At 45.8% G+C, this 230686-nt stretch carries 207 protein-coding genes, 2 tRNA genes, 1 other RNA gene, 1 pseudogene and 2 other annotated features (2 of these 213 cut by a window edge); of the genes and pseudogenes, 30 read left to right on the top strand and 181 right to left on the bottom strand.

All coding sequences use genetic code 11. From position 1 onward, the window contains the following. The 9 genes from HFE01_RS14570 to HFE01_RS14530 all read right to left on the bottom strand — a co-directional run. Positions 1-9935 carry the 5' portion of a non-ribosomal peptide synthetase gene (locus tag HFE01_RS14570; RefSeq protein ID WP_107733331.1) on the bottom strand. It extends 1195 nt beyond the left edge of the window, so the window shows 9935 of its 11130 coding nt (coding positions 1-9935); it begins with the start codon at positions 9933-9935; the stop codon falls past the left edge of the window. Between the two features lie 232 nt (positions 9936-10167). Next, on the bottom strand, positions 10168-10917 hold the full coding sequence (locus tag HFE01_RS14565) for a polyketide synthase (protein WP_016821481.1): 750 nt from the start codon (positions 10915-10917) through the stop codon (positions 10168-10170). A 46-nt stretch (positions 10918-10963) separates the two neighbouring features. Next, on the bottom strand, positions 10964-11731 hold the full coding sequence (locus HFE01_RS14560) for an enoyl-CoA hydratase/isomerase (protein ID WP_167438382.1): 768 nt from the start codon (positions 11729-11731) through the stop codon (positions 10964-10966). Then, complete coding sequence (locus HFE01_RS14555) at positions 11728-12990, bottom strand: hydroxymethylglutaryl-CoA synthase family protein (protein WP_016821483.1); 1263 nt, start codon at positions 12988-12990, stop codon at positions 11728-11730. Before HFE01_RS14555 ends, HFE01_RS14560 begins: the two co-directional genes overlap by 4 nt. 15 nt (positions 12991-13005) lie before the next feature. Then, positions 13006-14253 (bottom strand): beta-ketoacyl synthase N-terminal-like domain-containing protein, encoded by a 1248-nt coding sequence (locus HFE01_RS14550; RefSeq protein WP_025365242.1) that lies wholly within the window; start codon positions 14251-14253, stop codon positions 13006-13008. Further along, complete coding sequence (locus HFE01_RS14545) at positions 14231-14470, bottom strand: acyl carrier protein (RefSeq protein WP_016821485.1); 240 nt, start codon at positions 14468-14470, stop codon at positions 14231-14233. The genes HFE01_RS14550 and HFE01_RS14545 overlap by 23 nt, the downstream gene beginning before the upstream one ends. A gap of 25 nt (positions 14471-14495) precedes the next feature. Next, entirely contained in the window at positions 14496-15251 is a 756-nt protein-coding gene (locus HFE01_RS14540; protein ID WP_228552566.1) for a 4'-phosphopantetheinyl transferase family protein, read from the bottom strand. Between the two features lie 114 nt (positions 15252-15365). Next, entirely contained in the window at positions 15366-15896 is a 531-nt protein-coding gene (gene loaP, locus HFE01_RS14535) for an antiterminator LoaP (protein ID WP_206704151.1), read from the bottom strand. Between the two features lie 318 nt (positions 15897-16214). Next, positions 16215-16874, bottom strand: coding sequence for an MBL fold metallo-hydrolase (locus HFE01_RS14530; protein WP_243208196.1), 660 nt, complete (start codon positions 16872-16874; stop codon positions 16215-16217). A gap of 524 nt (positions 16875-17398) precedes the next feature. Between HFE01_RS14530 and HFE01_RS14525 the strand changes: the two genes are divergently transcribed. After that, entirely contained in the window at positions 17399-17875 is a 477-nt protein-coding gene (locus HFE01_RS14525; RefSeq protein ID WP_243208195.1) for a carbohydrate binding domain-containing protein, read from the top strand. Positions 17876-18097: 222 nt separating this feature from the next. On the opposite strand, the gene HFE01_RS14520 is transcribed toward HFE01_RS14525, so the two are convergent. Genes HFE01_RS14520 through HFE01_RS14510 form a run of 3 tightly spaced genes read right to left on the bottom strand, consistent with a single transcriptional unit; the run spans position 18098 to position 19314 of the window. Beyond that, positions 18098-18370, bottom strand: coding sequence for a barstar family protein (locus HFE01_RS14520; protein ID WP_016821490.1), 273 nt, complete (start codon positions 18368-18370; stop codon positions 18098-18100). Between the two features lie 13 nt (positions 18371-18383). Then, positions 18384-18824 carry a ribonuclease domain-containing protein gene (locus tag HFE01_RS14515; RefSeq protein WP_107733328.1) on the bottom strand — a complete coding sequence of 147 codons (441 nt, stop codon included), beginning with the start codon at positions 18822-18824 and terminating at the stop codon, positions 18384-18386. Positions 18825-18876: 52 nt separating this feature from the next. Further along, positions 18877-19314 (bottom strand): GNAT family N-acetyltransferase, encoded by a 438-nt coding sequence (locus HFE01_RS14510; protein WP_107733327.1) that lies wholly within the window; start codon positions 19312-19314, stop codon positions 18877-18879. An 84-nt stretch (positions 19315-19398) separates the two neighbouring features. On the opposite strand from HFE01_RS14510, the gene HFE01_RS14505 reads away from it, so the two are divergent. Further along, entirely contained in the window at positions 19399-20217 is an 819-nt protein-coding gene (locus HFE01_RS14505; protein WP_107733326.1) for a MerR family transcriptional regulator, read from the top strand. A gap of 394 nt (positions 20218-20611) precedes the next feature. On the opposite strand, the gene HFE01_RS14500 is transcribed toward HFE01_RS14505, so the two are convergent. Beyond that, positions 20612-20697, bottom strand: a tRNA-Leu gene (locus tag HFE01_RS14500). A 247-nt stretch (positions 20698-20944) separates the two neighbouring features. Between HFE01_RS14500 and HFE01_RS14495 the strand changes: the two genes are divergently transcribed. Beyond that, positions 20945-21103 carry a hypothetical protein gene (locus HFE01_RS14495; protein ID WP_013311032.1) on the top strand — a complete coding sequence of 53 codons (159 nt, stop codon included), beginning with the start codon at positions 20945-20947 and terminating at the stop codon, positions 21101-21103. A 125-nt stretch (positions 21104-21228) separates the two neighbouring features. After that, entirely contained in the window at positions 21229-21420 is a 192-nt protein-coding gene (locus HFE01_RS14490; RefSeq protein WP_019687999.1) for a hypothetical protein, read from the top strand. A 35-nt stretch (positions 21421-21455) separates the two neighbouring features. Here HFE01_RS14490 and HFE01_RS14485 read toward each other — a convergent pair whose 3' ends face one another. The 3 genes from HFE01_RS14485 to HFE01_RS14475 form a co-directional block, all read right to left on the bottom strand. Then, positions 21456-21608, bottom strand: a complete 153-nt coding sequence (locus tag HFE01_RS14485; RefSeq protein ID WP_019688000.1) for a hypothetical protein — start codon at positions 21606-21608, stop codon at positions 21456-21458. A gap of 95 nt (positions 21609-21703) precedes the next feature. Then, positions 21704-22030, bottom strand: a complete 327-nt coding sequence (locus HFE01_RS14480) for a YnfA family protein (protein WP_013371956.1) — start codon at positions 22028-22030, stop codon at positions 21704-21706. Positions 22031-22073: 43 nt separating this feature from the next. Continuing rightward, positions 22074-22256 carry a hypothetical protein gene (locus tag HFE01_RS14475; RefSeq protein ID WP_016821496.1) on the bottom strand — a complete coding sequence of 61 codons (183 nt, stop codon included), beginning with the start codon at positions 22254-22256 and terminating at the stop codon, positions 22074-22076. A gap of 663 nt (positions 22257-22919) precedes the next feature. Here HFE01_RS14475 and HFE01_RS14465 point away from each other — a divergent pair. Further along, a complete protein-coding gene (locus HFE01_RS14465; protein WP_102998788.1) occupies positions 22920-23951 on the top strand; it encodes a glycosyl hydrolase in 1032 nt (343 codons plus the stop codon). 71 nt (positions 23952-24022) lie between these two features. Here the strand turns inward: HFE01_RS14465 and HFE01_RS14460 are convergent, their stop codons facing one another. The 6 genes from HFE01_RS14460 to HFE01_RS14435 all read right to left on the bottom strand — a co-directional run bounded on the left by HFE01_RS14460 (position 24023) and on the right by HFE01_RS14435 (position 28620). Further along, a complete protein-coding gene (locus tag HFE01_RS14460) occupies positions 24023-24238 on the bottom strand; it encodes a hypothetical protein (protein WP_013371960.1) in 216 nt (71 codons plus the stop codon). Between the two features lie 189 nt (positions 24239-24427). Continuing rightward, positions 24428-25528, bottom strand: a complete 1101-nt coding sequence (locus HFE01_RS14455) for a glycerol dehydrogenase (protein ID WP_016821499.1) — start codon at positions 25526-25528, stop codon at positions 24428-24430. A gap of 133 nt (positions 25529-25661) precedes the next feature. Beyond that, a complete protein-coding gene (locus HFE01_RS14450) occupies positions 25662-26195 on the bottom strand; it encodes a GNAT family N-acetyltransferase (RefSeq protein ID WP_016821500.1) in 534 nt (177 codons plus the stop codon). A gap of 216 nt (positions 26196-26411) precedes the next feature. After that, positions 26412-27398 carry a ketoacyl-ACP synthase III gene (locus HFE01_RS14445; protein ID WP_016821501.1) on the bottom strand — a complete coding sequence of 329 codons (987 nt, stop codon included), beginning with the start codon at positions 27396-27398 and terminating at the stop codon, positions 26412-26414. A 31-nt stretch (positions 27399-27429) separates the two neighbouring features. Then, on the bottom strand, positions 27430-27780 hold the full coding sequence (locus tag HFE01_RS14440; RefSeq protein WP_016821502.1) for a hypothetical protein: 351 nt from the start codon (positions 27778-27780) through the stop codon (positions 27430-27432). Positions 27781-27966: 186 nt separating this feature from the next. Next, positions 27967-28620 (bottom strand): cell wall hydrolase, encoded by a 654-nt coding sequence (locus tag HFE01_RS14435; protein WP_016821503.1) that lies wholly within the window; start codon positions 28618-28620, stop codon positions 27967-27969. Positions 28621-29076: 456 nt separating this feature from the next. Here HFE01_RS14435 and HFE01_RS14430 point away from each other — a divergent pair, with 456 nt between their 5' ends. Both HFE01_RS14430 and HFE01_RS14425 read left to right on the top strand, forming a co-directional pair. Continuing rightward, positions 29077-29748, top strand: coding sequence for a cupin domain-containing protein (locus tag HFE01_RS14430; RefSeq protein ID WP_031461763.1), 672 nt, complete (start codon positions 29077-29079; stop codon positions 29746-29748). 109 nt (positions 29749-29857) lie between these two features. After that, positions 29858-30085, top strand: coding sequence for an LSm family protein (locus HFE01_RS14425; protein WP_016821505.1), 228 nt, complete (start codon positions 29858-29860; stop codon positions 30083-30085). A gap of 187 nt (positions 30086-30272) precedes the next feature. On the opposite strand, the gene HFE01_RS27620 is transcribed toward HFE01_RS14425, so the two are convergent. Continuing rightward, the gene (locus HFE01_RS27620) at positions 30273-30401 is read right to left on the bottom strand and encodes a hypothetical protein (protein WP_016821506.1); all 129 of its coding nucleotides are present in this window, start codon (positions 30399-30401) and stop codon (positions 30273-30275) included. Between the two features lie 169 nt (positions 30402-30570). On the opposite strand from HFE01_RS27620, the gene HFE01_RS14420 reads away from it, so the two are divergent. Then, on the top strand, positions 30571-30837 hold the full coding sequence (locus tag HFE01_RS14420) for a DUF2642 domain-containing protein (RefSeq protein ID WP_016821507.1): 267 nt from the start codon (positions 30571-30573) through the stop codon (positions 30835-30837). A gap of 69 nt (positions 30838-30906) precedes the next feature. Here the strand turns inward: HFE01_RS14420 and HFE01_RS14415 are convergent, their stop codons facing one another. Beyond that, entirely contained in the window at positions 30907-32451 is a 1545-nt protein-coding gene (locus HFE01_RS14415) for a GH25 family lysozyme (RefSeq protein ID WP_107733320.1), read from the bottom strand. 236 nt (positions 32452-32687) lie between these two features. Continuing rightward, on the bottom strand, positions 32688-33713 hold the full coding sequence (locus HFE01_RS14410) for a YeiH family protein (protein ID WP_016821509.1): 1026 nt from the start codon (positions 33711-33713) through the stop codon (positions 32688-32690). A gap of 118 nt (positions 33714-33831) precedes the next feature. On the opposite strand from HFE01_RS14410, the gene HFE01_RS14405 reads away from it, so the two are divergent. Further along, positions 33832-34719, top strand: coding sequence for a LysR family transcriptional regulator (locus HFE01_RS14405; RefSeq protein WP_025365328.1), 888 nt, complete (start codon positions 33832-33834; stop codon positions 34717-34719). Positions 34720-34777: 58 nt separating this feature from the next. Here HFE01_RS14405 and HFE01_RS14400 read toward each other — a convergent pair whose 3' ends face one another. From HFE01_RS14400 to HFE01_RS14370, 7 genes are all read right to left on the bottom strand, one after another. Next, entirely contained in the window at positions 34778-36355 is a 1578-nt protein-coding gene (locus HFE01_RS14400) for a glycoside hydrolase family 43 protein (RefSeq protein WP_107733319.1), read from the bottom strand. Further along, positions 36349-37329, bottom strand: coding sequence for a pectinesterase family protein (locus tag HFE01_RS14395; protein ID WP_016821512.1), 981 nt, complete (start codon positions 37327-37329; stop codon positions 36349-36351). Before HFE01_RS14395 ends, HFE01_RS14400 begins: the two co-directional genes overlap by 7 nt. Before the next feature lie 25 nt (positions 37330-37354). Next, a complete protein-coding gene (locus HFE01_RS14390) occupies positions 37355-38239 on the bottom strand; it encodes a dienelactone hydrolase family protein (RefSeq protein WP_107733318.1) in 885 nt (294 codons plus the stop codon). Between the two features lie 24 nt (positions 38240-38263). Then, a complete protein-coding gene (locus HFE01_RS14385) occupies positions 38264-39625 on the bottom strand; it encodes a glycoside hydrolase family 28 protein (protein WP_025365332.1) in 1362 nt (453 codons plus the stop codon). Between the two features lie 134 nt (positions 39626-39759). Further along, entirely contained in the window at positions 39760-41280 is a 1521-nt protein-coding gene (locus HFE01_RS14380; protein ID WP_167438383.1) for an extracellular solute-binding protein, read from the bottom strand. Positions 41281-41308: 28 nt separating this feature from the next. After that, positions 41309-41932 (bottom strand): YesL family protein, encoded by a 624-nt coding sequence (locus HFE01_RS14375; protein WP_126666827.1) that lies wholly within the window; start codon positions 41930-41932, stop codon positions 41309-41311. Between the two features lie 21 nt (positions 41933-41953). Continuing rightward, complete coding sequence (locus HFE01_RS14370) at positions 41954-42919, bottom strand: ABC transporter permease (RefSeq protein ID WP_013371980.1); 966 nt, start codon at positions 42917-42919, stop codon at positions 41954-41956. Between the two features lie 269 nt (positions 42920-43188). On the opposite strand from HFE01_RS14370, the gene HFE01_RS14365 reads away from it, so the two are divergent. Next, positions 43189-44088, top strand: coding sequence for a carbohydrate ABC transporter permease (locus tag HFE01_RS14365; protein ID WP_013371981.1), 900 nt, complete (start codon positions 43189-43191; stop codon positions 44086-44088). On the opposite strand, the gene HFE01_RS14360 is transcribed toward HFE01_RS14365, so the two are convergent. Then, a complete protein-coding gene (locus tag HFE01_RS14360; protein ID WP_167438384.1) occupies positions 44085-46343 on the bottom strand; it encodes a helix-turn-helix transcriptional regulator in 2259 nt (752 codons plus the stop codon). The genes HFE01_RS14365 and HFE01_RS14360 overlap by 4 nt on opposite strands. A 165-nt stretch (positions 46344-46508) precedes the next feature. On the opposite strand from HFE01_RS14360, the gene HFE01_RS14355 reads away from it, so the two are divergent. Beyond that, on the top strand, positions 46509-48005 hold the full coding sequence (locus HFE01_RS14355; protein WP_167438385.1) for a GDSL-type esterase/lipase family protein: 1497 nt from the start codon (positions 46509-46511) through the stop codon (positions 48003-48005). Between the two features lie 288 nt (positions 48006-48293). Beyond that, positions 48294-48626, top strand: a complete 333-nt coding sequence (locus HFE01_RS14350) for a hypothetical protein (protein ID WP_107733314.1) — start codon at positions 48294-48296, stop codon at positions 48624-48626. Between the two features lie 102 nt (positions 48627-48728). Here HFE01_RS14350 and HFE01_RS26965 read toward each other — a convergent pair whose 3' ends face one another. From HFE01_RS26965 to pyrR, 11 genes are all read right to left on the bottom strand, one after another. Then, positions 48729-49487 carry a fibronectin type III domain-containing protein gene (locus tag HFE01_RS26965; protein WP_181955929.1) on the bottom strand — a complete coding sequence of 253 codons (759 nt, stop codon included), beginning with the start codon at positions 49485-49487 and terminating at the stop codon, positions 48729-48731. A gap of 135 nt (positions 49488-49622) precedes the next feature. After that, complete coding sequence (locus HFE01_RS14340) at positions 49623-49832, bottom strand: hypothetical protein (RefSeq protein ID WP_167438386.1); 210 nt, start codon at positions 49830-49832, stop codon at positions 49623-49625. Between the two features lie 389 nt (positions 49833-50221). Beyond that, positions 50222-50295, bottom strand: a tRNA-Ile gene (locus HFE01_RS14335). 123 nt (positions 50296-50418) lie between these two features. Next, positions 50419-50583: a hypothetical protein gene (locus tag HFE01_RS14330; RefSeq protein WP_010345444.1), complete on the bottom strand. Its 165-nt coding sequence runs from the start codon at positions 50581-50583 to the stop codon at positions 50419-50421. Positions 50584-50731: 148 nt separating this feature from the next. Then, positions 50732-51373 (bottom strand): orotate phosphoribosyltransferase, encoded by a 642-nt coding sequence (gene pyrE / locus HFE01_RS14325; RefSeq protein WP_107733313.1) that lies wholly within the window; start codon positions 51371-51373, stop codon positions 50732-50734. Continuing rightward, positions 51370-52164: an orotidine-5'-phosphate decarboxylase gene (gene pyrF, locus HFE01_RS14320; RefSeq protein WP_107733312.1), complete on the bottom strand. Its 795-nt coding sequence runs from the start codon at positions 52162-52164 to the stop codon at positions 51370-51372. Before pyrF ends, pyrE begins: the two co-directional genes overlap by 4 nt. A 66-nt stretch (positions 52165-52230) precedes the next feature. Beyond that, positions 52231-55446: a carbamoyl-phosphate synthase large subunit gene (carB, locus tag HFE01_RS14315; protein WP_107733311.1), complete on the bottom strand. Its 3216-nt coding sequence runs from the start codon at positions 55444-55446 to the stop codon at positions 52231-52233. A 1-nt stretch (position 55447) separates the two neighbouring features. Next, complete coding sequence (carA, locus tag HFE01_RS14310) at positions 55448-56584, bottom strand: glutamine-hydrolyzing carbamoyl-phosphate synthase small subunit (protein ID WP_016821526.1); 1137 nt, start codon at positions 56582-56584, stop codon at positions 55448-55450. 61 nt (positions 56585-56645) lie between these two features. Beyond that, positions 56646-57968 (bottom strand): dihydroorotase, encoded by a 1323-nt coding sequence (locus HFE01_RS14305; RefSeq protein WP_107733310.1) that lies wholly within the window; start codon positions 57966-57968, stop codon positions 56646-56648. Between the two features lie 60 nt (positions 57969-58028). Beyond that, positions 58029-58943, bottom strand: coding sequence for an aspartate carbamoyltransferase catalytic subunit (locus tag HFE01_RS14300; RefSeq protein ID WP_016821528.1), 915 nt, complete (start codon positions 58941-58943; stop codon positions 58029-58031). Between the two features lie 2 nt (positions 58944-58945). Then, positions 58946-59506: a bifunctional pyr operon transcriptional regulator/uracil phosphoribosyltransferase PyrR gene (gene pyrR / locus HFE01_RS14295; RefSeq protein ID WP_016821529.1), complete on the bottom strand. Its 561-nt coding sequence runs from the start codon at positions 59504-59506 to the stop codon at positions 58946-58948. Between the two features lie 43 nt (positions 59507-59549). Here pyrR and HFE01_RS27615 point away from each other — a divergent pair, with 43 nt between their 5' ends. Next, complete coding sequence (locus HFE01_RS27615; RefSeq protein ID WP_269800357.1) at positions 59550-59678, top strand: hypothetical protein; 129 nt, start codon at positions 59550-59552, stop codon at positions 59676-59678. Between the two features lie 337 nt (positions 59679-60015). Here HFE01_RS27615 and HFE01_RS14290 read toward each other — a convergent pair whose 3' ends face one another. Beyond that, positions 60016-60987 (bottom strand): RluA family pseudouridine synthase, encoded by a 972-nt coding sequence (locus HFE01_RS14290; RefSeq protein ID WP_107733309.1) that lies wholly within the window; start codon positions 60985-60987, stop codon positions 60016-60018. 1 nt (position 60988) lies between these two features. Then, a complete protein-coding gene (gene lspA, locus HFE01_RS14285) occupies positions 60989-61480 on the bottom strand; it encodes a signal peptidase II (RefSeq protein ID WP_107733308.1) in 492 nt (163 codons plus the stop codon). A gap of 234 nt (positions 61481-61714) precedes the next feature. Here lspA and HFE01_RS14280 point away from each other — a divergent pair, with 234 nt between their 5' ends. Further along, a complete protein-coding gene (locus HFE01_RS14280) occupies positions 61715-62455 on the top strand; it encodes a TraR/DksA C4-type zinc finger protein (RefSeq protein ID WP_016821531.1) in 741 nt (246 codons plus the stop codon). A gap of 12 nt (positions 62456-62467) precedes the next feature. On the opposite strand, the gene HFE01_RS14275 is transcribed toward HFE01_RS14280, so the two are convergent. From HFE01_RS14275 to HFE01_RS14095, 37 genes are all read right to left on the bottom strand, one after another. After that, positions 62468-62860, bottom strand: a complete 393-nt coding sequence (locus tag HFE01_RS14275) for a DUF5665 domain-containing protein (RefSeq protein ID WP_026065489.1) — start codon at positions 62858-62860, stop codon at positions 62468-62470. A gap of 140 nt (positions 62861-63000) precedes the next feature. After that, positions 63001-66090 (bottom strand): isoleucine--tRNA ligase, encoded by a 3090-nt coding sequence (gene ileS, locus HFE01_RS14270; RefSeq protein ID WP_016821534.1) that lies wholly within the window; start codon positions 66088-66090, stop codon positions 63001-63003. Between the two features lie 78 nt (positions 66091-66168). After that, positions 66169-66447 (bottom strand) — a binding site (T-box leader). A 170-nt stretch (positions 66448-66617) separates the two neighbouring features. Further along, positions 66618-67127, bottom strand: a complete 510-nt coding sequence (locus HFE01_RS14265) for a DivIVA domain-containing protein (RefSeq protein ID WP_013311075.1) — start codon at positions 67125-67127, stop codon at positions 66618-66620. A 172-nt stretch (positions 67128-67299) separates the two neighbouring features. Next, the gene (locus HFE01_RS14260; RefSeq protein ID WP_017428125.1) at positions 67300-68082 is read right to left on the bottom strand and encodes a YlmH family RNA-binding protein; all 783 of its coding nucleotides are present in this window, start codon (positions 68080-68082) and stop codon (positions 67300-67302) included. 8 nt (positions 68083-68090) lie between these two features. After that, a complete protein-coding gene (locus HFE01_RS14255) occupies positions 68091-68348 on the bottom strand; it encodes a YggT family protein (protein ID WP_013372075.1) in 258 nt (85 codons plus the stop codon). 7 nt (positions 68349-68355) lie between these two features. After that, positions 68356-68808, bottom strand: a complete 453-nt coding sequence (locus tag HFE01_RS14250) for a cell division protein SepF (RefSeq protein ID WP_013372076.1) — start codon at positions 68806-68808, stop codon at positions 68356-68358. Further along, positions 68799-69500, bottom strand: a complete 702-nt coding sequence (locus HFE01_RS14245; RefSeq protein ID WP_017428126.1) for a YggS family pyridoxal phosphate-dependent enzyme — start codon at positions 69498-69500, stop codon at positions 68799-68801. The genes HFE01_RS14250 and HFE01_RS14245 overlap by 10 nt, the downstream gene beginning before the upstream one ends. A gap of 8 nt (positions 69501-69508) precedes the next feature. Next, on the bottom strand, positions 69509-70393 hold the full coding sequence (gene pgeF, locus HFE01_RS14240; RefSeq protein ID WP_029515133.1) for a peptidoglycan editing factor PgeF: 885 nt from the start codon (positions 70391-70393) through the stop codon (positions 69509-69511). 82 nt (positions 70394-70475) lie between these two features. Continuing rightward, complete coding sequence (locus HFE01_RS14235; protein WP_172494067.1) at positions 70476-70820, bottom strand: YlmC/YmxH family sporulation protein; 345 nt, start codon at positions 70818-70820, stop codon at positions 70476-70478. 112 nt (positions 70821-70932) lie between these two features. After that, positions 70933-71715: an RNA polymerase sporulation sigma factor SigG gene (sigG, locus tag HFE01_RS14230; RefSeq protein ID WP_013372080.1), complete on the bottom strand. Its 783-nt coding sequence runs from the start codon at positions 71713-71715 to the stop codon at positions 70933-70935. 96 nt (positions 71716-71811) lie between these two features. Continuing rightward, on the bottom strand, positions 71812-72552 hold the full coding sequence (gene sigE / locus HFE01_RS14225; RefSeq protein WP_013372081.1) for an RNA polymerase sporulation sigma factor SigE: 741 nt from the start codon (positions 72550-72552) through the stop codon (positions 71812-71814). A 104-nt stretch (positions 72553-72656) separates the two neighbouring features. Then, entirely contained in the window at positions 72657-73643 is a 987-nt protein-coding gene (gene spoIIGA / locus HFE01_RS14220; RefSeq protein WP_017428128.1) for a sigma-E processing peptidase SpoIIGA, read from the bottom strand. Between the two features lie 191 nt (positions 73644-73834). Then, a complete protein-coding gene (gene ftsZ, locus HFE01_RS14215; RefSeq protein ID WP_013372084.1) occupies positions 73835-74959 on the bottom strand; it encodes a cell division protein FtsZ in 1125 nt (374 codons plus the stop codon). A gap of 67 nt (positions 74960-75026) precedes the next feature. Beyond that, a complete protein-coding gene (gene ftsA, locus HFE01_RS14210) occupies positions 75027-76298 on the bottom strand; it encodes a cell division protein FtsA (protein ID WP_016821540.1) in 1272 nt (423 codons plus the stop codon). Positions 76299-76497: 199 nt separating this feature from the next. Next, positions 76498-77262, bottom strand: a complete 765-nt coding sequence (locus tag HFE01_RS14205; RefSeq protein ID WP_017428129.1) for a cell division protein FtsQ/DivIB — start codon at positions 77260-77262, stop codon at positions 76498-76500. Between the two features lie 56 nt (positions 77263-77318). Then, entirely contained in the window at positions 77319-78629 is a 1311-nt protein-coding gene (murA, locus tag HFE01_RS14200) for a UDP-N-acetylglucosamine 1-carboxyvinyltransferase (RefSeq protein ID WP_013372087.1), read from the bottom strand. Next, a complete protein-coding gene (gene murB / locus HFE01_RS14195) occupies positions 78619-79524 on the bottom strand; it encodes a UDP-N-acetylmuramate dehydrogenase (RefSeq protein ID WP_016821542.1) in 906 nt (301 codons plus the stop codon). Before murB ends, murA begins: the two co-directional genes overlap by 11 nt. Before the next feature lie 146 nt (positions 79525-79670). After that, positions 79671-80780: an undecaprenyldiphospho-muramoylpentapeptide beta-N-acetylglucosaminyltransferase gene (murG, locus tag HFE01_RS14190; RefSeq protein WP_167438388.1), complete on the bottom strand. Its 1110-nt coding sequence runs from the start codon at positions 80778-80780 to the stop codon at positions 79671-79673. Between the two features lie 6 nt (positions 80781-80786). After that, the gene (gene spoVE / locus HFE01_RS14185; RefSeq protein WP_013372090.1) at positions 80787-81884 is read right to left on the bottom strand and encodes a stage V sporulation protein E; all 1098 of its coding nucleotides are present in this window, start codon (positions 81882-81884) and stop codon (positions 80787-80789) included. 49 nt (positions 81885-81933) lie between these two features. Continuing rightward, a complete protein-coding gene (gene murD, locus HFE01_RS14180) occupies positions 81934-83355 on the bottom strand; it encodes a UDP-N-acetylmuramoyl-L-alanine--D-glutamate ligase (protein ID WP_123797397.1) in 1422 nt (473 codons plus the stop codon). A 4-nt stretch (positions 83356-83359) separates the two neighbouring features. Beyond that, on the bottom strand, positions 83360-84328 hold the full coding sequence (mraY, locus tag HFE01_RS14175) for a phospho-N-acetylmuramoyl-pentapeptide-transferase (RefSeq protein ID WP_013372092.1): 969 nt from the start codon (positions 84326-84328) through the stop codon (positions 83360-83362). Between the two features lie 22 nt (positions 84329-84350). Further along, positions 84351-85754 carry a UDP-N-acetylmuramoyl-tripeptide--D-alanyl-D-alanine ligase gene (locus HFE01_RS14170; RefSeq protein ID WP_167438416.1) on the bottom strand — a complete coding sequence of 468 codons (1404 nt, stop codon included), beginning with the start codon at positions 85752-85754 and terminating at the stop codon, positions 84351-84353. Further along, complete coding sequence (locus HFE01_RS14165) at positions 85754-87241, bottom strand: UDP-N-acetylmuramoyl-L-alanyl-D-glutamate--2,6-diaminopimelate ligase (protein WP_167438389.1); 1488 nt, start codon at positions 87239-87241, stop codon at positions 85754-85756. Before HFE01_RS14165 ends, HFE01_RS14170 begins: the two co-directional genes overlap by 1 nt. Before the next feature lie 55 nt (positions 87242-87296). Further along, positions 87297-89213 carry a stage V sporulation protein D gene (locus HFE01_RS14160; protein ID WP_016821547.1) on the bottom strand — a complete coding sequence of 639 codons (1917 nt, stop codon included), beginning with the start codon at positions 89211-89213 and terminating at the stop codon, positions 87297-87299. 81 nt (positions 89214-89294) lie between these two features. Next, positions 89295-91649, bottom strand: a complete 2355-nt coding sequence (locus HFE01_RS14155; protein ID WP_025365344.1) for a penicillin-binding transpeptidase domain-containing protein — start codon at positions 91647-91649, stop codon at positions 89295-89297. Between the two features lie 60 nt (positions 91650-91709). Next, entirely contained in the window at positions 91710-92090 is a 381-nt protein-coding gene (locus tag HFE01_RS14150) for a type VI secretion system membrane subunit TssM (RefSeq protein ID WP_013372097.1), read from the bottom strand. Between the two features lie 24 nt (positions 92091-92114). Beyond that, positions 92115-93065, bottom strand: coding sequence for a 16S rRNA (cytosine(1402)-N(4))-methyltransferase RsmH (gene rsmH / locus HFE01_RS14145; RefSeq protein WP_025365345.1), 951 nt, complete (start codon positions 93063-93065; stop codon positions 92115-92117). Positions 93066-93082: 17 nt separating this feature from the next. After that, positions 93083-93520: a division/cell wall cluster transcriptional repressor MraZ gene (gene mraZ / locus HFE01_RS14140; RefSeq protein WP_013311099.1), complete on the bottom strand. Its 438-nt coding sequence runs from the start codon at positions 93518-93520 to the stop codon at positions 93083-93085. 329 nt (positions 93521-93849) lie between these two features. Continuing rightward, positions 93850-95115 (bottom strand): adenosylhomocysteinase, encoded by a 1266-nt coding sequence (locus tag HFE01_RS14135; RefSeq protein WP_167438390.1) that lies wholly within the window; start codon positions 95113-95115, stop codon positions 93850-93852. A 43-nt stretch (positions 95116-95158) separates the two neighbouring features. After that, complete coding sequence (gene bshC / locus HFE01_RS14130; protein ID WP_025365346.1) at positions 95159-96790, bottom strand: bacillithiol biosynthesis cysteine-adding enzyme BshC; 1632 nt, start codon at positions 96788-96790, stop codon at positions 95159-95161. 121 nt (positions 96791-96911) lie between these two features. Beyond that, positions 96912-97850 carry an ABC transporter ATP-binding protein gene (locus HFE01_RS14125; RefSeq protein WP_016821552.1) on the bottom strand — a complete coding sequence of 313 codons (939 nt, stop codon included), beginning with the start codon at positions 97848-97850 and terminating at the stop codon, positions 96912-96914. An 11-nt stretch (positions 97851-97861) separates the two neighbouring features. After that, positions 97862-98812 (bottom strand): ABC transporter permease, encoded by a 951-nt coding sequence (locus HFE01_RS14120; protein ID WP_016821553.1) that lies wholly within the window; start codon positions 98810-98812, stop codon positions 97862-97864. 4 nt (positions 98813-98816) lie between these two features. Further along, positions 98817-99749: an ABC transporter permease gene (locus HFE01_RS14115; RefSeq protein ID WP_016821554.1), complete on the bottom strand. Its 933-nt coding sequence runs from the start codon at positions 99747-99749 to the stop codon at positions 98817-98819. 197 nt (positions 99750-99946) lie between these two features. Then, positions 99947-101647, bottom strand: a complete 1701-nt coding sequence (locus HFE01_RS14110; protein ID WP_019688033.1) for a peptide ABC transporter substrate-binding protein — start codon at positions 101645-101647, stop codon at positions 99947-99949. 153 nt (positions 101648-101800) lie between these two features. Beyond that, positions 101801-102190, bottom strand: coding sequence for a DUF3397 domain-containing protein (locus tag HFE01_RS14105; RefSeq protein ID WP_013372105.1), 390 nt, complete (start codon positions 102188-102190; stop codon positions 101801-101803). 4 nt (positions 102191-102194) lie between these two features. After that, a complete protein-coding gene (locus tag HFE01_RS14100; protein ID WP_025365347.1) occupies positions 102195-103175 on the bottom strand; it encodes a ketopantoate reductase family protein in 981 nt (326 codons plus the stop codon). A 104-nt stretch (positions 103176-103279) separates the two neighbouring features. Next, positions 103280-103930: an RsfA family transcriptional regulator gene (locus HFE01_RS14095; protein ID WP_016821557.1), complete on the bottom strand. Its 651-nt coding sequence runs from the start codon at positions 103928-103930 to the stop codon at positions 103280-103282. 296 nt (positions 103931-104226) lie between these two features. On the opposite strand from HFE01_RS14095, the gene HFE01_RS14090 reads away from it, so the two are divergent. Next, positions 104227-105312 carry a coiled-coil domain-containing protein gene (locus tag HFE01_RS14090; RefSeq protein WP_025365348.1) on the top strand — a complete coding sequence of 362 codons (1086 nt, stop codon included), beginning with the start codon at positions 104227-104229 and terminating at the stop codon, positions 105310-105312. Between the two features lie 99 nt (positions 105313-105411). Here the strand turns inward: HFE01_RS14090 and HFE01_RS14085 are convergent, their stop codons facing one another. The 5 genes from HFE01_RS14085 to HFE01_RS14065 all read right to left on the bottom strand — a co-directional run bounded on the left by HFE01_RS14085 (position 105412) and on the right by HFE01_RS14065 (position 111681). Beyond that, the gene (locus HFE01_RS14085; protein WP_019688036.1) at positions 105412-106743 is read right to left on the bottom strand and encodes a PhoH family protein; all 1332 of its coding nucleotides are present in this window, start codon (positions 106741-106743) and stop codon (positions 105412-105414) included. Positions 106744-107044: 301 nt separating this feature from the next. Then, positions 107045-108106, bottom strand: coding sequence for an LCP family protein (locus HFE01_RS14080; RefSeq protein WP_016821561.1), 1062 nt, complete (start codon positions 108104-108106; stop codon positions 107045-107047). 125 nt (positions 108107-108231) lie between these two features. After that, positions 108232-110073: a translational GTPase TypA gene (typA, locus tag HFE01_RS14075; protein WP_016821562.1), complete on the bottom strand. Its 1842-nt coding sequence runs from the start codon at positions 110071-110073 to the stop codon at positions 108232-108234. A 294-nt stretch (positions 110074-110367) separates the two neighbouring features. Next, positions 110368-110859: a hypothetical protein gene (locus HFE01_RS14070; protein WP_016821563.1), complete on the bottom strand. Its 492-nt coding sequence runs from the start codon at positions 110857-110859 to the stop codon at positions 110368-110370. A gap of 162 nt (positions 110860-111021) precedes the next feature. Beyond that, positions 111022-111681, bottom strand: coding sequence for a TerC family protein (locus HFE01_RS14065; RefSeq protein WP_025365349.1), 660 nt, complete (start codon positions 111679-111681; stop codon positions 111022-111024). A gap of 217 nt (positions 111682-111898) precedes the next feature. On the opposite strand from HFE01_RS14065, the gene HFE01_RS14060 reads away from it, so the two are divergent. Continuing rightward, positions 111899-112594, top strand: coding sequence for a TerC family protein (locus HFE01_RS14060; protein WP_167438391.1), 696 nt, complete (start codon positions 111899-111901; stop codon positions 112592-112594). A 71-nt stretch (positions 112595-112665) separates the two neighbouring features. Here the strand turns inward: HFE01_RS14060 and thiI are convergent, their stop codons facing one another. The 6 genes from thiI to HFE01_RS14030 form a co-directional block, all read right to left on the bottom strand. After that, positions 112666-113892, bottom strand: a complete 1227-nt coding sequence (gene thiI, locus HFE01_RS14055) for a tRNA uracil 4-sulfurtransferase ThiI (RefSeq protein WP_031461788.1) — start codon at positions 113890-113892, stop codon at positions 112666-112668. 1 nt (position 113893) lies between these two features. Beyond that, complete coding sequence (locus tag HFE01_RS14050) at positions 113894-115042, bottom strand: cysteine desulfurase family protein (protein WP_167438392.1); 1149 nt, start codon at positions 115040-115042, stop codon at positions 113894-113896. A gap of 155 nt (positions 115043-115197) precedes the next feature. Further along, positions 115198-115896, bottom strand: a complete 699-nt coding sequence (locus tag HFE01_RS14045) for a lytic transglycosylase domain-containing protein (protein ID WP_126666842.1) — start codon at positions 115894-115896, stop codon at positions 115198-115200. 163 nt (positions 115897-116059) lie between these two features. Then, entirely contained in the window at positions 116060-116455 is a 396-nt protein-coding gene (locus tag HFE01_RS14040) for a hypothetical protein (RefSeq protein ID WP_016821569.1), read from the bottom strand. 41 nt (positions 116456-116496) lie between these two features. After that, a complete protein-coding gene (locus tag HFE01_RS14035; protein WP_025365350.1) occupies positions 116497-116724 on the bottom strand; it encodes a DUF1540 domain-containing protein in 228 nt (75 codons plus the stop codon). A gap of 188 nt (positions 116725-116912) precedes the next feature. Next, entirely contained in the window at positions 116913-117419 is a 507-nt protein-coding gene (locus HFE01_RS14030; protein WP_016821571.1) for a YpuI family protein, read from the bottom strand. A gap of 185 nt (positions 117420-117604) precedes the next feature. Here HFE01_RS14030 and HFE01_RS14025 point away from each other — a divergent pair, with 185 nt between their 5' ends. Beyond that, positions 117605-119485, top strand: a complete 1881-nt coding sequence (locus tag HFE01_RS14025) for a S8 family peptidase (RefSeq protein WP_167438393.1) — start codon at positions 117605-117607, stop codon at positions 119483-119485. A 53-nt stretch (positions 119486-119538) separates the two neighbouring features. Here the strand turns inward: HFE01_RS14025 and HFE01_RS14020 are convergent, their stop codons facing one another. Beyond that, the gene (locus tag HFE01_RS14020; protein WP_013372124.1) at positions 119539-119769 is read right to left on the bottom strand and encodes a hypothetical protein; all 231 of its coding nucleotides are present in this window, start codon (positions 119767-119769) and stop codon (positions 119539-119541) included. Between the two features lie 88 nt (positions 119770-119857). Further along, entirely contained in the window at positions 119858-121333 is a 1476-nt protein-coding gene (gene pdxR / locus HFE01_RS14015; RefSeq protein ID WP_167438394.1) for a MocR-like pyridoxine biosynthesis transcription factor PdxR, read from the bottom strand. A 116-nt stretch (positions 121334-121449) separates the two neighbouring features. Between pdxR and HFE01_RS14010 the strand changes: the two genes are divergently transcribed. Then, positions 121450-122670 carry an aminotransferase-like domain-containing protein gene (locus HFE01_RS14010; protein ID WP_016821574.1) on the top strand — a complete coding sequence of 407 codons (1221 nt, stop codon included), beginning with the start codon at positions 121450-121452 and terminating at the stop codon, positions 122668-122670. A gap of 281 nt (positions 122671-122951) precedes the next feature. Here HFE01_RS14010 and rnpB read toward each other — a convergent pair. From rnpB to HFE01_RS13945, 13 genes are all read right to left on the bottom strand, one after another. Then, an RNA gene (rnpB, locus tag HFE01_RS14005) (RNase P RNA component class A) lies at positions 122952-123350 on the bottom strand. A 79-nt stretch (positions 123351-123429) separates the two neighbouring features. After that, entirely contained in the window at positions 123430-123996 is a 567-nt protein-coding gene (locus HFE01_RS14000) for a flavin reductase family protein (protein WP_113049913.1), read from the bottom strand. Between the two features lie 62 nt (positions 123997-124058). After that, positions 124059-125174: a Nif3-like dinuclear metal center hexameric protein gene (locus HFE01_RS13995; RefSeq protein WP_167438395.1), complete on the bottom strand. Its 1116-nt coding sequence runs from the start codon at positions 125172-125174 to the stop codon at positions 124059-124061. Beyond that, complete coding sequence (locus tag HFE01_RS13990) at positions 125150-125911, bottom strand: tRNA (adenine(22)-N(1))-methyltransferase (protein ID WP_167438396.1); 762 nt, start codon at positions 125909-125911, stop codon at positions 125150-125152. The genes HFE01_RS13995 and HFE01_RS13990 overlap by 25 nt, the downstream gene beginning before the upstream one ends. Continuing rightward, a complete protein-coding gene (locus HFE01_RS13985; protein ID WP_167438397.1) occupies positions 125908-126747 on the bottom strand; it encodes a hypothetical protein in 840 nt (279 codons plus the stop codon). Before HFE01_RS13985 ends, HFE01_RS13990 begins: the two co-directional genes overlap by 4 nt. Positions 126748-126834: 87 nt before the next feature. Then, entirely contained in the window at positions 126835-127968 is a 1134-nt protein-coding gene (gene rpoD / locus HFE01_RS13980) for an RNA polymerase sigma factor RpoD (RefSeq protein ID WP_007431230.1), read from the bottom strand. Positions 127969-128010: 42 nt separating this feature from the next. Continuing rightward, positions 128011-129885 carry a DNA primase gene (dnaG, locus tag HFE01_RS13975; RefSeq protein ID WP_017428152.1) on the bottom strand — a complete coding sequence of 625 codons (1875 nt, stop codon included), beginning with the start codon at positions 129883-129885 and terminating at the stop codon, positions 128011-128013. After that, positions 129878-130354 (bottom strand): YaiI/YqxD family protein, encoded by a 477-nt coding sequence (locus tag HFE01_RS13970; protein ID WP_017428153.1) that lies wholly within the window; start codon positions 130352-130354, stop codon positions 129878-129880. Before HFE01_RS13970 ends, dnaG begins: the two co-directional genes overlap by 8 nt. A gap of 122 nt (positions 130355-130476) precedes the next feature. Further along, positions 130477-132552, bottom strand: a complete 2076-nt coding sequence (glyS, locus tag HFE01_RS13965; protein ID WP_167438398.1) for a glycine--tRNA ligase subunit beta — start codon at positions 132550-132552, stop codon at positions 130477-130479. Next, the gene (glyQ, locus tag HFE01_RS13960; RefSeq protein ID WP_016821582.1) at positions 132545-133432 is read right to left on the bottom strand and encodes a glycine--tRNA ligase subunit alpha; all 888 of its coding nucleotides are present in this window, start codon (positions 133430-133432) and stop codon (positions 132545-132547) included. The genes glyS and glyQ overlap by 8 nt, the downstream gene beginning before the upstream one ends. Before the next feature lie 118 nt (positions 133433-133550). Then, positions 133551-133697 (bottom strand): hypothetical protein, encoded by a 147-nt coding sequence (locus HFE01_RS13955; protein WP_155399770.1) that lies wholly within the window; start codon positions 133695-133697, stop codon positions 133551-133553. Between the two features lie 138 nt (positions 133698-133835). Then, positions 133836-134588: a DNA repair protein RecO gene (recO, locus tag HFE01_RS13950; RefSeq protein ID WP_016821583.1), complete on the bottom strand. Its 753-nt coding sequence runs from the start codon at positions 134586-134588 to the stop codon at positions 133836-133838. 42 nt (positions 134589-134630) lie between these two features. Continuing rightward, positions 134631-134768, bottom strand: coding sequence for a YqzL family protein (locus HFE01_RS13945; protein ID WP_013372137.1), 138 nt, complete (start codon positions 134766-134768; stop codon positions 134631-134633). A 75-nt stretch (positions 134769-134843) separates the two neighbouring features. On the opposite strand from HFE01_RS13945, the gene HFE01_RS13940 reads away from it, so the two are divergent. Beyond that, positions 134844-135137, top strand: coding sequence for a hypothetical protein (locus tag HFE01_RS13940; protein ID WP_167438399.1), 294 nt, complete (start codon positions 134844-134846; stop codon positions 135135-135137). Positions 135138-135281: 144 nt separating this feature from the next. On the opposite strand, the gene era is transcribed toward HFE01_RS13940, so the two are convergent. From era to HFE01_RS13835, 21 genes are all read right to left on the bottom strand, one after another. Further along, on the bottom strand, positions 135282-136184 hold the full coding sequence (gene era, locus HFE01_RS13935) for a GTPase Era (RefSeq protein ID WP_016821584.1): 903 nt from the start codon (positions 136182-136184) through the stop codon (positions 135282-135284). A gap of 57 nt (positions 136185-136241) precedes the next feature. Continuing rightward, on the bottom strand, positions 136242-136616 hold the full coding sequence (locus HFE01_RS13930; protein WP_016821585.1) for a diacylglycerol kinase family protein: 375 nt from the start codon (positions 136614-136616) through the stop codon (positions 136242-136244). Then, positions 136616-137113 carry an rRNA maturation RNase YbeY gene (gene ybeY, locus HFE01_RS13925; protein ID WP_017428156.1) on the bottom strand — a complete coding sequence of 166 codons (498 nt, stop codon included), beginning with the start codon at positions 137111-137113 and terminating at the stop codon, positions 136616-136618. Before ybeY ends, HFE01_RS13930 begins: the two co-directional genes overlap by 1 nt. A gap of 55 nt (positions 137114-137168) precedes the next feature. Further along, entirely contained in the window at positions 137169-139415 is a 2247-nt protein-coding gene (locus tag HFE01_RS13920; protein WP_016821587.1) for an HD family phosphohydrolase, read from the bottom strand. A gap of 95 nt (positions 139416-139510) precedes the next feature. Then, complete coding sequence (locus HFE01_RS13915) at positions 139511-140482, bottom strand: PhoH family protein (RefSeq protein WP_016821588.1); 972 nt, start codon at positions 140480-140482, stop codon at positions 139511-139513. Between the two features lie 6 nt (positions 140483-140488). Next, positions 140489-141682, bottom strand: coding sequence for a sporulation protein YqfD (gene yqfD / locus HFE01_RS13910; RefSeq protein WP_107733296.1), 1194 nt, complete (start codon positions 141680-141682; stop codon positions 140489-140491). Next, positions 141679-141972: a sporulation protein YqfC gene (yqfC, locus tag HFE01_RS13905; RefSeq protein WP_016821590.1), complete on the bottom strand. Its 294-nt coding sequence runs from the start codon at positions 141970-141972 to the stop codon at positions 141679-141681. The genes yqfD and yqfC overlap by 4 nt, the downstream gene beginning before the upstream one ends. A gap of 403 nt (positions 141973-142375) precedes the next feature. Then, positions 142376-143785 carry a branched-chain amino acid transporter BcaP gene (gene bcaP, locus HFE01_RS13900; protein WP_017428159.1) on the bottom strand — a complete coding sequence of 470 codons (1410 nt, stop codon included), beginning with the start codon at positions 143783-143785 and terminating at the stop codon, positions 142376-142378. 422 nt (positions 143786-144207) lie between these two features. Then, on the bottom strand, positions 144208-144786 hold the full coding sequence (locus tag HFE01_RS13895) for a hypothetical protein (RefSeq protein ID WP_107733295.1): 579 nt from the start codon (positions 144784-144786) through the stop codon (positions 144208-144210). Positions 144787-144829: 43 nt separating this feature from the next. Continuing rightward, entirely contained in the window at positions 144830-145831 is a 1002-nt protein-coding gene (gene floA, locus HFE01_RS13890; protein WP_279287923.1) for a flotillin-like protein FloA, read from the bottom strand. Positions 145832-145873: 42 nt separating this feature from the next. Beyond that, positions 145874-147241, bottom strand: coding sequence for an NfeD family protein (locus tag HFE01_RS13885; protein WP_107733293.1), 1368 nt, complete (start codon positions 147239-147241; stop codon positions 145874-145876). Positions 147242-147521: 280 nt separating this feature from the next. After that, positions 147522-147965 carry a GatB/YqeY domain-containing protein gene (locus HFE01_RS13880; RefSeq protein ID WP_013372151.1) on the bottom strand — a complete coding sequence of 148 codons (444 nt, stop codon included), beginning with the start codon at positions 147963-147965 and terminating at the stop codon, positions 147522-147524. Between the two features lie 16 nt (positions 147966-147981). Then, complete coding sequence (gene rpsU, locus HFE01_RS13875; RefSeq protein WP_005547957.1) at positions 147982-148155, bottom strand: 30S ribosomal protein S21; 174 nt, start codon at positions 148153-148155, stop codon at positions 147982-147984. A gap of 170 nt (positions 148156-148325) precedes the next feature. Further along, on the bottom strand, positions 148326-148685 hold the full coding sequence (locus HFE01_RS13870) for a histidine triad nucleotide-binding protein (protein WP_025365362.1): 360 nt from the start codon (positions 148683-148685) through the stop codon (positions 148326-148328). Positions 148686-148847: 162 nt separating this feature from the next. Continuing rightward, positions 148848-150191 (bottom strand): aminotransferase-like domain-containing protein, encoded by a 1344-nt coding sequence (locus HFE01_RS13865; RefSeq protein ID WP_107733292.1) that lies wholly within the window; start codon positions 150189-150191, stop codon positions 148848-148850. A 351-nt stretch (positions 150192-150542) separates the two neighbouring features. After that, positions 150543-150947, bottom strand: coding sequence for a hypothetical protein (locus HFE01_RS13860; protein ID WP_017428162.1), 405 nt, complete (start codon positions 150945-150947; stop codon positions 150543-150545). Between the two features lie 260 nt (positions 150948-151207). After that, the gene (locus tag HFE01_RS13855; RefSeq protein WP_107733291.1) at positions 151208-154594 is read right to left on the bottom strand and encodes an AAA family ATPase; all 3387 of its coding nucleotides are present in this window, start codon (positions 154592-154594) and stop codon (positions 151208-151210) included. Next, positions 154591-155775, bottom strand: a complete 1185-nt coding sequence (locus HFE01_RS13850) for an exonuclease SbcCD subunit D (RefSeq protein ID WP_019688058.1) — start codon at positions 155773-155775, stop codon at positions 154591-154593. The genes HFE01_RS13855 and HFE01_RS13850 overlap by 4 nt, the downstream gene beginning before the upstream one ends. A 28-nt stretch (positions 155776-155803) precedes the next feature. Beyond that, positions 155804-159823: a helicase-exonuclease AddAB subunit AddA gene (addA, locus tag HFE01_RS13845; protein ID WP_107733290.1), complete on the bottom strand. Its 4020-nt coding sequence runs from the start codon at positions 159821-159823 to the stop codon at positions 155804-155806. Further along, positions 159820-163386, bottom strand: coding sequence for a helicase-exonuclease AddAB subunit AddB (gene addB, locus HFE01_RS13840; RefSeq protein WP_167438400.1), 3567 nt, complete (start codon positions 163384-163386; stop codon positions 159820-159822). The genes addA and addB overlap by 4 nt, the downstream gene beginning before the upstream one ends. 240 nt (positions 163387-163626) lie before the next feature. Beyond that, positions 163627-165006, bottom strand: a complete 1380-nt coding sequence (locus tag HFE01_RS13835; protein WP_107733288.1) for a class I SAM-dependent rRNA methyltransferase — start codon at positions 165004-165006, stop codon at positions 163627-163629. 297 nt (positions 165007-165303) lie between these two features. Here HFE01_RS13835 and HFE01_RS13830 point away from each other — a divergent pair, with 297 nt between their 5' ends. Further along, positions 165304-166326, top strand: a complete 1023-nt coding sequence (locus HFE01_RS13830) for a Na/Pi cotransporter family protein (protein WP_025365367.1) — start codon at positions 165304-165306, stop codon at positions 166324-166326. Here HFE01_RS13830 and HFE01_RS13825 read toward each other — a convergent pair. The 15 genes from HFE01_RS13825 to hrcA all read right to left on the bottom strand — a co-directional run bounded on the left by HFE01_RS13825 (position 166316) and on the right by hrcA (position 182039). Next, positions 166316-166750, bottom strand: coding sequence for an NUDIX hydrolase (locus HFE01_RS13825; protein WP_016821604.1), 435 nt, complete (start codon positions 166748-166750; stop codon positions 166316-166318). The genes HFE01_RS13830 and HFE01_RS13825 overlap by 11 nt on opposite strands. A gap of 103 nt (positions 166751-166853) precedes the next feature. After that, positions 166854-168197: a tRNA (N(6)-L-threonylcarbamoyladenosine(37)-C(2))-methylthiotransferase MtaB gene (gene mtaB, locus HFE01_RS13820; RefSeq protein WP_016821605.1), complete on the bottom strand. Its 1344-nt coding sequence runs from the start codon at positions 168195-168197 to the stop codon at positions 166854-166856. Position 168198: 1 nt separating this feature from the next. Next, the gene (locus HFE01_RS13815; RefSeq protein ID WP_107733287.1) at positions 168199-168963 is read right to left on the bottom strand and encodes a 16S rRNA (uracil(1498)-N(3))-methyltransferase; all 765 of its coding nucleotides are present in this window, start codon (positions 168961-168963) and stop codon (positions 168199-168201) included. A gap of 159 nt (positions 168964-169122) precedes the next feature. After that, positions 169123-169815 (bottom strand): site-2 protease family protein, encoded by a 693-nt coding sequence (locus tag HFE01_RS13810; protein WP_016821607.1) that lies wholly within the window; start codon positions 169813-169815, stop codon positions 169123-169125. 2 nt (positions 169816-169817) lie between these two features. Next, positions 169818-170783, bottom strand: a complete 966-nt coding sequence (gene prmA / locus HFE01_RS13805; RefSeq protein ID WP_107733286.1) for a 50S ribosomal protein L11 methyltransferase — start codon at positions 170781-170783, stop codon at positions 169818-169820. A 230-nt stretch (positions 170784-171013) separates the two neighbouring features. Then, the gene (locus HFE01_RS13800; protein WP_016821609.1) at positions 171014-171199 is read right to left on the bottom strand and encodes a YfhD family protein; all 186 of its coding nucleotides are present in this window, start codon (positions 171197-171199) and stop codon (positions 171014-171016) included. 24 nt (positions 171200-171223) lie between these two features. Next, positions 171224-171598 (bottom strand): hypothetical protein, encoded by a 375-nt coding sequence (locus HFE01_RS13795; protein WP_016821610.1) that lies wholly within the window; start codon positions 171596-171598, stop codon positions 171224-171226. A gap of 185 nt (positions 171599-171783) precedes the next feature. After that, a complete protein-coding gene (locus tag HFE01_RS13790) occupies positions 171784-172980 on the bottom strand; it encodes an NAD(P)-dependent malic enzyme (RefSeq protein ID WP_107733285.1) in 1197 nt (398 codons plus the stop codon). A gap of 62 nt (positions 172981-173042) precedes the next feature. Beyond that, positions 173043-174389 carry a 2-hydroxycarboxylate transporter family protein gene (locus HFE01_RS13785; RefSeq protein ID WP_107733284.1) on the bottom strand — a complete coding sequence of 449 codons (1347 nt, stop codon included), beginning with the start codon at positions 174387-174389 and terminating at the stop codon, positions 173043-173045. Between the two features lie 120 nt (positions 174390-174509). After that, positions 174510-175217, bottom strand: a complete 708-nt coding sequence (gene dcuR / locus HFE01_RS13780) for a two-component system response regulator DcuR (protein ID WP_167438401.1) — start codon at positions 175215-175217, stop codon at positions 174510-174512. Then, entirely contained in the window at positions 175210-176865 is a 1656-nt protein-coding gene (gene dcuS / locus HFE01_RS13775; RefSeq protein WP_107733282.1) for a DcuS/MalK family sensor histidine kinase, read from the bottom strand. The genes dcuR and dcuS overlap by 8 nt, the downstream gene beginning before the upstream one ends. A 152-nt stretch (positions 176866-177017) precedes the next feature. After that, the gene (gene dnaJ / locus HFE01_RS13770) at positions 177018-178142 is read right to left on the bottom strand and encodes a molecular chaperone DnaJ (RefSeq protein WP_016821615.1); all 1125 of its coding nucleotides are present in this window, start codon (positions 178140-178142) and stop codon (positions 177018-177020) included. 248 nt (positions 178143-178390) lie between these two features. After that, positions 178391-180226, bottom strand: a complete 1836-nt coding sequence (gene dnaK, locus HFE01_RS13765; RefSeq protein ID WP_013372176.1) for a molecular chaperone DnaK — start codon at positions 180224-180226, stop codon at positions 178391-178393. An 87-nt stretch (positions 180227-180313) separates the two neighbouring features. Next, positions 180314-180886: a nucleotide exchange factor GrpE gene (gene grpE, locus HFE01_RS13760; protein WP_167438402.1), complete on the bottom strand. Its 573-nt coding sequence runs from the start codon at positions 180884-180886 to the stop codon at positions 180314-180316. Between the two features lie 121 nt (positions 180887-181007). Beyond that, complete coding sequence (gene hrcA, locus HFE01_RS13755; RefSeq protein ID WP_013372178.1) at positions 181008-182039, bottom strand: heat-inducible transcriptional repressor HrcA; 1032 nt, start codon at positions 182037-182039, stop codon at positions 181008-181010. A 532-nt stretch (positions 182040-182571) separates the two neighbouring features. Between hrcA and HFE01_RS13750 the strand changes: the two genes are divergently transcribed. After that, positions 182572-182931: a hypothetical protein gene (locus HFE01_RS13750; protein ID WP_243208194.1), complete on the top strand. Its 360-nt coding sequence runs from the start codon at positions 182572-182574 to the stop codon at positions 182929-182931. A gap of 86 nt (positions 182932-183017) precedes the next feature. On the opposite strand, the gene HFE01_RS13745 is transcribed toward HFE01_RS13750, so the two are convergent. From HFE01_RS13745 to gpr, 6 genes are all read right to left on the bottom strand, one after another. Next, positions 183018-183494 (bottom strand): N-acetyltransferase, encoded by a 477-nt coding sequence (locus HFE01_RS13745; RefSeq protein ID WP_017428176.1) that lies wholly within the window; start codon positions 183492-183494, stop codon positions 183018-183020. A gap of 156 nt (positions 183495-183650) precedes the next feature. Then, on the bottom strand, positions 183651-184838 hold the full coding sequence (gene hemW, locus HFE01_RS13740; protein WP_016821619.1) for a radical SAM family heme chaperone HemW: 1188 nt from the start codon (positions 184836-184838) through the stop codon (positions 183651-183653). Positions 184839-185251: 413 nt separating this feature from the next. Next, positions 185252-187066, bottom strand: coding sequence for a translation elongation factor 4 (gene lepA / locus HFE01_RS13735; protein WP_016821621.1), 1815 nt, complete (start codon positions 187064-187066; stop codon positions 185252-185254). 71 nt (positions 187067-187137) lie between these two features. Beyond that, on the bottom strand, positions 187138-187647 hold the full coding sequence (locus HFE01_RS13730) for a hypothetical protein (protein ID WP_016821622.1): 510 nt from the start codon (positions 187645-187647) through the stop codon (positions 187138-187140). Between the two features lie 27 nt (positions 187648-187674). Beyond that, positions 187675-188934: a stage II sporulation protein P gene (locus tag HFE01_RS13725; protein ID WP_019688075.1), complete on the bottom strand. Its 1260-nt coding sequence runs from the start codon at positions 188932-188934 to the stop codon at positions 187675-187677. Positions 188935-189166: 232 nt separating this feature from the next. Continuing rightward, on the bottom strand, positions 189167-190168 hold the full coding sequence (gpr, locus tag HFE01_RS13720; protein ID WP_016821624.1) for a GPR endopeptidase: 1002 nt from the start codon (positions 190166-190168) through the stop codon (positions 189167-189169). Between the two features lie 198 nt (positions 190169-190366). On the opposite strand from gpr, the gene rpsT reads away from it, so the two are divergent. Then, positions 190367-190639 (top strand): 30S ribosomal protein S20, encoded by a 273-nt coding sequence (gene rpsT / locus HFE01_RS13715; protein ID WP_013372187.1) that lies wholly within the window; start codon positions 190367-190369, stop codon positions 190637-190639. A gap of 83 nt (positions 190640-190722) precedes the next feature. Here the strand turns inward: rpsT and holA are convergent, their stop codons facing one another. The 6 genes from holA to HFE01_RS13685 all read right to left on the bottom strand — a co-directional run bounded on the left by holA (position 190723) and on the right by HFE01_RS13685 (position 198467). Further along, complete coding sequence (holA, locus tag HFE01_RS13710) at positions 190723-191754, bottom strand: DNA polymerase III subunit delta (protein ID WP_017428180.1); 1032 nt, start codon at positions 191752-191754, stop codon at positions 190723-190725. A 214-nt stretch (positions 191755-191968) separates the two neighbouring features. Then, complete coding sequence (locus tag HFE01_RS13705; RefSeq protein ID WP_107733278.1) at positions 191969-193432, bottom strand: anti-sigma factor; 1464 nt, start codon at positions 193430-193432, stop codon at positions 191969-191971. Continuing rightward, on the bottom strand, positions 193429-193977 hold the full coding sequence (locus HFE01_RS13700; protein WP_013311184.1) for an RNA polymerase sigma factor: 549 nt from the start codon (positions 193975-193977) through the stop codon (positions 193429-193431). Before HFE01_RS13700 ends, HFE01_RS13705 begins: the two co-directional genes overlap by 4 nt. Positions 193978-194385: 408 nt before the next feature. After that, positions 194386-197004: a ComEC/Rec2 family competence protein gene (locus tag HFE01_RS13695; protein ID WP_167438404.1), complete on the bottom strand. Its 2619-nt coding sequence runs from the start codon at positions 197002-197004 to the stop codon at positions 194386-194388. Between the two features lie 202 nt (positions 197005-197206). Then, positions 197207-197725 (bottom strand): deoxycytidylate deaminase, encoded by a 519-nt coding sequence (locus HFE01_RS13690; RefSeq protein WP_016821629.1) that lies wholly within the window; start codon positions 197723-197725, stop codon positions 197207-197209. Between the two features lie 85 nt (positions 197726-197810). Further along, the gene (locus HFE01_RS13685; protein WP_025365376.1) at positions 197811-198467 is read right to left on the bottom strand and encodes a ComEA family DNA-binding protein; all 657 of its coding nucleotides are present in this window, start codon (positions 198465-198467) and stop codon (positions 197811-197813) included. 287 nt (positions 198468-198754) lie between these two features. Here HFE01_RS13685 and comER point away from each other — a divergent pair, with 287 nt between their 5' ends. Then, complete coding sequence (comER, locus tag HFE01_RS13680) at positions 198755-199600, top strand: late competence protein ComER (RefSeq protein WP_016821631.1); 846 nt, start codon at positions 198755-198757, stop codon at positions 199598-199600. On the opposite strand, the gene leuS is transcribed toward comER, so the two are convergent. Next, entirely contained in the window at positions 199581-202019 is a 2439-nt protein-coding gene (gene leuS, locus HFE01_RS13675) for a leucine--tRNA ligase (protein WP_016821632.1), read from the bottom strand. The genes comER and leuS overlap by 20 nt on opposite strands. Positions 202020-202080: 61 nt before the next feature. Beyond that, positions 202081-202339 (bottom strand) — a binding site (T-box leader). A 178-nt stretch (positions 202340-202517) separates the two neighbouring features. Between leuS and HFE01_RS13670 the strand changes: the two genes are divergently transcribed. Next, positions 202518-202907, top strand: coding sequence for a tautomerase family protein (locus HFE01_RS13670; RefSeq protein ID WP_107733276.1), 390 nt, complete (start codon positions 202518-202520; stop codon positions 202905-202907). 72 nt (positions 202908-202979) lie between these two features. Here HFE01_RS13670 and HFE01_RS13665 read toward each other — a convergent pair whose 3' ends face one another. The 15 genes from HFE01_RS13665 to spoVAC all read right to left on the bottom strand — a co-directional run bounded on the left by HFE01_RS13665 (position 202980) and on the right by spoVAC (position 215871). Then, positions 202980-203753, bottom strand: coding sequence for a class I SAM-dependent DNA methyltransferase (locus HFE01_RS13665; protein ID WP_107733275.1), 774 nt, complete (start codon positions 203751-203753; stop codon positions 202980-202982). A gap of 2 nt (positions 203754-203755) precedes the next feature. Next, a complete protein-coding gene (locus HFE01_RS13660; RefSeq protein ID WP_167438405.1) occupies positions 203756-204664 on the bottom strand; it encodes a CvfB family protein in 909 nt (302 codons plus the stop codon). Continuing rightward, positions 204661-205008 (bottom strand): ribosome silencing factor, encoded by a 348-nt coding sequence (rsfS, locus tag HFE01_RS13655; protein ID WP_017428187.1) that lies wholly within the window; start codon positions 205006-205008, stop codon positions 204661-204663. The genes HFE01_RS13660 and rsfS overlap by 4 nt, the downstream gene beginning before the upstream one ends. Beyond that, positions 205005-205601: a bis(5'-nucleosyl)-tetraphosphatase (symmetrical) YqeK gene (gene yqeK, locus HFE01_RS13650; RefSeq protein ID WP_045244371.1), complete on the bottom strand. Its 597-nt coding sequence runs from the start codon at positions 205599-205601 to the stop codon at positions 205005-205007. Before yqeK ends, rsfS begins: the two co-directional genes overlap by 4 nt. After that, positions 205585-206175: a nicotinate-nucleotide adenylyltransferase gene (gene nadD, locus HFE01_RS13645; protein ID WP_167438406.1), complete on the bottom strand. Its 591-nt coding sequence runs from the start codon at positions 206173-206175 to the stop codon at positions 205585-205587. The genes yqeK and nadD overlap by 17 nt, the downstream gene beginning before the upstream one ends. 17 nt (positions 206176-206192) lie before the next feature. Beyond that, positions 206193-206489: a ribosome assembly RNA-binding protein YhbY gene (gene yhbY, locus HFE01_RS13640; RefSeq protein ID WP_013372202.1), complete on the bottom strand. Its 297-nt coding sequence runs from the start codon at positions 206487-206489 to the stop codon at positions 206193-206195. 67 nt (positions 206490-206556) lie between these two features. After that, the gene (aroE, locus tag HFE01_RS13635) at positions 206557-207426 is read right to left on the bottom strand and encodes a shikimate dehydrogenase (RefSeq protein WP_019688082.1); all 870 of its coding nucleotides are present in this window, start codon (positions 207424-207426) and stop codon (positions 206557-206559) included. Positions 207427-207531: 105 nt separating this feature from the next. Next, positions 207532-208659: a ribosome biogenesis GTPase YqeH gene (gene yqeH, locus HFE01_RS13630; protein ID WP_019688083.1), complete on the bottom strand. Its 1128-nt coding sequence runs from the start codon at positions 208657-208659 to the stop codon at positions 207532-207534. Next, a complete protein-coding gene (locus HFE01_RS13625; RefSeq protein WP_013372205.1) occupies positions 208652-209182 on the bottom strand; it encodes a YqeG family HAD IIIA-type phosphatase in 531 nt (176 codons plus the stop codon). The genes yqeH and HFE01_RS13625 overlap by 8 nt, the downstream gene beginning before the upstream one ends. Positions 209183-209323: 141 nt before the next feature. Beyond that, positions 209324-211570 (bottom strand): transglutaminase domain-containing protein, encoded by a 2247-nt coding sequence (locus HFE01_RS13620; protein ID WP_167438407.1) that lies wholly within the window; start codon positions 211568-211570, stop codon positions 209324-209326. Continuing rightward, complete coding sequence (locus tag HFE01_RS13615; RefSeq protein WP_025365384.1) at positions 211567-212814, bottom strand: DUF58 domain-containing protein; 1248 nt, start codon at positions 212812-212814, stop codon at positions 211567-211569. The genes HFE01_RS13620 and HFE01_RS13615 overlap by 4 nt, the downstream gene beginning before the upstream one ends. A gap of 3 nt (positions 212815-212817) precedes the next feature. After that, the gene (locus HFE01_RS13610; protein ID WP_167438408.1) at positions 212818-213777 is read right to left on the bottom strand and encodes an AAA family ATPase; all 960 of its coding nucleotides are present in this window, start codon (positions 213775-213777) and stop codon (positions 212818-212820) included. A gap of 215 nt (positions 213778-213992) precedes the next feature. Continuing rightward, positions 213993-214349 carry a stage V sporulation protein AE gene (spoVAE, locus tag HFE01_RS13605; protein WP_016821644.1) on the bottom strand — a complete coding sequence of 119 codons (357 nt, stop codon included), beginning with the start codon at positions 214347-214349 and terminating at the stop codon, positions 213993-213995. Beyond that, a complete protein-coding gene (gene spoVAD, locus HFE01_RS13600) occupies positions 214346-215368 on the bottom strand; it encodes a stage V sporulation protein AD (RefSeq protein WP_102998843.1) in 1023 nt (340 codons plus the stop codon). The genes spoVAE and spoVAD overlap by 4 nt, the downstream gene beginning before the upstream one ends. After that, positions 215365-215871, bottom strand: a complete 507-nt coding sequence (gene spoVAC / locus HFE01_RS13595) for a stage V sporulation protein AC (protein WP_016821646.1) — start codon at positions 215869-215871, stop codon at positions 215365-215367. Before spoVAC ends, spoVAD begins: the two co-directional genes overlap by 4 nt. Before the next feature lie 184 nt (positions 215872-216055). On the opposite strand from spoVAC, the gene HFE01_RS13590 reads away from it, so the two are divergent. After that, on the top strand, positions 216056-217135 hold the full coding sequence (locus HFE01_RS13590; protein ID WP_167438409.1) for a M42 family metallopeptidase: 1080 nt from the start codon (positions 216056-216058) through the stop codon (positions 217133-217135). A 95-nt stretch (positions 217136-217230) separates the two neighbouring features. Here the strand turns inward: HFE01_RS13590 and HFE01_RS13585 are convergent, their stop codons facing one another. Then, entirely contained in the window at positions 217231-217947 is a 717-nt protein-coding gene (locus HFE01_RS13585; RefSeq protein WP_016821648.1) for a metal-dependent hydrolase, read from the bottom strand. Positions 217948-218297: 350 nt separating this feature from the next. On the opposite strand from HFE01_RS13585, the gene exlX reads away from it, so the two are divergent. Together exlX and HFE01_RS13575 are read left to right on the top strand one after the other, a co-directional pair. Then, positions 218298-219011 carry an expansin ExlX gene (gene exlX, locus HFE01_RS13580; RefSeq protein ID WP_016821649.1) on the top strand — a complete coding sequence of 238 codons (714 nt, stop codon included), beginning with the start codon at positions 218298-218300 and terminating at the stop codon, positions 219009-219011. A 230-nt stretch (positions 219012-219241) separates the two neighbouring features. Continuing rightward, the gene (locus HFE01_RS13575) at positions 219242-221503 is read left to right on the top strand and encodes an AraC family transcriptional regulator (RefSeq protein ID WP_167438410.1); all 2262 of its coding nucleotides are present in this window, start codon (positions 219242-219244) and stop codon (positions 221501-221503) included. Between the two features lie 71 nt (positions 221504-221574). Here HFE01_RS13575 and HFE01_RS13570 read toward each other — a convergent pair whose 3' ends face one another. The 5 genes from HFE01_RS13570 to HFE01_RS13550 form a co-directional block, all read right to left on the bottom strand. After that, positions 221575-223116, bottom strand: a complete 1542-nt coding sequence (locus tag HFE01_RS13570; protein WP_167438411.1) for an extracellular solute-binding protein — start codon at positions 223114-223116, stop codon at positions 221575-221577. A 109-nt stretch (positions 223117-223225) separates the two neighbouring features. Next, on the bottom strand, positions 223226-224119 hold the full coding sequence (locus tag HFE01_RS13565) for a carbohydrate ABC transporter permease (RefSeq protein WP_016821652.1): 894 nt from the start codon (positions 224117-224119) through the stop codon (positions 223226-223228). Between the two features lie 18 nt (positions 224120-224137). Beyond that, on the bottom strand, positions 224138-225130 hold the full coding sequence (locus HFE01_RS13560; protein WP_167438412.1) for an ABC transporter permease: 993 nt from the start codon (positions 225128-225130) through the stop codon (positions 224138-224140). Between the two features lie 234 nt (positions 225131-225364). Further along, complete coding sequence (locus HFE01_RS13555; RefSeq protein WP_025365389.1) at positions 225365-226141, bottom strand: NAD-dependent epimerase/dehydratase family protein; 777 nt, start codon at positions 226139-226141, stop codon at positions 225365-225367. 167 nt (positions 226142-226308) lie between these two features. Then, the gene (locus tag HFE01_RS13550; RefSeq protein WP_167438413.1) at positions 226309-227196 is read right to left on the bottom strand and encodes a DMT family transporter; all 888 of its coding nucleotides are present in this window, start codon (positions 227194-227196) and stop codon (positions 226309-226311) included. A 211-nt stretch (positions 227197-227407) separates the two neighbouring features. On the opposite strand from HFE01_RS13550, the gene HFE01_RS13545 reads away from it, so the two are divergent. Continuing rightward, positions 227408-228157: a YdcF family protein gene (locus HFE01_RS13545; RefSeq protein ID WP_017428198.1), complete on the top strand. Its 750-nt coding sequence runs from the start codon at positions 227408-227410 to the stop codon at positions 228155-228157. Positions 228158-228250: 93 nt separating this feature from the next. On the opposite strand, the gene HFE01_RS13540 is transcribed toward HFE01_RS13545, so the two are convergent. Then, on the bottom strand, positions 228251-228721 hold the full coding sequence (locus HFE01_RS13540) for a 2-thiouracil desulfurase family protein (RefSeq protein WP_107733270.1): 471 nt from the start codon (positions 228719-228721) through the stop codon (positions 228251-228253). Between the two features lie 157 nt (positions 228722-228878). Beyond that, positions 228879-229105: pseudogene (locus HFE01_RS13535) on the bottom strand (sigma factor); the annotation flags it as partial. Positions 229106-229326: 221 nt separating this feature from the next. On the opposite strand from HFE01_RS13535, the gene HFE01_RS13530 reads away from it, so the two are divergent. Both HFE01_RS13530 and HFE01_RS13525 read left to right on the top strand, forming a co-directional pair. Further along, positions 229327-229956, top strand: a complete 630-nt coding sequence (locus tag HFE01_RS13530) for a TetR/AcrR family transcriptional regulator (RefSeq protein WP_025365392.1) — start codon at positions 229327-229329, stop codon at positions 229954-229956. Next, positions 229953-230686, top strand: partial view of an alpha/beta hydrolase gene (locus tag HFE01_RS13525; RefSeq protein WP_107733269.1) — the 5' portion only. Its footprint extends 241 nt past the window's final position; only the first 734 of its 975 coding nucleotides appear in the window; the start codon lies at positions 229953-229955; its stop codon lies off the right edge, out of view. Before HFE01_RS13530 ends, HFE01_RS13525 begins: the two co-directional genes overlap by 4 nt.

Here is a 230686-nt window from a genome sequence, read left to right as displayed (position 1 = left end):
AGACCGGTTACTTCAATCGGATCTCCCAGTTCTGTGCCGGTTCCGTGAGCTTCGATATAGCTAATGGTCCGGGCATGTACCCCGGCTCGTTCCAAAGCCGACCGGATTAGCTCCCCTTGAGCAGTCGGGTTAGGCACGGTATACCCGTTGGTCTTGCCTCCATGGTTGATGCTCGTTCCCCGGATGACCGCATGGATCGGGTCCCCATCTGCTATCGCCTTCGACAACGGCTTCAATAGCACGACCCCCACACCTTCTCCTGGGACAAAGCCGTTGCCTCCCTTTCCGAAGCTCTTGCACTGTCCGTCTACGGACAGCATCTGATTCGCACAAAGTCCGACATAACTCAGTGGATGCAGATACAGGTTCACTCCTCCTGCCATGGCCAACACGCATTCTCCGCGGTACAGATGCTCACACGCTTCATGAATCGCGGTCAACGAGGACGAACACATCGTATCCACTGGCATGCTCGGCCCCTGCAAATTAAACAGGTACGAAATCCGGTTGGCTACCGAGCTAAAGGATATTTGGGGGAATATTTTGGCCCCCATCTTCCATAATTCCGGCCCATAAAGCTCGTAGCCCGTTTTGGTAATTCCCGCAAACACACCTACACGGCTGTTATGTCGTACCGCAAGCTGTTCTCTGGTGTAGCCTGCGTCCTCCATCGCTTCCCAGCAAGCTTCAATAAACAGCCTTTCCTGAGGATCCATGCTGAGGGCTTCTCGCGGTGCAATATTGAAAAACAATGGGTCGAATTCCGCAAAGCCTTCGATAAAGCCGCCCCACTTGCTGTAGCTTTTGCCATCAGCCACCGCTTCCTGTTTGTCAGGCTGGAAGAATTCTTCCAGTTTCCAGCGTTCCTGCGGGATTTCGCTGACACAATCCTTTCCTGCCTTGAGATTTTCCCAATATTCGTTCATGTCCCTCGAACCTGGATACTTTCCTGCCATGCCAATGATGGCAATCGGTTCTCGTGTTTCCTCTGCGCCAAGTTCCGCGTAGCTTCGAATCGGCTCCACGTAGCTTCTGGACTTCGCTGTCGCCTCCTCCGCTATCGTCTGCCCCGCAATTTGCGTGCTTTCTTCTTCAGCGTACCGGGCTGTCGCAGCCGTTTCCTCTACCCGTTCCTTGTCCGTGCTCATTCCAACCCATTGCATGCACTCCGGTGCATATTCCGCCACTAAATGTTCTGCCAGGGCACGCAGGGTCTGGTACTCATAAAATAGCGTCTTGGATAGCTCGCCAAAAGACTCTGCCAGCTTGGCATTGAGCTGGGTAATCATAATCGAATCGATGCCATAGCGCTCTAGCGGTTCTTGGGCTTCAATGCTACCGACGCTCAGACGGGTCACCTCTCCCAATAGCGCCTTGAGATGATACAAGGTTTTATCGTACAGTAAACCCGCATCCAGCTTCAATCCAGCTGCCTCTACCGCTCGAACATCGGTCTGCGAGACGGCTTTCGCCAGATAGGCCTTGATTTTCTCGGGCTCTCCTTCCAGGATCATCACCTGATCCTTGCTTGAGGTCAGGCATTGGTACAACGCCTGAATGCCCGACTCGGTCTGTAGAGGCGTGAGGCCCATATTTTGTCTCATGAGCTTTTCCGTGTCCGCATCGATCCGCATTCCGCCTTCTTTCCACAGCGGCCAGCGGATGGATAGCGTCCGGCCCCGCCGTTGCTGGGCTTCCACCAGGGTATTCCGATATGCTGCGTACGCATCCATAAAGGCGTTGGCGGTGGCATAATCGGCCTGTCCCGGATTGCCCAGACTGCCCGAGATGGAGGAAAAGAGCATGAAGAAGTCCAGATCCTGGCCGCTGCTTGCCTCATCCAGATGGACCAGCCCTTGGACCTTCGGCCCCAGCACCTCGATAAATTCTTCCCTGCTTTTCTTGAGAATGAAGTTATCGTGAATGACCCCAGCACAGTGGATAATCCCGTGAACACGCCCGAATTCTTTCTGAATGCTTTCCAGCAAGCTAGTAACCGTGTTCCTGTCAGTGATATCCCCCTGCTTATACACCACTCTGGCTCCTGAGGACTCCAGTTCCTTCAGCCGAGTTTGTCTGTTGCCGTCCAGTGTCGACCGCCCTGTCAGGATCAAGGTCGCTGCTCGGGTGCGCCGAACCAGTTCTTCGGCAACAAGCAGCCCCAGGCCGCCAGAGCCGCCGGTGATGAGATACACGCCCCCATCTCTCCATAGCAGCTCCTCATCTGACCGAGATGGCTCCAACCTGTTCCAGCAAGCGGTTTTGCGTTGACTATCCTCATAGCGAATCCATCCATCCAACGGACTGCGGCTGTTTTCTTCCAGCTTCGCCAGCAGGTTTTCCGCAAGTTCTCCCTGTTCCACTTCGATCAATTGCCCGATGAATTTTGGATTTTCCAGCCGGGCGGTCTTCAGCAGACCCGAAAGCCCTGAAAAGAGCTGTCCTTCTCCAGCCGCCGTCACGACAAGCTGAACCAGCACCCTTCCGGCAGGCTTGTCTTTTAGAATGCTTTGGATGCTCTCAAAGGCCTGAACTGCATAGGCCTGAAACCGCTCATCCACCCGGCTCTTCCCGGATGAGAAGACCAAAACCTGTGCCGCTCCGTTCACTCTCGCTTCAAGCCGTTCAGGTAAAGCCTCTTCCGGCTCACACAGTAAGATGATACGGCGGTCATAGACAGGGGCTTCGACCTCCGGCGCTACGTCCTGCTCCTTCCAGACTGGTTCAAACATCAGGGTATGGCTAGCTGCAGTCGCAGGTGCTTCCGCCACTACTCTGACCCTTGCTGCTCCAGCCTCAACCTCAGGAGCCCAGCAGCGTTGTTGAGCAAAAGGATACGTAGGCAGACTGATTCTTTTCGGTCGCATATCGTAATACAGCAATTTCCAATCGATATGGAAGCCTTTGGCCCATAGCTCTGCCAGCTTGTTCATTTCACGATTTGAGATCCATTTGCTCACTAATTCCTTGAACACTTCTTCCTGTTCAAACCATTGCATTGAATCTTGCTGGTTATTTTCTCCCCTCCAGCAATTCTCGATATGTTCTTGTCCATTCGCGAACGAATCCAATTTTTGCACCAGCTCGCTCGTATTCTTGACGATAAACGCTACCCGACATTTCATTGTCATTCGTCCTGTTTGAAGCGTAAAAGCTACATCCGATAAATTGATTTCTTGAGAAGCTGTCAAGAAAGCCGAGAGGTCCCCAGCATATGCCTTAAGGCGCTGATCATTTTTGGCAGACAAAGGAACAAGATACTTATCAGCATCGTTCACCAAACTGGATTTAGAACGTTCGGGTTCATCATTAGCTACAAATTGTTCGAAAATGGCATGAGCATTCGTTCCGCCTATGCCAAAGGAGCTCAGCGCCGCTCGATGGGGAGCCGACGCTTGTTCCCATTTCCGCAGTTTATCAACAACATAAAAAGGCGAATCAGACAAATGGATATCGGTATTGGGTGTATCGTAATTAAGCGTAGGAGGAATCTCATTATGGTATAAGCTTAAAGCGACTTTAATACACCCCGCCAAACCTGCTGCAGTGTCCAAATGTCCGATATTGGTTTTGACCGATCCAATACCACAAAATTGTTTTTTGGCCGTGTACTGCCTGAATGTATCATTCAAGGCTGCAAATTCAACCGGATCGCCCAATTTGGTTCCGGTTCCATGTGTCTCAATATAACTGATCGTTTCGGGATGAATTCCGGTTGATTCGATCGTCTTCTGAATAACTTCAGACTGACCCTTAACACTTGGAGCATAAAACCCTAGTTTGTCAGTCCCATCGTTGTTCACGCTAACCCCTCGTAAAATCGTATAAATATGGTCACCGTCTCTAATGGCATCCAGCGTTTTTTTCAGTAGAACAACTCCAACCCCTTCTCCGCCAATCATTCCGTCTGCCGAATCGTCAAAAGCTCTAATATGGCCATCACTAGAAAAGTTCAAGCCAGGCTGATATACATAACCTAAGCTGTTGAAAGGAAAGATTGTTGACGCTCCAACCAACGCGTATTTTGCTTCACCAGACAACAGGCTTTGCGAAGCTAGACGCAGTCCGACTAACGAAGAAGAACAGTTGGAATGCACAAATAAGCTGGGACCTTTAAATCCTAATTTATGAGAGATCATAGTAGGAATGGTCCCGCCTTGTGCCAAAATCCAGGTTACATATTCATCCGCATTCCTCAGGACATTAGGTGATTGCGATGCCAAATTAGGAATAAAGGCTTGATAAAAGCTGCTGCTCGCCGACATATACACGCTGGTTTCAGGAATCTCTTTGGAAACATAGCCAGCATCTTCAACGGCCTTCCATGCATGCTGTAGCAGCAATTTCATCTGAGGATCCATAAATTCTGCATTTTTCTGGGACAAATTAAAAAACTCAGGGTCGAAATACTCTTTTCCCTCAATCGTGCATTGTCCGGGCACATAGTTTGGATGCTCGACAATCTCTCTCTCCAGCCCTAACTGGGCTAGTTCTTCCTCAGAAAAGTACCGGACACTTTCCACCCCTGCCCTCAAATTGCTCCAAAACTCAATGTGGTTTTTTGCACCCGGGAAATGGGACGAAATTCCTATAATTGCGATACTATCCTCATAATAATCAGGGTAGGATGGTTTATGTTCATCTTCCTCCGAGTCTAATCCCTGTGAAATGGTATTTTTAGCGGTATCTGTTTGTTCTGTTGCAGAAGCTGGTGCCTCGCCTTTTACTTTCGTAATATAGGCACTAAGTTCCCTAACCGTTGGATACTTGAACAATGCTGTCACCGAAATATCACATTCCAGCTTGTCCTTGATCCTTCTAATCATCTCTGCGGCTGAAAAAGAATTTCCGCCCACGTCGAAAAAAGCATCATCCGTACTTAGATGATCGATATCCAGAAGCTTTTTCCATATTGTTAAAACTTGTTGTTCAACATCCGATTGCGGCAAATGGATTTTTCTTGTTGCTGTCGCCAGCTCGACCCTACGACCCATTAATTCCTTCCGATCTATTTTGCCATTCGGGGTCAATGGCAGCTTGTCCAGTTCGATAAAGAATGCTGGAATCATATAATAAGGCAAGAATGCTTTTAAATAATTTCGTACTTCTTTCGGATCAAGTGAGGATTCCCCGAACTGAGAGTTGTTACGTAAATAGTAGGCGACAAGCTGCTTATCCCCTCCTTGTTCCTTGGCGATCACGACACATTCATCAATTCCCGGATATGTTCTGACCTGACCTTCAACTTCACTTAGCTCAATTCGAAACCCGCGGATTTTCACTTGATAATCCATCCGACCCAAATATTCAATGGAACCGTCAGAAAGCCACTTGCATAAATCTCCGGTTCTATAGAGCTTAGTTCCGGGCTTGAATGGGTTGTCAATAAACTTTTCATCCGTAAGCACCGGCTGATTCAGATAGCCTCTGGCCAAGCCATTGCCCGAAATGAAAAGCTCACCCGGAAATCCGATAGGTACAGGTCTAAGGAGCTGATCCAAAATATAAATCTGGGTGTTGGCAATAGGCTTACCGATCGAAATCGGCTTGTCGGCGGTAATCGTTTGAATTGTAGACCAAATCGTCGTCTCAGTCGGACCGAACATATTCCATGCGTCACCGTTGTTATGCACAAAATAAGATTTCAATGTTTCCGAAAGTGCTTCTCCGCCACAGAGCATTTTCATGTTCTCTTCGTTCTTCCAGCCAGCTTGAAAAAGCATGGTCCAGGTCACAGGCGTTGCCTGCATCATTGTCGGTTTTATTTTTTGAATCTCCTGCTTGAGTCTTTCGGCATCCTTAGCCTTTTCAGAACTGCAAACATAGCATTGAGCGCCTTTAATCAAAGGCAGATATAATTCCAGTCCCGCGATGTCAAAGCAATACGTTGTCACTGCAAGCAATTTATCCTGCTCTGTTATGCCTGGCTTTTCTCCCATGGAAAGAAGAAAGTTGGTCAACGCTTTGTGCGGGATCATGACCCCTTTGGGTTTCCCTGTACTTCCAGATGTATATATCACATATGCCAAATGGCTAGGCTGCACTTCCCGTTTGAGTGTCTTTCTCCCCTTTATACTACTTGTCAGAAGATCCCATTCGTTATCAAGAACGATGCAGTTCACATGACTCCCTGCCAGCCGATATACTTTTTCCAGCAATTCCGATTGCGTAATGACAAGGGAAGCATTGGAGTCCTGCAGCATGTATTCCAATCTGTCCTCTGGATAGTCCGGATCAAGCGGTACATAGGCTCCTCCCGCCAGAAGGATTCCCAACAGCCCAATGACCATTTCTAAAGACCGTTCCATGCAAATTCCTACCAGCGTATCAGGGGTAACGCCCTGATTTTGCAAATATAGAGCGAGTAAAGTGCTCTTTTCTTTTAATTCCCGATAGGTAAGCGATTGTTCTTCATACACGACTGCAATAGCGTCAGGCGTTTTCCTTGCCTGTTTTATGAATAATTCAGGGAAGCATTTATCTGGATAACTTATTTCGGTTGCATTCCAGTCATAAAGGACGCTATTCTTTTCCTCTTGCAAAAGTAATGAATAGTCCTGCAGGGCAGCTGTAGGATTGCTCATAAGTGCTTCCGCTAATCCGATGTAACGCTCAGCCATCTGTACGATGGTTGATTCATCGAACAAACCGGAACGGTATTTGATATTTAATGTCAGCTCTTCTTCCTGCTCCAGCAGCTCCAATACCAGCTCATATTCACCTTCCTGGTGAATTTCCTCTACCAACTCAACGGTAAAGCTATCGCTATACGGCGCACAAAGCTGCTGCAAGCTTGAAGTTTGCAGAAAATTTTGGTAAGAAAAAACTGCCTGAAAAACAGGCGAGCTCGCCTGCAAACGTGGCACATTTAATGCTCGAACCAGAGCCGGAAAAGGATAAGGAGCATGATCCATCCCATTGACTACGGTGATTTGCAATTTTTTCATAAAATCCAGGAATGTCTCTGTTTCCGACACTTGGCTGCGTATTGGAAGCATATTGACAAAATATCCGATTAATTGGTCAAAACGCTCCTCTGGTCGTACCATAACTGGCATTCCAACGATGATGTCTTCCTGTTTCGAATACTGGTTAAGCAATATCACATACATACCTAACAAGACGGTAGACAAGCTCATATATTGCGTACGGGCGAAAGATTTTACCCGATTGACCCAATCAACTGGAAGCCGCTTGGTGTATGTTTGTCCTTCCATGCTCGGAGTCAGAAAACCTGAACGGTTATATGGAAGCTCTAGAGTCGGTAAAGCATCCGACAGTTGTTGCTTCCAATAGGAAAAATGCTTTTCCCCTTCTGCACTCGCCAGCATCGTTTGTTCCCATTCCACAAAATCGCTATAGCTCGCGGCAGGTGGTAAAACGACTGGTCTCTTTCCTTGTCCCAAGTCCTTATATGCATCTAAAAAGCTTTGAATAAAAAGGATGAAAGAACTACCATCAAAAATAATATGATGGATGACCACCAGTATGAAATGTTCTTGTTCGGACCTGGACATCAGATAAACACGCATCAAAGGGTCCTGTTCCAGCGCGAATGGCTGCTTTGCCTTGCTCCGAATAAAGGGAATGATTTCATCCGCTTTCAAGCTTGAAATATCCTCTATCTGCATATTGAACGGCTGAGCAGACTCCAGCTTTTGATAAGGTGTCCCATTATCCTCTTCAATCACACTTTTTAGAATAGGATATTGCTCTAAAACGGTGTGGAAAGCCTGTTTAACGTTCTCTATCTCAACTTTCGTATTAAATCGGAGACATATTGGTACATTGTAAGCATTTATTTCAGGAGACATTTTATGTAATAGCCACAACCCTTTTTGAACTTCAGAAAGTGGATTCCGTTGCAAACCATGCAGGATTGTTTCGGTCTTGATCTCTACAACCCGTTTATCTTTTTCGATCTTTTTGGCTAAATAAGCCGATAGTAGTTGAATCGTTGGGTAATCTAGAATTTCTCTTGCATTAACCTTGATCGGATAAGATTTTTCAATGCCGCGTATGAGCTTCATGATAAGAATGGAATCGATGCCATAACCGTGAATATTTTTATTCAAATCCATTGCCTCGGACTCCAAATTCAGTTCCCGTTGCAAAAATTGCACCATATATTCCTGAATCTTCAGCAGTATCAACGAAACAGCGTCTACAGTAGCATCCGTTTCTCCAATACCCGAATGCGCTGTTGAGAGTGCACTCCGATATTGATAAAGTACCCTAAGCTCTTGTTTGATGTAAGCATTACGGCAAACCTTTCTTTGAATTTTCCCGCTCCCCGTTTTGGGAATACTACCTTTTGGCAGCAAATATATATCATAAATTTCAAGTTGATGTGTCCCAGATACAGCATTTAACATCTTTTCGACCAGTCGTTTATATTCCTGCTCATGAAGGGACGTTTCAATCTCTTGTACGACGATTACCTTTTCCTGGCCTTTGACTTCAGAGGCAAATACAGCGATAGGCAAGGTCAACTCCGGCATATTCTTTTGGATGGTCCATTCAATATCGACAGGATGATGATTTTTGCCGTGAATGATAATGACTTCCTTCTCTCTGCCGATGACATAAATATGATTGTCTACAATAAAGCCAAGGTCACCTGTACGGAAAAAACCGCCTTCTTGTGTACTGGAAAGTACTGCCTCAAAAGTGCTGTCCGTTTCTTGCTTCCTATTTAAATAACCCTCTGCCATCCGATCGGATTTAATCCAAATCTCGCCGATTTCCTCTGGCAGGCAAAGCATATGACTTTCAGGATGAACAATCCGTATTTCTGTCGGAGCTTCGATCTCCCCGCAACTGACAACGGACTTCGATGGGTTCTTCTCATCTGTGTATTCGACTCTTCTTTGCTCCAAGCTAGGAATATCCAAATTAAGAAATCTCATCGACTGGCCCGGTTTTACACTGGTAACAGGACACAGCTCAGATAAGCCAAGAAGAGGACAAAATATATCTTCTTTAAGCCCCAATGCCCGGAAATGATGGACAAAATTTTCGTAACTTTCCTTCCGAATGGGCTCACCTGCACATATAATAGCTTGAAGATGGTGCAAAGAATATTCCTGTAGTGAAGCTACGTCCAAGGTGGAGCAGCAGTAATCGAATGCAAAGTTTGGCGCAGCCGTATGGGTAGCCTGATACTTGTCAATCATCTGAATCCAGTGCTCCGGATTTTTAGCAAAGCTTTCTGGCGGGAGAATAATGCTTGAGGCGCCATTCAATAGCGGTACCAAAATATTGTTTTGCAGTCCAAAAGCATGGAATTGCGGCATCCAGGAAACGATACGGCTATTTTGGTCAATTCTCCATTGCTCAGCCTTAACCTGATTCATCAAACATCTATGGCTGAGAATTACACCTTTAGGCAGTGATGTAGAGCCTGATGTGTACAGCAAAAGGGCCATATCTTCAGGTGCTGGCATTCTCATCTTTATATCTACGTGGGCGGCGCTCTCTTGAAGAATCTCATCAATATTTAGGATACGAAACGTTCTATACTCCGGTTGTGTTTGGAGAAAAGCTTTGAAGGCAGTATTGGTTATGATACATACAGCCCCGGAATCCGTTTGAATAGGCTTTATTTTCTCAAGCATTTTTTCATCTGGCTCTGCTGCTGTAATGGGTGTAGGGATGGCTACGATGTTTGCATAAAAACATGCCAGCATGCTGCTGATATATCCCAGACCCTGAGGAAATACAAGGAGCGCTCTTTCCTGCGCAGCCAGTTCTTTCATTAGAAAGTTGCCCAAAGTTTGCACTTGCAGCAAAAGCGTGGTCCCCGTAAGAACGTGAGGATGCTCTCCTTCATTCTCAAAAGTAAACAACTCTGTTTCAGGAAATTGCCGGCAAGTTTCCATAAAAGAAAGGATCGGGATATTAAAGTCTGATCTTTGATCATGTTTACGTGTCATTCATCCACCAACTCCTCAAACACAAAATTTAAATACAACATGAGCTAAATGCTTATCACGATGTCTATTTTGAGCTACTGTTTCACGCTTGAAGCGTTGCCTAACGAAAGTAGCAAAGAAAAAACGAGTGATGAGAAAGGCTATGCGCCCCTTTCACACTCGTTTCCAGATTCCCATGAAAAACCGTAAAAGCGTCCAACAAATATAAATAAATAAGGATGTGAAAAAATTATTATTTTCCAAACAGGTTGATGATTCGTTCTTTAACCTCGGCTTGGTGAAAGGTCTTCTCATGCATAATCAGCTCTTGTTCTACGATTTTGGGAAGCTGAGCGCGGAGTGGAGCAACCAGATGATCCTTTAATGTGATTAATGAAAATCTGGGTTTCTCGGCCAGCTGTCTAGCAAGATCCAATCCATAGCTCATCACTTCTTTGCGAGGCAAAACTGGAAACGGCACTCCTCGCTTCTCCAGTTCTGCGCCTCGGTAATTCCCCCCATTTAACAATAATTCTTCTCCCAGGCTGAACCCGAGTTTTTGGGGAAGAATGAACGTCGCACCCATTCCTGGTGTAAATCCGTATCTCATAAAATTAGTCGTGTACATACTTTCCTTACTCAGGATTACGAAATCAGAAAATAGCCCCATGACAAAGCCCCCACCAACCGCATGGCCCTGCATAGCAGCTATCACTGGAACTTTGCAGTTCAATGCTAGAGAGTAAATATTTTCATCAGTAAACTTTGATGTTCCTTCATGTATAGCCAATAGTCCTTCTTGCGTCCCACCCGTGGCAAAGTAGTTGTCATACCCTGTTATAATTACGACTTTGCAGGTCGAGTCATCCTGGATCGTACGGAACGCTTCTCTAAGTCCATGAGTCATTTCAAGTGTAAATGTATTTTTATGAACTCTATCTTGCATTGTTACTTGAATAATCCCTCGCTCGATCTCAAGTAACTCAACCACAGATTGTGACATGATGATCTACTTCCCCCTCAGCATCCCGTCTTGTGGCAAACGCCCATCAGTCCATCCACGGAAATTGACCTGTTTCGACATATCGGAAAATGCCCTTCAGATTTTGAGCGTCTGAAAACACCTCTTGATTGGACGCCAGCGCCAGTGATTTATACTGACGCAAATCGCTGAGTTCGTCCATAAAGCGTTTGTAGCGTAAAATACCCGTTTTGGACAATCGTCTGAGGCGTAATAAATGCTTGCGCAGCACCGTATCACTCTGGGCATCATATGCATCGACTAATCCCCATGTAAGAGCCTGCTCAACCATAATCGGCTGTGTCATTAATGTCAAATAATTCGCTTTTTGGAATCCAATTCTGCGTACTAAAAAGGGCAAAACACAAGCAGGGAAAAGCCCAAATAACAATTCCGACAGACTGAACTGTGCTGTCTGATCTGCTATCACAATGTCGCTGGCAGCAATAAATCCAATGCCACCAGCGTTTGCCTTTCCTCGCACATGAGAAATCGTGATATAGGGCCCTGTCGCCAGTTTTAACCACAGATCATATAGTGGTTCTGGATTCTGTGCATGCTCATGCTCATGTTCATTTGCCATTTTTTCGTACATTCCTTGAAAATCCGCTCCAAGACAGAACACCTCCGGCAGGCCTTCCAAAACAACGATCGTAACCGACTCCTCACACAGTGCAAGCACATGCATGCATTCCTCAATGAGGGTGTTATTAATCGTGTTATTTGCCTCTGGTCGGTAAAACCGTAAATAACAAATCGATTCTTGAAACCGAACCTGAATTGTTTGATAATTCATGATTCCCACCGATATTTGCGGTGGAATTCATAGATTTCCTCCAGATATAATCGCTGTCTCCCTTTCCCGGAATCGATCACTCCAGGAACCAATTGAAAATCAAGTTTGGTGTTGCGGGTTCCAAAACGTACAGCGCCACTGCCTTTCAGCAAGGATTCATATTCATCCATGGATAATTGATACCGATCATTCAAATTACGCTCGATCTCAAAACGACGCAGATATTCCTGGCTTTGCGGCATCACTACCCCGCTATAAAATTCCGAGCAGCAGCCTGATCCATAGGAAAAGCAACCAATCCGCTTCGGAGAATCAAATGTGCCCTTATCAATCGTGCCTGCCAAGGACAGGTACAAGGTCGCACCCATAATATTGCCGACTCGTTGGCAATACTCCAATCCTGGCTTGACACGTTGTACATAATCCGCCTCAATCTCATTGGGCTTGGCCTGAGTAATCCTTCGCATCATCGTGCGATGCGCTCCTTTTACCATTCCACCGAATGGAGTATGGAAGGAAAGATACTGGAAGGTATCTTTATAATCCACTCCTTGTACCCGTTTCTGGTATTCCAAAAATGCTTGCTCGCAGCAGTCCAGATAGGACATTAAAGACAAGTCCGCATCTCCGGCCTCGCTATCTGGTATCGGCCGGCAAGTATCCATCACCTCATAGCCATAATATCCATTAGCGCCCGCATCGACTTGGAATATATGAGGATTTTCACTAATGAGCATGGCCACAGCCCCTGCCCCTCCGCTTGGTTCAGCGTAAGACCAATCCTCACTCAAAACATCCCCGCCTTCAGCGGCAATAAATCGTGAGATATCACTGGCAATAACAAGCGCTTTAGCCCCTGGCGAGACTTGGGATAAAATAAAATTCACCGCCATTTGGAGTCCGGCAGTACCCGAATAGCAGGCTTGCTTGAGTTCAAATAGCCTGCAATTCCGATTCAGTCCCAAATAGTGGTGAATATATGTACTGATTGATTTTCCAAAATCAATTCCTGATTCTGTACAGGTGATGAGCATTTCGATGCGGTTTTTTTCCGCTTCAGAGAGGGCGTCCACCAGCGGTTTTGCCGCATTGACTCCAAAGGTAACCGGATCTTCATAGGGCAGGGCAACAGCCTTTTCTTTCATTAATAAATTTTCAAATCTCGCAGGGTCCAACTGTCTGTGCTGCGCTAATTGCATGACATCTAGATAGGCTGAGCCCCCAAAAACATTCATTGCTTCTATTCCTACCAATACCATAATGCTCCCCCTTTCTTAAATGCCCGACTCATACTTTTGCATACAGATGGCCGTATTGATCCCGCCAAATCCCATGCTCAAATTCATAGTATTGTGAATAACCGCTGGGATGGACTCATTTTTCACCCAGTTGCAATCCACTTTGATCGGCTCCTCCAAATTGCGGGTAGGATGAAGTTTCGACTCTTTCATTTGTAGAAGAGTAGCAATAATTTCAACCGTCCCGGCTGCGCTCAGACCATGCCCGATAATGGATTTGGTTGCATTGATGTAAGCATGTGATAATTGGCAATCCTGTATTGCCTTTATTTCGATCTCGTCCCCAATTACAGAGCCTGTCCCATGGGGATTAATATAATCAATTTTTTCCGGCGACAGTTTCGCTTTCTCCAAGGCCCTTTTAATCACTCGAACCTCGCCTTCATAAGAAGGATTGGGGTTCCGGTTCCGATCCATCCCCATATCCCAGCCTGCAAGCTTTGCATAAGGTTTCCCCTGCCGCTTCATTGCAAAATCCGACCGCTCTATGACGATAACTCCGCAAGATTCCCCGTATATAAATCCATCGTGCATCTTATCAAAGGGGCGACACGCCATTGCTGGTTGGTCGGCATATCGGTCGCTTCCCATGGCTCCCAAGGATCGCAATGCCTGGCATTCCAAATACGAAATATCCATCAACGCCCCCATCGCAATGCACACATCAACCCGATTTGCTTGAATTGCCTCAATCGCTTGAATGATGGCGACTTGTCCGCTCGCGGAAGCCCCGCCGACAGTATATGCTAACCCTTGAATACCGAATTGCTCAGTGCATAATCCGCACAAATCAGTATCCATAAAGGACAGCCCATAGGTCGGAGATACAAAGTGCATTTTTTCCCGATAAGCCTCATAGGTTTGAAATAATTCCCGTTGCTGAAAATTGGAGCCTCCAATCACCAATCCTATGCGGCTAGGGTCGACGTCATCCAATTGAGCATCATCCCAGGCCTCTTGAAGGGTAACCATTGCCACCTGTCCTGAAAATGATGCGGTTCGTAACATTCGTTTGGAAATGGTCTCCGGATAAGACAGAGATGGCAGCTCCGCACCTATAAATGAAGCTTCTCCCTTTCTGCCTGGACGTTGCATAACTCCAAATGCATGTTGCCCTTTGAACAGCGCCGAAGCAAAGGCAGTCTTCCCTTGCCCAATCGACGAAGTAACACCAACTCCCGTAATAACTAACTCAGGCTCTTTATAATTTGGCATAGAGCGCATCTGCCAACTCTCCTACATTTTTAACGCCAGATAACTCAACGCGCGGAATATTAAGAGATAATGCTTCCATAGACTTCATTACAATATCGGCTCGATCTACCGAATCCGCACCCAAATCTACCAAGCGATCGTCATACTGAAACTGGTGATCGTTTAATTCCGGTAGAACTTCACAAATACAACCTTTAACGATTTCGAATACTTCTTCTTTACGCATGTATATCCTCCTAAAATTGGGTTATTTACAAACAGCTTGGATGGAAAATCGGATTAAATTGCTCATACAATTGAGACATATTGATACTCCATTCCGTCTTCCTTGGCGCTGCAATAGTAAAGATGTAGTTACCCAACCGATACGACTGGGCGGCATATTGCGGAAAATGCGAAAATGTACTCCGAAAGCATCCACTATTAAATCTGATCTCGTTAATTTCAAGCACTTGCAATGATGCGGTAAAGCCTGTGCGCAATATTTTCGAAATCGCCTCCTTTACCGTCCAAGAAACCGTCAATAAAACAGAGTATTCCTCTACTCCTCGCACGGCTGCGATTCTTTCCCTTTCTTCCGTCGTCAATTGGCTTTCCATGGTCTTATTTCGGTTAGGACTTATCCTCTCAATATCAATCCCCATAGGATGCGCTTCTGGAAAAACAACAGCGGTCCCGATATCATCACAGTGGGCAATGCTCACTTGGTAACCAGGGACTCCGGTAGTTCGAAGCAAGGGCTGGCCGAAAACACCTGTCTCCACGCTTATGTTGCGTAGGTTCTGCTCCCTTAACAGCACGGATGCTGCTTGTTTTGCACTTAGCCTGCCAAGCAGAAAGTTGGATTTTCGGCGCTGGAATAGCAGGCTCTCAAAGTAGCTACACTCATCTGAATGAAAAATCTCCGGATCGAGAGCAGCATCGTCACGGCAAACTGCATGTACAAAACTAACAGCCGCCTTCATCACGATATCTTCCCGCTTCAACATGAGCTGTTCCGTATACATGGTCACATGCATATCCCCCTATGAATAGGCAAGCACAAACCAAAAAAAACCTTCAAATGCCTTAAGGGCTCTGAAAGCTTCCAAATGGAGAAGATATCCCCACGATTATTCTATTTAAACTTTACTAATAATTTCTAAAGCTACGTTCACTAGTCTGATATCACCCATAAATTCTAGCTGAATAACCGCCTGTCTTTTATGTCTGTCTATCTTCTTAACTATGCTGCTTCTTCCTTTAAGCGGCCCTTCTATGATACGTATATTGTCTCCTTCAATAATTCCAGTTGAGCATTCTATACAATATCTATCATTGCATAAACTCTCTAAAACTTGTCTCTCGCAATCTCGCATAGAAGCTTCTAACTTCGAATATCTCAATAAACGAATGATATCGCTGGAAGTATAAATCATTGAATTTGTACTTGTTACGAACTGCAAGTCAGGTAAGTTGGACTCAATAAACACATAACTAGGGAACAAAGGCGCTAATTCTTTCTTGACTGTTCCTGCTACTTTAAAAAGCCTCTCTTGGAGCGGTATAAATGGTTTGTAAACTTCAGAATCAAACCACTTATTAAAAAGTTGTTTAACCCTTTCTTCCCTACCCGTTCGCACAAAAAGCACGTACCAATTCACTCCGCTCATCTCCTAACAAAACATACTGCCAAATCAACCCCTATAATGTCTGCTGCCAGTGTATGCATAGCTTCGCCCTTTCACTTATCCTGCTTGATAAGCTACAATCTCTCACGATATGTCCCTCATCAGTGGTTAACGTGACCCGCCAGCGATTAACCGCAAACAAGTTCCTTTATTTTTCATATAATCATATAATTGGAATAGTATATTTCCATTATAATCCTCTGCTCAAACAGTGTCAATTGCCATTTTGGCAACAACCCGGTCTATATTTAAGGGGGTAGAGGCCCCATCACCCTTTAGAACTGCCCCCTTTTTACCAACTCATTTAAAATTGAATAAACCTTTTTGGTTGGGGCGCATTCTGAAATTAATAAACGGCTTCATGCTCGTAAATTGAAAATAAATATTTTCATCCATAAGGTGACTGAGTGGGAACCCAGGTGCTTTACCATATGAATGAGCAGGATAAATTTGAATGGAGCTATCAACCTCTCGCTTTATTTTTTGAACGCTATGATATAAGTCTTTCGGATCTCCTCCATTCGGATCACAAAAGCCACAACCTTCAATGAAAATGGTATCCCCCGTAAACAAGTGATTGGATAAAAGATAGCATACACTTCCCACGGTATGTCCTGGGGTCAAAAGACTTCTAATTTCTGTTTCTCCAAGTTTGATAATATCCCCATCTTTAACGGGATGTAAATTTTCACATCTAAAATGGTAATAATCGATTTCTTGTATTGACATGAATACGTGCGGTCTATACTTTTCCAGGAGCGGATTTACCAAATTAACATGATCTAAATGTGAATGGGTTAATAGTATGGCTCTGAGATTACCATTCAACTGTCGAAGATATAACTCTATTTTCGATAAATCCCATGACGGATCGACAATAGCAATGTCTCCTGTATTCTTATCCATTACAATATATACATAGTTAATAAAATTCATAAAACAGACTCTTAACTGTTCCATATGGTATGTCAGACTCATATCAGCTTCACTGAACCCACCTTCCCATGGCCAAATCCAAATTTGTGCGTCAAATTCACAGTTCAAATGCGGCTGAATTGATCTACATCACTATGCGTTTGCTATGTTGTAGTCTTTGCTAAGAGTTCCTGAATAACAAGCATTTCTGCGCTTTTCGGGATAATTTTCGTCTCCGATGTCTTTCTGTCAAAAGTTGCTGTACCAATGATTATACCAACTTATGCAATAGAAAGGCTTCGGCCCTCTGTTACAAGATTTTGCTCTATAAAGTCGTAAAACTCTTTCTTCGCTGTAATTACATAACCAAAAAAATACCGCCATACGGCGGTATTTTTGGTTTCTCTTAATATGAACACTATTATTCACACTTTCATAAACTACTAATACAAAATACATTTTTTACTGAAAGAGAGTTGGCTCAGATGAAACCTAAAAAAACTGGAAAAAGTACAGCTACTGTCCGTAGAGGGATGAATAGATCCCCTATACAATCTCAACCTCACGCAATGAAGAAGAAAAGAATATTGCCTACTCAGGCTGTTGTTAGAAACGGCGGCTTTGAAGATCAGGATTTGACACCTTGGATTGCAAACGTCAACAACGTGACAGGTCAAATCTTTATTACCAGAACCAACCCGCACAGTGGCAATCAAGCCGTCAGAATCTCAGCTAACCCGGGGCACAGCGTCTCGCTTAGACAAACGATTTCCGATCTGAGAAGAGGAAGAAGATACCGTGTGACCTTCTGGGTACGTAATTTGATCAGTCCTTTCGGTGGTCGGCTTCAAATTAGTTTAGGAGAGCAAACCTACACGATCCAGCTTAACTCGCTACCTTCATCACAATATGAGAGAGTCTCCCGTACCTTCTCAATCTCAGGGAATTCGGGGACAGTCTCCAGAGATTTAGTGTTTCGCGTTACAGCACAGGATGCTTTTGCAACCATTCTTTTGGATGATGTATCTATATCCAGATTAAGATAATAAATCATTTGGTAGCAGAATTATCATTACAAAACACAAAACTAAACTGAATTTTATAGCATGTAATTTTCCCAAAATTAAAGTGCCTCCTCCGCATATTAACGGTGAGGCGCTTCGTTGGTCCTGTGTACCTGCAGATACTGTAATCTATATAAAATACCAGAGTCTGTCCCCAATTCGTCTTTGTTCTCCTAACTAAAAGTGAAAATCTTAAAAAGATAATTATACTTTCACGTCAAAAGTAAAATTCTCCACCTCTTCTTCGGCTTCACGCATTAAATCCAACAAACGATCGGCATATTCTCCAAGGGATTTCCTGCTTGCGTGAAAATCAAGCCATTGAATTGTAAGTGGCATCGGGATGGAGCCAGTTAAGCAATCCCATAATGCATCCAAATTTCGACCGTAAGTTTGGTCTAATCCAAGCTGGGCTTGAAGTGTGTCATGTAATTCTTCTTTTCCATGAATGTTATTTCCATTTATAATTACAACCATCATAAAGCCTCCTTCATTCTTTTAGTTGCTCAAACGTACGGTAATGATCAGTTGTTTTATAGATTAAGCCATCATTGGAGTAGAGAATTCGATCGCTCCCCCTAGTTCCGCCTGAGTAATTAATGTCTGCTTCGTACCAAATTCTCCCTTTTTTCTCGGGCAACAAGCCTTCTCGATTTCGAAATACATCACCGCCTATGCTTTTGCCTGGGGCTACTTTTTCCAAATTTACTTCACTAGGCTCCCAGCCTAATTTTCTGGCCTCTTTCTTGGTTATATAATTCCCGGGAAGATCATTATGCTCCGAAATATATTTAGCGACTTCATCAAATTGCGTTAAAACAGAACTGCTGTGTGTCGAGTCCTTTAATGAGACCGTTTGGAGCGAACAGCCTGTAAACAGGATGGTCACTAAAATAAAAAGCAAGACACCTAAATATTTTTTAACATTCATTACATTTAATCTCCTTTTGACAGTTGCATCCTATGTTCAAAACTTATCAATCTCATTGATTTCTTTTATTCATTATTTTTTCTTTTGGTGTATAAAAGTCACCTGTGAAAGTAAATCCAAATTGTTTATATAATTGAATTGCATGGATATTATTTTCATAAACACTTAAATAAATATGGTGGCCAGGGTACTTATTTTCTAAAAATGAAATAAGCTTTTCCATAAAATATTTGCCCAAGCCCATTCCCTGAAATCGCTCATCTATTAGAAACCGATCGAACCAGACTTCGTCTTCAAATTTACCGTACATAGCAAAACCCACTGGTATACCATTTTTATACAGACCTACTGGTACAAAACGAGTATCCTCCCTAGCCTCTTGTAAACACTGTGAGATGGATTCTACAAACTGTCGCTGATCCTTAGCTATGCTTAAGGAAAGTACTTCTTTTTCATTCGAGCTCGTTACAACCCGAATTTCGCTAAACATAATAACAAAACCTTTCCATTTAGTTTGTCTACAAAACGATCATATGGTATATAGTAACTATATAGTCAAGGGAGGCACTCAAAAATGAATGAAAAATACTTTACTCCGAGGGAATTTTCCGATCTATGTAAAGTTAATAAGCAGACATTACTCTATTACGATCAAATTGGCCTTTTTTCTCCGATTTACAAAAACGATAAAGGATATCGTTTTTATTCTATTCGTCAATTAGAATGGTTCAACGTTATTGAATTGTTAAAAGATCTTGGAATGTCACTCAAAGAAATCCAGCAGTATATGAAACACAAATCACCTGCCAGCTTTTTATCTTTAATGCACCAACAGAAAGAGAACATTGTTAAAAAAAGAAAAGAAATTGAAATGACGGAAAGGATCATTGACGCAAAAATAGAACTCATGGAAGAGGCATTGCGGTTAGATTTTCATCAGATTTCTCTTGAAGAACACGCAGAAGCAACACTTTATCTTAGTAAAAATATAAAAAATATTTCGGAAGAAGATTTTGTGAGAGTGGTTTCAGAATTTGTTGACGAATTATATGTATCATTTCTTGATACAGGATATCCTATTGGGGGTATTACAAAAAAAGAGCAAGTATTGAAGGGTGAACATACGAACTACAGTTATCTGTACATAAAGCAACCTAATCCTCGGGAGGACTATCCTTATTTGAAAACTAAGAAAGGATATTTTCTAACGGGCTACCATATTGGTGAAGAAAAGAGCATCCATGAAACCTATGATCGACTTTTTTCGGAAATAGATCGACTAAACTTATCTTTAGGAGATTATGTTTTTGAAGAATATATTTATGATGCCGTGGTAAAATACCGGGAAAAAGATTATATTACCAAAATTATGATGGAAGTCATATTAGAATAAGGGTAGGCTCCTACTTTACCTCAATCTCTCCTTCATCAGGCTACGAAAAACAATCCCCTAGCGGATATTAGTAACGAGGATAAGAAAGGCATAAAGAGAACAGAAAAACTATTTTGAGGAAGAAGCAACCAAAGTTATTGATGCGTTAATCAAGAGCGACTCAGTCTGGAGACTTTACCTTTCCATAAAAAATGAAGCCTATGAGGTATGCAGATATGCATATAGAGGAAGTATCCACTCATGTCAAAGCTATGCGTAAATCCAAAAATTCGTCCCCAATCCGTCCCCAAAAGTGAAAATGGCACTCGCCCCTTATGATATGGGTTTTAGATCTCAACCCCTAAAAAAAGCAAAAAGCCCCTGATTATCAAGGGCTTCATGCAATAAACTAGGATGCCGAGGACCGGGATCGAACCGGTACGGTAGTCACCTACCGCAGGATTTTAAGTCCTGTGCGTCTGCCAATTCCGCCACCCCGGCAAGCATTTAGGAACGCTATTTTACACTTACTTGTTCTTGTCTTACAAGTATCTGAGAAGCTTACTTACTAAGAAGTGTTCTCGTTATGTAAATGTCGTTCATCTGGGCACCAACTTATAATACGATAATTTCATCAAAATGTAAAGGGGTTTTTAAAAAAATAAAAAATTTCTCTTTTTGTATAACTTGTGCACATTTGAACTACACTAATAAACGTCTTTCCAAACCACCAGAAGGGGTGTTACGAATGCGTGAAGGTATGATTCCAGCTGTTCTTGGGACGGTAGTATCGGCTTCAGGCGCTGTGTTGCTGAGCAGTAAGTACAAACTTGCAGCTACAGGCATTCTCGGTTTCGGACTGGCTCATGTTGTTCTGGGAGCGATTGATTTGATTGAGCATCGCTAGTTGTTTGGAAAGTACCGGGCGGGATTTATCCTTCCCGGTTTATTTTATAAGCGTTTAATATGGAGCATAAGCGTTTATGTAAAGTGTAGAACTGACCATGCCTAAGAAGGAGCGTGTAATGTGCTATGAAAAAACATAATTCCGAAAAAAAGAGTCTTACTGACGATCAAATCGAATATAAACAATCTCTGGATAAGCGTGAACCAGGATTTGATCGGATTCCTGACCCTGGTGCCGATTCACCTGCAGCTACCGATATGATTGATGAAGCCGTAGGCCGTGGAATAGACAAACTACGTAATGATTTTACAAAATAAAGCATGAATGATAAGTCACAGGTTTTTGTTAAGCATCACTTGAAGATAAGCATGATCCAACCAATAATTGAGATCCACAGCACAATGCTGATGAAGAGTCCACACAAGAGACCAAAAGAGAAATTACCTTCACTCTTCGGCATAGCACTGCCAAATTTCAATCTAAGCTTCATTTGATTCCAGTTCATAGAACCCCCTCCTTAAGTTCTATTTCGGAATATGAAGCTTATTTTTGTAGACCTATAGTCATGTTTTTAAAAATAAAAAAGGGGTTTTTGTCCTATCACCCTGAGCGCGGCAACAGAATTACAGCTATACCTACCAAACAAATCAATCCACCAATGAAATCGTACAAGTCAGGTGTCTTTTTATCAATCCACCAGCCCCATGCAATGGAAAGAACAATAAAGACACCTCCGTATGCTGCATATACACGCCCAAAGGAGGAGAAAACCTGGAAGGTGGCAATGACTCCATAGACAGCTAAAATCACTCCGCCGCAAAGTCCGACATACCATGTCTTGCCTTCTCGCAGCCACTGCCAGATCAAATATCCACCTCCGATTTCGGCGATGCCAGCCAAAATAAAAAGTAAAGCTGCCTTTAACACTCCATTTCACATCCCTAATCTTTTTGACTTTTCAGTCATCTCATTAAAGTAATCGGCCTATAATAATAATCAATGCAATTACGCCAACCAGAATAAGCAGATTACTGACCTGTCGCCAAAGGCTTGAAGCTCCCTCGGAGTGAAGCTTCCGCTGATTGGCATCAAAGTTTGCTTTGGTTCCCTCAGCATCTGCTGGACTAGAAAATGGTCTGTTTTCTTCATTCATATGAAAACCTCCTTTGCAATCCACTTTAATCATACCAAACTTTTCCGTCGATTTCGCGTTGCATTTATGCTTATACTTTACCGCCATTTCCAAACGGAGCTTCATATGTACGTAGTGTACAAACCATATGTCGATATTTCACTGAATATAAAGTATGATGGCGAATCAAGGTAGAGTGGGTATTTAGACGCCTTTCATTGCAGGACGGTAGTTATGGTATAATTTAGTCAACTTGTTCAAGATCATAACCAGAGCACAACAGTTACTCACCCTGTCCTAAAACTTGCATCTAAGAATCCACATCTGCGGTTACAACCTGCATATTCTGTTTGTAGACCTAGGAGGAGGATACGGATGTCCCCTATTTTTATAGCTAGTTTAATGATAATGGGTATATTTTTATTTCAGGCAGCCATCATTTTGGGCATCATACATTGGGTTTCTAAACGTACCAAGCGTCCAGCACAAACCAAAATGTACCTTATAGTGGGTTTGCTTGTTTTTATATCAGGCTTCCTTGTGTGGGACAATTGGATACAATCGCAGGAACTCAATGGGTGGACTATGATTAGTCTGATAATGATCATGATTAGCGCCTACATACAACTTAGAAAACACAAAGAAAAACACTAATCCCATTACCAGCATCAAAGGAGGAGCGCCATGAAATCTCACTCAACACGCTTTTGGTTACAGAGGGTGCTACTGCTAATGCTTGTTTTACTCTTTAGCGGCTCTCAACAATCGTTCATTGTTGCCGATGCCGCCCCGCCAATTAATGCTCATGCCTCTGCCAAAGCCAGGCAATTACTTGCCTATTTAACTAATGTACCGGATGGTATGCTAATTTCTGGACAGCATGATTATTTAGAGGCACCGGATGAACAAAATAACAAGCTGCAACAAATCAGCGGACAATACGCAGGACTTCACGGCTATGAGTTTGGTGGGTTGGCTAATCAGTCCCGTACTGCTTTACGAGAGCAACGTCAGCGCGTTGTGAATAGTGCTATTGAATGGAGCCAGGACGGCGGAATCGTAGCTATCACCTTTCATCAGGCGTTACCGGGCAAGCCAAAAACGTGGAAAAACGTACAAGCAAAAATTACTCAAGCTGAATTTAATCGTTACATCACGCCGGGTACCCCGCAATATAAGCAGCTCATCGCTGATTTGGACGAGGCGGCTCTGTCCCTTAAGACCTTACGGGATGCGGATGTACCAGTTTTATGGAGACCCTATCATGAAATGAACGGCAACTGGTTTTGGTGGGGGAACAAACAAAATTACGCTAAGCTGTGGGATCTAATGTATGATCGGTTCGTACATGTCCATCATTTAGATAACCTATTGTGGGTCTGGAGTCCCAATGCCCCGAACGCATACAGCACGCCCTATAATCTGTCCTTTCCAGGCATTAACCGGGTAGATGTGCTTGCAGCCGATATCTATAATAATGATTACAAATCCTCCTACTACACTGAATTGCTAAAGCTTGCACAAGGCAAGCCTATGGGAATCGGAGAAAGCGATATTCTGCCAAGTGCGAAGGTGCTACAGAATCAGCCAGCCTGGGCTTATGCTATGACATGGGGAAAGGAACTGTCGGCAACTAATTCGCAGGCAACCATTAGACATTTTATGAACCAAAATAATATTATCACACGAGATCTTCTCCATGAGTCCCTCCGCTGAAAGAAAAAAGCTTGTACTTTGCTCCTAGAGCGAAATACAAGCTTTTTTCATACCCAGTCAAAAGAAACTCTCTAACTATTTCTGATTACCTCTTCAAGATCAAGATCGGCATACGCCTCTTCACCAAGATGTACGGATACAATGGTGTAGATCCGCTTGGTTAATCTAGACATCAGCCGATCACCTGGTGCTACGGAATATTCTTCCCGAAAATCCCCAATCTTGTGAAAACCGCTGGACATGTGGATGTACAAGTTGCCCCTACGTGTTTTACCATGTACCAACATCAAATCTCCTCCTGCTGTGTGACCAACCTAATTTCCCTGTTATATCTATATCGGTCAGAACAAGATAGGATATAAGTCCCTGGTCCCTTCTTTCGTTTCACTCGTTAGTGCACATAAACGAAACGGGCCTGTCAGTGTTATGACAGACCCGTCTTTGTAAAGTTCACTTTTCTAATTAGAAAGAAACTATTATTGATAGGATTCTGCAATCGCATTGGCTGCGATGATTGCATTATACACATCATCAGGACTAACCGGGAACGGCATGTTGATCATCGTATCATTTGCCGCACAAGCAGCTTCAGCCACCTGGCGCCATTCAGCCTCAACAAATTCCTCTACACCCAGGTCACGAAGAGTTAATGGAAGCCCTACATCCTTAACCAGCTTAATCACAGTCTCCAGCTCTTCTTTTGGCGCGTTTTCCAGCACCAGCTGAGTTAACAAGCCAAAAGTAACTTTCTCACCATGCTGTGCTTTGTGGAGCGAAGGAACAGCCGTCATACCATTATGAATAGCATGTGCCGCTGCCAATCCACCTGATTCTGCTCCCACACCACTCAGATAAATAGTCGCTTCAATCGTATCCTCAACCGCACGAGTATACACTTTACGATCCACTGCGCGTTTGGCCTTCACAGCATTTTCCAGCAATGTATCATAACAAAGGCGAGCAAGTCCCAGACCTGTAGTGGAAGGCTTGTTCAGCACCAGATTGTCCCCGTTGGCCTGATAGCAGGCACGAGCTTCAAAATAAGTTGCCAGTGCATCACCAATTCCTGCTGCAAAGAAACGTGCAGGCGCCGCTGCCAAAATACCTGTATCCGCAAGTACTACATCTGGATTCGTAGGCAGGAACAAATATTCATCAAAAGAGCCATCCTTCTTGTAAATAACCGCAAGCGCGGTACAAGGAGCATCTGTAGAAGCAATCGTTGGAAAAATAACAACAGGCAGCTTTTCATAATATGCTGTTGCCTTGGCGGTATCCAGCGTTTTTCCCCCGCCAATCCCTATAATGATGTTCGAACCATGTTTACGTACTAATTCACGGTTACGATCAATCTCTTCTTTTGTACATTCATATTGGAATTTCTCGAAGACCACTTGGTTACCAGCTGCTTCAATCGAAGCACCTGCCTCCTTTTGGGCTCTTTCAAGTATAAACTCATCGCAAATAACATAGGCTTTATCGCCATAATCCTTGATGTAGTCATTTAACGACGAGAGCAGATTTTGTCCAGAAATAAATTTCTTGGGTGAAGTGACGGACCTTACAACATTTGTCATGTAAATTCCTCCTCAGCTTTGACTCATACTCAAATTAATAATGATTTGGGCATGTGACCCCTTAACTATAAACCTCTTTCCACATTATTAAAAGGCTTATTATGGAATATTTTATGAACAAATTGTGTATCTATTATTCTTGAAGAGTCGAAATCCATTCAGAGTACAGGATGCCCATCATAATACGATCATAGCTGTTGCCATCACGGAGAACAGCGGAACGAACTCTACCCTCCAGCTGGAACCCTGCCTTTTCATAGGTACGGATCGCTTGTGTATTGTACTCAATCACATCCAAGCCGACCCGATTAAGATTCAGCTCATAAAACGCATAACGAAGAATGAGACGTATAGCTTCCGCTCCAAACCCCTTGCCACGGTAGTCTGTATTACCTATACCTACTGCCAGCTGCCCGCAGCGATTATTCCACTCAATCCCATGAATAGCAACAAATCCGATCAAGACATCGTCTGCCAATGTTCTTAACCGAAAATAGATCTCGTTAGAGCTAGGAGATCCTTCCGATTCCATCTGTTTCAACGTGTAGGGGAGTGCCAAATCCGTATCTACATTTCGCAAATACTTCGCATCCTCGCCCCATTTGAACATCAGTTCAGCATCTTCTTCCCTAACTGCCGCCAGTTTTATTCGTTCCCCGTAAAACAAATTTTCGATTTTAATAACCCTTCAGCTCCTATTATGAATTGTGTACGATGTTTTCCGTCATCATTGTCATGTTATCCAATGTCCGCAATATGAGCTCTCCCTTATGAATTCAATGTTTAAATTTTACAAAATAATCACCCCTAACACAACCAAATCATTACAATTATCATGGTGGGAAATACAAAAAGACCTTGCAGCTGCAAGGTCTTCGTATTCCTAATATTTGAACAACATAGCAACCAGTTGATATCCAGCTCCGATCGTCCAGAATAGCACATGATCGCCACGCCGGATACGACCTGATCCAATACCTTCATATAGAGCAATGAACGGGCTGCTGGTACCTGTATAACCATAACGATCACCCACATAAATCATCTGATCATCCTCTAGCTCCAAATGATCCTGGATCTTCAACACATTGGCCAATGAAAACTGCGACAGACAATAAGCCCGCACATCCTGAGGCGTCAGCCCATTCTTTTTTATAATGCGTTCAAGCAGCTCAAATGTTGGAGGCAGGGCCATATTGGCGTCGAACGGAAGCCATTGAATATATTTTCCGGGCGCGTTCCTTTGAAGTGTCGCCGCTAACCCCTGAGCTGGGTACAAAATTTTATCTATATTGACGGGGTCCGTAAAATACAGGGAATCTATGAATCCAGTTTCCTCTTCAGTACGCTCCAAAATAACTGCGCACGCAGCATCCCCATAGTTCGCATAAGTAATCTCATCCGCAGGATCGGAAATGAGCGAATTATAATCTGAGCCGATAATAAGCGCTGTCCGTACATCGGGATTAGATAACATCGACCGACTGGCTTGATCGACAGCTACTGTCATCCCTGCACAATTCGCATTGGAATCCATCACTGCCACATCATGTCTGGCCCCAATCGCCTGGTGAACAAACAAGGCATTCATCGGAAACAGCGACTCAGGAACTTGAGTGGAGAACACGATCATATCCACATCACGACCTGTCATACCAGCTTGCTCCAATGCTTTTTGCGCAGCTGCTATCCCCATAGTTAGACCGTTTTCGTTGGGGTCATCAATGATATAGCGGTGTTTTCTTCCCATATGCTCCATGAAGCGCCGGATATCTTTTCCCCGCTCGTCAAAATGGCGAATATAATATTCGTTATTCAACGAGTGGGACGGATGATACGCTCCCAGTGCTTTTATTCTGATATGGCTCATCAGGTTTCCCCCTTACTCATACGTCAGCGCATTATTGTACTACAATATCTACGTTGTTTAATCCTGCTTCACGTGCTACGCGACCAAGCTGCATTTTAATAATCGTTTGCTGGAGGCTGATAACAAAAATTATTTTGGCAAATCCAGTTTCTTTATAACGTGCAAAAGAACCCTTCAGTTTCTCTACTTCACCTGGTCCCAAAAGTGCCATTTGGGTGCAGTCTACCTTGAGTGTAAAGCTCGATGCCTGAATAGATGAAGTTTTGGCGATATAATCCTTTACAAAGCTGTCGTACTCCTCTTGGCTAAAAACTCCATTCACTGCCATATGTACCGTTTTAATGACTTGATCCACTTCGATGGTATAAGGATGTTGACTCATTTTAGAAAGACTCCTTTGATTTCATTTTTTGTCTATTAAGAGTATCGGAATAATAGGTAGAATTTTTAATATAAAACGAGATACATCACCCCTAATATATTACAAAATTGTGAATACACAAAAAGCCGTCACCACTTCTAGAAGAAGCTACTGACGGCTGAAAAAATTACAAATGCTCATATGGAATTAATTCGTAAATGTATGACGACCAAGTGAGATGACAGCCGGACGGCTTTTACTCCATTTGGCTGTGGCAATCGCTGGGTTGTAATAAAACAAGGACCCATTGGTCGGATCAGCCCCATTAAGTGCCTGTCTGGCTGCTCGGTACGCAGTCTTGTTGGGCTTCAGGCGGTATTGACCATCCTGTACAGCGGTGAATTGACCCGGCTGTAAAATAACGTCGGGAATCGAGCTTGGAAACTCGCCGGACTGCACACGGTTTAATACGACAGCGCCAACAGCTACTTGTCCTTCAAACGATTCCCCACGCGCCTCGGAATAAATGATCCGTGCCAGTTGATCCAACGCGGTTACGCGGACCTTTCCGAACGAATCCAGCTTGGCCTGTGTTGCCGCTCCCGCTATACCATCAGGCGTCAGACCGTTATCCCGCTGAAAACGAGCCACCGCTTTGCTGGTCAAAGAGCCATAGTATCCCGTAAAACCAGCTTTGAAGTAACCGAGTGAATGAAGCTGCTGTTGAAGCTCCAGCACCCGTTCGCTTTGAATCCCTTTCTTTAAAGCTGACGATTGTGCCTGTGCTTGTCCTGGTGCGACTGATAATACTGTACCTAACATGCATGCGCAGGACAGGATTAAAATAGATAATTTTTTCATATTCCAGACAACCTCCTCTTTCATGTTCTGTCCGGTGCAACCATTCCGGCCTGTACAACTCAGGGACGTTTATCCGATGATGCTTCTTTTGCCATAACTTATGACTAGCTGCGGAAATGACGCGTGGCTATATATGGAATCGGATATTGATGCATTCACACGTCCGTTGCAGTATACCACAAGCCGCATTTACGTATCATCCGGCTCTGGTCCTAAGAATAACTAAGCTAATAAAACACCATTCCTAAGGGGCTGACGTGTATGAGAGGGCAATAGACCACATTTCGACTACACTTGAATACGTGACTTTTTTCGCTATTTTTCGATTCAATCTACCCAGGACCTGAATCTGACATTTGCTTTTTCAAACCACATTTTGTGCACATAAATATAGGCGAATGCATAGGGTAGCGTACGATCATTCATTTCGAGTAACAGAAAGGCAGGAAAGGACACGTGAATTCATATATGGATTACACCTCTCCCACTGTACAGTTCACCTATGATTTAAGCGACAATATTTTGTTTCAGAAAGATGCTCAGAACTCAATCAACGAGCTGTCGATCCAGCAGCTGAATACATTAGCAAATGTATCGCTACTGGATATCCGTCTCAGCACTGCTAATGTTGTAGAGCCTCACTACCATCAAAATGCCACAGAACTAATATACTGTATTTCTGGAGCAGTGACCGTGTCACTGATTAATCCCTTTACTCGCGAGTTACGACATTTTCCGATTACACCTGGACAGGTGGCTAACGTCCCTCAGGGATGGTGGCATTATCTAGTCGCCACGGTGGACAACACTCACTTGTTGGCGATTTTTAACGCTCCAGTCCCTGAATTCATTTTAGGCTCCGATGTTTTGCGGCTAACGCCGAGTAACATTATGGCTCATACTTACTGCCTGGATGAGAAAAAGGTTCAGGAAGCGCTCGCCCCTATTAAAAAACCTGTCATCATCGGTCCTCCCAATGACTGCAAGCAGCAGCCACCTCGAAAACCAGGGATTCATGTAAGGCTAAACGATACTTCATCACATCGTCAGATCGCCCCCCAAAGAGGTTACACCTATACTCATGGATACCCTGGCTTTTCCTTTAATCCCTATCAAGAGCAAGATTAACCCTAGTCAGACCTGAAGTACGCCGGAATCCCCCTTCCCTGTATGTTCGCCGTTACCATAAGACTTTCCCTCTCATAAAATGCCAATGTGTATAAGAGGGGGTGATTGAATGGACGCTTACTACAACTGTTTGAACTGTATGAATAAAAAGGTGCGTATTCTCACCATTGACGGAAAACAGTACGAAGGAACCATTACGGATGTGGATCGTAAAAATGTGTACTTAAAAACCGAGCGGAACGGACGTGTACAAACGTCTGCCTTTTATCCTTACGGGTATGGTGATCAAATCTTAACTTTGAGCCTATTTACCCTATTAGCGATTGCTTTAATTTAATCCTCATCCATCTCCCGTTTCGGCTTATTGATGCCAAAACACCCCATTTGACAGATCCCCAGCCCTGCACAGTTGTGTTGGGCTTGTGCGCTGTTATTTGGGGTGTTTTATCATACAATCCATTCTCTAAAGCACTTAACCCCCCACCGGTAATATACCAATGAGGGGTTAAGCTACTCAATTGAATTTAGATCCAGAAAGACTTTGTAATGATAACGAGCAGAATGAACAATACCAGAATAGCTCCTGTCGATGTCCAAACGCCTGGGTAGCCCCCTACCGAACCGCCACCGCAACCTCTTTCACATTCACTCATGGATCATTGCCTCCTTTAATTCAAGGTACAACATAGCTTATGTATGGAGCTTTCCTATGGACCGGGCTTTTTGGCAATGTTATGAATATTTTCACGGATGGGCATTAGCCTACACCTTTCCTAGGCAGGAGCATAGGATATCACAACTAATCCTGAAGGAGTGAAGCAATTGAATTCAAATCAAATGTTTAATTATAACGTTAACCAACCTTTTCCTCACCATCCTACCTCCCACCATGTCGTGGTACACCCCGTAGATCCATATGTCGTAGAGACATTAAAATCAATGATCGGCAAGTACGTTGTACTTGAAACAACACGTGGCAGAATTGATGGATGTGTAGTAGATAGTAAGCCTGACCATGTCATCTTGGATGTATACGGAAAAAAATTCTTTGTTCGAATCAGCGAAATCGTATGGATCATGCCCAACTAAACAAATCAGACATTAAAAATCCTCGCAGATCCTATCCGGATTCGCGAGGATTAATCATGACATGACCCTCTAATCAAGCGAGCCTGCCAATGAAGCACGAAGTTCATCTATCGTTCCATTGTACTCATCTAGATCGACTTGGCCGCTAATACCTGGAACACTGCCTGTGCTACTGTATTGCCAAGCCCACCAGCTATTCCAAGCTGGAACTGCGGTCGGCTTTTGCGTAGTGCTGTATCGCGCTACCCACAATTTATACATAGAAAACGTAGGATCAAACTTGGAAGCAAAGACATTTCCCGTGTATACGATCGGCTCACGTCCGGTAAGCTTCTCCATTTCATCCAAAAATGCATGAGCCACTTCACTGATCTGTGCGGAAGTAAGACCTTTAGGATTATTTTCATAATCCATCACAGGGGGCAGATCCAGCCTTCCTCCTGCTGAATCTAGAGCCCTGGCGAAATTAGCTGCTTCCTGGCGAGCTCCATCTACGGTAGTTGCGTTTAAAAAGTGATAAGCGCCAACCAGGATGTTAGCATCTCTGGCCCCCTGAACATTTGCTAAAAATTGATTATCTTGATACTTGGTGCCCTCTGTAGCTTTAATAAAAGCAAATGTCTTGCCTGCTGCCGCCACCTGCTGCCAATCAATATTGCCATTATGGTGCGAGACGTCAATCCCCTGCGCGTGTCCGTCAGAAGAAATCGTAGGCTCAACAGGTATAGTAGATATAACAGTATCGGTAGATGCTGACTCCTCCGAAGCCTGATCCAACGCTATGACAACTTTACCATCATCTGCATTAATAAGATGAAAGGGTGTGCTGTGATCAAGATCAACCACAATACGTGCCGAGGCTGGGTTTGTGCTAAACATGGAGTATCTTACCTTGGAAGCATCTAGATCTTCTGTGACTAGAAAGCTTCCTTGTCCACCATTGTTAATAGATTGCGAAGCTGGAAATTCCTCGCCAAACTTCGAATCAGGTATATCTATAACAATACGATCTGGTTGAGTCAATGTGGTTACTTTGGGGCTTACCTTTCCATCCACCGTTATCATCAATTCGTGATTGTTGAAGCTAATTTGGTGTATAGCTGTACGCTCACTCTCTGTAGCATCACTTGCAGCTTGAGTAGCAGAGTGATCACGGGTGGTCACGCTGTTTCCGCTTGAAGCAGACGGAGTCGTCAAAAATACAGTTTTAAGTTCGTTGTTCCAGGCCACTTCAACTCCTGTCTGTTCAGATACAAAACGAAGTGGAACATAAGTCGTTCCCCCGTTCAGCAAAGGAGCTACAGCCAACCCCATCGGTTGATTATTAACTGAGGCAATGGGATTGTTGACCTGAAGGCTCAGGTTGAGATTTTGTTTATGTATAGTTATGGTCCCTGTCTTGGATTCCCAATTCACACGATAACCCAATTCCTCTACAATAAGACGGAGTGGAACCAGCACATTGCCCTTTACTTCCTGAATCTGCGCGCCCTTGCTGACACTTATATCTTTACCGTCCAGCTGAATATGTGAATTTGAAGACGCAGCGTGACTTTCTCCTGGAAATGCTAATAGAAACAGAAACAAAAAAGCAAATAAACTAATTTTCTTCATATGTACCCTACCAATCTCTAATTTTTCACTATGTAAATTTTACATTCTATGCACCTCTGAAGCCTCCATTTTGATAGACGCGACTCCTATGTAAAAAGTTACGATTCATTCATTATATATTTCAGCCTTGTAATACGAAAGCACTAAAAAGCTCCGCCAGCTATACGCAAGCAGAGCTCTTTCCAGTTTTACTAATCTCATTTGCTACAATCTCATCACAAGCACATACTTCCAATTTATACAGTTACAAACGTTAGCCCTACAAGAATGATCGAAGTAACAGACAGTACAAGTAAGGGCAGCATTGCTTTCTCTCTTAAAGTCTTAAAGCTCACATTCAGCCCCATGCCTACCATAGCCATCGTTAACATAAAGGTAGTAAGCTGAGAAAGTTCGTTCATTAGATTAGGTGGAACTAAAATATATTTTCCAAAAACATAACTTCCCAAAATACTTGCCGCAATAAAGCCAATGAGGAACCAGGGGAACTCCACTTTAGTACCTGTACGAATCTTTCCGGTTCGTTTCATCCAATACATTAAAATAAAGCTAAGCGGTATGAGTAAGAAGACACGCCCCAGTTTGGCTAATAAACCCATGGCAAGAGCATCCTGTCCGGCAGGCGCTGCTGCTAAGGCCACATGTGCAATTTCATGTAAGCTGATGCCCGACCAGATTCCATATTGCATATCCGTCAGAGGAAGCCAAGGTCGAAGCACTGTAAACAAAATAGCAAATACCGTTCCGACCAAGGCAATGAGTCCAACTCCTATGGCTGTATCCTCATCGTCGGACTTTAACAAGGGAGAAACAGCTGCTATTGCTGCTGCACCGCAAACTCCTGTTCCAATCCCTAGAAGTAGAGAAAGCGAAGCATCTGCCTTACATCGTTTGGCCAGCCAAACCGTAAAAAAAATGGCGAACACCACAGTGCCTACATCACGTAAAAGCAACCCCAGCCCCTGATGAATAACAACATCCATATTCAGCTTCAGTCCATATAACACAATAGCTCCGCGCAGTATTTTCTTAGCTGAAAATTCAATTCCTGAGCGTACAGCTTCAGGATATCCCCACAACTGTCGGTATAGTATAGCGAGAAACATCGCACATGCCAATGGACCTACATAATGAAAGCCTGGTACTTCATTCAGGACGTATCCTGCCAGTGCAAAGATCATCGTTAGCACAATGCCGAATAAAAACCGAAACAATCGACCTTTGTTCAATAAAAGTTTACTGTGTTGAATATGACTTTTCATGCTGATTCCCTCCAATTCTACATACATACAGCTTAATATGTATTTTGTCATAAGAAAAATAAATCATTATAATAATGATAATAAGTAAATAGGCATGATTAAATTGGAGGAATAAGCTTTGGATCAATCTTTAGTCGTTTTTGTTAGGGTTGCGGAGAAACAAAATTTTACACGAGCTGCTGAGGCACTACATATGACCCAACCTGCGGTAAGTCAATATATTCAAACACTGGAACGCAGTGTAGGAACCCGGCTCTTGGAGCGAAGTAATAAATATGTGCGCTTAACTAAAGCAGGTGAAATTGTGTATCATCATGCCCAGGAGATTATCCGACTCCATACACGTATGCAGTACTTGGTGGATGAGCTAATGCATACGGCAAAGGGTAACCTGTCTATTGGTGCAAGCTACACGTATGGTGAATATGTATTACCACATGTAATTGCGCAAATGAGAATTCAGTACCCACTCATTCAGCCCTCCATTACCATCGGCAATACATTGGAAATTGAAAAGCTCGTGATCCATAATCAACTGGATGTGGGCATTATCGAAGGAGAATTTCAGCATGACCATTTGCACATTGAATCCTTCGCCGATGATGAAATGGTTATTGTCGTTCCGCAAAATCATCGTTTGGCCGGTAAATCTCAAGTGGATATAAATGAGCTGCATGAGGACATCTGGATTCTGCGGGAAGAAGGCTCTGGAACTCGGGAGGCGGCTGAAAAGATGTTTGCACAGCTTCGATTTTATCCTTCTCATATGATGAATTTTGGCAGTACACAGATCATCAAAGAGTCGGTAGAAGCAGGCTTGGGGATTTCTTTGCTGTCCCAATGGGTAATTCAAAAGGAACTTGCTTTGGGAACATTAGAAGTATTGGATATTCTCAATCTCCCGTTCATTCGGAAATTTTCTTTTCTGACCCCTTCTGCGATATTTGAGACGAAAGCAACCACTGCTTTTTTGGAGATTTTGCGAGATTATAATGTGAAAAGGTAATCTGCGAAAGAAAAAAAGCACCCATTAAGGTGCTTGCAGTATAGTCAGTATTATATTTTTATGAGGAGAGATGGTCCTTACCATGGTATAAGAAGTGGGAGAAATCAGCATGGCTTCCTTGGAATTGTTGCATATCATGAGCTGCAATACCTACAAAATTCCCTGTAAATCCTCCAGACAAAAAGCTGATATCCTGTATTTCAAAAAGTCGCGTCCAGGAAGGTTCATCTCCAACTCCATAATAAAATTGTGCATGGGATGCATGAACCTCTACAGCCAAATGTACAGGAAGATCATTCTGAAGGGCAATCACTTGCGGAATTAGCGTAAATGAATTAGCTTCACAGCGCATCATGCGCAGCACTTTTCCCACTCCCTCTTCATAGCTAACATACGCATACAAATAGTCTTCTTCATTGAGATACAGCAAAAGTCCCGCCATTTGCAAATAGCTGGTTGGCTGATACTCCAGTGCTGTTTCTACCCGGAAATGATGATCCGTTTGCCGAATGGCAAGCACGTGATGCTGGAACAGACTTTGTATGGATTCTCCAGCATGGATTCGAAGATAGCCTGGGCGTTGACTTAATGAACACCAGCTATCGTCCGCCAGGATACGCAATGTGTTCCACGTTTTGTCAAGTGTGGGGCCCTCGAAAAAGTCTTCGAAAATATACTTCTGCTGCTCTTGCTGAACCAAGATTGTCCCTTGAGGCGCAGGCACCTCCAATTGGGGTGTATGGCCCCCGGCGGTTAACCGCAGCCAGCCTTCATCATTCCAATATACTTGCTGTAACGCTGTCTCGCGCCCTAAAATGGCGTATTTCCCCTCCACTGGACGTGTACATAAATGAGCCATATACCATTCTCCGTCCGGTGTTTCCACAAGACTGCCATGTCCTGCGCATTGTAAAGGGAAATTCAGCAGATCACGAGACGTAAGCATCGGGTTATGCGGGTCCACTTCATACGGGCCGGTTATCTGCTTGGAGCGTGCTACGGTAACTGCATGCCCCGTACCCGTTCCACCTTCCGCTGTAACAAGATAATAATAACCGTTCTGCCTGTAGATGTGGGGCGCTTCTGTCTTCTTCAATGGAGTGCAATCAAAAATTTTAATAGGCTCGCCAACAAGCCGCTGTTGACTGCTGTCATACTCCTGCATGACAATACCCGATGACTTATTGCTTTCCAACATGCGGTAATCCCACAACGCGTTCAGCAGCCATTTGCGTCCATCCTCATCATGAAATAAAGATGGATCAAATCCACTACTATTCAGATAAACGGGTTCCGACCACGGTCCGTTGATCGTGGGTGTCGTTATCACAAAATTATGAACGTCCTTGAACGGACGCTTGGTGCTTTTCACATCTGTATAGAGCAGATAAAAAAGGTTATCCGCATAGCTTAATTGCGGTGCCCAAATGCTGCAATTTTTCGGGTTCCCTCTCAAATCAACCTGGTCAGTCAAAATATCCGTGCAGTGCTCCCAATGAGCCAAATCTTTGGACTGATACACCCGTACTCCAGGCAGCCACTCAAATGATGACACTACAATATAGTAAGTATCTTCGACTCGCGTAATACACGGATCGGGATTAAAGCCTTTTAATATAGGGTTTTGGATCAACATGAGACATCACTTCTCCTTACTTTCCAAAATGTGACTCCCTCAAAAACCTGCTCCTTGCTCCATGCTTCTGTCCTCGCTTCAAAGCAATCCGCCCACGGAACACGCTGCTTACGTAATAAAGCTATTTCATCAGATCCGCCATATTCCTGATAGCAGACGGTTTTCTCATTCGCGACATTGTCCCAATTGTCCCAGCCGCGTGGGTCGATATGGTCGCCCATTTTACAATCGACAAATACGGTTTTGGCATATTCCCGCCATGGACGGCCCAAAAAAACAGGAGTAATATCAGGCTCTGCGGTTAAATAGCAATGATCGAATACATAGCCGTACGTTTGTCCTTGCGGTGTAGAGGCGGCTGTAACGTAGCTTGTATGGTTCTTATGATGACGCAAACTACGAATCTCGCAATCTTCAAAGTAAGCGGTAGCCCCGCCAAAAATGAAATCTATCGTACCCTCGATGTAACAATGCTGATAAAGCTGGCGATAGTGTGCATGGTGTTCTTTCAAAGGAATTCCACCAAACTTTAATCGTTCTTTGGGTGCAGGAGGCAGAGGGCCTGTAAATAACGTGTCCTGGTACCCTTTAAAGGTGCAGTTTCTAAAGACGGTTTGATCACAATGAGCGTATACCGCAACGGCCTGCCCAATGTGTTCTCCCTGTCCGGCCGTGTTGGAAATGATGAGATTTTCCAAGATTAGATGGCTGCCGCCTATAAATAAAGTCGGTGTCGCAAAGGTTCCTATTTCCTCACCTGCTTCATTCCGCTCCTTGGCATACCGGTCCATATGAATCTCTACCTGCCCGATGCCTATGATATGTAGATTTGAACGGTAAATCCGCACTTCTTCCTCATAGGTACCCGATAAAATAGTTAGCGTTTCCATTTCGTTGGAAGGCGATTGCTCCAATACATGAATCGCCTCCTGAATGGTGTGGAAATCACAAAAGGATTCTTTTCCGACTAGCATGGTTACCCCAATCCTTTCATTTGATTTACAAGTGTTCAGCTAAAAATGACTGCCAAGCCGTTCGCATTTCCAATGTCTCCATATGGCCACCGCCCGCAATCACAGGCTGCCAATGCTCAGGGTGACCTGCTTTCTGATAAGCTTCCAACAAACCCTTGGCCAAATGCTCGACTCCTTCTATAGGACACATCCGATCATTTTGACCTGTTATACTCATCCGTGGACGAGGTGCGATCCGCTTTTGAATATCCAGCGTGGTGAAATGCTTCAACAAGCCGGGGACATAGGAATAGAAGCCATGATGATCCAATCCCCTTTTAGCGATCAGCGTATGGGCATCTACCTGTCCGCAGATATCCACCGTGACCTGTATTCGTTCATCTAAAGCAGCCATCCACCATGCCATAAGTCCACCCATCGACATACCGATCGTTGCGATACGGGAAGCATCAATGTCCTCACGCTGGCACATATAATCTACCAAACGACGGTTATCATACAGCATCATGCCCCACAGCACCTGACCCTGCCAGAGCATTTCTTTTACCAGCTCGCTCTCGGTTTTGCCTCCACGCTCATTGAAGCCCCACATGTCGATACAGCACACGCAATACCCCATGTCTGTCAGAACTGTAGCAAACGAGGGCTGCTGTAGGTAAGAACTGCTATGAAGCAGTTCCTTACGTCCATTCGTATAGTTGCCCCCATGCGAATGGTTAAATACGACCAATGGGAACGGACCGTCCCCTTGTAAGGGTGTAGCTACATAAGCGGGTACAGACTCGATCCCGTTCAAGTCCAGCAGGAGACACTCCAGTCGATAACCCTCCCGCTCTTCTTGATTCAGTAGAGTCGCCGTTATAGGGCGATCTGCCGGAAGGTCTCCCAACAATGCTTGCAACTTATCCACGTTTTATGCTCCTTTCATCCCCTCCTATTTCACAACATTTTGTTCAGAAGGTTGTATCGTTACTTGTTCTATCAGCTTTTCAGGCTGAGCTGTATTCTTCGAATGACAACGATTGATTTCAACATCTTCCCCATTTTCAATGTAAAAGGCAGGACCTTCATGATTTTCAATCGTAACCTGTTGAAAACGAATATCCCTCACATTACCTAGATAAAAACCACGGTTATTCATATCTTCAATCCCTGTCATCATGGCCGGACGACCGGGAATCGCATTTTTAGCCATAGATATATCAATATTGGAAAATGTAATTTCAGCAATATATTGTTCTGCAAGTCCGTATAAGAAACCAGCCGCCGCATGAACCTGACGTGCCGTGATATTGGAAAAATGGATTCTTCTAAAGCACGGAGTTTCATCAGTAATTGGATAGGGATTTTTATCCCACACATATTTGTCCTTGCCCCGAGGTCCGCAGAAATAATACAGGTTTAGAATAAATGGACAAATGACCTCCTCCATCACAATGTTGCTGATACGAATATCCTCGATGATTCCACCGCGTCCCCGTCTTGATTTCAGACGTATGCCCCGATCCGTTTGCTTGAACACGCAATTGCTGATCGTAACATTACGAATATCTCCGCTCATTTCGCTTCCCAGTACGACAGCACCATGACCATGCACCATTGTACAGTTGGTAATCGTAATATTTTCACAAGGAATCCGCTCATGGGTATCTTCGGTTCCTGCTTTGATCGCAATACAATCATCGCCTACATCAATATTGCAGTTGCTAATACGAACATTGGAACAGGATTCGGGATTAATACCATCCGTATTGGGAGAGTCGGCCGGGTTAAGAATGGACAAATTGTCAATCGTAACGTTATAGCAAGCAATGGGGTTTACAGTCCAACTGGGGGAATTTTTTAACATAAGATCTTTAATGGTCACCCGTTGACAGCGGTCAAAGCTGATTAATTTGGGTCTTGGATACTGCAGCTCTTCAGGGTGATTCCGATGCTTTTCCCACCACGGTTGACCATTTCCATCCAGTGTTCCGCTGCCTGTAATCGAAATATTCTCAAGATTCTCTCCATAAATGCACGATGCATGTACTTCCCGCTGAACGCCTTCCCATCTGGATTCTACTACAGGGTAATCTGCCAGTTCCGTACTGAAGGAAAGAATTGCGCCGGGGCTTAAATGCAGCTCAATGTTACTTTTCAGAATAATAGCACCCGTCAGGTATGTTCCAGACGGAACAAAAACGGTGCCTCCACCAGCATTACTTGCTGCTTCAATGGCAGCCGCAATCGCCTCTGTCGCCATCGTCGTACCATCCTGAACTGCTCCATAATCTACAATGTTATATAATTGCATTTCGTTCTCTCCTGTCTTTATTTTTTGTGAATAAAACGCAGTAGGCGGAATGGTGCTGGACAAGTGTCAGCGATGTTAAGCACCATCCGCCTGCATAGTGACAATTCATGTACACTAATGTTCAGCCTATATCTTTATTTTTTCGTTTTCTTATACGCTTCTTCATACTCAGTGGTAATTCGTGCTCCGCCTGACTTTTTCCAGTTTTCTACAGCTGCTTTAAATCCGGCTTCATCAATTTCACCCATAATAAATTTGAAGGAGGCGTCGGTAATGATTTTCTCCAGCTCTGTTCCTTGTTCATTAGCGGTGGCTGAATCCAGTGGCACTGTCGGGTCCAGAACAGCAAATTTATTATTTTCTCGCACTAATTCATTAGCCATTTCCTTTTCCGGATTGGCATCCTTTAAGTTATAGGTCACTTCACTTGGTCTGGAGCTTGAAAATGGCTGAACGTCTGCTTGCCACAAATCTGTATTCGTAATTTTAAAGGAACCATCCTTTTCGATTTTATAATGAGTACCTTCAATACCACCGGTCATGTACATATATACATCTTTGTCAATTAAATCATCTACAAATTGCAGCAGTCTCTTCAACTCAGCTTCTGTCTTTACTTCAGATTTCGGAAATGCCAGCAAGCCTCCTACCCCGCTTCCTTCAGACCATACGTGATATTGGCCATCTCCATTCGAAATCTTGTTAACAGGTACCAGCTTCAGCCCTTTTTGTAAGCCTTGAGACAAGGTTCTAAGGTTAGAGATATCAATCATGCCTGTATAAATCCCTGCTTTACCTTGTGCAAATTGTTGTTGCTGGTCCGTTTTAGCGGTTACGGCAAAGTCTTTGGAGAGGTATCCGTTTTTGTATAATTTATTAGAATACTTTAAGGTCTCCAAATATTGAGGAGTATCAAATTCCGGCGTAAACTTTCCGTTTTCATCTACTTTCCAGCCATTAGGTGTACCAAAATAGGAACTTAACGTTTTGAAACTGCTGTAGCGCAGATCCGATCTGTCAACAAACCCAGTCGTATCATTTTTTCCATTGCCATCCGGATCATCTTCTGTAAACGCTCTCGCAACTTCATACAACTCATCCAGTGTGGTCGGCACCTTCAGTCCTAAGCGATCGAGCCAATCCTGACGAATGACCAAACCCGCCCGAGCCAGATTCTTCTGGAACGGAACACCATATAGCACCCCTTCAATGGAAGCGGCTTCGCGCACTTCAGGCGGGATCTTTTTCAAATTCTCATAATCATCCAAGTATTTGCCTACATCCCAGAATAGTCCTGATTTCAATGAACTACGCACTGAAGAATTTGTCATCATCGTCAAAGTCACCATGTCTGCCAATTCACCAGAAGCCAGTGCGGTGGTAATTCTCTCTTCCTTGGAAGCATCCGGTACCCAGTTGAACGTAATTTTGGAATTGGTGTATTCTTCGATTTTACTTTTAATCGTTTCTGTAGGCGGAGAGGCTGTATGCAATACGTTTAGCCAGGTAAATTCCAGTTTAGATTTAGGATCGTAGGTTTGACTGCCTTGATCTTCAGTTCCCTTGTCACCACAAGCAGCTAGAAAAACACTCATGACCATAAGTGCGGCAAGAAGACCTGACACTCCCTTTTTCATCTTGATTCCTTTTTTCATCGTGTTTGCTCCTTTTTGGTTTGTATATTCATACCATATCTTCCTCTTTCACCAGAACCTCTCGCTCTATTTTGCTGAATACCTGATGCGTCATCCACATCACGAGATAACCGATGATGCTCGCTCCGGCAAAAGTTAGAATTCCTGGGTACAAGCCTAGAATCAATGCATAAAGCACGACTATGGCTACAAAAAGAACAAGTGTATATTGTAAATACGAAAAACCAATCACGATCGACATCTTGATCTTCAGCTTGATTCCTTTCCAATCATAGTGAGCCAGCAACGGAAAAATGTATGCCAAAGAGATAAGATACAAAAAGGCACCCATCAGTGTCACCACACGAATATACCAGGATGAGACGTTGACGATATCCACGTAGAGCACGTAACCCACAAGGCTGTAAAGCCCGCCAATGATGGCTGCTTCTTTAAAGCTTTCTTTAAAGTAACGTACAAACGTCGAGAAAATGGCGACTTCCTCATTGCCCCGAATCCACTGCCTTAAAATGCTAAGCATAGCAACGGTTGCAGGCCCAACACCTATAAAACCCAAGCCCAGGATCGTCGCAATGGTCCACAGCAAGTTAAGGTAGACCAGGCGTAGCAGGCGCATGCACCATTTGTTCATGTTTTCTACAAACCGTACCATTTTGCATCCTTCCCGTCGTCATTAGTAAACGCCGTCTTCACCAAATTTCTTAGCGAGTCGATTGGAGAGCATAATCAGAATTAAACCTACTACACCTTTAAAAAGTCCTACTGTCGTACTGAAACTTAATTGTCCATTCTTTAAACCCGCAGTATAAATATAGGTGTCAAAGATTTCAGCAACCTCGCGGTTTAATGAATTCAATAGCAGATACATATGCTCAAAGCCCAAATCCAGCGTGCTACCAATTTTCAAAATTAACAATGTAATAATAACCGGGCGGATCGCTGGCAACGTCACGTGCCATGTCTTTCGCAAACGTCCAGCGCCGTCCATTTCTGCTGCCTCATACAATTGCGTATCCACCACTGTAATTGCAGATAAATAAATGATGGTAGACCAGCCGAGTTCCTTCCAAATCACTTGCCCGATATATACCGTTCGCAGCCACTGCGGAGATGTTAAGAAGCTGATCTTCTCACCGCCCAGCGCGGCAATCATTTCATTCAGTACACCGCCGTCCACTGTCAGGAAAACATAAGAAATCGAAACAATGATAACCCATGACATAAAGTGCGGAATGTAGATAATGGTTTGAATAATGTTTTTGAAAAACATCTTCCTAACCTCATTCAGCATGAGCGCCAATATGATGGGCAACGGAAAAAAGATTACAATATTCAGTGCAAATAAAATCAGCGTATTGCGAAGCAGCATAAAAAACGTAGGCTCAGTAAACAAACGAATAAAATGCTTCATTCCTACCCATGGACTGCCTGTGATTCCCTGAAATGCTTGATAATCCTGAAATGCAATTACCAATCCCCCCATAGGGAAGTACTTGAAGATAATGAAGTACACCAATCCGGGTAAAACCATCAGATAGAGCAGCTTGTGTTTCTGCATTCGTAAAAGGCTTTCCGTCGTTCTTTTGTTCTTCTTCATTTTCATCTTCATGTTTGGTGCGGGGACACTTGAAACTTTCATTAGTTCGACCTCCTTCAAACGTTCCTGTATACGCTTTCAAGAGTACGTTATTTTCGGCATTCCGCATATAATCATCAAATGATAGCGTTTACAAAAGTAGGCCAACAGCCTACTTTATAGCCTCTTCACCTTAGCTAATGATTACTACACAACTTAATGATCATCCTCTTTATTCCACGCTTAGAGAACACCTCAAGATTTGATTATATACGGAATTCTTTCCTCTTGATAAGGTTTACATGTAAACGATTACAAGGAGGTCAACCACATTGGAACAACCATTACTCAAACCAAAATTACGAAAAAAAGAATCACTGGGCAGTCGTATTTTCAACATTGTAAACAGTACACTTTTGATTCTCATCGCCCTCACTTGTCTCTTGCCTTTTTTGAATATCATCGCCAGCTCATTTGCCTCAACTGAGGAAGTAGTGGCCAAGAAGTTTATTTTATTCCCTGTTACTTTTTCTCTGGATGCTTATCGCTATATCCTATCCACTCCAACGATATTTAGAGGACTTGGGGTTTCGGTCGGAGTAACGATCGTGGGTACAGTTGTAAGTATGATTTTTACCGCTTTTATGGCTTATGGATTATCCCGGAAATATCTGCTTGGCCGCAATACGATTAACTTCATTGTCGTGTTCTCTATGTTGTTTAGCGGGGGGATGATTCCGACATTCCTCGTTGTCAAAAGCATGGGGCTGATCAATTCGTATTGGTCCTTGATTTTGCCCGTAGCCATTAATGCATTTAACCTGATTATCATGCGTAACTTTTTTCAGGCGTTGCCGGATGATTTGGAGGAATCGGCCAAGATGGACGGGTGCAACGATTTTGGTATCTTCTTTAAAATTATGTTGCCATTAGCCCTGCCTTCTATTGCAACTATTTCTTTATTCTACGCTGTTGCCTACTGGAATACGTATATGCACGCTATTCTCTATATCAATGACTCTGCCAAATGGCCAATTCAAGTCTTACTTCGCCAAATTGTTATCGTCTCCAGTGGTATGCAGGCAGAAGGAACCGCGGTAGATGTCATCCCGCCTGCGCAGACGATTAAGATGGCGGTCATTGTTATAGCGACCGTTCCAATGTTAATCGTGTATCCATTTGTGCAAAAGCACTTTGTCAAAGGAGCTTTGCTGGGGGCGGTTAAAGGTTAATTGGCTTGCTTCATCTTTCGATAAGCCCCTGGTGTAACCTGTTCTTTTTTCCGAAAAGAGCGGATGAAGTTTTGCGAATTATGATATTGCAGTCGCTCGGCGATTTCTTTAATCGTCATATCTGTCTCAACGAGCCACTTCTTGCTCATTTGCAGGCGATAGCCCATCAGATATTCGCTAAACGTTGTACCGTATTCTTTTTTGAAAATACTGCTTAAATAATTCGGATTGTAATGCAGTCGATCTCCAATGAGTTCTAATGATAATTCCTGGTCATATTCAGCACGGATAATCGCGGCAATTTTCTCTGAGAGACAGCGGAATTGCTGGTTGGTCTTCTCCTTCATGCTTTTTACCATGGGGAAAATAACCTGTTCTAACAGCATGCGTTCTATCTCCTCCGGGTTACGGATATCCAGCAAACGGTGATACAAGGCATGATTGTCTTGCGTCAGTAGCACTTCAATCCCTAATAGCTGCTCTAATTGGATGAGGTTATTTACAAATCGTACCAATAGCACTTCAAAGTTCATGGAATGATTGTTCTTTGTCATCATTTCTGCCAATAAAGAGTGCACGGTATGATATACCTGCTCTTCATCCCCTATGCGAATGGCATCAAACAGTTTCGATTCCAATTCCGCAGGATAATGAAGCAGTACCGGACCTGAAATGACCATGGAAATATCCTCATAAAAAATAATCGACTCTTTACCTAGATTTAAACGGTGATGTAATGCTTGCTTGCTCATCTCACAAGCTTCTTTGCTTTCTAACAAGTTATCATACGCTGTGCTAATACCGATGCTGATGGATACATTCAAATACTCTTTTACATGCTGAATCAAAAGGGTCGCATGATCCAGCACTTGCTTTCTCATTTCCTGTGCACTCTTACCTGCCAAAATTAAAATGGTAGCCTGAGTGTTATCGTTCAAAATGATCGGAAGCATACGCAGCTGCTCTGGAATCGTTTCTTCTACGATTTTGTTAATAGCCAGCAGTAAAATATCTTTATCCGAAGGTTCTCGATCTCCCAGATTATCCAGTTGAACTAACAAGGTAATATACATTTGATTCTCGATCTGCGGGTAGCCCAGACGTGGCATTTTTCGTGCCAATTCCTCTGCGGAAACACGTTTGCGAAACAGGTTGAGAATCAATTGCGTTTCCAACTGTGGCATTTCGGACTGAATGAGACTTTCCAAGCTTTCCTTCTCTGTTACAATGTTGTCGATGGAATTAATAATCCACTCAATTTCATTTTTAGAAGATTCATTTTTGAAAGCGAAATTAGGATTTTTCGGTAAGCTGCGTTTTATTTGCTGGAATGGCTTGGTAAAGTAAATGGCAATGATGTATGCCACCACCACCATTAAAAGTGTTAATACAAGGCCCATCATGATAATCCCAAATTTGGTCGTTTGAAACGCGTTTGCAATCTCTTTTTTATCTAATACCGTTAAGTAAGTCCAATTGTTGTAAGCAGATTTAGCATAAATGATTTGCCGCGCCGGCTGATGCTCCGTTTTCTCCAATGTCAGCATGCCCGTGTTGTTTGATTCAGTAACCTCTGAAATGTGCTGAAGCTGCTGAGTAGACAATAAGGGAGTAGCAGGCTCAGTTTCGTACATTAAGTCGCCTTTTTTATTCAAAATAAACACAGGCATATGATCCTCTGTTTGAATGGTATGGCTTAACGTCTGCGACGAAATATCAGATAGCGCGATGGCCTGTTTCTTTTTGGAAAACACAGGCAAGGTATTCACAAAACGGATTCCTTTATCTGTTTTAATCCAGAATAGTCCCTTATCCTGGTGGTCGATATAGGTACTAATCAGCTTTTCTCGTTCCGTTTTCGTCAAATAAGACAGGCTTCCATTGGAGATTCTCCAATTCTGATTTAGACTTATTAGTGAATACTCGGTTCCTTCTAATCCCATCGTAGCAATATAATTGAGCTGGGTATTTACATTCCGATACGCTACAAAATCTTTTTCTGTAATGGGATTTTTGACAACTTCATTAAAGGAACTGGTCGTGCTATACGTATTAAAAGCGTATTCAATCGTTTGAATTTTCTGTTCCAGGCTATTTCTGATCTGCGCCATGTAGCTTTGCTTGGTATTGGAAACTCTCTCCACAACGGAGCTAATTGTTGTAAAATAGATATAGCTGCCAAAGCTGGCCACCAATCCTATTCCCAAAACCAGAATCGTAATAAAAATAGTGTAGAACATTCTTCCTTTTTTCATTGCGCTCCCCCTTTGGTCCTTGGTATCACACCAAATTATAGCGCTTTCATAACAAGGTTTAAATCATTTTTTTCACGTGTGCATTATTTTTTACATCCGTATCATTCCAATTTAAGTTGATTTTATTTGGTTTGCGGCAGTTAAAAAGAAATTTGGAGGTCTCTTATGTTACATGTCGTTAGTTCTAAAGAACAGATTGTAAAAGAAGAATTTCCGTTGGACACTTCCTTTCTCTCCCTCTATCCCGTAGCGGTCCGAGATGCTCGTCCATTTGTATTGGTGTTACCTGGCGGTGGCTACGAGCATTTGGCCTCACATGAAGGAGAGCCAATCGCCCGGTGGTTGAATGATCTAGGTATTCATGCGGGCGTGCTGGAGTATCAGGTCGGTGATTTCGAGATTACCTCCTTGCTGGAGGATGTAGAACATGCCCTGCAATGGATTCGCCAAACACCGCATGACTGGCTAGTGATCCCTGATCAAGTGGGTCTCATCGGTTTTTCAGCAGGCGGTCACCTGGCCTCCATTGTCTCCACGATCGGAGCGGAAAAACCAAATCTTCTAATGTTGGGATACCCTGTCATTTCATTTCATGACCCTTATACGCATCTTGGAAGCCGTACGCACTTTTTAGGGGAACAGCCGACCCTGGAGCAGCTTCAAGCCTTTTCATCCGATCGGCAAGTGACTGCACAGACACCTCCGACTTTTATGTGGACAACGGCCAATGATGGCGCTGTACCGGTAGAAAATAGCCTGTTGTTCGCTTTCTCATTATCCAGAGAGCGTATTCCGTTTGAACTGCATATATTTGAGGAAGGACGACACGGCTTGGGACTATCCGAGGACAACCTTGAATGCAGACAATGGCTCGACCTGGCGGAAAAATGGCTACAAAAACATGGATATGCGCAGGCAAGACAACAGATGACAACTCGACTGTTTATCGCAGGGGACTCTACTGCAGCTCAAAAAGGAGCAACCGAAAAACCGATGACAGGCTGGGGCGAACATTTGCAAGCTCATTTGGACTCTACTGTTCATGTGGATAATCGTGCCGTCAACGGACGAAGCACCAAATCTTTTATAGCAGAAGGGCGATTAACTGATATTGAAAAAGATATTCAAGCTGGCGATTATCTGTTTATTCAATTTGGACACAATGATGAGAAAAAAGAAGATCCCATGCGCTACACCGATCCTGATGGAGAGTACCGTCTAAACTTAATTCAATACATTCAGTCCGCTCGGGAACGTGGCGGAATTCCAGTGCTGTTAACCTCTGTAAGCCGCCGCCGCTTTACCGCAAACGGTGAACCTGATCCGCTGGCCGTAGGAGCCTATCCCGCTGCCATGAGACAAGTAGCCAAGGAAACCCAGACACCGTTGCTCGATATTTTCGAAGCATCACAGCAGCTTTATCGTTCCATGGGCGAAAAAGAGTCCCAGCTTCTATTTATGCATTTGCCTGAAAAAACGCACCCTAATTACCCAGCTGGTGTAGCCGATAATACCCATTTTTCTGACGAAGGCGCAAGGAAGATCGCCCAGTTGGTGGCGGAAGCGATTCGTCAAAGTACGGAACTGTCTGCATTAAAACACCTTATGGTTCAAAGGAACCTGGACAGCAGTGAGAGGCTTGCGCACCAACTCATCAACTGATATTAAGTGCCATACATGCACATACGAAAAACGGATCTCGGACGAATCACTCCGACGTCCGTTTTTATTTTGTGTTATGCAAAGATGGCCCAGCTATAGAGAATAGCTCAAAAATACAGTATATTAAATGAGTTTCTTTAATTGTCATATTTTAATTATTTTGTATCTTATAGGACTTTAGAATCGTTTTATTGTATTATTTTTACAATATTTGTCGAATGAAGTGAAAGCAACCATTTTACATGGTATATTTTAGGAACTCCTATCATACATAAGGAGGATTTTTTTATGAATACTAAGAAAATATTATTATCAACAGCTATGTCTTTGGGACTCATTGGGGGTATTATTATCCCTAGCGCGTCCGCAGCAGTAGGCCCTTCTCCAGAAATTACACCTGTTGTACAAGTAAACGGAGTATCCTACAGAACGGCTACGTTGCCACGTAATTATTCTTATGCGTTGTCAAATTACCCTGGAGATACTTATAAAGTGGCGAGCGGAAATGTCACCGTCTCCGCTTCCGGCGTAGTAACCACCACCACTGCAACGAATGCAAGAGTTGAGATTTACGCCGGTAACGGTAAATTGAGAATGGTGTATACCGTTAAGGTAAACTAACTATTTAGCTGACAAAGGCCTTGGCACACTTGGTCAATGATTAGCAAGAATATCATTGCATTTTCTGAAAAATCCCCTGCCATTATTGCAGGGGATTTCAATTTATTTAGAGTATTCACTTACTTCAAATGTGAGAATCTTATCAAAGATTACATAATCCTTTCGACTGCTGAATGGACCTTTGTTGTTATTGTGTTTATCGATTTTATAATATGATTGACCACGGCCGGCATCTTTTGCATCATACCACGCTATAAAGTTGTTAACTTCTTTCATACTTAAATCAAATTCCTTCTCAAAGCCATTGGTCATAGTTACTACAAGAATTGCTCGATCACCTGTCGGTTGAGCTGGCTCAGATGGTTCAGGATTAGGTTGAGATGGATTTTCGGTATCGGAATCTGTTTGCTTTTCTCCTTGTGGAGTAGCTGAAACCTCTTTAGAAAATTCACTTTCGCCATTATTACTTACTGCTGTAACTACGTAATAGTATGTTGTTCCATTGACCACAGATGTATCAGAATACGATGGAGTTTTGACGTTGGAAGCAATTGTATCATACGGTCCTGCAGAAGTAGTGCTTCGTTTTATAGTATATTCTGTTTTATCGGGGCTTGCTGTCCAGCTTAAATCTACCTTGGCGTCTCCTGCCTTTGCAGATAGATTTGAAGGAGCACTGATTTTAGGATTTACTAAATATCCAGTCTCGTTGATATCTAAAGCATCAAATTCGAACAGATTATAAACGTTTGAGTTGCTTGCACTTACTTCTACGGAATGTAATTTATTTTCTAAGTTCCTTTTTTCAAATAAAAGGGTAGTCACTTGTGCTTGACCATTTGCTGAGTAACTATAATTCACACCATCAATATTTACTTGAATAGATGTTTGTCTATCTCCGCCTCTATAACTAATTAATCTTAGATCCGTACCCCAAAATTGAAATTTAACAGTATGTAGAGATGAATTAAGTGTAAACTTTTCACTTCCTCCAGATTAGCTCCCCGCAGTTGGCGTTTGCCATCCATTTCCTTCAAAGATGAAACCAGGAGCAAGCTCTTCATATCGTTGCCACCCACTCTCTGGAGTAGGTAATGCCTGACCAACTGATGCTGCTGCATACGTTCTTAAATTTGAAAATACGATTAGTAAAAACAATGATGCGCTGAGCAATATAAAAGTTTTCTTAATGAGATTCTTTTTCATAAATATTCCCCCAGTAATCTATCTCTTGTACAGACACTAAGGTAACATGTTCTTCAAAAATTATCTAAACATAAACTTACTGACTTATAAATATTATCTATATATTAGAATAAATATTTTTTATTGGATACTAATAACGATAAGACTCAGTAAAATAGGAAACAGTTTTAATAACCTACATAAGCTAGAACGAAGTTACATAAGGTCTAGGTCCCATTAAAGAAAGGTGTAAATTTTAGAGTACTTATCTATTTAAAATGTCAGAATCCGATAAAGAAAGCACCATGACCAAAAGGTAAGCAATTAAGTTTAAGCAACTACTCTCCATTCTCTTATAATACAGAAAAAACAACAAAAAAACCCTTGCTAAGCAAGGGTTTTTGAGGAAATGGGCCCTGAGGGACTCGAACCCCCGACCAATCGGTTATGAGCCGACCGCTCTAACCAACTGAGCTAAGGGCCCTCAAAAAAATATGTATATTCACGCTACATATTCGTAACAGCAACGTTAATTAATATACAACATTTTCTTGTGTTTCGTCAATAGTTTTTAGAAATTTTCTTTTTAAAAATTATTTTTGTAAACCTATGGAATAAATCGGACACCATAACGACCTTTGCGCGAGCGGTACACCTCCACTGCGCGGGGATCATTGTAGCCGTACATCCAGCCGTCGTGCTCCAGCCTTTTTGCCAAACACCCTGCCTGAAATTTAGTCGTGTACAGTCTGCCATAGTAAACCCAATACATCCGAACTCCCTCTTTTCACATGTATAGTAGGAGTTAGTGTAACCGGATCGAATTCGATTTACACAGCTTGATTTCTAACAATTTGCACTGGATGGCAATGAGTCTGTGGCGCACTACTTATTGGCTCCGTTGTCTCTAGTACTCAGCCTTATTTGCCAAAAGAAGCCGGGTCCTGACGCCAGGAACGCAGAAGTTCCATTTCTTCCTGCTGAATGGTTCCCTCACGCAAAGCAACCTCCATCAAGGCGGTGTAATTAGACAAGGTTTGCAGCTTCACACCTGCTTCTTCAAAAGCTTGAGTAGCTTTGTCCAGCTGGTAGCTGAAAATAGCCAGTACAGCTAACGGCTGAGCGCCTGCTTGCTCTACAGCCTGTGCTGCTTTAATGGAGCTTCCCCCGGTAGAGATGAGGTCTTCGATAACCATAACCTTTTGTCCGGCGCTAATGCGGCCTTCGATTTGGTTTTCCTTCCCGTGTCCTTTAGCTTTGTCTCTGACATAAGCCATTGGCAGATTTAGCTTTTGTGCCACCCAAGCGGCATGAGGAATCCCTGCTGTGGCTGTGCCGGCAATAACCTCGGTTTCAGGGTATTGTTCACGGATAAGAGCCGCAAAAGAGTCTGCGATTAGTTCACGCACCTCCGGGTAGGACATGGTCAGGCGATTGTCACAGTAGATAGGGGATTTAATACCGGATGTCCATGTAAAAGGTTGCTGTGGACGCAGTGCCACCGCCTGAATGCGTAACAGATGGGATGCAACTTGTTCTGGGATATTGTTTAATGTAGTCATACTTGTATCATCTCCTCAATAATATGTTTTGCTGCGGCGCGTGGGTCTGGTGCCGCCGTGATCGGCCGTCCAACGACAATGTAGCTGCTGCCTTGGGCAATGGCTTGTCCGGGTGTAAGCACACGCGACTGATCACCTGTAGCGCTGCCTGCCGGGCGTATGCCAGGGGTTATGGTTTTAAAGTCCGCTCCGCATACCGCACGAATTGCAGGCACTTCTAATGGGGATGCGACCACACCGTCCAGTCCAGCCTCACGCGTCAATTGTGCATAACGAACGACAGCATCCTGTACTGTGCCAGGAATGCCTAACTCCGTATTCATAGTTGTTTGATCCGTGCTGGTCAGCTGTGTAACTGCAATAATGAGCGGCATGGCAAGTGAGCTGTCTGCTGAAATCGCTGCTTCAGCTCCGGCTCTGGCGGCCGACATCATACTGCGGCCTCCAGCAGCGTGTACGTTAAACATATCCACCCCTAGACGGGTAATGCTCTCTGCCCCTCCCCGTACCGTGTTAGGGATATCGTGCATTTTCAAATCCAGAAATACGGAGTATCCTCTTGATTTTAATTGTTCTACAAAAGCTGGCCCTGCGCTATAAAACAGCTGCATACCCACTTTTATATAACAAGGAATTCCCTCCAGCTGCCGAATTAACTGCTCAGCCTGTTGTGCATCCGGGTAATCTAGCGCAACCATCAGCCGTCCTGCCATCTGCTGAAATGCTTCGTTCACCGTTCTACCGCCCCTTTTCACATCAATTCGGGTATATTTGCCCGTGATAAAGGACATCCGTCAGCAAATGCTGATGAATGTCCTTCCCATTACCACTTATTTTGCTTATCTATTCATAACGCGTTAGTTGCTCAGAACTGGCATCGATTCGGATGTGAAGTTAATCGTCTCCAGCATTTTTAACAGAGCGCGCACTGTATCCAGCGAGGTCATGCAGACAATGCCGTTTTCAACTGCTTCGCGGCGGATGCGGAATCCATCACGCTCTGGCGTTTTGCCTTTGGTGAGCGTGTTGAAGACAAAGTTGGCTTCACCTGTACGGATCATATCCAGAATATTCGGATTGCCCTCACTTAGCTTGTTAACAGTGTTCACTGGAATGTTAGCCTGTTCCAAGGCTGCTGCCGTTCCACCTGTAGCAATTATTTTGTAGCCTAATCTATAAAAGCCCTGCATCAGCTCGACCGCTTCTTCCTTATCCTTATCCGCTACTGTGATGATGATCGCCCCAGTAGATGGAATTTTCATACCTGCGCCTACGAGTCCTTTGTACAATGCTTTCGCATACTGGATATCGCGTCCCATAACTTCACCTGTAGATTTCATTTCAGGCCCCAGTGTTGGCTCTACACGACGCAGCTTGGCAAAGGAGAATACAGGAACCTTAACCGAGACATAATTACTTTCAGGCCATAGTCCTTCTGTGTAGCCTGCATCTTTGAGCTTACCGCCCAAAATGGCCTGTGTCGCCAGGTTAGCCATCGGAATATTCGTTACTTTGCTTAGGAAAGGAACCGTCCGTGAGGAACGAGGGTTAACTTCGATGACATACACCTCATCTTGATGAATGACGAACTGAATGTTTACCAGACCAATCGTTTTCAATTCCTTGGCGATGCTGATCGTAATGTCCACGACTTTTTGCTTCAGCTCGTCAGACAAGTGTTGTGGCGGATACACTGCGATCGAGTCACCTGAGTGAACCCCTGCCCGTTCCACATGTTCCATAATCCCTGGTACTAGGACCGTTTCGCCGTCACAGATGGCGTCAACCTCAACTTCTTTGCCCAGCATATAACGGTCGATGAGCACAGGATGTTCCGGATTGATTTTAACCGCTTCTTCCATGTACCGCAGCAATTCCGTATCTGAGTACACAATTTCCATAGCGCGTCCGCCCAGGACATAGGATGGACGTACCAGAACTGGGTACCCCAATGCTTGGGCAGTTCCTACCGCTTCATCTACCGACGTGACCGTATTGCCTTTAGGCTGGGCGATAGCAAGGCGAGACAGCAGCTTTTCGAACTTTTTCCGGTCTTCTGCTTCATCGATACTTTCCAGACTCGTACCCAAAATATTCACGCCTGCCGCACTAAGTGGTGCTGCGAGGTTAATCGCCGTTTGACCACCGAACTGAACGATGACGCCAATCGGTTTTTCCTGCTCGATGACATTCATTACATCTTCGAAGAAAAGTGGCTCAAAGTAGAGACGGTCAGACGTGTTGAAGTCTGTAGAGACGGTCTCTGGATTGTTATTAATAATTACCGCTTCGTAACCCGCTTTTTGAATAGCCCATACCGCATGTACGGTGGAGTAGTCAAATTCAATCCCTTGACCGATCCGAATTGGTCCTGAGCCGAGTACGATGACTTTCTCTTTGTTGGATGGAATCACTTCGTTTTCCACCTCATAAGAGGAGTAGTAGTACGGAGTTGTGGCTTCAAACTCGGCCGCGCACGTATCTACCATTTTGTAAACAGGACGCAGGTTTTGATTTAGACGGAATTCACGAACCTCGGGTTCGGTTGTCATACTCTTGCGTTGACCCATACTGCGAATCTCGGCAATGGAGCGGTCAGTAAATCCTTTTCGTTTGGCCTGATAGAGTGTTTCATAAGTCAACTCAGACTCTTCTGCGATAGTGGATTCAAATTTGACAATTCCCTCTACCTTGTCGAGGAACCACCAATCAATTTTAGTTATATCCTGAATATCTTGTTGCTTCCAGCCGCGACGGAATGCCTCGGCTACCAAGAACAAGCGTTCATCATCTGCTTTACTCAGACGATCCTTAAGCACCTCATCAGATAGTTGATCGGCACCCTTTAGATGCAGGCGATGTACACCAATTTCCAGAGAACGAACCGCTTTATGGATTGACTCTTCAAATGTACGTCCGATGGCCATGACTTCACCGGTTGCTTTCATTTGTGTGCCAAGTTTGCGGTTGGCAGAAATGAACTTGTCAAATGGCCAGCGTGGTATTTTACTCACGATGTAATCCAATGTCGGCTCAAAGCAAGCATACGTTTGTCCCGTTACCGGATTCACAATTTCATCCAGTGTGTAGCCTAGTGCAATTTTGGCCGCCATTTTGGCAATCGGATATCCGGTCGCCTTGGAAGCCAGTGCCGAGGAACGGCTCACCCGTGGGTTGACCTCAATCACGTAGTATTGATAGCTGTGCGGATCCAGTGCAAACTGTACATTACAGCCGCCTTCGATATTGAGGGCGCGGATAATTTTGAGAGAAGCGGAGCGCAGCATCTGATACTCACGATCTGACAGCGTCTGGCTCGGCGCTACGACGATACTGTCACCAGTGTGCACGCCGACCGGATCGAAGTTTTCCATATTGCAGACCACGATACAGTTGTCATTACCGTCACGCATGACTTCATATTCGACTTCCTTCATACCTGCGATACTTTTTTCCACTAAGCATTGTCCGATTGGACTGTAACGCAAGCCAGAGCTTACTGTTTCACGCAATTCTTCTTCTGTGGCGCAGATCCCACCGCCTGTACCTCCCAGCGTATAAGCCGGGCGAACGATAATGGGATAACCGATTTCGTTAGCAAATTCCAGCGATTCTTCCAATGTCGTTACAATTACACTCTCCGGCACGGGCTGTTCCAACTCACGCATCAGGTCGCGGAACAAGTCCCGGTCTTCGGCTTTTTCAATTGAATTCAGTTGAGTTCCCAGCAGCTTAACGTTTTCGCGCTCCAATACCCCTGCGCGAGCCAGTTCCACTGCCATATTCAGACCTGTCTGTCCTCCCAGTGTAGGAAGTAGACCATCTGGACGCTCCTGACGGATAATCTGTGTTACAAAATCCAGTGTAATCGGCTCGATATATACTTTGTCTGCCATATTGGTGTCTGTCATGATGGTTGCCGGGTTACTGTTAATCAGTACTACCTCGACGCCTTCTTCTTTGAGCGCTTGACAAGCTTGTGTACCAGCGTAATCGAATTCTGCTGCCTGACCAATAACGATAGGGCCGGAACCGATCACGAGTATTTTTTTAAGTTCTGTATTTTTCGGCATATTAGCGCTCTCCTCTCACTGCGGCGGCGATAGCAGCCTGACGCGGTTGCTTTGGTTGATTTCTTTTGTGTTCACGAATCATATCCAGAAAGCGGTCAAACAGGTAGCCATTATCGTAAGGGCCAGGTGCAGCCTCTGGGTGATATTGCACCGAAAACGCAGGATATTTAGTATGTTTAAGACCCTCGATCGTTTTATCGTTGTTATTAATATGCGTCACTTCAAGCTCAGTTCCTTGGATCGAATCCTCATTCACTGTGTACCCGTGATTTTGTGATGTAATGAAGCAACGGCCGCTCTCCAGTTCTTTTACCGGATGGTTACCACCGCGATGTCCAAATTTCAGCTTTTCCGTATCCGCTCCCGAAGCTAAGGCAAACAACTGGTGTCCCAAGCAAATCCCGAAAATAGGGTATTCTCCTAGCAGTTCAGCCACCGTACGGACAGCATGTGGTACGTCTTTCGGATCTCCAGGACCGTTGGACAGCTGTATACCGTCTGGATCTAAGCGACGAATTTCTTCGGCCGTCGTATCATGCGGAACGACAACCACATCGCAGTCCCGTTTATTCAGTTCGCGCAGGATGCCGCTCTTGGCACCATAGTCAATCAATACGATCCGTTCTCCGTTGCCAGGGCTGCTGTACGGATGAGGTGTAGAAGTCAAAGGAACCTGATTGCGCAGTTCTTCTATGGTCATGTCGGACATCATTTCTTTTAGTTCTTCCACCGGCTGGGAACCAGTCGTCAAAATGCCCTTCATTGTGCCGTGATGGCGAATAATCCGAGTGAGCATGCGGGTGTCGATGTCGCTAATGCCAATGATGCCATATTCCTTCAGCAAATCGCCCACGCTGTATTGAGCACGCCAGTTACTTGGCGCCGGCTCGTAATGTCGAACAGCAAAGCCATGAACATAAGGCCGTACCGATTCAAAATCATCACGAGTAATTCCATAATTACCAATCAGCGGGTAAGTCATGGTTACGATTTGTCCGCAATAAGAGGGATCCGTCAGCACCTCTTGATAGCCTGTAATCCCTGTGTTGAAAACGACTTCGCCTGTTTTTTCACCTTCCGCACCAAATGATGTGCCTGTAAACAGCGTGCCGTCCTGAAGTAACAATCTTGCCTGCATCCCGTCTCACTCCTCTATATTGTTTCCTGCTATAAGGTTCTATTTTTTAAGTAGTTGTGTATTATTGCGCTTCGTCAGCAGACCATACCAGTTTGCCATCTACCCAAGTTTTCACTGGCCAGCCTTTGAGCTTCCAGCCTGTAAAAGGAGTGTTGCGCCCTTTGCTGGCAAACGTTTGTGGATCAACTGCCTGCTCCTGCTCCAGATCAATCATGGTCAGGTCAGCGGGTGCTCCCTCTTCCAGACGTCCTGTATCAAGGCGGAAGACACGCGCTGGGTCAGTCGTCATACGGCGCACCAGAAAGTCCAGCGTCCATTTCCCAGTAGCTACGAATTTGGTGTACAGCAGTGGAAAGGCCGTTTCAAATCCGACGATTCCAAATGGCGCCAGCTCCAACCCTTTTGCCTTCTCTTCCTCGCTGTGTGCTGCATGGTCAGTTACGATGATATCAATCGTTCCGTCCTCCAGCCCCTCGATGCATGCCTGTACATCACGCGGGGAACGTAGTGGAGGATTCATTTTCCAGTTGGCATCCAGCCCAGGAATGTCCTCATCGGACAGTACCAAGTGATGCGGGCATACCTCAGCAGTGACTTTGATGCCAAAAGATTTTGCATGGCGAATCAACCGCACCGATTGCTCTGTGCTGACATGGCATACATGATAATGTGCCCCGGTTGCCTCGGATAGCAGGATGTCACGCCCAACATGGATCGCCTCGGATTCATTGGGGATACCTTTGAGTCCGTGACGCTTGGCAAATTCACCGTCCGTCACCGCTGCTCCTACAACAAGTGTGTTATCTTCACAATGTGCAATGACTGGCATATCCAGCGCTTTGGCTCGTGACATGGCATCTTTCATCATTTGCGCACTCTGCACTCCGACTCCGTCATCAGTAAAGCCGATTGCACCTGCTGCTTTGAGCGCTTCAAAATCCGTCAGTTCTCGTCCCAGTTCGTTTTTCGTGATGGCTGCGTAAGGAAGTACCTTGGCCAGCCCAGCCTCTTGCCCCTTTTTCAGCACCAGCTGAACCGTGTCTACATTGTCCGTAACCGGACGTGTGTTCGGCATGCAGGCAATCGTGGTAAATCCACCTTTCACCGCAGCGCGGCTACCTGTTTCAATGGTTTCTTTATATTCAAAGCCAGGTTCTCTCAGATGCACATGCATGTCGATTAGACCGGGGATGACCAGTTTTCCCTGGGCGTCGATTTTTTCGACTTCGAGCTCTTGCCCAGATGCCCCTTCTTCCACAAGTAGGCTAACACCGGCATCCGCATTGGCGATAGCTAAAATTTTTCCGTCGGCAATTAGGATGGATTTCAATTCAGCCTCGCCCTGCTCGTTCAATACGCTTGCATTCATAATTAATTGTTTCATCTGAAATATTCCTCCGCTCAGGTTTTTTGCAACTTTTTCCTACGATCCTGCTGACAGCTTCTACAGCTTCATTGCCCGTTCCATAACCGCCATGCGGATCGGAACCCCGTTGGCCATTTGCGGAAAAATTCGCGATTGCTCGCTTTCCACAACTGCACTGTCGATCTCCACGTTTCGATTCACTGGAGCCGGGTGCATGATAATTGTTCCGGACTTAAGGCTTGCTGCTCTTTCTTCTGTCAAACCGTACTGCTCTCGGTACTCATCCGCTGAGCGCAACATTCCTTCGGCATGCCGTTCCAGCTGGACCCGCAGCATCATGACTACGTCTGCCTGCAATGCTTCTTGCATCGGCACATAAGGCGCGTACGTTGCAAGATCAGATGCCTGCATATTGTCTGGTGCACAGAAGCTAACCTCGGCTCCGAATTTTTGCAAGGCCCACAGATTCGAGCGAGCTACACGGCTGTGCAAAATGTCTCCTATGATGGATACTCTCAAGCCTTTAAGCTCACCGAAAGTTTTGCGCATGGTGTAGAGGTCTAGCAAAGCCTGCGTTGGATGTTCATTGTTGCCGTCTCCCGCATTAACCAGCGGAACACTGACCTTCTCAGCAAGCTCTTGTAGCACTCCGGCTGGCTTTAAGCGAATGACTCCAGCATCAATGCCCATGGATTCAAGCGTACGCACAGTATCGTAAATGGACTCCCCTTTTTCCACACTGGAAGCCGCAGCGGAAAAGTTCAAAACCTGAGCGCCGAGTCGCTTCTCCGCCATTTCAAAGGAAAAGCGTGTGCGTGTACTATTTTCAAAAAACATGTTGGCCGCGAAGCGTGACTGTAGGACTGGAATCAGTTTTTGCGGCTGTGATTCCCAATACTGAGCACGATCCAGAATCGACTCAATTTCATTTCGGCTAAGTTCTTTTAATCCGAGCAGGCTACGTTCTCTAAGTTGACTGGCTGTTGTGATCATACCTATTCCCCCCGGTTCTGAATGATCGTCACTTCGTCCTTACCGTCCGTCTCCTGAAGTGCAACTACGATTTCCTCAGATTTGGAGGTCGGGATGTTCTTGCCGATGTAATCCGGACGAATCGGAAGCTCACGGTGTCCGCGATCTGCTAGCACAGCCAGCTGGATCATTTGCGGTCGTCCGCAGTCCATCAATGCATCCATCGCCGCGCGAATAGTACGGCCTGTGTACAGCACATCGTCAAAGAGAATAACTTTCTTATCATGAACCGATACGTCAGCGGGATTCATCAAAAGCTCTTTTCCATTTCCTTTAGCCTCGGCAACGCTGCTCCGGTCATCCCGGTAGGCTGTGACATCTAGCTCTCCCCATGGAATTGGTGCGCCTTCAATTTCAGCAATTTTTTCAGCCAAGCGCTGCGCCAGATGAACTCCGCGTGTTCGAATACCTACGAGTACGCAATCGTCAATACCCTTGTTTTTCTCCAAAATTTCATGTGCAATCCGCGTTAATGCCCGACGAATCGCAATTTCATCCATCAGTACATGTGTTTCAATACTCATGCTTCCAGCCTCCTCAGGTGATGTTCCCTTCAGACCTGGTCCCGTGTTCGGATACAAAAAAGACTCCTTGCCCAAGTTTGGCAAGGAGTCTCGTATGAACAGTCTTCCACTGTTCTCCGATCTGTCGGACACACTGAAGACATACCGCCGCAGCGGATGCACTGATCAGTGATCCATTCACGTTACCTTGCCAGCCTCACGGGACTGATTTAAAGGTGCTATTCAGGATTTCCTTTGTCCTGTTTCTCATAGTGTGAGATGGTTAACCATCTCTCGGACAAAGTCCATCGCAACTACAAGAAGTATGACAGATTGAAAATCTCGTGTCAACACCCGTTCAACCGGAACCACCGGAAGCACTTTAATAATTATACATCCTCATTGTATAATTATCCATAGTTGTTTTTACCCATTCCTATTCAGACAATAAAAAAACCGCCATTTAGGCGGTTATACTTAATAATTTATTCAAGTTTTTGAATAGGAAAGCAGAGCAAATCATCATTATTTTAGCGACTACGCAAGGACGTTAATACGTCCTCCATATCAGGAGGGACCGGTCTGCTAAATTCTAAGTACTCTCCAGTAGTTGGATGCTTAAATCCCAGAACCGCTGCATGTAGCGCTTGGCCATCCATACGAACCCCTTTACTGCGTCCATACATAGGGTCGCCAACCAATGGATGTCCAATGAATTTCATGTGAACACGAATTTGGTGTGTCCGTCCTGTCTCCAATTGAAGTTCAAGCAGGGTATAATCACCTAACCGTTCAATGACGAGAAAATGGGTAACTGCATGCTTGCTGTTGCGTTCCGTAACCGTGAACAATTTACGGTCACCTGAATCACGACCAATCGGAGCATCTACGGTTCCCTGATCGTGACTCAAATGACCGTGGACCAATGCTATATATTTCCGAGTCACGCTATGATCCTTCAGCTGTGCTGCAAGTGATGCGTGGGCCTGATCATTTTTAGCTGCCATCAGCAGTCCTGATGTATCTTTATCAATACGGTGAACAATACCGGGACGTAATTCCCCGTTGATGCCGGAAAGGTCATGGCAGTGGTACATCAGTGCGTTGACCAGTGTTCCCGAGGAGTGTCCTGGTGCAGGATGCACAACTAGACCACGTTGCTTGTTAATGACAATAACGTCCGAATCCTCGTATACGACATCTAGCGGAATATTTTCCGGCATAATATCTACACTTTCTGGTTCAGGTACCGATAGTACGATATGATCTCCTTCAGCCAGCTTGTAGTTCGCTTTGACCGCCGCACCGTTCACCAGTACCCGACCATTCCCGATCCACAGCTGGATCTGGGAACGAGACACTTCCTTCATTTCTTCGGCGATGTATTTGTCTATACGTGTTTTGGCATCCCCTGAATCCGCTGTCCATTCCAGAGATTCACCCTCCAGTTCGTCCTCATAAGACAGACCTATGGCTTCGCCGTTTTCATTCACTTCGTTCATGCTATGACTTCCCTTCAACGCTATCATTGCCATTCCCTTTTTCCCGACGCGATTCCAGCAATGTATCCAAAATAATCAGTGCAACACCGATGACAATTGCCGAGTCTGCCACATTAAAAATCGGGAATGTGTAGCTTCCAAAATTGAACTGTGCAAAATCAACTACTTCTCCAGAAATAGCTCGATCCAAAAAATTACCAACCGCTCCCCCAAGCACCAAACTTAGCGCAACAGGAAGTAGTTTTTGCCCAGCTCTGACCGTTTTTCTCAGGTACCATACGATACCGATCACAACTACAATTGTAATCACGATAAAAAGCCAGCGTTGCCCTTCCAAAATCCCAAAAGCGGCTCCGCGATTACGATGAGAGGTGATTAAAAAGAAATTGCCGATGACTGGTATTTGCTCGTACAATTCCATCCGCGTAGCCACCAAATATTTGAAACCCTGATCAATCAAAAAAATAATTAGCGCAATACCAAAATAAATCACAGTCCTTCGTCACTCCGATCCGCTTATATCCGTTGTCGAACCCATTTATTGTAGCATAAGCCTTCTCAGATCGTCCACGAGTCCTGCAGGCTATCGAGCATAGTCCTTAAATGGAATGAACTCAATCACATTTGATTAGAATTTCCTATGTAAAAGAGGTCTTCCCGGTGCACACTACAAGGAGCATACCTGACACATTGCATGCATGTAAATCTAGAACAAGGAGAGGATTCCATGTCCCCATTGACCGAGCAACAACTGCAGGGCTTGCGTAACGAACTGCTGGAACGCAAAAAGGAAATTGAGCATCGTTTGCAAAACAACGACCATTATGGACTCGGCGATTCTCAACGCGACCAAACCGGTGAGCTTTCTCCCATCGATAACCATCCAGGCGATCTAGCTACCGAAACCTATGAGCGAGCCAAAGATATTTCCTTACTGGAGCATGACGAGTTTCAATTGGAACGTATCAAATCAGCCTTGATGGCTATGGATAAGGGAACCTATGGCATTTGCGCCGCCAGCGGCAAACCCATCCCCTATGAACGCCTGTTGGCTGTTCCCTATACCATTTATTGCAAAGAATACAGTCCTGAAACAGAAGTATCCAACAACCGTCCGGTGGAGGAAGAATTTCTCGCTCCCGCGTTCGGTAGAACAAGCCTGGATGAGCGTGAAGAACAAAACGGCTTTGACGGTGAAGATGCTTGGCAGATCGTTGAAAATTGGGGAACCTCTAACACCCCGGCCATGGCGGAAAGTGGTGAAATCCACCGCTATGATGATATGGAAATTGAAGCTGGCGATGATAATATGGGCTTCGTAGAGCCATATGAAAGCTTTGTCGCTACTGACATTTATGGCAGAAATGTATCCATTGTCCGCAGTTCTATTTATCAGCGTTATATAGAAGATGGCGAGGGTGAAGGTCTGCTGGAGCCAGATTTGCACGAGGACGAATCGGAAGCTTAAAAGTGAAACGCCCTAGTAGGTAGTAAGCTCTAATTGTCGCTGTACGATCCGTACAATATCAGCGATATAATCACCGATAATCGGCAAATTCAACGCTCCGAGCACTTGCAGCACATAAATTATGGTAGCGGCAAAAAAAGTAAACCCTAGCGCAATGCCGATTCCACGGGAAACACCTGATATTAGGTTTAGCCAAAGTAATCGCCAAGGCTTATTCAGCAGCAAAGCGTAATCTGCAATACGTGTTCGTTCCATCTGCTCTGATACAGCTTGCACCAGCTTTTCCACACGACTTAGTTTCTCTGCCTGGTCACCTGCTATTCCCTTATCTGATGCTATGGCGGCCCCTTCTCCGTTCATCCCTCGGAGACTCCTTCCCAGTCTGCGCCTTGACCGTGCTGTCATATGCACAATCCCCCTTTTCCCATGGCTGCCCCGAAAGCAGCAAACGAGCCGAAGCACGTAACGGAGGAAACCCGTTTCCGATGCTTAGGCTCGTTTTTATATGCTGCCTGTTATTGTATTATGGGACAGGGGGCTTGTAATTATTCCCCAATATGAACGCCGATCGTTTTGCCATTCACTTCTACATGTTCCGCTGGTTCGGCTTGACCAAATGTCACCGTGGTTACCAATACGTTCTCACGCAACACAGAGTCGAAGCTTTCGATCGCCTGACGCAAGTCGTTGTCTACATCCAACGTCAATGCTACATACTTTTCAATCGGCAGATCCAGCTTTTTGCGGTAGTCTTGTACCGCACGAACCACTTCACGTACCCAGCCCTCTTGCTCAAGCTCCGGTGTAATGTCTGTGTTCAACGCTACCGTTAAGCCATAGCCAGAAGCAGAAGCGAAGCCTTCTTTCGCTTTTTTCTCCACCAGCAATTCCTCAGCTGTAACTTGCAACTCTTCTCCTTCTGGAGAAGCCACGTTCAGTACCCCTTTTTCTACAACAGAACGAGTTTCTTCAGCAGACATTCCCTTGAAAAGATTTTGTAGGAATCCGACATTTTTGCCGTATTTCTTGCCTGCCACTTTCAAATTCAGCTTCAATGTAAAATCTACAAATCCGCTATCGTCCGTCTCAACATGAATATGCTTCACATTGATCTCATCTTTGATAATTTCCTCATAGCCACCCAGGTCAAAATCCTGATCCATAGACAGAATCAACTCAGACAACGGTTGACGTGTTTTCAAACCCGTTTCGTTACGGACATTACGTGCTAATTCAACGACGCGACGTGCCGTTTCCATATCTCGCTCCAGTTCCAGATCAATTAAGGATTCATTGGCAGACGGATAGTCATCCAGATGAACACTTTCCCCATTGCTCAGGTTGAGGTAAATATCCTCAGCAAGCAGCGGTGTGAACGGTGCAAGCAGCTTCGCCGTCGTTAACAGCACCTCCGTCAGTGTGCGGTACGCATCCAGCTTATCTTCTGTAAGCCCGTTACCCCAGAATCGATCACGTGAACGACGGATATACCAGTTACTCAGTTCATCCACAAACGACTCAATCGCTTTGGCAGAGTTCAGGAAGTCATTGACAGACAATGCTTTGTCCACAACCAAAATTAAGCTGTTCAGACGGGACAAAATCCAGCGATCCAATTTGTGTGCCGATGGCTTGAACGGATGCTGTGCCGGATCAAATCCGTCAATATCCGCATACAAGGTCAGAAATGCGTGTGTATTGACAAGCGTATCTACCAGCTTCGATTTAGCTTCGCCTACGATGCCTTTGGAAAAACGTTTGCTATTCCATGGTGCGCTATCGGAGAGCAATGCCCAGCGGAAAGCGTCTGTACCGTACTCGTCAATTACTTCCCACGGATCGATAACATTGCCCTTCGATTTGGACATTTTCTGACCCTGCTCATCCAGTACATGGCCTGTTGCCATGACAGCTTTGTAAGGAGCTTTGCCAGTCAGCATAGTCGAAACCGCAAGCAAGCTATAGAACCAGCCACGAGTCTGGTCAATCCCTTCACAGATCATATCTGCTGGAAATTGCTGCTCGAACGTTTCATTATTCTCAAAAGGATAATGATGCTGTGCAAACGGCATAGAACCGCTATCGAACCATACGTCGATGACTTCCGGTGTGCGAGTCATTTCGTATTTACCGCATTGGCTACGAACCTTGATATCATCTACATATGGTTTGTGTAGCTCGATATCCGCCGGCACGTCCCCAATCGCACGTTCTCTCAACTCAGCAATACTGTGGGGTGCGAACTGTTCTCCAGTTTCCTCACAAACCCAGATATTAAGCGGTGTACCCCAATAGCGATCACGACTGATGTTCCAGTCCACCAGTTCCTCCAAAAACTTGCCAAAGCGTCCTTCGCGTACATGACCTGGGTACCATTCAACTTCGCTGTTGTTGGCAATCAGTTGATCCTTGATCGCAGTTGTTTTGATAAACCAGCTGTCCATAGCATAGTACAGTAATGGAGTATCGCAGCGCCAGCAGAACGGATAGCTATGCTCGTATTTTTCCTTGCTGTACAGCAAACCTTTTTCGGATAGCATTTTCACAATATCTACATCGCAATCTTTCACAAAACGGCCTGCAAAATCAGTGATTTCAGCTACATAGTTACCTTGAAGATCCACTACGTTGATAAACCCAACACCATTTTCACGACATACGCGATAGTCATCCTCACCATGTGCCGGAGCCATATGAACGATACCTGTACCGCTGGAGTCTGTTACGAACTTCGCACCCAGAATTTGGTTACCCTTTTCCACCTGAAAATAAGTAAATGGCGGGGTATAGGTTTGGCCTACCAGTTCAGAACCCGATAGTGTGCCAATCACTTCATGATCACCTTTAATTACGGTCTCAACCAGATTTTTAGCAACGATGTATACACCATCTTCTTGCTTCACACGTGCGTATTCCAGCTCAGGGTTGACAGCGAGCGCCACGTGGCTCGGCAAGGTCCAAGGTGTTGTCGTCCAGGCCAGTACATATTCACCACTGCTATGCAGCTTGAATTTGGCCGTGGCACTCAGATCCTTTACATCTTTGTAGCCCTGTGCTACTTCATGGGAACTTAGCGTCGTCTGACAATCCGGGCAATACGGACTCACACGATGACCACGATACAGCAGGTCTTTCTCATGAATCGTCGCCAAAATGTTCCATACGCTCTCGATATAGTTATTGTCCAAGGTAATGTACGGGTGATCAAGGTCTGTCCAGTATCCGATCGCTTCGGTTAAATCGCGCCATTGCTGCTCGTATTCAAACACGCTCGCTTTACATTTTTTAATAAATTTCTCAACACCATATTCTTCAATTTCAGGTTTGTGGGAGATCCCCAGTTGCTTTTGCACACCCAGTTCCACCGGCAGGCCATGCGTATCCCAACCCGCCTTCCGTACGACACGATATCCCTTCATAGTCTGATAGCGGCCGACGAAATCCTTAATTACGCGACCCAGCACATGACCGATGTGTGGTTTGCCGTTAGCTGTTGGTGGGCCCTCATAAAACACAAAATTGGGCTTTCCTTCACGATTGGTAATGGATTTACGGAATGTGTCCTCCTGTTTCCATTTGCTCAGGATGCGTAGGTCACGTGACCGTGCTTTTTCTTTAACATCCACTCTGTTCATAACGTTATACTTCCTCTCTGCTCATCATTGATTGTTCTAGCGCACTTAAAAAAGCAACAAAAAAAGCCCCATCCCTGTAAAAGGGACGAGACTGTGCTCGCGTTACCACCCTGATTCCGTAAATAGACCAATCTAAAAAGACGATCTTGTCACGACTCTCTGAGCCCTACTCTACTTCAGCAGGGCGCCATTATAACGCATGGCAAACGGTGATTGCTTACACACGCCCTAAGTTTAAGCGCTTCAGCTCACTTCTCCGGGAGGATCTTCAGTCATGTTCTGAACGTTGGCTTGCACCGGTAGGCCAACTCTCTGAGGGACAAATCATGACATACTCGTTCCCATCAACGAATTAAACATGTTAAATTCATCGAAATCTTAAATCAGCAACATCGTTGCCTTGAATAACAACCATCAACCGATAGACGGATAATCGTTGAATTCAGTATAGTATTTACAGTTATAGCCTGTTTAAAGATAAAAGTCAACCCTAACAAGACCTAATAAAAGCTTGTCAGAAATCAAAATTAGTAAATTTCTTTCATTTCACGCTCGCGCTCCAGCACTTCGCGTTCACGGTTTTCAAGTGCTTCCCAGCCATCTTGGCTTAACAAGTCGAGCTGCGCTTCCACCAATGTACGAAACCGTGCTCGGTAAATTGAAGCCTGTTTTTTCAGCTCTTCAACCTCCAACGCGATTTTACGGGATTTGGACAATGCTTCATTCACAATACGATCCGCATTTTTTTCCGCTTCCTTCACGATCAGTTGAGATTCTTTCTTGGCGTTGTTGCGAACTTCATCAGCTGCTTCCTGCGCGACAATAATTGTCTTGCTCAGTGTATCCTCAATCGTCGCGAAATGATCGAGCTTCTCCTGTACGTTCAACAACTGGGTGCTCAATTCTTTATTTTCACGGATAACGCCCTCGTAGTCCTTGATCACCTGATCCAAAAATTCATTAACCTGATCCTCGTCATAACCGCGAAGCCGGCGGGCAAATTCCTTATTATGTATATCCAATGGCGTTAATGGCATGCCGTCCACCTCCTATAAGATTGACAAAAAATTCATTTTCCGCGTCACGACGCTCAATATCATCTATCGGTCATCATACCCCGTTTTGTGAATACTGTACAGAGCAAAATCGTTCCAGTTCAACGCTATAGGTTAATTCTTTCGACAGAAATCTCATGAATCCTGCCTTCAGCTATACAAACTTACCAATTTTGACACGGAATCTACCCTTTTTTGTCATCCCGTCTGTTTCAAGCACTTTAAAACGCCCAAATCCCTGCATGGAAATAACGTCCCCAACTTTAAGTGAAGTCGATGGATTCTCCTCCACCTTCCAGTTTACCCGACATCGTCCCGCTCGAATCGGTGTTAATATTTTACTGCGGCTCAATTTGTAGACGTCACTAGCAATCCCGTCCAGGCGCAAAGAAGCCACCGTCAGATCCATCGCCTCTAATGCGACTTCCTTCGTTCGGAGACTTGCTACTGGCAACAGTTCTGTCCATACATGAACACGATGTACCTGCTGCAAATGCATGGTCATAAAATCTCCAATCTCTGACGCCACCAATACATGACACCCATCATCCAGCACATGAATGTCGCCGATTTTGCCACGCTTGATTCCAAGCCCCAAAATGGCACCTAGATAATCACCGTGCTCAAGGGTATTGATTTTATGATCATCAGAAGTGATGGAAAGGACCTGAATTCCCATTTCCTCATCGTCCAAATACGAATAATCGGGCGCAATCAGCGCCCGCTTTCGTTCCGAAGCCATGTATCCGCCATCTACCCTAATCGTGACCTTGTCTTCCTTCGAAGCAAGTGTCTCCAATATGTACTGTTGCCGCGGATCCAAAAAATCAGTCAGCTTCTGCTCATGATAAGCTCCCGCATGACTGATCCATTCGGAAGCACGATCCACATAATCCCGTTCATCCGGGTGAAAATGCTCATAAATCTCAGTCCGCATAAATCCTCCTAGACGAAATTGCCGATTAAAGAAATCAAACCGTACGATGCAAAACGCAGAGCAATCAGCGCTACGATAGGTGAAATATCAATCATCCCGAAGATTGGCGGTATAAACCTGCGGAAAGGAGACAAATATGGCTCCACAAACCTGGCAAGTAAATCACCGATCACACTCTCTCTGGCATTAGGAAGCCATGACAGCAGGACATATGCAATGATCATGTACGAATAAATCTGAAATAGCCAGTAAATTACCTCGATCAAGAAAAGCTCACCTCATTCTGTTAAGTTCTTGTTCAGTGTCAGCCAGTATCTCCGTAATGGAGCCTTGAATTTCAACCGTATCCGGTGTGCACAGAAAAATATTGTTACCGACCTTCGAAATGCCGCCACTCAGTGCATACACAGTGCCACTCAAAAAATCAATGATGCGTAGCGCCTGATCCTTGCGAATTCGTTGCAGGTTAACCACGACGGTGCGGTGGGAACGGATATGGTCGGCGATTTCCTGTGCTTCATCGTAAGAACGCGGCTCATACAGAACAACTTTCACATTTTTTTGTGAATGGATGCTGACAACATTCGTGCCCTTCTGGTTCTTACGTTTATCAAAGCTTGGGGTTTCAATTTCTTGATCTTCCGGCGTATTCATAACCTCTCGCTCTATAACTTCCTCTTCTTCCTGAAGGCCCAGAAAGTTCATGAACTTATTCATTACGCCCACTGAAAATCCTCCTCTCGTCCGACCAGTACGGAACCAAGCCGCAACCAGGTCGCTCCTTCTTCAACCGCCACTTCAAAATCATTGGACATCCCCATAGACAAGTGAACGATAGGTTCTCTAGTCAAAGCTTGTCCATTTAACCGATCACGCAGTTCACGTAATCCCCGAAACACAGGTCGAGTATGTTCTGGGTTTTCCTCATGAGGAGCCATGGTCATCAGGCCGATTACATCCACATGTTCCAACTCGCGAATTTGCTCTAGGAAAGGGGCAACTGCCTCGGAGGATAAGCCGTATTTTGAAATTTCCCCAGAAATATTGACTTGCACAAAAGCTTTGACTCGCAGTCCCAAAGCGGCTGCCTTCTTGTCCAATTCCTGAGCAAGCGATAAGCGATCAAGCGAATGTATAAATTTAAATTTTCCAATTACATCTTTAACCTTATTCGTTTGGAGATGACCAATAAAATGCCACGTTCCCCGATCACCCAACTTGCTCCATTTATCCGCAGCATCCTGCCAGCGATTTTCGCCCACATGCTCCAAGTCGTTATCCAATACGGATGCCATTGCCGCCGCCGAAACATATTTCGTGACAGCGATCACATTTACTTCATCACGCGAACGTCCGCTACGGGCACATGCCGCTTCGATACGGGCGTTAACTTCTTTAATTCGTTCCTCCAAAGACACGGGAGGACTCACCTCTCTTCCAGACCAATCCAACTCGCCATTCTTCCTGTAACGCCGCCTTCCTTGCGATATGAAAAAAATAAATCGCTGCGGCTACTCGTGCACAAGGTAGTACATTCGATATGGCTCGGCAATATTCCTGCTTTCATCATAATGTGTCGATTGCATTGTTTCAAGTCGAGTAGTGTTTTTCCACCGGTTAAGGGGAAATAAACAGAACCTTCCCATTTATCATTACCCGGGCAATCATGCTCTAAAACCCGAATTTGGTTCATCACATGCTCATCTACCTCATAGGATTCAGGACCAATAGAAGGACCAATAGCTGCTAGTATATCGGACGGCTGAGATCCATATTCAGTTTGCATGGTCTGTACCATTTTCAACGCAATCTCCGCAACTGTTCCCTTCCAGCCTGCATGCGCCAATCCAATCACACGATGCACGGGATCACAAAAATATAAGGGTACACAGTCCGCATAAAAGGACGTCAGCAAAATGCCTGGTATATTCGTCACAAGTCCATCTGTGTCCTGAAAAGCTGATGCACGATTCATAAAGCCTCGCCCACGATCAGCAGCGTGGACAACAGCAACATGATTACCGTGGACCTGTTCGCCGCAAGTCCACGCTTCAGCCGCAAAACCAAGCTGCTCAGCAATTAATTGGCGGTTGCGAATGACTTTCTCCGGGTCATCCCCTACATGAAACGCACAGTTCAAACTATCGTATGGCGCTTCGCTGACACCGCCATGACGCCCTGTAAACCCCACTGTTAATCCCTGAACCTGCCGCTCCCAAGATTGGATATATAACAACTCTGGCACGGGACGTCCGCCATCTTGCATGGGCGTAGTCCCTCTAGCCTCGGTATTCACTATAAACGGTTCCATTTCGTTCTCACCTCTACTGCCCAGTGTACCAAAAAGCCGCCGCTGTGTCTTCACAACATACTAAATTACGTGTACTTGCTGTTCAAAAGCCCCGTCGGTCATTCCGTTCCTGACGTTCGATATAAGACTTTTGCTCTCTCTCATCCGGTGGCTCATGCAATCCCTCCAGTCGAACAAGCACAACATCCGAACCAATTTTCACAATGTTGCGCCACGGAATAACCAATTCGCTTCCCCCTCCAAACCAACCCATGAATCGGCTGCTGCCCGGAACCACGATAGCTTCAATTTTCCCTTGTCGTACGTCAATCTCCAGATCACTGATTTGTCCTAGACGTCGTCCATCTACAATGTTAATGACATCCTTGGTTTGAAACTCGGAAATTTTCATGGCTCTTACTGACGTTTCCGGTGCATTCACACGCATCACATCCTTTATTTCACTATATGAGTGGGAGAGCCCAAAAAATGTCCTGCAAACGCAAAAACGATCCGCACGGGATCGTTTTTATCACTGAATCATTCAAGCATTCATTTCATTAGGACTTTACATGTTTTTGCATTTGCTGTATAGCCGACTTCTCTAATCTCGAAACCTGGGCTTGAGAGATACCGATTTCGTCGGCAACCTCCATTTGCGTCTTTCCTTCATAAAAACGCATAGACAATATCATCTTTTCACGCTGGCCCAGGCGATGCATCGCTTCCCGGAGAGCGATTTCCTCAATCCATGAGACGTCTTTATTTCTGTCATCACTGATCTGATCCATCACATAGATTGGGTCGCCCCCGTCGTGATATATCGGCTCGAACAGCGAAACTGGATCCTGAATCGCATCCAATGCGAACACAACATCTTCTTTAGGCACGTTCAGCACCTCTGATATTTCAAAAATCGTTGGTTCCCGCGAGTTCAGATTTGTCAGACTGTCCCGCACCTGAAGCGCCTTATATGCAATATCCCGCAACGAACGGGACACACGGATCGGATTGTTATCCCGCAAATAACGGCGGATCTCTCCGATGATCATCGGCACCGCATAAGTGGAGAACTTTACGTTTTGCGAAAGGTCAAAATTATCAATCGCCTTCATCAGGCCGATGCATCCTACCTGGAACAAATCGTCCACAAACTCCCCCCGATTGTTAAAACGCTGAATCACACTCAGGACGAGCCGGAGATTGCCGTTGACCAATTTTTCTCTGGCTGATCGTTCATTATTTTGCTGAAGTGATGTGAACAGCTCGCGCATCTCTGCATTGGTTAATACCGGCAGTTTGGCGGTATCCACACCGCAAATTTCCACTTTGTTTCGGGTCATCGTGTCTTACCTCCCAAGGAGCAACATTAATGTACATTATCTCCTGAGGGCATTTTTTTATTCGCCGTTTCCATCGCTTCCGGATATCCCCAAGCATTATACCATTTTATTGAATTCTTTTCGTAAGCGCTTTATAATTCGTTTTTCCAGACGCGAAATATACGATTGCGATATACCCAGCAGGTCAGCAACATCCTTCTGTGTCTTCTCTTCTCCGTCTTGTAAGCCGAAGCGCAGTTCCATAATCAAACGCTCTCGATCCGTCAACTTATCCAGTGCCTTATGCAATAATTTACGATCTACTTGCTCCTCAATATTACGGTAAATGGTATCATTTTCCGTGCCCATCACATCGGAAAGCAACAACTCATTACCATCCCAATCGATATTCAGAGGCTCATCAAAAGAAACCTCCGTTCTCGTTTTGCTATTACGACGCAAATACATTAAAATCTCATTTTCAATGCATCGAGATGCATAAGTGGCAAGTTTGATTTTCTTCTCTGGATCAAAAGTGTTCACCGCTTTGATCAGCCCAATAGCACCGATGGATACGAGATCCTCAATGTTGATTCCCGTATTTTCAAATTTACGGGCGATATACACGACTAACCGCAAGTTTCTCTCAATTAGCATCGACCTCACTGCCGCATCTCCAGAAGAAAGCTTTCCAAGCAAATACTCTTCCTCGTCTCTTGTTAATGGAGGGGGGAGCGCCTCGCTACCGCCAATATAATAAATTTCTTCACTTTTCAGCCCGAATAAAAATAAAATACGATAATATTGCAGTTGCCATGCTAGCCTAAATTTCATCTTTAAATTCATTTGTTCCCTCATATCATTCTCCCCCTTTTGGAAATAGTACAAGTCTTACTGGCTCCGTCCATTTCAGCATCGAATGTTTCTCCTCGTCTTTAAACCTTGTCCTGTACTCTTCTCCATTATCCTGATTCTGTAAAATGATCACTAGCATATGCTTCTCGTTTCAAGCTTGAATCAGCACCCCCCTCTTCGTGTGCCGTCACATCTGGATGGATGATGGCACGGTATTTGCCCTCTGCCGACAACTTTCCCCCGTCCAAGCCAATCAGCACTCGATGATGTACAAAATGAATCCCATTCATCACCACCTCTACTCGATCTGGTTTGAGTGCGAGCATAAAGGAATGACTTTTGTTAATTCCACGATAGGGAACGAGACGAACACGATCCTGCCAGTTGAACGGTTCCTCCCCCAGATCCATCACTAGTTGATCAGCATTACCCTCAGAACATTTTTGGAGCCAGGAAGCGGGTAAATACGATTCCCACAAAACCGCCTCCATCACCATTACTGGGGTTCGGGTCAAAGGATCATGCAGTTGGTTACCTGTATCCAACAAGCCTGTACACTCAATATGATCCTGCCCGATCCACACCTGTACTTGCCCCAAAAAGCCACTCATCCTTTCTGTGCGTTGCTTCGAGGACTGCACAATACGAAAGAAAAGCATCACTCCGCCAAATGCGCATAAAATAAACCAGAATGCGATTTTCAATTCAAAAGACATTCCACCTGAAGCGGTATACCAGATGCCATTAAACAATTCCCCCGTATTTTGGAGAAAATAATGCATCCCCAAAATGCCACCTGCTGCCACAAAATTGATCATGTAAAAGGCACCCATTGTACGAAGATACTTTTGCATGCTGCCAAAACCAAAGGCCACCAGCAGCATGATGACCGATAAGGCCAGCTTGATTAGAAACGTAAATAAAAATGACAGTTCCGGCACAAACATCATGACTACGTACATTGCGCCAATTCCAGCTGAAGTCATCAATCGCCACCACACTGGACGAATCTTTCTCATCCAGGCGGTGGCCATTAGCAACACAGCATCAATGAACAAATTGGCCAAGAAAATTAAATCGATATAAACAACCAAGGATTCACCCGCCCAGCATTTTGCAGGATAGGCTTAAGTATAGTAGTCATATGGTTCAAAGTCTGTCTAACGGTGGGGACGGTGTCCGACTAATTTTGTCGGAAAGAGGAGAAGCACTGGCCGTGCGGGATGCGAAGAAAACAGAAAGAAGCCCGCATCTCCAAGGAGGATGCGGGCTGTCTAGATATAAACTAGTTATCGTTATTATTATTGCGTGAACGGTTACGTAAGAATGTCGGAATATCCAATTGGTCACTGCTTTGAGTGTTACCGAATGGACGCAAGTTAGGAGAGGACTTTTCCGTTGCTTCGGAAGCCGCTGGGTTAGCTGCTGGTCTACGTCCCGGTGCTGGTTGGCTCGGCTTACCTTCAAAACCAGTGGCGATCACGGTAACCTTAATCTCTTCTTTCAAGTCTTCATCAATGATAGCACCGAAAATCATGTTCACTTCCGGATCGGAAGCTGATGTTACAATTTCAGCCGCCTCATTGACTTCGTATAGAGACAAATTGGTGCCGCCAGTGATGTTCATAATGACACCACGCGCACCTTCTATGGATGTCTCTAGCAACGGACTCATGATAGCCTTGCGCGCTGCTTCAGCCGCACGATTTTCACCCGTCGCTTCGCCAATCCCCATCAACGCGGAACCACGCTCCGTCATGATCGTTTTTACGTCAGCGAAGTCAAGATTGATCAGACCCGGTACAGCGATCAAATCCGAAATACCTTGTACGGCCTGACGCAGAACATTATCTGCTTCACGGAATGCTTCCAGCATCGGGGTTTTCTTATCCACAATCTCAAGCAAGCGATCATTCGGGATTACAATCAAGGTATCTACTTTTTCTTTCAATCCCTCAATGCCAAGTTCAGCTTGATTGGAGCGTTTACGCCCTTCAAATGTGAATGGTCGGGTTACCACGCCTACAGTCAGCGCACCGCACTCCTTAGCAATTTCAGCAATGACAGGGGCCGCTCCGGTTCCTGTACCGCCACCCATTCCCGCAGTTACGAATACCATATCCGCGCCTTTGAGCGTATTCATAATGAGCTCACGCGACTCTTCAGCCGCTTTTTTACCCACGTCAGGGTTAGCCCCGGCACCCAAACCACGAGTCAGCTTATCGCCAATTTGAAGCTTATGCTCAGACTTCGCCAAGTGAAGCGCCTGGGCATCTGTATTGACAGTAATAAACTCTACACCCTGAACTCCATTTTCGATCATTCGGTTAACTGCATTGCTGCCGCCGCCTCCGACGCCGATCACTTTAATTTGAGCCAAGCTCTCCATTTCAAAATCAAATTCCAACATACTATTCCATCTCCCCCTCAATGTGCATGGATGGCCCGTCCATGATTGGCATAATTAGCAATGAACGTTATATAAATTCACTGAACATATTTTTTAAGCGTTCAATCAACCCCTGCTTCTGCTCGCCTTCCGCAACGGGACTGCTGCTCTTGGTTCGGTTAGTCGGCTTCTTGGTACTACCGCCACTGTTGCTAACACTAGTCGATCTCCCGCGATAGTAACGAATAGCATTATGCAAGATACCAACTCCGCTCGTGTATCCCGGATCCCTTACACCGATAAAATCAGGTACAGCGATCCTTACGGAAGCGGCCAGTTCGCTTTGTGCCACCTGAAGTACACCAGGCATGGAGACGGTGCCTCCGGTAAGTATATAACCCCCCGGAAGCTCTGTGTAACCCAAGCGCTTAACTTCCGCCTGAATGAGTTGAAAAATTTCCTGTACCCTCGGCTCAATAATAGCAGCCAAATCCTGTTGGTTGAACTCCTTATCTACATTACTGCCGATACGGGTCACTTTAAAGACGACATCGGCTGCTGCATCATCATACCAAGCGCAGCCGTATTTGAGTTTAACTTTTTCGGCTTGATCGGTAAGGGTTCTCAGTCCGTAGGCAATATCATTGGTTACAAATTCTCCGCCGATTGGGAGTGTTGATGTGGCAACAATCGTTCCTTCCTGGAAAATGGCCACATTCGTAGAACCTGCACCAATATCCACCAGCACGGAACCCATCACCTTTTCATCCTTCGAAAGAGACAACTGTCCAGCTCCGAGAGGCAACAAGACGAGATCTTTAATCCTCAGGCCAGCTTTCTCAACGCAGCGCAACAGATTATGTATTGGGGTTTTGCCTCCAGTAACAATCGTAGCCTCTACTTCGAGACGAACACCGATCATACCACGAGGGTCCTGAATTCCTTCAAGGCCATCCACGACATACTGCTTGGCTACCACGTCAATGATTTCTCTCTCCGGTGGTACGGCAATTACTTCTGCTGCCTTCAGTACACGTTCAATGTCCTCCTCACCGATTTCACGGTCCTCGTTGGACACGGCTACTACGCCATGACTATTTTGCAGACCAATATGGTTGCCTGAGATCCCCACATACACTTCTGTTATTTGAATACCAACCATGCGTTCTGCGTGATCCACGGCGTTACGGATTGATTGCACGGTTTGATCAATGTCTACAATTGCACCTTTGCGAATCCCTTCCGAGTCGGCAGATCCAACTCCAATAATATTAAAGGTTCCATTATTCATTTCCCCAATAATAGCCCGAACTTTGGATGTACCGATGTCCAAACTAACAATGATGTCATTGTTGCTCAAGTCTGTGGCACCTCCTGACTCCAAAATGAATTTCGTTCTTTAAACACACTCTGTACATATTCAACATACTCCATGCTTTCCCTCTTTTTTCTACAAATTTTTTAGAAGCCAATTTATGGTTGCAGTCACATAAAAATTTGAAGAAAAAAGAAGGAGGCAAGTCTATTACCCATAAAATCAATTCTAGCATTTTTTCACATCACTGAGTAGTATCTTTTTCTTGGCCCTCTTCGCTCGTATCGGGTTTAAATGGAACGTAGGAATCCGCCTCCAGCATTGTGATCACACCAGGCTCTTCTGTTTCTAGCACCTGGTTCAGATAGCTGATTTTAGAGTTCAACAGTGAAACAGTTGTAATAACCTCAAACTGGGAACGCGTGTACATTTTTATACGGTCTGGAAAAGAAGGAATCGGCGCCGGAATGATTTCCGAAATATCAGCTGTCCATTCTCCCGGAATGCGTGATAAAGCATCACACAGCTTCGCTTTGTAGGGATCATCTGATTTCCATTTAGTCAAAATAGGCTTTTCAACCGCTATCCCACTGCTACCTACGCCCACGCTTGTCCCATTTGCTAGAATAGCACGCAGGCTACCGTCACTTTGTAACTCGTAAGCTACTGTAGCAAACTCCTTAATGTGAATCGTAATGATGCCCGGAAACTGCTTGTCCACTGTGACTTGCTGAATCGACTGAATTTCCCGCAGCTTCTCAGAGACGTCGGAAGCACTGACTCCGAAATATTGATCTCCGACAGCGAGACCACTTCGATTGAGAAGTTGCTCCCGGGTCGAAAATACATTACCATCAAAACGAATTTCAGAAACCTGACTCAACGAAGAACGGAAAAAGAGAACAGCGAGCAGTACAATAAACAACAAAATGAGAAGAATAGCAATCTTCCGGCTTGTTCTTTTTTTCGTTCTGTTCTTTTTAAGAACAGGTATTTGAGCATTTGGCATAGCTTCTCTCCACAAAAGCCCTTTGTCCCCCCGTTAACGGAGGGACATTATAGGCATTAATTTACGAAATCCAGCTGCTCGGGCACCGGAGACTGACGGCTCATTCGGGCACCCAATCCCTGGAAAAGACGTTCGATCCGGTCATATCCTCTGTCAATGTGATGAACCTGCTCGACAATGGTACGTCCCTGAGCGGCTAGACCGGCTATAACTAGTGCAGCCCCTGCCCGCAGATCGGTAGCCTCTACTGTAGCCCCGTACAGACGAGAAACCCCTCTTATAAAAGCAGCATTCGCATCGACCGTAATATCAGCACCCATTACATTCAGTTCATCTACATGTTTAAAACGGCTTTCGAAGACAGTCTCTTTCATGACACTGAAGCCGTCCGCCAAAGATAATAGAACCATGACCTGAGATTGCAAATCCGTCGGAAATGACGGATAAGGTGAGGTAACGATCCTCTCCACTGCTTTGGGACGACTCATACAACTTACGGTCATTATATCATTCAAGATGCCAATTTGAACACCAGCCCGCCTGAGGACGTGAATCAGAGCAGACAAGTGGGAAGGATTGCAGTGTGTCAATGACACACTACCTCGTGTAGCTGCCGCTGCAATCATAACCGTTCCAGCTACTATGCGGTCAGGAATGACCTCATACGTACAAGGATTGAGTTGGCTGACCCCCGTGATTGTAATTGTGTCTGTTCCAGCACCGATTATATGGGCTCCCATGGCATTCAGAAAGTTTTGAAGATCCTGAATCTCTGGTTCCCTCGCTGCATTGGTAATCGTTGTTCGTCCTTCGGCCAGCGCGGCAGCCATCATAATATTTTCTGTTGCGCCTACGCTCGGAAAATCCATGTGGATGTCCGAGCCGATCAGCTTACGGGCTCGAAACGTAATTTGCTCGTCTTTCTCCTCGATCTCTGCGCCAAGAGCTTTTAAGCCCTCCAGGTGAAGATCAATTTTGCGCTCGCCTATGGCGCAGCCTCCGGGCTGATAAATGGAAACTTCTCCGTATCTAGCGAGCAACGGTCCCATTAGAAAGATAGATGACCGCATTTGCTTCATCAAATCCTCAGGAATTTGGAACGTTCGGACGGACGATGTATCCACATATACCGTTTCCTCTTCATGTCGGCATGTGCAACCAAGTCTTTCTAGGATGTGCAGCATGACCTTAATGTCTAAAAGATGGGGGACATTCCGAATTTCCACCTTACCTTGTGCAAGCAAACTTGCTGCAAGAATAGGTAGTGCCGCATTTTTTGCCCCATGGATACGTATGGTGCCTGACAGGGGACGGCCTCCCTCAATCACCAATTTGTCCAATGTATCACCTCCGAGTTTACCGCTCACCCACTACGAAAACCTCCGGAATTAGCTTGATGCCGGTTTGAGATGATATTGTACTTTGAATATGCTTCATTAGGGTAAGCACGTCCTCTGCTGTCGCTTGACCGGTATTTACAATGAAATTAGCATGCTGTACTGATACCTCAGCGCCTCCCGCCTTCAAACCTTTGAGACCTGCGCTTTCAATAAGCCGGGCAGCATAGTCTCCTGGTGGATTACGGAACACGCTTCCTGCACAAGCTAACTGTAGCGGCTGGGTCAGCCTACGGCGGTCTTTAAAAGCCGCAAGTGCTGTTGAGATTTCCTCTCGGTCCCCCCGCTTCATCTGGAACACTGCCTCTGTCACCATTCCACGTTGCTCATGCAGCACGGAGTGACGATAGCTAAAGTGCATATCCTCGGCATTGTACACAGCCAATTCCCCTGTATCCAGCACAATCTCAGCGGACTGGAATATTCGTGACACATCAGACCCGTGGGCACCGGCGTTCATGTAGACAGCCCCACCGACCGATCCTGGAATACCACCAGCAAACTCAAGGCCTGACAGACCCTGCTTGCTAGCCATAACACATAGTTTAACCAGTGAAACGCCTCCACCAGCAACGATCTGTTCATCCTCAAAACGAACATAATCAAATCCTGGTCCAAGCTTGATCACCAGTCCCCGAATCCCTTTATCAGAGACGAGCATGTTGGAGCCCCGCCCCAACTGCATCCAGGGAATTCCGTGCTCGCTAGCCAGCTTCAAAATCCTTGCCAACTGCTCTTTGGTATCCGGGATCACAAGAGCATCGGCAGGGCCTCCGATCTTCCAGGTCGTATATTTGGACAGCGGCTCATGCTCCAGCACTTTTCCGATATCATGCTCCGCTAATAATGGCATCCATTGCTGCATTGTACTGAAACCTCCTTGTTGCTTGCCCCGCATCGTTATAAGGCTCTCACCTAACAACCGGCAGCCTGGGTGATGGTCACAATCTATAGGGTATCCTATGTAAATACCGTCCAGTGTGTGACAACCGCCCAAATCTGCGCTGCGGACTACCTATTATGGGCAAGACGCTCCATTTCTTTTACTAAAATATCTGCTGAGTCAGGCTTGCCAAGCGCAGATGCCAGCTCCGCCATTTGGCTCCGCCTTGCCTCATCCTTCATAATTTCCACTATAGATTGAAACAGAGCCGGGCCACTTAATTCCTTTTCTGTGATCATGACAGAAGCCCCTGCCTTTTCAAGTGTACGAGCATTAGCCTCCTGATGGTTGTTCGTCACATTCGGTGATGGAATCAGAATGGACGGAATGCCGAGCGATGTAATCTCTGCCAAGAAGGAGGCACCTGCACGATTAACAATTAAAGAGGTACAAGCCAGCACCTCAGGCATATTGTGAATATAGGGGAGCACGTGTAGATGATTGGGCAATGAGCCGATCTGATTTCGTATGCTGTCCAGCGTTTGCTCATAATAAGATTCGCCGGTTACATATACAAAATGGACGTCTTTCAGTTGCGAAAGTTGCGGAACCATTGCAATCATGGCATCGTTAATGGCCTTTGCCCCTCTGCTGCCGCCAACCACCAGGACCACAGAGCTGTTCATCGGAACCCCTATAGTTGCAAATCCCCGATCCCGGTTAGCCAGACGAACTGTTGTAGCACGCGGGTTCCCAGTGTATAGTACATTTTTAGCTTTGGGAAAAGCTCCTTCCGAACCTTCAAAGCTAACAGCCACTGTATCCACATAGCGACTCAAAAATGCATTGGTCAACCCAGGAATTGCATTTTGTTCATGAATAATGCTGGGTATTCCCAACTTGGAAGCTGCATAAACGACAGGGCCGCATACATATCCCCCGGTGCCAATCACGATATCTGGCTTAAATTTCTTTAATAATGCTTTGGACCTGCGAACTCCTTTGAAAAAGCGCATGATCGTTTTTATATTTTCCACAGACAAGCTGCGACGAAATCCTGTGATATCAATAGCCTCAAATGGAATTTTTTCCTGAGGAACCAATTTACTTTCAAGTCCTCGTTGACCGCCAATGTATAAAAATTCAGCGTCCGGATCTATTTCTTCGCACTGTCTGGCTACGGCCAGTGCTGGATATATATGTCCTCCAGTACCGCCGCCGCTCAACACGACGCGCATAAACGTTCACCTCGCATAACGTGATAAATTTAATAAAATACCCAGAGCAGTTAACATTAAGGTCAGTGAAGAACCTCCATAGCTGATTAAGGGCAGTGTTATTCCTGTCACTGGCATTAAACCGATAACAACACCAATATTAATAACGACCTGTACCGCCACCATTCCGACAATACCGACTGCAAGCAAACTGCCATAGGTATCCGGGATGGTAATAGCGACACGCATCCCTCTCCAAACAAGGACCAAAAAAAGCCCCAGTACCGTCATTCCACCGATAAAACCAAGCTCCTCCGCCAGTATAGAGAAGATAAAGTCCGTCTGTGGCTCAGGAACGTAGCTGTATTTTTGCCGACTCATGCCAAGCCCCAGGCCCGCCAATCCGCCAGGACCAATAGCATATAGCGATTGAATAATTTGATAACCCGCACCAAGCGGATCAGACCAAGGATCCAGAAATGCGGTAATACGCTGGAGTCGATAAGGAGCAGCTGCAATCAGTGCAGCAAACCCCGCTGCCCCCGACAAGGCCAGTAGACCCAGATGCTTCATACGCGCGCCTGCCGTAAATACGATCAACATGGATGCTCCCATCATTACGGTGCCTGTGCCCAAATCGGGCTGGAGCATGATGAGCCCAAAGGCCAGTCCCATGAGCCCAAGCGGAGGCAACAGCCCGCGCGTAAAAGAGCTAATATCATAGTCAGGACGACTGAGCCATTGAGACAGAAAAAGAATCATACCCAGCTTCATAAACTCGGAAGGCTGAATGCCAAAAGAGCTAATACCAAGCCAGCTTCGTGCTCCACCTCTTACTACACCAATGCCAGGAATTAAAACGGCAACCAGTAGAGCCAAACAGATCAACAATACGACCTTGGCATATTTCTGCCAAATCCGATAGTCCGTTCTGGCCGTAAAGTACATGGCTACAAGGCCGAGCCCCGCAAACAACAATTGTCGTTTAACAAAATAGTAGGAGTCCCCGTACTCGTGAAAAGCGAGGACGGCGCCCGCGCTGTATACCATAACCATGCCGATGGCTAACAAGCTTACAATACAGACGAAAAGCCATATATCTGGCGCCGGACGAGATTGCTTCATCAGGAGGCCACCCCTTGCATAAAAGTAGGGGCTTATCCAACCCCCCTACTTACAATTTATGCGCCGCCTCTTTAAAAATACGTCCACGCTCTTCATAGGATTGGAACATATCCCAACTTGCACAGGCGGGTGAGAGTAATACCACATCTCCCGTCTCAGCAAATTCAGCTGCCTTGTTTACAGCCTCCACGAGCGTAGCGGCGGCATCCTCCCCATTATCGACGACCTTGACATGCTCTATTCCAGCCTGACGGGCCCGATCTGCCAGCTTATCCCGTGTCTCACCCAAGAGCACAACGGCTTTCACACCTTCCTGCAAGGACGGTACAAGCTCCGCATAATCAGAGCCACGGTCCAATCCTCCAGCAATGAGTACGATGGGTTGCTTAAAGGAAGATAAGGCCATCATTGTCGCTTTGGAATTGGTTGCTTTGGAATTGTTGTAATAAGCTACTCCACCGTGTTCTAAAACATATTCAAGCCGATGTTCTACACCGCGAAAAGAGCTTAATGGTTCCACCAATTTTGCTGGTTCTGCGCCTGCGGCTATGGCGATTGCGCAAGCAGCTAGAGCATTTTCTACGTTAAAACGACCCGGAAGCCCAATATCGTTCACGCCTATAATGGGTTGCAGTACCCCATTTCCATCACGGTATACGATGTTTCTTTCAATATCATCCGTTACATCCGGTATGTATGGCGGGTCAGCGAACACCCCTTCCTGCAAACGTTCCGTCATTGAGAAAGGAAGCTGCTTCGCTTGAATATAGGGCACAAGTTCCCGGCAGACAGGATCATCCCAGTTCACCACCGCGGTATCCGAGGCTGTTTGATTGGCAAATAGACGTGCCTTGGATGCAACATAGTCCTCCATGCCTCCGTGGTAGTCCAAATGGGTCTCAGCTACATTGAGCAAGCAGGCTACAGCGGGCTTGAAATCCTTTGTTCCTTTTAACTGAAAGCTGCTCAGCTCCACAACCATCCACTCGTCCGACTTGGCGTCCACAGCCGCCTCGCATAACGGCGTACCGATATTACCAGCCACGATCGGATTCATGCCGGATGCCTCCAACAACTTGCCCACCCAAGTGGTCGTGGTCGTCTTTCCGTTGGAGCCAGTAATTCCGATAATCGGAGCTTTACATAGATGGTAGGCGACCTCAACCTCGGTCACGACCTCAATGCCGAGCTCGACAGCTTTCTGTACGGGAGGGGCCGTGTAAGGAATTCCTGGATTTTTGACAACCAGTTTCACTCCAGGGTGAATCAGCCCTTCCGGGTGACCCCCGCATAAAACGGAAATTCCCAAAGCCTCTAATTCAGAAGCTTCGGGACATTGTTCCCTATCTTTTTTATCATTGACTGTGAGCTTTGCCCCGGCCTGATGTAGCACCTTGGCCACTTGTACGCCGCTTTTGGCCAGACCGATAATGACGACTTCCTGATCTCGGTATGCGTCTGGATGATTCATTTGTCTACAACCCCTTGTTGAGATAAAGTCCGAGTCCTGCCAACAGCAGTCCTACAGCCCAGAATGTGATAACTACGCGCCATTCGGACCAGCCGGACAGCTCGAAATGATGATGAATCGGGCTCATTTTGAAAATACGCTTGCCACGGGTTTTAAAGGAAGCTACCTGCAAGACCACGGACAGCATTTCAATCACGAATACACCACCGATGATGAGGAACAAAATTTCGCTTTTCGTAACAATGGCAATGGCACCAATGGCTCCGCCGATTCCCAGCGAGCCTGTGTCTCCCATAAATACCTTGGCAGGATGAGCATTATATACGAGAAAACCAAGTACAGCACCAATCATGGCCGCTGCGCAAACGGCAGCCGGAAGCGAGGTTGCTTGAATCGCCACAATGGCATAAGCAGCAAATGCAATCGCACTTGTACCGGACAGCAGCCCGTCCAGCCCATCTGTAAAATTGACAGCGTTGCTGATCGCCAACATCATGATAATAATGAACGGATAATAGAACCAGCCGCCCCAATCAAATGACCATGAGGTGCCTGGGATACCGATCGCCGTGCTGTGATCATTGCTAATCAGAAGCCAGCACATAATCGCGCCAAACAATAACTGCCCGAACAGCTTTTGACGCGCCGTCAGACCGAGCGAGCGTTTGAATACGATTTTAATATAGTCGTCCAAAAAGCCGATCAGCCCAAAACCGAGCGTAGCAACCAGTAGAACGTAAAAGTCCGTATTTTTGATAGCTGAAAACTTAAGAAAGGTCAGCGTAAAAGCCAGCAAGATTACGATACCGCCCATTGTAGGCGTACCAATCTTTTTAAGATGGCTTTGTGGCCCGTCATCCCGGACCTGCTGGCCGAATTTCATTCGCCGCAGCAGCGGAATGAGCAGTGGAGCGGCAATGACCGCCAGTATAAACGATACGACGATCGTCAGCAGTAATAATTGAATATCCATGGGAGTCTCCCTCTCGTCAACATCAGTTCTGTAGCGGACCGTTTTTCAGCGCATCCACAATTTCTTCTAATCGCATCCCTCTGGATGCCTTAACCAGCACAATATCATCGGCATGGAGATAAGACCGCAAATGCTGGATCAGCTTTTGCTTATCTGTATAAGCGTGTACGTTAGCAGTTGGCATTGTTCCTTGCGCACCCTGCGCAATCGAAGCACCTAACGCACCATAGGTAAACAGTGCCTCTATGTTATGCTTTGCAGCAAAACGCCCAATTTCCTCATGAAATTGCGTTTCCTCAGCGCCCAGCTCCAGCATATCCCCAAGCACGGCAATTTTACGTCCACCCGTTTGATATGCAGACAACGTCTGAATTGCAGCCTTCATTGAAGCAGGACTGGCATTGTAAGCGTCATTTAGCACGGTAAGTCCATCCGAACACTTCACGACCTCAATGCGCATGCCCGTCAGCTTTAAAGACGACAATCCTTTACGTATATGGTCTACATCCACATTGAAATGACGTGCTACCGCCAGCGCTGCCAACCCGTTTACAACATTGTGCTGTCCAAGCAAGGGAAGCCGGAAAGCCTCTTGGCCGGATTGGGCTGTTATGAATGAGCTACCTTCTTCATCCGAAGTGATTTCAATTGGATAATCATCATTGTCCGCAGCTAACCCGAACGTGAATAATTTTAATCCTTCAGGCTTGACCGTTTCAGGTTCTGCCAACACTTGTGGAAGTAGTGGTTCATCCCCATTATAAATAAGCAATCCACCAGGTTTAATCCCACTTGCAATTTCCAGCTTTGCACGAGCAATTTCAGTGCGAGAACCAAGCTGAAGTAAATGCGATTCGCCAATGTTAGTTATGACAGCTACATCTGGCTGGGCAATATTAGCCAACAGACGGATTTCCCCGCGTCCACTCATGCCCATCTCCAGAATCAGGATATCTGTATCCTGCGGCATGGACAGTACTGTTAAAGGCAACCCGATATGATTGTTATAATTTCCTTCGGTTTTGTGTACTTTAAAAGTCGTGCCCAATAGAGCATTTACAATATCTTTCGTCGTCGTCTTACCGTTGCTTCCCGTGATTCCGACGACAGAAACGTCAGTTTCGCGCAAGTATGCGGCCGCTAGATGCTGAAGGGCTTCTAACGTATCCTCGACCTCAATAGCATTGACGGACGGAGGTGTTCCATGATCCTTTTGCCATAAATATGCTGTTGCCCCTCCCTCGCTTACGATCTGCTGAACATAATGATGTCCATCAAATCGTTCACCCGCGAGTGGAACGAACAGTCCCAGACTCTGCGGCCTGCGTGAGTCTGTAAAAACGCCCTCAACCATCCGTCCAGCGTCCGCCTCTGCGTGAAGTGTTCCTCCACACATGGATGCAATCTGACCGATTGTTCTTTTCATCACTTGGATAAACCCCTTATCGCTTCTTTGGCTACGATGCGATCATCGAATTCATGCACCGTTTTTCCGATTAACTGGTAAGTCTCGTGACCTTTTCCCGCAATCAATACTACATCGTCAGGGCTTGCCATTTCAACAGCTTTATGAATTGCAGTTCTGCGATCCACGATCAGTTCATAACGTTCGGCAGGTACACCTTCATCAATCAACCCTTGTTCGATGTCTTTCAAAATCAATATCGGGTCTTCTGTTCGCGGATTGTCGGATGTAATAAACGAATGATCGCTGTATCGTGCAGCAATTTTCCCCATCAACGGACGTTTCGTACGATCCCGATCTCCGCCGCATCCAAATACACACCATACTTTACCAATCGCAAATTCCTTTACGGTACGAAGGACATTTTCCAATCCGTCTGGCGTATGGGCATAATCAACGATTACAGCAAAGGGTTGACCCGCATCAACAGGCTCTACGCGCCCATCTACGCCTGCGATAGATTCCAGACTCCGCTTGATATCCACCAACGAGATTCCTTCCAGCAAAGCAGCTGAAATGGCTGCTAGTGCGTTGTACACATTAAACTTGCCTACCATCCGAAGCTCAATATCAGTATCTCCTTTAAAAGTGGAGACATGGAAGGATGTTCCCTTGGCACTTATAGTGATACGAGACGCTTGCACATCCGAATCCTTTTCCACGCCGTAGGTAATCACTTGGGCCGCTGTTTGAGCCTGCAAATAGGAAGAGGCCGGATCGTCTGCATTCAGAACAGCATATTTACTATTGGATGCATCACGCGAGAAGGCATTTCCCAATCTGGAAAACAAAAGTCCCTTGGCAGCGCGGTACTCCTCCATCGTGTTGTGATAGTCCAAATGGTCCTGCGTTAGGTTTGTAAATATAGCGGTACGAAAATCTGTTCCTTTGACACGGCCCTGCTCCAACGCATGTGAGGATACCTCCATGACACAGCATTGAACTCCTTGCTCTGCCATATTTCCGAGATAACGTTGCAGTTCTACCGCTTCGGGCGTAGTGCCGGACATAGGGTAAGACTGGCCGTTATAACGCATTTGAATCGTACCAATCAGCCCGGTATTCACCCCGGCGTCCTTCATAATTTTTTCAATCAGGTATGTTATCGTTGTTTTCCCGTTCGTTCCGGTTATGCCGATCATACGCATACGGCGGCTTGGCGAATCAAACATATAATCCGCCAAAACCGCCATGGCATGTCGCGCATCCTTAACGACAAGCTGCGGGACAGGCACATCCAGTTCTCTCTCTACGACCAAAGCCGCCGCCCCAGACGCAACGGCCTGCCCAGCATAGTCATGTCCGTCCACTGTAAAACCAGGCAAGCACAGAAATAAGTCTCCCGGCTGGACACGACGTGAATCCGCCCCGATTCCTCGGCAATCCACTGTACCGTCACCCACCACTCGGGAAACGGCCAGCAGTGAAGCCAATTGTTGAAGCTGCATCTTACATTCCTCCATTGCTCTCTCGTTATTCATAGTATGGTATAAAAAGAACCTATCAATCCCCCATATATATACGGATCGTTGATCCTCGTTCCAATCGAGAGCCTGGCTTCGGTGCCTGACTTACGACCGTCTTGCCTGACCCAGATTTCACGAGCATAAAGTTCATATTCATATCTTCATATAAATCAGCTGCAGTGGCACCTACCAGATCAGGTACCGTTTCAATCGGATTTTCGCCATACTTGTACTCTTTGGCAATTTGATTGGTACGAGGTGGTATTTTCAAGGCAATCAGTGCATCCTTTAAAATATTTTGCACGATTGGAGCAGCAACCACACCGCCGAATTGAATCCCTTTCGGATTATCGACAGCAGTATAGACGACGATTTGCGGATCATCCGCCGGAGCAAAACCAATAAAGGATACAATATGCTCCGAGGAAGAATAACGTCCGTTAATTACCTTTTGTGCTGTCCCCGTTTTACCTCCAACCCGGTAACCCTCAATAAAGGCAGGGCGACCTGTACCTTTAGCGACGACACTTTCCAGCGCTTCCCTTACCTGTCGAGAGGTATCCTCTGAAACAACTCTACGCACCAGTTCCGGCTCCACTTTTTCGAGAACCTTTCCAGTTCCGGGCTGAATCCAGCCTTTTGTAATGTGAGGCTTATAAAGATTGCCACCATTGATTGCTGCCGATACAGCCGTAACCTGCTGAATCGGAGTGACAGATACCCCTTGACCAAAGGCCGTAGTAGCCAGCTCTACAGGTCCGACCTGAGGTAGCTTGAACAAAATGCCATTGCCCTCACCAATCATGTCAATTCCTGTTTTGCTGCCGAAGCCGAAATTGCGAATGTACTTGAACAGTGTTTCTTTGCCCAGACGTTGTCCCAACGTTACAAAACCGGGATTGCATGAATTTTCCACCACTTGAAGAAAGGTTTGGCTGCCATGCCCGCCTTTTTTCCAACAACGCAGACGTGCTCCACCAACTTCAATATATCCCGGATCAAAGAAACGGTCATTTTTGAGATTGACCTTCTTTTCTTCCAAGGCAGCGGCAAGTGTAATAATTTTAAAAGTAGACCCAGGTTCATATGTCATCCAAATCGGCAGATTGCGATTATAAATTTCAGGCGCATATTGCTTGTAAAGCGCTGGCTCATAGCTTGGCCGTCCAGCCATGCCTAATATTTCACCCGTCTTCGGGTTCATCGCAATAGACAGCGCGGACTTCGCCTGAAATTTGACCATGGCTTGGTCAAGCTCTCGTTCCATAATGGATTGCACCGATTTATCAATGGTTAATTGTAAATTCAGTCCATCCTTCGGTTCAATGTACTTTTCAGAAGAACCAGGCATCAGACGGCCACCTGCGTCTGATAAATACGCGATGCTTCCATCGATTCCCCGAAGCTTACTGTTTTGCTGCTTCTCTACGCCTGTCAGCCCTTGATTATCGATTCCGGTAAATCCAAGAATATGAGCCGCTAGATCACCATAAGGATAATAACGTTTGTTGTCTTCAGCAACAACGATACCCGGCAGCTTCAAATCACGAATTTTCTGGGCTTTCTCCATCGTAATTTTTCGTCCACCGGGCTGAAGTTTTTGGCTTGCTGTTCGTTTGGTAATCAGCTTGAGCACTTTATCCTCACTCATATCTAGCAACGGCGCCAGCCTGCGAGCCGTTTCTTCCGGCTCCTTAATCTGTACTGGTATCGCCATGACAGTCGGCGAACTGACATTATAGGTCAGCGCAGTACCCTGTCGATCCAAAATTTCGCCACGCTTGGCGGCAAAAGGAATATTGCGGCGCCACGAATCCTCAGCCTTGGCTGAGAGCTCGCCTCCTTTACCCAATTGAACATAGGCGAGCCGGATCGACAAGGCCGCAAACAGTACAAACAATCCCAGTAGCCCCCATACCAGCCTACGCCGCATGGTCACGTTAGATTTTTTCAAACGCGCCCCCTCCGTTCCTCAAATACTCATAACATGTCTTACCTCATGAATATTCAAAAGAACGGACATTAGAACAAGCTATCAGTTATCTTCGCCTTTAATCGCGGCAGCACTTTTCTCATCTGCTACAGCAGATATTCCTCCCTTTGGAGTTCCCGCATTTGTTTCAGTATTCGCAGTAGTATCGGCTTTGGTTTTAGTATCGGCTTCCGTTTTCGTTGCATTGCCTGTCTCGTTAGCTGCAACTCCAGTAGTCGAGTCCTGTGTTTCCTCCGGCTTCACTCCGGTCACTGTTTCTTTGGCCGGCTGAAGCGTCACACTGACGACCCGCTTGCCATTTACCATTTGTGCCTTTTGAGAGACAACATACCCTTCCCCGCTTACCTGAACACCAACCTTCATAAGCGTCAGAACTTGAAGTGTGTCACGTAACGAGACACCTGTAAAATCGGGAATAGTCATGTTGGCACTATCCTCTGTCAGCAAATAGATGCGCTGTCCCGGTTTCATTTTGACGCCTGCTTCAGGATACTGACGAACAATTTTGGAGCCTTTACCTACCGTTTCGTAAGCAATCCCCTGTTTGAGCAATGCGTTTTGCGCATCCTTCTTCACTTGGCCTGTTAATTGTGGTACCGTTGGCAAATTCACCGTTTTCGCTGCAGCCCCACCTGATTTATTCGTTTTGGTTCCCGTTTTGGGAACCCCCATATATTGCAGCGATTGGGACACGATTTTTTTAAACACAGGTGCTGCTGCTGTACCGCCGCCTACCGATTTGTTAGGTTCATCCATAACTACCAAGACAGCTATTTTCGGATCATTTACTGGTGCAAAACCAATAAATGACACGACATCCTTCGAATGATCGTAAACTTTTCCGACGACTTTCGTCGCTGTCCCTGTTTTACCAGCAACACGATATCCGTCGATGTAAGCTAGACGTCCCGTACCAATTTCCTGGTCAGACACGACCTGCTCCAGATAGCTGCTTGTCTGAGTTGCAGATTCCTGAGTAATCACTTGGCGGACTTCCTTCGGTTGAATCGTCTGCACTTCGCCTGTATCTGGGTTTATAATTTCCTTCACCAGATGAGGCTGCATCAACTTCCCACCGTTAGCAATCGCCGAGATCGCTGCCACCTGCTGAATTGGCGTTACCTGAACCCGTCCGTGTCCATATGAAGCCGTTGCGACTTCGGATTTGTACTGGGTATGGAATGTGATAGCACCGGTAGACTCACTCGGAAGATCAATGCCTGTTTTGACACCAAACCCAAAGTTATTGATATACTTCTTCAGTCTCTCGCCACCCAGCTTATCCAGCCCCAAATGGACAAAACCGACGTTACTTGAACGCTTGACCCCTTGAAGATAGGTTAATGTTCCCCAGCTACGGCTTACGTCACGAATATCCCAGCCTCCGACACGAATCATACCAGATTGGTAGGTCTCATTCGGATTAAATACCTTTTCTTGAACCGCAGCAGCCAAGGTTACTATCTTAAACGTGGAGCCTGGTTCGTAGATAGACTGAGTAGCATTATTACGGAAATTTTCCAAAGGTGTACTCCCATATGTATTGGGATTAAAATTCGGATAAGTCGCCAAACCGAGAACATCCATCGTTTTGGGATCAGCCGCTACGACAGTCATCGTTTTGGGATTATACTTTGCGATAGCTTCCTGCATGGCATCCTCTATATAATACTGAATCGTATCATCAATCGTCAGCTTTAAATTTTTACCATTTTGTGCCGGCTCATAGACACTTTCCGATCCCTGAAGAGGAACTCCCTTTCGGTCCCGCTGATATAGAAGCTTTCCAGCCGTGCCGGAGAGCTCTTTATTGTAATAAGCTTCCAACCCCATACCTGCTGTACCATCTTTTCGCAAATAGCCAAGGACATGAGAAGCCAGCTTATTTTCTGGATAATAGCGTTTGGATTCCTGAACAGTGTCCACAGCTCCAACTACCTCATACTTATCCTTCAAATACTCTTTGAATGTATCCACCTGTGCCTTCACCTCAGGGTCTACCTTCCAGCCTCCATTACGAATCTCACGGTTTTTTAAATAGTTACCCTTTTTATCCTTTGCAGATAGATGTCTTCTCAGTTCATCCTCAGGCGTTTGGAGAAACTGATGCAGCTTGGCTACAACCTCATTCTCCAGATCATACTCCTGAATGATGCTAGGGTTGACAACCACCGTGTAAGCCGGTGCATCCGTAGCTAGTACATTCCCTTTACGGTCCATTATAGTTCCACGCTTGGGCTGAATCACCTGGTCTCTTTCTATCTGTGCAACTACCTGATTATGCCAGTATTCCCCACTCACAACTTGAATCCAAAATACTTTAAGTAGCAGAACAAGAAAAAAGAGGGTAATACATCCCCCTATCAGCAGTGTGCGAAGCTTTATTCTTTTGACCATAGCTCAAACCTCTCTGCAAAAAAATATACGTCAGAGCATAGCTTGATGCTATGCTCTTAACTATTTGGCAGCCTGCTTTTCCACACGAATGGGCTCTCTTGTTGGTTCGATATATCCCTGTTCCTTTGCAGTAGGCACAATCTGATTCTCCAGACGTTCCTTCTGAATCTTCAATTGGGCGATATTGGTCTGTAATTTGGAAATGTCCTTGCTGGCTGTATTAATCGCATAATTAATTTGATAAATGTGCGCATATCTGCCAATCAACGTCCCCGCAATGACAATGCATGCTACAAGTGTCAATAGATACAGCAGCTTTTCTCGAATCGGCAGCTCTCTGCGGCGTGTAACGACTTTAGTGGTCTCACGATACCGTTGTTGCTGAACCTGTTCCTGACGGGCTCTTTCTTTTACAGCCAAATTACCGCGTGTATAAGCCATGTCGCCTCTCCTTCTCCATTAAATTTACAATTTTTCGGCAACTCTCAGCTTGGCTGACCGGGATCGTGGATTAAGCTCTAACTCTTCTTCTGATGCCACAATCGGCTTACGATTCACCAGCTTTAAATCGCCTACCATTTTGTCATCCAGAATCGGCAAGTCAGACGGATAGATGCTTTTCGCCAAATACTCCTTGAAAATATGCTTGCATATCCGATCCTCCAAGGAATGAAACGTAATAACCGAAATTCTGCCCCCTGGAGCCAGACATCTTACTGCCTGATGCAAAGTATCTTCCAGTGCACCCAACTCATCATTCACAGCAATCCGCAAAGCCTGAAAACTGCGTTTAGCCGGATGTCCCCCGGTTCTGCGTGCCGCAGCCGGAATTCCTTCTTTGATAATATCGACAAGTTCCCCCGTTGTGTGAATAGGCTTGTTCATTCTACGTTCAACCATGATCTTCGCGATCCGCCTGGAGAACTTCTCTTCTCCATATTGAAACAGAATACGCGCAATCTCCGCTTCCGGCCATTCATTAACAATTTCATATGCCGTAAGCGAACTGCTCTGATCCATCCGCATATCTAGCGGTGCATCATGATTGTAACTGAATCCCCGCTCCCCCTCATCGAACTGGGGCGAGGATACACCCAGGTCGAACAAAATACCCTGGACCTGCGGGACGCCGTCTTTTTCGGGCAATCCCAGTTCGGCCAGCTTGTCCTGCAAGTGGCGGAAGTTGGATTTCACTAATGAAATCTTTCCTTCATAGGCTGACAGCTTCTCTCGTGCATTGTTCAATGCCCAGTCGTCCTGATCAAAGGCAATAAGCCTCCCCTCAGGGCCAAGCTGTGATGCAATGACGGAACTGTGTCCTGCCCCTCCCAACGTGCAGTCCACATAAATCCCGTCCTGCCTGATGTTTAGTGCCTGTGTTGCTTCTTCCTTGAGTACGGTAATGTGGTGAAACAAACGGCTGACCTCCTAAATTACAATTCAAAGTTGAAATCAACCAATTTCTCAGCAATGTCGTTAAATGCTTCTTCTGATTGGTTGAAATATTGCTCCCAAGTGTGCTTACTCCAAATCTCTACCCGGGTGGACACTCCCAATACGACGCACTCTTTTGTAAGCTTGGCGTATTCGCACAAATTCCCCGGTAAATTTACCCTGCCCTGTTTGTCCAATTCGCATTCAGTCGCTCCCGAGAAAAAAAACCGGGTAAACGCACGCGCATCAGCCTTCATCAAAGGCAGTGCTTTAAGTTTTTTCTCCATGACAGCCCACTCATCCATAGGATACACGAAGAGGCATTGGTCCAGCCCGCGGGTAACCACGAACGAGGCACCGAGAAGTTCACGAAACTTGGCCGGGACAGTAAGCCGACCCTTCTCATCAATGCTATGTTGGAACTCCCCCATAAACATTGGTTTCGTCACCCCTTACCCCATTCTCCCACTTTGGCCCACTTTCCACCACCTAAGCATAATAGATTCGCTTTAAAAAATCAAAGACCTCTTTTTCATTACGAAAAAGTGATAAACCTAGAACTCGGGCATAATGTCTGTTATTGTTGCCCCGCGTCATAAGATGCCAAAAAGCCCCTTATCCCATGAAGTCGAACCCCCGACAATATGCATCAGGTTTCGAAACAACACGGAATAAAGGGCTTATTCTCTATCCATCATGTCAACCTATACAAGTACTTGCTTAAAAATGCACCATTTCTGCAGCGGACATCGTGACCGAAAATAGATTAGGCGTTCCAGCTGTCCAGATAGACCTTTTGGTCTTCTGTTAATGTATCAATCTTGATTCCCAGACTATCAAGCTTGAATCGAGCCACTTGCTCATCAATTTCATAAGGTACATTAATCACAGCTTTACCCAGCTCGTTGTAACGATCATTCACATATTTCAAGCCAAGTGCCTGAAGAGCAAATGTCGTATCCATAATCTCTGCTGGATGACCGTCAGCGGCAGCTAGATTCACGAGGCGCCCTTCTGCGAGCAAATACATTTTACGTCCATCTTTAAAGCGGTATTCTTCGATATTGCGACGCACTGTGCGAATGGATTCGGAGCGTTTAGCAAGCTCAGGCTTGCTAACCTCCACATCAAAATGCCCTGCGTTACACAGCACAGCTCCATCCTTCATAACATCAAAGTGTTCCCCTGTAATTACAGCTTTATTTCCAGTTACTGTAATGAAGAAGTCGCCCAGTTTGGCAGCTTCCACCATTGGCAATACATGAAAACCATCCATATGGGCTTCTACAGCCTTGATTGGATCAACTTCCGTTACAACCACGTTGGCTCCCAGCCCTTTCGCACGCATTGCAACCCCCTTGCCGCACCATCCATAACCCACCACAATCACTGTACTTCCTGCCACAACCAGATTAGTCGTACGAATAATACCGTCGAAAGCTGACTGGCCTGTACCATAGCGATTGTCGAACAAATATTTACAGTAAGCATCATTTACAGCTACCATCGGAAAGTGAAGTTGCCCTTCTTTTTCCAAGGCCTTCAAACGAATAATCCCTGTAGTGGTTTCCTCTGCTCCTCCACGGATCGTAGAAATCAGATCAGGCCGTTCAGATTGCAACAGAGTAACCAGGTCACCACCGTCATCTATAATGAGATCTGGCTTAGTTTCCAGAGCCTTGATTTGCAAATTCTTGAATTCCTCTGGATCTGGATTGTATTTAGCTAATACCGTAACGCCATCTTCTACTAATGCAGCGCAAACATCATCTTGTGTCGACAAAGGATTACTACCCGTAATGGTGACCTGTGCTCCACCTGCTTGTACCACTTTAGCCAGGTAAGCAGTTTTGGCCTCCAGATGTAAACAAATCGTTACCTTCAGACCAGCAAAAGGCTGCTCTTGCTCGAATTGTTGACGTATACGGTTCAATACCGGCATATGGGCTTCTACCCAATCAATTTTCAAATGACCTTCAGGGGCCAAGTTAAGATCGTGAATAATGCTATTTTGCAGGGAATGGGAAGTCATTTGTTATTTCCTCCTAAATATTAGTTAAATTCGTTTATGATCATTATACATAAATCACACGATGCGTTCCCGACAGATCCAATGGTACGTTCATAATCATATTCATCAGGTCGAGACCATAACGATTCAGAAAATGATAGATCGTATATGCACGCTCCTGCGGCTGTCCAAATGGGAAAAGCGACCACTCGATATGATCCCAGTGGCGAAGTGCTGTTCCATTTTGCCGAAGCAGCGCTTCCTGCACCTTTGCCTCCAGATAGGAAATCTGCCCCAGAATTTTCTCGCAGTTGGTTTCTCCGAGCTGTAGCAAACCTTTCTCTATCATCCCTGTCTGCTGTATAAGCGGTTTATAGATGCGGACAAAAGCATCCTTAGCCTCGGAAAACTGATCCTGCATTCCAAGCTGATCTTGAGTGGCGATCCATTGCTTTTTCCGTTCCTCAAGCCCGTCTCTAACTTGACCAAAAGTTAGCTCGTACTTAAGCATATGCTTCTCCACACCTGGCTCCATCAATGTAAAAGACATACGCGGCAGCAGTATTGGCATCTGCATCTCCAACACTTCGAAAGCATCCCGTGTAATTGCCCAGTAGGCAATTTCTCCTAGACCCAGCACAGATGCCAGTACGGGGAACAGTGAATCCTGCATGAGAGGACGGGTTAGTACATTGTTACTAAAACGTTCGGGGTGTCTATCTATCTCTTCAAGCAGTTCATCCGCTGTAAACGCCACTAAACCGCGTCGATCTGTGAATAATCCAGCTTTTTTGAAAAGCAGTAGGCGTTCCTCTTCATGAATGTAAAAAAGGTTCGCACCACCTTCATGCACATCCGCTTGTAAATGATAACCATAGTCCACGATCCGCGTAGCGGTTGTCCTATACGCTGTCTCCAACTCATCATTGTGCTGAACCAACTGTCTAAAAACGGATGTCTCTAGCTTGCGCAGCAAAGGATCTGCAGAATCCATGAGCACCAATCCATAGGTACCAAACAAACGACCCATCAGCTTGGCAAAGGCATCACTTAGTCCATATGACTCTGTCAAACCCTGCTCAATCATGTGCATAATATCGGTCTTATGTTCTGAATCTGGCAAGCATTGCTCTATATCCGCCATAGCTTGCTTCCACTCAACCGTATCGACTTTAATAGCACTAACTGAAGAACGACGTTCAGGCTGCTTATTCAGCTTGATTTTAACTGCTTGCGGGTCTTTTGCCATTACGTATGTATGATTGACCTCGTCCCAGTCATGATCTTCACCAGCAATCCAGAAAATTGGAATAACCGGACGTCCAAGCCGTTCTTCAGCTTCTCTAGCTGCTTTAATAATCGTAGCGGCTTTATAAATGACCAGCATCGGGCCTGTGAACAGGCCACTTTGCTGTCCGCCAACTACTACTAAAGCATCTGGGCTTTCCAAACGGTCCAATGAAGTATGAACCGCCTCATGCGAATTGTGTTGCTCATTGTATATACGAAGACATGCTACGACATCCTTACGGTTTAATCGCAGATGCTCCGTCTTATCCAGCCACTTCGCCCGTTGGGCATAAGCATCGGCGTGCAGAATATCATATTCATACAAATCGCTTGCGCGTCCTGTACCCTGTATATAGTCTTCTGCCAAAGCCGACCCTCCGCGAAGCGTTTCCGGAACTATTTTCATGGGTCTGCCTCCTGTCTCCACCAAAACCTTACTGCTTGATTGTACCGAAAGCCCATGTCCACGTCAAAGCTTCCTACAAAAAAACCGCCGAATAACTCGGCGGTTGGTGTATAGAACAAAATCAAGCGTAAGGTTCAGCTACAAAATGTCCTTTAGACACTTCGATAAGCGTGGCATTTTCCAGATTATAAGCCCCTGCCTTATTATCGGACGCGTTATGAATCGGTCCGCCTTGATCATCAGGCATAATAATTCGCTTTTTGTTGGCTTCAACTTCCGGATCAGGAAGTGGAATCGCCGACAAAAGCATTTTCGTATACGGATGAATCGGATTGGCATATAATTCAGAGCTTTCAGCAAGCTCCACCATTCTGCCTCTATACATTACAGCTACCCGATCACTGATGTGCTTGACCATCGACAGATCATGCGCAATGAACAGGTACGTCAGACCAAGACGTTCTTGAAGCTCTTTCAACAGGTTGACAACTTGAGCCTGAATAGATACGTCAAGCGCTGAAATCGGCTCATCACAAATGATGAACTTAGGATTAACAGCCAATGCACGGGCAATACCGATCCGCTGACGTTGACCACCAGAAAACTCATGCGGATAGCGTGTTGCATGGTCAGGGTTCAAACCAACCAGATCGAGTAACTCCTCAATCCGTTTCTTACGTTCTGCACGGCTACCAGCCATATTGTGAATATCTAGTGCCTCACCAATAATATCAGACACGGTAAAACGCGGGTTCAATGATGCATACGGATCTTGAAAGATCATCTGCATATCACGACGCATTGCTTTCATTTTCCCCGGTGATAATTTGTAAATATCTGTGCCGTTAAAACGTACGCTACCTGCTGTAGGCTCATACAAGCGCAAAATAGTACGACCCGCTGTAGACTTACCACAACCGGATTCGCCAACCATACCCAGCGTTTCACCCTCACGAATATAGAAATTCAGGTTATCCACCGCTTTGAGCACACGGTTTTTGCCAACATTAAAATACTTTTTAAGGCCTTCAACTTCAATTAAATTGTTGCTACTCACCATGATCTCACCTCCTATTTCTTCAACTTCGGATCAAGCGCATCACGCAAGCCGTCGCCAAAAAGGTTGAACGCAAGCATAATCAAACTGATCAAACCTGCTGGGAAAAGCATCCGCCAAGGGTAATACATCCACCCTGTCAAAGCTGATTCAATCATTGAACCCAGCGATGCCTGAGGAGCCTGTACCCCTAATCCAAGGAAGCTCAGGAATGCCTCGGAGAAAATAGCACTTGGAACCGTCAAGGTCAATGTGACAATGATTGGTCCTACCGCGTTAGGCAACAAGTGACGGAACAACAAACGACCTGCACCAGCACCCATTGAACGGGAAGCAAGTACGAATTCTCGGTTTTTAAGTTGCAGCATTTCACCACGTACAATCCACGACATGTTAATCCACCCTGTTACACAGAGCGCAATAATAATGGTGGTGATACTTGGCTCCAGTACAACCAGCAACAGAATTGTAACAAGCAAGTAAGGAATGGAATACAAGATTTCAGAAAATTTATTCATGATTTCATCAACGCGGCCACCAAAGTAACCCATAATTCCACCATAAATTACACCAATCATCAAGTCAATCATTGCAGCAGCCAAACCAATAATCAATGAAATCCGAGCGCCCATCCAAGTACGTACAAACATATCACGCCCCAGATCATCTGTTCCGAACCAATGTTCCGCCGATGGAGGAAGATTGGTGCTCAACAAATCATTCGTGCGGTCATCGTATGGCGACAGCATTGGACCAATAATTGAAGCAAGCACTATGAGAACCAAAACGCTTAAGCTCGTCATAGCCAATTTATTTTTACGAAGACGCTCCCAAGCATCTCGCCAAGCGGATAAGCTTTCACGCTGAATAACTTCAGACTGCTTTTCATCCGCTCCGACCCTCTGGAAATCTTCCGGTTTCACCTGAAGTTTATCCAAGTTCACAGCATTATCTTTAACAGACATAAAGTTATCCCTCCTTCCCGCCAGTAAGCTTAATCCGCGGATCAATAAATCCATATGCAATATCCGTAATAAAACGTGCCACCATCAACAAAATACCGTAAAAAATAGTAACTCCCATAATCATCGTATAATCACGGGTTGTAATACTATCTACGAACACCTTACCGATACCGCCAATCCCGAAGATTCGTTCAATAACAACCGAACCCGTAATAATATTGGCTGTCATTGGTCCTACATAGGTAACAACTGGAAGAATGGCATTACGTATAACGTGTTTGAACATAATTGTAATGGATTTCAAACCTTTAGCCTTGGCAGTCTTAATGTAATCTGCATGGAGTACTTCCAGCATGCTGGAACGCGTTAGTCGAGCGATAAACGCAATCGGTGAAGCAGATAGAGCCGCAACTGGCAAGAAGTAATCCATCGGGCCTTCAAAGCCCATAACATTAAACCAGCCTAACTGTTGAGCAAAGAAAAATTGAATTAACGATGCCAGAACGAAGCTGGGAACCGCAATCCCCATGATAGCTAATACCATAGCGACGTTATCTATGAGCCTACGATGATACAAAGCTGCTAGCATTCCTAGCAAGATACCGACAATTATCGACACGATTATGGCAACAAAACCGAGTTTGAGGGAAACCGTAAACGTTTGTCCGATAATGTCAGTTACACTTTGATTCAGCTTTTTCATAGAAATACCAAAATCACCTGAAGCAATATCACCTAAGTATTTAAAATATTGGACATATACAGGCTTATCCAGCCCATATTGCTCCATTAACCGGGCTTGAATCTCAGGAGAAGTCGCTTTTTCACTCATGAAGGGGTTACCCGGAATTGCTTTCATGAGAAAAAACGTCGCAGAGATCAGAATGAACAAAGACAGCAACATATAGAAAAATTTACTGATCAAATAACGCGTCATTGCCCGTTTACACCCCCCATAAATTATTTTCGACACCATTCGATTTTATCGAAATAGAATTGGACTGTCCAATCTACTTATTTGCATGGTTACATGATGATGGAAAAGACTAGGACACACAAAAAAAACGGGATATATATGGTTCAATCCACATATATATCCCGAAGTAACTATCAAACTTCAGAATTAAGCTTCAGTTACTGTGTAATATACGCTCTTGTGAAATCAATTGCTCCACTAAAGTCAAGTCCAATGTCTTTAACATTCGGTTTCGTTAAAGAAACATTTGAATAGTAATAGATCGGAAGCATTACCATATCATCTTGAACCAAAATTTTCTCTGCTTTCGCAAAATCTTCCATGCGTTTAGCTGGATCAGTTTCTGTTTTAGCAGCTTTAATCAATTCATCATACGCAGGGTTAGCATAACCTGAGTTGTTGTTACCATTGCCTGTTGTCCACATATCCAGGAATGTCATTGGATCATTATAGTCAGCAGACCAACCACCACGAGCGATTTGGAAATTCAGCTTGTTACGTGTTTGGATAAATACGCCCCACTCTTGGTTTTGAGTTTTAACATCTACACCAAGATTTTTCTTCCACATATCAGCTACTGCCAAAGCAATCTTTTGGTGACTTTCACTGGAGTTGTACAGCATAGTTATTGTAGGAAGCGTAGTCATGCCTTCTTCTTTCATACCTTCTTGAAGCAATTTTTTCGCTTCAGTGAAGTCTTCTTTGAAGAAATCATCTTTATGCTCGCTACGGAATTCTTGAGAAACTCCTTTTATGCCTGGAGGTACAAAGCCGTAAGCAGGAATTTGACCGCCCATTGTTACACGTTCAACGATCGGTTGGCGTTGAATAGCCATCGCAAACGCTTTACGGATTTTAGCATTGTTAAATGGTTTTTCTGTTACATTAAACAGATAGTAGTACGTACTTGCAATTCCTTTAGCCTTAAATTCATTAGGCAATTCGTTTTTCACAGCCGTAATTTGGTCAGTAGGAATTTCACCTGTTGGCATACCTGAATAATCAAGTTGTCCACTTCTGTACGAAGCCAGTTCAGTTGCTCCACTGTTTACAAGGGACATAGTGATTTTGCTCAACTTGATTTCGTCTTTACCCCAATAGTTTTCGTTCTTGGAAACTTCGATCTTTTGACCGCTATCCCAAGCCGTTAATGTGAAAGGTCCGTTAGTAATCATGCTATCTTTCTGAACTGCCCACTTGTCATTACCTTTAATAGAAGGGTTTACAGGATAGAAAGTGTAGAAAGAAGTCAATCCCAAGAAGTAAGGAGTTGGGTGTTCCAGCTCTACTTGCAATGTATGGTCATCAACAGCTTTGACACCTACATCTTTAAAGTCTGTAACTTTTGTTCCTTTATAAGATTTCGAAGTGCTCAGGTTGTAGCCCTCAGCATTCTTGATATAGTACAATTGGTAAGCATATGGAGGTGCAGGAGCCGTTGAAGGATCCAATACCCGTTGCCAAGCGAATACGAAGTCGCTTGCTTTGACTGGGTCGCCATTACTCCATTTTGCAGTATCACGAAGTTTGAACGTGTAGGTTTTGCCGTCATCGGAGATTTTCCAAGATTCAGCAACGCCAGGGATTTCTTTGCCGTCAGGACCCATACGTACGAGACCTTCATACAAAGTTTTCAGAACCGCGTTGGTTTGACTATCCTGAGCTTGTGCCGGATCGAAGGTTGGCGGCTCGGAAGAAAGGTTAACGCGCAAAATTTGCTTGTCGGCCGGGGCCGGCGTAGTCGAGGTGTTTTCTTGTGCGCCCTTACCATTGGTATCATTCTTGCCGCCGCAACCTGCGAGCAGTGCGCCAACTGCAAGAACGAGTGTCAAAAGGACTAAAAAGCTTTTCCTTTTCATCTAGCGTTTTCCCCCTAGTTCTAAAGTGGTATATGTTTATAGATTATACAACCAGCGGTCAAAAAAATCTACATTACATTTCTTCAAATTGAGCTTTTTTTTCAAAAAAACATGATTAATTCATATTTTTTCATCATTTCATGTCATATTTCATCACATAGAGTTGAATATATTTTTAAATATACCAACAACAGTCAACAAAGTATACGCCAATGTCATCGCCATAAAAGTTAATCTCCAGACCGCTCTACATAATCTTTTACCATCAACCTTTCCTTTTATTCGGTTTTGAGCTCCTCCAATTAAACCCAATGCCAGTAACAAGAGCAGTAGAATCAAATAAAAACCGAATCGGGATGTAAATAGGACATTAAAGAGTGCTGCGACGGAAAATATCAGAAAAAAAGTGGTGATATCCATAGAAGTAAGCAATGATTTCTTCTTTTCCATTTTCAGAATGTAGCGACAAACCGCAAACACGATCAAAAACGGAAAAAAGGGAAGAATACTGAAAGTGATAATAGTACCTTGTATAAGACTCAACTGATCACCCCTCTTTTAGCCGCATTCCTTCAATTAATTGCCACAATACCTCATGAGTTGGCGCACTAATCCCAGCTCGCTTTGCCATCTGCACCAGTTGCCCGTTAATGGAAGCAACTTCGGTCATGGAATGTGCAAGTACATCAGCTAGCATAGACGAGTGATTCTCTGCCGTTGCCTGGCAAACATCCATAATTTGATCCCACCATGCGCTTTCCCAGCGGATACCATGAGCTTCATATACTTGAATGCCTTCATCATACAGCTTACGCATCATATGTATTCGAACAGGCTCCGATAGCAGCTCGCCATTCCGAACTCGCCATACGGCTGTCAGTGGATTGATCACAGCGTTAATCAACAACTTGCGATAAATCCCTTTCTCGATTTCTTTCGACAAGCAAACGTCAAATCCTGCTGCAAGCAGCCGATTTAGCACATATTGTTTGAAATCAGTGTTATGCTCTCCCTCTACTTCCTCCGAATATCCAATTTCAGTCACGCCCAATCCTGCATGCACAATGGATGCTGCGCCTTGTTTCTTGGCTCCTTCGGTTGTCACAGCAGGATATACTACAGCTTTAGGCCACGCCTGCCTGATGCGTTCTATATGACCGATTCCATTCTGCAAACAAATAATCCCTGTACCTGTTTCCGTTTGAGCCGCAGGCTGGATCTGCTCTAATACTTCTTCTATCGCCCCCTGTTTGGTCAAAAACATGATCCACCGTGCCGAAGTCTGTGAATTTAACCGTTGCCAATCTGCCAATGGCGCTACCTTTAATTGGTCCCCCGATACATGAACAGCCACCTGTCCCTCCTTATCAAGCACAGTAATCCCTTCACGAGCAATGATGTGTGCCTGCTCAAGTGTTCGTGTCCACAGCCTTACTGTAGCACCCGAGGCCGATAATCTCCCGGCAAACAGCAATCCCAGCGAACCCGCTCCAATAATATCAATCACTTTGTATCGTCTCGCTTCCATCTTTTTTTCTACTATATCATATGCACTCCAATGTAATAACAAAAAAACGCCAACTACGGCCAAGCGATAGTTGACGTTTTATTTAGATAGCTATTGTAATCTTGCTACTCAATGCGCTCCAGATTCCCATTAGCGTCCATTTTGAACCTGGATTTAAGCTCTTCCTCATCTTCAGTGATTAAAGCCAAACGCCGGGCACGGTCCATAATCTGAATCAGAGCTTTATAATCATCATTTACAACACGATAGTCGGTCTGCACATCATTCACTTCTTTGGACAGCCGGTCATTAATGGAGCGAAGCTGATTTAATTCTTCTTCCTTTTCCCGCAAATCTTTCTCCAGCATCTTAATCTGCCGATTAGTCTCCTGCACAGATCCCTTCCATTGACGCAAGAAGCGAATTACGGCATCAATAGATAACGTATCTTCACTCGTGCCATCGGTTCTGTATCCCCCTTCGACTGTATCGAGCGTGGCAAAGGCCGCTACCTGCGATACACCTACTGGGCTCTGCTTGCGAATATAACTGCGCTTCTGGCGCTGCGCTTTGGCAATGCTAATCGCTTCATCGTAACGTTTGCGCACGCAGCTATTCCAACGAAAGCCGCATGCCGCAGAGGTTCTACCTATTTTTTGTCCAACCTCCTCAAACGCAGCGAGCTGTGTTCCACCTTCCCGGATATGCCGCAATGTCACCTCCGCCAATATCAAGTCATCTTCCGCACTCCATGCATCTTGTCTTATTGCAGTCATGCCTCTAGCCCTCCTAACAACATCCTGAAATAACCGTCTTCATGAACCGATCTTGCCGGTATTTGAATAGGGTATAAAAGCTGTTTATTCATTCCTATGCCTCTCGTAGAGTTCATAGAATCTATTTGATACTAAATTGTATTTCCATTTCTGCCAGAACTCATACGTGAAGTAAACAGTTTCGGGTTTCACGCATGCTCTGACTGCTGTACAATAAAATGAATGGTTAAAGAATAAAAAAGGATCATATACATTACCATTAGTCTTTTTCTGGAATACATAAAAGGGGAAACTAAATGAATAAACGAATAAAAATCGCGATCTGCACCCTGCTGGTCCTCATAATGATGCTGACTTCCATATATGTACGTCCTACTTTGGCCGCTCCCTCTCCTGAAGAAAATCAGATTTTACAAGATAGCCTGTCTATCGTGGAGATCGACCATGAAATCGAGCGGATTAGTCAGGAACAGCAGGCTCTTTTACAGCGTCAGCAGGAACTGCGTAGTAGTCTAGCTGATCAACAGGAGCAAATGAACCTACAACGTAAGCGTGCAGGTTCTGTGCTGCGATCTTACTATATGGGAGAAAGGGACAAGCTGCTGAGTGTAGTGCTAGGGGCTAAAAGTATAAAGCAACTTCTCTCTTTGTACGATTATTACTTATTATTGATTAGTCACGATCAGGATGTGCTTCAAGAATACGAATCCAATTATCAATTTATGCGAAAAACAGAGCAGCAAGTCGCCCAAGCCACGACGGAATTGGGGACGGTTAAAACAAACCTACTGGCACAACGTAAACGGATTCTCCAACTCCAGTCGCGTGTAGATGACGGCGTTAACGCCAGTGATAACCCTGATACTCTACGCAAGTTAATTGGCGAAATGACAGCTTATTGGGAGAATGTAGGGGTATACGAGGTAAATAAACACTTTAAAGCATTAGCTCAAGCAATGCAGGATTTACCCCAATTCATTCAACAGCAGCAAGGTGCCATGATTACAAATGGAAAAATCATTACGATAAGCATTCGTGAAGAAGAATTTAACCGTTTTTTAAAGTCAGAGAATGAATTGTTTAATCACTTCAACTTTTCCTTCGTGCAGGATCAGATTGTGGTAGAAGGTCAGCAAGGAACGATGAAATTGAGGGTAGAAGGTCACTATACAGTAGAGAATGAACCCAAAAATGCCATTCTATTTCATGTAGATCGACTGGTATTTAACGGACTGGAATTGCCGGACACGACTCGCAACAAACTGGAAGAAGATTTTGATCTCGGCTTCTATCCACAGCAGCTTATATCATACGTCAAAGCTACAGAAGTACATGCTTTAAAAGGTATTCTTGAAGTTAAGCTCGAATTAAGTTTTAAGTAAGTTTTTGCTCACCTACATTGTTCTGATTTTTGATATGAACAAAACAAAAGACCTCGGGATGTTCCCGAGGTCTTCATTATTTGTAATAACGATCAGGGATTATAACAGATCAGCTGCCAACTGCGCGAGCTTGGAGCGTTCTCCTTTTTCCAACATAATATGTCCGCTAATCCCTTCTTGCTTAAACCGCTCCACCACATAGGTCAAGCCATTACTGGCTGCATCTAGGTAAGGATGATCAATTTGCTCCGGATCTCCCATCAGAATGATTTTACTTCCCTCACCTACCCGAGACACAATCGTTTTGATCTCATGTCGGGATAAATTTTGCGCCTCATCGATAATAATAAATTGCCCAGGTATCGAACGTCCGCGAATATAAGTGAGCGCCTCCACCTGAATACTGCCCAAGCCCATCAAAATTTTGTCGATATCCCCAGATTTTTTGGCATCAAACAGATACTCCAGATTGTCGTAGATTGGCTGCATCCAGGGGCGAAGCTTTTCTTCCTTTTCTCCCGGTAAATAACCGATATCCTTGCCCATAGGAACAACAGGCCGAGCAATTAACAGTTTCTTGAAGCGATGCTCATCCTCTACTTTAAGCAGCCCCGCCGCCAGTGCCAGTAGCGTTTTGCCTGTACCTGCTTTTCCAGTAATCGTCACAAGAGGGATATCATCATTAAGCAAAAGCTCCAATGCCATCCGTTGTTGAGCATTACGCGCGCTGATTCCCCACACCGATTCGTTACTTAAGTACAAAGGTTCTAATCGCTCTGCCTCCTGATTTACTTTCAGCAGTGCTGATTTTCCAGTGCCCATTTCATCTTTCAAAATAACAAATTCATGTGGATACAGCGTATAAGGTAGTTTCAGTGGTTTGATTGGTAAAAAACGGTTAGAGTAAAATTCATCTATGATGGACGGATGCACCTGTATCGCTGAGTATCCGGGGTACAACTCACTTGGATCGCCCGTTCTATCGGATAGGTAGTCTTCAGTCAGCAGTCCCAATACATCTGCCTTGATTCTGACCAATACGTCTTTACTAACCAACACCACCGAACGCGGATCAGATTGCTCCTGTTCTTCCAAATGATAATTTAAGGCAACTGCCAAAATCCGGTTATCGTTCGAAACCTCCCCGAACATCTCCTGAACTTTCAAAAAACTCCGGTGGTTTAACTCAACCTTAAGCCTTCCCCCTTGGGGAAGTGGAACGCCACTGTGAAGATGCCCCACTTCTCTCAACCCGTCCAACAATCGCGATACATTACGGGCATTCCGTCCAATCTCATCCGCGTTGCGTTTTTTGGAGTCGATTTCTTCCAGAACAACAGCTGGAATAACAACTTCATGTTCTTTGAAGGTAAAAATGGCTTTCGGATCATGCAGTAGCACATTCGTATCCAGCACAAAAATTTTCTTCATTAAATCCCCTCCAAAGCGGCGTGGACAATCTCATGTTTCATACCTATACCTATTCACTGGCTACCCAATACTTGCTGATTCCCTGAAAAAAGAACCCCAAAACAGCATAATGCAACGAAAGGTGTAGCTGAAGATAGCCTCAGAGCCTGTACATTTTTAAAATTAGACACAAAAGGCCCAGTGATTGCTCACTGGACCTAGACTGGGTTCACTTTAAATTTAGACATACCTCAATCCCCTTATGCTATATAAGAGCTTTACTCGCTGCGAGTATAACATAAGCGGGGAAAAAGATACATACTCAGGAATTGGAAGAAGCTTCAGTGCTGTCGCTTGCTTTTTTGGCTAATTCCTCTTGTAGCGCTTGTTTGGCCAAATCGAGCTGTTGCTCATCAATGTACACATAAGGGCTACGCCACGTTCCTGATACAGGATTGTATTTTACATTTTGCTTGGAAATATTCCAATAGGTTTGTACGATATTTTTCATTTGCTGTGACTCGATATCAGTCATCATATTCTTATCAACCGATTTAATAATTGCACTAAACTTGGTCAAAGCATTAAAGGATTGCATTTGGTCAATTAGGGAATGAAGCACCTGATTTTGTCGACGATTGCGATCAAAGTCGTCAGATTCAGCCGTTCTCGGACGACAATTCGACTTGCGGTAGCGAACAAAATCAAGAGCTTGGTCACCGTTCAAATGCTTGGCCCCAGCTGTCAAGTTAATATCGGTGCCATCAGCACGGTCTCGATAACACATATTTTTATCAACCGTTACATCTACGCCACCTAGATTATCTACAACATCTCTAAAGCCCTGGAAGTTAATAACCGTTACATAATCAATATTAATGTTTAAATATTTGCCGATCATCTTCTTCATTTGCTCTTCAGCAACTTCACCAGAGTCTTTCTCTCTAGCCTTAAACACCGGATAATACTCATTCAGCTTGCGTGGTTTATACCCATCCATTTCTAGACGCGTATCACGAGGCAAGGACACAATGGTAGACGATTTTGTACTAGGGTTCAATGTAGCTACCATAATAACATCTGACAAATACGTCGGATGGTCAGGGCGATAGTCGGTTCCAAGCAATAAAATAGTCAAAGGCTTAGCCTCAGCTAATTGCGTTTTGGGCACTTCCTTGTTGATTCCAGTATCCAAAACTTCCTCTACCTGATTGTAAATATAGTAGGTATAACCACCTGCTGCCAAGATACCTATAATGAGTAGAAATAAGACAAACTTCATAAACGATCTGAAAAAGCTTTTTTTCTTTTTCGTTTTTTTCGGTTTGGCGGATTTTTTCCCGCTTTGTGTCCGGGGAGGCAATCCATTCGAAAGATTACTCATGCTTCAACACCTTTTCCTGCGTTTTGAGAAATATAGCTTTCTCCAAGTTTACAATCCTAAAACACATACAGCGGCGCATCCCATTTCCGGGCGTCGCCGCTGTGGCCAAAGACCAATCCTATGAATTAACTATTTGCTTGTGCTGTTTTACGTTGTTTCTCCGCACGCTCGCGCTCACCTTTGTTCAAGATCTTTTTACGCAAACGAATGGATTTAGGAGTGATTTCACAATACTCATCATCATTCAGGTATTCAAGCGCCTGCTCCAGAGAGAAGATAACAGGTGTTTTCAATTTAACTGTATCATCTTTTGTTGCGGAGCGAACGTTTGTTAATTGTTTTTCCTTACAGATGTTAACGACAATGTCGTTATCACGTGTGTGCTCACCAACGATCATACCCTCATAAATTTCAGTCCCTGGCTCCAAGAACAAAATACCACGATCTTCTACGCCCAGCATACCATAAAATGTAGAGGTGCCGTTTTCCGTGGATACGAGTACACCTTGATGACGTCCACCTACTTGACCGCCAACAAATGGTCCATAGCTGTCAAATGCATGGTTCATTACACCGTAGCCACGAGTCAAAGTCAGGAAGTTTGTAGTGTAACCGATCAAACCACGCGCAGGGATCAGGAATTCCAAGCGAACCTGTCCAGTACCATTATTAATCATGTTGACCATTTCGGCTTTACGGGAGCCCAGGCTTTCCATAACTGCACCCATGCTTTCTTCCGGAATATCAATGAGGAGACGTTCGATTGGCTCCATTTTTTTACCGTCAATTTCCTTAACGATAACTTCCGGTTTGGACACTTGCAGTTCGTAACCTTCACGACGCATGTTTTCAATCAGGATTCCCAAATGCAATTCACCACGTCCAGATACAATAAAGGCATCCGGGCTATCGGTTTCATCAACACGCAAGCTGACATCTGTTTCGAGTTCTTTCAGAAGACGCTCACGCAATTTACGAGATGTTACCCACTTACCATCGCGACCTGCGAATGGACTGTTGTTAACCAAGAAGGTCATTTGCAGTGTAGGTTCATCAATTTTCAGTACAGGCAACGCTTCAGGATGATTTGGATCGGCAATGGTTTCACCAATGTTGATGTCCTTAATCCCCGCGATCGCCACAATGTCACCAGCGCCTGCTTGATCGGTTTCAATCCGTTTCAGTCCTTGGAAGCCGAACAACTTCTCAATACGCGCTGATTTACTGCTGCCATCACGTTGGATAACTGTGACCGCTTGTCCCTGCTTGATGATACCGCGGTTCACCCGACCTACTGCAATTCGGCCCAGGTATTCGTTATAGTCCATCAGTGTTACGAGGAATTGAAGAGGCTCATCTACTTTCTCAGTTGGAGATGGAATATGCTCTACCACTGTTTCGTACAATGCTTGCATGTTGTCATCTTGCTTTTCAGCATCCAAGCTGGAGGTTCCGTTCAGTGCCGAAGCGTACACAACAGGGAATTCTAATTGATCATCATTTGCACCCAGCTCGATGAACAGATCCAGTACTTCGTCAATGACTTCTGCTGGACGAGCTGCCGGACGGTCAATTTTATTGACTACAACGATAGGCGTCAGATTTTGTTCCAGCGCTTTACGCAGTACGAATTTCGTTTGCGGCATGCAGCCTTCGTAAGCATCAACGACGAGCAAAACGCCATCAACCATTTTCATGATCCGTTCCACTTCACCACCAAAGTCGGCGTGTCCCGGTGTATCTACAATGTTAATCAGGTAATCTTTGTAAGTGATAGCTGTATTTTTAGCCAAAATCGTAATACCGCGTTCACGTTCCAGATCGTTGGAGTCCATGGCGCGCTCCTGAACAGCCTCGTGTTCTCTAAATGTTCCAGACTGTTGAAGCAACTTATCGACAAGTGTCGTTTTTCCGTGGTCGACGTGGGCAATAATCGCAATATTGCGAATGTTCTCTCTTGCATGCATGGTTTGTATCCATATCCTTTCCGTATATCAAAATAGTGTCTCTATCCTGAAGCAATGCTCATTCAAGGCTAACAATCGTTCTTTAGGCCCACTCCCTGCCAGCCTTCTATAATGTTTCAGGCTTTATACAGACAGCTTCTCTCTCCGATTCGCGTGAAAACCTTAAAATAAGCGTCAGAAATCATTCCGACGCTCTTTTCATATCCATTATATTATAGTAGAAATATGTCATAAAGCAAGACATTATTGCCTGTTCCGTAATTTACCGCCATGAAATCTGCACAGCTTGTCGGTTTACCAGTTGCGTTTGCTACGGTTGTTTATGACCAACCAGATTCCAGCTCCAATCAGCAAAACGGCAATAATATACATGATGCCTGTACTTAGCAAGGTAATAATTAATAATAGCACCGATATCAAGCCTAATAGCACGCTCCCTGTGTATACATTGCGAGATAGCGAAATATCATTAATGGCATACTCCCATAATCCAATCGCCACACCTAGAAGGAACATAGGCCATAAGTAGACCATTAAATGCCATCCCCAAGTATTGCAGAGAAAAAAGAGGAAGCCGTATACCGACAAAATCCCTGCCGGCAGCAACATAAAGGGTGATACCTTGCGCATCATATACATTGCATGCAGCACGATTCCAGGTATTAAAATCAGCAAGGGCCAAAGGTTGCGTCCCAAGAAGGAGAACGTCCCCAATTTCCCCAACAAAATAATCAGTCCTACGGCAACAATGCCTACTCCGATCATACGCTCTTTTCCGGAATTCATCGTGGTCTCCTTTGTTTGCTGGATTTGTTTTTGAGTCATTAAATGTAGTTATTTTTAAGTACACTTTTATGAATATAGAGTTTTTACAAAAACCGAGCAAACTCCCCGGCATCTGCAAAACCCTATGTCTAGTTTAGCCGATGTTTTCCAAAAAAACCACGTTCAAATATGACGGGTCCGTAGCTGTCGATATATTCCTGCAATGACAACCGCTACGGCCAGCAAGAGCGGTAACCATGCATGTATAACCTCACCCATGACTGCTAACCATATGCCCAATTTGGGATCACGCAGTAGCATTTCTCCTGCCGTAAAGGCCAGAATGGCAGATCCCAGCAGAACAAGGATCGGGAATCGATGAAGCCAGATTGCTATCACATTGCTGCCCCAGACGACAATCGGAATACTAATTGCGATACCAATGACTATAATAGCAATGTCCCCATTGGCTAGAGCTGCAATAGCTAATACGTTATCTAGACTCATTACAAAGTCTGCTACTAATATCACTTGTATTGCCTTCCAAATGGTTGTTTCCGCTCTTACTCCTACATGATCATCATTCTCATACAGCAACTTGAATGCAATCCATAACAGAAGTAAGCCGCCCGCCGCCTGAATAAAAGGTATGCCCAGCAAAATAACAGCTACAAAAGTCAACACACAGCGCAGAAGGACCGCACCGACTGCCCCCCACCATATCGCTTGACTTCGCTGCCTTGCAGGCAAGTTTTTGCTCGCCATGGCTATAACAACTGCATTATCACCGCTTAGCACCAAATTAATCATTAATATTTTCAATAGCAAAATGATATGCTCCATATGTACAAACACCCCCATCCTACATGTATGCGAAATCGGACGTGGCTATGCTTGCAGGCATTTCAAATAAGTCATCATTTATTAATAACTGATATCCAATTTGTTGAGTATATACCTTGAATTCAATAACAAACAGCAATATAATGAATCGTATTTCCGAAAAACGGGTATTAACATAAACAACATGCAATGTTTTTGATGATGTTTAATCAGGGAGATGAGAACGATTGACATGTCTGTACTTCAGTTCTTTTGGCTATTGCTTAATGTAATATTTATTGACCTTCTACTCGCAGGAGATAATGCGATTGTAATTGGGCTTGCCGCCAGAAAGCTGCCTCCTGCAATGCAAAAAAAAGCGATTCTATACGGCACCGGGGGTGCCCTGCTCATCCGCATAGCAGCCACTATTGTGGTACTCTGGTTGCTCCAAGTACCGTGGTTGTTACTCATTGGGGGTGTGATGCTAGTCTGGATCGCGTATAAGTTACTCGTGGACCAAGAGGATCATGCCGAAGTTAAAGCAGGCACAACTCTATGGGGTGCTATCCGCACCATTATTGTCGCCGATGCGGCAATGGGTCTGGACAACGTGATTGCTGTTGCTGGCGCGGCCCAGCAGCATTTGATACTTGTAGTGCTGGGCCTGTTAATCAGTGTGCCGATCGTTGTATGGGGAAGCACTCTTTTTATCAAGCTGATCAACAAATTCCCCTGGATCATCTATTTAGGATCGGCTGTGCTTGGTTATACGGCCTCTAATATGATCACTGAAGAACGTAAGCTGGCACCATACTTTACGGAGCATCCGGCGCTGCGTATCTTGTTTATTGCCACCGTTATGGCTGGCATTTTGCTCACAGGGTATCTTCAAAATCGCAGAGCAGTATCCCGTCGAGAAAAAGCCATCTAAAAGAGGTTTCAAAAGGACCCCACCCAAATAAAAAGGCAGACCCCAACATTGTTGCGGGTCTGCCTTTTTTATTAAAACCAATCTTCCTGTATAACTTCCTCTTTACGCCCCTCTACAGCTCCACCTGCCTCAAGGACAACCGTCTCCGTTGTAGCTACAGCCTGATCGATTAAAGCATTTAAATCCCGAATAGAGGCTTCAATCTTCTGCACTACCCACAAATTCGGATTGGTCGTGGGAGATTTGGGAACAAACAATGTACAGCAATCCTCATACGGGAGAATGGATAAATCGTAGGTGCCAATTTGCTTAGCGATTTCTGTGATCTCCTGCTTATCCATCATGACGAGAGGTCGCAGCAAGGGGAGTTCCGTCGAACGACCAATCACATTCATGCTGGATAGCGTTTGACTAGCAACTTGACCCAGACTGTCGCCCGTCACGAGTGCCAATGCTCCTTCACGCTCTGCCAGCATTGTTGCAATTCGCAGCATAGACCGCCTCATTAGCGTAATAATCAAATTATCCTGCCCAGTGCGAGTAAAGGCCGTCTGCACTTCTGTAAACGGCACAAGGTGGATTTTGATTCGGCCCGCGTAGCCTGCTAATACTTTTGCCAAATCAATAACCTTTTCTTTCGCACGCTCACTTGTAAATGGATAGCTATAAAAATGTACACATTCAATTTCCAAGCCTCTACGCATGGATGACCATCCTGCTACCGGACTGTCAATTCCACCGGACAGCAGCAGCATAGCTTTGCCGTTCGTCCCTAACGGAAAGCCCCCTACAGCCATAATAACATCACTAAAAATATATGCCGCCTGCTCTCTTACCTCCACACGCAGCTCAATATTAGGTTGACGTACATCGACCCTCAGCGCCGGAAAATTCCGCAATATAGGAGAACCAATTAAATGATTCATCTCTTGTGAAGAATGGGGAAACTCCTTCCATACTCTGCGGGCATTTACCTTGAATGTCGTTCCCTCGTCTACGTTCAGCTCATGCATTAAAGCTACAGCCGTCTCAATGATAGCATCCAACTCAACAGGAGCCATTTTGACAGGACTAATCGTCGTGATGCCAAACACCTTTTGCAATACTTGAATGATCTGTTCATAAGGCTCTCCCCCGAGAACCACATAAATCCGTCCAAATTCCTTGCGCAAAGAGGCACCTGGAAAAGGCTTAAGCAGCAGTTTTACGTGTTTCAGTACAGCCTTTTCAAAACGAGCACGATTCTTCCCTTTTAATGTAAATTCGCCGAAGCGAAGTAACAGCATATCATAGTGCATTTTAACGTTTCCACCTTTCAAGGGATTCCAGCTTGGCTAAAGCCTGTCGAAGTGCGAGTATGAGCTCGTCGATATCCTGTTCCGTATGTTCATCACCAAAGCTGATACGAATGCCGCCGGCTGCTTCTGCCTCATTGCGGCCCATCGCCAGCAGTACCCGGCTGGGCTCGGCTAATTTTGAAGAGCAAGCCGATTTGGTGGACACTGCCACACCCAATTGCTCCAGCGTATGCAGCAGTACCTCGGCCTTCATGCCCGGATACGAAAAGTGGACAATATGCGGCGCTTCTTTCCCACTGTTCAGCCGCAGTTGTGGGATTGTTTTCAATTCTGCGACCACCCGTTCTCTCCACTCGATCATGCGCCGTGCAGTCTCTGCTTGTCGTTCGCCCGCCAGCCGTACCGCCTTGGACATACCGACAAGCAGTGGTACATTTTCGGTACCCGCACGAACCCCTTGCTCCTGAGAGCCGCCACTAAGCAGTGGGAAAAGCTCTACACCTTCTCGAACGAATAGCAACCCCACACCTTTGGGTCCACGTAGCTTATGCGCTGAAAGGCTATACAGATCAGCCTGCCACCCCCGGATATCAACCGGCAACTTTCCAAACCCCTGTACACCGTCAATATGAAATAGGACTCGGGGGAACCGCTTTTTCAGCGCAGCTCCGATATCATGTAGTGGTTGCACTCTTCCCGTCTCATTATTGACATGCATGATACTAACTAAAATCGTATCTTTACGAACAGCTGCACAAACCTGTTCGGCAGTCACATGACCTTCCTCATCCACAGGTAAAAAAGTAACCTCAAAACCCAAATTTGTTAGCTGTTTGCATGCTTCATACACAGACGGATGCTCTGTCGATACAGTAACGATATGTTTGCCTCTGGTCTGATACTGCAAAGCTGCTCCCTTAACGGCAAGATTATTACTTTCCGTTGCCCCGGATGTGAAGACAATCTCCGAAGGAGATACTCCCAAAGCTGCAGCGCATACTTCGCGCGAGCGCTTAATCAACTTATCCGCGTCCTCTCCATACCGATGCATGGAAGATGGATTGCCATAATGGCGTCTCATTACCTCGGCAACGGTTGTAATCACCTCTTCAAAAGGCGGAGTTGTCGCGGCATAATCAAAATATTTCATCAAACTCCCCTTTCTGCCCCACAACTGCTACAACAAAAAAAGACCAAAACAGGGAAAGGCCGCTTCATTACAGCGACACCCTTTCCCCATATTGATCCTGTCTGCGGACCTAATCGAATTGAAATTACGCACTTTTATGCTATAAGCTATAGGGCTTAGATGGTATATTTTTCACGTGCATTCTGAATTTTGGAAATATATCTTTGCGTTTCTACCGGAAGCTTGTCCAGTACAGACATCAACTGCTCATCACTACTTACGCCAAGCCGCTGCACCCGTCCGGGACCTGCATTGTACGCAGCCAGCGCCATATTTTCCTGTCCGTTAAAACGTTTGATCTGGTAAGATAAATAGCGTACGCCAGCATCAATATTTTGTGCAGGATCATAGGGGTCACTAACTCCCAGACCTTGAGCTGTAGCATCCATCAACTGCATAAGTCCTTTGGCTCCGGCCGAAGAAGTAACCGATGGATTAAATGAAGATTCCGTATCAATAACTGCTTTAATCAAAGCTACCGGAACGCCATATTTCTGACTTGCCTCATTAATCAAACTATCATACGCTGTAGCTTTTGTAGGTCCGTCCGTTGCCGCATTGGAAGAAGCAGGATAGACTTCCAGTGGCGAAGCCGTTCCCCTCGAAGGTCCCAGTTGAAGCCAGAGCAAGCCGTTTTCATCTCTGGTAACATCGCCTGAATTTTCTTGGGTGACAGCATCATCTGTTTCCAGCTGACCTACTTGTTCCAGCAATCCAGAAAAAGCATCCGCTGTACCCGTCTGGGTCGTAGCACTCATATTATTTAACAGCTGCATGTCTAACATAGATTTGGACACGCGCGGATCAATTTGCATGTGGTGTTCCCAACTTTCTATAGTTGTTATATCCCAAATAGCTTGTCGTTATTGCTATGATACAACTTTTTACTATGTACTTCCATACTTTTTAATGAAAAAAAGCTCCGTTTCTGTCGAAAAGACAGCGGAGCTAAGATATCGGAACCTTTAACCAACAGGGTTAGCGCACAAACGGGATAAAAGCAAAATAACTCAAGGTTGCCAATGCGCCAAGACCAATCGACCAAATACCAGTTGTTTTACTGCCATTTACATAAGCAAAAAATCCTAAAACTGCCGCAATGGGTCCCAGCACAATAGACCACATAAATAATGATGCGATACCAGCAGCCAGCCCAATATAGCCGGAAATACGACCACTATTGTTTATAACCTGCTCTTCACCCTTGTTCTCATGTTTGGTCACAACTGGCGAGCCAGGAGCAACCTCTGCGGCATATTCCTCACGATGATGGCGGCGCTTGGCAGAGCGCTCCTGAACGTGACGAGGATAATCTACACGTTCACGGCTAACATGCTCTTCATTCTTATGCTTATCGTTTTCATGATCTTCCATAATTCCTGCACCTCCAAATGGAAATGAATCGCGTAATAAATCTACAGAGACTTCGGCTTAAAGGTGTGGCAACAGGTTGCAGCAGACGTTGCAGCCTTATCACGTTCTTCTGAACTAAAGCTTTCCCCCGCATATTCTTCTTTAAATTTTTTCCCGGCATGACCATCTACTTCAATCATGATCAAATCTGCCTTGCAAAAGTTGTTTTCTCCCCAATAATGGCAATTGGCTACACTGCACTTTACGATTGGCTTGGCCTCTTGGCTCATGATCATCACCTCGGATTCATTGTCCCCCCGCTCGTCTGCACCTATGCGTCCATGGCATATGGCAGTTGGTGACATACGAAAAAAGCCGCTTCCCTTCGTCTCCTCCAAACTGGCAGGAAACAAGTAGAAAACGGCTTGCTTGTCTTGTTTTAGTTTTTGATTAGAAATGAATTTCTGGATTGAATGCTTTAGGCATGAGTACGACGAGTCTGCATCCGGCGCTGTGTCAAATAATCACTTTCATAATAAGTCAGATCATCACGCAATTCTTCAAAATTTTTCGTAATGTCCATGATCACTTCGCGTGCGGCTGGCACAGGCGTTTTACGGAAGCGGATAGCATCTTGTCCCGTATAAGCATAGCGTCCGTCCTCTGCGTAAGATTCATTTTTGGGATAAAAAAAGCTGTTCACGCAGTCATGGTATACGTTATACAATGCCTTTTCCGCAAAATCGACGTCAAAGTTGGCACGGCGCAAAGCCACACCCAGCTTTTCATAGGATACTTCGGAAAAAACAAGGACATGGCGGAGATCCGACAAAAAACCTTTGTAAAAAAGTACGGACTCCTCATTGCCATCCACAGCCAGTTGCGGCAGAGCATGCTCATTGAGAAATGTTTCCACACGTTTTACGGCAGTTTTCAGTCTCTCCTGCGCTGACTCACATAATTTTTGTACGTTGACTGCTGACATCAAGGCAGCTCCCCCTTATTTGTTGCTTGTTCATCAATTTGGTTACCCGAAAATAGTCCCTTCTAACCGAAAGAGCTGTAATTTTCAGTATTTATCCTACCACAAATAAGCATTGAAAGGTATAAAAACATGCCAACCTCCTCACGCTAAACCATAAATTTATGAATACTTAAGGAGGACGGTTCATGTCTCGGCGAAAATGGTTAAAACCCCTGCTTGGAGCAGCTGCCGGGGTGCTTCTGATCACACTGATGCTGCCTTCACGCGATCACCGCCACACACCACAGCCCGAATATACGACCAAGATGGTACCACAGCAGGAGAAGCAGCTTAAAAAAGGAATGTTGGCTTTGGACCTGTCCGCTACAGATACCCTCACACGGATGGACGCAAGACAGGATATTCAATACGTAATGCGGGAGCTGAATGGTAAAACTGCCGATCAGAAAAGACAGTTCACCCACACATTGCAGCAATCACACAGTCATCTTCATACGCTCGAGTGGATTCACATTAGGGACGGAAAGACTAACACCTATACAGGTAGCAAAGCACAGACAAGTCTGCTAAGCCATCCTCAAATTCAAAGCAGCTTGGCTGCAGCTCGTCGTTCTGTCACGCAAAATAAATCCTATGAATCGACTGCTTTTCAGGTTGAAGGCGGTAAATATTTCGTCATGGCTGAACCATCGGCTGACGGAACATGCGGCGTTGCTGCTCTAGTCAGTCAGCAAGTATTGCGAGACGTGGAGAAGCACCAGCGCAAAAATTTGCGTTTAATTCCCTATCCAAAAGAAGGTAGCTACAAAATCGAATCCGTACATCCCGACACATTGCACGATATCACGGTCAAAACGGGACACGACAACGAAAATGCAAGCCATTATTTTGAAAACGAAATTGTCGTTCGCTTCCGTCACAATCCTGATTCACGACAACTGCAGGAAATTGCAGCAGACTTACACTGTGAGCCAGGTCGCAAGCTTGGTTATACTTATGTATTTCATTCGGATAAGATGAACTTTAAAGAGCTAAAGCAATACTTTTCACGAAAGTGGAATCCACTTTATGCTGAGCCTCACTATATGTATCTGACTAATGAGAAAGCACCTATCAAAGCGGACAGCTCTATTCCTAATGATCTGCTTTTTTCTCGCTATCAATGGAACCTGCCTGCTACCGAAACCAACAGAGGTTGGAAACTAAGCAAAGGCAGCAAGGATGTAATTGTCGCGGTTGTAGATACGGGAGTCGATTTGGATCACCCTGATCTAAAAGGCCAAATTCTTTCTGGGCATAACGTGGTAAACCCGTCCGAAAAGCCTTATGATGACGTCGGTCACGGAACGCATGTCGCGGGCATCATTTCTGCGCTCGTAAATAATGGTGAGGGAGTCGCCGGTATGACGTGGTACAACAAGGTCATGCCGATCAAGGTACTTGACCAATCTGGCTCCGGTACGACTTACTCGGTTGCAGAAGGTATTATATGGGCAGCTGATCACGGGGCCAAGGTCATCAATTTGAGTCTCGGCAACTATGCACAAGCTTCATTTTTGCATGATGCAATCAAATACGCTTATGACAAAGATGTTGTATTAGTTGCAGCCACAGGCAATGATAATACGGAGCGACCTGGTTATCCAGCAGCATACCCTGAAGTATTTGCCGTTTCTGCTACAGATTCTTCTATGCACCGCGCATCCTTTTCTAACTACGGCGATTACGTGGACGTCATGGCTCCAGGTGCAAGTATTGCCAGTACGTATCCAGGTAATCAATATGCTGCGCTGTCGGGTACTTCAATGGCCAGTCCACATGTATCAGCGCTAGCTGCCCTGATTCGATCCATTAACCCTGATCTAACCAATAAAGAGGTAATGGATTTAATGAGAGACAGCGTAATTGATTTGGGCACACCAGGGCATGACAAATATTTTGGGTATGGTCAAATCGACGTGTATAAAGCATTGAAAGCAGCACAACGTCCGTATGTTCCCCTGCAATTCTATCCACAGCATTTCAGTGACAAGTTAAAATCCCTATTGAGGAAACTGGAAGCCTAGGATACCCCAGAAAAAGCAGCCATGTTGCTCCATGGCTGCCTTTTTAGGCTTTCTTAACGCTTGGAACTGGTACGGACAGGCCGCTTTCCATGACTGCGAGTATGACAGCATGGGTCACCAGGATCCTTGACAACCACCGGAAATACGTGGTGGGGCACAGGTATAACATGCGCCTGATTGATAATTTCAATCGGATGAACAACAGGCACCACCTGTGGGTAAAATTGATGATTTACAAATTGGATCGGCGGGCACACAACCGGGTCGTAATGGCAATGACTCATAATGTGCAACTCCTTTCGGTGAATTAGTACAGCATATTAAGAAGGCGTATGCTGTGCTTGGATGTTTACCCCCTAATACATTTATCCCTTATAAAATAGGCTTTCGTTCCACAATGACCGAATGATCAAGAATTTCGCCCAACATACGACATAGCTTGCGCAGACCTGATTTAAGTGTTTCCTTGTCCGCATACGAAAAAGAAATACGGATATGATTACTATCCATACCACCTGCATAGCACACCGCACCAGGCAAAAAGGAAATGCCTTCACGGTCAGCTACCCGCTCCAATTCTGAAATATCCACCATAGAGGGAAGTTTAATCCATAGATTGAGACCACCTTCAGGAGCATACCAGGCAACCTCTGGCGGAGCATAGCGCTGGAGCGTATTCAATGCGACAGTTAGACGATCACGAATTTGTTCTCGCAATGAAACAAAATGCTGATCAAGTCGATTTCTGATAAAGGGTAGCAGTGCTTTTTGCGTTAATAGAGGGCTTCCCAAATCCGTAGTTGACTTGGCAGCCACTAAACGATCCATTACGCTCCCAGTTGCCGCTACACAAGCTATACGGCAACCGGGAGCAACAGTTTTACTGAAGCTTTTGATATAGACAACATGCCCGGATTGATCATGCGCCTTGATAGAGAGTGGCGGTTTAGTTTTGTAATAGAGATCGGAAAATGGATCATCCTCAACAATGAGACAGTGATAACTTTGAGCCAGATCCAGTAATTGCGTGCGTCTGGCCACCGTCAAAGTTACGCCAGTAGGATTGTGGAAGGTAGGTATCGTATAGATCAATTTTGGGGGATGGGTATCACAGAGACGTGTCAAAATATCAATCCGCATCCCCTGCTCGTCCATCGGAATCATAATTACTTTGGCACCACGACTAGTGAACACATCAATGGCCCCAGTATAGGTAGGAGCTTCCATGTAGACCACATCTCCCGGGCCAACAAACGTACGCGCCACTAGGTCAATCCCCTGTTGAGCTCCGCTGGTCACAAGCAGTTGCTCTGCCACTGTAGGTATACCACGTTCACTCAAGTGGTCTGCAAACACTTCTCTTAGTTCTAAATCACCTTCAAAAGTCCCATATGCAGCCATTACATCGGAATTTTCAGAGGATAAACGTTGAGTATCTGCTATGATTTCGCGCGTGGGAAGAAGCTCCGGTTGTATTGCGGCTATATGAAAAGAATAGGTAGCCTTTCGGCTGTGGTTAAAGTTTCTCCATAATTGTGCGCGCGGCAAATAATCGATGAGCGACATCTGCCAAGACAAATCCTGCGCCCCCTCACGATAAATCGGGACTGAAGCTTCCGCCACATAGCAACCTTTTCCCTGTGTGCACGTAACCAAATTCATGGACTCTAGCTCGGCATACGCCTTGCTTACAGTTACAGGACTCACCGCAAGCAGACTGGACAGATGACGGATAGAGGGAAGCTTCGTACCCTGAGGTAGTAGCCCTGACTGAATGCGATCCGCTAATGTTTTGGTAATCTGTAAATATAATTTGACACTGCTGTTGCGGCTGAGATCAATATGCATCGGAACCCTTCCCTCCAAAAATCAACTGTTACATTTAGACGTTTACTGTTATACTTCATTATCGATATAATACAACAAATTTCTTAGCACAGTATAGAACACAGGAGATGATTGGATTGGAATACAAATTTTCGGGTATGGCTCGTACTCAGGGCTCGTCCATGGTAAGGGACATTTTGAAGCTGACACAGGGAACAGATGTATTATCTCTCGCAGGTGGCCTTCCGGCCGATGCCTTCTTTCCCGTCGAAGCGGTTGCTAAAGCCTATGAGCGGGTATTCCGCCTCGGCGGTACTACCGCACTTCAATACGGCCTAACCGAGGGATACATTCCTCTACGGGAACGTCTGGCAGCAATCATGTCATCCCAAGGCATCTCCGTCACCAGAGATAACATCCTCATGACAACAGGCTCGCAGCAGACCATTGATCTAGTTTCACGTGTGTTGCTTGATCCGCAGGATACTGTATTGGTGGAGTCCCCTACTTATTTGGCTGCTCTCCAGGTATTCAATTCCTATGGCGCTAACATTGTAAGTGTAAATACAGACGCTAACGGTATGCAATTAGATGATCTTGAGTCCAAGATCAAACAGCATCAGCCAAAATTTGTGTATGTCATCCCTACCTTCTCCAACCCAGCAGGAAGTGTATGGAGTATGGAACGCAGAACAGGCGTTGTTGAGCTATGCCGTAAATACGGAACTTTAATTTTTGAAGACGATCCTTACGGGCGACTCAAATTTGATGAGAACCTTAACTTCCCATCCCTATTTTCTATTGATCAACAGCTAGGTGGCGACGGTCATGTAATGTATACTTCTACATTCTCTAAAACTGTCGCTCCAGGTGTTCGCTCTGGATGGTTGGTAGCTGATCAAGCGATCGTCGTTAAGACCGCGAATGCCAAACAATCTGCTGATTTGCACTCCAGCAGTATTGACCAGCGTGCTTTGAATGAACTGTTGGACTTCTTTGATTTGGAGGGACATATACGTACCGTGTCCGCTGAGTATCACACTCGTATGCTGCGTCTTACATCGTTAATGAAAGAACGCCAATGGGAAGGAATCACTTGGAATGATGCACTTGGTGGCATGTTTATGTGGGTTACCTTACCTGAAGGCTTCCGTTCTGAGCAGTTGCTGCAACTCGCGATTCAGGAAGGAGTCGCATTTGTGCCTGGACAAGTTTTCTATGCTGACCTAAGCGGCAGCAACCATATGCGAATCAACTTCACGCATACCGATCCAAGCCTGCTTCCAAAAGCAGTTGACCGATTGGATCGGGCGTTGAAGATGTATATGGAGGAAAATGTAGTAAGAAACGCGCGTTAATAGAGTGCTGATTGCAAGTCTCATCCTCGCACGTTTATACGACACAGGATTTGTAAGTCAAAAAAAACAGAATGAAGCCTCCAGTGCTATGCTGGGGGCTTTATTCTATAAATGTACGGATTTTGCGCAATCCGGCTGTACATTAAAAAGGGTGCTTCATCATTCCCACAGGAATATGACGCACCCTTTTTAATGCAATAAATACATTTGGATTAAAGATTTCTCATGCAAACAGGTCATTCATTAATAAAATAGATTCATACATTTTAAGGTGTTGCAGTGGGGAAAGTTTTCCGTAAGCCGGGTTCTGTGCTATTCGTGGTACAGACGGGAACTACCCTCCCACTAAAAGCGACAATCATCTATCTAGGCCGAACATTGCTATCCAGCTCCAGCGACCAACCTAGACACGCCTCGGGCTAAGGCTGCTTCGCGAAGAAGCTGTGTCCCTTTAGGTCTTGCTCCAGATGGGGTTTACCAGGAACGAAGTCACCAGCGTTCCTCGGGGTCTCTTACACCTCGGTTCCATCCTTGCCTGTGCCGCAAGCGGCCATCGGCGGTCCATTTCTGTGGCACTATCCTTCAACTCGCGCTGACTGGACGTTATCCAGCATCCTGCCCTATGGAGCCCGGACTTTCCTCTCGTGGCTTACGCCACCAGCGATTGTCTGTTAAACTTTCCGAACAACATTACATAGTATACAGGGAACGCGTGCATGATACAACCCTGAAAATATTGTAAATTATAGAGCACTCTTTTTACTTGCTCAAATAAAACGGATGTACCTTTCTCTGTAATGAATCATCTGCCACGTAATAAGCAGACCTTCCCACGTATAACGGAATTGAAAGCTTACTAAAATCAGGAACGTCCTCATCTAGGAATAGTTCATCATCCCGGTAGGTCTGCTGTATTTCGCCGACAATCCAGTCATGATCTCCGTAGGTATGAATATCCACTACTTTACACTCATAAGCGAGATACGCTTCCAGCAATATAGGCACATCCACTGAAATTCCGTCTTCATATGCAATCCCAAACTGCTGAAACTTATCTACATCTCTACCACTAAAGGTACCTACAGCCTGAATCCATTCCGATCTGTGCGCAGGCAGAAACTGAACACCAAAGCCTCCGCTTTTCTTAATCAGTCCGTAAGAATACGTTTCCTTCCTCAATGAAATGCCATACATGCCCGGTGATGATCCGATATATGTATGCCAGCCTGAGGCCATTACATTATTTACTCTCTCATAACGGGAAGTAACAATTGCAACCATGCCTGGATAGGCATGAATCGCAGAATCGGCTATCATCGTTCGCATACAACCTCTCCCTACGAAAAAATGTAATAGTACGCCTTTATTTTCTCATAGATGTGAAGGTTTTACAAAAATTGAAAAGGATCGGTGTCTACTTCAGATACATATACTTCCGTTGAGTATCGACCTTCTGCCAAGCGTTTGCGCATCCATTCTGCGGTTTTAGGCTTCATAATCTTTTCTGCGTTATGTCCAGGGTCAATAATAGCAATGCCGGCCATCAGGGCATCGTGAGCCGTGTGATAGTCGATATCCCCCGTCACTAATACGTCAGCGCCTTTAAAAAGCGACTTATTTACATAGCGACTGCCAGAGCCTCCAAGCACGGCTGCTTTTTTGATCCAACGGTCCAAGTCACCCACCACACGTACATGCTCAACGTTGAGACCGTTTTTAACAACATCTACAAACTCCCGCAACGTGCGGGCTTCCTTGAGCTTGCCCACTCGTCCCAATCCAAAGGTACGGCCTTTCAAATCCATAGAGTAAAGGTCATAAGCCACCTCTTCATAAGGATGAGCCTTCAGCATCGCTTGGACAACTTTATTGCGTACACCCTGCGGTACAATAGTCTCAATACGAACCTCTTCACTACGTTCCATTTTACCTGGCTCACCCAAAAACGGCTGTGTGCCTTTACCCGGTACAAAAGTTCCATAACCATCGATGTTAAAGCTGCAATGGCTGTAGTTACCGATATGTCCAGCTCCCGCATTCAGTACGGCATCCAGTACACGTTGATGATGTGTTTTGGGTACGAAAACGACAAGCTTAAATAATTGCTCGGTGTGAACATCCTCCAGCGTACCTTCACTTTGAATACCCAGTGCTTCTGCCATCCAATCATTCATGCCATCCTCTGCCGTATCCAGATTCGTATGACTGATGTAGACAGCAATATCATTCTTGATCAGCTTTTCATACAATCTGCCTGCAGGCTGGTCCGTGTTCAAAGCTTTAAGTGGGCGGAATATAATCGCATGATGCGCAATAATGAGATCAGCTTTTATGCGGATCGCCTCTTCAACAACCTCATCATTGACATCCAGGGCTACTAATATGCTTTTGATTTCCTTTTGCAGGCTACCCAGTTGAAGACCAATTTTATCGTCTGGAACTGCCAAGTATTTCGGAGCCAGCTGCTCCAGATAGCTAATTACTGTCTGTCCTTTGGCAAACATGCAAGTACCTCCTTCAGCTGTTCAATTTGCTTGCGCAATTGCTCCTGCTTATGCTGCGCGGATGCCTGATCTGACCGTGCCACTTGCGCCAGCACATCCTGAAGCTTGCGAATCTCCAAATGCCATTTAGAAAAAAAGATTTCATTGGGTGCTTTGACCAATAACGGTCCGAGTAGTATCAACAAATCCTCTGTCAGCACCAGCGAACTACTAGGAAGTTCCCACGGCCGATACAGCTCGTCCTGTTTCAGTGCGCTTTCGGAAGCAGGCACTGCTGTCAGAACTTCATATATTTTACCATCTTCTTCCATAATATGTTCGTTTATTAATACCCATTGATGCTTGATTAGCCAGCGTCGTAAAATATCCTCGCCTACGTTGGGCTGTAAAACAAGCTGTTTCACTGAATCAAGCTTGTCTTTCCCTTGCTCCAAAATGGAAGCGATCAAGGCACCACCCATGCCCGCTATCGTAATAACATCTACCTCATTGACCTTAACTACAGCCAAGCCATCCCCTTTTCTAACCGCAATGCGATCTGTAAGGCCTGCTTCAGCTACCTGCTTTTGAGCCGCACGCAATGGTCCATCGTTGACCTCACCCGCTACGGCTTGTGATACTCTGCCAGAGCGCACTGCAGCCACAGGGAGTAATCCGTGATCCGAGCCAATATCAGCCAGTCTGCTACCGGCAGGAATTTGTTCCAAAATATATTGTAATCGCTGAGAAAGTTTCATGACGTCACCCACGTAATCCATTTTTTTCGAGTCCAAAATAAAATCCCTACGACAAAAGCCAACTTCAGTATGCTAAAAAACATCACTTCCCCTGCTGCTTGATGGCGCAGGACGACCGTGTCTGCTTCCGCCATAAACACAAGGGTCAGTCCTATAGTAAAATAAACCAACGCGAGACGGGGAAAGCGGCGATGTACCCACCAGCTTAATCCAATCAACAATACTGCGTGTAAAATCCAAAATACCTCAAGCTTCACTAAAGTAGCTGTAGGCCAATAGCGGCCTATAAGCACCGCATACACTAAAAGCAGCCCAGCAAGACCACAGTAATGAAGCAAGCTAATGCGCAAAGTTAATCCTACGAGACACCATATCAAACCGCACAGGCCCACCAGCACTAGAAACCAAACCTTAGCTTCACCTTGATGAAGCTGAATGATCCATACACCTGAACCCAGCATAATTGCACTGCCTAAAGTGCTCAACATTGCACTCATACTCTTTTCGGAAGACCGCCAAACCGCGGCCATTCCATAGCAAATGGCAGTAACTGCACTTGCCGAGCATATTTGCATTGCCAACGGAAAAGCGGTAAAATAAAAACCGATCAAACAAATGCAGGAAATAATGACAAAACCAAGAAGCCAGGCGATCCCATGCCCGTGTCTAAGATATGTAAGCAGCCCAGTGTTGTTACGGTTCTGGCTTTGTGCCGGATTTTCATCGTCCCGATACAGGTTGGATAGAAAATCGCAATATTGCTCAGGGAGCAGTCGACTCTGCCGCCAATGCTCAATTTCATGTAACAGTATTGTCCGTTTTTTCTCCTGGTCCAAGCTTCTTCCCCTCCACCAAGGCTGCCATGAGATAAAAAAAGACCTTCTGCGCGCTTCAAGCCGCAGAAGGTCCGCAATGTTACGCTTCTATTCGAGGAAATCCTTCAGTCGCTTACTGCGGCTTGGATGGCGCAACTTACGCAGCGCTTTGGCCTCAATTTGACGAATACGTTCACGTGTAACACCGAACACTTTACCCACTTCTTCAAGAGTTCTGGTTCTTCCGTCGTCCAAACCAAAACGGAGACGCAAAACATTCTCTTCCCGTTCGGTCAACGTATCCAGTACATCCTCGAGTTGTTCCTTCAGAAGCTCATAGGCAGCTGCATCTGCAGGCGCCAATGCTTCCTGATCCTCAATGAAATCCCCCAGATGTGAGTCATCCTCTTCACCAATTGGTGTTTCCAATGAAACCGGTTCTTGGGCAATTTTCATGATTTCCCGTACTTTTTCCACGCTTAGCTCCATCTCGGCAGCCACTTCTTCCGGCGTAGGTTCGCGCCCCAGCTCTTGCAACAGTTGACGCGATACACGAATTAGCTTGTTGATCGTTTCCACCATATGCACCGGAATACGGATCGTTCTAGCCTGATCGGCAATTGCGCGTGTAATCGCCTGACGAATCCACCAGGTTGCGTACGTACTGAATTTAAAGCCTTTTTCGTAATCAAATTTTTCTACTGCCTTAATCAAACCCATATTACCTTCTTGAATTAGATCTAGGAAAAGCATGCCACGACCAACATAACGTTTGGCAATACTTACAACCAGGCGCAAGTTAGCTTCAGCCAACCGACGCTTAGCTTCTTCATCGCCATTATTGATCCGTTTGGCAAGCTCCACCTCATCATCAGCAGAAAGCAGCGGTACACGACCGATTTCCTTCAAGTACATCCGGACTGGGTCATTAATTTTAATACCGGGAGGCAGGCTCAGATCGTCATCGAAATTAAAATCATCCCCGTCATTGTTTTCCGGGTCGTCATTTTGACGCAATCTGGTAACTTCTTCGTCGTTGTCATTCACAACCTCAATCCCCAAGTCACCCAGCTGCTCATAAAACTCATCCATTTGCTCGGGGTCCTGATCAAACGGCGACAGTTTTTCCATGATATCTTTGTAGTTCAGAGAGGAACTTTTTTTACCCAACTCAATCAGTTGATCTTTGACCTGATCCAGTGTTAATTCCGTCTCCAGTTCAGTATGCTGATCATTCGCCATCTTTCGACTCCCTCCTCCTAGAAACATCCGACCTCTGTGTGTTCATTGTCTCTCTAGGGCTATAATCTCACTTGCAATTTGTGCTGCACGCAAAAAATCACCTAAGCGCTCAGCGGTTCTCATTTCTTCCCTTTTCAAATCCAGTTGCTCCTGCAATGGAAATTTTCGCACTTGACGAATATAATCATCCAAAATGTGCGGTGCCCATACGCCTGGAGCATCCATCATCATGATCGAACTTACGTTCTTCTCCAGTCGGTCGTCTTGCAAAGATGAAATAAAACGGCTTGTATCCGGTAACTTCCCTTGCGCGTAATAGGCATATAGATAAGCAGCAATTGCTGCATGATCCTCAATATTAAAGGCGTCCCCCAGATGCTTCTCTACATACTCTGCAGCTTCTAAATCCTGCATCATCCAGTGAAGCAGCCTACGTTCAGCCACATGGTAAGCCGGCAACAGATTGGGCGTAGAAACCTGCCCTTTTTTATGCCTACCATTATTCCACCCATTTTCGTTATTATCCCCAAAGTTCTGTTTTTTTTGCAGGGTTTGGCGGAGTAAATTGCATTCTTGCTTTAAGGTTTCAAAATCAACCTTGACTTCGGCTGAAACTTCGCGCAGATACACTTCCCGCTCAGTCGGGGATGACAGAGGTGCAATGACATTTAATGCTTCGCGGGAATACGCGATTCTTCCTTCTTCCTCTTGCAGTATATGGTTTTTTTTCAGATATATAAGCTTAAATTTCACCGTTGAAACAGCACTTTCGATAATTTGGCGCTGAAATCGTTCGGCGCCGTATTGCCGGATAAAATCATCCGGGTCCATACCGTCGCTGACCAACGCTACTTTTACGTGAAGTCCCGCATTTTCCAACAGCGGAAAATTTTTAAGCGCTGCCGCTTGTCCTGCCCGGTCACCATCATAACAAATAATAACCTCGTCGCACAGTCCCTTTAACATCGTAGCATGATGCTCCGTTAGAGCAGTCCCCATGGCGGCCACTCCATTTTGTACGCCAGCTTCCCATGCCGAGATCACATCGCCATAACCTTCAAAAAGAACACTTTGACGAAGCTTGCGAATTGAGGTTTTAGCATGATGGAGATTGTACAGCGTTCGGCTTTTGTTAAATAGCTTGGTCTCCGGTGAGTTCAAATACTTCGGCTGCCCCTCGCCAAGTATACGGCCCGCAAAGGCAATAACTTTTCCGTTTCGATTCCAAATGGGAAACATGATACGATCTCTGAATCGATCTACATATCCGTCACCCTCATGTCGGGGAGAAATAAGCCCTCCCTTCTCCATCTCGACAGGATCAAAAGAACGCTTCTCTAGAAACTGAACGATCGTATCCCATCGGTTGGGTGCATAGCCAATTTGGAATTGGTCAATGATCTTGTCACTGAATCCCCGTGAACGCAAATATTCCATGGCTGGTTTGCCGTGCTCCGTATTTTTAAGCAAAAAATGGTACATCTTAGATGTTAGTTCATACGCTTGCAACAGCCTGTCCAACTCAGGATGCTGATGCGATGAATCACGTCCCTGCCATTCGCCGAGCGGAATATGACTTTCTTCTGCCATTGTCCTGACAGCTTCGGGAAAGGATAGTCCTTCGATTTCCATCATGAACTTGATGGCATTGCCTCCCGCGCCGCAGCCGTAGCAGTAAAAAATCTGACGATCCGGTGTCACGGTGAATGAAGGGGTTTTTTCGGAATGAAAAGGACAGAGGCCTTTCATATATTTCCCCTGTTTGGTCAAATGCACGTACTTGCTTACCGTATCTACAATATCATGATGTTGTAAAACTGACTCGATGATATCGTCCGGTATGTTACCTTGTCCGGCACTCATATTAACCACCTTCATCTCTTTAGCACGTAAATATAATTCGATACCGTTATTCATTCTCCTGCAAGCGAAGTAAAAGTTTTGTCAGTTTATGTTGAAAAACTTCACGATCCTCTAATGTAAACGGTTTAGGACCTTTTCCATAACGTCCTTTTTTCCGTTCTTTGGCAGAAGTGTGGCGTCGGTCCAGCATGAAGTCTATCGAATCGTTTCGATACATCGTTCCGCGAAAAGACATCACTTCACACCCTTTTGCCAAGGCAAGTGCAGCAAGACCATAGTCGTTGGTTGTTACAATATCTCCGCGGCGGATATGATTGGCAATATAGAGATCGGCACTCTGATCGCTTCGGTCTACTTTAACAACGCTTACGCCTTTGCTGCCCTGAATGAGATGATCATATGAAGATACCATAATAACGTCAATATGAAAACGGGAAGCTGTCTCTGCTATTTCACTTTTAACCGGACAAGCGTCCCCGTCAACAACGATCCGTATATCCGGGAAATTTCCGGACCCTCCCATGAACATCCCCCATCTCGCATCCGCATTCGAGTAAAATACGGAACGGCTGCAAGATCACTCTTACACCGTTCCGTATATTTATACCCATTTTTTCAAGTTGTTCATACTACCACAACCGACGTTTAAACTACAAGCTTGGAAAAATCAGCAAAACGCTTCAATTCTGAGTCAATAGCAGCCAGCAATGCCAAACGATTATTACGTACAGCATCATCCTCAGCCATAACCATAACGGAATCAAAGAACGCCGTCACCGCAGGAGTAATGGATGAAGCAAGCGTCAATGCTTGTGTCGCATCACCTTCCTGTAAAGCTGTACAATAAGACTCATAGGCGCCATACCATGCTTCATATAGGTTTTTCTCGCCCTGTTCCGTAAATTCACCCGTATTCACTGACTTATGAACTGCTTTAGCAGCCAAATTACCTACGCGATTAAAAGACTCGACTGTTGCCTTGAAGGCATCCCCTGTTTGTACAGCAGTCATTAACGCAGCTCCGCGGTTAACAACGGAAGCAACATCGTCATATCCAGCTGAAAGCACAGCATCCACAACGTCATAACGAAGTGTCTCGGACAATAGTTTCTTCACGCGTAATCCGAAAAACTCATGTAATTCTTTACGTATTTCATCTGCGGAACGTTTCATATTTCCAAAGTTGCTGTGCACATCAAGCGCGATATTGAACACATCAGACAACGTAGCCGAAAGCTTACGATCTAACAGGATCTGCACGATACCCGCTGCCTGGCGACGAAGCGCGTAAGGGTCCTGTGAACCTGTCGGAATAATGCCGATGGAGAAGCAACCTGTAATGGTATCTATCTTGTCTGCGATACTTACAATCGCTCCAGCGTTCGTTGAAGGAACCGTTTCACCTGCGAATCGCGGCTGGTAATGCTCAAACACCGCTCTTGCCACTTCTTCCTTCTCTCCAGCCTTACGAGCATAATCTTCGCCCATAACCCCTTGCAGTTCCGGAAATTCATAGACCATTTGTGTTACAAGGTCAAATTTACAAATATCTGCTGCTCGGCTAACCGATTCCTGTGTGTCTTGGGAAACACGTAGCTTCTCTGCCAGAGCATCGGCAATGCGGCGAATCCGGCGCACTTTGTCTCCAACCGTTCCCAGCTCTTCGTGGAAAACGATGCTTTCCAGCTTGGAGAGTGCATCCTTAATTTCCAGCTTCTGATCTTCTTCATAGAAGAATTTGGCATCAGACAGCCGCGCACGCAATACTTTTTCGTTTCCTTTTGCAATGACTTCCAGCGATTGACTGCCACCATTACGTACCGTAACAAAGTATGGCAGCAGCTTTCCTGTGCGATCCAGCACTGGGAAATAGCGTTGATGTTCACGCATGGAAGTAATCAATACATCCTTCGGAATGTTCAGGAACGCAGGGTCAAAGCCTCCAAACAGCACTGTTGGAGTTTCCACCAGATACAGCACTTCTTCCAGCAAATCGTCCTTGACCGCAATCGTCCAGTCTTTTTCGGCTGCAAGTGCTTCAATCTGCTTCACAATAAGCGATTGACGTTCCTCAATGTCCACAATGACATGCTGCTTGCGAAGTACTTCGACATAGTCCGCCGGGCTTTCTACAACGGCCTCCTGTCCAAGGAAACGATGTCCTCTTGTCACATTCCCTGACTGTACGCCAGCAATCTCCAAATTAACAATATCGTTGCCAAACAAGGCTACCAACCAGCGGATTGGACGAACAAATTTAAATTCATAACTCGCCCAGCGCATAAATTTAGGGAATGTCATGGCATGTAAAATGTGTAGTAAACCTTCAGACAGCACATCTGCTGTCGGTACACCTATGCTGCTCTTGGTCGCGTAAATATATTCCACGCCTCCAAGTTCTTTGAACGTGAACTGTTCAGGATCAACACCTTGGCTACGGGCAAAGCCTAGAGCAGCCTTACTCCAGTTACCGGCTTCATCAAGTGCGATTTTGCGGGAAGGTCCTTTAACTTCTTCGTTAATATCTTCCTGCTTCTCCGCTACTTCCTTAACAAGTACTGCCAAACGACGAGGTGTAGCATAAGCCTCTACAGCACTGTAAGCAATACGCGAGCTGTCGAGCCACGCTGTCATACGTTCCTTCAACTGCTGAATCGCATTCGGGATAAACCGTGCAGGAACTTCTTCCAATCCGATTTCAAATAATAAATCCTTAGACATTTGCCGCACCTCCTTTCTTCAACAGCGGGAAGCCTAGCTTCTCGCGCTCCTCTAGATAGGTCGCAGCGACCTGGCGCGCCAAATTGCGTACTCGTATAATAAAGCCAGTCCGTTCCGTTACACTGATTGCTCCGCGAGCGTCCAGCAAGTTGAACGTGTGAGAACATTTCAGCACATAATCATAGGCTGGGAATACAAGATGCTGCGCCATTGCTTTATTCGCCTCTTCTTCATACATATTAAAAAGAGTAAATAGCATTTTGACATCAGATACTTCAAACGTATACTTGGAATGTTCGAATTCTGGTTGATGGAAAACATCACCGTACGAGATTCCATTGACCCATTCCAAATCGAACACATTTTCCTTGTCCTGGATATAGGAAGCAAGACGCTCCATACCGTAGGTAATTTCAACCGCAACCGGACTGGCATCAATACCACCCACTTGCTGGAAGTACGTGAATTGGGTAATTTCCATACCGTCCAGCCATACTTCCCAACCTAACCCCCAGGCTCCCAGCGTCGGTGCTTCCCAGTTGTCTTCCACGAAACGAATATCATGCTCCAGTGGGTTAATCCCCAAACGGTTCAAACTCTCCAAATACAATTCCTGAATATTATCAGGTGAAGGCTTCAAAACCACTTGAAACTGATGATGCTGATACAGGCGGTTCGGATTCTCACCATAACGTCCGTCAGACGGACGGCGAGAAGGCTCAACGTAAGCTACGTTCCACGGCTCAGGTCCAATTGAACGTAAATACGTCATCGGGTTCATCGTACCTGCCCCTTTTTCCGTATCATAAGGCTGTACAATAATACAGTTGTGTTCAGACCAAAATTGTTGCAGCGTTAAAATCATCTGCTGAAAATTCATGGGCACACGCTTCCTTTCCAATTCCCTAAAATGTTGGTGATTTCTAAACATTAAGCTCATATGTACAGGGCTAATTTATCCCATAAGCCTTGCTAGAGACAGCAAAAAGCCCCCGCCTCTACGCCTGTACAGACGTAGGGACGAGAGCTGACTCCCGCGGTTCCACCCTACTTGATTGCGATCCTACATCACCAGTCAGATCGTAATCCTCTTTTCCGTGTCCATTCAGACGCTCCAGAGTGCCATGTTCACGAACAATTCCCACTGGGCTTACACCGTCCCCAACTCGCTAACTACAGAGAATACGTATCGTTACTTTCTCGTTCAATGCATCTGCTCCCAAAGGAGATATATAGTAGGATATTACACTTTTTCAGGGATACAGTCAAGAGAACGCCGTATTTCACATATCGTACTTATCAAGCTGATCCAGGAAATTACGGGATTTCAGCTTAACCTCCAACTGCATATCCATGAACTGACGCATGACATGTTTGATCTCCAGCTTGGTGGAGTCCTTCACGTCGATATTGCCGAGTCGATTTAGATCCATTTGGGCGAACAAGCGCAGCAACTTCAACGTACGTGGAGCAACACTCAACGCAGCTGGATCAAAATGCTTGTAGCCCCGACACAAAACCCCACCTAACCTCGGACTGATAAACATATCCTCATCAGCACATTGTTGACCGCTTGAAATACAAGCATCAAGCTGAGGTGCATATCCGGCCGCCTGCAATATTTTAAATTCATAAATACTCATGACGATCAGCGGATCCTTGCCACTCTCCAATGCCTCCAAACAGGCTTTGAGCTGCTTAAACCAAAATGCACCTGTTTCCTCATCCTGTAATACCCGATCAAGCAGTTCACAAGCATAGGAAGCGTAAGCAGCCTTTGTAATATCCTCGCGCAGTGTATGGTGGGATTGGATAATTTCACCGGCATTCAGTGTGCCTAAGCCTGTGTTACGAAAAAAAACAAATTCACCGTACGTAAACGGCTGCGTTAAAGCAGCATGACGGCTTTTAGATTTTTTCGCGCCTCTGACCAGCACACCTACTTTGCCTCCGCTTTCGGTGCAAAGCGTAATAATTTTGTTCCCCTCACCGTAATCCATGCTGCGGATGACGATTCCTTCCATCCTGTAAAGCATGCTTCTTCCCCCAAACATTCGCGAAGAAGCCAGTGGTTCGCTCTATTCACGGGCTTCTTCATGCTCGTCCGACTCTCCTTCATCCGTGTCTTGCTCCCTTGTCACGGCGCTCTCCCTGTATAACAGATACGCACCGACATCTCCAGTCATCGCAAAATACTTCCACGAAAAATCTCGCATTCGTATTCATCCTTTCTTCGGAAATGACGTCTGCATCTCAAAAATAGGATGATGCGAAGAGGGAAGAAGTATGCGATGAAATTAATGGATTACGTTGAAAAAGGCTACTGTGTACGGTCTGGTCACCGCTTCGCGAATGATTTGATCTTACGATCGCTGTTACCCCTGAATTTATTTTATCCAATGAGAAAAGGAGTAAATTCAGGAGTAAAGGCGAACGCTGACGCTTCTTCAGATTCAAATTCTTCGCTCCGCTACAACATGCATACAGTTACAATAGCTCTTTTAAAAAGCACTCCTTATTTCATCGCTGGAAGAAAGGGTAAGAGCAAGAAGTTAAGCGCCGCTTATGCGCGGCGCTTGGGATGATTAGAAGACTGATACTTATCTCCGTCGTAGAGATCGGTACGGCTTTTTTATGATACTTACAACAACTATACATATTATTTAACATCAATTTTAGCCTCAATAAACCTTTGACGACCAAAGTGATGGTAGAATCGATATCTGCTTTTAAGCGTCGCGATGGAAGCCCAGGTCACGAAGGACACGTTCCTGGTTGCGCCAGTCTTTTTTGACTTTAACCCAAAGTTCCAGGAAAATTTTGGAGCCTAGCAAATTTTGGATATCCTGACGAGCTTGTTTGCCCACCTCTTTGAGCATGGCTCCCTGTTTGCCGATAATGATCCCCTTCTGGGAATCACGCTCTACAAAAATAACCGCCATAATATGCACTACACCATTATCCTGTACTTTCATGTCTTCAATCATAACCGCAATAGAATGGGGTACTTCCTCACGTGTCATGTGCAAAATCTTTTCCCGAACCAGCTCGGCAATGACAAACTGCTCTGGATGGTCGGTAATTTGGTCATCAGGATAATATTGCGGACCTTCTGGCAAGTATTTTTGAATCTGGTCCAACAGGGTGTTTACATTATTGCCCATTTTGGCCGAGATCGGCACAATTTCCGCAAAGTCATATAACTTGCGATACTGCTCAATCAGGGGCAACAATGCTTCCGGCTCAATGCGGTCAATTTTATTCAATACCAATATAACGGGTGTTTTTACTTGTTTAAGCTGTTCCGCAATAAAACGGTCGCCTCCGCCTAAACCTTCAGCAGCGTCAATCAGAAAAAGTACCGCTTCTACTTCACCCAGCGTATTAAAAGCGGTCTGATTCATATAATCGCCTAGTTTTGACTGCCGCTTGTGAATCCCCGGTGTATCCAAAAATACAATTTGTGTGTCCTCTGTTGTGTATACACCGTGAATTTTATTCCGTGTCGTTTGGGGTTTGTCTGACATGATGGCAATCTTCTGCCCAATGACATGGTTCATCAATGTTGATTTTCCGACATTGGGTCTGCCAACAATTGCGACAAAGCCGGATTTAAACTGTTTCTTAGCCATTTTTTTTATTTCCTCCAGCGCGATTAAGCACCTAATTTTTATTTTTGCTTTTTTTCATTAAAGCAGCTGACTCATTAACGTCAACAAAGGTCTATAAAATACAAATATGCCAATAATTACAGCAAAAACCGCTGCCAGGAGCACGGCTCCGGCGGCGGTGTCTTTAGCCGCTTTGGCCAGCGGATGAATATCAGGTGAGATTAGATCCACCGCTGCTTCAACAGCGGTGTTGATCAGTTCGGCTACCATGACTATGGCAATGGCCATGCACACGAATAACCAGTCGAGCCGGGAGATGCGCAGAGTTAACCCTGCCACAATGACAAGGAGCGCCACGACCGCATGTATCCGCATATTTACTTGCGTACGCAGAGCGTATACCACGCCTTCTGCGGCATAGCGAAAGGTCATTCTCCAAGGCTGACGTCTCATTACCGTGTCAACCCCACTTGAGCCAGCACAGCTTCCTGCTTACCCATCATTTCCGCTTCACTTGCATCGTCCTGATGATCATAGCCTAACAGATGCAGAAAACCGTGAACAAACAAAAAACCGATTTCACGCTCAATTGAATGTCCATATTCTTCGCTTTGAGCTTGGGCTGTCTGTACAGAAATAATAATATCTCCTAGAACATCCGGTACATCGTTTAAAGGATTTTCTTCCGTCGGTTCGTAAATAATTTCAAGCTCTTCATCTAGTGTTTCCTTCATAGCAAAAGACAACACATCAGTAGGACGATCAATTCCGCGATAATCCCTGTTCAACTCATGTATTTGATCATCATTCACGAAAGTAAGGGCAACCTCACCGTCTATAACCCCTTCCGCTTTGCCAGCCTCCTCTAATAAGGTGTTCAGCATCGTAATCAACGATTCGTTAATTACCATATCGTTTTGTTCATTATTCCAAGCTAATTGAAGGCCCATGCCAACCGCTCCTTTTAATTCTAATGCTTTAGCTGTGCTTCATGCACAAGTAATATTAAGCTTTTCCACTTTCGGGCTTAGGTCTTTCCTCTGGATATTCAATACGGGAATGAAAAATTCCCATTACTGTTTCCTTGAGCGTTTGGGCCACGATATCAAGCTCCCTCATGGTCAGTTCACAGTCGTTAAACTGGTGATCATCAAGACGGCTCTTAATTATTTTTTCAATCATGGATTCTACCTGCTCCACCGTAGGTTTTCGCAAGGATCGAACTGCTGCTTCCACACTATCAGCAATTCCTACTACAGCAGCCTCTTTCGACTGAGCCTTCGGTCCCGGATAACGGAAATCATCCTCTGTGAAGTCAGGCTCCACCCCCCGTTCTTCCGCCTCACGCAATGCCTTGTGGTAAAAATAGTGCAGGAATGTCGTTCCGTGGTGTTGTTCGGCTATATCACGAATCGGCTTGGGTAGCTTGTAATCCAATTGCATTTCCACACCATCACGGGCATGGGCTATAATGATGGATTTACTTAGCTTGGGCTCTATTGTATCATGCGGATTTTCCATCCCATTTTGATTTTCAATGAAGTACGAAGGCCTTTTGGTTTTACCAATGTCATGATAATACGAACCAACCCGGCACAACAATCCATTTGCTCCTATAGCCTCCGCTGCGGCCTCCGACAGATTACCTACCATTACACTATGATGATATGTTCCGGGAGTCTCGGTAAGTAGCTTGCGGAGCAATGGATGATTGGGATTTGACAATTCGACAAGCTTCAGTGCCGACAAGATGCCAAAGGTAGATTCAAAAAATGGCATTAGCCCTATAACAAGGATCGCTGTAACCAGACCGCCTGCAAAAGCAAAGGCTACCCCATAGAGTGTCGTTGTTTGAGTCCAGTTTCCTTGGTCAATCAGCGCCAGAGAAAAAACAGCCAGAGCCCCGAACAGGCATACCATAATAGATCCCTTGAACAGCGTTGAACGCTGGCTGGCCCGGTGGGTAGAAAAAATCGACGCCAGACAGACCACAAGGGCAAAAAACCCAAAATTAAAATCAAAAATTTGTCCCTGACGAACATTCAAAATAACACTTGCCAATATACTGAATATAACGGCACATACGAATGCCAGCGACATATCAAGCAACAACGTTACAAGCATAGCTCCAAGTGCGATAGGTGCCAGATAGCCGAGGTAGGATCGTTCACTAGTCTGCAGTATAGAAATTAACAGCATAGCTCCCACTGTAATCACAAAGATTAACACCAGCATGAGCAACTGTGCATTATTATACTTGAAGTTTCGTGTTCGTGATTGAAATTGACGAATATACATAAACAGACCCAATGCCAGCATCATAGACAGTAACAGCAGGCCAAATTGTGGCCAATAGTTGATTTTATCCTTGAGCAGTTCATTCTCATCAAGCAGTGTATAGATTTCCTGGGTAATAATCTCACCCTTTTTAACAAGTACTTCACCCTGTTTAATGTAAACTGTCGGTGTATCTTCACGAGCCTGTACTTTAGCGTCCTTCGTAGCTGTATCATCATAAAACTTGTTGGCTGTAATCACAAGCCTTGCAAGTTCCTGAACAACCTCCCGAGAGGTACGTTTAGTAAGAGAGCTTGTACTCACCCGTTCAGCTACCTTGGCTCGAGCCGTCTGGGCATCCGTAATTTGATCATTCATCAATCCTGTTACAATCTCACGGGCTACGGGCCGCATTTCGGCAATATCCTCAGATGTAAGTCGCGGAATTTTGATGTATGTCTCCTCTGGGATTCGGTACGTTTGCTCTTTCGTTTTTTCCAGCACCTCATCCAGCAATTTATCTGGGTAGGCATCCGCATTACGGCTGTTGTTCACAAAATTTTGCACGAATTCCCGTGCACGTTGAGGAATCTCATCCTTATAAATCGAAATCTTATCTGCTCTGGAGACCTGATCATCCTGATTGAGCCGTTCAATTCGATCCAAAATACCGGTAATCAGGTTATCGTTGCGGATCGGTACAATGGTATACATGGGCTGCACGCGCTCAGCAGATTCCTCTTGGGCCTTCAAAGTCGCCTTACTGTTAGGAAGCTGCATTGGAGCGACAATTTCCTTTTCACTCGGTTGATTCACCCGGATGTCATAGCGTTCGGGAAGCAGCTTGGACGCAAAACCCACATAAAAAAGAACCACCAAAAATAAAAACAGAAGATAGCGTGTCGCCACGCTATACTTCCATCCATTCATTCTATGCTGGAACGTTTTTCCTTTAGATAATTCCTTCGAGGTCATCTAAAACAATCCCTCTCCATCATCTTTTTCAAGGCAGCTATGCTGCTCATTGTGTTCGTTTTCTGATCATACCCACTATACTCGTGCTCAAGGGCTTATGCTTGATTTTCAGCAACACGGTCATAAGCGACGATGATTTTTTGAACCAGGGAATGACGGACAACATCCTCTTCCGCAAACTGGACAAAGCCTATTTCCTCAATCCCTTTTAAAATCGCATTTGCTTCAATTAGACCGGATTTTTTGCCACGAGGTAAATCAATTTGTGTAACATCGCCGGTAATAACCATTTTGGAACCGAAGCCAAGTCGAGTCAAAAACATTTTCATTTGTTCTGGTGTGGTATTTTGGGCTTCATCCAAAATAATAAATGAGTCATCCAGCGTACGACCCCGCATATAAGCCAGTGGCGCAATTTCTATCAACCCGCGCTCCAACGCTTTTGCCGTCTGCTCAGGACCCATCACATCGTATAGGGCATCATACAACGGGCGTAAATACGGATCAACCTTTTCCTGTAAATCCCCGGGCAAAAAGCCCAAGTTCTCACCAGCTTCTACCGCAGGACGAGTCAGTACAATACGCTTGACTGAACCTTCCTTTAGAGCAGCTACGGCCAGCACTACAGCCAGATAGGTTTTACCAGTACCCGCTGGGCCAATCCCAAATACAATATCGCGTTTTTTAATCGTGGTTACATAGTGCTTCTGTCCAATCGTTTTGACACGAATCGGTTTGCCCCGAAACGTTGTCGTAATTTCTCCCTTGAACAAATCAAGCAACTGATCGGCGCGCAGATCTTTTGCCAGCTCAATCGCATAATGGACATCCCTTTCGGTCAGTATATACCCATTACGAATTAACTGGAGCAAAACATCGAACAATTGTTCGAGCACTTCCACTTCGTGAGCATCTCCAAAAACATTAATTTCCGCCTCACGAGATGCTATTTTTGCAGGAATAGCTGCTTCGATCAATTTTAAAAAGGAATCCTGCGGGCCGAATAACGCCTGACCTTCTCCCGCACTGTTCAATGCAATTTGTATGCTGCGTTGTTGTTCTGCCAAATAGCCTCATTCTCCTTGGTTATGAACTAACGGAAGTTCTTCCGCAATATCCTGTTCCACTTCAAAAAGTACTTTCATATAAACTTTACCATTCTCTCTCTTCTCATGCAAAATTTTTTGGCTCATTATTTTCGTTCCTTTGCCGTATTTAGCTAAAATATCCGCGCGTGCGCCTTCTATTCCTGACATTTTGGCTTCTGTTTCCGTTAACTTCTGCTCTTGTATCTTGGTCTCCCTCACACTTTCATTCATCCAACCCATCGGAAGTTTGTAAGAACGCCATGTTAGCGGATCATGTTCAACGGTCGTTTTATGTGTAGAATAAGATATTTTCCCATATCCCCACAATTGTATCGCACGGTTGCCTAGCACCAGATACAAGCGATCGTGGCTATTCCCCGTATATGTGCTGCTGCGTCGTACCATGGGACTACTAATTTCATATTCATGCCACACAAGCCCCTTAATCTCTCCTTTGGCTACGACCTGTTGCTGATTCTCCTCATCTCCAAGCGTTCCTGAAATGAGAATAGCTCCTTTTTTGACCCGTGTATTTTTATGCACAACAGGACGTCCCTGCTCGGCAAAAATTTCAGTGACTACCGCGTCCGCCTTACTGATGAGATGACGTGGACTGTAGAGCGGCGGGGGAGTAGGCTGTGAAGCTTCAACGACCTGAATTGTCACCAAGGTTCCCTGCCTTTCCACACCGATCCAGGATGCCTCTGGAAGCTTCTGCATGAGTGCGCGCGAAAGCTTGTCCTGGCTGGAAAGGCGAAAACTCCATTGAAACGGATAAAGCCCCTCCTGTCGGGCTGCTTTGAGAACAGCTTCCGTTGGGAGCTTGTCATTCCCCTTCACTTCAATGTCCCAGATGAGCGATGACATCAGCAGGAGTCCTATCCAGAACAAGGCCAGTCCTGCGAGAAAAAATTTACGTTTGGCGAGTCGTACAACAGTAAAGGGAAGTCCTTGACGTTTGAGAACATGCATTTTGCAGCCTGTCCTTCTCAAAAGCGGACGCAACAGGAAGACGTGCGGCAGCAGAAGGTTCATTTCTGCAAGTCTAGTACCCATCGGCCGCACGTTCCAAACAGGTATATGGTGATCAGTGAGTAAATTAATGAAAGCTTCCACACTTTCGCCCTCGACAGCTAGGGTAACCGTGCCACGCAGCTTTGCTAAAGCGGGATGTTTCACGAGCCTTCCTCCGTTCCTTCCAATTGAATATCCGTAATATGTCCCTCTACACTTACCTGGTCTGGCAGGATAGACGTAATGATTAGATCATGGCCTGACACTCTTAGCCTGCCTTGCGCAAGTGCAAGTACGAGCTGGTCTGGTGTAAAATCCACCACACCCCGGTGATTTTCTACATAAAGCTGGCGGCTGCCGATGAGGGTTAACCGCGGCAGATCAAATAGAATATCCTGCGGAAGCTCCAACGTCTCGCTGGCCCACTTTCGCAGTTTGCGGCTCATCCGGCTCATACGGCGAAATCTCCTTTCCTGTCATCAGAACAACTGTTATCCAACTGCTAATAGTTGTTTTGATGGCAGCTATGCTGCTTTTTTTATAATCTTCTGTTATTACCATTAGCACTCCATCGTTGTTACAACAGCAGCTATGCTGCTTTTTTAATCGCTTGTTATGACTATTCGGTTTATCCTATGTCTCGATCATCACTGGACACTGTTACACCAGCGTCACAGATATCTGTACTGTACATTTTATGATCCAGTCATCGCATTTATGAGGCTAAACTTACAATTCGTAGCAACTGCAATATTAAAGAGGAAAAAGACCATGCTTTATAAAAATTCACATAAAAAAAGACAACCTCGTTTTCATATCAAAACAAGGCTGTCTTTTTAGTTTCACAGTATGAAATGGTTAGTTTTCGGAATCCTGATTCAAAAGAGAGTTTTTTCGGGAGTATAAAAAGTAAATAACCATACCAATAACAAGCCAAATGATAAAACGAATAAACGTTTGACCATTTAGATTAAGAATAAGCACCCCACATGAAATGATAGCTAGAATGGGGATAAATGGAACACCAGGACATCGAAAGGCTCTTGGCAAATCAGGTTGTGTTTTTCTCATCACTATGACAGCGACTGAAATCAGAATAAATGCTGATAAGGTTCCAATGTTCACCAAGCTTGCTAACTCATCCAGCGGGATCAACCCACCCATTAATGCAGATAAAGTACCAAAAAACAACGTGTTAATATAGGGTGTTTTATATTTGGAATGAACCTTTGACAATACTTTAGGCACTAAGCCATCACGTGACATCGCAAACATAATACGGGTTTGACCATATAACATTACCAGCATGACCGTTGTCATCCCCAAGATGGCTCCGATATCCACAATACCCGCCACCCAATTCTGACCGGCAACCTGCAAAACTAATGACACCGGATGGGAGATACCTTCAAATTGCATAAACGGCACAATACCTGTCATAATCGCGCTAACGATCACATACAAAAGCGTACAAATAGCAAGCGAGAAAATAATGCCACGTGGTAAATCACGAGCTGGATTTTTGGTTTCTTCAGCAGCTGATGAAACGGCATCAAAGCCGATGAAAGCAAAAAACACAAGGGCTGCGGCTCCAAACACCCCACTGAACCCAAACGGCATAAATGGTGTCCAGTTGTCTGGCTTCACATATTTAACAGCAACAATAATAAACAATAAAACGACAACAATTTTTACAATAACCATGATGTTGTTAATTCGTTTGGATTCTTTTATTCCAAAATAAAGCAAGAATGTGATAGCCATCAAAATTAAAAAAGCTGGAAGGTTAAAATAAGTAGTTTGGTCTTTTAAAGCTCCTGGCGCAGCAGTGAATTCAACCGGGATATGAAGACCAATTCCTTTCAAAAAGGATACAAAATAACCCGACCAACCTGCTGAAACAGCGCTGGCAGCCAACATATATTCCAAAATTAAATCCCATCCGATAATAAAAGCCAATAGCTCTCCCATCGTAGCATATGTAAAAGTGTAAACAGAACCGGATACTGGAACGGTGGAAGCAAACTCAGCATAAGCCAATGCTGCGAACAAACAAGCGAGCCCCGCAATCACAAAAGACATTACCAAACCCGGACCAGCCGTAACTGCTCCCGTACCTGTCAAAACAAAAATTCCCGTTCCGATAATGGCTCCAATCCCAAGCATTGTTAAATCAAACGCACCCAATTCCCTTTTAAGTGCTTTTTCCCCACGTGTAGCAGCGATCAGTTGATCAATGTTCTTCTTTCTGAACAAGCTATTCCCCATCCATCCCATCCTCCTAAACATAAATTTTTACTTTTTGTATAACCCTGTGACATCACTTCGATATAAATCAAATTTTAGCTAAATATGGGGTAAATTTTCATAAGTTCTATCGTTGAGAACATTATATATAAAAAAGAAAAAATGAAAACGACTTTTGGAAGGCTTCGTTCATATTGTTACATTTGATCATTTTTTACATAAGTATTTTCACAAATGAGATTCTAAATTAGACAAAATGCCGTCTTTTTAGATGACAGCTAATGTGAGAAGAATGTAGCATATATGAGATCATCACATTCGTTGTTAGGTAATTTGAGCATTTGTCGTTAGGTCTTTTTTTATACCAGCAAGTTTATGTATTGCTAAAAACATCGCAAAAAAAAGATCCGCCACAGCCAAAGCCGTGACGGATCACTATCATTTTAACGTCTTCCTCCACCCATGTAACGCTTGGAACGCGGAGGGCCTAATATCTCTGCCCAAATTACACCTCTGCGTAGGTCAGCTGCATTCACGGTACCCCGCTCTTGAGAAGTTTGCTCTAGCCCATCTGTAATTTCCTCCGAATCACTCGCATTGGATATACGATCGAGTCGGGCTAAAACCTTCCTTCGCTCTTCTTCCATAATACGAATCCGATCCTCTAGAGTCGTACCGTTATCTAATGAATCTTGGTCCATCTGTTCTTCCTTTTTCAGCCCGTCCCCCACTTCTTCTATACGACGAGCTTCCATCACCGCCCGTCGCTCATTAGGAAATTGACGTTGCAGCTCTCCAGTAACATCTTGCTGACGTCGCTCTATCTCAGGTTCCGTTGTGAAAGGTCTGGACGACGTCGAGGACCCGCGCGAACCATGATCACCACCAAAGGTAGGCATACCTTGCCGCGGGGAAGATTTCCGATCTCCACCTTGAATGCTTTTCCCCAAAAAGGACACCAGTGCAAAGCCAATCACGATCAAGATATACAAATGGTCAAAGATCCAGCTGATAAAATTCATTACTCACCGCCTAACTGCTATAGTTCATCGGCCCGTCCATTAGTTAATCCCGGTTCTTGTTATCATTCCCCGAGTTCTCATTCGGTTTGCCTAAGGAACTACGCATTTGCGTATCTGCCTCAATATTTTTTAAATTCATATAGTCCATGACGCCAAGTTTACCACTACGCAGCGCTTCAGCCATTGCCAGAGGCACTTCGGATTCGGATTCCACCACGCGCGCTCTCATTTCTACAACACGTGCCTTCATTTCCTGTTCTTGCGCTACAGCCATCGCACGCCGTTCTTCGGCTTTTGCCTGCGCAATACGTTTGTCTGCTTCCGCCTGCTCTGTTTGCAGGAAGGCACCGATATTTTTACCTACATCAACGTCTGCAATATCAATCGATAGAATCTCAAATGCTGTCCCTGCATCCAAACCTTTGGATAGTACGGTTCTCGAAATGGAATCTGGATTTTCCAGCACGTCTTTATGCGAGTTACTGGAACCAACCGTTGTTACGATACCTTCACCAACCCGAGCAATAATCGTTTCTTCTCCGGCACCGCCGACGAGTCGATCAATGTTGGCACGCACCGTAACACGAGCTTTAACCTTCACTTCGATACCATCCTTTGCGACCGCAGCAACAATAGGCGTCTCAATAACACGCGGATTAACGCTCATTTGGACCGCTTGCAGAACATCCCGTCCCGCAAGATCAATCGCAGCCGCACGTTCAAATTCAAGCGGAATGTTAGCGCGCTGCGCGGCAATCAACGCATTGATCACTCGGTCTACATTCCCCCCTGCGAGAAAATGACTTTCCAGCTGATTGATATTCAAGCCCAGACCAGCTTTGGTAGCCTTAATGAGGGGATTGACAATTCGGCTTGGCGTGACGCGCCGCAACCGCATAGCTACTAGCGTAATGATACCGATCCGCACACCCGAAGCCAGCGCCGAAATCCACAGCATCACCGGGAAGAAACTAAAAAACACACTCAATATAATAATCACTACTACGGCAATCAGCAAAATACTGACAATACCCGATTCGAACACTCGCATCATCCTCCATTAATCTAATTCTTCGTTGTTAGCTTGCTAGACGCTCGCGTCTGCCTTGACTACAATTCGCCCGCCTTCTACTTTGGATACGATAATCGGCATATTCGGGGCGATAAACTCCCCATTCGTTACGACATCCACTCGCTCGTCAGCGATTAGCACCGTTCCAGCTGGACGTAATGGGGTCAGACTGACCCCCCTCTGACCTAGTAACGTTTCCCGATTCACAACCGAAGAAAACCCTTGGTCAGCCGTTAAACGTTCCTGAAGTATAAAACGGTTCCATATCCCTCGGTCCTTAAAGACAACCGCGATGATCGCCACTACAGCAACAGCCGCTGCAAAAGCAATCCCCAACGATATAAACGCATGCTGCATGTTGTATGCAGCACGGACTACACCCGCGACAAGGCTGATGGAACCCAAAATACCCAGAATGCCAAAGCTTGGAATAAACATTTCAAGTATAAGCAGTGCCAGACCGATAATGAACAACAGCCACGTCTCCGAACCTGCAAAGCCAGCGATATAATTACCAAAGAAATACAAACCAAATCCAAGTACACCTAAAATTCCCGGTACACCAAAGCCAGGTACAAGCAGTTCAATAACTACACCCGCGATACCAACAAATAAAAGCAATGTCTGCACGATCGGGTTGGTCAATATCTCGGCTGCTTTTTCAGCCCATGTGCGCTCCACATGGATTACATCATCTGTACTGTAGCCCATCCACTGGATAACTTCTTGTTCCGAAGACGCGATGTAATCCGCGTACCCCAATTTCAGCGCTTCCTCACTGGTTAAAGAAATGATCTGGCCATTTTCCTTATTAAAGTTCATCTCCGGGATAGATACAGTCGATTTGGAGTCGACCATGCCTCTAGCAATATCGGGATTGCGCCCGCCAGCTTCTGCGGCAGATGCCATGCTGCTCTTCCACCAAGCTATCGTTTTTGGGTCTGTAATAGTATTCCCCCTGCCGTCTACTAACGCTGCTGCTCCGATAATACTCCCCGGTTTCATAGCAATCTTGTTAGCACTCAACGCAATATAGCTACCCGCTGAGGCCGCTTCGCCCTTTATATAGGCTACGGTCGGAATGGGACTGTCTTTAATCAGTTTGCCCAGCTTCTCCGCTGTATCTACCCGTCCGCCGGGAGTGTTAATATCCAGTAAAATCAGACCTGCTTTGGAATCAACTGCTTCTGAAAATCCACGCTCCATAAATTTGCCCAGACCCTGTTCAATTTCCTGATCAACTGGTATAACAAACACAGCTCCACCCTTTGTTTGAGCCGCCGCTGATCCAGAATGAACTAAGGGTAACAACAGAACGGATATCATAATCCACAACGTTAAAAAGACCAATTTGCGGCTGGAGTGGTGATGTTCTCTATGCATTTCTTTCCCCCCTTTCGATCTTTCCTTGTTACAGCATACCAAACTTTGTTAGACAAACTATACAGTTTTCAGGATTTAATGTGAAATTATTGGGTATATTGCTAATCCTGACGCCTGTCAAATACTTTACGCCCCTAATGGACATCACGTTTCACACAATTACAGGAAGCGCTTTCATGAAGGCGTTTTCCACCATTCTCTTTTATGGCAGGCATCACACATATAGAAATAACACCCTCTGTAAACAGAGGGTGTTGTGTTTTCCTGTTTGTCGCAGGGTTTATTGCAGAAATTGCTGAACCGCCTGGTTCACGAGCTTACCGTCAGCACGACCTTTTACCTTAGGCATTAAGGCCGTCATTACTTTCCCCATCTCGGCTTTCGAAGAAGCACCGGTTTCCTGGATGGTCTGCTGTACAATAACTTTAATTTCTTCTTCAGAAAGTTGTTCAGGAAGGTACTGAGCGATGATCTCTATTTCTGCTTTAGTGCTTGTCGCAAGTTCATCACGACCGGCTTTTTCAAACTCATGGAGGGCATCTTTTCGCTGTTTGATCTCACGACTCAGAATATCAAGCACTTCGTTGTCGTCCAAATTCCGTTTCAAATCTATTTCAAGATTTTTAATCGTAGAACGAACCATTCGAATGGTGGAGAGTTTGAACTTGTCCTTACTCTTCATTGCTTGCTTCATATCTTCGTTCAATCGTTCGCTCAAATTCATGATTACTTAGATCCTCCTAGAACTTTCTCTTACGAGCAGCCTCGGACTTTTTCTTGCGCTTTACGCTTGGCTTTTCATAATGCTTGCGTTTCTTCACCTCAGCCAATACGCCATCCTTAGCAATGGAGCGTTTAAAGCGACGAAGTGCAGCATCAATTGTCTCGTTTTTGCGAACTTTAGTTTCAGACACCAGTTTTCCCTCCCTCCGACCAGACCGTCCAAGAGCAATAACACGGTTCATCAAATTTTATTATAGGTGAAACGGAAACCAGGTGTCAACCTATAAGAAAAAATGAGTACATAGAAGGAACTTTTTTTTCCGTCACTTCCGCATTACTGAAAAGACTAGCTCTGTCATTTTTAAGAATGTGAGTCCGAAATACCTGTCAGGGCACCTAATTTGGCGCCGCCCAGCAAGTGATAATGCAGGTGCCCTACCGTTTGTCCACTATCCGGACCACAGTTGTTAATCAACCGATAACCAGACTCAGCGATTCCCAACTTTTTCGCAACCTCAACCGCAACACGATGAATCTCCGCGATAAGAGGAAGATCCTCCTCCGTTACAGCATTCATTGAAGGAATGTATTTTTTTGGAATAATGATCACGTGTACTGGCGCCGCAGGCTGGATGTCATGAAATGCGAGCACATTGTCGGTTTCCAACACCTTTTTGCTGGGAATGCTTCCATCCACAATTTTCAAAAACAGATCGTCCATTCAAAACCCTCCTTTGGCAGTGAGCCGATCATAAGCAATTAAACATCAGCAGTCCTTGCTCTCGGCATTCAAAGTTATGTATTTTCCACACCAAACAGAAACATAACCAATCATGATTGGTTATGCCTATGTTTCTATATGTATCATAACGGAAAATGGGGCTTAATACCAGTTTCCCTTACTAACTTCCTCTATTATAGATTTAACTCCTTTATCAATTAGATCCGGCTGTGCACGCGAAATACTTATACGCAAAAATTTTTCTTGTTCCCTGTAGCTTGATAAATAAAAGCCTTTGCCAGCTACAACTTGGATGCTTCTCGCGTTAAGACTGTGTACCAAACGTTCCAAATTCACCGTCCTCGGCAGCTTAAACTGCGTATAAACACCTGAGGTTACAGCTGGAGTTTGAATGTACCCGGACTGATTGTATCGTTCCACCGCCTTGTTCAGAATACGAACGCGCTCCGAATACAGTTTGGATATCGTGTGTTTATGGCGTTCATACATTCCATTTTTAATATAGATATCAAGTGCTGCCTGAGACAAAATGGATGTGTCAACATATCTTTTATAGGTACTGAACGTCTTTAATAAGTTTTCTGGCAGTACCGCAACCCCTAATCGCAAGCCAGGGAAAATGATTTTTGAGAAGCTTTTCAAGTAAATAGTGTGTTCTGTCTGATCGTATGCATAAATGGGATCAACAAGATGATCAACTCCCAAATCAGCCATATAGTCATCTTCTACGATGTACACATCATATTTCGCAGCCAAGGCAGCTATCGTTTTTCGTTCCTCCGTGTTATATGAGATACCAAGAGGATTATGATGCCTTGACATGGTATAAAAAAATTTGATGTTACCCTGCTTAAATTGGTTCTCCAACTCATAAAAATCCAGACCTTCCGCTGTCCGCGCAATCGTATTGACGGGTATGCTCTCTTCCTCCAAAAAACGCAAATATATATCGTAGCTGGGCTGCTCGACCAAAATCTTTTCTTTGCCATTGGGAAACGGCATTTTCGCGAGTATTTCTAATGCTTGTTGAACACCTGAAGTAACGATAATCCGATCTGTTTTTGCAAACACCTGAGTATCAGCCAAATGAGAGACGAGCGTATGTCGCAATGTTTCCAATCCTTGCGAATCCCCATATGTGAACAGATGATATTTGTAAGTGTCAATAGCCTGATTTAGACAATGCTGAAAATCTAGATATGGAAATACATTCAAATCCGGGGATGCTGAAGCAAAATCAACGTAGTCGGAAATATGGCTATGGTGTACGTCACTGGGGTTTTCCACTACATAGTATCCGCTTTGCGGTATGGAATAAATGGTATGCTTCCTTTCAAGTTCAGCATAGGCTCGCAGAATTGTGCTTTTGCTGCACTTGTATAGCTCCGAAGCATCACGGACCGATGGCAGCTTGTAACCAGATCTATATTGTCCCTCGCGAATTTTAAGCTCTATATCTAATAAAACCGAAACATATTTTTTCACGATATCCTCCTGCCTGTTCAGTACATCCTCTTTATATGCTTATTCCTTCTTATGTTTCTGTACATGCTTGATGTTAACATGGTTTTTAGATAAACAGGATACCTCTTTTCACTAAACTGTACCCATACAGTTTCCATTCATAAATCATTGTAACCTCGCTAAAGGCTGTAAGCGTTATAGCTCATTAACATATTGAGACGGTAGATGTGAAAAAGAGGCTGTTTCTTCATGCTGGAAGAAACAGCCTTACTTAGTGATGATGTATGGATACACCTATATAGCCACTTGTACTGTACAAGGGCTGTAGGCGGGAGAGAGTAGAACGATGGTCAGGCAACGAAGAAGATCAGATTAGTAGTAAGGCAGTAAACTAATCGCTGTCAACGCAGCAAGTGGCAGAATCAAACGATTAAAGCGGCGACGTCCGTATGGGAATCCATACGCATAGGCGGGCACTGGGACCGGGTAAGGGTACGGATAAGGGTACGGAGGATAAGATGCATAGCCACCATAAGCACGGGAGCCGCATCCACAATTGTTGGGCGGATAGGGGAGATTAACATTCTCCATTTCTTCTCCACCCATAGGAACGGCTAAGTATATCTTTTCATCATCCACATGCTCTACAATTCCGTCATACATTGTCCCGTCCTTCACCCATACGCATACATAACGATGCATATGCTGTTGACATAGTGTTTTAGCATCCATCTGTTGCGATGCTGTAACATTTTCGGTTATCATGCTTTTTTCCATGGTTGTTTCCTCCTAGACTCTTGCATGTATACCGTATGTTATTCAAAAACGGGCTATGTGCTACATCAAATTGGGCGAATTCCGGCTACAAAAAAAAGAAGCACCCCGGGAGCTCTTGGCAGAGCCCCTCTGAACGGACGTATGACGGGAAGACTTCTTCCGCAGCATACGTCCGCCGGGGTGCTGTATGATTAACTTGTCGGCTTAGCTGTATTATAACAACAGTTTGAAACTGTATCTGTGATCCGTATCACATTGTTTCAAAATGTTTCCATAACTACACGAGAGCCTCCACCAGCCTGCTCTGCGGGAAGAACAACCAGCTTGCGTGGGAGCCGGGCCCGCAATTCAGGCACATGGCTAATCACACCAACAGATAATTGATCGTGATGCAGCTTTTCTAGCGAGGTAATTACTGTGTCAAGCAGTTCGGGGTCCAACGTTCCAAATCCTTCATCCAGAAAGAAAAATTGTAGAGGGTATTGGCCCCGCAATTGAATTTGAGCCGACAGCGCAAGCGCAAGCGACAAAGAGGTCAGGAACGTTTCGCCGCCGGACAAGGTCGATACCGGACGTTTGACCCCACCGTTGGCATCATCACTAATGACAAAACCACCGCTGGAATCTACTTCCAGCGCATAACGCTGCTTAGTCAGAAAACGCAGGCGGCGTGAAGCGGATTGGCTGACCTGCATGAGCTGCTCTTCGGCAATATATTCAACGAAAGCATTGCCTCGAAAAACAGACTGGAGCTTGGACATTTTTTCCGCCTCGCTACGCAGATGTAAACGATTGGACTCCAGCTCCATCCAGCGGACGTGCCGACGCTGCAAGTCCTCTAAATCACGTTCGGCCTTGGCGCGATTCTGAAGCGCCTCTTCGTCGCGTGCACGGCAATCACGCAGCCTCGCAGTGGTCGTTTCCCACTGTTCCTCTGTTACTGTTGCTCCATTCAACTGCTCTTCGACATGTTTTAAGCGGGAAGACAGCTCCTTCTCCCGTTCTCGGTGCAAATTCACTTCACGCTCATAGCGTGTGGCTTCTTCCGGTCCCAAGCAGCATTCCAAGACCTCTGCTTCCGTAGCAAAAGAGGAAGCTTCCAGACGGATGCCCCAACGGGATGCTGCCGTCTGCCGTCTTTCTTCTGCCGAGTCGGAGGCCTGCCGCGCTATCAGTGAAGCATGAACAGCCTGCTGCTTGCGTTCTTCCGCTTCGGTACGGCGGCGGGCAGCGGCTTCGGCTCCGTTTTTCAGTCCCAACAAGCGTGAGGTCGCTTCTTCCAGCAATGAGGCTGCTTGGCCTTCTCCAACCCACTTTCGGAGCTGTTCTTGCTTTTCACGCAGCAAATCATCTTTACTTTGCAGCCCTGTACGACGGGCAATAATGATTTTGTCCTCCTCGATGATGCTTTGCTGTATCTGCTGTACACGCGCTGCCTTTTCTTCGAGGAAAGTAACGCTCGTCTCCAGTCGGGATCGCAGCTCCTCCGCACGCCGGTCGCGCTCCTGCATGGCGCGATAACGCTCCGCAGCTTGGTCGGGGCCGACATCCGGCAGCTGCGCTGCCCATTCGGCGCGCAGCCCCTCGCTGCGCGTGGTACATGCCTCGCGCTTGCTCCGCGCCTGCGCCAGGGCTGCAACCGCCGCTTCCTGCTCGGCGGCTGCACGGATACGCCGCTGCTGTCCGGCGGCGTCCGCCTCACGCAGTGCCTGTGCCTCGGCAGGCAGCGTATGCGCACGCGCTGCCAGCTCAGCCGCTGTACGCTCCAGCGCTGCACAGCGCTCCGCCCATACGGCGACACCACGAGGCACAGCAGCCGCAGGCGTAAAAGGCTCGCCCGTGGCGGCAGCGCCGCTGTCTGCGGCGGGCTGCGCCAACAGGCTGCGCTGCTCGTGCAACTGCTGGCGCAGTGTGAGACGCAGCTCCTGCAAGCCGAGCCGCAGGCGGTGCAGCTCATCCGGCGCAGCGGAATCCGCGCCATGGGCCGCAACAGCGGCAGGCGCGGGATGATGCAGAGAGCCACACACTGCGCATGGCTCTCCTTCGCGCAGCTCGGTAGCGAGATGTTGCGCGAGACGCGCTAGCTCCTCGGCACGGAGCTCGTGACGCAGTTGCTCCTCCTCGGCAGCCAGTGCCGACACGTCGGCTGTAATTTCCGCCTCTAGCGCCAGCAATGCCTCGATGCCTTCAGCCGCCTGTGCAGCAAGGACAGAACGTCGTGTCTCGGTCTCCTGTGTCTCCTGCTCCATTAGCTTTAGACGTTCGTCTGCTAGTGCAAGCCGTTTCTCCTGAGCTAAATACTCCTGTTCAGCTTCACTCCATTGCTCATGCGCTGTCTCCAGCTGTTGTAGCCGCTGCACAGCCTCTTGCAGCATACGCCGCTCATCTGCCCGCACTTCATTTTGCTTCAACTCCTGCTGAAGCTCCTGCTGCCGCTTTAAACCTCGTGTCTGTAACTCTTGTTCCTTTGCGAGACCTGCGGCATGCTCTGCAAGGGTTTGTTCGCTATGCGCCAGTTCGGCCGCCAAACGTTCTCTTTCGGTCCACAGCACTTCCGTATCACGTTCCAGTTGAAGTGCCTGCTCCAGTTGGTCGATCCGAAGCAATAGCTTTGGTTCTTCGGCACTGAGTGCTTGCCGCGCCTGCTCATCTGCTTGCACAGATACAAGCGCCGCCTCCGCTGCGGAGGCAGCCTGGACTGCCATCTGTTCAGCATTCTTTTGCCGTTTTTCTGCTTCGGCAACGGCTTCCTTCCAATCTGTCAGTGCAGGCAGCAACGCCTCCGCTGCAGATGCTTGTCGCAGCTTGCGCTCCAGCAAAGCAATGCCTGGTTCCTGTCTTGCCATATCCTCCAGCTCACTCACTCTTTGGCTAAGCTCGATGACCAGTTCCCGTGTTTTGTTCAGCGCCTCCGTTTCCCGTGAAACACGCTCTAGTTCGCGGCGTGAAGCCTCTGCATGGTCCATCGCTTCTTTGAGGCGCAGCTTTACAAGCTCAAGCGCTTCAGCACTCGCATCCCCCAGCCCTTGCTGCTCCGCTTCCAACGACTTAAGGGCGATGTCGTTATCCTTCACACGACGGCTCAGCTTCTGAGCAAGTTGATCTCCGTACTTCTCCAGATGGAACAAACGCTGAAGCATCTGTCTACGTTCACTGCCCTTTAAGGATAAAAATTCCGCAAACTTCCCCTGCGGTAATACGACAGCGCGCGTAAAATCGTCCATTTTCAGGCCGATGTACTCCTCCACACAGCGTGTCACATCCTGTACTTTGTCAGCAAGTACTTCCTCGCCGTCTTCTGTATATGCAATAAAACGGCTAAGCGTATTATTAACCGATACGCTTCCTGCACGTTTGAAACGTCGTTCTACACGGTAACGGCGAGGTCCTTGAGCTGACATTAATTCAAATGTAAATGCTACAGACAGCGTATCCTCGGCATGATTCATGATGCCTTGTGTACCATTCACCGCCCGCTCCACTTTACCGTACATGGCCAACGTAATAGCATCTAGCAATGTTGATTTACCACTACCCGTTGGACCAAAAATTCCGAACAGCCCCGTTTCGGTCAAATCGTCAAAGCGAATTTCCTGCGACTCCCGGTAGCTTTGCAATCCCGCCAGTTTCAGAAGGATCGGCTTCATACCTCATCCTCCTCAGCGTGGTCTCTTGCATCATCCTGTTCTACCAATTCTAGAAACAACTGTACTAATCCTTCATCCGGCTGTGCTCCGCCCGTCTGTCGCTGGTAAAACGCCCGGAACAGCTCATGAACCGGCAGTTCTGAACGTTGCTGTTCCAACTGTGCCGCAGCCATTTCTGGGTACACGGGGCGAATATGAATGATGCCTTCACGGCTTTTGCGCAACCGTTGAATATCTCCCATTGACATTGCTTCATCCAGCGTAATTTCCAGGTCAATAAAGGCATCAGCATCCAGTCCTTCATCCAGCCAGCGATATACTTCCTCCAGACCTCCCCGTGCTCGCCACCTCACTAATGGGCGTCCACTGGTAATATACAGTTCCTCAACCTGTGCCGGCTTGCCGGCAATCACGTCAATTAACGTAACTGATTTGGCTTGTCCAGCTTCGGAAAAGCTATAAGCCAGCGGAGAACCACTATAACGCATCAGTCCATCGCCCTTCACATATTGGGGACGATGCAAATGCCCCAGAGCCGTATACTGCGCTCCAATGCTCAAAGCAGACGGATCTACGGTATAGGCTCCCCCGACCTGAATCGGACGTTCCGAATCCGACTCCAGCCCGCCAAGCACATAAATATGGCTCATCGACAAATTAACGGTGTCGGGTCGAAACGCTGTACCCAGCTGCGACATCAGCATCCCTACACGGCGGCTATATGCCTCACGTAATATGGTTTCGTCCCCGTCTTCAGACAATAACTCATTCAGACGAGACTCAGAGGGATATGGCAAGGCCGCAATACATGCCATTTCGCCCGTTCGCGGTGTATGGACGCGCACTGCTTCCCCATGAGGCAGTCCCAGCAATGTAATTCCACGCCCGCTCACCAGCGGGGTGACCGAGGATACTCTTTCCGGCTGATCATGGTTGCCAGCAATGACGACTAGCGGTCTTCCTCCAGCCGTAAGACGAGCAGATGCTTCATAAAACAATTGCTCTGCGGCGGCCGAAGGATTGACTGAGTCGTACACATCCCCAGCCATCATAATCAAATCAGCCTGCTGGTCGTCAGCCATTTTCACCAATTCTTCCAAAAACGCCTCCTGCTCCTTCAGACGGCTTCGACCTTCCAACGTGCGACCCAAATGCCAATCCCCTGTATGCAAAATCCGCATGCTTTTCCCCCTCTCCCTATCTATATCACTACAGCTGCACACTCTCTCCAGCTTCTATAAAATACAACCATTTCTCAGCTACCTTTTTGCCTGTAATCTCTTCAATCACACGGGCATACAGCTCCAATTGAAAACGATATTGGTCTGTTAAATGTGACAGCGTACGATATTCAGAGATCCGGTCTGTTTTATAATCCAGCAGCACAAGCCCTTCGGGAGTTTCAAACAAACAGTCAATGATCCCGTTCATCAGCACTTTATCGTCCTGCCCGCTTTCGGTAACTGTCTTCTGTTCTGGCAACACCGCAGGTAAACTGTGGTTCCAGTAATCGGTTGCCCGCATAGTATAAGTAAACGGAAGCTCACGCTGAATACGGGATGAACCCAGCATTCTCTTCCCTAGCTCACTAGAGAAAAACCGTAATATTTTATTCGTATCCAGCGCCTTTGCATGAACATCCAGTAAGATACGTTGATTCAGCAAACGAGCTTTGGTTTCCTCAATAACCTCAGCGCTCATGACTCCATCTAGGGGCACATGCAGCATCAACGTATGATAGATCGTCCCTCGTTCTGTAGGAGTCAGTCGCTGATTTCCCATAAACTTAGGTCTGCGCAAGTGTAATTGACTGCCCCTAGTGTCAGAATCTTCGCGATCCTCTGGTAAGTCTGCTTGTTGGGAGATAGAAGATAGATTCAGCCAATCATCAGATCCTATCTCCTGCATCTCCAGCCATCTTTTCATCTCTGTGACCGATGTATTGGCTGCTGTCTTGCCCGCCCGTTCATACGGATAGGTCCAGGAAAGAGCCGCAGCAATATCCGTTTCACTTTCTTCGTCTAATTCGATTAGCTCAACATTTCTCAGTGCTTCTGTTTTCTTTTGGCGTTCTTCGGCCGATACCTCTTCTCCACGATCCGAGTTCACACGAGAGCCAGAAAGTGTTTCTGAGGCTACGATTTTAAATAACCAGTCTGCCCCCGGCATGTGTTCCAGTCTGTGATAGTACCCCTCCTGATCCCCTGCCGCTTCCCTCAGCGAAGTTGCAGAAGGATGCCGAATCAATGCAGGACCTACCCAGTCCAGATAGCTGCGACCTGCCGCCAGCATATAGTCTGGCAGTACTGTTTCCGCATGTTCCTTGGCACGTGCCCAACCTGCTGCGCGGGAAGCGAGATCCTTCACGGTTCCGGTCATAATCAGCTTTTCACGCGGACGCGTAAGCGCTACGTATAGCACACGCATTTCTTCAGCCAAAAGCTCCAGCTGTGAGCGTCGACGGATCGCTAAATTAGGCAGCGTAGGGTAGCTAACGCGGTTTTGTTCCTCCACATATTTAGGACCAAATCCCAACTCCTTGTGCATAAGAAACGGCGCATTCAGATCCTGCTGATTGAACATTTTTGCCGTCCCGGCAATAAACACGACAGGAAATTCAAGTCCTTTACTTTTATGAATGGTCATAATGCGGACAGCTTGATCGGGTTCAGTCCCCCCGCTGATGGATCCTAAATCACCGCCTCGCTCCCGCAGACGGGAAATAAAGGTTAGGAATCGAAACAAGCCTCGGTTGGACGTAGAAGTCTCATACTGTCTCGCTCGGTCATATAAAGCCCGTAGGTTGCTTTGACGCTGTGAGCCGCCAGGGAGTCCACCCACCCAATCCAGATATCCTGTTTCCTCCAGCACATTCCAAATCAATACACTTAAGCTGCCTTGTCTGGCTTCCTGCCGCCATGCGTCCAAATTACGCAAAAATGAACGTAGTCGGGTAGACAACGTATTCCCGTCATTCCTATGGACTGGGTCAGGTGAAGATAGCGGGTCCTCAGTGAAAAGATCCATCTCCATAACATCAGCAGAGGTCTCTTTTAAACTCTCCTCAACTTGTTCAGTCTGTGCCGCCGCCAGCAATGCATCATAAAACATTCCATCCGGCTTCTCTAGACGAATTTGTGCCAGTTCATCTTCGGTCAAGCCGACAATTGGCGAACGAAGCACGGATGCAAGCGGGATGTCCTGCTGCGGATTATCAATAATGTGCAGCAGGGACAACATTACCTCAACTTCCGTTGCTTTAAAAAAGCCTGTCGTCTGCTCTCCAGAGGCTGGGATGCCCTCAAGCCGCAATTCTTCCACAATTAAGGGAGCCCATACGCTTGCTGAACGAAGCAATATGACAATATCACCGTAGACTGCTGGACGCATCGCTTTTAATCCCCTGTCATAAATCAACAGTGGCTGTCCAGTATCTCCAGTCAGCTCCTTAATCCGTTGAGCGATTGCACGAGCCTCCAACTGAGCCGTTTCAAGCTCCGCAAGCTCGGCCAGCTCACTTTCCTGTAAAGCCGATTCGTCCCCCGTTTCAGACAACTCCGAAACCTCAGAAAGACCACGCCCGCCTTTATCAACTAACAGCAGCTCAGGTGCGTATGCAGATGTAGCGTCCTGCTCTGTCTTTTCGGGATAGGACGCGCCATGTACAAGCCACGCTCGCTCATCGTACTCAATTTCCGCCACATCCACACTCATAATCTGGCGGAACACCAAATTAACCGCATCGACAACTTCCTCTCGACTGCGGAAATTACGCGCCAGATCAATCAAAAAGCCATCTTCCTGCTCCTGTATACCGTACCGTTGATACTTATTCAAAAACAGCCCTGGCTCTGCCAGCCGAAACCGATAAATACTCTGTTTCACGTCTCCCACCATAAAACGGTTACCCGGTTCCTCGCGCGATACCAGTCTAACGATATCTTCCTGTACGGTATTCGTATCTTGATACTCATCCAGCAGTACCTCGTCGAACTGCGCCTTGTATTCAAGTGCAGCATCGGAAGGTAACAGCTTGTACGGAGTAGATTCGGGGTGTCTTAATATTTTCAAACAATAATGCTCCAAATCCCCGAAATCCACCAGTCCTTTTGACTGCTTGTGCTGTTGAAATCGTTCCCCGAAAGCAATCACAGTCTCCACCAGTTCGTCCATCAGAGGAGCGGTCGCATGCAGTTCCTCCAAATAAGCTTCTGCTCTCCGACCGAACAGGGAAGCCTTCATATCTGTAATCATTTTCTTGGCAGCCTCGCGTAGCGTCTTAACCCGTTCCTGCAATGCAGGCTCGGTTTGATCTTTTTTGACTGGCTTGAGCTTACCAAAGGACGCTACCTGAAAATGATCATACAGGGATGCCCACGGCTGTGTCTCCAGCTCCTGCAGCAATTCCTTCACCATCGCCGCATCTTCTTGCAGCGTCATGGCATAGGGTGCAGGACCGCCAGGCTGCATAGCTGTTTCATACGCCTGCTCCAGCAAACTCGCTGCTCCGCGCAACGAAAGTGCAGCATCCGCCAAAATACTGCGAACCCAGGGCGTCTCCCCCAAAGCTGCTACATCCTGTACACGAAATGCTGCTGCCGTCTCCCGCAGCCAATGCTCCGGCCAAGGATGACTTTGCGAAAAGTCATACAACCGCTGAACAAGCACATACATGGCATCATCGGTGCGTTCTCCACTAAACCAGTCGACCAGTCTGCGGAATGTGCTGCCTTCATCATGGGCCTCATATTTCTCCTCAAACAGTTCTTCTATTAGCTCTTGGCGCAGCAATTCTGTTTCATGCTCATTCATAATCCGAAAGCCGGGATCAAGAGGAATGGCCTGATAATGCCTGCGGATGACCTCCATACAAAAAGAGTGAAGCGTCGTTATTGAAGCCCGATTCAACAACGATAGCTGTCGGCGCACATGTTCACTTTCCGGTTCCTGTTCCAGCACACGTTCCAGTGCTTCGCGTATCCGTTGACGCATTTCAGCGGCTGCAGCCTTCGTAAAGGTCGCCACCAGTAACCGATCCACACTGAAGCCGAGCCGGGGATCGACAATTTTGCGAATAATACGCTCTACCAGCACTGCTGTTTTACCAGAACCCGCCGCTGCCGCGACCAGCATGTTGTTACCAGACTCCGAAATGGCACGCCACTGATCATCACTCCACATACTTCCTTCCGGCTTCGGCAAGCCTTTAGTGTTTGACGTGCCTATCATTGCTTCATTCCTCCTTTCCCTTCCTGTGTATGACCGAGCAGATCCCAGACCTGATCCTTACCCGGTTTCCCCCATTGGTTGTAATCACTGCCTTCCAGACTGTCATCAAATTGACAAACAGGCTTAAAAGAACAGAAGGTACATGCCGTTTCTTGCTGGATGCGATAAGGTTCAATGGCAACATCGCCCTCTGTCATCCGTGTGCCAATCGTCCGAATGTTGTTGCGCACCGAAGCTAACAGGCTATCCCACTGTTCAGGCGAAGCAACGGAAGCACTGCTATAAAAACTGCCGTCTGCTTTCACCGCAACAGGTAAAATAGAGGAATATCCCTTGTCCAATGCTGTATCCATTTGCCCAACTACATCCCGATCCGCGAGCAACAATCCCTTCATCTTAAAGCGTTTCAAAAGCTCCTGACGAGCCTGTTCTGCACTAAGGCCATTAGGTGATTGCAGCATCGGATTGTGGACGTGAAAGTACAGTGTACCTGCCGGATAAGCAGTCTCTCCCAACCATTCCTCCGCCGCATTCAACAGCACGTCCAAGTACGTGAGCATTTGCAGAGATAAGCCATAATACACCTCGTGCAGCTTAAGATCCTTTTGGCTGGACTTGTAATCAATGACACGCAAAAGTAATCCTTTTTCTCCTTCTGCCACATCCACACGGTCAATCCGTCCGACAATTTCCATCACAACGCCGTTATCTAGTCGGAAGCTTAACGGAGGAAGCGGCTGACCTGGTCCGAAGTCCAACTCCAGCCCAATCGGCTCAAAGCTACCTCTCCGTGCATGTTCACCCAAAATTAGCGAAGCACGGCTCACGATGTCTTTTAACTTGCGCAAAATATAGCCATACCGCTTGGAGCTCATTAAAATCTCGCCTTGCAGACGAGGTGCCAAACGCTCCACCGTACTTTCTGCCTCTTGGCGGCATTCCTCAGTACTGAGACTTCCCCAGCTGACATTGCGTTCACGCAGATTGATCGCCATCTCACCAAGCGCTGCGTGGAACAATTGTCCGATATCCGGAGCCTTCAGACGATACATTTGACGTTCCTTCAAACGAAGACCGTGAGAGGCAAAGTGAGAAAATGGACATGCGACAAAACGTTCCATACGAGATACGCTGGTGCGCAGCTTGCTGCCATATAGACGGCGACTCGTTTCCTTCTGCATTTCGGCATGATTTTCGTAAAAAAGTGAGGTCAACAGCTGACGCAGCTTGTCCTTCTCACGCCCCTGCTGGCTGGCATACCAGTTATACACCTCCCACCAGGGAGATAAAATATCACCGCCACGCCGCCAATGCCGTAATTGCGCAATGAGCTGCGGCAATGCCTCAGACGGATGGGAAGCATACTCCCATTGCGTCGTCCAAGCGTCTCCAGGCAAAGGGTATCCGGCCAGTGGACGTTCATCCAGACCAGGAAGCAGTTGCCGCACATGTCGCACTAACTCTGACGGCAGCAATAGCTTGCCTTCTTCATCAGTCACCGCATAGCTCATCCATAGGCTTTTACCGGCTGAGGTAAGGGCCGTATAAGCGAGAAAGCGTTCGTCCAACAGACGTCTTGTCATATCTGGTGCCAGGTCTACGCCTTGTTCGTTCAATGCCGTACGTTCCTGCTCATTCAGCACACCATCCTCATGGAACACAGCCGGCATTACTCCTTCGTTCATCCCTAGCACAAAGGCATGTTGAATACCCGATACACGTGTACGGTCCGTATTTCCGACCAGTACCTGATCCAGAGCCGGTGGAACAAGCCCCATACGGAACTCAGCCAATCCCGTTTCCAGCACACCCGCAAACAAAGCAGTATCCAGTCTCTCATCACCCATCATTTCGACGATTTGATCCAGCAATTCAAGCACCGCATCCCATACTTGGCGGTGCTCCTTCGCCTGCTCAGGATTTCCTGATTCCTCTGCCTGATGAATGAAGGCGTCCAGCTTGTGACCAATTTCTGCATCCTCCAGCAACAGATACACGGCTTCACACTTCTCAAGCGCCGTTCGTGCCTTACCTATACGCTTCTCAAAAGCATGTAAAGGCGTCACAATCACATCTCGGCACAACTCCATCAAATCCAGCGTTTCATCCCGTTGACGGTTCCGTTCCTGTTCCTCCAGCTCCAGCGACAAACTGGGTACAGCCTGCCATGCCCGGCCATCTGTCCAACGGCTGCCTTGTATTCCACAGGCCAGCACATAGTTTTCCAGACGGTCCATCTGCTCGCGGCTCACTCGACCGTCCAGCGGCAATAGAAGGTCTGTTTTGACCGCACGAAATACATCCTCATATCGCCAGCGTCGCTGCACGATATCCAGTGAAGCCCGAATCAATTCCACTAAGGGATGATGAAGTATACTTCTCCGCTGATCCAAAAATACCGGGACCTGATATTGCTTGAATATCGGTTCCACCCATGGCTCATAATCTTCAATATGACGCACAAACAAGGCCATCTCCCGATAACGCGCGCCCTCTTCACGGGCCAGGCGGCGCATTTCGCGTACGGCTCCTTCCAGCTCGGCACGGCGATTTGCCGCAGCATACAGCTTTATGCCCTCCGGTTGTGTATCTGCCCATTGCTCTCGTAGCTGCTGTAGCCGCATCCGCTGTTCCTGATTCCGCAGCCCTGTACGATGTTCGAAATTAGCCTCCAAATACGCCAACGCTGGACGCTCCTTAAATCTCGGTATCGGATCGGGACGTAATAACTGTGTCTGCGTTTCAATCATCAGCTCGTCTGCCATTCCTTTAAGCTTGACGTAGGTAGCCGCCGAAGGATGAAACAAATCCAGCTCATGCGGAAGCTGGCCACTTTCGTAGCTGCGGTTACAGGTCAACGCCACCGTCAGCGAGGAGGCGTGCAGCATAAGCTGCTCCACCACCTTATATTCATGCGGTGTAAACCTTCGGTAGCCATCCATCCAAATATCTGCTCCGCGTATAAGTGAAGACTGTGCAATCTGTTCTGTTAGCATGCGAAGCGTATCTTCACCATCGATATATTTAAGCGTCAGCTCCCGTTCAAAATCCTCATAGATTAGACTGATATCCTTCAGCTTGCCTCTTAATATCGGGGCGGACTCCCCCGCAGCATGCATTCTCTCCAGTTGTTCCGGTACAGACCGAGCATCATTTCCGTACTGCTTTAACTCTGTAAACAACGTATTCAACCGATCCACAAAACCGAGTTGGTCTCCCGAATCCTTAAACAAACTCAGTTCATCCTTGCGACGACGAATAATTTTATATAAAAGCATCTTCTTGCCTTCTTCTGTTACAGGCACCAGGGCTGAACCCCCTGTTTCCTGCATGACTAAATAGGCAAGACGATGGAATCCCATCACCTGGGCGCGCACCGACCCCTGAATACCGTTTCCGGCTTCTGTAAGCAACGCATGCTCTGAAGCAAATGACGATTGCTCGGGCACAAGTAACAGCATAGGTTTACCTAGCGGCTCCTCGCGTAACATAGACGTCATTTCATTGCGGATTAACGTGCTTTTACCACTACCAGAGCGGCCAATCAATAAGCGGACCGACATGATGCGGCCTCCTTTCCAACCAAAAACATTCTATTAAACAGTATAGCATATCAGGCAAAGGAGAAAAGAACGTACGTTTGCCATGTTGTAGCAATTGATCCCTTCTCAAAAACAAACAGTCCCGCAGGATGGCTTGGTGCAAGCCTTCTCTACAGGACTGATTTATACTAAAAATGAGTTTGTTTCACCTAGTTATCTTTATCGCCTAAAAATAGATTAACTTTGACAAGGGTATGAAGTCTACAACCGTGTCCGACTGCGCACTTCAAAGATGGCAAATTTCAAATAATGACCTTCCTCCACACCTAAAATTTGAGGATGGTCCTTCCCTGCCGCTCTCCAATCTACCAGTCGGAGGGTTTTACCGGCATCTGCCGCCGCTTCCTTAATCGTGTCCAAAAACAGCTCTGGCCGCATATGGAACGAACAACTCGCCGTTACCAAATAACCGCCCTCATTGACAAGCTTCATCCCATGAAGGTTGATATCTTTATATCCACGTGTAGCTCCTTTGACAGCACTCTTCGTTTTGGCAAAAGCTGGCGGATCCAGAATAACTACGTCAAAGGTGCGTCCGCCACCCGCAGTCAGCGGCTTAGATGTATCTCCCTTGCCCCCTGCTCGCGCGGTGCGTTCCTCTACACCTTTCACCTGATTACGTAAATATTGAAAAGCATCGTCGACGACAAACTCGACGCGATCCTCAAAACCGTTCAGCTTCACATTATCCCGAGCACTTTCAATCGCATGTTCAGAAATATCCAGACAAGTTACTTTTTTCGCACCATGTTTACACGCATTGAGCGTAAAGCTACCTGTATGTGAAAAACATTCCAATACAGTTGCACCGTCCCAGAATGGGAATTCAACAACCTTACCACTTTTATTCACAGGCTTTATGACCGTTGTATCTTCATCGCCTGGGTTTGCAGCTACTTCTTGCAACGTAATTCCGCTACGCGCTCCCCAACCTGTCATCAACGGCGCGATGGCTGCACGATTTTCACGCTGGTCAAAGAAATACCCCGTCTTTTGTCCCTCTTCGATATCGACCTTGATTTGTAAGCCATTTTCCGTCACCACCACATGGCGCGGGCAATCGCCGTACAAAGGACCCTTCGTCTGTTCCAACCCTTCCAGCTCACGGATGGATACATCACTACGCTCATATATACCAACTGGCCCCATTACTTCAACAAGTGCATCTCTGATTTCTTCCCTGCGCCGATCCATGCCAAGCGTTAACAGCTGAACGACCAATACATCACCAAAACGGTCTACAATCAGCCCAGGCAAAAAATCAGCCTCGCCGTACACCAAACGATAAGCGTTTCCTCCGGTCACAAAGCGTTCGCGGTGCTCCAAGCAATTGCGGAAACGTTGGGCAAAGAAGCTTTGGTCCATCACTTCTAGCGGCTCATAGGACATCACACGCACTGTAATTTGTGAAGCAGGATTATAGTAACCTGTCGCCAAATAACGCCCCTGATGGTTCAGGATGCTGACCAAATCACCGGCTTCAGGATCACCCTCAATCTTGGCTATTTCATTTTTAAACACCCAAGGGTGTGCTTGCTCCAGCCTTTTTTTACGGCTACGCTCTAATATTACTGAAGGCAAAATCCTTCACTCCTATTCTTGGATTACTCAAAGTGTTAAAACATTTTGTTCGATAGGGGCGCGGCTCCGCCGATTCATTTGGTCTTACGATCACTGACGCTTCTCCAGCTTCAAATGAACTGCTTCGCTACTGCCCGCCTGTATGTCGACGTCACGCTTTAAAAGCTTGTGAAGATACTACAAAATGTTCGTTCCATAAAAAACTGCTCGGCCATGCTTGTCATGGCTGTCCTAGGTAGATCATAGGCTGTTACATAAGTATTCTCATTTTCACCTAGAAAAGGGGGGGCTAAAGCCGTGTTTATACATGTTATATTGCCGCTGTGCGGTGGGCTGCTTATTTTTTTAGGTGGAATGAAGCTGATGGAAGCTGCCCTCCGGCATTTGGCCGGCCCCTTCCTTACTCGCTGGCTAAACCGGGCTACGGTTTCCCCTTGGCGGGGTATGCTGTTTAGCTCAGGCATTACCGCCCTACTGCAAAGCAGCACCGCCGTAACGGTGCTGACGATCGGACTAGTCAATGCCGGGCTGTTGACCTACGGCCGCACGCTCGGCATCATTCTTGGTACCAATATTGGTACCTGCCTGACGACCGAGCTGATGGGCCTCCAGCTCGGCAAGCTGGCTGCTCCACTGCTATGTGGATCACTGCTATGCTGGGGCACAGCTGTTCTGTGGGGGGAAACGGTCACTGGCCGTCAGTATGCAGCTGCCGGAGCTTCAGCCACCTCCAATGGGCTTAGCCGCCCACAGGCTGTACAATTTATCAGCCTCGTCTTTGCCGGATTTTCGCTGATTCTCGCAGGTATCCGCGTGATGCAAGCCGTTGGCCCCTGGATTGAGCAAGCCGGACTATTCCGCTGGTTTCTTGATCATGCTGCAGCCAACATGTGGTGGGCCTTCGCTGCTGGAGCCTGCCTAACCGCACTGGTTCACAGCAGCGCAGCTGTCATTGGTATGGCGATTAGCCTGGCTGCTGCGGGTGCCCTGCCAGTTGATGTAGGGATCGCCATCGTCATCGGCTCCAATGTGGGCACCTGCGTGACTGCCCTGATTGCCGCTGTTGGCGGCAGCGTGTCTGGCAAATTTGTGGCCTGGTCCCACGTGCTGCTGAACGTAGGCGGGGCATTGCTCTTTATGCCGTTAATCCCCGGGCTGGATATGGCCGCTTCTTGGATATCTACTGAGCCCGGAGCCAAGGTAGCGCATGCCCAAACCCTGTTTAACGTCATCAGTTCTCTGCTTGCCTTGCCCCTCTGCTATTTACCTGCATGGACTCGTATAGAGGAGCAAGTGTCTTCCCATAGGGTTAAACGTTAATTCCTAGCATAGACAGCGCCTTGCTCAGAATGACATCATTGTTGTCATATCCACCCTGACGCTGGAGACGCCATGCTTCTTCGGGCGTATGCCACGCGACGCCTTTGATTTCTTCTATCTGTGCCTGCAAATTCCCATCCAGTGCCTCTACGAGATAATAATGAACTTCCTTGTCCACTTCCCCATATTCAGGGTGCTGGTACGTATAAGCAATCATATCCACATGCTGAATAATCCGCCCGTTCAGCCCTGTTTCCTCACGAATTTCACGTAGAGCAGTTTGTTCGATTGTTTCACCTGGCTCCATTTTGCCTTTAGCCAGAGATGTCTTGCCATATCGGTCGGTGATCAGCTGAATTTCAAGCTGCTCCCCCTGTTTGCGAAACACTACGCCACCTGCGGAAATTTCCTTTTTTGCTGCCATCCTGTAATCTCCTTTCCTTGCGCAACAAGGATTCCGTCCTCTCTGTAGGGAAAGGCGAAATCCTTGTTGGCCATCGCTATTGCCTGTTCAGGCTCTTTTTATTTTACAAAGCTGTTTGCAGCCCGTTCTCCAATACGCGGACCAATTGGCCTTCACTTTCATTAACGCCCGCCTTCGTCAGCTTCACGCGGCACACCTTGCCAACCAGATCCTTATTACCTTCAAACACCAGTTGAATGTAATTGTCACTATAACCATAAAGTATACCGCTATCTTCCGTCCCTTTAGGGGCTACTTCAGGAATAACCTCCAGCACCTGGCCAACAAACTTTTCAGCATATGCCAGCTGCATTTGCTCTGACAATGCAATCAGGTCACGCACACGCGCATTTTTCACGTCCTCGTCCACCTGATCCTCCATACGTGCCGCAGGCGTGCCAGTACGCTTGGAATACGGAAACACGTGCATTTCCGAGAAGCCGATTTTTTTCATCAGCTCATAGCCATTACGGAACATTTCGTCCGTTTCTCCAGGGAAGCCGACAATTACGTCTGTTGTAATTGCTACATCTGGCATCGCTTTACGAATCATGAGCATTTTGTTATAAAACTCTTCTGTCGTGTACTTGCGGCGCATCCGTTTCAGCACGGTATCGTCCCCTGCTTGAAGCGGTATGTGGAAATGGCGAACCAGCTTATTGGAGCGTTTCAGTACATCCAGCATTTTTTCATCAATCTGACTGGCTTCAATCGAGCTGATACGGATACGTTCCAGCCCTTCCACTTTCTCCAGATCCCACAGTAGATCGGACAGGTCATAATTATCCATATCGTCGCCATAACCACCAGTATGGATACCCGTGAGTACGATTTCCTTGTAGCCTGCGTGCACCAGTTGACGCGCCTGTGTAATAATGCTCGCGGCATCACGGCTGCGGGATAAGCCCCGCGACCACGGGATAATGCAGAAGGTACAGAAGTTATTGCAGCCATCCTGAATTTTTAGAAACGCACGGGTATGATGAGCAAAATCAGGCACATCCATTTCCTCAAACACACGGGTCTTCATTATATTACGCACAGCGTTTACAGGTTGACGCGACTCTTGGATCTCCTTCACAAACGGAATAATCTTATCTCGATCCTGCGTACCAATAACAAGATCAACACCTGGAATATCCATAATTTCGGCCGGAGAAGTTTGAGCGTAACAGCCCGTCACTGCCACAATGGCATCTGGATTTCGGCGAATCGCACGACGAATGATCTGACGGCTCTTCTTATCACCGGTATTCGTAACCGTACATGTATTAATTAAATAGACATCAGCAGTCTGCTCGTCAAAATCCACCTGCTCATAACCTTCTTTTTTGAACAGCTGCCAGATCGCTTCTGTATCATAAAAGTTTACTTTACAACCTAATGTGTAAAATGCCACTGATGGCATATTAAACCCCTCCCATTTCTCCTGTCTCATATAAAATGCATGCCAATGCAACCATACCTGCGGTTTCCGCACGCAAAATACGTCTTCCCAGTCCTGTAGACTGTGCCCCGGCCTGCTCAGCCTCTAGGCTTTCCGCTTCAGTAAAGCCGCCTTCCGGGCCCACCACCACCAGCACACGCGGCTTGTCTGTGGACACCCATTGTCCTGCGAAAGGCTGGATTACATCCCGTAGCTGCCGCCCCTGCTCTTTTTCATAACAATAACATATCAAATCATACCCAGCAAAAGAAGCCAGAAGTTCTTTCCACGTCAGGGGTGCGCTAATTTCCGGAATCCGATTGCGATGGCTTTGCTCAGCCGCTTCCTTCACAATCTTGCGCCAACGCTCCAGTCGCTTGCCTTCCTTTTTGGCATCATACTGTACGACCGTACGCTCGGATAAAAACGGTACGAACCCGGTGGCTCCGATTTCCGTACATTTTTGCATCACCGTCTCCATCTTGTCCCCTTTAGGAAGACTCTGCGCGATGGTGATCTGAACATGCGGTTCAGAGGTCATCTCCAGCGGTTCGATAATCGTCGCCTTCACATGGTTCTGCTCAATCGTATCCAATGCAGCTAGCGCTTCCCTGGATACCCCGTCACTGACTATAATTTTGTCACCACTACGGCCTCGCATGACTTTGGCGATATGTCGCGCGTCCTCACCCGTAACAATTGCGTGATCTTCTAGAAATTGCTCTGCCGGAATAAAATAACGCTGCATTCTCTCACACCTATTCTAAAAATAACTATTATCCACTAACGTTCCGTACAAAATCCGATGAAATCACCAAGCACCATCATATCATCTTTTGCGCCTGTATGACCAGTCTGTTCCCTTTTCCGTTTATGTTATACCAATTCTCGTAAAAAAAAGGAGCCCTTAGGCTCCAAACAATCCGGTAATGTAAAAAGAGAACTGTAAAAACTGTATATAAATCATCTGAGACAGCGTGTAAAGAGGTTCAATCGTTACAGCTCGTACTTGCGGAATTACCAGTATAAGCAGAAAAATAAAGATCGACCATTGCTCAAAGTGCTGAAGCTTGCGGCGCACAGGAGTCGGAGCCACGTCCTCCACAATCCGGTAGCCATCGAGTGGAGGCAGTGGGATCAGATTAAAGATAAACAAAAACAAATTTAAATTGATTAGCGCATTGATAAACAAATAGATTGCCTGAGCCACCCGCTGGTTCTCCATTCCCGGCAATACTTGAAAATGAAGAAGCACAGCATAGATCAGTGTAGTCACAAATGCAAGCAGCAGATTGCTCAGCGGACCAGCAGCCGATACAATAATGCCCATAAGGCGCGGGCGGCTAAAATTGTCACGATTGACCGGGACTGGCTTGGCCCAACCAAAGCCTCCGATCAACAGTAACAGCGTACCCAGCAGATCAATATGCACTGCCGGATTTAAAGTCACGCGCCCCAGTAGCTTGGCCGTAGGGTCGCCAAATTTATTGGCATAATACGCATGCGCAAATTCATGCACCGTAAACGATATGATCACAGCCAACAAGTAAAATGGAAGGACATTTAAATTTACACGAAAAATACTTTGTAAAAAATCCATGCTTACCTCTTTCTCGCCACAAACGCCAGCCAATCTTCATCCCGGTTGATTTCGGCAATCTCAAAGCCAGCAGCTTTCAATGCGGTTTCGACAGCCTCTTCTTTGTTCTTCCAAATTCCTGATGCAATATAAATACCGCCTGGCTGTAGGGCATTATATACATCATCAATGAACAACAAAATGATCTCGGCTAAAATATTAGCTACCACCAGCTTGACTGGCAGTTGAATACCCAGCGTTGGATCGCTTGCATTAAGCACGGAGAGCAAATCGCTTTCTTTAATGGTGATGCGTTCCTCCAGTCCGTTCAAACGCGTATTTTCACGCGCACTCGATACCGCCACCGGGTCGAGATCCAAGGCAAGTACATGCTTTGCTCCCAGCTTGACTGCTCCAATCGCTAAGATACCGGAGCCCGTACCAACATCAATCACTTCTTCTCCACCCTGAATCACGGATTCCAGCGTTCTCAGACAAAGGGACGTCGTCGGATGTGTTCCAGTGCCGAAGGCCATACCCGGATCAAGCTCAATAATTTTTTCATCTTCACTCGCAGGCTCATACTCTTCCCAAGTCGGTTTGATGGTCAAACGATCCGATACACGTAAAGGCTTAAAATATTGCTTCCAGGCATTAGCCCAATCATCCTCGTTGACCGTTTTCAGCTCATACCGAACCTCGCCAGGGTCAATATCAAAAGTTCTCAATTGTTCAACCCGCGGCTCAATTTGTGCACGCACGCTGTCCATGTCTACTTCTTCGGCAAAATAGCCCTTGATGATCGCTTGTCCTTCAGGGATGTCGTTCAAAGGACGATCGTACCATTGTCCATAAGACGTGTCCCGGGGCTTATTAAGCGAACCGGATTCTTCAATAGAAACCCCTCCCGCACCTGCTTCGTGCAGAAAATTCGAAATCATTTCGACGGCTTCTTCACTTGTATGTATTGTAATTTCATTCCACAACATGGTTTACATTTCCTCCTCATTTCACATGCATACATTACATTGTACTATATACTCGCATAGGAGTTCAAAAAAGCCAGTATGACAAAGACAATATTAGATTATAATGCTAGTTATTGTTACGGCTATCATCTGGTATAAATCTACTAATGAATAGAACAAAGGAGAAACATAAATAAGACGGGCTATCCCACAAATCACCTTTTTAGGTGGGATACCCGCCTTATTGTATTCTACTCGTTGTCGTTTATGATCCGTTGCTGACGGCGGTCAGCTACTTCACTACGTCGGATCGCTTCCAGATCCTCAGCATCTGCCTGCTCTGCCGAGAACTCAACATCTTCGTTTTTGGCAGATTGCATGCGTTTGATTTTCTCGGTTTTGGTCAGCACTTTATCGAACCGTTTGTTTTTAGACATCGGTCACTGCTCCTTCCAAACTTGTCACAGCATTCCACCCGCTTGTTCCACAATCGACATCGCCTGATGATGAATGGATTCGTCCACCACCGCAGTCAACAAAATATCGCGGCCTGTCGGTCCACCTTGTCCTCCATCACTCATGCCACTGGCAGCAGGATCAGCCGCAGCCAGTATCGCTGGAGACGCATCTGTAAAATCCACACCCTGTGTGAGTGAGGACAAGCTGCTAATCTGTCCTGAAAACACAGGCAGTCCGGCGTTGCCTGTAGACTGCCGCGGATACCGGCTAAAACGATCTATCGACATATCCGTTACCCGGAGAGCTTCCAGTTTTCTCGCAGCTCCCTGTGCTTCCTCAGGACTTTTGAAATACGCCAAAATATTTTTTTCGCCCATCCCAAAATCTCCCTGTGTAGTATTGAGCGCAACTCGTGTTTGAGAACATAGATCGTTACGCTTTGTTATATCCTGCTCATTGGCAAGACTTTATATTCTCCACGAAAGCTTAACGGATACAGACATTGCATTGTCATGAACAGCAGGGCAAGACGGTGAACTAAAGTTTGTGAAGAACATAACTTTTACGGACGTAAAGTAGCAGCCGGAGCTTCACCTGACATGGCTACTCCTGTCTCCCAGGCTGCGCGAATAACAGCATCCCGTACCTTTTGCACCACCTTTGGATTAAAAACCTCCGGTATGATATAAGTTTCACTTAGCTCCTCAGGGCAAATTGCATCAGCGATGGCAAGCCCGGCAGCCAGTTTCATCTCCTCGTTAATCGTCTTCGCATGGCAATCCAGAGCGCCCCGGAAAATTCCCGGAAAGCACAACACGTTATTAATCTGATTAGGAAAATCGGAGCGACCGGTAGCAAGCACACGTACATAAGGTGAAGCTATTGCCGGATCAATTTCTGGCTTCGGATTCGCCATGGCGAACACTATAGGATCAGTTGCCATGCTCTGTATGTCTTCCACAGTCAGTATATCTGGACCCGACACACCGATGAACACATCAGCTCCCACAATTACCTCAGATAAGCTTCCACTTAGATTATGCGGGTTAGTCATGTTCGCATACTCTGTCCAATGTGGGTTACTGTATTCCACATCGCGGTGAATGGCTCCTTGCCGATCGACCCCAATCAGATTACGTACCCCTGCCTTGAGCAGCATGCGCGAGCAAGCCATACCCGCCGCACCAATACCGGCAAAAACTACTTTGACATCTTCCATTTTTTTGCCGCATACCTTTAATGCATTGACCAAACCCGCTAATACCACGACTGCCGTACCATGCTGATCATCATGAAATACTGGAATGTCGAGTTCCTGCTTCAACCGTCTCTCGATCTCAAAACAGCGTGGTGAAGATATATCTTCCAAGTTAATGCCGCCAAAGGCAGGAGCGATCATTTTGACAATTTGAACAATCTCATCAGGGTCCTTCGTATTGAGACAGATTGGGAATGCGTCGACACCTGCAAATTGTTTGAACAGTACTGCCTTCCCCTCCATCACAGGCATAGCTGCCTCCGGCCCGATATCTCCTAATCCAAGTACCGCTGTTCCATCTGAAACGACTGCTACTGTATTTTTTTTGATCGTTAATTGAAACGCTTTGGCTGGATCATTGGCAATTTCCATGCAAATTTGAGCCACACCTGGCGTATAAACTTTGGACAACCCCTCCATCGTTTCAATTCGCTTCTTGGGTAAGGTCTCCATTTTGCCACCTTCGTGTAATTCTCTGATTTCATCTCTTAAACTGCCCATATATTTCTCCATCCTTTCATGACTGTATATGATATGAATTTTATAGCTTGGTCTAAAACTCATCAGCTCCATAATTGTAGTAACAAGGTGGCTAAAATGACGGTGCCTGCTCCACCAATCCGTGTTGCAATTTGGGCAAAAGGCATCAGTTCCATCCGATTGGATGCAGACAGAATGGCTACATCGCCCGTGCCCCCCAATCCGCCGCGACAACTGGTCACCAAGGCAGCTTCTACGGGATACATATGAATCCATTTTCCTGTGAAGTATCCAGTAACAATCAATGCAACCACTACAGATGCACAGGTGATCGCATAAGGAACCGTTAGAATCCCAACTACACTATCTAATGGCACATACAAAATGCCTAACCCCACCATCAAGGGCCACGTCAAACTAGCGGTTATACATTTGTACAAATGAAAAGCTCCCTGCTCCAATGTGTTCGGCATGATCTGAATGCACTTTATTAATGCGGCCGCCAGAATCATGAGAATCGGCCCTGGAATATGGAGATACGGCTCTAGCAGCTTACCCACAATAAAGAAAGTACAGGCCAACAGCAGACCACCACCCATTAATGGAAAAGAAACGGTTTGTCCCAAGTTTACCGGAGCTAACTTGTCTTCGTCTTTTTCTAGTTTTAACAACCTTCCGTTACCAGAAGTTTTTGGTTTTTTCTCCGCTAATCTCTTCAAGACCCCTGCACCTATAATTGCAACAATGTTACCGATAATGGCAGCCGGGATAAACTGGGATACGAATACCGCAGAATCCTTGCCCAGTATCATTCCATACGAAATGGACAACGGTAAAATACCTTCTCCAATCCCACCGGAAATAATCGGAATGATGATGAAAAAAAATGTATGATAAGCACTGTAGCCAAAAGCCATACCCACCACCATACCGACAGCAACAGCAGCAATAGATCCTATGATAATGGGGGCAAAAATTTTGACAATTCCATTCATCAGCATTTTGCGATCCATGCCAAGAATGCTTCCTGTTACTAGACATGCGATGTAAAAATAAAGAAAATTCGAGGTTTTCATAAGCGTGTGCACAGCCCCCATTGCAGATGGACTGAACATATTCCAAAATACCATTAACGATGGAACCATAAGGGATAAAATGGCTGGCCCGCCTATATGTTTGAGCAGTGGAAGTTTGGCCCCCAGATCACTGAGCAGTATACCTAAAATCATGATGACGGCAAACCCGCCCAATAGATCGTTCGGAAGTCTTTCTGTAATTGCAGCCGCATAAACAATTAGCGCAATCACGGCATATAGCGGAAGAGGAATAACTCCCACCTTTATCCTGCCCAGCATCCTAAACCCATCTACAGTATTTTTACTCCATCTTTGCCCCTTTTGAATGACAGGCTGGTTCGTAGCATTTTCCATAAATCTCCCTCCATAAAGTGAAGAATGATGATCATGTTCCCATTCTACATCTTGGAAAACGCTTTATTTGGTTTTAAAACTAAGAACTAACTTTAGTAACTAAAGTAATCAGAAATAGGGCTAAATATAACTATTCATGATTCCTTCTGCCTGCGGCAACACCTGGTATTGGTAAACAGGACGTCCAATGGTACCATATATAGTTTCCATAGAAAGCACTTCAATCTCTGTCATAAAAGCCAGATACTTGCGCATAGACACCCTGGAGATCCCTGCACTCTCCGCAATATCCTCGGTGGAAAACAGAACCTTATGATGCTGCTGGATACAATTCCATATCATAGCCAGCGTGGATTTCGTTATCCCCTTAGGCAACCGTGCCAAGTCTTTAGTCAAGCTTTTATGATAAATCAGTCGGTCCAGCTCCTCCTGCGACAGTAGACTACTCTCACGAACAATACTAATGTGTTCTCGGTACCCGGTAAGGGCCTCTAAAAAACGGTTAAAGTGGAAAGGCTTGATTAAATAATCCACCGCGCCAAAGTTCATCGCTTTTTTGATGCTACTCATGTCACTTGCAGCTGAGATGACAATAACGTCCACATTCACTCCAGCCTCCCGTATAAATGACAGTAAATCGAGGCCATTACTTTCTTGCATATACACATCCAGCAATATCAGATCAATGGCTTGTTCAGCTATATATTTCTTAGCCTTTTCCACCGAAGAAGCCCAACCACCACATTGGAAACCCTCTACCTGCTCCGTATATTTGCGGTTGAATTCCGCAACCATCGGATCATCTTCTACAATCAGGACATTAATCATGTTCATCATTCCCCGCTATAATGTATGGAATCTTAATCTGAAAACAGCACCCCTGCTCGACTGGGATCAACTTTACACTACCTTGTAGCCTTTTCACGCTTTGCGACACTAGGTAAAGTCCCATCCCTCGCGACTCTCCCTTGGTCGAAAAACCTTTTTTAAAAATGGCCTTCCCAAGGCCCTCCGGTATACCTGGACCATTGTCGCACATGATACAGGTCAGACAGCCATTTTTCTGGTTTTCTTCATAATAAAGTGAAAGGGTAATCCGCTTGTGCTCCAGAGATTCCATCGCCTCCACTGCATTATCAAACAGATTGCCAAGAATAGTAATCAGTTCATGAGTCGTTTGAGTTTGACTGGATTCAGGCAAGTAACTACCCGGAGTCAGTTCAAAATTTACCCCTGCCTCTCTGGCCCGGCTTAATTTCCCTAACACAAACCCCGCCATCACTGGGTCCTTAAGCTGCCGAGTAATGGAGCCAATCTCTACTTGATGATGCTCGACAGCATCCATAATATAGTGCTCCAGTTTATCATACATTCGCAAATGCACCATCCCCATAATGACATGCAACTTGTTCATAAATTCATGAGCCTGCGCGCGTAGTGCTTCCGTGTACAGAGAAACTCCTGTCAAACGTTCAGCAAGCTGTTTCATCTCCGTCTTATCCCGAAAGGTTACAATGGCTCCGACAATTTTTCCTTTGACCCGTATCGGAACACTGGTGGTCAGCAAGGTGATCCCACCCAGCTCCATTTCCTCATCCATCAGTGGAGTGCTTACTTCCAAGACCTCTTGTAATCGGAAAGCAGATAAATACACAGTAATTTCCTGTCCAGAGAATGAGAAATCTTCAATCCCCGCTTGCCTCAGTAGACGGATCGCTTCTGCATTCATCAGCATGATACGACCGCATTCATCCACCGCAATGACGCCTTCCTTGATGGACTGTAACATCGCGCTGCGTTCCTCCAGCAAACGTGCGATTTCCGGCGGCTCCAGACCGACCAGCATATTTTTGATTTTACGAGCCAGCACAACCGCTCCTCCTGTGCCAATCAACATTCCGATCCCAATGGCGATAGCAATAAGACGGGTGTTGCCTTCCTGGGCCCGCTGTACATCCTGCATGGATATACCGACAACAATCGCACCTACCTGTTTTCCCGTCACACTAAACACGGGGGAGAAGGCCCGCATGGACATGCCCAATGTCCCCTTTGCAACGGACACGCTCTCCTGACCGTGAAGTGCAGTATACTCGTCCCCTCCGACAAAGGCTTTGCCGATCCTCCTAGCATCCGGGTGGGTTTTACGAATTCCCTTCATATCCATAACCACGACAAATTGGATATGATTCGCCGTTGAGACCTTCTTCACATACTCCTGCATGGAAGGAGAAGAACCTGTCTGTTGCAATTGCTCAATAATAAGCGGTGTATGGGCGAGTGTACGCGCAATGGACATTGCCTTTTCCTCGAGCCCCTTCTCCGTTTCATGCTCAACTCTCTCGGCAAATAACAGTGTTACTGGCAGGAGCACAAGTGCCATAACCAGACATACGAGCAGCGTTATTAGACCTCTAAGCTTTAATATCGGCTTACCTCGACGCAGACTTGTCCGTATTTTTTCGATGGAACTCACCCCTTTCTAGTTGATAGAAGCTCAATTGTTAACTCTGGTTATACAAAAATGGCTATGTATGTGTTTACGTGAATATAAAAAAAGGGACTATCCCGCAATTGCGGAATAGTCCCTCGGATTCATAATTGAAGCTCCGCGATTTCGACTTTGGCTTAGTCGCCTCGGAAAGCCCGCTTCACACGGTCAAAAAAGGACTGCTCATTCTCATGTGTCTGCTCTCCACTAAGCGAAGAGAACTGACGCAGCAAATCCTTCTGTTCCTCACTCAGCTTGCTAGGCGTTACCACAACTACCTTAATATGCTGGTCACCTTGACCTACGCCGCGCAGTTTTGGTACACCCTTTCCTTTAAGACGGAAATAAGTCCCTGTTTGCGTGCCTGCTGGAACTTTCAGCTTCACTTTCTCGGTCAACGTCGGGATCTCAACTTCATCTCCCAACGCTGCCTGTGAGAACGTCAGCGGAATTTCACAGTAGATATCGTCTCCCTCACGCTCAAAGAAGTCGTGCGACTTCACGCGGAATACGACGTACAGGTCACCTGCCGGTCCTCCGTTGACACCGCCTTCGCCTTCACCGTTGATACGCATTTGTGCGCCGTCGTCCACACCCGCTGGAATGCGAATATGAATTTTACGTTTCTTGCGGACACGGCCTGATCCGCTACAAGTCGTACATTTTTCTTTGATGATTTTACCGGAACCGCCGCAATTGGAGCAGGCGCGTCGGTTAACCATGCGGCCAAACGGTGTATTCTGCACCACTTCTTCCTGTCCACTGCCGTGGCAGACGGAACAGGTCTGTGGTTGAGTGCCCGCTTTGGCTCCTGTACCATGACACGTATCACATGTTTCCGTACGTTCAATTTGAATGTCGGTTTCTTTACCAAACACCGCTTCTTTGAATTCGATTGTCATCGTATATTGAAGATCGTTCCCTCGTTGCGGTGCATTAGGGTCACGTCGACCATTACCGCCACCAAAGAACATATCAAAAATATCACCAAATCCGCCACCGAAGTCGGCACCACCGAAGCCGCCTCCCATGCCCTGATTCGGGTCTACATGACCGTATTGGTCGTATCTTGCCCGCTTCTGACCATCACTGAGGACATCGTAAGCTTCTTTAACTTCTTTGAATTTAGTTTCTGCGTCCGCAGCCTTGTTCACGTCCGGATGATACTGACGCGCAAGCTTACGGTAAGCCTTTTTGACTTCTTCATCCGAAGCGCCTTTTGCGACACCCAGCACCTCATAATAATCACGCTTATCAGCCAATGTTCCACCCCCATGCCTACAACGTGTCTGCACTACATATAAAAGGAAAGCCAAAGGCGCGGGATGACCCGGCTTTGACCTTCCCATCATTTCAAGGCAGTACAACCCGTAATATGCTTATTTATCTTGGAAATAACAGTTACCCTTAGGCTAATTGCTATTTATCAAGGCAGCTACGCTGCTAATTATTGTTCAGTATATCATAACGTACCGGTATACCGTAAAGTTGCCACTACCCGATTCGTTGCTTAGTCTTTCTTCTGATCTTCGTCAACAACTTCATAGTCCGCATCAACTACATTGTCACGGCCTTTGCTGTCTGCTGCTCCGTCTTGAGCTTGCGCTGCTTGAGCAGCTTGCTCATACAATTTCACAGACAATTGCTGAACAATCTCAGTCAGCTCTTCAGTAGCTTTTTTGATGTCTTCCAGGTTATCGGATTCCAGCGTTTTTTGCAGATTTTCTTTAGCTGCATTTGCTTTTTCGACTTCACCTGCATCCGCTTTTTCGCCCAGATCTTTAATCGTTTTGTCTACGGAGTAGATCAGTTGGTCTGCAGCGTTTTTCGCTTCTACCAACTCTTTACGTTTCTTATCTTCTTCCGCATGCAACTCGGCATCCTTCATCATACGTTCTACTTCTTCGTCACTCAAGCCGCTAGAAGAAGTGATCGTAATTTTTTGGCTTTTGCCTGTGCCTTTATCTGTAGCAGATACGTTCACGATACCGTTCGCATCCAGATCGAAAGTAACTTCGATTTGCGGTACACCACGTGGTGCTGGAGGGATATCTCCCAATTGGAAACGGCCCAGTGTTTTGTTGCCTGCTGCCATTTCGCGTTCACCTTGCAGCACGTGAATTTCTACGCTAGGCTGATTGTCGGCATACGTCGAGAATACCTGCGATTTGCTCGTAGGGATTGTCGTGTTACGATCAATCATTTTAGTGAATACGCCACCTGCGGTTTCAATACCGAGGGACAGTGGAGTTACGTCAAGGAGAACGACGTCTTTCACATCACCTGTCAATACACCTGCTTGAACTGCCGCGCCCAAAGCTACCACTTCATCAGGGTTTACGCCTTTGTGAGGCTCTTTACCTGTCAGTTTTTTGATTGCTTCTTGTACAGCTGGAATACGTGTGGAGCCGCCGACCAGAACGATTTTATCGATGTCGCTAGCACTCATGCCTGCATCTTTCATCGCTTGACGAGTAGGTCCCAAAGTACGTTCTACCAGACCTGCGGACAATTCTTCAAACTTCGCACGAGTCAGGTTCAACTCCAAATGCTGTGGAACGCCATCAGCTACTGTGATAAACGGCAAGGAAATTGTCGTTGTCAGCACGCCGGACAGTTCTTTTTTCGCTTTTTCTGCTGCATCTTTCAGACGTTGTACAGCTGCTTTATCTTTGCTCAGGTCAATACCTTGATCTTTCTTGAACTCATTTACGAGGTAATCAATAATCACTTGGTCAAAGTCATCGCCACCCAGCTTGTTGTCGCCGCTTGTTGCTTTAACTTCGAAGAAACCATCGCCCAGTTCCAAAATGGATACGTCGAATGTACCGCCGCCCAAGTCATATACGAGGATGGTTTGGTCTTCGGATTTTTCCATACCATATGCTAATGCAGCTGCTGTTGGCTCATTGACAATCCGCAGAACTTCCAGACCGGCAATTTTACCTGCGTCCTTAGTTGCTTGACGTTGACCATCATTGAAGTAAGCTGGAACAGTGATAACCGCTTGAGAAACCGTTTGGCCCAGGTAAGCTTCAGCGTCAGCTTTCAGCTTTTGCAAAATCATAGCGGAAATTTCCTGTGCGGAATATTCCTTACCGTCAATGTTTTCTTTATGATTAGTACCCATGTGGCGCTTGATGGACATGATTGTACGATCCGGGTTCGTAATTGCTTGGCGTTTTGCCGTTTCCCCTACAGTACGCTCCCCATCTTTTTTGAAACCGACAACGGAAGGGGTTGTGCGCGCGCCTTCCGGATTTGGAATAACGACGGCTTCGCCGCCCTCCATAACAGCCACACAAGAGTTGGTTGTACCTAAGTCAATACCGATTACTTTGCTCATCGGACAATTCCTCCTTCTGTATATACGAGGCCCTCAGGCCAGAATGGTTGAATCAAAATGATGTAATTCTAATGTATATAGAAAAAGTTACATGCTAACTTTTACCATCGCTGGACGAAGCACCTTGTCCTTCAGCATGTATCCTTTTTGTACCTCTTCAACGACGATGCCTTCATCATGCTCTTCGCTCTCTACCTGCATAATAGCCTGATGGAAATCAGGATTAAACGGTTGTCCCACTGCATTCATGGCCGTCACTCCCTCTGCCTGAAGCACACTCTCAAACTGGCGGAAAATCATTTCCACGCCTTTGGTGAATGACTCAGACTCCGCTCCTTGCGATGCTGTTGCCAGCGCTCGCTCGAAGTTATCCAGAACAGGCACCAACTCGGTAACAAGCTTCATAGACGCATATTTAGCAAGGTCTTCCTTTTCTTTCAGTGTACGGCGGCGAAAATTATCAAAATCCGCCTGTGCGCGCAAAAACCGCTGCTGATGCTCCTCAGCCTCTGCACGAAGTTTTGCCACCTCTGTGTTTTCTTCCTCGGCTTCCAGTGCTGCCGCTTCATTCACCGGCTCGTCCTGCTGGCTCGTTTCGGCGGCTTCCTCTGTGCTTACATTTTGTTGTTTGTCATCTTGGAACGCTTGTTCTTCCTTCAAAATGTTTCACCTCCTTCAAGTTGTAACTCCCTTTATAAAAGCACGCAACAATGCACCCGCGCAGGATACAAACCGTATCCCAGCGCGGAACATGTAGGACCGCAACCTATGCGATCTTATTTTATTTAAACCGTTGCGTTAGCATTGCGGTCAAATCCTTAGACAGGATACCCAAAATATTAATAACTCTCGCATACTCCATCCGCGTCGGACCCAATATACCTATAGTACCCAACGCTTCTCCGTCTACTGCATATGTAGCAGTAATCAGGCTGCAATTGGCAAATGCTTCATGATCATTTTCTGTGCCGATGCGGACTTGAATTTCAGGTGCTCCGGCTACAGGAGTCATCAGTTTAAGTAGCGTTGGTGTTTCCTCCAGCAGATCGAGAATATGTTTAACCTTTTCTACATCTTTAAATTCAGGCTGATTCAGCATGTTCGTCGCACCGCTTAAATATAGGCGCTGATCTGATTCATTATCGAGTGCTTTATCCAGCACCTTCATAGCGTCCTCAAAATGAGATACATGCTTCTCCATTTCCTGACCCAGCGCGGTGTAAAGGCGTGATTTAAGCTGATAAATCGGTACACCGACCAGCTTGCTGTTCAGTAAATTCACAACCTTTTCCATCTCGGAGATTGAAATTCCAGGCGGAATATCCACCGTTTTATTCTCCACCTGACCGGTATTGGTCACGATAATCGCCACAGCCGTCGTTTCGTTGAGCGGCAACAGCTGAAAATGACGCAACGAAGTATGAAAAACCTCCGGCCCAAGCAGGATGGAAGTATAATTGGTCATATGGGACAAAATGCCTGATGCATGCTGGATCACTTGCTCCATTACATTCAGCTTTTCGGCGTAAAAGGCTTTTAGTTCCCGCATTTCCATAGGCTTCAGTGTATTTAGCGGCACCAAATGGTCCACATAATAACGATAGCCTTTATGAGACGGGATGCGTCCCGCAGAAGTATGGGGTTGCTCCAGATAGCCCTGTTCCTCCAAATCCGACATTTCATTACGGATTGTGGCTGGGCTGAATCCGACATCCTGCCTTTTGGATATGCTGCGGGAACCCACTGGCTCAGCCGAACGAATGTAGTCATCAATAATCGCATTCAAAATGAGTCTCTGACGTTCGGTTAACAAGCGAATCCCCCCTTGTCATTTATCCATAATAGCATGATTGTTAAATGGAATCATTAGCACTCGTTCGCGATGAGTGCTAACTGATAATACAAAAATACCAAACCGACCTGATCATTGTCAAGTCAGATCAGTATTTTCAATAAACCAGATTTATTACATCCATTTGGATGACTACAATGAAACAGACTATTTGCATTTTTTCACGGAAAACCTCATTATTTACCATATCCAAACCATATTTATGTATAAGGATGCAGAAAACTGAAAAATTTGAGACTATGCCTACAAACTATATAACTTTATTGCCTTTAAGGAGGAATGGGATCTGAGAAGCAAGCGCCGCAATCTTTTATACGCATTAACCGCTCTTTTACCTACAATTTGTATGTTTTACATTTTAATCGAATTGTTTCCGTACACAGGACTAGGAAGAATACTTGCTTTGCCACTAGTTTTTATTCTTAACGCTGCCCTTATCATTTCGGTGATCCACTTAATTCGTAAATTAAGACCCCTATGGTGTGCCTTAATTTTGGTCCCTACAATTCTGTTAAGCATGTGGAATACCATTTTATTTTACCCACAAGAATTCAGTCCAAGCATTCCCAAGCAAATCAAATATAGTGTGACAGCCATACTGCATTATGATGATGTAACACCAGCCGATTGGGAAGGGTACACATATCATCCAAGCCGAACCGGAGAGTCTGAAAAATATGTTGTCGCCTTGTATAAATACAAGCGTCAGGTCCCGTTAGATGGCACTACATACTTTTATAATGATAAGGAATACCATAAGGACCATCCCATAAGAAGCTTGAATGATATACCTTCGGAACTGGAGCCTCATCATCAATTCATTTGGTGGTTACTCCAAACATTTGAGAAATAAACAGGGGCATAATAATGTAAGCTGTAACACATACACACGGCTACGTCCTGATAAAAAAACACTGAACTGACCTCATTATTGACAGGTCAGTTCAGTACTTTCAACACTGCGATTTCATCGCAATTGTTTTGCTTACTGCAGTGAATGCAGTCGGTCCATACCTTCTCAGGGAAAATCTCTTTGCTAACTACATCAAAACCGTTCTTTATAAAAAAGGATACCTCGTAGGTCAGTGCCATAATTTTAGGAATACGTTGCCGCCGTGCTTCTATAATAAGGCCTTCCACAAGCTTGGAGCCTATTCCCATTCCTTTATGCCCCTCAGAGATGCCAAGGGAGCGAATCTCTACCAAATCAGCCCCCAATTTGCATAAAGAACCACAGCCAACGACTTGGCCGTCCACCTCTGCAACAATAAACAGCTCCAGTTGGCGCGTAAGCACTTCCCTTGAACGTGGCAGCATAATCCCCCGCTCTGCATAGCCACTAATCATTTGATATAAAGGCTCCACATCCTCAGGAACCGCACTTCTGCACAATACATCTTTACACACTGAAGCCATCTTGCTCTCCTCCTGCCGGTTGCTGCATATAATGAATAAATATACAACATAACGCATAGAATCGCAATACTCCATTTACCCTGCTGTGGCAGAATGGTGTAATAAAATGATAGCCCAGCTTACGATGTCAAAATGTATTGTATTGAAACCTGCAACTTATGAATTTACCGTGATAGAACCGATGAACTCTGCAAATACGTCATTTCCGAATAAAATACCGCGTTCGCTCAAACGATACCCATCCTCGATTGATTCAATTAATCCCGCATTCAGCATTTTTCTGAGAGGAACTGTAAACGTGTCTTCCAATGTCTGACCAAATTGAGCTTCAAAGCGGGATTTAGACACACCTTCCAGCATTCTCAAACCGACCATGAGGAAATCCTCCATGGCTTCCGCCGTCGGCACCTCAAAACTGTCCAAACGCGGTAAACCATTCCGAGTAGCCTCCACATAAGGGTTAATGCCCTTAATGTTCATATGACGCTCTCTGCCAACATAACCATGTGCCCCAGCGCCAAGACCGTAATAATCCTCATTACGCCAATAAGTCATATTGTGCTTACTTCCCAAACCTGGTTTTGCGAAATTGCTAATTTCATACTGTTCATAACCCGCTTCTTTCATGCGACGCATGAGGAGCAAATACATTTCCAGCTCGTCATCTTCATGTGGAAGCGGCAGCTGATTTTTCTGGTACAACGTATGGAAGAGCGTATTCTCTTCAACCTTCAAACTGTAGATAGAGTAATGAGGAAGTCCCAACTCTAGGGCTCTACTGACGCTTTCATCCAGCATGTCCACCGTTTGGTTAGGCAAACCGAACATCAGGTCAATCGACAGATTGTCCAAGCCGGCCTTACGTGCGTTTTCCAAACTACGATAGACGTCATCTGTACTATGAATACGACCTATGCCTGTAAGCAGCTCATTCTGGAAAGCCTGCACACCAAAGCTGAGTCGATTGACGCCGCCTTCTTTCATCACAGAAAGTTTTTCAAAATCAGTTGTGCCTGGATTGGCTTCCATAGAAAACTCAATATCTTCCGCCCAGTTTGGAAAATAGGTACGAACACTCTTCAGGAAATATTCCATTTCCTTCGGATTGAGGGTTGTTGGGGTTCCGCCCCCGACAAAAATGGTTTTTATCTGTCCTGGCGGGTGAAGTTTGACCGTATGTTCCATCTCCCGTTCCAAGGCATACAGATATTCCATAACAGGCTGATCCTTGAGCACATAAGAGTTAAAGTCACAGTAAAAGCATTTATTCGTGCAAAAAGGTATATGCAGATAAACCGCTTGAGGCGCGGATGAATATTCATGTTTTTGTATGGATGCGGTCATACCGATCCTCCTTGTCGATTCAGGGTTTAGTGAGAAAATGAGCCGAGGTCGAGACCAACCGCTTCGTGTTCCATTTGATCTTCTGATCGCTGTTACTCCCCAATTTTCCATTATATAAGCACTCTTAGGGATAAAATTGGGGAGTAAAGGCGAACGCTACGCTTCTCCAGATTCAAATGGCCCACTCCGCTGCTGCCCACCACGAAGTCGGCCCATTTTTGTGGTGTAGGTGTTGCAGTAAAAGAGACACTGCTTTAAGAATTACTCTAAAGTTTTAATGATACTATGCTTTGTTACGCTGATTGTAACTTGAACGAGCTCTCTGTCCTGAATAGCTTGCTCAAATAAAGAACGTCCATTCTCCATGCATGGCAAATGCCCCATGAAAGAATGGACGAATACTTCAAACTGCTTTACTCATCTATCTTCAGTACCGCCATAAATGCTTCCTGTGGTACTTCTACGTTACCGACCTGCTTCATACGCTTCTTGCCTTCTTTTTGCTTCTCAAGCAGCTTCCGTTTACGGGAAATATCGCCGCCATAACATTTGGCCAAGACGTTTTTACGCATAGCCTTAACGGTTTCACGCGCAACAACCTTTGTTCCTACAGATGCCTGGATTGGCACCTCGAACATTTGCCGCGGGATCAACTCGCGCAGCTTCTCACAAATGATACGTCCGCGGTGGTAAGCTCGATCTCTATGCACGATGAACGACAGCGCATCGACCTGCTCACCATTCAACAGAATATCCATCTTCACCAGATTTGATTGGCGATAGCCTGAAATCTCATAGTCAAAGGAAGCATAGCCTTTGGTGCTGGATTTAAGCTGATCAAAGAAATCATATACGATTTCAGACAAAGGAATCTGGTACGTAATTGTTACCCGTGTTGTATCTAGGTACTCCATGTTCACGTACTCACCACGCTTGTTCTGACAAAGCTCCATAACTGTACCTACATAATCATTTGGCACGATGATGCCCGCCTTAACATATGGCTCTTGTACATGTTCAATACGCCCTACTTCTGGGTAGTTGGACGGGTTATCGATTTCGATCGTTTCCCCATTAGTCAATTGTACACGGTAAATTACGCTTGGTGCCGTTGTAATCAACGGAATATTGAATTCACGTTCAATACGTTCCTGAATAACGTCCATATGCAGCAGACCAAGGAAACCGCAACGGAAACCGAAGCCCAGCGCACTGGATGTTTCCGGTTCAAAGCTGAGCGAAGCATCGTTCAGCTGCAGCTTTTCAAGCGCCTCACGCAGATCGTTGTATTCCGATGTTTCAATCGGATACAGACCGCAATACACCATCGGATTAATTTTCCGATAGCCTGGCATCGGTTCTGGTGTTGGATTTTTGGCATCCGTTACCGTATCCCCGACACGAGTGTCGCCCACATGCTTGATTCCGGCCACGATAAAACCAACATCACCGATATTTAGCTCATCCACGATCGTCATACGTGGCATGAAAGCTCCAACCTCGATAACCTCAAACGTTTTGTCAGTCGCCATCATTTTAATTTTCGAACCCGCACGGATACTGCCGTCCACAACACGTACATATACGATTACGCCTTTATAAGGATCATAATGCGAATCGAAAATAAGCGCCTTAAGCGGATTATCCGGATTTCCTTGCGGAGCAGGCACACTTCTGACCACCTGTTCCAATATTTCCTTGATACCGATTCCAGCTTTGGCTGAAGCATGTACAGTTTCACTCGTGTCCAAACCGATAACATCCTCGATTTCCTGCTTTACCCGTTCAGGATCAGCACTTGGCAAATCAATCTTGTTAAGCACTGGCAAAATCTCCAGATTGTTGTCGAGCGCCAAATAAACGTTAGCCAATGTCTGCGCCTCAATCCCCTGCGCTGCGTCTACGACCAGCAAAGCGCCTTCGCAGGCTGCCAAACTACGAGATACCTCATAGGTAAAATCGACGTGTCCCGGTGTATCAATCAAATTCAAAATGTACTCTTCGCCGTCATCGGCCTTATAGGTGAGTCGCACTGCCTGGAGCTTAATTGTAATCCCGCGCTCCCGCTCCAGTTCCATCTGGTCAAGCACTTGCTCCTGCATTTCGCGGGAAGTGAGTGCACCGGTGTACTCCAAGATCCGGTCAGCCAGCGTGGATTTACCATGGTCTATATGTGCAATGATACTAAAGTTCCGAATTTTACGTTGTCTTGCCAAAATGTCAGTCATGCCTTACCCCCACACAATGCCTAGTATCAATCAGCTTATTATAGCAGTTGTAAGGGGGGGCAGCAATATTTCTATTCTGTTACCCCGTCAAATACAGATACAACCCAGCGAATACCTTGTCTTGACAGGTTTTGAAGCAGCCCAGCCGTTTTATCGGCCATGGTATCCACCGAAGCCTGCTGCGCCTTTACGGCTAGCAGCTCACGAGGCGTCTCTAGGCCCTGCCGAATATTGTCATTCTGAGCAGTCTTCGTATCCCATTCATGTGTCCAGCGTGCGGTCTGCTCCTCACTTCGTTCGTTTGTTTTTCCTTCATTCGTGTCCGTTTGTGGCTCAAACTCGACCTTTCCACTTGTATTATACGTACGATTATACGCTCGGGCATTAGCTGCCGGGGTATCTTCAATCACCGTCTGCTCATAATCAACTTTCTGTTGATTCACCGATGAAACTGGATTCTCGTCCCATTCCGGGCCATAGACTGAGCGCAGGCCAGAGCCTGCCAGCTGCATGCCAAGTAATACGCCTGCTCCGATCAGAAGCACAAATCCAAGCGCTTTTTTACGAAAATGTCCAGTCATTATATCCCCCCCTAACTGCTACCTTATTTAATTACCGCTGTTGTTCTTTTTGGTGTCAGATACGTTGGTACCCGCCTTCTGTGCTTTCTGATCCTCCCAATACACTTCACTGATCATGTCCGCCAAAACGTCAGAAGTTCGTTTCAACTCCTCCTCGGTGTTGTCAATCCCTCCGATTTCGATCAAAATGCTATGAGAAGACAAGCTTTGATTGTATTCACCATTGTTTCCTTTGCCGCCATCTTTTCCCCATACACCGCGCGATACGCCGTGATATGATTTTTCCAGCTTTTCATGAATGCGAGCAGCAAAAGCTTCATTTTTGCGCCAATTTTTGTTGTCATGTCCGATAATAAAATACACTTTGGCATAAGAAAGTCCATTAATCGTGGCTGTTGTTTTTCCATGACGTTGGGAATCACGATGAATATCGAGCAGATAAGTTAAACCTTTATTTTGAGCCAAAGCCTCCTTGACTGTTGTGCGTGAATATTTATAGGAGTAGTTCCAATTGTAATTTTGAACTGTGGTGGCATAATCCTTGTTTACATGCAGTGTAGATATCCCTTGCTTTTCCAGTCTCTTCTTTACAAAGTCTCCTACCCTTGATACATTAGCAGACTTAGAGCCTGAATTGGGGTTGGAACTGGTTTTGCTCAGTAAAGGGTTATATGCTTCTCTGGGATGAGAATGGTAGATTAATATACGCTTCTCCCCTTTGGCGGAATCACCTGGATCATCCTCACGTGCAGGGTCTGTTTCCGGTGTTGTCGGAATATCCGGCGTAGTAGACGGCGGGTTCTCAGCTGCGTTTGAGCTCCCAGGGGTATCTGTCGTTCCCTGATCAGGCTGATAATCCGTAGGACCCTCTACCTTGATGTTCCCCGAACCCTTGCGCAGCAAGACAGGCGCTCCAGCAGCCATGCCAGGAATTTCACGAGAAATGAGACTTTTGGGATCTTGCGGATTAATACCTGTAAGCATCTGAAAAACAAATGGCGACCATTGTTCACCCGACAACGAAGAATGCTGTTTCTTTTGTGCCAAATGAGGTACCTCCATACCTAGCATATCCGCGAAAAAACCGCTGGACACCGAGCCTGCCAATCCTTTCATCGAAGAAACAGGAGAAGTTTGCAAACGATTTTCTGCCAGCCCTCCTAGTCCCAAAACGACAAATAAAAGCGCCGAGCCCATGATGAGCAGCACAAGCGTATGTCCCATTGCCAAAATTTCGATACCTTTTCTTCTCCATCTTCCGACGTTCCAGGTCTGAATTTTTTTCATGTGAGCCTTGTCCTCCTTCGTCCCGTCGAAACCCGCTTATTACATTCAGAACACAGGGTTCCTATCTGTTTCGGAAATCTCTTATACTTCAACTCTATGAACGGGGAACAATTACTAGAACACAAAAATCTCTATCTACAGGACAAGCCCATCCCTTTTTGAAAGAGATAGGCTACCTGTTAAATAGAGATTTTCTGTCGTGTCTTAGAAAGATGGTTTTGCTAGCCTTTCATTAATGCGTATAAGCAGCGACATTGTCGGGATCAACAGCCTCATGTAGAGCTGCGTTCAAACCGGTCGCAATGATATTCGCGATATCTTCAATAAATTCATCGATCTCTTTTGGAGTCACAATCAAATCATGCCCCAGCGGTTGAAGTACCTCTCTCACCAGCCCGAGTCTCTCAGGTTCTGAAATATCATCCAACATTCCCAGAATTACTTTGGTAGAAGCCTTTTCTTTGGTAAAATGCGTTTTCATCAGTTCGATTACATTATTGACGATGGTCGAAGCATAGCATACCGTTGGAACGCCGATAGCAATACACGGAACCCCCATAATATCCTTGGTGATACCGCGGCGCTTGTTGCCAATACCTGAACCCGGATGTATTCCGATATCCGCCACCTGGATGGTCGTATTGACACGCTCCAGTGAACGTGACGCCAAAGCATCAATAGCAATAATAAGCTCTGGTTTTGTGCGGTCCACAATGCCTTGAACGATCTCACTGGATTCGATTCCCGTGATACCAAGAACACCCGGCGCAATCGCACTCACATCCCGATATCCAGGGTTGATCTGATCAGGTGTCAGTTCAAAATATTGACGGGTGACCATTAAATTTTCAACGACAAGCGGACCCAGCGAATCAGGAGTAACGTTCCAATTCCCCAGTCCTACCACCAGCACCCTTGCCACCTTAGAGATCCCTATTTTTTGTATAAAATGCTCCATTTCTTTTGCAAAGGCAATGGCTACACGTTGTTGGAGTCCAGTGTCGCCTTCACGCAAGCCAGGTACTTCGAGCGTAACGTAATGCCCTTGTACCCGCCCAATACGGTTGGCTCCTTCCTCATTTAATACATCCAGCCGCGTAATTTTAATCCCGTTATCTTCCTCCACATTCTCATTTATACCCGTCAGCGGGACAGGCTGATTCCGTTCTGCCAGCTCTCTTGCCTCTAATGCCAAATCCGTGCGTACCGCATACTTCTGCAAATCCAGATCCATCTTTTAAACCTCCTTATATACCATCTCTGGCTATAGTGTGCGAGACACCCAACAGGTTTATGCACATCCATTTTCATCCTGTAATTTGCATCGTCTCAGAATGTTTTCTTATTGCAATTTGAGGTGTGGCATGCTAAAATATTTTAAGTTGTGAAACGTTTGTGTTCATAAGTAATGCCTTTACAGGAGGTGAATGTAATGCCAAACATCAAATCCGCTATCAAACGCGTTAAAACTAGCGACAAACGCCGTGCGTTGAACGCTTCCCAAAAATCCGCGCTTCGTACAGCAGTTAAAGCTGCCGATACAGCGTTGGTAGGTAACGAAGCTGAAGCTGCTGCTGCTGCTTTCAAAGTGGCTTCCCAAAAGCTGGACAAGGCTGTAACTAAAGGTCTGATCCACAAAAATGCAGCTGCTCGCAAGAAATCCCGCTTGGCGAAAAAACTTAACGCTCTTACAGCTCAAGCGTAAGCAAGAGCTACTTTTATACGTTAATGAAAAAATCCTGACCAGCCTTGGCTGATCAGGATTTTTTAGTTTATAACTTTATGAGATTAGATTGAAGCGCCTGCCCCCATTTTCATTAAAAACAGTTCCAGTCCCAGCACCTTGTCAACGACACCTGTCTTCATATGATAGTCCAGTTCGCCCAGTTCATAGAGAAGCTGGCGCAGCTGCTCAGAACGGAAGCGTCGTGCTTGATCTCCTGCAACTTTCACCCCATAAGGATGCAAGCTGAGCTGACTGGCAATTTGTTGCTGAGAATAGCTTTGACCTGCCAGCTCTTTGACCTGCAACATAATACGAAACTGCCGTGTGATCAAAGCTGCTATCTTGATGGGTTCTTCTTTTTGCTTAAGCAATTCATAAAAAATACTGAGCGCCTTATCCAGCCGCAAATTAGCCAGATCCTCAACCATCGCAAATACGTTCTGCTCTGTATTACGAGGCACAAGGGATTCAATGTCAGCGGATGAGATCGTTCCCTGCGCTCCTGCGTACAAGCACAGCTTATCTATCTCGGCTGCCAAGGATTGAAGCCCGACACCCGTGTATTGAATGAGTCTCTCAGCCGCTCCTGCTGCCAACTGCACTTCTCTTTCTGCTGCACGCTTATGGACCCAAGCCACAAGATCATCTCCACCCATAGGGGCGAAAGCAATAACTGAGGCATCACTTTTCAGTTTCTTGACGATCTTTTTCCGTTCATCCAACTTTTCAGCCTGAACCGTAAAAACGATGACGCTATAGTCAGTCGGGTTATCCATGTAAGTCAACAGCGTCTCAAGACGGTGCTCTATTTTGCCGTTATCTTTGCCTGCTGCAAATACACTGGTATCCCGTACAATAATTAGCTTCTTTGGCACCAGAAAAGGCGCTGTTTCTGCGTCCTCTACAACCACCTCAATTGGCGTCTCGGTTAAATCATAAGAACTAATGGCGAAGTCACGATGCTCCTCCTCCACCACCTTCTCTTTTAGCATCTCAACAAACTGCTTCATTTGATATTTTTCATTGCCATATAACAGATACACTGGCGAAATATCACCTTTACGAATAGCCTTAGAGGCTGTTTTTACATCCATTTTCCGTTCCCCCCACCCACTGATCGTACCTGACATCTGACCGGAAGGCAAGTCATGACACAAACAAAGGGATCCCACCTTTAGGCAGAATCCCTTCACCACCATCTATATCAACACGGCAGCAGAAAGCTCTAGAAACTTTCGGCCGTCGGGATACGACGTCGGTTCATATAGTTTATTCTCTGTTTCTAAAAAGTGTGCCAACTTACGAAAACTATTTTCCAGTGCCACGCGGAACGGTGTACGTATATTTACTTGCAGTCCCATCCTGCTCTGTCTCATACATAAAGGTCTGGCTGTCATCTGACCAGCTTCCTTTGACCCAAGCACCCTTCAGGGTACGGACTTCCAGTGTTGTTCGGTCTACACCGTTATCGGAAAGCTTATACACTTTCAGCTTTTTGCCCTCAATAGCCACCGCATAGCTACCATCAGGCGAGTTGAACTGATCTGTAGAGGCCGACTGGGCACCATAGGTGGAAGCATTATTACTGTCCGGAGAGACCAGCGAATTAGATACAAAGCCTTCTCTACGAACCGGGTCTTGTGACACCGATGATTGCTGATCATTAGAATCGGCATTGCTGCTATCCGCCCCTAAAGAGTTCCCCTCATCCTTGGTGACACTTTTGGATGTCGCATCTTTCGAAGTTTCATTTGAGGCAATTCGACTCTGTACCTTTAATTCCTGACTAAGCGACGAAGATGCATCATTTGTACTTGTATCATCGCTATTATCCTCCTGAGCGGTACTCGTACCCGCTAAAGGTGCCTTTTCCATTTTCGGATCCAGCTGTTCATCAGGAGCAATCGTGGGTTGATCAGATTTTTTCTGTTTTAGCTGTTTGTCATCAGATGCAGGAGCATCTGCAGGCGAGTCATCCTTTGTCGCCTGACGATCGACGTTCGGCTGTCCCTGCTTTTCATCCTGATGGGATGAATGCTTAGTCGGTGCAGACTTTGTTGAAGGTTCCTCGCCAGCTTGCTGGTCATCAACCTTCCCAGCATCCTGTTTGGAAGGATTCTTTTCGCTATCTGAACTGTCTGTTCCCTGGTTGCCCAGGTCAGGTTCCTTATCTGCAGGTGTCAGTGAGGAATCAGCACCTTGTCCCTGTTCAGATGGCTGCTTGGTCGATTCCGCTCCAATGGCTGCATCACGTCCTCCACTCCCATTGGTCGTACCTGGAATTTCCGTCTGAGTCTGCTGGCTTGTCACCTCGGGTGACTGGGATGTAAGTATACCTTCCGCATCCTGCACCGTTTTAGGCTCGAAGTTGAACACTACAATCCCCAGTACAACGGCAGCAGCAGCCACGCCCATGGCAGCACGCCCTCCCACCCGGTTCCACCAAGGTACAGGCTGAGTACGTTGTCTAGGCCCTGCTCCAGATTCTGGATCAGCAGCCACAGGCTGCATTTCCTGAAGCGCGCTTCCCTGCTCTTCACGTGCGCGGTCAATGGCATCAAGCTGAGGCATGATGGAATCCACCAGGCTGAACGCCGGGGAAACCGCAGGCAATTCCTCCAGCTCGCGAGAGAGTGTCTGAAGAATATGGAATTTTTCCGCACAGTCCGGGCAAGTCGCAATATGGTTCATTAATTGGGACGTCTCTTCTTCGCCCAGTTCATGATCCACATAACGCTGCATCCAATCCATCACCTCTTCTCCACACTTCATCCTGATACACCACCTTTCTGATATTCCTGAAGTAGCCCTTGCAATTGCTGTCTTGCACGATACAAGTATGACTTGACCGTATTTAGCGGCAAATCCAGAGAATCGGCAATCTCGTTATAAGAGAAATCCTGCAAATATCTCAGGACAATTACCGTCCGGTGGTGTTCCGGGAGCTGTTGTATAGCCTCACGAACATCCTGTGCCATGTAAGAGGTTAACACCTCAACCTCCACGTTTTGGGGGTCGTTAAATATCATGTCATGCTCGTCAATGGAAACCGAAGGCTTTGTTCTTCTGAATTTGTCGATGCATATGTTCGTTACAATGCGCTGGACCCAGGTTTTAAACTGTGCTTTTTCCTCATAAGAGTTAATTTTGGAATATATTCGTATGAGGGCTTCTTGTGAAGCATCCATGGCGTCCTGCTCATTATTTAGAATGTAATATGCCGTACGGTACACATGCTGTTCTATCTCTCTTAATAGGGTAATGAGAGCGTCGCGATCGCCCGATTGAGCGGCTCGGATGAGTCCCTGCTCTACCACAAAGGATCCCCCTCTCCCTGCAATATTACAGACGTATCCCTTTTGCAAATTGTTGCAGGATAGACGTCTGACGCTAATTTTATTTTTTTAATAAAAAAAATTATAACAAAATGCCCAGAATCCCCATTGTATCCTCCCTTAGAATAACAGAAAAAGGGAAGGTAGTCACCTTCCCTCAGCCCCTACATACATCTAAATACTAGACCTATTAAACTGCATGAAACATTTTGTCACTTCTTAGAAATCAGAAAATCAGATATGAGTTCTAATCGATAAGATAGAGCAATCGGATCTTGAAAATAAAAATCGTCGATTAAGAATTGATATACCTTATCTGATTTAACGACAGGCAGGTTCTTGGCTGTTACAAGCCTGCTTTTTTGTAGTTGAAGATGATTTTATACAAAATCATTTTGAATTCGTCTGTTCACGTCTGCGTTGATACCGAACACTCAGCTTCCCTTGCTGCGCACGAATCTGTACCTCTCCCATTGTATCTGTTCGATATATGGCAGAATCAACCTCCGCCAAACGTTCCAATACTGCTTTATTTGGATGGCCATAAGTGTTGCTTGCACCAACTGAAATGACGGATACTTTAGGCTGCCAGTAGGACAACCACTCTTCCGAAGTAGAGTACTTACTTCCGTGATGTGCCACTTTCATAACGTCTACAGCTTTCCTTGCAGCTCCTGTCGCCCCCTGAGCTTTCACACTGGATGGAGAATGGGTTAATTCAGAAAGCAACAGCGACTCTGCGGCATCATCCATATCTCCTGTGAATAAAAATGAGGCCCCCTCCATCTCTAAAATCATGGCAACGGAATAATGATTCTGTTCCTTCATAACAGGCAACTGCCCAGATTCGTTCTCCTCCAGCTTAAACGGATAGAGAAAGCGAATTTTCGTATCCCGGTCTGGTTCCCACTTCATGCTATGATGTGCACCGTACAGCTTGATCTGCTTGTTCAAAGCCGTGTTTAACAACTTTCGAAATGGAGCTTTGTCTGTTAGGGTACCGTTAAAAAACAAGGTGGTTACGGGAATCTGGTCAAATATAGCCTGTAGTCCTCCGGCATGATCATGGTCTCCATGCGTTAAAATGACAGCGTCCAGCCGATGCACCCCACGTTGCTTTAGCAAAGGGACAATCGTATCCGCGCCAACCTCGTAGGGATCTGTACGCTTGCGCCAAGCATTTTTCCCTGTTGCAAAGTCCATCGTACCCCCGCCATCTACCAAAATATGTTTTCCTCCCGGCGTTGTAATTAAAATGCTATCACCTTGGCCCACATCCAGATATTGAACAACTCCCGTGTTTCTTTCACTAGGAGATTGGTACCCCATACATAGTATGCCAAGCCAGGCAATACCACTTAAAGCCAGTGCCACATGACGATATCCATCCCACTGTCGATGCGCAAATTTCCCTGCACCCTTCGGTTCATGATCCTTTTGCAAAATAGCCGCCCACTCGGCAGAAGCCGCTAGTCCTGTATGCACAGGTGAAGCTATGGGATTAGATTTCACATCGGAAATGTCGCCTGTTTGCCTTCGAGATATCAACCATGTTTTGAGCCAGTACAGAACGCTGTACAAAGCTGCGTAATATGCCAGAACCCACAGAATAGAAGAAGACGGCCAAATACTCACATAAGCATCATCCACATTCATCCATTTCACAAGCGAAAAGGTTAGATCGTTTAATTGCTCCGCTGGCCACGCAAGGATGCGAGCCCCCTCCCCCCATAAAAAGGCCATTCCCATTGCCACCGTACCTAGTGGAAGCACGATATATGTAATTAGGGGGACAAGTAAAAAATTAGCCGCAAATGATAATATCGAAAATTGATTAAAGTAGAACACCGTCATTGGAAACGAAACAAGCTGTGCCGTGATTGTGATCGCAACTTCACCACCGATCAGGAGGGGCCATTTGGCGAAAAACGGCTTCATAAGCGGCATATATATGAGCAACCCACCTGTCACCAAAAAGGAAAGCTGAAAGCTGACGCTAAGCAGGTAGTATGGATTCCATAGCAGCATAAGCAACGCAGATACACTTAAAATATTAAGTCCGTCTTTGAGCAACCCTCGCCGAGCTGCAAACAAGCTGATCATCGCCATAATCCCTGCTCTTACAACAGAGGGAGAAGCACCTGTCAGCAGCACATAAGCCGGAATCAGTACCATCACAATCGTAAGGGAGGTTTCACGGCTAACTCGTAACAGCTTGAGTAAATATAATAATGTGGCCGCATATACCGCCACATGCATACCTGATATCGCCAAAATATGCGTTAAACCAAGCTGCGTAAATTCATTATACGTTGCTGGGTCCAGCTCATCTGTAACCCCAAGTATCAGACCTTTCATATATCCTGCGTGAAGAAGTGATGTAAAAGCAGATTCCATTTTTTGACCTAGCTGCTCTCTAAGCTGATCATTCCATCTCAATAATGTGTAGCGGTTCCACAGTGAAGCCTTCTGCCTCTGTAACGAGGCGACTCCAGCCCCCTTGATAAGCCAGTGAATTTCCTGCGTGTGCAGGTACTCACTGTAATCAAAGCTACCAAAGTTCCCCGCTTTTGCTGGTGCCTTTAAGCTGCCACGTAGCAGGATTGCATCCCCACGCTGCCATGCTGCCGCAAGTTGCTGTTCCTGCTTCGCCGCCAACTTGATATGAACAATGACCTGTTCAGAAATAGACCCCCGATGTTCATCCTTATTGGAATGACTGGCAAAGTGATGAATTGAAGTAACTCTCATCTCAAACTGCGCACGATCACCATCAATCTCAACTTCTGAAGCAATAAACCCTGCTGCTTGAACAGGCATGTCTTCTATGACAGAAGAAGATACATGAAGTGCACCAGGAATACTGCTCACGTTATGCGTATCATGCCAAAACCAATGAAATCCACCACCACTCAATGCAATCCATAGCAATACCATATGTCGGATAGGAATTTTCATCAATAAAGCTATAAGCGGGAAAACCAGAGTAATTCCCGCCCACAGCACCAAAAGTATACGTCCCGAATACAGACACGCTCCCGCACTTCCTATAATCCAACAAACAGTGAGGCTTAATATAGGCCTAGTAAACACAAGTTGGGCTTGAATACAATCACCTTCCCATTAGCAAACATTGCTTTCTGTCAACATACAAAACAAAAAAAGAACCCCTGACAAAATAACATTGTCAGAGGTTCTTCCTCGTTATTATTTAATCCTTAACATCCATCAGCGTTTCCTGCGGTGGATGATAAGTCTCCAGCATGCGAAAGGCGATTCCCTTTTCCTCCATCATAGCTCGAACCTTGTCGGCATCTTTTGGATAAGGTCGGTGATATACAATCTCCACAATGCCGCTGTTCGCCAGCATATTGGCACACGTCCAGCACGGCTGGTCGGTGACATATACTGAGGAGCCTTCACGGTCAATCCGGTCAGTAAACAGCAGCAGGTTCTGCTCCGCATGAATAGTGCGAATACAACGCTGCTTCTTAACCATTTCCTCCCGTCCATCACGGTGAACGACCTCATATTCCTCCGAGATCATACAGCCTGCCTCAGAACAGTCAGGTACCCCGGATGGTGCTCCATTATAGGCCGTCCCCAATAGCTTCTTACCTTGCACAAGTACGGCTCCAACATGACGCCGCGAGCAGCGCGAGCGGGTGGATACCATATAAGCGATATCCATGAAATAGGTGTCCCAGTCCTTGCGTACATCTGCACTCATTTCCATCTCTCCCGTATAAACAAGTTAAACGTAAAACATATCCGTTACAGCCACTCTCAAAGCCTACACCGTAAACTTAAATAAGTTATAAGCTAACATACGGCTTCATTTTCGCTAACATTTTAGCTCCGATTCCCTTTACATGATCCAAATCGTTCACACGTTTGAACAGCCCGTGCTGATTACGATAGTTCAAAATAGCCTCGGCCTTTTTAGCCCCAACTCCCGGCAGCTCCATTAACTCGGCAGCAGTCGCTGTGTTAATGTTCACCTTTTTTTCACCGGAAATGGATGGAATAGCCGAATCATTCACCGTATTTGTCCTACTCGTCGTTGCAGCATTCGAACTGGCAACAGCTGTGTCTGATCTCGAATCCGCAACATCTGACTGCTTTACGGTACTTGAATTCCCCGCCATGGAGTGTTCAGAGTTTTCACTTAAATCAGCAGATACACCCGTAGAACTCTGCTTAGTATTATGCTTCACATTGTCAACAGCTTCGTCATTCGCACTGCGTTCAGCTTGGTCTGAAGCCTCTTTTACAGCATGCTTTCCTTCGGCATACTCACTGCTGCGCTGTGACTCAATTGGCTGCGACTCTATCGCTAAAGCCTGCTCCACCTTATGGTTAAGCAAACTCCACTCTTCTTGTGGCTCAGTTCGCTGCCCTCCAGCAAACAAAATAAGTCCACTCCCGATTACAGCAAGCGTTATTGCCGTTCCTGTCCATACGCGTTTCATTTTTCGTATCGTCCCCTACTCCACATGGATTTCGAGAATTTGAGCCGACTGAAAACACCGTCTCAATTAAACAGAGCAAGTCTGTTCAATTCCCGTCAAAACGGAGGTTCTAAGCACCTCCATACGGTCTCGCTGTGAGTATTTATACAAAGAGTGGTACGACCCCAGGCACGATCTAATGTGCTCAGACATAAAATTCGTCATGTCGGCCAAGACCAAGTGCATACACTAAGAAGAATGACAGCACAGCGTCTATACCGCAAAGTATGAAAGGAGGACGTTGAACAATGAAAGTTGGATTTATCGGGACTGGCAGCATGGGAAGTCTGCTAATCGAATCTTTTATTCATTCGGACGCACTTAAACCGCAGCAAATATTAGCAAGCAACCGAACGTATTCCAAGGTAACAGAGCTAGCCCGTCGTTATCCAGGTTTGCATGCAGCCCAAAGCAACCGTGAGACGGCAGCGGAAAGCGATATCCTATTTATCTGCGTGAAGCCGCTGGAATCAAAAACCGTAACGGATGAAATACGCAACGTCATTACAGAAGAGCAGATCGTCGTTTCTATCACAAGTCCAGTACAGATCCGTATTTTAGAGCATGCACTGAAAGCCAAGGTGTCCAAAATTATTCCGAGTATCACTCACCAGATTGGAAGCGGAGCCTCACTGTGCATCCATGGAAACCGGATTACAGAGGAGGATCGCTCCCTTCTGGAAGAGCTTATGTCCCACATCAGCAGGCCAATTCGGGTTAAAGAGTCTCATACACGGATCACATCGGATTTTTCGAGCTGCGGCCCTGCTTTCTTGGCCTTTTTTATGGACCAATGGATTCAAGCCGCAGTTCAAGCTACAGGTATAGACCGTACAGAACTATGCGCATTGGCCGGTGAAATGATCATCGGCACTGGAAAGCTGCTCACGGAAGGCGGGATGACACCAGCCGAGTTACAAGCAAGAGTAGCGGTTCCCGGAGGTATAACCGCTGAAGCTCTTGCGTTGTTAGACATCAGCCTGCATAGTGTCTTCCCTGAGCTAATACGGGTCACGCACAACAAGTATGAAGAGGACATGCAAAAGATAGATGCCTCCTTCGGCTTAAAGCCGATTAACCGGCAACAATATTAACCAGCTTACCCGGAACAGCAATTACCTTGCGAACCGTTTTACCAGCCAGTGCTTCCTGAACGCTGTCCAGCGACAATGCAAAAGTTTCCATCGCTTTGGCATCAAGATCTTTGGCAATCGTTGCACGCTGTACGATTTTACCATTCATCTGAATGACAATTTCCACTTCAGCGTCTACCGTCCATGCTTCATCATAGGCAGGCCAAGCCGCGTAGGTAATGCTCTCGTTGTGTCCCAGCAGCTGCCACAGTTCCTCGGCTAGATGCGGTGCAAGCGGCGACAACATTTGCACGAAGTTTTCCATCGCTGCACGCGGCAGAAGGTCTGCTTTGTATGCATCATTGGTGAAGATCATCAGCTGGCTGATCGCTGTATTGAAACGCAATGCATCCAGGTCCTCGGTTACCTTTTTCAGCGTTTTATGCCAGGTCCGTTTGAACTCGTCGCTACCGCCGTCATTTTTAATTTTTTCGTTCAGGCTACCATCCTCGGAAACAAACAGGCGCCATACGCGGGACAGAAAACGATGCGCTCCCTCTACCCCATTCTCATTCCATGGCTTGGTCGCTTCCAGCGGCCCCATAAACATCTCATAAATACGCAGCGTATCGGCGCCAAACGTATTAACAATATCATCTGGATTGATGACATTACCGCGTGATTTACTCATTTTTTCATTATTGTTGCCTAGAATCATACCCTGGTTGACCAGCTTATAGAAAGGCTCTTTCGTTTCCACTACGCCGATATCATACAGCACCTTGTGCCAGAAACGGGCATACAGCAAGTGAAGAACCGCATGTTCCGCTCCGCCAATATACAGGTCAACAGGCATCCATTCGCGCTGTTTCTCTTTGGACACAAGCTCTTTATCATTTTTTGGATCAATAAAGCGCAGGTAGTACCAGCAGCTTCCTGCCCATTGCGGCATCGTATTTGTCTCGCGACGTGCTTTCATACCTGTTTCAGGATCAACGGTTTCTACCCAATCTGTCGCATTCGCCAGTGGGGATTCACCTGTACCTGAAGGCTTGATATTGTCCATCTCTGGCAGTACGAGCGGCAGTTGATCCTCAGGAACTGTTTTAATCGTTCCATCTTCTAGATGAATTACTGGAATGGGCTCGCCCCAATAGCGTTGGCGGCTGAACAGCCAGTCACGCAGACGATAGGTTACTTTGCCCTGCCCCTTACCCTCAGCTTCGAGCCATTCAATCATTTTCGGAATAGCTTCCTCATTGGTCAGTCCATTCAGCAGGCCTGAATTGACATGCGGACCATCCTCGGTGTATGGCTCTTTGTCCACGTCCCCACCTTGAACGACCTCAGTGATTTTCAATCCGAACTTCTTGGCAAATTCCCAGTCACGTGTATCATGGCCCGGTACTGCCATAATTGCACCTGTTCCGTAGCCTGCCAGTACATAGTCGGCAATCCAGATTGGCAGCTTTTCGCCGTTCACCGGGTTCACTGCATAAGCTCCTGTGAATACGCCTGTTTTATCTTTGGCCAGATCCGTACGCTCCAGGTCACTTTTCCGAGCAGCTTGTTCACGATACTGTTGTACAGCGTCCTTTTGCTCAGGTGTAGTGATCATATCCACCAATTCCTGCTCTGGGGCCAGCACACAGTAGCTTGCACCGAACAATGTATCTGGACGGGTTGTAAATACTGTGAGTTGTTCGTCATAGCCTTCAATTGGAAAATGAACCTCTGCCCCGGTAGACTTACCAATCCAGTTCCGCTGCATATCCTTAATGCTTTCGGACCAGTCCAGTTCCTCCAGATCGTCAAGCAAACGATCGGCGTATTCCGTAATTTTCAGCATCCATTGACGCATTGGTTTGCGGATAACCGGATGACCGCCACGCTCACTCTTACCATCAATTACTTCTTCATTCGCCAGTACCGTTCCCAGTGCTGGGCACCAGTTCACGGGCACTTCAGCTACATAAGCGAGGCCACGCTTGTACAGCTGGATGAAAATCCACTGTGTCCATTTGTAATAATCAGGATCAGTTGTGCTGATTTCACGATCCCAGTCATATGAAAAGCCAAGTGATTTGATTTGACGGCGGAAGTTATTTACGTTCTTCACCGTAATTTCACGTGGATGCTCACCCGTATCCAGCGCATGCTGCTCGGCAGGCAGACCGAAGGCGTCCCAACCCATCGGATGCAGTACGTTGTAGCCACGCATTCTTTTATAACGTGAAACAATATCTGTAGCTGTATATCCCTCCGGGTGGCCTACATGCAGACCAGCTCCAGACGGATACGGAAACATATCCAAAGCATAAAACTTCGGTTTACCCGGTTCTTCCCCAGTGCGGAACGTTTTGTTCTCATCCCAATATTTCTGCCATTTTGGTTCAATACTTTGCGGTTGATAGCCGTGCTTCGGCTGTGTGTCTGTCATTGTCTTTTCCTCCTCAAACGGTATGCAACAAAAAAACCTCTGCATCCCGTAGCGTGTCAGCGCTAGGGACGAGAGGTTATATTCCCGTGGTACCACCCTAGTTAGCAGAAAGCGTTCTTCGCATTCTACTCCCTTTGCACCTGATAACGGAGGTGATCCGATGCGTATTAATAACAGGATACTGACACCTATATAGGTGCTTTCCTGCGTTGGACGCATATCTCCGAGGTGAGTTCGCTTTGCACTGTCAACCGGCTTGCACCACCCGCCGGCTCTCTACATGTCCAGACAAAACTACTATTCCTCATCAGCGATTATTTAACCGTTAATAATGGCACTATTATATTGAAAACCGCGAAAAAAGTCAAATAAGGACTACATTTGATACGAAGCGCCATCTTCATACTAGTTGTCCATGACACATGAATACGAATGTTTTATAATAACTCCAAGTTGCATGGTTCAAGTTGAGATGAGATAAGAAAGGTGAGTGGAGACATGGCACAGATTAAAATTTTCGGGACAAAAGAGAAGCTAAATCCGATCAAAAAGCAACTTTCAGAGGTGATTCACTCTGCCGTGGTGGATGCGTTCAATTATCCTCCAGACAAGAGGTTTCATCGTTTTTTCCCTATGAATCATAAAGATTTTATATATGCAGATGGTCGCTCCGACGCATACACCATTATTGAAATCAGTATCTTCGAAGGCAGAACGACAGAAGCTAAGAAGCAACTCATCAATCTGTTATTTCAAAGAATTAACGATCTTTTGGGTATTTCTCCACAGGATCTTGAAATTACTATATTTGAAACCCCGAAACAGAATTGGGGCATTCGGGGTGTACCGGGTGATGAACTTCAGCTGAACTATAAAGTGAATATATGAGAGCAAAAAGACGCCCTTCATGACTTCATGAAAAGCGTCTTTCTTTTTCTATATTAGCTCAATGAATCCTAGCTATTTTACAGCGACATAAAAAAGTCTCGCCGCGTCATCTGCTGCTTCTACCCATTCAAAATCTGCATATACCTTCACATCACGAAAACCCGCTTTGGACAACTCTGCCTTCATCCAGGCTGGATTATAAGCACGCTGTACATGAATTTCCTCAAAACGCTGGTACAGATCGCGTCCTTCATGTTCTGCTTTCGCAAAGATACTGAGATGATGCTCAATTTCACAACGGGGAGTGTCCAATGCGCATGTCCAGATATACGAAATAGAGCGTTCATCCAGTACGAATGGTTGTTCTTCATCATAACGCAAAAATGTCTGGGGATGATGTACATCAAACAGAAAGGTTCCACCAGGCTTCAGACCAGCATACGTTCTGCGAAAAGTAGAAATGATATCTTCTTCCTCAAGTAAATAATTCAGGCAATCGCAAAAAGAAATGACAGAATCCACGGGCTCCGGTAAAATCCATTCTCGCATATCCTGCTGTATCCAGCGAACGCTCCCCTCACGAAACAATCGCTGCCCTTGAGGAGTAGCTTCCATTTTGCGACGGGCTACTGCCAGCATGTCAGAGGACAAATCGATGCCAGCCACCTCGAAGCCTGAGTTAACCAGTGGAATCGTAATTGAGCCCGTTCCGCAGCCCAGCTCGGCCACTGTATGTGGCATACCATATCGATCCCAAGCTTGCCGAGCAAAGCGCAACCAGTCCGGGTACGGCATGTCCTGCATTAGCTCATCATACACATAGGCAAACTTGCGGTAAGAAGCCATCTTTATTCCCCATTCCCGTCCTTCGGTTTAGGCATCTTCTCCACCAGGTAGGTCCAGTTTTCTTTTTGTGTAACCAGTCCTTCCTTCATCAGCTTGCCCATCGCACGCTTGAAGGCGGATTTACTGATACCAAACCGTTGCTTAATAATATCCGGCGGCGTTGCGTCAGAATATGGCATGCCGCCACCCGGACGTTCCTTCAGAAATGCAATCAACCGATCCGCATCCTCATCACGGCCTACTTCCTTGCGTGGCGACATCGCCAGATTGACCCGACCGTCTTCACGAACAAGCGTGATCCGTACCTTAACCTCCTCGCCCAAGCGAAGCATGCGGTTACGTTCCGACGAATGAATCATTCCTATTGCACCAAAACCAAGCACACCTCCGTCCACTAGGACGAATGTGCCCATCTGAAGCGGCTTGTACACCGTCGCCTGCACCCATGTATTAAGCCACGAACTAGGAGCATGGAAGCACAATGGAGCCAGTTCCTGCTCCCCTGCCAGTTTAGCTCGCAGTCTGCCTTGTTTGTCATGCTCCATAATGGCATACACGTAGTCACCCACCCGAGGATGCAGATCACGGTTTTCTGGCAACTCACGAATCGGCAGCAAAAGCTGACGCCCCAATCCCATCTCCAGGAAGCATCCCAACCGCGGATGCACATCGGCCACCTCAAGCTTTGCCATTTCTCCCAGAGACAAGAATGGCTTTTTCATAGTTGCAGCCAAACGGTCCTCTGTATCGTGGAAGATAAATACTTCCAGCCGTTCACCCACCTCGATTTCACGAGTCAGCTCCGTATAATGCAGCAGCACATCCTGCTCACCGACGGTAAGAAAGTAGCCGAAAGGAGATACCTCACGATCCACCATAATGGTGACATAAGTACCAGCGATCAAACTCATACCTTCTCCACAACCTTAGCATCCGACCAAAGCCGTTCAATGTTATAATATTCGCGTTCGTCGCGATGGAAGACATGCACTACAACATCTCCCAAATCCATTAGAACCCAGCGAGCAGAATCCATTCCTTCGATTCCTTTGATGGTTACACCTTCATCATGAGCGCGTTTGCGAATTTCTGTTACAATCGCCTGTACTTGTGTATCCGAATTACCGTGGCAGATTACAAAATAATCCGCAACTAGCGATACTCCACGCAAATCCAGTGCGACAATATTCATTGCCTTTTTATCATTAGCGGCCTCAACCGCCGTTTGCATTAATTTCTCATTCGTTAGGGTCATTCATGAACCTCCGTTTTTTTCTGTTTTAGCTGTCGAATCAAGTCATTGCGCGACAAGACCGTCAGCGGAAAAATAACCTTTTGCTTTTCCAGCAACAATGAAATCGTAGAATCAAAGCCAGCGATAAGGCCCTGCTCCAAACTTTTCTTTGCCTGTTTACGAATATGTTCAACCCCGGGAAAATCCCGCCCCGGTTCGATGTAATCAGCCAGACACACGACTTTATCCAGCAGGCTCATACCTACGCGGCCTGACGTATGCCAGCGGATCGCATTCCTTATTTCCGGATCATCCACTCCGTAATCTCTTGCCGCAACGCAGTACCCTACCTCTGAATGCCAGAGCTGCTTGTCATGCTCCAATAGCTCCTGATCACATTCGGGATAGTTACGAATCACTTCCTCCATCTGCTGAACAGGCCAATATTTCGCTACATCATGCAAAATAGCCGCCAGTTCTGCCTTATCCGGGTCTGCTCCATAACGCTTCGCAAGCTCCACAGAGGTATGCATAACACCCAGCGTGTGCTTCCAGCGTTTTTCAGGCATCTGGCCAGATACGACTTCCATTAGCTGCTCACGGCTGTACTTCATACAAACCGCCCCTTGTAATATAGTCATGAACACGATCAGGCACAAGATAACGAATAGTGCGGCCTCCTGCCACACGCTCTCGTATATCCGTCGAAGAAATGTCCACCACTGGCATATCCGCCAGCAGTACCTTGTCCTGCAAATAATATGGCAACTCATCCAGCGCAAGCTCGAAGCCCGGTCGCCGCACCCCAATAAAACAAATCCGATGCGCCAATTCCTCAATCCCCTGCCAATGAGGCAAGTAGTTCACCATATCTGCACCAATAATAAAATAAAAATCTACAGCAGGATGCAGCTCCTGAAGCTTCTTGATCGTGTCAATGGTATAGGATACCCCCCCGCGAAGCACTTCAATATCCAGCACTTCAAAAGCAGGATGACCCGCCACCGCTTCACTCGTCATCTCCAGACGCTCCTTGCCGCTTGCCCCCGCTTGATGCTTGTGCGGAGGAATATGAGAAGGCATAAACCATACTTGATCCAGCCCATAGGCATCTCTTGCCGCTTCTCCAGCCAGCAGATGTCCAATATGAATGGGATCAAATGTACCACCCATAATACCGATTTTCATAATTTTCTCCCCGCGTATTATCCTCTAGGCAACTCGATCTGCTTATGATCACGAGATTCCTTGTACAAAATAATGGTGCTCCCAATAAGCTGTACAAGCTCGGAACCCGTCTCTGCTGCCAGTTCTTCCGCAATTTCATGTTTGTCGTCTAAACAGTTGTTCAAAATTTGTACTTTCATCAGTTCACGCTTTTCAATCGCATCATTGATGTGACGCATAAGATGCTCATTCGTACCGTTTTTACCTACTTGAAAAACTGGGTCCAAATGATGCGCCATGGAGCGCAGATATCTTTTTTGTTTACCTGTTAACATGTATATTTAACCCCTTCGTCGCCACATATACAATGCAGCATTTCCATAATTTTAATGTATATCCGACTTACGTTAGGCTTCTCAGCACAGCCGCTCTCATTTGGTCTACTGCAGGGGCCACTCCCGTAAAATACTCAAAAGCCACTGCCCCTTGGTACACAAACATGCCTAAACCTCCATGTACAGTGCAGCCACGCTGTTCACGACTTTCGCGTAAAAGCCTCGTTTCCAGCGGGTTGTAGATCAAATCGCTCACAATGATTCCCTGCGGAATCAGATTCGTTTCCAGTGGAAGCTCATCAGATAAAGGAGACATTCCCACCGAGGTTGTATTAATCAATACATCCACTGTCGTGAGCACATTCTTGGCTTCCTCGTTGGAATAGCCCATTACTGGAATTGCTTCTGTCGTCCACTCCAATGCCAGTTGTTCAGCTTTGTCACGAGTTCGGTTCAGAATAATGACCGATTCAGGTCGCTCCTCCAACAAAGCATGAATCACCCCCCGAGCAGCCCCACCGGCTCCTAGAACAGCAATTCTTGCACCCTTTAACTCAACAGAAGTCTCTTCTTTAAGGGAACGCACATAGCCAATTCCGTCCGTATTATAGCCCTTGAGCCGTCCATTGTCATTCACTATCGTATTGACAGCGCCGATGAGCCGGGCCCCTTCATCAATCTCATCCAGATATTTCATAACCTCAACCTTATGGGGAATCGTCACATTGACTCCGCGGAAATGCAAAGCCCGAATCCCCTTCACAGCATCCTCCAGCTGATCCGGTGTGACATGAAGAGGTACAAAATCTCCCTCAATCCCCGCTGCCTGTAAAGCTATTTTATGCATAAGAGGCGATTTGGAGTGCTTGATCGGATCACCCAATACGCCCAATAGTACAAGATCTCGTTCGGTCGCTCCAGACTCCCCGCTGTTCATCGTTGCTCTCCCCCATATTGCAAAATATTAGGCCGCTCAAATACATGAATGGCGGCAGGAACCCGTATGTGTTCCTTGCCGCCCTATAGCTTGGTTACAGCATTGTTAAATCAACGCAGGCCGCAAAAGCACACGGACTCCCCGAGGAGCATGAACCGCTACCAGAGCTCCGTTCTCACTATTCACCCTAATCCATCCCAAACCGGATATATAGATGTCCGATGGAGATTTGCGTGGAACACGGAACTCATGTCTGGTCCATTCTGGCATCTCTGCCAATTGATCGCGTGTTGGTGGAGACAATAGCTCCCCGGCATGATCAGCGAACAACTGATCAGCTCGCTCCAGCTTCGTGCGATGTATTTTAAGACCACCGTTAATGTAGCAGGTAAAAGATTGGTGCTGACCGTCTACAAAATCAAATCGGGCCATACCGCCGAAAAACAATGTTTGTCCGGCATCAAGCTGATATGCAGCAGGCTTCAGCGGCTTGTCCGGCATAATAGCACTCAAGTCCTGACGGGAGACAATTTCACTGAACCGCCAAGGGTACACAATACCCGGAGTATCAATAATGTGCTTGCCGTCGTCGAGCGGAATATTCACCATATCGAGTGTAGTTCCTGGGTAACGGGATGTTGTAAGTTCCTGCTCCATATCGCTATAATCACGAATCAAGCGGTTAATGAGCGTGGATTTACCCACATTTGTGGCTCCGACTACATATACATCACGGTTACCACGCAGTTCAGATACCACATCCAGCAGACGGTCAAAGCCCTGATTTTTTTTAGCAGAGCACAGTACGATTTCTTCCGTGCGTAGCCCTTGCTCCTTCGCTTGCTTTTGTACCCAGTTACGTACCTTGTTCCAGTTTGTGACCTTAGGCAACAAATCAGTCTTATTGACTGCCAGTACAACCGGATTCGAACCTACAAAACGCTGTAGGCCGGAAATCAAGCTGCCTTCAAAATCAAAAATATCTACAATGTGGATGACGAGCGCATCCTTGTCCCCAATCTGACTAAGCAGCTTCAAGAATTCATCTTGATCTACCGTCACCGAAGAGGTTTCATTATAGTTTTTGATCCGGAAGCAACGCTGACAGATGACCGGTTCACGAGTTAATAATTTTTCCGGAATATATCCCGGAAGGTCCGGGCTAGTGGTCTGCATGGCGATACCGCAACCACTACATTTGACGGCAGTTCCACCGTCAGGTCTTTCAGTCATTCTTCTTTTCCTCCTCAAGCCATAAGCCTTTCTTACGTAACCTTGTGAGCGCGATTCGCTCCAACCGTCGATTAAATCGGGTCATGACTCCTTCATCATGAATGGATATCGGCAGCACCAAAACGGTATGCAAACCCATTCGGTTGCCTCCCAATACGTCCGTCAACATTTGATCCCCGACCATAATAGTCTCTTCCGGAGTAAGCCCCATCATACGAATGGCTCTACGAAAGGACGAGTTGGATGGCTTCCGGGCGGCATGTATAAATTCAATGTCCAAAGGCGTAGCAAACACGGATACACGGTCCATATTGTTATTAGACACGATGACAAGCTTAAAACCCGCCTGTTTGACCTTTTCAAACCAGGCCACCAGCTCGGGAGTTGCGTTCGGCGCTTTTGCACCGACCAGCGTGTTATCCAGATCCGTAATAATGCCGCGATATCCTTGAGCATACAAGCCTTCAAGATCAATATCAAAGACGGTATTCACCCGTAATTTGGGCATCAGCATTTCAAACAACGTCGGTCACCTCAGTTTCATACGACAAACTATACCATATTACTATGGCTTAGTAAAAAGCTATCCGCAACAAACGGACAGCTTTTTACTAAACATATAGACTAAGATTAAAAATTGCGACACCAAACCTAGTAAAAATGACTAGCCTTCATCCTTCTGGTCAGACTTGGCTCTTCGCCCAGCCCATCGTTTTATCCATGGTTCTTTTTGCAACAGGGAAGCTTGCTGGCGAACACTGCGCCAATCCTCTGCGTTTACCGACGAAGGACTATAACGTGCTTGTTCAAAGCGTCCTAGCAACTGATGTAAAATCACAGCGCGCTCCGGTGCTTCTTGTGACCATCTGTCGACTGATTCCCTCAGTGTCTCATGGCTTGCGCGGACATAGCCTTTCCTTCGCATGTACCGTAACCAGTGTTCCGTTTCGACGATCACCTTTTCATCTGGGGTCAGCGGTTTACCTGTGCGTAAACGCAGCAGGTAAAAGTGAATGTCTGCCCGATTACGCCAAATGATATAAGCAGCCCACAGCAGAAGAATGGCAACAGCAGAGCTTATGATTACAGGATGAATCTCTAAGCCTTCCCCTGGATCCGTCTGCGGAGTCTGCTCAAGCTGCTCTGATTCTGGCTGATCCTTGACCTCTGGGGCGTCTGGAGTCTTTGAATCCTCCTGCTCTGTAAGTAACGGCATATCAAAGCCAGGCGTAGCTTCTACCGGAACCCAGCCATATTCGCCTAAATATACCTCTGCCCAGGAATGAGCGTCCGCGTTTGTCACGGAATAAGAGGACATGTTTTCGTCACCATCGCCCGTGGTTGCATCATCTGAAAACGTCTGCTGGCCAGGAGCATACCCTTTGACCCAACGGGCTGGAACCCCAACGGAGCGAGCCATCATGACTAATGAAGTGGAATAATAATCGCAATAGCCCTCCCGAATCTCAAACAGAAAGGCATCCACGAAATCCCTGCTTCTTTTCCGTGAGAGATCCGGATTGTTCGTATATGCATAATTTTGCTGTAGATACTGCTGTAGCAATCCGACTTTTTCATACGGCGTTTTGGCCGTCGCCGTTACATTGCGAGCCAAATCACGAACCCGCTGCGGCAATTCCTTTGGAATTTGTAAGTAGGCTTCCTGTTTATTTTTTCCATACAACTCATTAAAACTTTTTCTACGCAGCTCTTTCTCAGGGATCACTGGAACATGCGATACCAAAGTATACGTTTTAGGATAAGCAGTTCTTCGAGAGGATGGATTCCAAAGCAGCTCTGCCTGTTCCGGATTCCAACGCAACCCGTTTGCCCGTGAATCTCTATCCACCGATTGAACACGATGCACCGAATAGGCGCCAAACAGAACGGGATAGCTCTGATCATTTTGCATGGTAACGGTCTGCACGACCTGCTCTGTAGAGTGCCTCGTTTCTTGTACGTTTTCAAGCTCTGCGGTCATCGACACCTCATTTGATGCTGGATCATCGTTGCCCACGTCAACCCAGCCTGTACCGGAATAGGTTCGTTTCGTTTCTCCTCGCCAATAGCTTCGCTGATTAGTTGTGATGGTCATGACAGGCGAATAATCAAAATTAAAACCTCCACCCAATCGATTATCCTGGCGACTATAACCAGATGCGGTGTTCATGCGCTGATTCAGTGCCCCAGATCCATTGGTGGTTCCAGCGGTGGTTGAGCTAATGCGCTGGGTCCACGCTGTATAGGGGTCCGTCAAAGCTGGCTGTACCTCGGGCATATTCACACCCGCCATAATAATAAGCGCAAAAATGACAGCAATATTGGCCGCAATTTTATACGGATAACGCCGAATATGCTTCCATCCTTGAGGATAATGCTGACGAAAATACTGCAGATGCTGTGTCACTAGCCATCCCATACCAGCAAAGACGATCCAGGCAACCTCCTCCCACAGCACAGTTGGTGTGAAGGAATCAAGCACCGCCAGAGCTGCAACGTTGATGCCCACAAAAACTAGAATCCGCTGCTTCGTGGTAACGATGAGCGGCACCATTTCAATGACTAGCCAAGCAATGAGGGAAAACCAAACATAAGGAGACATATTAGATATAAACTGATCCAGACGATTGGCTGCCCCGCCAAAGGGGATAATGATGGAGTAAGACACTAATGTCCGATACAAAATAAAGAACAGCGTTACCGCCTTAACGACAAATTCAATCCATGGACGGAATGGTAGTAAAATCTTCACCAGCGCCAGCATTGTAATGGTCATCAGTACAAGTGCCCTCGTCTCTTCCAGCCATAATTCAGAAGCAAAAGACACCCATTGCATAGCAATAATAATAATCCACAAGAACGTAAAGGCGGGAGCCCAGGAGCTCTTTAACGATTGTAACCAGCTTTTCATTGTGTCCCTCCCCCCATTACAGCCGGGAGCTCTTCGAGGCTCTCAACATCGTAGCCCTTAATTCCCCTTGCACGAAGCATACTCATCCACTTTTCAGCTTCTCCCTCGGCAGAGCCTTCGCCGATATAGACATGGCACGGAGTCATCCCCCGGGTATCGGCCCAGCGAAGAAGTTCCAGCGCCTGATGATCCTTCAGCGGACTAATCAGTATAAAATAACAGCCTTGCGGAAACTGGCGCACACAGCTTTCTACAGCAGTCATCAAGCTGCCTTGCGAAGTGGTGTGGATGTCTACCAAGTGATGCATCATTCGTTGTCGTTCCATCATCTGCTCACTTGGCTGAAAAACAGTCCCCTTCCCTCCAGCTGTACACAGTCCGACTCCCATCCGCTCCCGTCCACCATATTCCAGCAATGAAGCGGTAGAAGATACAGCTAGCTCAAACTGGTCGGCGTTTACATAATGCTTTGTTTGTACGTCGAGCACGAGCATCGTTTTGGGAACCGTCTCATGCTCAAATTCCTTGGATTTCCAACTACCTGTACGAGCCGTCGCATTCCAGTGGATGCGTGAAAACCGATCTCCATATACATAATCCCGTACACCGTTAATTTGCGTCGTTTCACGACGCGTTCGAGTTTGAACGGTCTGCGGTCCAGACATCCTTGAGCGGCGATCATTGATCTGCCAATATGGAATGAATGCCGTGCGAGGAAGCACCCGAAATTCACCGCGTGCATTCAACCTGCCCTTGTGCTCCAACAGGCCAAAGATGTCCTCACTCACACATTCGGTTTCCTCAAAATAGTAGCTTCCTCGTTCTAAAGCAGGGGTTTGAAATGTAAGCTGGCCGCCACCTTTCATACTAGGGATAACACTGTCTTCAAACGACCAGGATTCCCCCGTATGTCGCTTGAGCACCTCGCGAACAATGACATAGGGTAACGGAAGAAAGCCAGGAATGCTCAGACTGAGCTTTACGTGTACCTGATCTCCCGCATGCAGCAGCTCGCCAAACTCCGAGCCTTGCGAAAGCTGACGATGGCCCTGGACGCGACGAACTCCACTCAGACCAACCATCCATAAATAAACGATTAACAACGTAACCATAGAAAACAGCATGACCGATGTCTTTCCACCCTGAAACAACAAATAAAGCAGGCACACTACCCATATACATAGCATAAGCCAGATGCGACTTGATAGCCGGGGAAGCCTGCGCTTCCTTTTGACCATGTTCATTCCTTAAGAACGCTCCATTCGTACGGGTACATGAACCTGTCGGAGCACGGACTGCAGCACGGACTGGGCGTTGGAGCTATCGAGGCGTGCTTCGGGACGCAGCAACAAACGGTGCGTCAGCACATAAGGTGCCAGCGACTTCACATCATCAGGCAACACATAGTCACGGTTATCCTGAAAAGCGAATGCCTTGGCAGCCATGACAAAAGCAAGTGCGGCCCGTGGACTAGCTCCCAGTAGCACTGATGGATGTTCTCTCGTCGCACGCACGATATCGAGTAAATAGGAAGTCACCGCTTCGTCCATATAGATATCTCTGATTTCCTGCTGGATGTCAGCAATCTGTTCCATATGCGCTACAGCCTCCAGACGATCTGCTGGCTGGCCCGTCTGATGATGAAGCAGCATGTTGCGCTCTGTCTCCAAATCAGGATAGCCCAGGCTGATTTTGAGCATAAAACGATCTAATTGTGCTTCCGGCAGCATATAAGTGCCTTCAAAATCAATTGGATTTTGAGTGGCACACAACATAAAAGGATGAGGCAACATATGAGTGTCCCCATCCACCGTCACACTTCGTTCCTCCATAACCTCCAGCAGAGCTGACTGGGTTTTCGTCGTCGCTCGGTTAATTTCGTCTGCCAGTAAGATGTTAGTCATAACCGGACCCGGACGGAAATAAAAACGCTCATCCCGTGGATGAAATATAGATACCCCTGTAATATCACTCGGTAGAATATCAGGATTACATTGAACACGGCGATAATCACCACGCATGGATTTTGCAAGAGCCTTGATCATTTGCGTTTTCCCCGTACCCGGAACGTCTTCGATCAGAATGTGTCCACCCGCCAGCATAGCCGTAAGCAATAATTTTATTTCAAAGGATTTCCCTAATATGCAGGATTCCAGATTAGAACGGATTGCAGATACAATCTGCACAGATTCTTGACGCACGGGCATAACTCTGTAAACCTCCTAGATAGCAACATGTTTCCTATTATTGTACATGAAGGTGGACATAGAGTACACTTAACTCCTTGCCCATATTATTCAAGCTCCATCTTCTCTTATAGGTACATGTTTTTCGGGACAGTCAAAAACCCTTCGGTTATCAAATCCGAAGGGTTCACGTATACAATTTATTTTACTTTTTATCCTATTTAAAGCACCCTGCTTTATATGCTTCCTTTTGGACGAACAAACAAGCATGCCAGAAAAGAGAAAATAATCGCTGAGGAAATCCCTGCGCTTGTCAGGCTAAAGATCCCTGTAATAACACCAAGCCATCCGTCCTTTTCCAATTCAGTTAGTGCACCATGTACGAGTGAGTTACCAAAGCTGGTAATTGGAATCGTCGCACCCGCTCCAGCAAATTTGATAAGGGGATCATATATTCCGACAGCGTCGGCAATTGCACCTGCTACCACCAACGTACTCATTGTGTGTGCCGGGGTCAATTTGATTACATCCATCATTAACTGACCCACGACACAAATGGCACCGCCCACTAAAAAAGCCCATAGAAATATCATACTTTTCCTCCCGCTTCAAAAGCTACAGCATGTGCAACACATGGAATGCTTTCACCCTGCTGTGTAGTCAAAGGAGACAATAACGCTCCGGTCGCCACGACCAGCACCTTTTGTAGTTCTCCCTTTTCGATCCGCTTTAACAGATGTCCATAGGTTACAACAGCTGAGCATCCGCAACCACTTCCACCTGCAATGACCTTCTTTTGCTTATTGATGTCGTAAATCAGTAAACCGCAATCATTAAATTCCGTTTGATTCATATCGAATCCATCTTTTTTAAGCAGCTCCTTGGCAATCGGCAGCCCTACGGAGGCTAAATCCCCGGTTACAATAAGATCATAGTAGCTCGGGTCCCTGCCTGTATCTCGAAAATGAGACAAAAGCGTGTCCGCCGCCGCTGGAGCCATGGCTCCGCCCATATTAAAGGGGTCTTTAATGCCCATATCCATTACACGCCCAATAGTGGCACAATCTACCACCGTACCTGACTTCGCATGTCCCACAATGGCCGCACCGGAACCGGTAACAGTATACTGAGCTGTGGGGGGCTTCTGTGCTCCGTATTCATTAGGATAGCGGAATTGTTTTTCCACAGTACAGTTATGGCTGGTTGTACCCGCCATCACGTAGTCGCCCGCCTCTGAATCCACAATAAGTGCTGCTAAAGCCAAGCTTTCCATCGACGTTGAGCAGGCTCCGAAAACACCTAAATAAGGAATAGCAAGCTTGCTAGCCGAAAATGAGCTGCTGATAATCTGATTCATCAGATCACCACTTATGAAAAATTGCACTTCCTCTTTGTTTAAATTGGAATTAATTAACGCAAGCTCTGTAGAATGCTCAATTAACCTTCGTTCCGCTTTTTCCCATGTTTTCTCGTTTATTTCGATATTGTCATAAATATAATCGAAATCTGTGGACAACGGCCCCTCTCCTTCATCCGGGCCTACAACAGTTGCACTCCCAATGATGCGCGGTCTCGACTCGAACTTCCAGGTTTGTCCTCCCTGTCTTCTCATAAGTGATTGCCCCCCACACCGAGGATTGCGTATATAACGCCCACGATAAATGCGGCCACAACACCAAATACAACAACGGAGCCTGCCAGCTTGAACATATTTGCACCCACTCCAAGTACCAATCCCTCGGAACGATACTCCAATGCAGCTGAACACATTGAGTTCGCAAAACCTGTGATGGGTACAGCGGTTCCCGCTCCTGCCCATTGGGCAATCTTATCGTAGACCCCGATGCAGGTTAATATAACAGACAAGAGGATCATCATGGATGCAGTTGGTGCCGCAGCTTCTTTGGCTGGAATATGCATCCCTGCCATAAAGGCTTCCTGAATCGCCTGCCCAATCACACAGATGACGCCACCAACCAGAAAAGCACGCACACAATTGGCAAATACTTTTCTGGAAGGTTCATGCTTTTGGGAAACACTTTGATAGTCTTTCTCATTTATGGACAACGGCGACGAATTGGTACGAAAACCGCGCTGTCCTGACTTAGCTGGCATCATTCACCACCCCTTATTCAAAAGTTCCGCGCTTGGCGGTTCAGATTGCTTGGCTCCTTAACATTATGAGCTTTTTGGGGAAATGTTATGTCAGGAAAATGATATCGTGGACATTCCGTACAAATCCATTCATACTGAATACATGACGACCACTGGTTAATTAATAAGGAGTGAGGTATACATCATGGAAGCAAAAACATTGGAATTGTTTAAAACCTTAACAGAGTTCCCTTCCATTTCTGGACATGAGCGAGAGCTGCGGGCATGGGTTAAAGAACGAATATCCGGTTATACGGATGAAATCGTGCAGGACCGTTTGGGCAGTCTTTTTGGTGTACTGCGCGGGCAAGAAAGTGGCCCACGTGTAATGGTGGCAGGACATCTGGATGAAGTTGGTTTTATTGTGAATGGCATTACGGAAAATGGAATGATTCGTTTTCAGCCGGTTGGAGGCTGGTGGAGCCAAGCCATCATGTCACAACGTCTTCAAGTATTGACCCCAAATGGCCCAATCATTGGTGTAGTTGGATCTGTCTCACCACATTTGCTTGATGAAGCGCAACGCAGCAAACCGATGGACATCAAGCATATGTACCTGGATATCGGCGTAGACAGCAAACAGGAGGCGCAAAATCTGGGGATTGTACCCGGAACGGCTATCGCTCCGATCTGTGATTTCACTCCACTTGCGAATCCCAAAAAAATCATGGCTAAAGCATGGGACAATCGATATGGTGTAGGCCTGGCGCTTGAGCTGTTGGAGGCATTACATAAGGAAAAAGACCAGCTTCCAAATACATTGTATGCAGGAGCTACGGTCCAGGAGGAAGTGGGACTGCGCGGTGCACGCACAGCTGCCAATCTGATTCAGCCGGATATTTTCTTTGCACTGGATTGCAGTGCTGCCAACGATATGGGTGGAGATCCGAACGCATACGGACAGCTTGGTAAAGGCGCACTGTTGCGGGTATTTGATCCAGGTATGATTACACACCGCGGAATTGTGGAGTATGTGCAGGACATGGCGGAAACTCACAAAATCAAGTACCAATATTTTATCTCCACTGGGGGAACGGATGCTGGTCAAGTGCACTTGAGCGGAATTGGTGTGCCATCTACCGTCATCGGCATATGTGGACGATACATCCACACTTCCTCGTCCATTATTCACACCGATGATTATGATGCGGCCAAGGAACTGATCATTAAGTTGGTTCAAAATCTGGATCGCACAACACTGAATACCATTATTGAACGAGCTTAAGAAGTAACAGAGAATAAGAATCTATAAAAAAACAGTCAAGACACATACGTGTGCTTGACTGTTTTTTAATTTAATAGAAGAAAAAATAGAAGTTCTCAAATTAAATGCTTGTACCGAAGCAAAGCAATCACTACAAGTACAGCTGTTAAGGTGATACAGATATTTTCTACCTTTGCTCCCTTCCGGGTTCCGGTGCTCATTAATCTAAATCTTAGCTTCCATTTGAATGGCGGCAAAGGCTTAATTCCGTTATTCGTCAAGGAATCTGCCAATAAATGTAGCAAGTACGCTATACCTCCAGCCAGCCATATGCTGTCGCCATGCAAACGTGTCGTGCCGTAAAGCAGCGCGGTCCATGCTACTGTCCCATATACCGTATGCGTCAATCCTCGGTGCGGAACAAGCGTACATATGATCAGCAGACACCCGGCGATATAATTCCACGGTGCATATGATTCCCCATACCAGGCAAGGCCGATACCAATTAGAAAAATGATAACTTTACGCATAGACCGTGACGGCATAAAAGAAGCGCTGATCATCAGCAAAGCCAAAACAAGATTCCAGGGTGGCGGAGCCAAACGGGTGAAAAACACCCAACCCGCAGCCCCAATCATTAGAAGCTGTATGAGCCTAAGCATTTTGTTCGGTAACGCACGGCTCACAAGCATTGAGTTAGGCTCGTCAATATCCGGCAGCAATGAACCAACCACAGCGGCTGCCACGGCAGCCGGAGTCACTTCGAATCCACTTAAGGCTAATACCGATAGGGAGACCCCGGTTCCAATAATTAAATGGGCTCTTCCCATCATGATGCATAACATCCTTTCTTGCAGTATACACAGAGTCGACATTACTCTATTTGAATCAGCATGATTCGATTGTATACGACAATCAAAACGAGAACAATAGTTCGCTTATTCTATTTAAAAGACTTCATCCAAAAGTCCTAGTTTCGCCCCCCATTACTTGACCCTCCCCTTATTCTTTATCTGTACAGCTATTTCTCAAAAAACACGCCATATGACCTATGGGTATGTTGACAAATATCTTCAACATTTTCTTTTTGCCTCAAAGTCCTATTGTACAATTTGGAATATTAGGTAATATAGTGTTTATATTTACTATATAAATCTATTAAATGAACAAGGAGGAAATGATTATGCAAGAAAAATCTCTGTTCCGAAAGTTCAAAACGATTGGTCTGACGTCGTTGCTAAGTGTCGTATTGTTCGCACTTCCCGCTTCAGCTGCTTGGAATGATACATACACGGGGTACGCCACATATACAGGATCAGGTTACTCTGGAGGAGCATTACTGCTTGATCCTATCCCTTCTGATGCCAAAATTACAGCGCTTAACCCCACACAATTGAATTATAACGGAATTAAAGCCGCATTAGCTGGAGCCTATTTGGAGGTTCAAGGCCCCAAAGGAAAAACAACCGTCTATGTAACAGATTTATACCCTGAGGGTCCGAGTGGCGCACTTGATCTGTCTCCGAATGCCTTCAACCTGATTGGCAATCAAAAGGATGGAAAAATCAATATTTCATGGAAAGTTGTCAAAGCTCCGGTTAGTGGTAATGTCTCCTACCGCATTAAAGAAGGCAGCAGCCAATGGTGGGCAGCCATTCAAGTACGCAATCATAAATATCCAGTCTTAAAAATGGAGGTCCAACAAAACGGGCAATGGCTCAATCTCGAAAAACAGGATTACAACCACTTTCTGGGTACTAACTTAGGAAAACAGCCTCTGAAAATACGGATTACGGACATTCGCGGTGTCGTACTGAATGATACCATCCCAGCTCTAGCGGAAAATGGCACAGGCCAAGCCTATATCGTTAAAGGTAATGTTCAATTTCCTGACTAATTGGAATGCCGCCTCATCTTTGCTTCTTTTCATTTGAACCAATAAAACAGGCCGGGAACCGACGCAATCTAGTTTGCGTATCCGTGTTCCCGGTCTTTTTACGAAAAGATCATTATTTTTCACAAAGAATCGGTTTGTTCACTGTCCTGTTCATAAAATCATACGTATAATGAATACATAAATAGGGTGTACTTTACAGCTACGTTCACACAGACAGGAGGCCTGTTCATATGAGCAATTTCAAAAAGCATCACAAGCTACACAGCAAATTGCTGGTCAGCATTACGTTATGTACAACACTAACGTTGCTGGTATCCACCACTGTATATTATTTCTACTATATTCGCGTGGAAAAGGAGCAGGCATTCGAAGCCAATCACAATAGCTTAACGTTGAGAAGCAAAGAGGTCATCAACATGACATCTATTGCTCAATCGTTGGCATTTCAAATGTATCGCAGCAGTACCCTATCCAAGCTGTTGTATTATCCCAAGCCCAATGTATATGATGTAACCGCTGCCATGACCGAATTAAATAATTATCTCAACTCCATGCCTTATATTGAATCCATCTACGTGTATAACCCTAAAAGTGACACCTTCTACATTGCGTCCTCACAAGGCCAAAACGGGTTATTCAGCAAGCATGAACTGGCTGATACAGACATCATTCGCGTGCTCGATCACTATCAGGACTACAAACCCTTTACGCCTATTCCACGCACGTATCCGTTGCTGTCTGCCTCAGACTCCGAAGCTGGCGTAGAGCAAGCAAGCCCAGACATCGCAGCCTATACGTATTTATGTTATGACGCAATCAACTCGAACGAAGCGATAAATTCGGCTGTGATTGTGAACGTGTCAGCGGCCTGGATGAACAAGGAAATGGCGTCGACCCCCATCTCAGGTGGGACTGCTTATATTTTAGACGATCAAGGCAGATTGTTATCTGGTACAACGTTGGCAGACGAAGCTTTGAACGAAAAAGAACAGCTATGGCTGCACACTAGAGTCAAAAAACAGGAAACAGGCTATTTTGTAGAAGACTTTCATGGTAAAAGATCACTGATTTCCTATACTTCCCCGGATGGACTAGGTTGGCAGTATATTAGTGTCACACCTTATGAAAGCGTTATCAAAATGGCGAGTGTTATTCGTAATGCCATGGTACTGATCGCGGCCATCATCGGAATGGCAGGATTTGTAGCTTCCTGGCTGCTGTCCAAAATGCTGTATACACCTATTGGTCAAATTGTTGTGCATATGAATTCACTGGAATCGGAGAAACGCAACAGTATGTACACAATCCGGCAAAACATTTTACGGAATGTGATTCGCGGCATCCGAAATCTTCCTGCCGGTGAAGAACCGGAAAGACTGCGTGAGCTTGGGATTACATTCCAGTTCGATAAAGATTATCGGCTTGTACTCCTGCGCATAGATGAATATGCCCGCTGGCAAAGCGAGCGCGGACCTGATCTGCTACCCTACAAGTTTGCCATCATGAATATCGCTTCCGAAATATGCGGGCAGACATACCGGGTGGAAACCGTTGATATGGATGAGGATAGCGTCCTGCTGATGCTCAACATTCTAGACCCCGCAGAACATACAGACACGGTGCTACTGGAAACCCTATTACGCCAAATACGCGAAGCTTGTTTCGAATATTTGAAGCTAAGTGTATCACTAACCTACAGCGTAATTACAAGTCAACCAGAACGGCTGCATTTGCTGTACCGCCAGGTAGAGAACGCATCTATGCATCGTTTTTTTCAGGGTCATGGCTGTATTATTAATGCGCGAAGCACTACAGATGAAGATGTCCAAAATACTTATGTATTTCCATCGGATAAAGAAAAAAAATTGCTGGATACGCTGCTATCTGGTCATACGGAGGATGCACACCGGATGTTCAAAGATCTGTTGATGCATATGGAGAAATATCCGTTTTCCTCTGTCCGGGTGGCAATATCCCGGCTCATTATGAGTGTGAATAATGCCGTTCGGCATATAAGTGAGCTCAATGGATTTGCTATCGAATCTAAACCTGAATTACCATCCGCAGATCGATTAGAGACCGCCGAGGATCTTATTGCTCATTATCAATTGGTCTTTGAACAGGTTCGCTCCAATCTGGCGGAAAAACGAAATACAAAGCAAGAACGATTGGTACAACAAATCAACGAACGAATGGAGCAAGCTTATACGGACCCTAATTTCTGTCTCAATCAGATTGCGGAAGAGCTGGATATGTCGCCAATTTATGTCAGCAGGCTTTATAAGCAACAAACCATGTCCACCATCGTAGACGTCATCCAGCAGCTTCGTATTCGCAAGGCCTGTGAGCTGCTGGAACAGACCGACTGGTCGGTGGCTGACGTGGCAGAACAAACCGGGTTTGCGAGTAGCTCTTATTTCCACCGTATGTTTAAACGCAGTTTAGGCGTGACACCCACAGATTTTCGCCGTTCTAAAGCGAATGCGCAATAGGCGATATCAAAAAAGCAAGCCTCCAACTTTCTGGAGACTTGCTTTTACTTTAGATCACAGCTCTTAACGTTTTACTTGATCCCCTTCTCCTTCACATAAGCTTCCCATTGTTTTGTATATTCGGTTTGAATCTTCTCCAAACCAGCTTGGTTCGCCTTTTGCATGAAAGTCTCAAGACCTTGATCAACGTTGTCGATCAGTCCAGCTTGGAGCGGGTACAGGTATTGCTTCTCAACCTGTTCCAACGCCGCTTTTTCTGCTTGGTAGGTCGTATAGTCCTCTGCAAAACCAGTAAACAGGTCAGGCTTCTGGATTTTATCCAGCTCGGCAAAAATCTTCTTCACACGGTCGAAGCCTGAATCAAACAGCATGTATTCCGGGTTACGCCAAGCCCAGCTGTTCATGCCTTCCCGTGAAAATCCATTCGTACTACCGCTACCTATCATTTGATAGTAACCATCCTTGACTTCGTAGTTTTTGCCTTCAATACCATATTGCGTAAGCAGGTTATAGCGTTTGTCCGTTACAAGCTTTTCATAAAAGGCCAGCGCGCGGGCTGGGTTCGGGCTACTTTTTGGAATTGCAAAGCCATTATGAATCGGATGCACCGGAGTTGCATAGCCCGTTGTCAGCGGGAATGGATAGTACTCAAGCTTCCAGTCCGGGTGGGATGCTTTGAGCTTAATGACCATATCATTAAACCGGGTTGGGTTGTCGCCAAAAATACTCGCAGCTTTACCAGAAGTGACTTGATCCTGAAGCGTATCTTTTACGTTTAATACGTTTTTGGGAATAAACCCTTTATCAGCCCAGCGTTTGTAGGTGCCCAGCTCTTCTTTTTGTTCATCTGAGCCCCAATATTTGTATACTTCTGTTGGTTTTTCATATTTGATGCCAATGCCATAAGGCAAAGCACCTACACTCTTCGTTACTAATTCGGTATAACGATCATGCAGATTTCCCTTGATATCACTGTTCAAAGATACCGTTTTCATATTAGGCTCATGCTGACGTATCCCGTCCATGTAAGCCTCGTAACTTTTGATGTCTGTCGGTTTAGGCAAATTGTACTTTTCGCGTAAATCCTCACGCCATACAAAACCGTTTGTGACATATTCTTTATACGTGCCAGGCACGGTATAAATTTTGCCTCCGATTTTAACCCCATCCCACATGTCCTGAGGCACGAATTTTTGCAAGGCAGGTGCGGCCTTAGGCAGCAGATCGTCTAGCGGCAGGAATGCCCCCTTCTTGGCATAGGCCTGATACTGCGTCCAATCTGCAGTGAAGATCAGGTCGATAGGCTGACCCGAAGACAATAACAGCTTATATTTTTGATCCCAGTCTGTCCACGTCGTATAGTTAAATTTGACGGTGGCATTCAGATCTTTTTCTGCCAACTTATTAATCTCTGCCTCAATGGTAGACAGATCCTTAGGAGCATCACCCAGCATATAAAATTGCAGCTGTACTTTCTGGGCTTTATCATCCTCTCCATTTGCTTTTTGTGCGCTGTTTCCGCTACCGCCCCCACATCCGGCTAAGAGCGCCATGATAACCATTACTGCAATCAGGATGGACATGCGTTGTTTTCTTTTCTTTGTGAATGTCATGTGAATCCTCCCTTTGAAATGGTAGTCCGTTTAAATAAAACGCTTACAAAAAATGCTGCTTGGATGGCACAATGTCAGCACATTATGCCATCTCAGCCTTTAGTGCCGCTTATCCTTTTACCGCACCAATCGTCAGCCCCTTGACAAAGTAACGCTGAATGAACGGGTACAGGAGTAAAATGGGACCCGTAACCACGATCGCCATTGCCATTTTGGTCGACTCTGTCGGCATATCGTTGGACAGGGACACGCCGGTACCTGCACCCATTTGAGCAATAAATTGCATGGAGTTAATGACATTATACAGATAGTATTGCAACTGGTATTTATGCGGGTCATTAATAAAGAGTGAGGATGAAAACCAGTCATTCCAGTAAGCCAAAGCCAGAAACAGCCCCACAGTGGCAATACCCGGTGTAGATAAAGGCAGTACAATTCGGTAGTAAATTTTAAAATCACCCGCACCGTCTATTTTAGCGGACTCGAACAGTTCTTCCGGCATAGAGGAACGAATGAAGTTTTTCATCAAAATGATCAGAAATGGAGTCATTAATCCCGGGAAAATAAGCACTGTATACGTATCTAGCAGCCCCAAATACTTTGTGAGCATAATGTACCAAGGTACTAATCCGCCTCCAAACAACGTCGTAAAGTAAATATAGAATGAAAACGCGTTGCGGTATTTAAAATCTTTGCGTGCCAGCACATATCCGGCCATCGTCATCAGGAACAGGCCTAGCGTCGTACCTACAACCGTGGTAAAAATCGTCACCCCATATGCCCGCAACACCTCTTCAGGAAAGGTGAACACCGTCCGGTATCCTTCCAGCGAGAATTGCTGTGGAATGAAGTGATAGCCATCCCTGATAATCGATTCATTACTGGTTAGTGAAGCCGAAATAATAAGTAGGAACGGGAGTAAACAAGCAATGGATGCCACAATGATAATCACATAAGAGATAATTTTAAAAAGTCGAGTGTATACATCCTCTTTGATCGCCATCCGTTTCGGTCCTCCTTTCTAGAATAAGGCATATTCGTCGTTCAGCTTGCGAATGATATAGTTCACGGTCATGATCAGTACAAATCCAAACAGGGATTGATACACGCCTGCGGCCGAAGCCATACCCACATCAAAAGTTACTTTCAAGGAACGATACACATAAGTGTCCAAAATATCCGTCGTATTGTACAGCACACCGTTGTTACCGATTAACTGATAGAACAGATCAAATTGTCCTTTCATAATACTACCCAGTGCAAATAACAGCAGCACAACGAATGTTGACTTGAGCATAGGAACGGTAATGTACCAAATTCGTTGAAAAATGTTAGCTCCGTCTATTTTAGCTGCCTCATAATACTCGTCACTGATCCCTGTGATCGCTGCCAGGTAGATCACCATACTGTAGCCGAGATTTTTCCACAAATAGAACAGGATAATCAGGAAAATCCACACCCATGGTTTGTTATACACATCCACGCGTTCACCACCGAATTGCACCAGCAACGTGTTCAGAAAACCATTATCATAATTAAATATGTTGTACACGATGACACTTAGAATAACGAAGGAAACAAAATATGGAAGAAACATCACAGATTGAGTGATCTTTTTAAAGTAGCGACCTCGCAACTCATTCAGCAAAATAGCGAGGACAATCGCTAACACGTTGCCGAGTAAAATAAACGCTGCATTATATCCAACTGTATTCAATGTCAATTTGGTCAGCGTGCCGGATTGCCATAGAAAGCGAAAATTCTGGAGTCCGACAAACTGGGCCTCAAATAGGCTGGTATTAAAGTCAAACTGGGTAAATGCATAATAAATGCCGACCATAGGAATGTACGAATTTATGAAGAAAAAAATTAAAGTGGGCAACAACATCAGAAATAATACTCGATTGCGGATCAGTTCATAGAAAAAACCGCGTTTCTTGCCTGTTCCCAGCCTACCGTTCAAGCGGGAATCCGTCGTAAGCATTGCAGAATTTTTGGGCATAGGCTGATTCAATGTGAGTCACTCCCCCTCTATATACATTACCGACTGCAAGGTTTGTAGCATCGCCGCCGTATAACTATATATTATGTAAGCGCATTCAAAATGAAAAGTGAAGCCTCTCATGCTTCATGAACAAAGGAGTGTCCAGAGGAGTGAACAATTCTGATATTTGTGAAGTTTTATGTGATATGAGGCGCCTGATCGACGCCTTCAGCCCATTCGTCAAGCATATTTGGACGATCTGCTCTATTCCTTTTGCCCACCCTGAAAAATGGTTTCATCCTGTTTTACTCGAAATCCGTTTTTCTTGGCCTGCTCCAGCAGCTCAGCGGCATTATCCTGCGGCTTATATCCGATTAGTTCTTCCAAGTAACCAATGTCATAATAATTATCCGTATTGGCTGACGTACCGTACAAATTAAGATAACTCATCTCCGAAGGGGCCTCGATACAGCAGACGGTCAGATGGATCATATCGCGCTCGGAGATCCATATATGAGCAGCACGCTCCGAATGCGGCCGATCATCCCCAGGAAAATTACCGATGCGGATATTCATTGAAGATATTTTGCCCTGATCGGCATACAGCCGTCCCAACAGTTCAATATAGCACTTACTCAATCCATAAAAGCTATCCGGTCGGTAGGGATCTTCTACATCTATCGCTTCGCCTACTTTATAAAACCCTGTGGCATGATTGGAACTGGCAAAAATAATGCGCTTCACCCCATTTTTGACCGCAGCTTCATACAGCTTATACGCTCCGCTTACATTGCCAGACAGCACTTTGCCGAGGAAATCCCCTTCATCCTTAATCCATGCAAAATGCAGTACCGTATCCACTCGATGTGTAAGCTCAGCCAACCTTGCAGTATCATGTATATCCAGTTCGACAATCCCTGCTTCTTCATCCCTCATTACATCGGCAGCGGTTATTTCATATTTTCCTTCCGCTTTTAGCCCTTCATAGAGTACTTTTCCAATTGTGCCCGCCGCCCCTGTTATCAATAATTTCCGTGCCATCGTCCGCATCTCCCTTCTTTATGTGACAGTGTGCTGTCATCCATAGCTTAACCAACTCCCTAAAGAGGGAACCTTGATACCATCGTTCGCTGCATTCTGTCAGCTATAAAAAAGGACTCTGCTACCTAAGCAGAGTCCTTACTTATTACTTTTTTAAGATATTAATTTCAAGCTTGCTGTACTACCCTCACTCTGCGATTAACCAGATAGATGCTAAAACCGATCAATACCAGACCGATCAGCAGAAAAGCCGTAATCGATTCGTGAAGCAGCATAGAACTGACAAACACCGAAATCACAGGCACCAAAAACGTATAGGAAGCGACCTTACTGGCATCCCCCGAATTGACCAGCGTGAAATACAGCAGCCAGGATAGTGAAATTCCGAGCACAGTCCCGAACACCAGTCCTGACACATATGGAACATTCCATACGATGTCTGACCAGCTTTCCGTTACCGATCCAGCCCCTGTCAACACGATGCCTCCAAGTGTACATTGAAATGCGACCAGCCACAACGAATCCACACGCTTGTTAACCTTTTTCACATACACGGTTCCTAACGCCCAGCTCACCGCTGTAATAATGGCAATAATTACACCTGCAATAGCCACATGTCCTGAAAAGCCTCCGACACTGACAGCTGCCACGCCCAGAAATCCAATGATCAATCCAATCACTTTGAGCTTGGACATTGCTTCCCCCAGCCACATCCATGCAAAAATGCCAACCAACACAGGCTGAAGATATACCAGCACAGAGAACAGACCTGATGGAACGTACATGAGCCCCACGGTTTGCAAGCCATAAAACAGTACTACGTTAAAAACACCTGAAATAGCATACACCCGCCAATTTTCTTTCCAGCAAATGCGATTCCATCTCGGTGCTAAAATCGCTCCCAATAGCAGGCCACCCAACAGTGTGCGTAGTCCTGCAAACAAAAGGGGAGGCGTGAATTCCAGTGCAACTTTATAGATGGGCCAAGAAATGCCCCACAATACAACCAGTAGCGCGATCATCATTATCCGCTTGGCTGTCGTTAACTCTCCCATGATGCTCTCGCTCCTCTATGAAAAAAATCACTAGACTTTATATATTACGCCTACGGGACAACTTTATCAAACAAAAATATATAGGTAAAAGCTTCGATTCTCCAGCACGCTTGTTCATGGGATAGGGTTCCGAACAGAGGAATCCAGTCTTTGGCCTATGTTACAATGTACCCAATAGATAAAGCTTATAAGGATAGGAGGGTGTCTGCACTTGATTTATTTCATCAAATTTTTATACAGCTTCGTGCTTCCTCCCGGTTTGTTCATCCTCGTGATGGCAGGGCTTGTAATCTGGCTATGGAAACGGGCGCGTAAACCTGCTGTGGTACTGCTCTTTGTTACATTGCTGCTGTATGTTTCATCGACCAATTTGGCTGGAGATTTGTTAATCCGTAGTCTGGAAAAGCAGTATCCACAGCCCCGTACCATTCAAGGCGATGTTATTGTCGTACTTGGGGGTGGAGCTACAGAGGGAACTCCCGACATCAATGGACAAGGTAATCTGTTAGGGTCTGCGGCCAACCGACTGCTCACTGCGGCTAGACTGCATGAAGCAACAGGTCTACCTATTCTTTTTTCCGGTGGACAAGTGTTTGGAGACAGTGGTAACGAAGCGAATATTGCGCAGAGGCAGCTAGTAGGACTCGGTATTCCGGCAAAGGACATCTTCATCGAAAACCGTTCCTTAAATACACAGCAAAATGCCGTATATACCTCCCAAATTTTAAAACAGCACCAGCTCACAAAACCTATTCTGGTGACCTCCGCATTCCATATGCCCCGTGCTGCACTGGAATTTCAGCGTGCAGGTATGCAAGCCACAGCTTATCCAACCGACTATCTGGCAAGTGAAAAGCTGTCACTGTATGCTGCCAAACTTTCACCGTCTGCTGGGGCCATATCTACAACCGGGACAGCCCTCAAGGAGTATTTGGGGATTTTGGCCTTAAAGCTTAAATAATGTGATACACAGGTGTAAAGCGAACACAGCACAAACAAGCGTCTTGCGCTCACCGCTATAAGCCAGTAAGCGATTAAGACGCTTGTTTTATCATTACATATTCTCATGCAAGAAAATTTCCGATATTTGTTCTTCTGATATGACCTTAAAGCCCTCCCTTTTTAACAAGGCGGAGGTTACCCCATTGCCTGCAATTTTACGGTTTTCGAATGCTCCATTATAGATCGCTGCCGACCCGCAGGACGGACTGTTTTCTTTTAAAACAATAAGTGACGCGTTAACCTCTCTGGCTATTTGCAAAGCTTCGTGCGCACCTCTAATGTACATATCACTGACATCATTGCCTGAAAGCTCGATCACCTTGGCTGTGCCACTCAGTACGTCCTCCCCAGTCCCTCCAACAATCTCAGCAGGCTCTCGCGGTATCACAAAGCCCCCCAGTAGCTCAGGACAGATCGTCATTGCCTTCTTTTCCTCTACCAACTTTTGAATATGTACATCCAAGCTATCCGTCCCGTTATATCGCACCTTCATGCCTGCCAAACATGAACTTACCAGAATCATTAATCCACCTCATATCCATTGCTTTCACTGTTGAGTAATTTAAAGTATAAACGAGTTTGATTGTAGAGTCATCGTACGAAAATTTAGACTCGCCACTACGTCCGCGCTCCGTCAGGATATTCGTCCAGCTGATGACATAATCATAATCCTGTATTCAAATCTCGTTGCCTTCCTTTCAGTCCCTATAGGATCATGGAGTGATACGTATTTGCGTGTTTTTTTCAGAGATTGCAAATGCATCAGGATCTCATTTTCTATACAACGAGCTGCAAATATTGCTAACTTGGTGCCTTTCCCATTCTGAAAGCTTTTAATGACCTTGATCAGTCCGATGGTACCGATGGATATAAGATCCTTCAAATCTTCGCCGGTGTTATCGAATTTAAGGAAGGCGGAACGTTTAACTCATCCAAAATAATCTGATAAAAACAAGCCTGAGGCGCATATTGGGCAGCACTCCGGCTTATTTTTATATGTTGAGGTTCATCCTGCTCGTAAATAAAATAAATTCACTCTTGCTATAAGTCGTAATTTTAGATATATTATTAATTAAATAATTAATCATTTAATTAATGAAAGTTTAGTTTAAAGAAAGGGGAATACATTTGGCAAGACCCATCAATGAAGAAAAAAGACTGGAGCGGCGTAAACGTATCCTAGAAGAAGCTGTTGTCCTGTTCGCAGAAAGTGGATATTCTAATACCACAATGGCTATCATTGCTCAGAGTGTGGGAGTGACTCCTGGAACCATTTTTCAATATTTTCCTAGCAAAGAAGCTTTATTCTACGCCGCAGTCCTTGAGCCGCTTGCTGATATTCAGGTGAAATCGCTTGCTTGTCTAAAAAAAGGAGGGACACCAGGCGTATTGATTAAGAGCATGGTGGCAGAACAATTCAACCATATCTACTCCTATATAAATGAATTGCGGCTTGTTCAATCTGTCTTAGGACAACGAATAAGATTCCCTGAACTTACACAGAAGGTCCTTGAAAGTGTAAAGGTAATGACAGATGCGATCGAATGCATCTATGCCAAGGGACAGTTAATGGGAGAATTCAACAAATGCTTTTCTCCAGCAATGATCTCTCGTGCCTATATCTCTTTCTTAAATGGAGTGGGCTTAACTCTTGGAGAAAGTATTATTCAGCATCCGGAGTGGGAAAATCTGAAGGAGCATGCCTTTTATTTGTTCGCACCCATACAACCTAAAGAAAAACCGGAGGAGTCTGAATGAGTCAAACATCATTACAACCCGATCTGACATTTAACGTTCGTGTGAAAAAACGGAAGAAAATTTTATGGAGCCTAGGAATCGTGATTCTGCTTGTAATGGCTCTTGTATTTTTTATATCTTATAAAGTAGTAGACACCTTGTTGCACCATCCTAGAGACACTAATGTCAGCTACGAATTGAATATCGATAAAACACCCTACGAAGAGATCGAGTTCAAGAGTTTGAAAAATGATAATACGATTAGAGGTACTTTCTTTCCTGCAAATGGTCTTTCTGGTAAACCAAGTGATAAGACGATTGTTGTCGTCCATGGATATACGAGCAATCGTTTAGTCAAAGGGCGGACCCAAAAGTTAGTAGAGCATTTCGTTCCGAAAGGCTACAATGTATTGGCATTTGACCTCAGCTCGCAAGGTAAATCCGATGGTGACTTGATTACACTGGGCCTCAATGAAAAATACGATTTGCTAGGAGCTGTAAGCTACTTAAAATCCAGAGACCATACGGGTGATAACATTGGAGTTATCGGCTTTTCAATGGGTGCTGCTACTTCTCTGCTAGCCGCAAGTGAAAGTGATGACATCAAAGCCGTAATTGCGGATAGTCCTTTTCGTAATGCTGGTCTATTTCTGAGAGAGGGTTTGCCCTACTTTTCAGGTCTACCTGCATTTCCATTCAGTTATACATCGACATGGATGGCAAATTGGGTCTTTAAGGTTGATCTTGATTC

Source organism: Paenibacillus sp. EKM10P, assembly GCF_011800655.1.
Taxonomy (GTDB): domain Bacteria; phylum Bacillota; class Bacilli; order Paenibacillales; family Paenibacillaceae; genus Paenibacillus; species Paenibacillus polymyxa.
Note: the sequence above shows the minus strand (reverse complement) of the source record. Positions and strands in the feature narration are given on the sequence as shown.

What these genes read in the sequence shown, in the direction of transcription:
- HFE01_RS14565 (WP_016821481.1), bottom strand. Translation starts at nt 10,917, where the DNA reads ATGTCACAATCTGTGGTTGAGTTACTTGAGATCGAGCGAGGGATTATT.
- HFE01_RS14560 (WP_167438382.1), bottom strand. Translation starts at nt 11,731, where the DNA reads ATGAATTATCAAACAATTCAGGTTCGGTTTCAAGAATCGATTTGTTAT.
- HFE01_RS14555 (WP_016821483.1), bottom strand. Translation starts at nt 12,990, where the DNA reads ATGGTATTGGTAGGAATAGAAGCAATGAATGTTTTTGGGGGCTCAGCC.
- HFE01_RS14550 (WP_025365242.1), bottom strand. Translation starts at nt 14,253, where the DNA reads ATGCGCTCTATGCCAAATTATAAAGAGCCTGAGTTAGTTATTACGGGA.
- HFE01_RS14545 (WP_016821485.1), bottom strand. Translation starts at nt 14,470, where the DNA reads ATGCGTAAAGAAGAAGTATTCGAAATCGTTAAAGGTTGTATTTGTGAA.
- HFE01_RS14540 (WP_228552566.1), bottom strand. Translation starts at nt 15,251, where the DNA reads ATGTATACGGAACAGCTCATGTTGAAGCGGGAAGATATCGTGATGAAG.
- loaP (WP_206704151.1), bottom strand. Translation starts at nt 15,896, where the DNA reads ATGAGCGGAGTGAATTGGTACGTGCTTTTTGTGCGAACGGGTAGGGAA.
- HFE01_RS14530 (WP_243208196.1), bottom strand. Translation starts at nt 16,874, where the DNA reads ATGGAACAGTTAAGAGTCTGTTTTATGAATTTTATTAACTATGTATAT.
- HFE01_RS14525 (WP_243208195.1), top strand. Translation starts at nt 17,399, where the DNA reads ATGAAGAAGAAAAGAATATTGCCTACTCAGGCTGTTGTTAGAAACGGC.
- HFE01_RS14520 (WP_016821490.1), bottom strand. Translation starts at nt 18,370, where the DNA reads ATGGTTGTAATTATAAATGGAAATAACATTCATGGAAAAGAAGAATTA.
- HFE01_RS14515 (WP_107733328.1), bottom strand. Translation starts at nt 18,824, where the DNA reads ATGAATGTTAAAAAATATTTAGGTGTCTTGCTTTTTATTTTAGTGACC.
- HFE01_RS14510 (WP_107733327.1), bottom strand. Translation starts at nt 19,314, where the DNA reads ATGTTTAGCGAAATTCGGGTTGTAACGAGCTCGAATGAAAAAGAAGTA.
- HFE01_RS14505 (WP_107733326.1), top strand. Translation starts at nt 19,399, where the DNA reads ATGAATGAAAAATACTTTACTCCGAGGGAATTTTCCGATCTATGTAAA.
- HFE01_RS14495 (WP_013311032.1), top strand. Translation starts at nt 20,945, where the DNA reads ATGCGTGAAGGTATGATTCCAGCTGTTCTTGGGACGGTAGTATCGGCT.
- HFE01_RS14490 (WP_019687999.1), top strand. Translation starts at nt 21,229, where the DNA reads ATGAAAAAACATAATTCCGAAAAAAAGAGTCTTACTGACGATCAAATC.
- HFE01_RS14485 (WP_019688000.1), bottom strand. Translation starts at nt 21,608, where the DNA reads ATGAACTGGAATCAAATGAAGCTTAGATTGAAATTTGGCAGTGCTATG.
- HFE01_RS14475 (WP_016821496.1), bottom strand. Translation starts at nt 22,256, where the DNA reads ATGAATGAAGAAAACAGACCATTTTCTAGTCCAGCAGATGCTGAGGGA.
- HFE01_RS14465 (WP_102998788.1), top strand. Translation starts at nt 22,920, where the DNA reads ATGAAATCTCACTCAACACGCTTTTGGTTACAGAGGGTGCTACTGCTA.
- HFE01_RS14460 (WP_013371960.1), bottom strand. Translation starts at nt 24,238, where the DNA reads ATGTTGGTACATGGTAAAACACGTAGGGGCAACTTGTACATCCACATG.
- HFE01_RS14455 (WP_016821499.1), bottom strand. Translation starts at nt 25,528, where the DNA reads ATGACAAATGTTGTAAGGTCCGTCACTTCACCCAAGAAATTTATTTCT.
- HFE01_RS14445 (WP_016821501.1), bottom strand. Translation starts at nt 27,398, where the DNA reads ATGAGCCATATCAGAATAAAAGCACTGGGAGCGTATCATCCGTCCCAC.
- HFE01_RS14440 (WP_016821502.1), bottom strand. Translation starts at nt 27,780, where the DNA reads ATGAGTCAACATCCTTATACCATCGAAGTGGATCAAGTCATTAAAACG.
- HFE01_RS14435 (WP_016821503.1), bottom strand. Translation starts at nt 28,620, where the DNA reads ATGAAAAAATTATCTATTTTAATCCTGTCCTGCGCATGCATGTTAGGT.
- HFE01_RS14425 (WP_016821505.1), top strand. Translation starts at nt 29,858, where the DNA reads ATGGACGCTTACTACAACTGTTTGAACTGTATGAATAAAAAGGTGCGT.
- HFE01_RS27620 (WP_016821506.1), bottom strand. Translation starts at nt 30,401, where the DNA reads ATGAGTGAATGTGAAAGAGGTTGCGGTGGCGGTTCGGTAGGGGGCTAC.
- HFE01_RS14415 (WP_107733320.1), bottom strand. Translation starts at nt 32,451, where the DNA reads ATGAAGAAAATTAGTTTATTTGCTTTTTTGTTTCTGTTTCTATTAGCA.
- HFE01_RS14410 (WP_016821509.1), bottom strand. Translation starts at nt 33,713, where the DNA reads ATGAAAAGTCATATTCAACACAGTAAACTTTTATTGAACAAAGGTCGA.
- HFE01_RS14400 (WP_107733319.1), bottom strand. Translation starts at nt 36,355, where the DNA reads ATGTTGATCCAAAACCCTATATTAAAAGGCTTTAATCCCGATCCGTGT.
- HFE01_RS14395 (WP_016821512.1), bottom strand. Translation starts at nt 37,329, where the DNA reads ATGCTAGTCGGAAAAGAATCCTTTTGTGATTTCCACACCATTCAGGAG.
- HFE01_RS14385 (WP_025365332.1), bottom strand. Translation starts at nt 39,625, where the DNA reads ATGCAATTATATAACATTGTAGATTATGGAGCAGTTCAGGATGGTACG.
- HFE01_RS14380 (WP_167438383.1), bottom strand. Translation starts at nt 41,280, where the DNA reads ATGAAAAAAGGAATCAAGATGAAAAAGGGAGTGTCAGGTCTTCTTGCC.
- HFE01_RS14375 (WP_126666827.1), bottom strand. Translation starts at nt 41,932, where the DNA reads ATGGTACGGTTTGTAGAAAACATGAACAAATGGTGCATGCGCCTGCTA.
- HFE01_RS14370 (WP_013371980.1), bottom strand. Translation starts at nt 42,919, where the DNA reads ATGAAAGTTTCAAGTGTCCCCGCACCAAACATGAAGATGAAAATGAAG.
- HFE01_RS14360 (WP_167438384.1), bottom strand. Translation starts at nt 46,343, where the DNA reads ATGAAAAAAGGAAGAATGTTCTACACTATTTTTATTACGATTCTGGTT.
- HFE01_RS14355 (WP_167438385.1), top strand. Translation starts at nt 46,509, where the DNA reads ATGTTACATGTCGTTAGTTCTAAAGAACAGATTGTAAAAGAAGAATTT.
- HFE01_RS14350 (WP_107733314.1), top strand. Translation starts at nt 48,294, where the DNA reads ATGAATACTAAGAAAATATTATTATCAACAGCTATGTCTTTGGGACTC.
- HFE01_RS14340 (WP_167438386.1), bottom strand. Translation starts at nt 49,832, where the DNA reads ATGAAAAAGAATCTCATTAAGAAAACTTTTATATTGCTCAGCGCATCA.
- HFE01_RS14330 (WP_010345444.1), bottom strand. Translation starts at nt 50,583, where the DNA reads ATGTATTGGGTTTACTATGGCAGACTGTACACGACTAAATTTCAGGCA.
- pyrE (WP_107733313.1), bottom strand. Translation starts at nt 51,373, where the DNA reads ATGACTACATTAAACAATATCCCAGAACAAGTTGCATCCCATCTGTTA.
- pyrF (WP_107733312.1), bottom strand. Translation starts at nt 52,164, where the DNA reads ATGTCCTTTATCACGGGCAAATATACCCGAATTGATGTGAAAAGGGGC.
- carB (WP_107733311.1), bottom strand. Translation starts at nt 55,446, where the DNA reads ATGCCGAAAAATACAGAACTTAAAAAAATACTCGTGATCGGTTCCGGC.
- carA (WP_016821526.1), bottom strand. Translation starts at nt 56,584, where the DNA reads ATGCAGGCAAGATTGTTACTTCAGGACGGCACGCTGTTTACAGGCACA.
- HFE01_RS14305 (WP_107733310.1), bottom strand. Translation starts at nt 57,968, where the DNA reads ATGAAACAATTAATTATGAATGCAAGCGTATTGAACGAGCAGGGCGAG.
- HFE01_RS14300 (WP_016821528.1), bottom strand. Translation starts at nt 58,943, where the DNA reads ATGATCACAACAGCCAGTCAACTTAGAGAACGTAGCCTGCTCGGATTA.
- pyrR (WP_016821529.1), bottom strand. Translation starts at nt 59,506, where the DNA reads ATGAGTATTGAAACACATGTACTGATGGATGAAATTGCGATTCGTCGG.
- HFE01_RS14290 (WP_107733309.1), bottom strand. Translation starts at nt 60,987, where the DNA reads ATGAACGAAGTGAATGAAAACGGCGAAGCCATAGGTCTGTCTTATGAG.
- HFE01_RS14280 (WP_016821531.1), top strand. Translation starts at nt 61,715, where the DNA reads ATGTCCCCATTGACCGAGCAACAACTGCAGGGCTTGCGTAACGAACTG.
- HFE01_RS14275 (WP_026065489.1), bottom strand. Translation starts at nt 62,860, where the DNA reads ATGACAGCACGGTCAAGGCGCAGACTGGGAAGGAGTCTCCGAGGGATG.
- ileS (WP_016821534.1), bottom strand. Translation starts at nt 66,090, where the DNA reads ATGAACAGAGTGGATGTTAAAGAAAAAGCACGGTCACGTGACCTACGC.
- HFE01_RS14265 (WP_013311075.1), bottom strand. Translation starts at nt 67,127, where the DNA reads ATGCCATTAACGCCATTGGATATACATAATAAGGAATTTGCCCGCCGG.
- HFE01_RS14260 (WP_017428125.1), bottom strand. Translation starts at nt 68,082, where the DNA reads ATGCGGACTGAGATTTATGAGCATTTTCACCCGGATGAACGGGATTAT.
- pgeF (WP_029515133.1), bottom strand. Translation starts at nt 70,393, where the DNA reads ATGGAACCGTTTATAGTGAATACCGAGGCTAGAGGGACTACGCCCATG.
- HFE01_RS14235 (WP_172494067.1), bottom strand. Translation starts at nt 70,820, where the DNA reads ATGCGTGTGAATGCACCGGAAACGTCAGTAAGAGCCATGAAAATTTCC.
- sigG (WP_013372080.1), bottom strand. Translation starts at nt 71,715, where the DNA reads ATGACCCGAAACAAAGTGGAAATTTGCGGTGTGGATACCGCCAAACTG.
- sigE (WP_013372081.1), bottom strand. Translation starts at nt 72,552, where the DNA reads ATGAGGGAACAAATGAATTTAAAGATGAAATTTAGGCTAGCATGGCAA.
- ftsZ (WP_013372084.1), bottom strand. Translation starts at nt 74,959, where the DNA reads ATGTTGGAATTTGATTTTGAAATGGAGAGCTTGGCTCAAATTAAAGTG.
- HFE01_RS14205 (WP_017428129.1), bottom strand. Translation starts at nt 77,262, where the DNA reads ATGCCAAATGCTCAAATACCTGTTCTTAAAAAGAACAGAACGAAAAAA.
- murB (WP_016821542.1), bottom strand. Translation starts at nt 79,524, where the DNA reads ATGCAGCAATGGATGCCATTATTAGCGGAGCATGATATCGGAAAAGTG.
- murG (WP_167438388.1), bottom strand. Translation starts at nt 80,780, where the DNA reads ATGCGCGTCGTGTTGAGCGGCGGCGGTACTGGAGGACATATATATCCA.
- spoVE (WP_013372090.1), bottom strand. Translation starts at nt 81,884, where the DNA reads ATGAAGCAATCTCGTCCGGCGCCAGATATATGGCTTTTCGTCTGTATT.
- murD (WP_123797397.1), bottom strand. Translation starts at nt 83,355, where the DNA reads ATGAATCATCCAGACGCATACCGAGATCAGGAAGTCGTCATTATCGGT.
- mraY (WP_013372092.1), bottom strand. Translation starts at nt 84,328, where the DNA reads ATGGATATTCAATTATTACTGCTGACGATCGTCGTATCGTTTATACTG.
- HFE01_RS14170 (WP_167438416.1), bottom strand. Translation starts at nt 85,754, where the DNA reads ATGAAAAGAACAATCGGTCAGATTGCATCCATGTGTGGAGGAACACTT.
- HFE01_RS14165 (WP_167438389.1), bottom strand. Translation starts at nt 87,241, where the DNA reads ATGCAGCTTCAACAATTGGCTTCACTGCTGGCCGTTTCCCGAGTGGTG.
- HFE01_RS14155 (WP_025365344.1), bottom strand. Translation starts at nt 91,649, where the DNA reads ATGGTCAAAAGAATAAAGCTTCGCACACTGCTGATAGGGGGATGTATT.
- HFE01_RS14150 (WP_013372097.1), bottom strand. Translation starts at nt 92,090, where the DNA reads ATGGCTTATACACGCGGTAATTTGGCTGTAAAAGAAAGAGCCCGTCAG.
- mraZ (WP_013311099.1), bottom strand. Translation starts at nt 93,520, where the DNA reads ATGTTTATGGGGGAGTTCCAACATAGCATTGATGAGAAGGGTCGGCTT.
- HFE01_RS14135 (WP_167438390.1), bottom strand. Translation starts at nt 95,115, where the DNA reads ATGACTTCCCATTCCCTGCAAAATAGCATTATTCACGATCTTAACTTG.
- bshC (WP_025365346.1), bottom strand. Translation starts at nt 96,790, where the DNA reads ATGAAAATAGTTCCGGAAACGCTTCGCGGAGGGTCGGCTTTGGCAGAA.
- HFE01_RS14125 (WP_016821552.1), bottom strand. Translation starts at nt 97,850, where the DNA reads ATGGTGAGTAGCAACAATTTAATTGAAGTTGAAGGCCTTAAAAAGTAT.
- HFE01_RS14120 (WP_016821553.1), bottom strand. Translation starts at nt 98,812, where the DNA reads ATGTCTGTTAAAGATAATGCTGTGAACTTGGATAAACTTCAGGTGAAA.
- HFE01_RS14115 (WP_016821554.1), bottom strand. Translation starts at nt 99,749, where the DNA reads ATGACGCGTTATTTGATCAGTAAATTTTTCTATATGTTGCTGTCTTTG.
- HFE01_RS14110 (WP_019688033.1), bottom strand. Translation starts at nt 101,647, where the DNA reads ATGAAAAGGAAAAGCTTTTTAGTCCTTTTGACACTCGTTCTTGCAGTT.
- HFE01_RS14100 (WP_025365347.1), bottom strand. Translation starts at nt 103,175, where the DNA reads ATGGAAGCGAGACGATACAAAGTGATTGATATTATTGGAGCGGGTTCG.
- HFE01_RS14095 (WP_016821557.1), bottom strand. Translation starts at nt 103,930, where the DNA reads ATGACTGCAATAAGACAAGATGCATGGAGTGCGGAAGATGACTTGATA.
- HFE01_RS14090 (WP_025365348.1), top strand. Translation starts at nt 104,227, where the DNA reads ATGAATAAACGAATAAAAATCGCGATCTGCACCCTGCTGGTCCTCATA.
- HFE01_RS14085 (WP_019688036.1), bottom strand. Translation starts at nt 106,743, where the DNA reads ATGAAGAAAATTTTTGTGCTGGATACGAATGTGCTACTGCATGATCCG.
- HFE01_RS14080 (WP_016821561.1), bottom strand. Translation starts at nt 108,106, where the DNA reads ATGAGTAATCTTTCGAATGGATTGCCTCCCCGGACACAAAGCGGGAAA.
- typA (WP_016821562.1), bottom strand. Translation starts at nt 110,073, where the DNA reads ATGCATGCAAGAGAGAACATTCGCAATATTGCGATTATTGCCCACGTC.
- HFE01_RS14070 (WP_016821563.1), bottom strand. Translation starts at nt 110,859, where the DNA reads ATGAATTCCGGAAAAGAGCGTATGATCGGAGTAGGCATTGTTGCCGTA.
- HFE01_RS14065 (WP_025365349.1), bottom strand. Translation starts at nt 111,681, where the DNA reads ATGGAGCATATCATTTTGCTATTGAAAATATTAATGATTAATTTGGTG.
- HFE01_RS14060 (WP_167438391.1), top strand. Translation starts at nt 111,899, where the DNA reads ATGAGAACGATTGACATGTCTGTACTTCAGTTCTTTTGGCTATTGCTT.
- thiI (WP_031461788.1), bottom strand. Translation starts at nt 113,892, where the DNA reads ATGCACTATGATATGCTGTTACTTCGCTTCGGCGAATTTACATTAAAA.
- HFE01_RS14050 (WP_167438392.1), bottom strand. Translation starts at nt 115,042, where the DNA reads ATGAAATATTTTGATTATGCCGCGACAACTCCGCCTTTTGAAGAGGTG.
- HFE01_RS14045 (WP_126666842.1), bottom strand. Translation starts at nt 115,896, where the DNA reads ATGCAAATTGATCCGCGCGTGTCCAAATCTATGTTAGACATGCAGCTG.
- HFE01_RS14040 (WP_016821569.1), bottom strand. Translation starts at nt 116,455, where the DNA reads ATGGAAGATCATGAAAACGATAAGCATAAGAATGAAGAGCATGTTAGC.
- HFE01_RS14035 (WP_025365350.1), bottom strand. Translation starts at nt 116,724, where the DNA reads ATGAGCCAAGAGGCCAAGCCAATCGTAAAGTGCAGTGTAGCCAATTGC.
- HFE01_RS14030 (WP_016821571.1), bottom strand. Translation starts at nt 117,419, where the DNA reads ATGTCAGCAGTCAACGTACAAAAATTATGTGAGTCAGCGCAGGAGAGA.
- HFE01_RS14025 (WP_167438393.1), top strand. Translation starts at nt 117,605, where the DNA reads ATGTCTCGGCGAAAATGGTTAAAACCCCTGCTTGGAGCAGCTGCCGGG.
- HFE01_RS14020 (WP_013372124.1), bottom strand. Translation starts at nt 119,769, where the DNA reads ATGAGTCATTGCCATTACGACCCGGTTGTGTGCCCGCCGATCCAATTT.
- pdxR (WP_167438394.1), bottom strand. Translation starts at nt 121,333, where the DNA reads ATGCATATTGATCTCAGCCGCAACAGCAGTGTCAAATTATATTTACAG.
- HFE01_RS14000 (WP_113049913.1), bottom strand. Translation starts at nt 123,996, where the DNA reads ATGCGAACGATGATAGCCGATTCTGCGATTCATGCCTATCCAGGCATG.
- HFE01_RS13995 (WP_167438395.1), bottom strand. Translation starts at nt 125,174, where the DNA reads ATGTTTGCCAAAGGACAGACAGTAATTAGCTATCTGGAGCAGCTGGCT.
- HFE01_RS13990 (WP_167438396.1), bottom strand. Translation starts at nt 125,911, where the DNA reads ATGAAACTTTCTCAGCGATTACAATATATTTTGGAACAAATTCCTGCC.
- rpoD (WP_007431230.1), bottom strand. Translation starts at nt 127,968, where the DNA reads ATGGCGAATGATCAGCATACTGAACTGGAGACGGAATTAACACTGGAT.
- dnaG (WP_017428152.1), bottom strand. Translation starts at nt 129,885, where the DNA reads ATGAATAACGGTATCGAATTATATTTACGTGCTAAAGAGATGAAGGTG.
- HFE01_RS13970 (WP_017428153.1), bottom strand. Translation starts at nt 130,354, where the DNA reads ATGGGAGGGTCCGGAAATTTCCCGGATATACGGATCGTTGTTGACGGG.
- glyS (WP_167438398.1), bottom strand. Translation starts at nt 132,552, where the DNA reads ATGTCTAAGGATTTATTATTTGAAATCGGATTGGAAGAAGTTCCTGCA.
- glyQ (WP_016821582.1), bottom strand. Translation starts at nt 133,432, where the DNA reads ATGAATTTTCAGCAGATGATTTTAACGCTGCAACAATTTTGGTCTGAA.
- recO (WP_016821583.1), bottom strand. Translation starts at nt 134,588, where the DNA reads ATGCTTTACAGGATGGAAGGAATCGTCATCCGCAGCATGGATTACGGT.
- HFE01_RS13945 (WP_013372137.1), bottom strand. Translation starts at nt 134,768, where the DNA reads ATGCGAGATTTTTCGTGGAAGTATTTTGCGATGACTGGAGATGTCGGT.
- HFE01_RS13940 (WP_167438399.1), top strand. Translation starts at nt 134,844, where the DNA reads ATGAAATTAATGGATTACGTTGAAAAAGGCTACTGTGTACGGTCTGGT.
- era (WP_016821584.1), bottom strand. Translation starts at nt 136,184, where the DNA reads ATGGCTAAGAAACAGTTTAAATCCGGCTTTGTCGCAATTGTTGGCAGA.
- HFE01_RS13930 (WP_016821585.1), bottom strand. Translation starts at nt 136,616, where the DNA reads ATGAGACGTCAGCCTTGGAGAATGACCTTTCGCTATGCCGCAGAAGGC.
- ybeY (WP_017428156.1), bottom strand. Translation starts at nt 137,113, where the DNA reads ATGGGCCTTCAATTAGCTTGGAATAATGAACAAAACGATATGGTAATT.
- HFE01_RS13920 (WP_016821587.1), bottom strand. Translation starts at nt 139,415, where the DNA reads ATGACCTCGAAGGAATTATCTAAAGGAAAAACGTTCCAGCATAGAATG.
- yqfC (WP_016821590.1), bottom strand. Translation starts at nt 141,972, where the DNA reads ATGAGCCGGATGAGCCGCAAACTGCGAAAGTGGGCCAGCGAGACGTTG.
- bcaP (WP_017428159.1), bottom strand. Translation starts at nt 143,785, where the DNA reads ATGGGGAATAGCTTGTTCAGAAAGAAGAACATTGATCAACTGATCGCT.
- HFE01_RS13895 (WP_107733295.1), bottom strand. Translation starts at nt 144,786, where the DNA reads ATGAATTTTATCAGCTGGATCTTTGACCATTTGTATATCTTGATCGTG.
- HFE01_RS13885 (WP_107733293.1), bottom strand. Translation starts at nt 147,241, where the DNA reads ATGCATAGAGAACATCACCACTCCAGCCGCAAATTGGTCTTTTTAACG.
- HFE01_RS13880 (WP_013372151.1), bottom strand. Translation starts at nt 147,965, where the DNA reads ATGAATTTGAGCGAACGATTGAACGAAGATATGAAGCAAGCAATGAAG.
- HFE01_RS13870 (WP_025365362.1), bottom strand. Translation starts at nt 148,685, where the DNA reads ATGGACGATCTGTTTTTGAAAATTGTGGATGGAAGCATTCCCAGCAAA.
- HFE01_RS13860 (WP_017428162.1), bottom strand. Translation starts at nt 150,947, where the DNA reads ATGGAAAAAAGCATGATAACCGAAAATGTTACAGCATCGCAACAGATG.
- HFE01_RS13855 (WP_107733291.1), bottom strand. Translation starts at nt 154,594, where the DNA reads ATGAAGCCGATCCTTCTGAAACTGGCGGGATTGCAAAGCTACCGGGAG.
- HFE01_RS13850 (WP_019688058.1), bottom strand. Translation starts at nt 155,775, where the DNA reads ATGCGGATTTTGCATACAGGGGATTGGCATTTGGGTCGCACGTTGGAA.
- addA (WP_107733290.1), bottom strand. Translation starts at nt 159,823, where the DNA reads ATGATAGGCACGTCAAACACTAAAGGCTTGCCGAAGCCGGAAGGAAGT.
- addB (WP_167438400.1), bottom strand. Translation starts at nt 163,386, where the DNA reads ATGTCGGTCCGCTTATTGATTGGCCGCTCTGGTAGTGGTAAAAGCACG.
- HFE01_RS13825 (WP_016821604.1), bottom strand. Translation starts at nt 166,750, where the DNA reads ATGGCAGCAAAAAAGGAAATTTCCGCAGGTGGCGTAGTGTTTCGCAAA.
- mtaB (WP_016821605.1), bottom strand. Translation starts at nt 168,197, where the DNA reads ATGCCATCAGTGGCATTTTACACATTAGGTTGTAAAGTAAACTTTTAT.
- HFE01_RS13815 (WP_107733287.1), bottom strand. Translation starts at nt 168,963, where the DNA reads ATGCAGCGTTATTTTATTCCGGCAGAGCAATTTCTAGAAGATCACGCA.
- HFE01_RS13810 (WP_016821607.1), bottom strand. Translation starts at nt 169,815, where the DNA reads ATGGATTTTTTACAAAGTATTTTTCGTGTAAATTTAAATGTCCTTCCA.
- prmA (WP_107733286.1), bottom strand. Translation starts at nt 170,783, where the DNA reads ATGTTGTGGAATGAAATTACAATACATACAAGTGAAGAAGCCGTCGAA.
- HFE01_RS13800 (WP_016821609.1), bottom strand. Translation starts at nt 171,199, where the DNA reads ATGTCTAAAAACAAACGGTTCGATAAAGTGCTGACCAAAACCGAGAAA.
- HFE01_RS13795 (WP_016821610.1), bottom strand. Translation starts at nt 171,598, where the DNA reads ATGGGCGAAAAAAATATTTTGGCGTATTTCAAAAGTCCTGAGGAAGCA.
- HFE01_RS13790 (WP_107733285.1), bottom strand. Translation starts at nt 172,980, where the DNA reads ATGGGCAGTTTAAGAGATGAAATCAGAGAATTACACGAAGGTGGCAAA.
- HFE01_RS13785 (WP_107733284.1), bottom strand. Translation starts at nt 174,389, where the DNA reads ATGGAAAATGCTACGAACCAGCCTGTCATTCAAAAGGGGCAAAGATGG.
- dcuR (WP_167438401.1), bottom strand. Translation starts at nt 175,217, where the DNA reads ATGATTAATGTCCTGATTGTAGAAGATGATCCGATGGTTGCGGAATTC.
- dnaK (WP_013372176.1), bottom strand. Translation starts at nt 180,226, where the DNA reads ATGAGCAAAGTAATCGGTATTGACTTAGGTACAACCAACTCTTGTGTG.
- HFE01_RS13745 (WP_017428176.1), bottom strand. Translation starts at nt 183,494, where the DNA reads ATGGCTTCAGTGTGTAAAGATGTATTGTGCAGAAGTGCGGTTCCTGAG.
- hemW (WP_016821619.1), bottom strand. Translation starts at nt 184,838, where the DNA reads ATGACCGCATCCATACAAAAACATGAATATTCATCCGCGCCTCAAGCG.
- lepA (WP_016821621.1), bottom strand. Translation starts at nt 187,066, where the DNA reads ATGACTGACATTTTGGCAAGACAACGTAAAATTCGGAACTTTAGTATC.
- HFE01_RS13730 (WP_016821622.1), bottom strand. Translation starts at nt 187,647, where the DNA reads ATGACTGGACATTTTCGTAAAAAAGCGCTTGGATTTGTGCTTCTGATC.
- HFE01_RS13725 (WP_019688075.1), bottom strand. Translation starts at nt 188,934, where the DNA reads ATGAAAAAAATTCAGACCTGGAACGTCGGAAGATGGAGAAGAAAAGGT.
- gpr (WP_016821624.1), bottom strand. Translation starts at nt 190,168, where the DNA reads ATGGATCTGGATTTGCAGAAGTATGCGGTACGCACGGATTTGGCATTA.
- rpsT (WP_013372187.1), top strand. Translation starts at nt 190,367, where the DNA reads ATGCCAAACATCAAATCCGCTATCAAACGCGTTAAAACTAGCGACAAA.
- holA (WP_017428180.1), bottom strand. Translation starts at nt 191,754, where the DNA reads ATGGATGTAAAAACAGCCTCTAAGGCTATTCGTAAAGGTGATATTTCG.
- HFE01_RS13705 (WP_107733278.1), bottom strand. Translation starts at nt 193,432, where the DNA reads ATGAAGTGTGGAGAAGAGGTGATGGATTGGATGCAGCGTTATGTGGAT.
- HFE01_RS13690 (WP_016821629.1), bottom strand. Translation starts at nt 197,725, where the DNA reads ATGAGTGCAGATGTACGCAAGGACTGGGACACCTATTTCATGGATATC.
- HFE01_RS13685 (WP_025365376.1), bottom strand. Translation starts at nt 198,467, where the DNA reads ATGAAACGCGTATGGACAGGAACGGCAATAACGCTTGCTGTAATCGGG.
- comER (WP_016821631.1), top strand. Translation starts at nt 198,755, where the DNA reads ATGAAAGTTGGATTTATCGGGACTGGCAGCATGGGAAGTCTGCTAATC.
- leuS (WP_016821632.1), bottom strand. Translation starts at nt 202,019, where the DNA reads ATGACAGACACACAGCCGAAGCACGGCTATCAACCGCAAAGTATTGAA.
- HFE01_RS13670 (WP_107733276.1), top strand. Translation starts at nt 202,518, where the DNA reads ATGGCACAGATTAAAATTTTCGGGACAAAAGAGAAGCTAAATCCGATC.
- HFE01_RS13665 (WP_107733275.1), bottom strand. Translation starts at nt 203,753, where the DNA reads ATGGCTTCTTACCGCAAGTTTGCCTATGTGTATGATGAGCTAATGCAG.
- HFE01_RS13660 (WP_167438405.1), bottom strand. Translation starts at nt 204,664, where the DNA reads ATGAGTTTGATCGCTGGTACTTATGTCACCATTATGGTGGATCGTGAG.
- rsfS (WP_017428187.1), bottom strand. Translation starts at nt 205,008, where the DNA reads ATGACCCTAACGAATGAGAAATTAATGCAAACGGCGGTTGAGGCCGCT.
- yqeK (WP_045244371.1), bottom strand. Translation starts at nt 205,601, where the DNA reads ATGAAGTACAGCCGTGAGCAGCTAATGGAAGTCGTATCTGGCCAGATG.
- nadD (WP_167438406.1), bottom strand. Translation starts at nt 206,175, where the DNA reads ATGAAAATCGGTATTATGGGTGGTACATTTGATCCCATTCATATTGGA.
- yhbY (WP_013372202.1), bottom strand. Translation starts at nt 206,489, where the DNA reads ATGTTAACAGGTAAACAAAAAAGATATCTGCGCTCCATGGCGCATCAT.
- aroE (WP_019688082.1), bottom strand. Translation starts at nt 207,426, where the DNA reads ATGAACAGCGGGGAGTCTGGAGCGACCGAACGAGATCTTGTACTATTG.
- yqeH (WP_019688083.1), bottom strand. Translation starts at nt 208,659, where the DNA reads ATGACTGAAAGACCTGACGGTGGAACTGCCGTCAAATGTAGTGGTTGC.
- HFE01_RS13620 (WP_167438407.1), bottom strand. Translation starts at nt 211,570, where the DNA reads ATGAAAAGCTGGTTACAATCGTTAAAGAGCTCCTGGGCTCCCGCCTTT.
- HFE01_RS13615 (WP_025365384.1), bottom strand. Translation starts at nt 212,814, where the DNA reads ATGAACATGGTCAAAAGGAAGCGCAGGCTTCCCCGGCTATCAAGTCGC.
- HFE01_RS13610 (WP_167438408.1), bottom strand. Translation starts at nt 213,777, where the DNA reads ATGCCCGTGCGTCAAGAATCTGTGCAGATTGTATCTGCAATCCGTTCT.
- spoVAE (WP_016821644.1), bottom strand. Translation starts at nt 214,349, where the DNA reads ATGATATTTCTATGGGCTTTTTTAGTGGGCGGTGCCATTTGTGTCGTG.
- spoVAD (WP_102998843.1), bottom strand. Translation starts at nt 215,368, where the DNA reads ATGAGAAGACAGGGAGGACAAACCTGGAAGTTCGAGTCGAGACCGCGC.
- spoVAC (WP_016821646.1), bottom strand. Translation starts at nt 215,871, where the DNA reads ATGCCAGCTAAGTCAGGACAGCGCGGTTTTCGTACCAATTCGTCGCCG.
- HFE01_RS13590 (WP_167438409.1), top strand. Translation starts at nt 216,056, where the DNA reads ATGGAAGCAAAAACATTGGAATTGTTTAAAACCTTAACAGAGTTCCCT.
- HFE01_RS13585 (WP_016821648.1), bottom strand. Translation starts at nt 217,947, where the DNA reads ATGATGGGAAGAGCCCATTTAATTATTGGAACCGGGGTCTCCCTATCG.
- exlX (WP_016821649.1), top strand. Translation starts at nt 218,298, where the DNA reads ATGCAAGAAAAATCTCTGTTCCGAAAGTTCAAAACGATTGGTCTGACG.
- HFE01_RS13575 (WP_167438410.1), top strand. Translation starts at nt 219,242, where the DNA reads ATGAGCAATTTCAAAAAGCATCACAAGCTACACAGCAAATTGCTGGTC.
- HFE01_RS13570 (WP_167438411.1), bottom strand. Translation starts at nt 223,116, where the DNA reads ATGACATTCACAAAGAAAAGAAAACAACGCATGTCCATCCTGATTGCA.
- HFE01_RS13565 (WP_016821652.1), bottom strand. Translation starts at nt 224,119, where the DNA reads ATGGCGATCAAAGAGGATGTATACACTCGACTTTTTAAAATTATCTCT.
- HFE01_RS13555 (WP_025365389.1), bottom strand. Translation starts at nt 226,141, where the DNA reads ATGGCACGGAAATTATTGATAACAGGGGCGGCGGGCACAATTGGAAAA.
- HFE01_RS13550 (WP_167438413.1), bottom strand. Translation starts at nt 227,196, where the DNA reads ATGGGAGAGTTAACGACAGCCAAGCGGATAATGATGATCGCGCTACTG.
- HFE01_RS13540 (WP_107733270.1), bottom strand. Translation starts at nt 228,721, where the DNA reads ATGATTCTGGTAAGTTCATGTTTGGCAGGCATGAAGGTGCGATATAAC.